Source organism: Pseudomonas oryzihabitans, assembly GCF_024652905.1.
In the GTDB taxonomy this organism is placed as follows: Bacteria; Pseudomonadota; Gammaproteobacteria; order Pseudomonadales; family Pseudomonadaceae; genus Chryseomonas; species Chryseomonas benzopyrenica.
On the sequence record NZ_CP102428.1, the window covers coordinates 3,661,906 to 3,883,603 of the forward strand.

The window sequence follows — 221,698 nt, forward strand, 5'->3', positions numbered from 1 at the left end:
CCTGATCAAAGCCGACTCGGCGGCCCGGCAGGCCACCCTCGCCGACCAGGCCAGCCAGGAAGCCCAGCGCACCTACGACATCGCCCGCGAGGCTTTCCGTCGCGGCCTGACCGACTACTTGCACGTGCTCGACGCCCAGACTCGGCTGTTCGCCCAGCAGCGCGTCACCGCCCAGGTGCACGCCCTGCGCCTGGCCGCCCAGGCCGGCGCCCTGGTCGCTCTCGGCGGCGGTGCGGACCTCGAACGCGGCCCGGGCGACCACGATCTGGTGCCGGCGCGCGTCGCCGTCGAGCGAGCCCCCCGATGACTGCCGGCACCGCCACCGGCGCGCCACTGCGCCAGGCCCTAGGCGCCTGGGCCCGCAGCGATGGCAGCCTCTGGCTGTACCAGGCCAAGATGCTGCTCGCCGCCAGCCTGACCCTCTGGCTGGCCATGCGCCTGCAACTGCCGCATCCCAGCTCGGCGGTGATCACCGTGTTCATCGTCATGCAGCCGCAGAGCGGCCAGGTGCTGGCCAAGAGCTTCTATCGGGTGATGGGCACCCTGCTGGGACTGGCGGTGATGCTGGTACTGATCGCCCTGTTCGCCCAGGAACGGGTGCCCTTCCTGATCTTTCTGGCGCTGTGGATCGGCCTCTGCGTGGCCGGCTCGGCGCGCTACCGGGACTTTCGCAGCTATGCCTGCATGCTGGCCGGCTACACCGCCGCGCTGATCGGCATCCCTGCCGCGCTCAATGCCGACACCGCCTTTATGTCGGCGGTGATGCGGGTGCTGGCCATCACCCTGGGCGTGCTCTGCAGCGGCGCGGTGAGCGCGGCGGTCTTTCCGCAGACCAGCGCCACGGCCATGCGCGCGACCCTCTATCGGCGCATGGGCGGCTTCGCCGGACTGGCCGCCGACGTCCTGCGCGGTTGTCTCGACCGTGCCTCCCTGGAGGCCGCCGGAGTACGCCTGGCCGCCGAGGCGGTAGGACTGGAAAGCCTGCGCAGCGCCTCGGCCTTCGAAGACCCGCACATGCGCATGCGCAGCGGGCGCCTGGCCCGTTTGAATGCCGAATTCATGGGTCTGACCACCCGCCTGCATGCCCTCAGCCGGCTGTTGATGCGCCTGCGCGAGCGCGACGCCCAGGTGCCCCTGACAGCCCTCGAACGCCTCTGGGCTCCCCTGCTGGAGCTGTTCGAGGAATGGCGCGGTCAGGCGCTCACCGACCGTGCTGCCCTGGCAGCGGCGGCGCGTCTGGAACAGCTGCACCAGGGTCTACGCCCGCGTATCCGCGCCCTGCGTGCCGAGCTGCCGCCCCTGAGCGAAGCCGACCGGCGCGACTTCGAGACCGCCGTGGAGCTGCTCTTTCGCTTCACCGGCGAATGGCACGGCTATCTGCAGACCCACGCCTCCCTGGCGGCGCCGCGGCACAGCCGCGAGCAGTGGAAGCCGCGCTTCGTGGCCAAGGCCAATGCCCTGGGCGCCGCGGTCACCGGCATCCGCAGCGCCTTTCTGGTGCTGGTGCTGGGCGCGTTCTGGATCGCCAGCGCCTATCCCAGTGGCGGCATGCTGGCGCTCAACGCCGCGGCCGTCTCGGCGCTGGCCTCGGCCTCGCCCGATCCCAAGCGCACCGCCCTGCAGATGGCCGTTGGCGCCAGTGGCGGCGTGGTGCTGGGCTTCTTCCTGACCTTCTTCGTCTTTCCCTGGATCACCGGCCTGCCGCTGCTGCTGCTGACCCTGGCACCGGTGTTCATGCTGGGCACCTGGATTTCCCTGCGGCCGGGCTGGATGGGCTATGGCCTGGGCTGCCTGGTGTTCTTCTGCTTCACCTCGATCCCCGACAATCCGCCGATCTACGACGCCTACGCCTTCATCAACAATGGCATCGCCGTGGTGCTGTCGATGGTGATCACCGCGGCGGTCTCGGCGGTGCTGCTGCCACCCAACAGCCCCTGGCTATGGCGCCGCCTGGAGCGTGACCTGCGCCAGCAGCTGGTGCGGGCGGTCAGCGCCCCCCTGCCACACCTGGCGCCGGCCTTCGAGGGCCAGACCCGCGATCTACTCAACCAGGCCTATGGCGTCAGCGCCGGGCGGGGCGAGGCGCAGCGGCGCCTGATCGGCTGGGCCTTCTGCGTACTGGAAATCGGTCACGCGGTGATCGAGCTGCGTCAGTTGCAGCTACGCCTGCCTGGGGCGCCCCGCTATGCCGAGCACAGCGCCTGGCGCCAAGCCATCCGCGTCCTCGGTCGCGCCTTGGTGCGCCTCTTCCTCAAGCCCAGAGCGGAAAACCTGCGTCGGGCGCTGGTGGCAGTGGACGCTGCCCTGGCCACCGTGGCAGCCGTGGCCGAACCGCCGGAACTGCCCTATGACGAGTCGCCCCTGCGCCAGGTGCAGAGCGATCTGCACTTCATCCGCAGCGCCCTGCTCGATCCCCAGGGGCCGTTGGCCCGCTATCACGAGATCTCCCATGCCCCGTGAAATCGCCTTCCATGGCCTCTACCTGCCCACCGTGACGGTGCTGTTCCTGGTCGCCGCCCTGCTCGCCTGGGCGCTTGACCGGGTGCTGGCCACGGTCGGCCTCTATCACGTCGTCTGGCATCCGGCGCTGCTGCGCCTGGCCCTGTTCATCTGCCTCTACTGCGCCCTGGCGCTATGCGTTTATCGCTAGTGTGGTGTTCCAGAAGTTATCTACACAATTTTGGCGGCGCTTTTTCGGCCCGGACGTCGTTGCCACTCCTCGCCATAGCCCTGCTATGACTCGTCGCGGCGCCTAGCCCAGACCTAAAAATCACTCGCCAATTCTTGTGCGAACTCCTGAACCACCACACTAGGACTCCTGCCATGATCCTCAAGAAACTCTTCGGCGTGCTCTTTACCCTGCTGGTGGTCTGCCTGGCGCTGATCCTCGGGCGGCTGCTCTGGGTGCACTACATGAACGACCCCTGGACCCGCGACGGCCGGGTGCGCGCCGAGGTCATCACCATCGCGCCCGACGTGGCGGGCCTGGTAACCGAGATCGCCGTGCGCGACAACCAGTGGGTCAACAAGGGCGACCTGCTGCTGCAGATCGATCCGGAGCACTACGAGATCGCCGTACACCAGGCCGAGGCCTCGGTCGCCGCCCGCAAGGCCACCCTCGCCATGCGCCAGCAGAATGCCCGGCGCCGTGCCGACATCGACAGCCTGGTGGTTTCCCGCGAGAACCGCGAAGACGCCAGCGCCGCCGCCCTGGCTGCCGAGGCCGATCTGCGCCAGGCCCAGGCCCAGCTGGAATCGGCACGCCTCAACCTCAAGCGCACCCGGGTCCTGGCGCCGGTCGATGGCTATGTGACCAACCTGTCGGTGTTCAAGGGCGACTACGCCGCTGCCGGCGCGCCCAAGCTGGCCGTCATCGATGCCCACTCGTTCTGGGTCTACGGCTACTTCGAAGAGACCAAACTGCCCCATGTACGGGTGGGTGCTTCCGCCGAGATGCGCCTGATGAGCGGCCAAACACTCCAGGGCCATGTGGAAAGCATCGCCCGCGGTATCTACGACCGCGACAATCCCCAGAGCCGTGAACTCACCGCCGACGTGAATCCCACCTTCAACTGGGTACGCCTGGCCCAGCGGGTACCAGTGCGCATCGCTCTGGATCCGCTACCGGAGGGGCTGCTGCTCGCAGCCGGTACCACCTGTACCGTCGTACTGGAAGATGCTCGCGGTGAGCGCACCTGGTGGGATGCCTTCTGGCAGGGCTGAGTCCGTTCCGCCCAGTCGTTTTTCCTTGCTCTGAAACGACCACACCCCTGACGTCGGCGGGTTTCGTTGACGACGAAACCCGCCGACGTCAGGGGTGTGGTCGTAACCAGCCCAGTCCGCTACGAGTGCGAAAGTACTCCCTGTACTCTTGGAACCCTCCCTAACTGCAGAGCGTCCCGACCATGTGGCCCTTGCGTCTCGGGTGAGGAGACGACTTCGAGGTTGCTCATTGAATCGACTTAAAGCTGCAATCCGATGACAGAGCCTCAGCTGCCGGTCGTCACGACCGGCAGCCTGTCTTGCTCATGGGGCTGGCGTCAGGGACGACGGCGGCCCATGAAGAACGACACCACGAACAACACCAGGAACAGCACGAACAGGATCTTGGCGATACTGGTGGCGGTACCGGCGATGCCACCGAAACCCAGGACGCCTGCGATGATCGCGATGATCAGGAAAGTGATAGCCCAGCTCAGCATGGTGTTTCTCCTATGTATTACAAGTGCACTCAGCGGACGACAGCACCTGTCCAGCGAGCATTGGTTTTATTAGCGAAATCCTGGGTATCCAGACTCGCCATCCGTGGTTCCACAGCGGTCAAATCGAGATCCAGACCATTGAGGTTGTGCGTCTGATTGAGCGCACGACCCATCATCAAAGCACTGAGCAACATACCGATGCTCATGACCATCACTGCAGCGAACAACCCAATCACCAGCAGCATCCACATCATGGTCATGACCTCAGAATACCCAGCGGGTCTGCTTCACCAGACGGTCACCGTTGGACTGTGCCGGGATGGCTTTGAGTTCCCCACGACCTTGACTTGCCAGCGGCTTGGCTGCAGGCACCATGGCCTGGGCAGCGATGCGGGTAGAGGCGATGAGTGCCTGTTCGCGGCTGACGTCCTGGCCCTGGGGGGCAGCGACGGCGGCGCTGGCGAAGCAAGCGAAGAGCGCAGTACCTACCAAGTGCTTGCGAAGGGTCTGGCTGATCATCGGGTCTCTCCTGCAGTCCGTTGGCCCTAAGGCCGGCTTGCCAAGGAGATTGCAGACTGCGTGCCAGCTTTTTGAAAAGCTTTTTTATCTTATAAAACAATGACTTATGTTTTTCATCGGGTGTAGCCACACATGCACCTTGCAAGGTGCAACGTCTGGAGCATTGCGTTTTGCATGATGGCCAGAGGGGTATTGGAGGGCGGCCGGTTGTTCCTTCACCAAGCGCAGCGGCAAAAGTGGCCATAAGCTTCCTGTCACCCGGCCAAAAAAGCAGATTTTTCCCCTGTTCAGCCCATCGGGTTGCGTTCTGCACGACATCACTGGTGGCTTCGATGAATCGCCTAGTGGCCCAGCGGATTGCAACTTGCACGATGTATCATGGACTAATTGCCAGCCCTGTCCTTTAGTGCGTTTCGGCCCCTTGGGCCCGGAGTTTTCCCGTCATGGAACAAACCAGCGGTCGCATCCTCCTCGTGGACGACGAAGCCGCCATCCTGCGGACCTTTCGTTTCTGTCTGGAAGACGCCGGCTACAGCGTGGCCACGGCCAACAGCGCGGCTCAGGCCGAAGCCCTGCTCTTGCGGCAGGTCTACGATCTCTGCTTTCTCGATCTGCGCCTGGGTGCGGACAACGGTCTGGACGTGCTGCAGCAGATGCGTATCCAGGCGCCCTGGATGCGGGTAGTGATCGTCACCGCCCATTCGGCCATCGATACCGCGGTGGACGCCATGCAGGCCGGCGCCGCCGACTACCTGGTGAAACCCTGCAGCCCCGATCAGTTGCGCATGGCCGCGGCCAAGCAGCTGGAATTCCGCCAGCTCTCGGCGCGCCTGGAAGCCCTCGAAGGCGAGGTGCGCAAGTCCAGCGCCGGTCTGGACTCGCGCAGCCCGACAATGATGAGCATCCTGGAAACCGCCCGGCAGGTCGCCACCACCGACGCCAACGTGCTGATCCTCGGTGAATCCGGCTCCGGCAAGGGCGAACTGGCCAGGGCCATCCACGCCTGGAGTCGGCGCGCCAAGAAGACCTTCGTCACCATCAACTGCCCGTCGCTGTCCGCGGACCTGATGGAAAGCGAGATGTTCGGCCATACCCGTGGCGCCTTCACCGGGGCCAGCGAGAGCACCCTCGGCCGGGTCAGCCAGGCCGATGGCGGCACCCTCTTTCTCGATGAGATCGGTGACTTCCCCCTGGCCCTGCAGCCCAAGCTGCTGCGTTTCATCCAGGACAAGGAATACGAGCGCGTCGGCGATCCGGTGACGCGCCGTGCCGACGTGCGCATCCTCGCCGCCACCAACCGCAACCTGGAACAGATGGTGGCGGAAAACGAATTCCGCGAAGACCTGCTCTATCGCCTCAACGTCATCGTGCTCACCCTGCCGCCGCTGCGCGAACGCAAGGAAGACATCGTCGATCTCGCCGAGCGTTTCCTTGCCCGTTTCGTCAAGGACTACAACCGTCCTGCCCATGGCTTCAGCGAGGCGGCCCTGGAGGCCCTGCGCAACTATGGCTGGCCGGGCAACGTCCGCGAGCTGCGCAACGTCATCGAACGGGCCAGCATCATCTGTGGCCAGGATTTGGTGGACGTCAATCACCTGGGCCTGGGTGACAGCCCGGCCACCAGCAGCGCCGCCAGCGCGCCGCGGGTCGGCGAGGCGCTGAGTCTGGAGGCCCTGGAGCGCGCCCACATCGCCGCGGTGATGGCCACCAGCGAGACCCTCGACCAGGCCGCCAAGACCCTGGGCATCGACGCCTCCACGCTCTATCGAAAACGTAAGCAGTACGGGCTATGAAACTGCCTATCAAGCTGCACACCCGCCTCTTTCTCAGCATCTCCGCGCTGATCGCCGTGGCCCTCATCGGGCTGCTGGTGGGCCTGGTAAGCGTGCTGCACCTGGCCCGCGAGCAGAGCGTCCAGACCCGCAGCAACCTGGATTTCATCAACCTGACGTTGAACATGCGCCAGGAGCTGAGCAACAGCCTGTTCCAGATGCTCGATGGCGCTCCGGATCGACAATCCCTGGTCGCCGCCCAGCAACGCTTCGAGCAGAATCTGCAACTGGTCCAGGGCGAGATGCACAAGCCCGAACAGCTGGCCGTGCTGGAAGACGTCAAGCAACGCTATGAGCGCTTCGCCGATTACCTGCGGTCGCCGCCGGGCGGTTACAACCAGTTGCGCGCCGACCCGGGTTTCCAGCAGACCCTCGACGCCTTGCGCAATCGCATCTACGACCTGCAGAAAAGCTATGTGGTGACCCTGGAGCGCATGCAGGACGAGGCCCATGACCGGGCGGTGATCATCGCCATGCTGCTGGCGCTGATCGGCGTGGCCATCCTGGTCACCGGGGTGGTAACCGCCAACGGCATCGCGCGGCGCTTCACCGGTCCCATCGACGGCCTGGCCAAGGCCGCCGAGCGCATCAGCCAGGGCAATTTCGACGTCCAGCTGCCCACCTCCCAGATCGCCGAATTCACCCTGCTCAGTCGTCGCTTCGGCAACATGGCCCAGGCCCTGCACCGTCTCAGCCAGACCAATGTCGAGGCCTTGGTGGCGGGGCAACGGCGCTTGCAGGCGGTGCTCGACAGCATCGACTACGGCCTGGTGATCCTCGATCCCCAGGGCAACATCGAGCACGCCAACCCGGTGGCCTGCCGCCAGTTGGGCTGGAACGAGAACCACCTGGGCGAATCCCTGATCGCCGCCCTGGAACGCCCGGAAATCGAAGCGAGCGTGCAACGGGTGCTGGCCGGTGGCGCCCTGGATGCAGCGCCCGAGGACCTGGAGATCCGCGTCGACGACGAGGTGCGGCTGCTGGCCTGGAGTCTGACCCCGGTCAACCACGCCGACGGCCGCAGCGTCGGGGCGCTCATGGTGCTGCGCGATGTCACCGAGCAGCGCGCCTTCGATCGGGTGCGCAACGAATTCGTCCTGCGCGCCTCCCACGAACTGCGCACTCCGGTCACCGGCATGCACATGGCCTTTGGTCTGCTACGGGAACGCCTCAAGGTGGCGCCGGACTCCCGCGAGGCCTTTCTGCTGCAGACGGTGGACGAGGAAACCCATCGCCTGGTGCAGCTGATCAACGACCTGCTGGACTATTCCCGCCACCAGAGTGGCCTGCAGCGCCCGGAAAAGCTGCCGAGCGAAATCGGCGAATTGCTGGAGGCAGCCCGTGGTCGTCATGCCGACGAGGCCCGCGAGCGCGATGTCGAGCTGGCCGTCGAATTGCTGCACACGCCGCTGCCGCGGGTCAGCCTGGATCCCAAACAACTGGGCCGGGTGTTCGACAACCTGCTGAGCAATGCCCTGCGCCATACTCCGGCCGGCGGTCGTATCGTCATCCAGGCCTTGCGCCAGAACGATCAGCTGCTGATGGCGGTGCAGGACAATGGCGAAGGCATCGCCTATGCCCAGCAGGGCCGAGTGTTCGAGCCCTTCGTGCAGATCGGTAGCCAGAAGGGCGGCGCCGGCCTGGGCCTGGCCCTGTGCAAGGAAATCATCCGCCAGCACGGTGGCCGCATCGGCGTGGTCTCCCGCCCCGGCCAAGGCACCCAGATCTTCATGACCCTGCCGACCTGAGCCAAGCGGTACGGGCCGCCGTAGGTTGGGTTGAGCGCAGCGAAGCCCAACGGTGCGTAGCTCGAATCCGCTTTGTTGGGCTTCGCCGATAGAGCCGTCTCAACCCAACCTACGGTCTAGCCCCCTCTCCTTTCGGGAGAGCCGCCGTAGGTTGGGTTGAGCGCAGTGAAGCCCAACGGTGCCCAGCTCGAATCCGCTTTGTTGGGCTTCGCCGATAGAGCCGTCTCAACCCAACCTACGGTCTAGCCCCCTCTCCTTTCGGGAGAGCCGCCGTAGGTTGGGTTGAGCGCAGCGAAGCCCAACGGTGCCCAGATCGAATCCGCTTTGTTGGGCTTCGCCGATAGAGCCGTCTCAACCCAACCTACGATCTAGCCGCCTCTCCTTTCGGGAGAGCCGCCGTAGGTTGGGTTGAGCGCAGCGAAGCCCAACGGTGCCCGGATCGAATCCCTGTTGTTGGGCTTCGCCAATGGAGTCGTCTCAACCCAACCTACGGTCTCTACAGCAGCGTTCGCGCCAGGGCCTGGCGCCAACCGGCGTAGAGCTCGGGTACGGCATTAGCCCGCGGCTCATAGCGGCGACGTGGCCGTTCGAGATCGGCCAGGGCCGCGGCGTCCTGCCACCAGCCGAGGGCATGGCCGGCCAGATGGGCGGCGCCCAGCGCCGAGACCTCCGGCGACAGGCTGCAGATCACCGGCCGCTGCAAGAGATCGGCCTGGAATTGCAGCAGCCATTCGTTGCGCGTGGCGCCGCCATCCACCCAGAGTTCGTCCAAAGGCGCCGGACTGTCCTGCTGCATGGCGTCGAAGACGTCGCGGATCTGGTAGGCGATGGCTTCCAGCGCCGCGCGCATCAGGTGCGCCCGCCCGCAGTTCTCGGCCAGACCGCAGAACAGCCCACGGGCTTCGGCCCGCCAGTGCGGCGCGCCCAGGCCTCCCAGCGCCGGGACGAAATAGACGCCACCGTTGTCCGGCAGCGCCGCGGCTTCCGCGGCCAGGGTCTCCAGCTCTCCGGCCCCGCCCAGCAGGCGCGCGGTCCAGCCCACGGCGGCGCCGGTGTGGATGATGTTGCCTTCCAGGGCAAAGGTCGGGGTATCCCCCAGGCGCCAGGCCAGGGTGGTGGCCAGGCCATGGGCGGACACCACCGGCTCGGCGATGGGTGTCATCAGCGAAGAACCCGTGCCCAGGGTGGCCTTGACCTTGCCCGGGACGAAACCGCCCTGGCCGAACAGGGCCGCATGGGAATCGCCGATCATGGCCAGGATCGGCAGACCGGCCGGTAACGGACCCTGGGCACGGGTCTCGCCAAAGTAGCCGGCACTGGGCCGGATCTCCGGCAGCGCCGCCCGCGGGATGTCAAAGAGATTCAGCAGCTGTGGGTCCCAGTCGCCGCCGCGCAGGTCGAGCAACTGGGTACGGGCCGCGTTGGCCGCGTCGATGAGAAAGCTGGCGCCGCCGCTGAGTTGCCAGAGCAGCCAGCTGTCCACGGTGCCCAGGCAGATGTCGCCGGCGGCGGCGCGGGCCGTGCCGTCGGGGATCTGCTCGAGCAGCCAGCGCCATTTGCCGGCGGAAAACATCGGATCCAGCGCCAGGCCGCTGCGCTGCAGGATCGTCTCGCCGTGACCGGCGGCGTGCAGGGCCTCGCACTGCGGCTGGGATCTCTTGCACTGCCAGCTCACCAGCGGACCGAGCAACTGACCGCTGCCGCGCTCCCAGGCCAGGGCGGATTCGCGCTGGTTGCTGATGGCGATGGCCGCCAGGGGCGCGTCCGTCTGCGCCAGGCAGTCGCCGATGGCGCCCTGCAGGGCCTGCCAGATGGCCAGGGGATCCTGCTCGGCATAGCCCGCCTGGGGATGCTGGACGGTGAGCGGCCGGGAACCCCGGGCCACGACTCGCCCGGCGCGATCCACCAGGATCGCCTTGGCATTGGTGGTGCCCTCGTCGAGGGCGAGGATCAGCGGTTCGGCGGCCATGGCAGCTCCTGTTGTTGTTCTTGTCCTAGGCGCCGGCGTATCAGCGCAGGCGCTGCACCGCAGCGACGATACCGGCAGCGTCGATGCCGTGCTTGGCGCGGGTCGGCCCGCGCGCGCCGGCGGCAGCATACTCGCCATCGGCGATGCCCAGGCGAATCAGCGGCACGCCCAGGGCGGCCTCGGCCATGACCTCGGCCACCAGACTGCCCACCCCGCCGTTGGCATTGTGTTCTTCCACCGTGACCACCCCGTCGCGGGCGGCGCAGAGGGCTTCCAGCAGGGCTTCACGCTGTAGCGGACGGATCGACGACAGGTTGATCACCTGGGCACTGATGCCCTGCTCGGCCAGCAACCGGGCGGCGTCCACCGCCTCATGGACCACCGAGCCCAGGGCCACCAGGCTGACGTCGTGTCCCTGGCGCAGCACGTCGACCTGACCGGGGACGAAGCGATAGTCGGGGCCGTGCAGATCGGGCAGCGCCTTGCCATCCAGGCGGACATAGACCGGGCCGTCGTGGGCCAGGGCGTGCTCGACGATCTGCCGGCACTCGGCGCCGTCGGCCGGGGCATAGATTTCCACGTTGCCGAAGCCGCGCATCACGGCGATGTCGTCGAGGCTGTGGTGGGTACTGGCCAGGGGGCCGTAGCTGGCCCCGGCGTTGAGGCCGAACATCTTGACGTTGGACCTGTTGTAGCAGACGTCCACCTTGACCTGCTCGTTGGCGCGGGAGATCAGGAAGGGCGCGGCGTTGCAGGTCACCGCCACCTTGCCGGCCAGGCCCAGGCCAGCCGCCACCCCGACCAGGGTCTGCTCGGCGATGCCGACGTTGACCAGGCGCTCGGGGAAGCGTTTGACGAAAGGACCGATCTTGGCCGTGGAGGTGGAATCGCTGACCACCGGCACCAGGTCGACGCCAGCGTCCACCGCGGCGATGAAGGCCTCGACCATGACGCTGGCGAGATGGGCTTCGCCCGGGGTCTGGGTATCAGTGGCCATGGTCGAGCTCCTCCAGTGCAGCGGCGATCTCGTCGCCCTTGGGCACCCGGTGGTGCCATTCGGGTTTGCCCTCGATGAAGGAAACCCCCTTGCCTTTGACGGTATTGGCGATCAGCACCTGGGGCTGGCCGCGGTGATCGCGCAGCGCTTCCAGGGTCTCCACCAGCTGGGCCACGTCGTTGCCATCGCACTCGACCACATGGAAGCCGAAGGCGCGCCACTTCTCGGCCAGGGGCTCCAGCGGCAGGATCTCGGCGGTGGGGCCGGCCAGTTGCAGGCGGTTGTGGTCGACGATCACCGTGAGGTTGTCCAGCCGGTACTTGGCGGCGGTCAGCGCCGACTCCCAGTTGGAGCCCTCGCCCAGCTCGCCATCGCCGGTCAGCACATAGACGCGGCGCGGACTGCCATCGCGCTGGGCGGCCAGGGCGATGCCGGTGGCGACCGGCAGGCCATGACCGAGGGCGCCGGTGTTGAGTTCGATGCCGGGGGTCTTCTGCCGTACTGGATGACCCGGCAGGTGGGAATCGAAGTGCTGGTAGGTGTCGAGCCATTCCGGCGGGAAGTAGCCGGCTTCGGCCAGGCAGCAGTAGAGGCCGCCGACGCCGTGGCCCTTGCTCTGGATGTAGATGTCGCGCTGGGGATCGGCGAGGCGTTCCGGGGCGACGTCGAGCAGGCGGAAATAGAGGGTGGCGAGGATGTCGGTCTCCGACAGATCCGCCCCGGTATGGCCGCCGGCAGGCGAGCCGGCGTTGAGCTGGATGACGCGCCGGCGGATCAGCCGGGCCTTTTCGCGAATCTGCGCGACGTCGTACTGGAACGGATTCATCAGGCGACCCCCTCGGGTATCCGAAGCTGCAGTGGAGCAGACGCCTGCCGAGGTTTCAGTGGGCGTCTTATGAATATTTATTCGTCACTGAAAATATATTTATCATTTAGACCCCAATCCGCAGGGTCGTCAATAGCCAGGAAAGGCCATTGGCGATCTGGCGAGCGGATAGAATGCGTGGCGGGATGCGGGATTGCCGAAGCCATCGCGTTCGGCATACAGCGATGAAAAGGCGCTTGACTTCCACCCGGAACAGGCGGAGTCTGAATTAAAAATCAGGCACGCATAAATATTCAAGCGAGCCCTACACAAGAACAATAACCTCAGGAGAAGCTCGTGGACGCCAAAGCCCCGATCGCCTCGCCACCCGCCAAGCCCCTCGCCCGCCTGGCGCTACGCCTGCCCCGCAACGTCGGCGGTCCGCTGATCGGTCTGGCGCTGCTGATCGCCGTGTTCTCCTTCGCCTCGGAGTATTTCTTCTCCGTGCGCAACGCCCTCAACATCCTCGATCAGGTGACAGTGCTCGGCATCCTGGCCATCGGCATGACCCTGGTCATCGTCATCGGTGGCATCGACCTGTCGGTGGGCTCGGTGCTGGCCTTTTCCATGATGCTGCTGGGCTGGCTCTATCAGGACATCGGCTGGCCGCTGGGCCTGGCGATTCCCGCGGCCATCCTCGGCGGTCTGGTGTGCGGCCTGGTGTCGGGAATGCTCATCGCCAAGGCACGGTTGCCCGCCTTCATCGCCACCCTGACCATGATGTCGGTGGCTCGGGGTCTGGCCAACATCCTTACCGACGGCCGCCAGATCGTCGGCTTTCCGGACTGGTTCACCAGCCTGGCCACGGTACGTCACTTCGGCTTCCTGTCGGTCACCGTCGGCCTCTTCCTGCTGATGCTGCTGGTGGCCTGGGTCTTCCTGCGCTTTCGCGCCGGTGGCCGCAACCTCTATGCCATGGGCGGCAGCGCCGAGGTGGCGCGGTTGTCGGGCATCAAGGTGCGCACCCTCACCATCTGGATCTATGCCCTGAGCGGCGCCCTGGCGGGCCTGGCCGCGGTGGCCATGGCCGCGCGGCTGGATTCGTCGCAGCCCAGCGCCGGCCTGTCCATGGAGCTGGATGCCATCGCCGCGGTGGTGATCGGCGGTGCCAGCCTCAGCGGCGGCGTCGGCAGCGTCGGGGGCACCCTGGTGGGCGTGCTGATCATCGGCGTGCTGCGCAATGGTCTGAATTTGCTGGGGGTCTCGCCCTTCGTGCAGCAGGTGATCATCGGCATCGTCATCGCCCTGGCCGTCACCCTGGACACCCTGCGCCGCCGTAACGGGCAGCGCTAGGTCTGCTCTGCTTCGTCTCGTCACCGCAGTACAACAATAACAACGGAGTGCCATCCATGCTGACCCCCAAGAAGCTGTTGCTCAGTACCCTGTTCGCCGCCATGACCTGCACCGCTGCCTTCAATGCCCAGGCCAAGGAACTCACCGTGGGCCTGGCCGTGGCCAACCTGCAGGCCGACTTCTTCAATCAGATCAAGCAGGCCGTCGAGGCCGAGGGCAAGGCCAAGGGCATCAAGGTCATCACCGTGGACGCCCAGGGCAACTCGGCGACCCAGGTCAACCAGATCCAGGATCTGATCACCCGCCAGGTCGACGCCCTGATCTATATCCCGGCCGGCGCCACCGCCGCCGGTGTCCCGGTCAAGGCGGCCAAGGCCGCCGGCATCCCGGTGGTGGCGGTGGACCGCAACGCCCCCGATGCCCCGGGTGACACCTTCATCGCCAGCGACAGCGTCGCCGCCGCCCGCACCCTGGCCGAATACGTCGGCAAGGTCACCGAAGGCAAGGGCCGCGTAGCCATCCTCCAGGGCCAGATCGGCACCACGCCGGAAAACGATCGCGCCAAGGGCTTTGCCGAAGGCCTGGCCAAGTTTCCCGAGCTGAAGGTGGTGGCCCAGCAGCCTGCCGAGTGGGCCCAGGACAAGGGCTTCGCCGTGGCCCAGGACATGCTCCAGCGTGACCCCAACATCAACGTCTTCTTTGGTCGCGCCGACGCCATGGCCCTTGGCGCTGCCCAGGCGGTCAAGGTGGCCAACCTCGATCATCCGGTGACCATCGTCGGCTTCGACGGCGACGTGGCCGGTCTCAAGGCGGTGGCCGCCGGCACCCTGTCCGCCACCATGACCCAGCAGACTCGCAAGATGGGTCGCATGGCCCTGGAATCGGCGGTGGCGCTCAAGGAAGGCAAGCAGCTGCCCAAGGAGCAGTTGCAGGAGGCGATCCTGACCACCAAGGATAACGTCGCCCCCTTCATTGAGAACCATCCGTAACAGTAGGACCAGTGGCGGGCAGCGCCCGCCGCATCCAGCCCATGCCTTATGTGCCTTGCAATGGAGGCACCGCTTCAGTTCCCCCCTTCGGAGGCCCCATGTCCGCCGTCATGCCCCTGGAACAGCCCGCCGCCCTCAGCCTGAGAAACATCGGCAAGAAATACGCCGGCATCGAGGTGCTGAGCGGGGTGGACGTCGATATCCAGCCCGGTGAGGTCCTGGCCCTGCTCGGCGAGAACGGGGCCGGCAAGTCCACCCTGTCGTCCATCATCGCCGGCCTGGTGCCGCCCGAGACCGGTGGGCGCATGACCTGGCTGGGGCGCGACTACGCTCCGGATTCTCCCGGCGCCGCCCTGGCCGCCGGCATCGGCCTGATTCACCAGGAAATCCGCCTGCTGCCGGAGCTGACCATCGCCGAGAACATGTTCGTCGGTCGCCTGCCCATGCGCGGCGGCCGCATCGATCGAGCCCTCATGGAAACCGAGGCCCAGCGTCAGCTGGATCGCCTGGGCTTGAAGGTACCCGCCACGCGCACGGTGGCCGGCCTCAGTGTGGCCGCCCAGCAGCTGGTGGAGATCGCCAAGGCGCTGACTCTCAAGGCGCGCCTCTTGATCCTCGACGAACCCACTGCGGCCCTGGGCGGCGAAGAGACCGAATTGCTGTTCGCCCAGGTCGAGCGGCTCAAGGCCGAGGGCGTGTCCTTCATCTACATCAGCCATCGCCTGGAAGAGATCGCGCGGATCGCCGATCGGGTGCTGGTGTTGCGCGACGGGCGCCAGATCGCCCTGCACGCCACCGCCCAGGTGCCGGTGCGGCAACTGGTGGAAGAGATGGTCGGGCGCAGCGTGGAACGCATCTTCCCGGCCATGGCCGCGCCCGGTACGCAGGAAGTGCTGCGGGTCAAGGATCTCAGCTGCCGCGAGATGCCGCTCAAGCACATCGATTTCGCGGTGCGCGCCGGCGAGGTGTTCGGCGTGGCCGGGGTGGTCGGCGCCGGCCGTACCGAACTGGTCCGCGCCATCGCCGGCGCGGCCGAGCAGGTCACCGGCACCCTGGTGCTGGAAGGCCGGACCTGCCGCTTCGCCAGCCCGTGCGAAGCCATCCAGGCCGGCATCGTGCTGGTGCCCGAGGATCGCAAGCAGCAGGGCGTGGTGGTCGACCACGCCATCGAGGAAAACCTCATCTATGGCAACACCGATCTGCTCGCCGCCGGTGGCTGGGTGTCGCCCGGTAAGCTGCGCGCCTTCGCCCGCAAGGCGGTGGCCCGGCTCGGCGTAAAGGGCCAGCCGGAGCAGGCCATCGCCGCCCTCTCCGGTGGCAACCAGCAGAAGGTGATCATCGCCAAGTGGCTGGCGCGCAATCCCAAGGTCTTCATCCTCGACGAGCCCACCCGTGGCATCGACGTCGGCGCCCGCGCCGCCATCTACCAGGTGATCGCCGAACTGGCGGCCACCGGCATGGCGGTGATCGTGGTCAGCTCGGATCTCGACGAGGTGCTCGGCCTGTCACATCGGGTCATGGTGATGAGCCGTGGCCAGCAGATGGGCATTCTCGAACGTGAACTGGCCACTCCGGTGGCCGTGATGGAACTGGCTACCGCCTGACTAGGAGTTTTCTCATGCGTCTCTTCGATCTCGGCGGCCAGACCGCCTTCGTCACCGGTGCCGGCAGCGGCATCGGCCAGGCCATCGCCGTCGGCCTCGCCGAGGCTGGCGCCAATGTGGCCTGCTTCGACCTGCCCGGCAGTCGCGACCTCGCCGGCACCGTCGAGCGCATCCAGGCCCACGGCCGCCGCGCCCTGGCCCTGGAAGGCTCGGTGACCAGCGCCGCTGACCTGGAAGCCGCCGTGGCCCGCACCGAGGCCGAACTCGGCCCCCTGAGCCTCGCCGTCAACAGCGCCGGCATCGCCAACGCCCAAGCCGCCGAGGAACTGGAGCTGGAGCGCTGGCAGCGCATGCTCGACATCAACCTCACTGGCGTGATGCTGAGCTGCCAGGCCCAGGCGCGGGTCATGCTGCCGCGCGGCAAGGGGGCCATCGTCAACATCGCCTCCATGTCCGGCAGCATCGTCAACCGCGGCCTGCTGCAGGCCCACTACAACACCTCCAAGGCCGGCGTCATCCACCTAACCAAGAGCCTGGCGATGGAATGGGCCGAGCGCGGCATCCGAGTCAACTGCATCAGCCCCGGCTACACCGCTACCCCCATGAACACCCGCCCCGAGGTGGCCGATCAGGTCAAGATCTTCGAGCAGACCACCCCGCTGGGCCGCATGGCCGAAGTGGAGGAAATGGTCGGTCCGGCGATCTTCCTCTGCAGCCCTGCCGCATCCTTTTGCACCGGGGTGGATCTGATCGTCGATGGTGGTTTCGTCTGCTGGTAACACGTCGCTGGCGATTCGGCACAGCCAGCCTGCGCCGGGCTGCCGCCAGACTTTAGGAGGTTTCACGTGGAACGTCGCTTCGCAGATCAAACCGTGGTCATCACCGGCGGTTGCCGGGGCATCGGCGAGGGTATCGCCGAGCGCTTCGGTCGTGAGGGTGCCAATCTGGTGCTGGTGTCCAATGCCGAGCGGGTGCATGAGACCGCTGCACGGCTGGTGGCCGATACTGGGGCCGAAGTCCTGCCGCTGGTGGTGGACATCACCGACGAGGCGGCGGTGGCCGACCTCTATGCCCAGGCCGAAGCCCGCTTCGGCCGCATCGACGTCTCGGTGCAGAACGCCGGGATCATCACCATCGACGCCTTCGATCGCATGCCGCGGGAAGACTTCGACCGCATCCTGCAGGTCAACACCACCGGCGTCTGGCTGTGCTGCCGCGAGGCGGCCAGGCACATGGTCGCCGCCGGACGTGGTGGACGCCTGATCAACACCAGCTCCGGCCAGGGGCGCCAGGGCTTCATCTACACGCCCCACTATGCGGCGAGCAAGATGGGCGTCATCGGCATCACCCAGAGCCTGGCCCACGAACTGGCGCGCCATGGCATCACGGTCAACGCCTTCTGCCCGGGCATCATCGAAAGCGAGATGTGGGACTACAACGACCGGGTCTGGGGCGAGATCCTTTCCACCCCGGAAAAGCGCTATGGCCAGGGCGAACTGATGACCGAGTGGGTCGGCAACATTCCCATGAAGCGCGCCGGCACCCCCGCCGACGTGGCCGGCCTGGTGGCCTTCCTCGCCTCGGCGGACGCCGGCTACATCACCGGCCAGGCGATCAATGTGGACGGTGGCCTGATCATGTCCTGAGAAGCTGCTCATAGGCGGCTACCCGTCGGCCAAACGGCGTTGAAAGCCCTTCGGAATGTTCATTTACCACTCGTAAACTCCGCTTCCTCAGGGCTTTTCGCCTTGCCTGACGCTAGCTCGCGCGCTGACGAGCAGCCTCGGCCAAGGACGCCCGGCCGCAAAAGCCTTGGCGTCCGGCGGGAGGCTGAGGGAAAATAGCTGGAAAATGCGCCTTTCTAACAGGTACGTGCCTGCTTTTCGGTGGTTCGTCGCGGCCAGGGGACTTCCCGGTCCGGGCTGGCGGCCGCGAGCGCGGCGTATCCGCTGGTACCGGGAATCTGGATGAGTAACCTCGAAGAACAACGCCTGCTGACCAAGATCGCCTCCCTCTACTACGAAGAGGGCCTCAAGCAGTCGCAGATCTCCGAACAGCTCGACCTGTCGCAATCCTTCGTCAGCCGCGCCCTGAGCCGAGCGCTCAAGGAAGGCATCGTGCGCATCTCGGTGCAACGCCCGCGCAACTTCCACCTGGAACTGGAGCGTCAGCTGCAGCAGCGCTACGGCATCCGCCAGGCCATCGTGGTGGAGCCCACCGGCGACGACGAAGAGGCCATCAAGCAGGCCATCGGCTCGGCGGCCGCCCACTACCTGGAGACCAGCGTCACCGATAAGGACCACATCGGCATCTCCTCATGGAGCTCCACCATCCGCGCCATGGTCGGCCACATGCACCGGGGCAGCAGTCGCCAGGGCGCGACCGAGGTGGTGCAGCTGCTCGGCGGGGTCGGCAACAAGGGCGCCTTCGAGGCCACCCTGCTGACCCAGCAACTGGCCAATCTGCTGGGTTGCCCGGCCTATCTGCTGCCGTCCCAAAGCATCGAGCAGTCACCGGAAAGTCGCCAGCGCATCCTGCAGCTGGACGAGGTGCGCGAGGTGACCGAACGCTTCGCCCGGCTCACCGTGGCGCTGGTCGGCATCGGCGAACTGGAGCCGTCGCAGCTGCTGCGCAACAGCGGCAACTACCATGGCGAGGCCATGCTGGAGGTACTCGCCGCCCGCGGCGCGGTGGGCGACATCTGCCTGAGGTACTTCGATGCCCAGGGCCGGCCGGTGCTGGACGACAGCGAAGAGACAGTGGTCGCGGTGGATCTGCCGCAACTGCTGAAGATCGACCGCGTGGTAGGTCTGGCCGGCGGCCTGCGTAAGGTCAACGCCATCCGCGGCGCGCTGCAGGGTGGTTATCTGGATGTCCTGGTGGTCGATCTGCGCACCGCCCTGGCGCTGGTTCCCTGATCGAAGCAAGGCAGTGCCAGAAACCGGCTCGAAAACACGATTTCCTGCCAGAACATACGCTGCATATGGAAATCTTTGGCAACATTCGGTACGGGCTGATCCGTAAGCTGTAGGACGACTGTTCTCTGGATAGCGTCCCATGACCTCTGCGTCTCCGGCTTCGGCCACTGCCCTGCCCCCCTCCCAGCGCGCCGCCGCCCTGTCGGCGCGCCTCGATCGCCTGCCAGCCACCCGCAGCCTGTGGCGCCTGGTGGCGCTGCTGTCCATCGGTGGCTTCTTCGAACTCTACGACCTGTTCCAGACCGCCTACATCAGCCCTGGGCTTTTGCGCGATGGCGTCTTCCAGACCGGCGCGGCCGGGGTGTTCGGCGTCTCCGACCAGGCCGCCTTCGCCGCGGCCACCTTTCTCGGCCTGTTCGTCGGCGCCAGCCTGCTCAGCCCCATCGCCGACCGCTTCGGCCGCCGGGCGATCTTTACCTGGGCGCTGGTCGGCTACACCCTGGCGACCCTGGCCATGGGCCTGCAGACCACCGCCCTGGGGCTGATCGCCCTGCGCTTCGTGGTGGGCATCGGCCTGGGCCTGGAGCTGGTGACCATCGACGCCTATCTGTCGGAACTGGTACCCAAGGCCATGCGCACCTCGGCGTTCGCCTTCGCCTTCGCCCTCCAGTTCCTCTCGGTGCCGGCGGTGGCGTTGCTGTCCTGGTGGCTGGTGCCCCAGGCGCCGCTGGGGATCTCCGGCTGGCGCTGGGTGGTGCTGTCCAGTGCCGTTTTCGCCCTGTTCATCTGGTGGCTACGCCAGCGCCTACCCGAATCACCGCGCTGGCTGGCCCAGCAGGGCCGGCTGGACGAAGCCGAACAGGGTGTGGAGCGCCTTGAAGCCGCCTGCCAGGCCGACAGCGGCCAGCCGCTGCCGCCGCCAGCGGCAGTGATGGAAGAACCTGCGGTAAGCGCGCGCTTCGCGGCGCTGTGGCAACCGCCCTATCGGCGCCGGGTGATCATGCTGATCGTCTTCAACCTGTTCCAGGCCATCGGCTTCTTCGGCTTCGGCAACTGGCTGCCGGCGCTGCTGTCCGGCCAGGGCGTGAGCCTGACCCACAGCCTGGGCTATGCCTTCGTCATCACCCTCGCCTATCCGCTGGGGCCGCTGCTGTTCGTGCGCATCGCCAATCGCTTCGAGAACAAGTGGCAGATCGTCGGCTCCGCCTTGGGGACGGTAGGCTTCGGCAGCCTGTTCGCCCTGCAGCAGGGCGCCCTCGGTCTGATCCTCTGTGGCATCGGCATCACCTTCTGCAACGCCTGGCTGACCTTCGCCTTCCACTCCTACCAGGCCGAGCTGTTTCCCACCGCCATCCGCGCCCGGGCGGTGGGCTTCTGCTATTCCTTCAGCCGGCTGTCCACGGTGTTCAGCAGCCTGCTGATCGGCACCCTGCTGGAGCGCCTGGGCACCCCGGGCGTGCTCGCCTTCATCGTCGCCAGCATGCTGATCGTGGTGCTGACCATCGGCCTGTTCGGCCCGCGCACCCGCAACCGGGCACTGGAGGCCATCGCCCGCTGAAGAATTCCGGGTTCAGAGCCGGAACTGCCGCACCGCACCATTCAGGTCACCGGCCAGGCGCGCCAGGTCGGTGCTGGCGGCGGCGGTCTGCTCGGCCCCGGCGGCGTTCTGGGTCGACAGGTCGCGGATGCTGGTGAGGTTGCGATCCACCTCGCGGGCCACCTGGGCCTGCTCTTCGGTGGCGGCGGAGATGCTCAGGTTGCGCTCGGTGATCTGCACGATGTGGCGACCGATCTCGGCCAGGGCCTCGCCGGCGGCCGCGGCCACCGTCAGGCAGGCACCGGCCTGCTGATTGCTGGTGGCCATGGCGTCCACCGCCTTGCCCGCGCCACCCTGGATGGCGCCGATCATGTCTTCGATCTCACCGGTGGATTGCTGGGTGCGGGCCGCCAGGGCGCGTACCTCGTCGGCCACCACGGCGAAACCGCGCCCCGCCTCGCCGGCCCGCGCGGCTTCGATGGCGGCGTTGAGCGCCAGCAGATTGGTCTGTTCGGCGATGCCGCGGATGACGTCGAGCACCCCGCTGATGCGCTGCACCTGGGCGGCCAGGCCATCGATCTCGCCGCTGCTGGAGGTCACCGCCGTGTGCAGCGCGTGAATGGTGGTGAGGGTCTCCTCGACCCGGCGCTGGCCAAGATCGGCCGAGGTGCGCGAATCCTGGGCGGCGGCGCTGGCGGCAGCGGCATTGCGCGCCACCTCCTCCACCGCAGCGGTCATCTGGTTGACGGCGGTGGCGGCCTGGGCCAGTTCGTCGTTCTGCCGTTGAATGCCGCGCAGGCCGGTCTCGGTGACCGTCGACATCTCCTCGGAGGTAGACGCCAGGGTGGTGGACGACAGGGTCAGCCGCTCCAGGGTGCCGCGCAGGTTGTCCTGCATCCGCGCCATGGCCGCCAGCAGCCGGCCGGGTTCGTCACGCCCGTCCTGCTCGACCGACCGACTGAGGTCATTGGCGGCGATGCGTTCGGCCACCGCCAGGGCCTTTTCCAGCGGCCCGGTGAGACTGCGGGTGAAGCGCCAGGCCAGCAGCAGGGTACCGGCCAGGGCCGCCACCATCACCGTCACGGTGATGGCGATGGCGTTGTGGTAGCTGGCCATGGAAGCAGCGGCCAGACGCGTGACCTTGCCATCGACCAGCCCGGCGAGTTCGTTGACGGTGGCGCTCAGGGCATTGCCGCTACGGGCCATCTCGCCGTCCTGACCGGCGAGCTTGAGCAACTCGGCGTCGTTCTGGTCGTCCAGCGCCTTGAGATAGCGGTTCTGGTTGTCCAGGTAGGTGGTCAGCTGGCCGGTCAAGCGGGTGTAGACCTCACGCCCGTTGTCGCTCAGCAGCAGGGCGTCGAACTGGCGCACGTGCTGCTCCAGGGTGGCCTTGGCCGCGTCGATGGCCTTGTGCACGGCCTGGGTCTCGGCGTTGGAGGTCGCCAGCATCAGGCCCTGGTTGTGCATGCGCAGACTCAGCAGGTCGGCGCGGATCTCGCCGATGACCTGGACGCTGGGAATCACGTTGCCGACGATCTGCTCCTCGCCCTCCTTGATGACGCGATTCTGGCCCAGGGAAAACAGCCCGAGGCCGATCACCAGCAGGGCGAAGAAACCAAAGGCAACCAGGGCCCGCGGGGCGATGTTGAGGGAGCGTAGCTTCACCGGGAAGACCTCGAAAAAAAGATTAGCCTCCTCATGATCGGCCAAACGGCGTCAGGCTTTAGGGTTCACCGGCGCCGGATGGACGATTTATCGCCTAGGCCTCCCCCGCCTCGCTCAACCGCGTCTGCGCCAGACGTTTCGCGCCGGCCACGTCGGCCTTGCCGGTCCCCAGTTTCGGCAGGCTGTCCACCGCCAGCCAGGCCGAGGGCAGCAGCAGTCCGCTCACCCCCTGGGCCAGCAGGGTCTTTTCCACCGCCGCGCCGTCCAGGGTGCCGGTATGCAGCACCACGATGCGCTCGCCCTTCCTGGCATCCGGCAGATTGACCGCTTGCAGCTCGATCTCCGGATCGGCCACCGCCTTGACCAGGGCCTGCTCCACGGCGCCCAGGCTGACCATCTCGCCGCCGATCTTGGCGAAGCGCGAATAGCGGTCGACGATGGTGAGAAAGCCGTCCTCGTCCAGCCGACCCTGGTCGCCGGTCACGTACCAGCGCTCGCCGTCGATCTCGCGGATCGCCTTGGCGGTGCGCTCGGGATCGTTCAGATAACCCTGCATCAGCTGCGGTCCGCCGATCAGCACCATGCCGGCCTCGCCGGTGGGCAATTCGGCAAAGGTCTGGGGGTCGACGATCTTGAAGCCGGTCCCCGGCAGCGGCATGCCCACGGTGCCGAGCTTGCCGCCACGCTGCACCTGCAGGTAGCTGACGTCCAGGGCGTCGGGCAGGTTGACCGACGCCACCGGCGCGGTCTCGGTGGCGCCGTAGCCTTCGTAGATGTCCTGGTTGAACTTGAGCTTGAAGGCCTCGCGCACCGCCGGATCCAGGCGCTCGGCACCGGCCACCACGATGCGCAGACTCTCCAGCATCAGCGGATGCACCTTGGTGTTGCGCACGAACAGCCGCAGGAAGGTCGAGGTGCCGCAGAGCACCGTGGCGCGATGGGTGGCCACCGCCTTGGCGATGCCGGCCACGTCAGTGGGATCGGCCTGGCAGACCACCGGCACCCCCTCGATCAGCGGCAGGAACTGGGTCACGGTGAGGCCGAAGGCGTGGAACAGCGGCAGCGAGGCCATGAAGACGTCGTCGTCCTGGGTGTTGAGCACGTCCGAGGTCTGCTTGAGATTGGCCATGAGGTTGCTGTGGCTGAGCATCACCCCCTTGGGCGTACCCTCGCTGCCACTGGAGAAGAGGATGGCGGCGGTGGCCGCGGGATCGTGGGCGCGGCTCACCAGCACCTGCAGCATAGCGGTGGGCAACAGCCGGACCGCCAGCCAGTTGGCCAGTAGTTCGGCCTTGCCGATGCCGGCGCGCAGCTCTTCCAGGTCCACCACCTCGCGTCCGGCGAGCAACTCCTCCACCGGCAGACCGCGCTTCTGCAGGCGTTCGAGAAAGCGCCGGGAGGTGTAGACGGTACGGATGCCGGCCTGGTCCAGGCCGGACGCCAGGGCCTCGGGGGTGGCCGTGTAGTTGAGATTGACCAGGGTCTTGCCGGCCAGCAGCACCGCCATGTTGGCCAGCATGCCGCCACTGCTGGTGGGCAGCAGCAGGCCGAGATTGGCCTCGGGCCGCTTGCGCATCCGCCGCGCCAGGCAGGCGGCGCCGGTAAGCGCCTGGGCGGCCTTGAGCGGCGCGCCCAGGTCGTCGATCAGGGCCAGGCCATTGGGCCGGCGCTTGACGCTGGCGACCCAGGCGTCGGCCAGCGACGGCAGGCCCTGCATATAGCGCTCCCAGGAGCGAATCGACAACTCGAAGATCCGCCGCTTGAGCACATCGGCCGGGGTGTCCTTGGGCAGCGCCTTGCCAAAGGCCACCACCACCTCGCGGTGCAGCGGACTGTCGCGCAGCTCCTTGAGCTTGCTCGAAGAACGCGAGAACTGGCTGCCCCAGAGGCCGCGCAGATAGAAGGGCACGATCCGCACCTCCGGGCCGACCCGCTCGCAGGCCTTTTCATAGCCGCGGCGGAATTCGCCGAGCTGGCCGGTACGGCTGATGGCGCCTTCGGGGAACAGGCAGACCACCTCCCCCGCACTCAGCAGGCCAGCCACCTGCTCCAGCGCCGCGCCGGCGCCGCTGCCCTGGGCGATGGGCAGGCACCCCATCGCCTTGAGGAAGGGCTTCAGGTACCAGCGCTCATAGATCGACCTGAGCATCACAAAGCGCACCGGTCGCGGACTGGCGATCTGCACCATGGCCCAGTCCACCCAGCTGATGTGATTGCCCAGCAGCAGCACCCCGCCCTGGGCCGGCAGGTTCTGCAGCCCCTGGACCTGGATGCGGTAGTGGCGGGTGACCATGAGGCCGAGCAGGAAACGCACCAGACTCTGGGGCAGCTTCCACACCGTGTAGGCCCCGCCGATCAGGGCCACGGCGGCGATCAGCAGCAGTAGCCAGCGACTGTCCAGGCCGAGCAGAGCGATCACCGCGGTGAGCACCAGAAAGCTCAGCATGGCGACGTTCTGCACCCAGTTGTTGGCCGCCAGCACCGTGCCGAGCTGGTCCTCACGGGCATGGAACTGGATCAGGGCATTGAGCGGCACGATGAACAGCCCGCCCATCAGGCCGATGAAGACGAAATTGAGCGCATGCACCAGGGCCGAAGTGGGCGCCGGCAGCCACCACAGGCCAAGGGCGATGCCCAGGGCGCCCACCGGGATCAGCCCGGTCTCGATGCGCCCGCGGGAGGCCCGGCTGGCCAGCGCCGAGCCCAAGGCGATGCCGATGCCGGCGCAGGCCAGGATGCCCTGCAACAGCAGCACGTTGTCGATGCCCAGGTGATCCTTGGCATAGGCCGGAAAGCTCGCCAGCAGCACCTGGCCCACCGACCAGAACACCGCCAAGCCGATGATCGACAGGCGGATCACCGGATTCTCGCCGATCACCGCCAGGTTGCGCCGGGCGGTCTGCAGCCGCAGATAGGCATGCCAGTCGAAGGGCTCGCGCGGCTTGGGCGCTTCCAGCAGCGGCAGGCGATAGAGCAACGCCACCTCGGCCAGGCTGCAGAGCACCAGCAGCCAGCCCAGCGGCGCGATGTCCTGCAGGATCGCATGGGGCGTGGCATGGCCCTCGCCCAGGTGCAGCTGGAAGAAGGCGGTGAAGACCACGGTGCCGGCCAGGATGGCGATGATGGAATTGGCCTGCACCAGGCCATTGCCCTCGGCCAGCCGCTGCTTGCCGAACAGCGCCTTGATGTAGCCGTACTTGGCCGGCGAATAGAAGGTCGCCTGGATGGCCAGCAACAGCGTCATGGCGAAGGCCAGTTCGAACAGTCCGGCATAGTAGGCCAGGGTGATGCCCAGGGTGATGGCTACCGCCGCCCAGCCGCCGAGTCGCAGCACCCGCACCTTGGCGAAGCGATCGGCCACATGGCCGGAGGGACTGAACAGCAGGATGAAGGGCAGCAGCATCATGCCGTTGACCAGGGCGGTCAGCACCACCTGGGTGGAACCGTCATAGACCTTGAACACGGTGTTCTGGATGACGATCTTGTGGCCAAGATCGACGAAGGCGTTGAGAAAGACGGCGATCAGGTAGGGCCAGGCCCCCTTGATCCGGTGCAGCTTGTCCATGCGGAGTCTCTTTCGAGCAGGGGAATCCGTAGCCTGAGTGAGACGCCCTGGCAGCGCAAGCAGCGCCACTGGTCAACAAATATGCGAATCAGGGCTATACAAGCTCGCGAAAGCGAGTATGGTGTGGGCACTGCTACTGCAATAGTTACTCGATACCTGCTTGATGTTGCTTCATTTTCATCTCCTGGCTCGTCTCACTCTCGCATTACAGTCCCGTTAACGAATGTCTCGCTAACGTGGTTGTTCCCCCTACACCTGGAGATACTCATGTCCAATCGTGAAAATGGCACCGTCAAGTGGTTCAACGATGAGAAAGGCTACGGCTTCATCACCCCGGAAAGCGGCGCCGACCTGTTCGTGCACTACCGCTCCATCGAAAGCGCTGGCTTCAAGAGCCTGAGCGAAGGCCAGAAGGTCACTTTCGTGGCTGTCAAAGGCCAGAAGGGTATGCAAGCTGACCAGGTTCAAGTCGTCTAACGACTGATCCGGTTGCAGAAAGGCTCCGCTTCGGCGGGGCTTTTTCGTTTCTAGGATTTGGTGGTTGCCTGGCTTGCGCTATTCAGCTGATTAGCGTGCCTGCTGAAGCCTTTAATTTCGCCCACCCGGGCGAGTCACTTTTGCCAGTCGCGGCAAAAGTAACCAAAAACGCTTGCCCCTCCATCGGCCCCGGCTGCGCCGGGGTTCGTTCGCTCCATCGCCGCTCCAGGGGCACGCCACGAAGGGCCATCCATGGCCCTCGCGACTCTCGCGGCATCCATGCCGCTCAACCCCTTACGCAACGATTCCGCTCACCCTTCTGGAAAGGGGCGCATTCTCCGCGCCTGCACGTCTACGATAAACGTCGTGAGATAGGTATGAAGCGAAGCGCCTAGCCCACAGGCAGCAGCCTTTCAACCTTTGTCATACGCCCTTTCTAGCGCCTCGTTGAGTGTCCTTAGCACCTTAACCCGCGCGAAACGCTTGTCGTTGGCCTCCACCAGCGTCCAGGGCGCGATGGCGGTGCTGGTCTGCACCACCATGTCGTTGACGGCCTGGCTGTAGAGGTCCCACTTGTCGCGATTGCGCCAGTCGTCCTCGGTGATCTTGAATCGCTTGAAGGGCGTTTCCTCGCGGGCGCGGAAGCGCTCCAGCTGGGTGTCCTGGTCGATGGCCAGCCAGAACTTGGCCAGCACGATGCCGGCGTCGTGGAGCTGCTCCTCGAAGTCGTTGATCTCGCCATAGGCCCGCTGCCAGTCAGCGACCGGTGTCAGCTCCTCGACCCGCTCCACCAGCACCCGGCCGTACCAGGAACGATCGAAGATGGTGAAATTGCCCAGCCGCGGAATGTGCCGCCAGAAGCGCCAGAGATAGGGCTGGGCGAGTTCCTCGTCGCTGGGCGCGGCCACCGGGACGATGCGGTACTGGCGCGGATCCAGGGCGCCGGTGACGCGGCGGATGGCGCTGCCCTTGCCGGCGGCATCGTTGCCCTCGAAGGCCGCCACCAGGGCATGACGGCGATACTTCTTGTCGCGCAGGCGCCGCGCCAGGCGAGCCTGTTCGGCGAGCAGCTGGTCTTCGTAATCGGCCTTGTCCAGGCGTTGACTCAGGTCCATGGCCTCCAGCACGCCGCGGCCATCCACCGGCGGCGGCAGCACGGCGGCGGCCCGGCGCTGCTTGCGCGGCTTGTTGGCCAGGGCGCGCTGCAGCGCCTTGAGCAGCACGGTGCCGACGGTCAGGCTGCGAAAGCGCTCGTCGAAACCGGGCACCACGTGCCAGGGGGCGTAGTCGTGATGGGTCCGCCGCACCACCCGCTCGCCCTCCTTGACGAAGCGGTCGTAGACCTTGGCCTGGCGCCAGTCCAGCGGACTGAGCTTCCAGCCCAGGCGAGGATCGTTCTTGAGGTGCTTCAGGCGCTGCTTGAGTTGGGGCTTGGAAAGATGGAACCAGAACTTGAGGATCAGCGCGCCCTCGTCGGCGAGCATCCGCTCGAAACGCTCCGCCTGGCCGATGGCGGCATCCAGTTCGACGCGACTGAGCGCCTTGTTGACCCGCCCATGCAGCATCTGGCTGTACCAGTTGCCGAAGAAGACGCCGGTCCGACCCTTGCCCGGCAGGCGCTGCCAGTAGCGCCAGGCCGGCGGGTGCTGGCGCTCCTCGACGGTGGGCTGCAGAAAGGTCTCGACGCGGATCAGGCGCGGATCCATCCACTCGTTGAGCAGCTTGACCGTCTCGCCCTTGCCCGCACCCTCGATGCCATTGATCAGTACGATCACCGGGAAACGGCCCTGCGCCTTGAGTTCGTATTGGGCGGCCAGCAACGCTTCGCGCAGCTTGGGCAGCTTGGCGTCGTAGGTGGCCTCGTCGAGCAGGTGTTCGTTTTCGGCGGCTTCGAACATCCGGATCTCCTCGCTCTGGTGGTCGGGCAACTATAGCCCTTCTGACCGGCCAGGCGGCAGGCGGTGCCCGCTGCTAGATCTCATGAAGGAAATATGACGTTTAGATGAAATTTGGCATCTCCCGCTGTCGTGGAGGTCTTTCTTACCGTTACGCTCCCGCGCAGCGCGGGTCTGCAGTCCACCTATTGAGGAGAGTTCGATGGCCTTTCGTTTCGATGCGCGGCAAGCAGCTGACGAGGAAGTCCGCCGCGTGGTGACGGATCGTCTGGTACAGGCTGAGACGTCCCTGGCGAGCGGTACCCCCAAAGGCGTCCACGAGACGCGCAAGCGCCTCAAGGAACTACGCGCCCTCTTGCGGCTGTTGCACGGCGCCCTGGGCAAGCGTGCCTTCGCCAGTCGCAATCGGCGCCTGCGCGACCTGGGCCGCCAGCTGTCGTCGCTACGCGACAGCGCCGCCCTGGTGGAAAGCTGGGACAAGCTGGGTGAGTCCGACCGCAAGAGGTTCGCTTCGCCGGCCATGAAGCGGGTGCGCCAGCGCCTGCAGGAGCGCGCCGACCAGCAGATCGCCGCGGCCAGCGGCCATCCCGAGTTGCTCGAGGAACTGACCGCCCTGCGCGAGGAAGTGGCCGGTTGGAAGCTCTCCGGCAAGGGCTTCGGGCTGTTCGCCCGTGGCCTGGAAGACAACTACAAGGCCGGGCGCCAGGCGCTCAAGACCGCCCGCGACAAGCCCACCGACGAGACCCTGCACGACTGGCGCAAGCGGGTGAAGGATCACTGGTATCACACCCAGCTGCTGGCCGCGGCCTGGCCGGCGGAATTCAAGACGCGCCAGAAGAGCCTCAAGCGTCTTTCGGAATACCTGGGCGACGATCACGACCTGGCGGTGATGCAGCTGTTGCTGGAAAGCGAGCCGACGCTGTTCGGCGCCAGCAATACCCGCCTGGCCATTGGCGAGAGCCTGGCCCAGCAGCGCGAGCGCTTGCAGGCGAAGGCCTTTTCCCTGGGCCTGCGTCTCTATCTGGACAAGCCCACCGCCCTCGCCGAACGCTGGCGGGACCTTTGGCGATTGGCCAGCCGCCCTTATGAGTCGCGCAAAGCCAAGCCCAAGAGCGCCAAGGTCCCTGCCGGGCTGTTGCCACACCTGGTCGAAGAATCGTCAGTCTAACGCCTGGGCCAGACGGATTTGTCGCACGTGGTGGTGGTCCAAGGTCAGGACATACCACCACGACGAGGTCTCGCGATGAAATCCAAGCTGCTCGCTTCCCTGTTTGCCTGTTCCGTCCTGGCCAGCACCGCGGCCCTGGCCGACCAGCCCGGCGCCGACTGGATGCCCATGAACGACGTCAAGTCCAAGCTCATGGAGCAGGGCTACACCTCGATCACCAAGATCGAAGCCGATGACGGTCAGTGGGAAGGCGAAGGCATGAAGAAAGATGGTATGAAGTATGACTTCCATGCCGACGCCAAGACCGGCAAGATCACCAAGGAAAAGATGGACATGTGATCTCTCGGGGACCTGGCCGTAGCGCCGGGTCCCCCTTCGCGCCTGCCGTCTCTTTCCCACACCCTCTTCGTCCGGTCGGCCCTTCCTGAGCCGCCCTCTTCGTCACCTAGGAACCCCCATGTACAGTACCGCTTTGGTCGAGCTGCTGCGCACCCACGAGCGGGCGCTGCTCGACGCCTGGATCGGCGCTCAGCGCGCGGCCGGCATGCGCATCGACCTGCTCGACGAAACCACCATCCTGGCCAACTCCGCCGAGCTGTTGCGGCGCATCACCGTGGCCGCCGCCCAGGGCCTGGGTGATCTGCGCGAGCCGCACTGGCAGCCGGTGCGCGCGCTGCTGGAGCGGTTTTCCTTCGACCAGAGTCGTGCCGGCCTGACGCCGTCGCAGACGGCGACCTTCGTCTTCTCGCTCAAGGAGCCGCTGTTCACGCTGATCCAGAACGAATGCGACGATCCCCTCGCCGAAATCTGGGCCGCCACCCGGCTGATCGACGACCTCGGTCTGTACAGCATGGAAAGCTATGTGAACGGTCGCGAGACGGTGATCCGCGAGCAACAGGAAAGCATGCTGGAACTGTCCACCCCGGTGGTGGAACTGTGGGACGGCATCCTGGCCATCCCGCTGATCGGCGCGCTGGACAGCAACCGCACCCAGGTGGTGATGGAGTCGCTGCTGGAAAAGATCGTCCAGACCGAATCGGACCTCGCCATCATCGACATCACCGGCGTGCCCACGGTGGACACCATGGTCGCCCAGCACCTGCTCAAGACGGTGACCGCCGCCCGGCTGATGGGCGCCCAGTGCATCATCAGCGGCATCCGCCCGCAGATCGCCGCCACCATCGTCCATCTGGGCGTGGACCTGGGCGATGTCATCACCAAGGCGTCGCTGGCCGATGCCTTCCGCCTGGCCTTGCGCCAGCAGGGCGTGCGCCTGGCCGCCCCCGCCAAGGGCTAGGAGCGCGCCATGATCGACCGGATTCCGATTCTCAAGCTCGGCCCCTTCCTGCTGCTGAGCATCCAGGTGGACATGCACGACCAGCTGGCGCTGGACCTGCAGGAAGACCTCACCGAGCAGATCGTCCGCCACAAGGCCAAGGGCGTGCTCATCGACATCTCGGCCCTGGAAATCGTCGACTCCTTCATTGGCCGGATGCTGTCCCACATCGCCCAGGTCTCGCGCATCCTCGATGCCAAGGTGATCGTGGTCGGCATGCAGCCGGCGGTGGCCATCACCCTGGTGGAACTGGGGCTGTCGCTGGAGGGCATCGCCACGGCGCTGAACATGGAAAAGGGCATGCGCCGGCTGGAAGCCATGGTCGCCGCGGACGAATCGCTGGAGGAGTCAGAGGGTGGCGAAGACACAGACGCTTCCACTCCGCCAGGAGACTGACATCGTGCTGATCCGTCAGCAGGTGCGCAAGGTCGCCGAAGCCATCCGCCTGGGCCTGATCTCCCAGACCAAGATCGTCACCGCGGCCAGCGAGATCGCGCGCAACGGCCTGGTGTACGGACTGGGCGGCGAATGCCTGATCGAGGAGACGGTGCGCGCCGGCAAGCCGGCGATCCGCCTGGTGATCCGTGATCGGGGTCCGGGCATCGCCGACCTCGACCGCGCCATGGTCGACGGCTACACCTCGGGCAAGGGCCTGGGTCTGGGGCTGTCCGGTTCGCGGCGGCTGGTGGACGACTTCCACATCGAGAGCCAGCCCGGCCAGGGCACCACCGTCGAGCTCTGGAAGTGGCGATGAACGACCAGCCGTGCAGCCTGGTGCTGCCGGTGACCACCACGGTCCATGTCGATGCCGCCCGGCGCGCCCTGGTCCGCCTGGCCGGCACCGTCACCACCGACGAAACCCTGCTCGGGCGCCTGACCATCGTCGCCCAGGAGCTGGGCTACAACCTGGTTCGGCATGCCGGACATGGCGAACTCCTGGCTACCCTGAGCGGCGAAGGCGTGCTCGATGTCCTGGCGGTGGATCGCGGTCCGGGCATGCACGACGTCGCCCGCTGCCTGAGCGATCACTACAGCACGGCCGCGACGCTGGGTGCCGGCCTGGGGGCGATCCGCCGGCAGGCCGATGTGTTCGACATCCATTCGCGACCCGGTCAGGGCACCGTGGTGCTGGCCCGCTTTCATCTGGCGGGCACGCCCAGCAGCCGGCTGCAGCATGGCGCTCTGTGCACGCCGCACCCCGAGGAAGAGGTCTGCGGCGACACCTGGGCGGTCAGCGGGCGTCGCCTGCTGGTCTGCGATGGCCTGGGACACGGCCGGCAGGCCGCCACGGCCAGTCGCCGGGCGCGAGAATTGTTCCTGCGCCATGGCGCGCACCTGCCGCTGCAGCGACTGATGGAGAATCTGCACCAAGCGCTGATGGACACCCGTGGCGCCGCCCTGGCCCTGGCCGAGCTGGACCCCGATCAGGGCCAGGTGAGCTTTTGCGGCATCGGCAACATCGCCGGGCGCCTGCTCGGCAACACCTCGCGCAGCCTGGTGTCCAACAATGGCACCCTGGGCTACCGGATCGGACGGATCCAGACCTACACCTACCCCTGGACACCCGGCACCCTGCTGGTGCTGAACTCCGATGGACTGACGTCCAAGGTAGGCCTGGGCGAGCACTCCGGGCTCGGGGCGCGCCATCCGGCGCTGATCGCCGCCCTTCTGCATCGCGACTTCCGGCGTTCCGCCGACGATGCCACCGTCTTGGTACTCAAGCATGTCTGACGTCTTGCCCCTGCTGACCCTCGCCCTGCGCAGCGAGCAGGACATCGTACATTGCCGCCAGGCCGCCAAGCGCCTGGCCGCGGCTCTGGAATGGCCGGTGCTGGAGCAGATCCGTCTGGCCACCGCGGTCTCCGAACTGGCGCGCAACATCCATCAGTACGCCGGCAGCGGGCATTTCGACTTCGCCCTGCTGCGAGATGACGGCCAGCGCCTGCGCGGCCTGGAGGTGCGGGCGGTCGACCAGGGCCCGGGTATCGCCGAGATGGACGCCATCCGCGCGGGCAGCTATCGCTCCAACACCGGCATGGGTATCGGCCTGCGCGGCGCCCAGCGGCTGTTCGACGACTTCGACATCCAGACGTCCCCCGCCGGCACCTGCATCACCGCCCGCAAGTACCAGGCGCCACGGCCCTTTCCCGCCGCTGACCTGCTCCAGGCGCTGACGGCCGACCTGCAAGGCAGTCCGCCACCGGATCCCTATCAGCAGATCCGCCTGCAGAGCGAAGAACTGCTGCTGACCAACACCGAACTGCAACTGCGCCAGTCGGAACTGGAGGTCACCAACAAGGAACTGGAAAACACCAACCAGGGGGTGGTGGCGCTCTATTCCGAATTGGAAAAGGCCACCCAGGAACTCAAGGAGGCCAGCGAGGCGAAGACGCGCTTCTTCTCCAACATGACCCATGAATTCCGCACCCCGATCAACATCATCGAGAACGTCGCCAAGCTGCTCGCCAGCGGCGTGGACGGGGCGCTCAATGCCGAGCAGCAGCGCCAGGTACGCTTCATCAGCGATGCGGCGCTGGAACTGGCCAATCTGGTCAGCGAATTGCTGGCGCTGGCCGAGGTGCAGTCCGGTCGCCTGACCATCGTGCCCCAGCCCTTCCCGCTGGGGCCCTTCGTCGACCGCCTGGAACAGTTCGCCGCCGCCCTGGCGCCGCGCTATCCCCAGGTCAGTTTCAGCGTCGCCCCGCCGCCCGCCGAGGTGCTGCTGGATACCGACGAGAGCCGGCTGTTCCAGGTGCTGCGCAATCTGATCTCCAACGCCTTCAAGTACACCCCTCGGGGCCAGGTGCGCATCCAGGTGTTCCAGCCGGACGACGCCAGCCTGGAATTCTTGGTAGAAGACAGCGGCATCGGCATCGCCGCCGCGGATCAGCAGAAGATCTTCGAGGAATTCGAGCGGATCCGCTCGCCGCACCTGACCCATATCGAAGGCACCGGCCTGGGCCTGCCCCTGGCGCAACGCCTGGCCGTGCTGCTGCGCGGCGAGCTGTCCCTGGACAGCGAGGTCGGCCGCGGCAGTCGCTTCACCCTGCGCCTGCCGCGCCACTACGCCAGTCACCGCGCTGCCGAACCGGAACCCGATCTCAGCGGCCTCACCGTGCTGGTGATCGAAGACAACGAAGGGGATCGCTATCTGGTCCGTCGTACCCTCGAACGACTCAATCCCGTGCTGCTGGAGGCCGACAGCGCCCGCAGCAGCCTGGATCGGCTCAATGCGGTACGCCCGGACATCATCATCCTCGACCTCGACCTGCCCGACATCAACGGTGAGGATCTGCTCGCCAGCATGGACTGGAGCATGCACCGACGGGTGCTGATCAACACCGCCCAGCCCCTGGACGAGGCGGGTCGCCAACGCCTGCAGGACTACTGCCACGCCATCCTGTTCAAGCACGCCCCCGATCACGCCGAGCGGCTGCTGGCCGAGGTCTGTGCGCTGGCGCGGAGCCTGTCCGATGACTAGTGCCCAGCGCCGTATCGTCATCATCGATGACACCGAGGCCAATCGCTATGTGCTGCGCAAGATCCTCGGCAGCCAGACCCACTACGAAGTGCTGGAAGCGGCCAGCGGAGCCGCTGGCCTGGCGCTGATCGACGAATCCGTCGAACTGGTGATCATCGACGTCAATCTACCGGACACCACCGGCTTCGAGCTGATCCAGGCCATCGAGCACAGGTGCGGTTGGGGTCGGCTGCCGGCCATCATCAACATCTCGGCCACCTTCGTCTCCGGCAAGGACAAGGCCCAGGGCTTCAACACCGGGGCCCAGGCCTACCTGACCCACCCGATCAATCCGGAAGAGGTGCTGGCCACCGTCGGCGCCCTGCTCAAGGCCAGCTCCCGGGTCGGGCACATGGAGCAGCAGCGCAATTCAGCCATCGCCCGCAGCGAGAACCTGCAGGCGGAAAAGGTCATGCTGGAACGCTTCATGAGATCGCTCAACCACGACCTGCGCTCGCCGCTGACCGCCGCCACCATGGTGGTCAACCTGATGCAGCGCAGCCCGGCGCGACGCACCGACGATCTGCTGCAGACCTTGCACGACAACCTGCAGCGCATGAACCAGATGATCACCGACGTGCTGGACATCAGCCACATGAGCCTGGGCGGCGGCGTCCGTCTCAGCGGCGATCCGCTGGTGCTGGGTCCGCTGCTGAACGACGCCGCCGCCAATCTACGGCTGCAATTCGGCAATCACCTCGAGCTGCAACTGGAGACCCCGGAGCTGGAGGTGCTGTGGGACAGATACGCCTTCCTGCGCATCTTCGACAACCTGGTGCTCAACGCCGCCAAGCATGGCGACACGGGAACGCCGATCCAGGTGCGGCAATGGCTGGCTGGCGATCAGGTCATGCTGGAGCTGCGCAACCTGGGGCAGTTTCCCGACGAAGTCCTGGCCAACCTGGCCACGCCCTATTTCATCTCCACCCGCAGCGACAAGCGCGGCTGGGGCCTGGGACTGCCCATCGTCAAGGCGCTCAGCGAAAGCTTTGGTGGCGAGGCGCGCTTCGCCAATGGCGCGGGCGAGGTGATCATCACCCTGCACCTGCCGCTGCGCCTGGCCTAGCGCAGCGCAGCGCCTAGGGACCGGATGTAGGTGGAGCTGAGACAGCTCCACCGTCGCAGCCCGACATGGCGGGCTCGACCTGAACAGCGTTGGGCTTCGCTGCGCTCAGCGCCAACCTACTGAAGTTCGTGATGTAGGTTGGGCTGAGACAGCTCTACCGTCGAAGCCCAACAGGGCGGGCTCGATCTGGGCAGCGTTGGGCTTCGCTGCGCTCAGCGCCAACCTACTGAAGTTCGTGATGTAGGTTGGGCTGAGACAGCTCTACCGTCGAAGCCCAACAGGGCGGGCTCGACCTGAAAAGCGTTGGGCTTCGCTGCGCTCAGCGCCAACCTACTAGAGTTTCGTGTCGTAGGTTGGGCTGAGACAGCCACCGTCGCAGCCCAACAGGGCGGGCTCGATCTGGGCAGCGTTGGGCTTCGCTCAGGTTCAGCCCAACCGCCCTCCTCCTCAGAACTCGATCTGCACATCCCCCTGCGGAATACTGCAGCAGGACAGGATGTAGCCTTCGGCCTCGTCTTCCTCGGTGATGCCGCCGTTGTGGTCCATGACCACCTCGCCGCTTTTCTTGAGCACCTTGCAGGTGCCGCAGATGCCCATGCCGCAGGCCTTGGGAATGTGCAGGCCGAGCTTGGCCGCGGCGCCGTGGATGGTTTCGCCCGGGCCGATGCTGACGCTCTTGTCGCTCTCGGTGAAGGAGATCAGGCACTGGGCTTCCAGGGGAATCGGCGGCAGGTCGGCGGCGGCTTCGGCCTGTTCGGCGGCTTCGACCTTGGCTTCCGGTGGCGTCGCGCCAAAGGATTCCTCGTGGTAGCGGGTCATGTCGAAGTCCAGCTCGCGGAGCATGGCCTTGACGGCGTTCATGTAGGGCGTGGGGCCGCAGCAGAAGATCTCGCGCTCACGAAAGTCCGGCGCCATCAGCTCCAGCATGCGGCGATCGAAGTAGCCGCGGAAACCGGCCCAGGACTCACCGTGCTCGGTGCGCTCGCATACCAGGTTCAGGGCGAAGTTGTCGATCCGCGCGGCCATGTGCTCCAGCTCACCCTGGTAGATGATGTCGCGCGGGGTGCGGGCGCTGTGCACGAAGACCATGTCGACGCTGGCGTTGGTGTCGTAGAACCAGCGCGCCATGGACATCACCGGGGTGATGCCCACGCCGCCGGAGAGGTAGAGCACCTTGTCGGCCGGGTAATCGATGGCGTTGAACAGGCCGACCGGGCCATGCACGGCCAGGTTTTCACCGACCTTGAGGTTGTCGTGCAGCCAGTTGGATACCAGGCCGCCCGGCACGCGCTTGACGGTGATGGAGAAGCTGTAGGGCACCGAAGGCGAGCTGGAGATGGTGTAGGAGCGCATCACCTGCCGGCCATCGATTTCCAGCTCCAGGGTCACGAACTGGCCCGGCTTGAAGAAATACATCAGCGGGATTTCGGCCGTGAAGCAGAAGGTGCGCACGTCCCAGGTTTCCTGGATGACCTTGACGCAGCGCACGGGGTGGCGGCCATTGGTCCAGGTCTGGGTGGTTACGGGGTTGAGGAAGGTATTCATGACGCACCTCGACTGCCACTGGGGCTATTGGCGGCGATTCTGGGAGGGCCCCACGACCGCCACTTTCCCAATCGCGACATCCACATGCCGATGGCGACCGGCCCAGCAGTGGCAAGGGCTGGGGCGTCGTGAACAGCGTCGGCCATGTCGCCCATGAGCAAGGCCCCCTCCCGGCTCCGGCCCCACACTCCGCCCCAAGCCGAACCTGAACAGCGCGCGACGGGCGAAGCACGGGGTCATTCGGCGGCCCTGTCCTGTCGGCCAATAGCCTTGCAATACCGTGACCAACCACTTTCGCCACCCGCCGCGGTGGCCACGAGGATGTACGATGGACGTCAGCACCTTGAGTTTGGGCGACCCTCTCGATCCGGCCCGCAAGGCCACGGCCGAGATGCTGCGCACCCGCGAGCGCACCTATTCCCTGCCCCAGCCGTTCTACAACGACGAGCGCCTGTTCCAGATCGACATGCAGGAGATCTTCGGCAAGGAATGGCTGATCGCCGGCATGACCTGCGAGATCCCCACCAAGGGCAACTTCATCACCCTGCAGCTGGGTGACAATCCCATCCTGGTGGTCCGGGGTGCCGAGGGCAAGGTCCACGCCTTCCACAACGTCTGCCGTCACCGCGGTTCGCGCCTCTGCGTGAGCGACAAGGGCAAGGTCGCCAAGCTGGTCTGCCCCTACCACCAGTGGACCTACGAGCTGGACGGCCGTCTGCTGTTCGCCGGCACCGAGATGGGCGCCGACTTTAACATGGCCGACTTCAACCTCAAGCCGATCCACGTCAAGACCGCCGGCGGCTACATCTTCATCTCCCTGGCCGACGAACCGCCGGCCATCGACGACTTCCTGCGTACGCTCGAGCACTACATGGAGCCGTACGACATGGAGAACGCCAAGGTCGCGGTACGCACCGACCTGGTCGAGCAGGCCAACTGGAAGCTGGTGCTGGAAAACAACCGCGAGTGCTATCACTGCAGCGGCTCCCACCCCGAGTTGCTGAACACCCTGCTGGAATGGGACGACGTCACCGATCCGCGTGCCTCCCAGGCATTCAAGGACCAGGTCGCCGCCTGCACCACGCGCTGGGACGCCGACAACATCCCCTACGCCCATGCCAGCTTCGGCTTGCGCAACCGCATCGTGCGCATGCCACTGCTCGCCGGCACCGTGTCCATGACCCTGGACGGCAAGCCCGGCTGCCAGAAGCTCATGGGTCGCATCAAGGACCCGGACCTGGGCTCCATGCGCATCCTGCACCTGCCGCACTCCTGGAACCACTGCATGGGCGATCACATGATCGTCTTCACCGTCTGGCCGCTGGGTCCGACCGAGACCGTGGTGACCACCAAGTGGCTGGTGCACAAGGACGCCGTGGAAGGCGTCGACTACGATCCGGTCAACCTGCGCAAGGTCTGGGATGCCACCAATGACCAGGATCGCCGCCTGGCCGAGGAAAACCAGCGTGGTATCAACTCCAAGGCCTACCAGCCGGGTCCCTACTCAAAGACTTACGAATTCGGCGTGATCAACTTCATCGACTGGTACAGCGAGCGGCTGCTCAACAATCTCGGCGAAGAGGCGCCAGCCGCGCATCTACGCCAGGTCGGCGGTGACTGAGGAACGCGAATTCCAAGCCGCCCATGGAGTCGCAAGGGCTCCATGGGCATGCCAATAAACTGTCTTTATGTTAATGCGGTTTTTTGACGCACCCCTTTTCAGCGTCTTTATTTTAAAACATCACATAAAGTTGTGAGCCTGTTCACGTTTTGAATCGTCTTTCATGGGCTCATCATGACTCTTCGCTCGCTGTCCATCGCTACTCGCAATCTGCTGTGTTTTGGCATTCTCGCGACACTCGTCGCTGCCCTCGGCTTGTTCGGTTGGTTTCAGTTGGCGCAAATCCGCCAGTTGGGTCATCAGGTAGAACAGCGCCATATCCCCACGCTCGTCGCCGCCAATGACTTGGGGATGCTGCTGGCCCGAACCCGCATCGAAACCCTGCGTCTGCTGGCCATGCCCGATGCCGAAACCCTGACCAACACCCGCAAGAAGCTGGACGACCTGAGTACCGAGGTCCAGGCCGCCTTCGGGCGCTATCAGCAAGGCGCGCTGTCGCCACAGAGCCGACAGGCGCTGGACGATCTGCGCCAGGTGCACCGGGAATACATGCAGGGCGTACGGCAGCTGGCCGACCTGGCCGGTGCCGGCCAGATGGCCGAGGCGCGCCAGGTGGTCCAGCAGAACATGGCGCAACTGGGTCTCCGGATGAACGCCAGCATCGAGACGCTACGCAACGTGGTCCAGCAGGATATCCATACGGCCAGTAACGAGGCCGATACCGCCTATGCGCGCTCTACCACCGTGACCTGGCTGATGATCCTGCTGGCGCTGGCCCTCACCGCCCTGCTCGCCTGGCGGCTGACCCGCAGCATCGCGGGGCCCATCGCCCAGGCCGTTGCGGCGGCGCGTACCATCGCCACCGGCGACCTGACCCAGCCGCTGGACGCTCGCGGGCGCGACGAGGCGGCCCAGCTGCTGCAGGCCATGCAGCAGATGCAGGGCCAGTTGCGCGAGACCCTCGCGCACATCGGCGATTCGGCCACCCAGTTGGCTTCAGCCGCCGAGGAGATGACCGCGGTGACTCAGGAAAGCGCCCACGGCCTGCGCCAGCAGAATAACGAGATCGAAATGGCCGCCACGGCGGTCACCGAGATGAGCCAGGCGGTCGAAGAGGTCGCCGGCAATGCCGGCTCGACCTCCACCGCGTCGCGCCAGGCCGCCCAGACCGCGGCCCAGGGCCAGCGCCAGCTGGGCGAGACCCTCGGCGCCATCGAAGCCCTCACCGAGCAGGTCCTCGGCGCCAGCGCCCAGGCCCGTGAGCTGGAAAGCCAGACCCGCGACATCAGCCAGGTGCTGGATGTGATCCGCGCGGTGGCCGAGCAGACCAATCTGCTGGCGCTCAACGCCGCCATCGAGGCCGCCCGGGCCGGTGAGGCGGGCCGCGGCTTTGCCGTGGTGGCCGACGAGGTACGGGCCCTGGCCAAGCGTACCGGGGACTCGACCAGCGAGATCGAGAAGATGATCGGCAATATCCAGCAGGGCACTGGCCAGACCGTCGATGCGCTGCTGAGCAGTGCCGATCAGGCACGACTGACCCGGGAACAGGCCCAGGCGGCCAATGCCGGCCTCGCTGCCATCGCGGATGCGGTATCCGGCATCGACGAACGCAACCTGCTGATCGCCAGTGCCGCCGAGCAGCAGGCCCAGGTGGCCCGCGAGGTGGATCGCAATCTGGTACGCATCCGCGATCTATCGGTGCAGACCGCCGCCGGTGCCGAGCAGACCCGGGGCGCCAGCCAGCAACTGGCGGATCTGGCAGCGACCTTGAGTGGTCAGGTACGCCGCTTCCAGTTCTGAGCGAGTATCAGCCCCTAGGCTAGAAGCCGTCGGGTCGTCAACAGTCAGCTTTAAGACGAATGACCATAAAGTCGCGGCGCCTCTAGCCGTTAAAGGAGACCTCACTCTTCACCGGGGCTGCCGCCGTGACCTTTCGTTCCTTCTCCCTCGCCATTCGCAGTGTGTTGTGTTTCGGCCTGCTGGCCATCCTCGTCGCCAGTCTGGGCCTGTTCGGCCTGCTGCAACTGTCGCAGATCCGGGCCCAGGGCCAGGTGATCGAGACCAACAATGTGCCCAGCATCGTCGAAGCCGACAACCTTGCCCTGCAACTGGCCCGCACCCGGGTCGAGGTACTGCGCCTACTGGCCATTCCGGACGCCGCTACCGTCGCCAACACGCGCAAGAAGATCGACAGCATCAATGCCGACATCGGCGCCGCTTTCGGTCGCTATGACAAGCTCGTCAGCAGCGACCGCGAGCGCCAGGCCTTCGAGGCCCTGCGCCAGATCCATGGCGACTATGTCCGCTACACCGCGCAACTCGCCGACCTCATCGGGGCCGGCAAGGTCGACGAGGCCCGCAGCCTGATCCAGACCAGCATGGCCCAGCTCGGCGTACAGATGAACGAGCGCACCGAAGCCCTGCGCAAGATCAACCAGGAAGACATCAAGGCCGCCTCCCAACACTCCGGCGACACCTATGCCCAGGCCACCTCCATCACCTGGATGGTCATCGCCCTGGCCCTGGGTCTGACCGTGCTGTTGGCCTGGCGCCTGACCCTGAGCATGACCCGGCCCATCGCCGAGGCCGTGGCCGCCGCCCGGACCATCGCCAGCGGCGATCTGACCCAGACCCTGGATACCCGCGGTCACGACGAAGCCGCCCAGCTGCTGCAAGCCATGCAGCAGATGCAGACCAATCTGCGCGACACTCTGGGGCACCTGGGCCATTCCGCTACCCAGCTGGCCTCCGCCGCCGAGGAAATGACCGCGGTCATGCAGGAGAGCGCCAACGGCCTGCAACAGCAGAACAGCGAGATCGAGATGGCGGCCACCGCGGTCACCGAGATGAGCCAGGCGGTGGACGAAGTGGCCGGCAATGCCACCTCCACCTCGTCCGAATCGCGCCAGGCCGCCGATACCGCGCGCCAGGGCCAGCGGCAGCTGGGCGATACCCTGGGCGCAATCGAGGTGCTCACCGAAAACGTGCTGGGTGCCAGCGAACAGGCCCGCCAGCTGGCTGAACAGACCCGCAACATCAGCCAGGTGCTGGACGTGATCCGCTCGGTCGCCGAACAGACCAACCTGCTGGCGCTCAACGCCGCCATCGAAGCCGCGCGTGCCGGTGATGCCGGTCGCGGCTTCGCCGTGGTCGCCGACGAGGTGCGCGCCCTGGCCCATCGCACCGGTGAATCCACCCGCGAGATCGAAGGCATGATCGGCAGCATCCAGCAGGGCACCGGCCAAACCGTCGATGCGCTGCTGACCAGCGCCGACCAGGCGCGCCAGACCCGCGAGCAGGCGCAGTCGGCCAACGCCGCCCTGGCCGCCATCGCCCAGTCGGTATCGGGCATCGACGAGCGCAACCTGGTGATCGCCAGCGCCGCCGAAGAGCAGGCCCAGGTGGCCCGCGAAGTGGATCGCAACCTGGTGCGCATCCGCGATCTGTCGGTGCAGACCGCCGCCGGTGCCGAACAGACCCGCGCCGCCAGCCAGCAGCTCTCCGAACTGGCGGTGGAGCTCAACGGCCAGATCCGCCGCTTCCGCGTGTGACCTGTCCGGCAGGGACACCCCTGCCGGATCCCATCGCGGTGGCAAAACCGGGAGGCGACCGCTACGCTGGCGCCTTCGCCCACCGCGCCTCTCTCGCATGAGCTATCGCTACGTCATCTTCGACTTCGACGGCACCCTGGCGGACAGCCTGCCCTTTCTGTTGAGCTGCCTGGGCGAGCTGGCGCGAACCCATGGCTTTCGTCAGCCAGCTGCCGACGAGTGGCCCCGGCTGCGTGCCGCCTCCCTGACCGGCCTGCTCGACAGCCTGGGCATCCCGCTGTGGCAGGTACCGCGCATCGCCCGCCACTATCGCCGCCTGCTGGTCCAGCGCGGCGACCAGGTGGCGCCCTTCGCCGAGATTCCCGCCACCCTCGACCGGCTCCAGGCCAACGGCCTGGCGCTGGGTCTGGCGACCTCCAATTCCGCCGCCGCGGTCCATCAGGTACTGCCCCAGGCCGGACGGTTGTTCCCCGATGGCGAATTCGATATCCCCCTGCTGGGCAAGGCCCGGCGCCTGACACGGCTGCTCCGCCGCCAGGGCATCGCACCGGCCGAGGCGCTCTATGTCGGTGACGAGCTGCGCGATCTCCAGGCTGCGCACCACGCCGGGCTGGATTGCGCGGCCGTGGCCTGGGGCTATGGCTGCCCGGCGACGCTGCGTGCGCAGCAGCCCGATCTCTTCTTCGAACACCCAGCCGAGCTGTTGCGGCTGCGGCCCTCCCCCTGCTGAAGGAATGTCCATGAAGTCTCTGTTGCTGGTCGCTGGTCTTTGTCTGAGTGGTGTGCTGCACGCCGCCGAGCTGCAGGTGCGGGTGGAGACGGTCGATGCCTCGGGGGGCCAGTTGCTGCTGGCGGTATTCGATAGCGAAGAGGCCTGGAAGGCGCACAAGACGCCGGTGGCCCAGGCGCATCTCGCTGCACAGGCAGGTGCCCAGGAACAGCGCTTCGACCTGCCGCCCGGACGCTACGCCGTGTCGGTCATCCACGACAGCAACAGCAACAGCCAGCTGGATACCAATTTCATCGGCATGCCCACCGAACAATACGGCTACAGCAACAATCCGCCGTTGCGCATGCGCATGGCCACCTTCGAAGAATGTGCCTTCACCCTACCGGCTGCCGGTCTGCGCCAACAGGTGACGCTGCGCTAAGACGCAGGCTTAATGCACAGGCTTCCAAACAGAAAATCAACAGAGTTATCCACATGGCTTTTAGCGGCGATGGCTGAACTCCGAGCTGAACAGGCGTGGATAACTCCTTGGGCTGGCGAAAGAAATCCCTTAACTCGGACATATCTCGAAAAACTGGTCATTATTTGATCGATCCTCTGGAGACCGCGCCAGCTCTGGTCTCTGGCACTGGACGAACAACCTATCCACAGCCCTATGCAACGCTATTGTGGGTTGTGGAAAACGCCTGAAACAGTATTGATCATTTTTTGTACGATCCTCTGCAGGCCTTGCCAGCCCTGGCGTACAGATCAGGTCCCACATCTTTTCCACAGGCACGCACACAGCAGATGTGGGCAAACCCGCCAGGAGAAACGTCTTCTGGGGTCATGCATAGCCTGAGCGGAATTGGTTATTTATTGAGCAATTTTCCTTGGACAGTTGCCCCAACGGTTGCTGACAACTTGCCCAGGGCTTATCCACAGCCTTTACCTGTCAAGCAATGACGGCACGACAGGCAATCGTCCGCAGCCTGACCGGTTGAATCTGACCGTCGCCAATTCGATCAACAAGGTCAGTATCCCCGCAGCCCTTCTGGCGCGCGGCTTTGCGCCGGTAGCGAACAGACTGCCCACAACCTTATGCACAGTTTGCAAAGCATTCAGACATAAAAAAGACCGCTTTAGGCGGTCTTTTCAAGCACTGGCAAGTGCTCAGCGCGCGGTGCGTACGCTGTCCGACAGCTGCTTGCAGAGGCCGAGCACGCCATCGATGGCAGCGCCCGAGGATTCGGCCTTGGCGATCTGGTCGATGAATGCCGAACCCACCACCACGCCATCGGCGATCCGGGCGATCACCCGGGCCTGCTCCGGGGTACGGATGCCGAAGCCGACGGCTAGCGGCAGGTCGGTGAAACGACGCAGGCGCGCCACGGCGGCCTCGACGTGCTCGGTGGTGGCCGAGCCGGCACCGGTCACGCCCGCGACGGATACGTAATAGACGAAGCCGGAGCTGGTGTTGAGTACGCGCGGCAGGCGGGCGTCATCGGTGGTCGGGGTGGTCAGACGGATGAAGTCGATACCGGCGGCCTGGGCCGGCAGCGCCAGCTCGGCGTCGTGCTCGGGCGGCAGGTCGACCACGATCAGGCCATCCACGCCCGCTTCGGCGGCTTCCACCAGGAAGCGCTCCACGCCATAGCGATGGATGGGGTTGTAGTAGCCCATCAGCACCAGTGGCGTCTCCCCTTCCCCACGACGGAAGTCACGCACCATCTCCAGGGTCTTGGCCAGATTCTGGCCACCCTGCAGGGCACGGAGGGCAGCGGCCTGGATGGCTGGACCGTCGGCCATGGGATCGGTGAAGGGCATGCCCAGTTCGATGACGTCGGCGCCGGCCGCCGGCAGGCCCTTGAGGATGGCCAGGGCGGTGGCATAGTCCGGATCGCCCGCGGTGGTGTAGGTGACCAGGGCCGCGCGGCCCTCGGCCTTCAGCGCGGCGAAGCGGGTTTCCAGACGGCTCATAGCTTGTCTCCCAGGTGACTCATCACGGTCTGCATGTCCTTGTCGCCGCGGCCCGAGAGGCAGATCACCATGAGGTGGTCCTTGGGCAAGTGCGGCGCGCGCTTGTAGGCCTCGGCCAGGGCGTGGGCGGATTCCAGGGCCGGGATGATGCCTTCCAGACGGCAGGTCTGGTGGAAGGCGGTGAGCGCCTCGTCATCGTTGATCGGTACGTATTCCACCCGCTGCACATCATGCAGGTGGGCGTGCTCCGGGCCGATGCCGGGATAGTCCAGACCGGCAGAAATGGAGTGGGCGTCGATGATCTGGCCGTCGTCGTCCTGCAAGAGGAAGGTGCGGTTGCCGTGCAGTACCCCGGGCACTCCGCCATTGAGGCTGGAGGCGTGCTTGTCGGTGTTCACGCCGTGACCACCGGCCTCGACGCCGACGATGGCGACGTCGGTGTCATCGAGAAATTCGTGGAACAGGCCCATGGCATTGGAGCCACCGCCGACGCAGGCGATCAGGCTGTCGGGCAGGCGCCCTTCCTTTTCCAGGATCTGCGCGCGGGTCTCGCGACCGATCACCGCCTGGAAGTCGCGGACCATGGCCGGATAGGGGTGCGGACCGGCCACGGTGCCGATCAGGTAGAAGGTGTCGGCGACGTTGGTCACCCAGTCGCGCAGGGCCTCGTTCATGGCGTCCTTGAGGGTACCGGTACCGGCGGTGACCGGAATCACCTCGGCGCCCAGCAGCTTCATGCGGAAGACGTTGGCCTGCTGGCGATCGATGTCGGTGGTGCCCATGTAGATGACGCAGGGCAGGCCGAAGCGCGCGGCCACGGTGGCGGTAGCCACGCCGTGCATGCCGGCGCCGGTCTCGGCGATGATGCGGGTCTTGCCCATGCGCTTGGCCAGCAGGATCTGGCCGATGCAGTTGTTGATCTTGTGCGCGCCGGTGTGGTTCAGCTCTTCGCGCTTGAGATAAATCTTGGCACCACCGAAATGCTCAGTCAGGCGCTCGGCGAAGTACAGCGGATTGGGCCGGCCGATGTAGTCGCGCTGAAAATAGGCCAGCTGCTCGAGAAACGCCGGATCTTCCATGGCGGTCTCGTATTCGCGCTGCAGATCGAGGATCAGCGGCATCAGGGTTTCGGCGACATAGCGGCCACCGAACTGGCCGAACATGCCTTGAGCGTCGGGGCCCTGGCGATAGGCGGTCTGGGTCATGGGATTCTCCTGCGAAGATGGATCTACCTTACCTGCTTGAGTGCCAGTGATAAATCGATAAGATCGCGATGACCCGTCAGGAAATCTCACAGATGAGCGAACCCCGCGACCTGCCTCCCCTGAATGCCCTACGTGCCTTTGAAGCCACCGCTCGTCTGGGCGGTATGAGTCGCGCCGGAGATGAACTGCATGTGACCCACGGCGCCGTGAGTCGCCAGATTCGTGCACTGGAGGAACAGCTCGGGGTGGCGCTGTTTCGCCGTGAAGGCCGGGGGCTGGCGCTGACCGAGGCTGGGCTGCGCCTGCGCGAGGTGAGCGGTGAGGTTTTCGAACGGTTACGCGAGGTGTGCGCTGAACTCAAGGCTGGCAGTCGCCAGGGACCCTTCGTGCTGGGCTGCCCGGGCAGCCTGGTGGCCCGCTGGTTCATTCCGCGACTGGATCGCCTCAATCGCGATCTGCCGGAGCTGCGCCTGCACCTCTCGACCCGTACCGACGATACCCCGCTGGCCGCTGCCGGCCTGGACGCCAGCCTGTTGTTCACCGAGACGCCGCCACCACAGGACGTGATGCCCTATCACCTGGCGCCCGAGCGGATCGGGCCTGTGCTGAGTCCCTACTGCCCGGCCTATCTGCGGCTCAGGGACGGTGATCTGCAGGCCTTGCTGGCGGAGCGACTGCTGCACACCCTGTCGCGGCCCCAGGCCTGGCCACAGTGGTTCGCCACCCAGGGCCTGGCGGCGCCGGTGCTGGAGTACGGGCAGGGCTTCGAGCACCTCTATTACCTGCTGGAGGCGGCGCTGTCGGGATTGGGGGTGGCGATCGCACCGGAACCACTAGTGGCGGCGGATCTGAAGGCGGGCAGGCTGGTCGCACCCTGGGGCTTCGCGACGACCGGTGCGGAGTTGGCGCTATGGGCGCCGGGTCGGTTGGCGGACGAGCGCGTGGAGCGGTTGGCGGCTTGGCTCAGACAGGAGCTGGCCGAGCGCTAGCGCCCAAGGCATCCCGTGGGATGCCTCGAACTGCCACGATCAGTGGTCGCCGCGCAGCAGCGCCCAGCCGACCAGAACGGTCACGCCAGCGGCGATGCCGACGGTGGCCCAGGGATGTTCGCGCGCCACGCCACTGGCGGCACGGCCGTACTGACGGGTCAGGCGACGCACGTCGTCATAGACTTCTTCCAGCGAATCGCCCGAATGATGCAGGGCTTCGCGAGCGGTGCTCTTGAAGGAGTTCAGGCTGCTGCGGGATTCGCGCGCCGCGTTCTTCTTCAGCGATGCCAGCGAGTCGAGCAGGCTGTTGATTTCGTTCTCGATGCTGGCGATGGACGCCTGGTAGTCGGTGTTACGGGCCATGACAACCTCCTGAGATGGACGGATTCAGGAAATGTGACTACCGAGCCGTTGGAAAGTGCTGCATAGCCGTATCCGAGAGCCTGGGCAGTGAACTTATCGGGACCTTTCGCAGCCTCAAATGGCAGAGGCACCCTTCCCGGCGAGTCGACCGCGACACCGGTCAACGCGTTGCCGGCTATCCGCTGCAGCGCCCGTCATTGCTGACCCAGGAGATTTTCATGTCCGATCATCACACCTACAAGAAGCTGGAAATCGTTGGCTCTTCCACCACCAGTGTCGAGGACGCCATCAATAATGCCCTCGCCGAGACTTCCAAGTCGGTGAAGAACCTGGAATGGTTCGAAGTGGGTGAAATCCGCGGTCATATCCAGGACGCCAAGGTGGCGCACTATCAGGTCACCCTGAAGATCGGCTTCCGTATCGAAGCCAGCTGAGCAGCTATTCAAGACCTCCCTCCCCTCGCAAAAGGACAGGCAAGATGCGTAGAGTCGTGATTACCCTCGGTTTGTTGGCCCTGAGCAGCGGAGCTTTCGCCGCTGGCACCTCGTGCGACACGGTCAAGGCCGATATCGATGCCAAGCTGCAGGCCAAGCAGGTAGCGCACTACAGTCTTGAGGTGGTGGACAAGGGCAGCGCCAGCGCCTCCGCCAAGGTGGTGGGCAACTGCGAAGGCGGTAGCAAGGAAATCGTCTACCAGCGTCGCTAGGTCTCCGGCTGCCGGGTGCTCCCCAGGTAGCGCCGGCCGCTGCCGATGCAACGCCCGCCACCGAGAGGTGGCGGGCGTTGTCGCATCTAAAGGTCCGTAGCAGGTCCGAAGAATTCGTGACGGATCTGCTTTTCCGGCACCCCCAGCTCCAGCAGATCCCGTCGCACCTGGGCCATGAAGGGCTGCGGGCCGAGAAGGTAGGCGTCCAGGTCGCGATCCTTGGGCAACCAGCGCTGCAGGCGCGTCCGGTCCAATCGCGAGGCGTAGGCCTCTTCCGCCACCGGCTCGCTGTAGCAGAAGTACAGCTGCAACTGCGGGTGATGGGCGGCCTGCTCTTCCAGCCAGTGCCCGAAGGCCTGCACCCCGACATGGCGGGTGCAGTGGATCAGCTGAATCGGCCGGCCGCTGGGCAGGGCCGCCGATACCATGGGCAACAGCGGCGTGATGCCGACGCCGCCAGCGATCAGCAGCAGCGGCTTGGTCGATTCCTGCAGGACGAATTCGCCGGCTGGCGCGAAGACCTGCAACACGCCGCCTTCATGGGCATCGGTGTGCAAGTAACGCGAAACCACCCCACCTGGCTGATGCTTGACGCTGATGCGATAGCCCTGGCCATCGCTGGCCGCCGAGATCGAATAGTTGCGCCGGTATTCGACCCCGTCCAGGGTCAGGCTCAGACCCAGATACTGGCCGGGCTGGGCGATGCTGGTCGGCAGGCCGTCCACCGGCTCCAGGTAGAAGGAGCTGATCTCTTCGCTTTCCGGTTCGATCCGCGCGATGCGGAACGGGCGTCCGCCGCGCCAGCCTCCAGGCGCCTCGGCCTGGGCCGCATAGCGCTGTTCCTCGGCACCGATCAGCAGGTTGGCCAGCTGACCATAGGCGGCAGCCCAGGCATCGATCACCGCATCGGTGGCGACCTCGGCTCCCAGCACCTCGCGAATGCTCTGCAGCAGGGCGATACCCACCAGCGGATAGTGATCCGGCTGGACCTGCAGGGAGACGTGCTTGTTGACGATCTGCTCCACCAGCAGCCCCAAGGTATCCAGGCGATCGATGTAGCGGGCGTACATCAGCACCGCCCGGGCCAGCGCTCGCGCCTGGGCACCACTGGCCTGGTGGGCGCCATTGAACAGCGGGCGGATCTCGGGATTGTCGCCCAGCAACTTGGCGTAGAAATGCCGGGTGAGGACCTCGCCCCCGGTTTCCAGCAGGGGGACGGTAGCCGTGATGATGGCTTTTTGGTCGGATGACAGCATGGCAGGGATCTCCAAACAGGACTGCCCTGTCCCTATCACGAGTCGTGCCAGCCTAAAACTTGCCCTGGATCAGGCTTTTAGCCAGTGCGCAGGTCATAATGACCAGGTCCCTATGACTCGCCGAGGTCAAATTGACCCGCCCCACTCTGCTCGATGTGATGGTACCGCTGGTGGCGGATCTGGCCCGCGACCTGCCCGATCAACAACGCTACGCCAGTCTGCTCGATGCCCTGCGCCAGGTCCTGCCCTTCGATGCGGTGGCCCTGCTGCGCCTGGATGGCGAGGTGCTGGTGCCCCTGGCGGTGCGCGGGCTGGCAGCCGACACCCTGGGACGCCGCTTCAAGGTCGGTGAGCACCCGCGCCTGGCCCTGCTGCTGGCGAGTCGCGTGCCCACTCGCTTCGCCCTCGATTGCGACCTGCCCGATCCCTACGATGGCCTGGTGGAAGGCGTGCAGGGGCACCTGGAGGTCCATGACTGCCTGGGCTGTCCGCTCTATGTGCAGGACCAGCTCTGGGGCCTGCTGACCCTGGATTCGCTGCAGGCGCAGAATGCCCGACCCGAGGATCTCACCACCCTCGCCGCCTTCGCCGGCCTGGCCGCCGCCACCGTGGCCGCCGCCGAGCGCATCGGTCAGCTCTCCGCCCGCATCGTCAGCGAGCACGAATTGACCGTGGCCTATCAGCAATCGGTGGGGCACCAGCGGCCTCGCGAACTCATCGGCCAGAGTCCGGCCAGCCTCCGGCTGCGCCAGGAGATCGAGACCGTGGCGGCCAGCGATCTGACGGTGCTGATCACCGGCGAGACCGGAGTCGGCAAGGAACTGGTGGCCGAAGCCGTGCATGCCCGCTCCCTGCGCCAGCAGCGGCCACTGATCAGCCTAAACTGCGCGGCGCTGCCCGAGGCGCTGGTGGAAAGCGAACTCTTCGGCCATGTGCGCGGCGCCTTTTCCGGTGCCGTCAGCGAACGCCGCGGGCGCTTCGAACTGGCCGATGGCGGCACCCTGTTTCTCGACGAGGTCGGCGAATTGCCGCTAACGGTGCAGGCCAAGCTCCTGCGGGTACTGCAGAGCGGTCAACTGCAGCGGCTGGGCTCGGATCGCGATCTCAAGGTGGACGTGCGCATCATCGCCGCCACCAACCGTGACCTGGCCGACTGCGTGCGCGCCGGACGCTTTCGCGCCGATCTCTACCACCGCCTGAGCGTCTATCCGCTGGCGGTACCGGCCCTGCGCGAGCGTGGCCGGGATGTCCTGCTGCTGGCCGGTTTCTACCTGGAGCAGAATCGCGCCCGCCTGGGCCTGCGCGGCCTCCGGCTGACACCCGCGGCGCAGCGCACCCTGCTGGCCTACGCCTGGCCGGGCAACGTGCGCGAACTGTCGCACCTCATCAGCCGGGCGGCGCTCAAGGCCCATGCCGGCAGCGAGGAACGCGGCGGCATCCTGACCCTGGATAGCGAGCAGCTCGGCCTGCCGCTGGGCACCACGGCGCTGCCCGACGAGGATCTCGTCCTGCCCGCCACCTCCCTGCGCGAAGCCACAGAGGCCTTCCAGCGCCAGACCATCACCCTGGCCCTGGAACAGCATGGCCAGAACTGGACCCTGGCCGCCGCCGCCCTCGACCTGGACCGCGCCAATCTCGCCCGCCTGGCGCGGCGGCTCGGGCTCAAGTAGCGCTTGGAGAATTAGCGGTCAGAGCGCTTGCTGTACCGCTGGCAAGCCGGGTTGGCCGTCGCGGGTGGTGACGCCCTGCAGCCAGGGCTCCAGCACCTGGGGATGGGCCTTGAGCCAGGCCTTGGCGGCGGCATCGTAGCTGCCGCCCTTGTCCCGTGCGGCGCTCATGACGGCGTTTTCCATGTCCAGGGTGAATTTCATGTTGGTCAGCAACCGGGCCGGATTGGGGCACTGATCGGCGTAGCCCTTGCGTGTCAGGGTGTTCACCGTGCCGGCGGTACCGAAATACTTGTCGCCGCCGGTCAGGTACTTGATGGGGTAGTCGACGTTCATTGGGTGCGGCGTCCAGCCGAGGAAGACCACCCACTTGTCACGCTTCACCGCGCGTCCGACCTGGGACAGCATGGCCTGCTCGCTGGATTCCACCAGTTGCCAGCCGCCCAGGCCGAATTCGTTGTCCTGGATAATCTTCTGCAGCGACTGGTTGGCCGGCGCGCCGGCCCCGATACCGTAGATCTTCTTGCCGAACTGGTCGGCATGCTTGGCCAGATCGTCGAAGCTCTTCACCCCGCCCTCCCAGACATAGGTGGGTACGGCCAGGGTGAATTCGGTACCGACCAGGTTCTGCGCCAGCTCGGTCACCTGGCCGGTCTTCACGAACTGGTCATAGTGCGCCTGCTGCGCCGGCATCCAGTTGCCGAGGAAGGCGTCCACCTGCCCGTTGCGCATGCCACCGTAGATGATCGGCACTGCCAGGGTCTCGACCTTGCTGGTGTAGCCCAGCGCGCCCAGGACCGCGCCGGTGAGGGCGTTGGTGGCGGCGATGTCGCTCCAGCCCGGATCGGCCAGGCGAACCGTTCCACAGGCCTGATCCTCGGCCTGGGCCGACAGGCTGACCAGGGCCAGCGTGAACGTAGCGATGATTCCGTGTTTCATGGCCGTGCTCCAGTTAGCGGTTCAGGGTTGAGGGTAGCGGGCGCGACGCTCCAGGTCGTCGAGATCGATGTGATTGCGCATGTATTGCTGGCTGGCATCGACGAAGGGCTGATGATCCCAGCTGGTCCGCTCGCCCTGCTCCAGGGCCGCCGCGACGAAGCGCCGCCGCCGCTGGCTGGCCAGTACCTGGCCATGCAGGCGCGCCAGATCCCAGCGCTGGCGAACCTCGGCCTGGAAGCTGGCGAGCAGCTCGGCATAGTCGGGGCTGGCGGCCAGGTTTTCGCGTTCCAGCGGATCGTTCTGCAGATCGAACAGCAGTGGCGGGTCCAGCTCGCAGTGGATGTACTTGTAGGGGCCGCGGCGGATCATCAGCAGCGGGCTGACGGTGCCCTCGGCCAGGTATTCGCCGATGACCTCGTCATGCCCTGCCCGGCCTTCCAGGTGCGGTAATAGCGAACGACCATCCAGCGGCAACTCCGCCGGCAGCCTGCCGCCGGCCAGCTCGACGAAGGTCGGCAGCAGGTCCATGGTCGATACCGAGGCCTGCACCCGCGCCGGGGCGAAGCGGCCGGGCGCATGGATCAGCAGCGGTACCCGGGCGGCCATCTCGAACCAGTGCATCTTGTACCAGAGTCCGCGCTCGCCGAGCATGTCGCCATGGTCGCCAGAAAAGACGATCACCGTGTCATCGGCCAGGCCGCACTCCTCCAGGGTCTTGAGCAGGTGGCCGACCTGGGCGTCGACGTAGCTGCAGGCACCGTAGTAGGCCTGGCGGGCGTCACGGATCTTGGCCTCGGGCAGCGGCTTGTCCCACAGATCGATCACCTTGAGCAGGCGCTGGCTGTGGGGGTCCTGCTCGGCCTGGGGAATGGTGCCTTCCGGCAGCGGGATGTCGACCTCGTTGTACAGGTCCCAGAACTCGCGGGGAATGGTGTAGGGATCGTGGGGGTGGGTCAGGGACACAGTCAGGCAGAACGGCTGGTCGTCCCCGCGGCGCACATGATCGTAGAGATACTGGCGTGCCTTGAAGACCACCTCTTCGTCGAAATCCAGCTGGTTGGTGCGCACGCAGGGCCCGGCCTGCAGCACCGAGGACATGTTGTGGTACCAACTCGGACGCACGTCCGCCGCGTCCCAGTTCACCGCCCAGCCATAGTCGGCCGGATAGATGTCGCTGGTCAGGCGCTCTTCGTAGCCGTGCAGCTGATCCGGTCCGCAGAAGTGCATCTTGCCCGACAGCGCGGTGCGATAGCCGAGGCGGCGCAGGTGGTGGGCGTAGGTGGGGATATCGGCGGCGAAGTCGGCGGCGTTGTCGTAGGCACCGATCTTCGACGGCAGCTGGCCGCTCACCAGGGTGAAGCGCGAGGGCGCGCACAGCGGGCTGTTGCAGTAGGCGGAGTCGAACACCACGGCGCGCTCGGCCAGGCGTTGCAGATTCGGCAGCTTGATTGGCGAGGCGGGGTCGTACAGCGGCAGGATGGGCGCCGCCATCTGGTCGGCCATGAGAAAGAGGATGTTCATCGGCTTGGACAAGAGCGCCTCCGCTAGGATCAGGGTTGCTTATGGGTAGTCCATCATCCGATGCCGAAAAATCTGCGTGAAGGCCATCTGGAGTGATGTTTCGGATAAGCTGGACTTATGTCTGATCGCCACGGGAAAGCCCTTTTGGACGCCACCCTCCCAGCCGACCGCCCTGCCCTGGCGCTGGACAGCCTGCGCACCTTCGAGGTGGTGGCGCGCCGCCTGAGCTTTACCGCGGCGGCCAGCGAACTGGGCACCACCCAGCCGGCCATCAGCCAGCAGATCAAGCGCCTGGAAGCCCAGTTGCAGGTGCGGCTGTTCGACCGGGTCCATCGCGGCATCCTGCTCACCGAAGCCGGACGGCTGCTGCAGGAATACGTCGAGGCCGGCCTCGCCACCCTGGACGAAGGGGTACGCCTGGTCACCGCCCGGCCTGCCCATGAAGTCCTGCAGGTGGCCACCGACTTCGCCTTCGCCGCCTATTGGCTGCTGCCGCGCCTGCCGCGCTTTCATGCCCGCCATCCGGAGCTGGACGTCAGCCTGGTCACCAGCGATAGAGTGCCGCTGCCCGGCCCGGAGATCGACATCACCCTGGGCTTCGGCGACGGCCGCTTCAAGCATGGCGAAGCCTGGCCGCTGTTTCGCGAGGAAGTCTTTCCGGTGTGCAGTCCGCGGCTGCTCCAGGGCCGGCAACCGCCGCTGCCCGCCACGGAGCTGGGGCGCTGGCCGCTGCTGCACCTCAAGGCGGCGCCCAACAGTCGCTGGTACGACTGGAAGACCCTGTTGCCGGCGCTGGACCTGGCGCCCCTGCCCGCGGCACCGTCCGGCGCGGTGCTGAGCTTCGACAACTACACCCTGGTGATCCAGGCGGCCATTGCCGGCCAGGGCCTGGCGATCGGCTGGCGCCACCTGGTGGACGACCTGCTGCAGCAGGAGCTGCTCTGTCGCCCCTTCGCCGGACTGGCCACCTCGCGCTACGGCTATTACGCCATCCTGCCCGAGCGCAAGCGGCGCCAGCGGCTGGTGCAGCGCTTTCTCGACTGGCTGCTGGAAGAGCTGGAAATGCCGCGCGAGTCCCTGGCCGGCGTACAGCTGGCGACCTGAGCTGAACTCAGCGCTCGTAGACTTCCAGCGGCAGATCGTCCGGGTCGGCGAAGAAGGTGAATCTCTTGCCGGTCAACTCGTCGGTGCGGATCGGCTCGGTGACCACGCCATGGTCGTGCAGGTGGGCGACGGTGGCGTCCAGGTCGGCCACGGCGAAAGCCAGGTGGCGCAGGCCCTGGGCCTCCGGGCGCGACGGCCTGGGCGGGGCATCGGGAAAGGAGAACAGCTCCAGCTGGGCATGCGTGCCTACCGCCAGATCCAGCTTCCAGGAGCGCCGGGCCTCGCGATAGGTCTCGGCGATCACCGACAGCCCGAGGATCTCGGTGTAGAAGTGCCGGGAGCGTTCATAGTCGGCGCAGATCAGCGCCACATGGTGCAGACGGTCGAAGTGGGTCATAAGAAGCTGTTCACGATCTCGCGAGCTGGAGCCAAACAAGGCCTGGGCGGCCCCACGAAAATGCCTGAGAAAGCGCAGTTTACGGACGGTAAATGTGCATTGCGACCGGGCTGGCGATCCAGGGCGTTTTTAACGCAGGTTGGCCGACGCGCAGCAGATCGTGAACAGCTTCTCAGGGTACCGCGACGAATTTGAGGTCAGCCGGGGCGCCCACATCCACGCTCTGCAGTTCATCACCGAGCGTGCCGCTGTCGGGATCCCGGACGAAGACCTTGAGCTGGTTGGATTTCTGGTTGGCCACCAGCAGGTACCGCCCGGACGGGTCGATGGCGAACTCCCGTGGCGACAGGCCATTGACCGGATGGCGCTGGACAAAGGTCAGGGTGCCGTCGGGATTGACCGCGAACACCGCCAGCTGGTTGTCCGTGCCGCGACTGGCGACATAGAGGAAGCGCCCGTCGCCGGACAGGTGCAGGGCCCCGGCATCCCGCTCGCCCATGAATTCCTGGGGCGTCAGGCTGTAGCTCTGCAACTGGCGCAGCATGCCGTCCTGATGGGCGAAGGCCATGACCTGGCCGGCCAGCTCCAGGGTCAGGTAGGCATAGCGGCCATCGGCGCTGAACACCAGATGGCGAGGACCGCTGCCTTCCGGCACCGGGACGAAGGGCGTCTCGGCGGCCACCAGCGGCCGCTCCGGCTGCTGCGGCAGATAGCGATAGACGAACACCTTGTCGGCGCCCAGATCCGGGGCGAAGACGAAGCGGCCATCCGGGGTGGTCACCGCCGCGTGCACATGGCTGGATTGCTGGCGTGGGTGCTGTTCGCTGGGCTGATGGAATTCGATCTGGGCCACCGGGCTGAGCACGCCGCCGTCCTGGATCGGCAGCACCGCCAGGGAGCCTTCCGGCAGACTGGAGTAGTTGGCCACGAACAGGAACTTGCCATCGGTGCTGAGGCTGGAGTGAGTCGGCTCGTCGCCCAGGCTCTTGACCTGGCTGATCTGCTGCAGACGGCCATTGCCCGGTTCGAAGCGATAGGAGGTGACCCGGCCGATGCTGTCGCCACTCGAACCGCGGCCGTTCTCGTTGACGGCGAACAGGGTGCGGCCATCGCGGGACAGGGTCAGGAACGACGGATTGGAGGCCTTGACGATCCGTAGCGGGCCATCGATCTGGCCATTGCGGCTGTTGAAGCGATAGACATACAGCCCCTGGCTGCTGCCCGCGGTGTAGCTGCCGACCAGCAGATTGAACAGACCGGGTTCGGCGCGGGCCGGGGCGTTGTGCCCCACGAGCAGGGCGAACAGGGCCAGCGGTAGCAGACGGGGCAGAGCTCTCATGGGAAATCCTTGGCGAGCGATGGGCGTTGAGACCGATACGAAGCGGTCCGGTTTCCCTACCGTCTGAAGGCGGAGGGCGGCCGCGCGCGGCGGTTATTCTACTGAAATCCGGGCTGGCACTGTGCCAGAGGTCTTTCTCCATTTATCGCCTGCGATGGCGCGCCGGCCAGTTCCGTCGGGCCGGCAGGCCCCAGGAGCCTGTGCCAGAGCCTGCGGTGAGCTCGGCGCTACTCCTTGGCTACCGCTAAAAGAATCGTCCCGGTCAGTCCAGTACGCCTTGCAGGATGGCGTAGACGATCCCGGTGCCCACGGCGACCAGTACCATGTCGGTTCCCAGACGCCGCCATTCGTAACCCGGGTAGTCCGGCAACTGGCGGGCGATACCCGGCGGCAGCGGTCGGCCATAACCAGGTGGGAGAGGGCGCCCGCGCTCCAGACGCAGCCCCGGCGGCAGGTCGCCCCCGCGACCGATCTGGCCGCGCAGCGCCTGGATACGCTCCCGCGCCAGTCCCAGATCCGGCGGGCCGCCGGCACCCGGTCCGGCACCCGGGCGACCCTGGCCACGCGACTCGGGACCCGGTCCCTTGCCATGCGGACCGCCTTGGTCCTGCCAGCCCGGGCCATGCGGCCCCTTGGGTCCTCCCGGTCCATGTTCCGGCGGCGCGGCCAGGGCCAGGTTGCCTATCAGACAGAGGACTGCAGCAGAAAGGACGGTACGCATGGGGTTTCCCTCGTCAGGGACGATGGCGTCGGCTATCCACTTGGAGTCTGATTGCAGGAAAAGACTCCAAGTCATTCCAGGACTCTTCAGCCTGTGGATAAATCGGGGATGAAATCGGTATAACTTCAGGAGAAAACTCTGACGCCAATCAGATACTCAATAAAATCCCTTTATTATCAATAGATTAAAAAGATGATCGGCTGGCTATCGAATCCGCTTTTTGTGGATAAAGCCTGGGACCCCCCTGCGATGACGTTCGTTTTCGCCTGCACTCAAGCCGTGCGCGGATCGATTTTCCCCAGCCTGGAAACGGAAAAGACGCGCCTGGATGACCGGGCGCGGCTTTTCTGAAGGTCGCCTTTCGCTATTCCGGCTTTTTCAGCTTGGGATTGGGAAAGAACTGCACGGCCTGCACCTTGGGATCAGGCTTCTTGGGTTTCAGCGCACTGATATTGACCCGCGTCGGCAATTCCTTGGGGACCGAATTGCCACGCTCGTCCAGGGTGTCGCTGTAGCCGCAGGAGAGGCACTCGCGGTGGGGCGTACCGTCCTGGGTCCACATCTTCAGGGTGTCCTGCGCCTGGCACGCCGGGCAGACCGCCCCGGCGATGAACCTCTTGCGGATCGGCTCGCTCACGCCGCCTCCTCCTCGCTCAGCCCGGAATGGCGGAGCAGGGCGTCGATGCTGGGCTCGCGACCGCGGAAGTCGACGAACAGCACCATGGGCGCCTGGGAGCCGCCGCGGGCCAGGATGGCCTCGCGGAAGGCGCGCCCGGTCTCGGGGTTGAAGACGCCTTCTTCCTCGAACTTGGCGAAGGCATCGGCGGACAGCACCTCGGCCCACTTGTAGCTGTAGTAGCCCGCCGCATAACCGCCGGCGAAGATGTGGGCAAAGCTGTTGGGGAAGCGGTTGTAGGCCGGCGGCCGTACGACGGAGATCTCGTCGCGGATGCCTTCCAGCACCTCGCGCACGCTGCGACCGTCGCCATGGGTAGCGTGCAATTCGAAGTCGAACAGCGAGAATTCCAGCTGGCGCAGCATCATCAGGCCGGACTGGAAGTTCTTGGCCGCCAGCATCTTGTCCAGCAGTTCCTGGGGCAGCGGCTCGCCGGTCTCGTAGTGACCGGAGATCAGCGCCAGGCCCTCGGGCTCCCAGCACCAGTTCTCCATGAACTGGCTGGGCAGCTCCACCGCATCCCAGGCCACGCCGTTGATGCCGGAGACGCTGGCGTGCTCGACGCGGGTCAGCAGGTGGTGCAGGCCATGGCCGAATTCGTGGAAGAGGGTGGTCACCTCGTCATGGGTCAGCAGCGCCGGCTTGCCGGGGCTGGCCGGGGTGAAGTTGCAGACCAGGTAGGCCACCGGATCGATCAGGCGGCCCTGGGCATCACGGCGCTTGTCGCGGGCACCGTCCATCCAGGCGCCACCGCGCTTGTTGGCGCGAGCATAGAGGTCGAAGTAGAAGCGGCCGATGGCGGTGCCATTCTCCTTGATCTCGAACAGGCGCACGTCGGGATGCCACTTCTCGAAGTCGCGCAGCTCGGCGATCTCGATGCCATAGAGCTTCTGCACCGTGGCGAACAGGCCGGAGAGCACCTTGTCCACCGGGAACCAGGCGCGGACCTCTTCCTGGGACAGCGCGTAGCGCTGCTGGCGCAGCTTCTCGGCAAAGTAGCCGGTGTCCCAGCTCTGCAGATCCTGCACGCCCTGTTCGGCGGCGAAGGCACGCAATTCTTCCAGGTCGCGCTGGGCGAAGGGCTTGGAGCGCACGGCGAGGTCGCGCAGGAAACCCAGCACCTGGTCGCTGCTCTCGGCCATCTTGGTGGCCAGCGACAGCTCGGCATAGTTGGCGTAGCCCAGCAGGCGGGCCAGTTCCTGGCGCAGGTCGAGCAATTCCTCCATCACCGGACCGTTGTCGAACTGGCCGGCGTTGGGGCCCTGCTCGGAGGCGCGGGTGGCGTAGGCGGCATAGACTTCCTCGCGCAGGGCGCGGTCATCGGCGTAGGTCATCACCGCGTAGTAGCTGGGGAATTCCAGGGTCACCAGCCAGCCGTCCAGCTCCTTGGCCTGGGCGGCGGCCTGCAGCTGGGCCTTGGCCGACTCGGGCAGGCCCGCCAGGGTCGCTTCGTCGGTAACGTGCTTGGTCCAGGCCTGGGTGGCATCGAGCAGCTGGTTGGAGAACTTGCTGCCCAGCTCGGACTTGCGCGCCTGGATGGCGGCATAGCGCTGCTGCTCGGCCGGCGGCAGGTCGATGCCGGACAGGCGGAAGTCACGCAGGGCGTGTTCCAGGGTGGTCTTCTGGCCGGCGTCGAAGCCCTTGGCTTCTTCGCTTTCAGCCAGGCGGCTGTAGGCCTGGAAGAGATCCTTGTTCTGGCCGATCTCGGTGGAGTAGGCCGACAGCTTGGGCAGACAGGCCTCGTAGGCGGCGCGCAGCTCGGCGCTGTTGCACACGGCGTTGAGGTGGCCGATGGGGCTCCAGGCCTGACCCAGCCGATCGTTCAGCTCGTCCATCGCCAGCACCAGGCCGGCCCAGGTGGGGTGTTCCTTCTGGGTCTCCAACAACTTGACCAGGGCGGCACGGTTCTCGGCCAGGACAGTGTCGATGGCCGGCTCGACGTGCTCGGGCTTGATGGCGGAAAAGGGCGGCAGGTCGTAGGACTGAAGCAGCGGATTGCTGGCGCTCACGGCGTTCCCCTCGGGGCGATGGCTTTGACAGTTATATATGGAGCCCATCCTAATAGGTCTCAAGACCCTTCCGACGAGAAAAGGTATCTATCGTGACCATAAGGACCTTCCAGGGTAAGACCCCGCACTTGGGCGAACGCGCCTTCGTCGACACCACCGCCGTGGTAATCGGTGATGTCGAGCTCGGCGCAGACAGCTCGATATGGCCGCTGACGGTGATCCGCGGCGATATGCATCGCATCCGCATCGGCGCCCGCACCAGCATTCAGGATGGCAGCGTGCTGCACATCACCCACGCCGGCCCCTTCAATCCGGACGGCTATCCCTTGCTGATCGGCAGCGACGTCACCGTCGGCCACCAGGTGACGCTGCACGGCTGCACGATTGGCGACCGGGTGCTGGTGGGCATGGGCAGCATCGTCATGGACGGCGCGGTGGTGGAGGATGACGTGGTGATCGGCGCCGGCAGCCTGGTTCCGCCGGGCAAACGCTTGGAGGGTGGCCATCTTTACGTCGGCCGCCCGGTCAAGCAGATCCGCCCGCTGGAAGAGAAGGAACGCGCCTTCTTCAGCTACAGCGCCGGCAACTACGTGAAGCTCAAGGACCAGCATCTGGCCGAGGGCTATGGGGAGGAGGGGGCCTAGCAGGCCCGGTCCTGTTGGGCTTCGGCGATGGCGGTCCGCCGATGCGGCGCTCCTACGATTGTGTCGGAGCCCGTAGGAGCGGCCCATGGCCGCGATGACCGTAGGTTGGGTTGAGCGCAGCGAAGCCCAACGCTCAGCTACGTTCGCAGCGGACAGGCTTCACCCAGGCGCGAATACAGCACCCCACGCAACGCCTGCAATTCATCGATGCGCGCCTCGATGACCCTGAGCTTGTCGCGCAGCAGCTCCTGCAGATAGGCGTCGGGATCAGCAGCGCGCTCGACGTCCTCCAGATTCGCGGCGATCTCCTGCAGGCTGAAACCCAACCGCTGGGCGGTGCGGATGTAGCCCAGCCATTCCACGGCTTCGGGCGGATAATCGCGGTAGCCATTGGCCCGGCGCCGGGCCTGGAGCAGCCCCTGGCGCTCGTAGAATCTCAGGGTATCGCGGGTCAGGCCGGTCGCCTGGGCGAGGGTGCCAATACGCATCCGTTCTCCTTGACCCTGGACCTAGCTCCAGGGTCGACACTGGATTTCCTCTCGTTCAAGGAAGTCCGTCCATGTGGAAGCTTGCGCCCTATCTGCGGCTGGTCCGTGCCAGCGCCCTCTATGATCTGCTGGTCACCGCGCCTTTCGCCACCCCCTGGAGTCTCGCCTGGCTGCTGCGGCAGCTCGACGCCCTGGGGCAGTGGCTGGGATTCGCCCCCCTGGCGACCTTCAGCCCGGAAGCCCTGCTGCTGGGCAACCTGCTCGGCTCCGTGGTGTGCGTCTGGGCGGTGCTACGGCTGGCCAGCCCCTCGGTGGCGCTGGGGCGCTACGACGCCGTGGCCAGGGGCCTGTTCGCCCTCTGGCAGGCCTGGGCGCTGTACCAGGGTGCCAGTCCCTTGCTGGCCCTGTTCCTGGTGATCGAAATCAGCTTCGGCATCGCCCAGGCGTGGGCGGTGTCTCTGGCCTCGTGCCCCTGCTCGTTGGGCTTCGGCGATAGAACCGCCTCAGCCCAACCTACGACGCCGCTCCCGTAGGTTGGCGCTGAGCGCAGCGAAGCCCAACAGCGTCGCGGAACTAACCCAGCTGCCGCCGCAACTCTGCCAGCACCGGCGCCCCGTCGGGGCGCACGCCGCGCCAGAGTTCGAAGGCCTCGGCGGCCTGTTCCACCAGCATGCCCAGGCCGTCCAGGGTATGGAAGGCACCCTCGTCCTGCGCCCAGCGATTGAAGGCGGTCAGGTCTTTGCCGTACATCATGTCGTAGGTCACGGTCTGGGGGCCGATCACCGCTTCCGACAGCGGCGGACGACCGCCACCGAGGCTGGCGGAGGTGCCGTTGATGATGACGTCGAAGGGCTCGCGCAGGGTGGAGAAGGCGGCCACCTCGATGGCCCCCAGCTCGGCGAATTCCCGCGCCAGCTGCACCGCCTTGAGTTCGGTGCGGTTGGCCAGCACCAGTTGCCCGGGCTGGCAGGCCAGCAGCGGCTCCAGCACGCCGCGTACCGCGCCCCCGGCGCCCAGCACCAGGACGCGCTGGCCAGCCAGCTGCAGACCGGCGTTGACGGTGAGGTCCCGCACCAGCCCGGCGCCATCGGTGTTGTCGCCCAGCAGGCGACCGTCAGGTTGGCGCTTGAGGGTGTTGACCGCCCCGGCGCGCCGGGCGCGCGGGGTGAGGTCGTCGCACAGCTGGTAGGCCTCTTCCTTGAAGGGCACCGTGACGTTGGCGCCCAGGCCGCTCTGGAAGAAGCTGCGGGCGCTTTCGGTGAAGCCGTCCAGCGGTGCCAGCAGCGGCCCGTAGTGCAGGCGCTGACCGGTCTGGTCGGCGAACAGGCTGTGGATCAGCGGCGACTTGCTGTGGGCGATGGGGTTGCCGAAGACGGCGTAGCGATCCATGGGGCTATCCTGCAGGCGTCGGGGCGAGCGCGAGCCAGTCGCGGTCGGTGAGGAAGAAATCGGTCAGCCGCGCTTCCGGCGAGCCGGGTACGGGTTTCCAGTCATAGCCCCAGCGCACCTCGGGCGGCAGCGACATGAGGATGGACTCGGTGCGGCCGCCGGATTGCAGGCCGAACAGGGTGCCACGGTCGTAGACCAGGTTGAATTCCACGTAGCGCCCACGACGATAGGCCTGGAATTCCCGCTCGGCCTGGCCATAAGGCTGGTCACGGCGGCATTGGACGATGGGCAGGTAGGCGTCGACGAAGGCATCGCCGATGGCGCGCTGGAAGGCGAAGCAGGTGTCGAAGTCCCAGTCGTTCAGGTCATCGAAGAACAGGCCACCGATGCCGCGCGGTTCGCCGCGGTGCTTGAGGTGGAAATAGCGGTCGCACCAGGCCTTGTAGCGCGGATAGACGTCGGCGCCGAAAGGTGCGCAGGCGTCATGGCAGACCTGGTGCCAGTGCACGCAGTCGGCCTCGTTGCCGTAGTAGGGGGTGAGGTCGAGACCGCCACCGAACCACCAGACCGGCGCTTCGCCGGGCTTCTCGGCGAGAAAGAAGCGCACATTGGCGTGAGCCGTGGGGATATGGGGATTGCGCGGGTGCATGACCAGCGACACGCCCATGGCCTCGAAGCTGCGCCCGGCCAGTTCCGGACGATGGGCGCTGGCCGAGGGCGGCAGGCTGTCGCCATGCACATGGGAGAAGTTCACACCGCCCTTTTCCAGCAGGGCGCCCTCGGCGATAACCCGGGTGCGGCCACCACCGCCGGTCGGCCGGGTCCAGGCGTCTTCGACAAAATGCGCAGCGCCATCCTCGGCTTCCAGTGCGGCGCAGATGCGCTCCTGCAGATCGAGCAGATAGGCCTTGACGGCCTCCAGGGAGGGATTCATCGCAAGGATTTCCACAACAGGCGGGGAGGGCGGAGAGCATAACACCCGTATCCGACCGGTTGACGTGGCCCGCGGTTGCGGCTTGGATGAAGGCTCACGTCAATAAGGAACCGACAGCATGGCCCAGCGCATCCAGTTCAGCCGCACCGGTGGTCCCGAAGTACTCGAACTTGTGGATTTCGAACCCGCCGCGCCCGGCCCCGACGAGGTGCAGGTGCGCAACCACGCCATCGGCCTCAACTTCATCGAGACCTATTACCGCAGCGGCCTCTATCCGCCGCCGGCGCTGCCCTCGGGTCTGGGCACCGAGGGGGCCGGCGTAGTGGAAGCGGTCGGCAACGCCGTCACCCGCTTCAAGGCCGGCGACCGCGTCGCCTACGCCACCGGTCCGCTGGGCGCCTATGCCGAGGTCCATGTGCTGCCCGAGCGGCATCTGGTGCACCTGCCGGAGGCGGTCTCCTTCGAGCAGGGCGCCGCGGTCATGCTCAAGGGGCTGACGGTGCAGTACCTGCTGCGCCAGACCTATCCGCTGCAGGCCGGTGACACCGTGCTGTTCCATGCCGCGGCGGGTGGCGTCGGCTCCCTAGCCTGCCAATGGGCCAAGGCCCTGGGCGTACGCCTGATCGGTACCGCCGGCTCGCCGGAAAAACTGGAAAAGGCCAAGGCCCTGGGCGCCTGGGCAGTGATCGACTATCGCCAGGAAGACGTCCCGGCGCGGGTCCGCGAGCTGACCGAGGGTGCCAAGGTGCCGGTGGTCTACGACGGCGTCGGCAAGGACACCTGGGAGATGTCGCTGGACTGCCTGGCCCCGCGCGGCCTGATGGTCAGCTTTGGCAACGCCTCGGGCGCGGTCACCGGGGTCAACCTGGGTATCCTCTCGCAGAAGGGTTCGCTCTATGTGACCCGGCCGACCCTGGCCACCTACGCCGCCTCGCCCGAAGCGCTGCAGGACATGGCCGATCAGCTGTTCGAGCTGATCACCGATGGCCGTATCCAGGTGGACATCGGTCGCCGCTATCCGTTGGCCGAGGTGCAGGAGGCGCACCGCGCCCTGTCAGGCCGCGAGACCAGCGGCTCGACCATCCTGCTGCCCTGAGGCTAGACGTTCGCGCGCCTGGCCGGGTAAATCGTGACGGCCATTAAGTTTCCCGTAACCAGGCGGCACGACGGGGGTAAACGCCGGTCTATCTCGGACAGTCAGACCGCCAAGGTCTCGACGCTCTTTCCAGAATCGGCCGGATCGCTGCCCTCGTCATGCCCATCTCCAGCCCCCTCGCCAACCTGCTCGACACCGCCACGGACACGGCACTGATCACCCTGACCGCCGAAGGGTGCATCGGGCAGTGGTGCCCGGCCGTCGCCCGGCTGCTGGGCTGGAGCGCGCAGGACAAGGTCGGCGAGTCCATCGTCGGCCTGCTGCTCCCGGAACCCCCGGCGGACGGCTGGCTGACCGCCCTCGAACGCTGCCAGACCTGGGGCCTGCGCCATCGCGATGGTCATCTGGTACGCCTCGACCTGCACCTGGTGCCGCTACGCCGGGCGGATGTCGCCGTGGGTTGGCTGCTGCACGTCTGGCAGGCCCCGGCGAGTCGGGCCCGCTTCGCCGCCCGGCGCAGCGCCGAGCGGGATCTGCCACAACGCCTGCAGGCGCTTGGCGAATGGTCGCGGCGCCTCAGCGGCACGGCGGATCTTGCCGCTCTGCGCCTGTGCGCCACCCAGGCCCTGCGTGACCTGGCCGACGATCCCCAGGCGCGGCTGCTGTCCGTGGCCGAGGCCGGCAGCCTGCCGGCGGATCAGTCGCTCCTCCCGTTCGGCACTGCGGCGCAGCCCCTGGGCTATCTGCAGCTGAGCAACGCCGTCGAGGCGGACACCCGGCTGTTGCTGGACCAGTTGGCCCTGCTGCTGGGCGCTCTGCTGGTGCGGCAGCAGACCCAGGACCAGGTCCGGCACCTGGAACGGCGGTTGTCGCTGGAACAGGGGCTCCTGGCCAGCGTGCTGCAGCAGGCGCCCCTGGGCATCTCCATCACCGAGGCCGGCAGCGAAGAAGCGGTGATGCTCAATGACCGCGTCGACCTCCTCCTGGGCAAGCGCCCGGCCGGTGAGACGCTGGACGAACGCTATGGCGCCATCGGCGCTCTGCATGCCAATGGCCAGCCCTATGCGGTGGACGACTATCCCACGGTTCGGGTGCTGCGCAGTGGCCAGGCGGTATCGCCCGAATTGATGCGCTATCGACGGCCCGACGGCAGCATTCGGCTGCTGGAAGTCTCCAGCGCGCCCGTTCGCTCGGCCACTGGCGAGGTGATCGCCTCGGTCACCCTGTTCGACGACGTTCAGCAACGGGTCGATGCGGAAAATGCCCTGCGCGAACACAGCGCGCGGCTGGCCAGCCTGATCAACCAGGCGGCGGTCGGCATCTGCCAGACCGACGCCCGCGGGCGCATCCTGCTCGCCAATCGCCGCTATTGCGAATTGCTCGATCGCAACGAGGTCGGGGTGCTGGAACAGACCCTGCAGGCCCAGACCCATCCCGAGGACCGGGCCATCCTGGAGCGCCATCTCGACACCCTGCGCGAGCGCGGCGACAGCTTCAAGCTGGACCAGCGCTTCCTGCGCCCGGATGGCTCGGTGGTCTGGGTCAGCCTGCATGGCTCGCCGCTGCAGTCGGAAATCGGCCAGGAGCTGTCGGTGAGTCTGGTGGTGGTGGATCTCACCCAGCGCAAGCAGGCCGAAGCCGCGCTGCACCTGTCCAACCAGCGTTTCCGCAACGCCGTGGAAGCGGTGCAGGGGGTGGTCTGGACCAGCAATGCCCAGGGGCACCTGCTCGGCGAACAACTCGCCTGGAGCACCCTGACCGGGCAGAGCTATGCCCAGTATCAGCAGGACGGCTGGGCCGCTGCCCTGCATCCCGAGGATGCCCCCCGCACCCTGCGCCGCTGGCGATTGGCGGTGCAGCAACAGGTGGACTTCCACGACGAACACCGGCTGCGCTGCCGCGACGGTCAGTGGCGCACCTTCAGCGTGCGCGCCCTGCCGGTGCGGGAAAACGGCGTGGTCTGCGAATGGGTGGGCGTGCACACCGACGTCAGCGAGATCCGCATGGCCGAACACCGCCTGCGGCGCCTGGCCGAACTGCTGGAACAGCGCGTCCATGAGCGCACCGTCGAGCGTGACCGCATGTGGCGGGTGGCCGACGACCTGCTCGGTGTCATCCAGGGGCAACGCTGGCTCAGTCGCAATCCGGCCTGGGGCCGCACCCTGGGTTGGGACGACGAGGAATTGCGCCACCAGCCGCCGACCTCGCTGGAGCACCCGGACGATCCGCCGGTGTTCCCGCGCCTGGCCGCCCTGCGCCATGGCGAGGTGCTCAGCGATCTGCCGGGCCGCCTGCGCACTCGCGACGGCCACTGGCGCCACATGATGTGGAAGGCCACCGCCGATCACGATGGCCGCATCTATGTCTTCGGCCGCGACGTCACCGTCGAGCACGACGCCGCCCTGGCCCTGCAGAACGCCGAAGCCGCGCTGCGCCAGGCACAGAAGATGGAAGCCATCGGCCATCTCACCGGCGGCATCGCCCACGACTTCAACAACCTGCTCACCGGCATCAGTGGCTCCCTAGAATTGCTGCGTCGGCGCCTGGACCAGGGCCGCCACGACAACCTGCAGCGCTACCTCGACACCGCCGAGCAATCCGCCACCCGCGCCGCCGCCCTGACCCATCGCCTGCTGGCTTTCGCGCGTCGGCAGACCCTCGACCCGCGGCCGGTGGACGTCAATGACCTGATCCTGTCCCTGGAAGAACTCTTCCAGCGCACCCTGGGCGAACGCATCAGCCTGCGCAGCAGCCTCGCGCTGCAGTTGCCGCCGGCGTGCACCGACACCAACCAGCTGGAGAACGCCCTGCTGAATCTGGTGATCAACGCCCGCGACGCCATGCCCGAGGGGGGTCAGCTGACCCTGGAAACCGCCCTCGATCACCTCACCGACCTGGCCGCCGAGCATGACCTGCCGCCGGGTGACTATGTGCGCCTGACCATCGCCGACACCGGCAGCGGCATGCCGGTCGAGGTGGTGGATCGCGCCTTCGATCCCTTCTTCACCACCAAGCCCATCGGCCAGGGCACCGGCCTGGGCCTGTCGATGCTCTATGGCTTCATCAAGCAGTCGGGTGGCCACGTGACCCTGGAGAGCGAACTGGGCAGCGGCACCCGGGTCAGCCTCTGGCTGCCCTGTGCCCAGCCCGAGCGACCGGCAGCGAGCGATACACCTCAGGCGGCCATCGCCCAGAGCCGGGGCGAACGCCTGCTGCTGGTGGAAGACGATGTCTCGGTGCGGCTGTTGCTGCGCGAGATGCTCACCGAGCTGGGCTATCGCGTGCGCACCGCGGCCAGTGCCTCGGCGGCGCTCACCCTGGTCGACGGCGACCTGCCCTGTGACCTGCTGATCACCGATCTCGGCCTGCCGGATCTCGACGGCGCCGACCTGGCCGGGCGCCTGCGCGAGCGCTGGCCGGAGTTGCCGGTGCTGTTCGTCAGCGGTCACGCCGAACGGCCGACCCCGAACGGCGAGCTCTCGCTGGCCAAGCCGTTCCAGATCGATGCCCTGGCGCGGCTGCTGCGCCAGTTGCTGGACTGACCTAGGGCCGGAAGACCTTGCCGGTCACCAGATCGCGAATCACACTGGGATTCTTGCGCCCACCCAGTTCGCCCATGAGGATGCCATCCAGGTTATCGGGGAAGTACTGCTGAACCCGCAGCCGGGTGCGCGCGGCCGGACGGCCGGCGGGATTGGCCGAGGTGGAGATCAGCGGACCGGTGAGGGCGCAGAGTTCGCCCACCAGCGGATGCTCGGAGACCCGTAGCGCCACGGTGGCGTGGGCGCCGGTCACCCAGCCGGGTAGGCGATTGTGGTGCGGCACCAGCCAGGTGTTGGGGCCGGGCCAGGTGCTGGCCAGCTTGGCCAGGGACTCTTCCGGCAGATCGTGGAGCAGGAAGTCGAATTGGCGGATGGTGTCGGCCACCAGGATCAAGCCCTTTTCCATGGGCCGCCGCTTGAGCGTCAGCAGGCGATAGACCGCGGCCTGATCCCAGGGATCGCAGCCCAGGCCCCAGACGGCCTCGGTGGGGTAGGCCAGCACGCCCCCCTCGCGCACGATTCGCGCCGCCTGCCGCACTCGCCAGCTGTTGTGCATCGCCTTGCCTCCGCCAAATCCCTGAAGTCTACCCGAGCGCGCCGCCGATGGTAGCCATCCACCGCTAGCCGAGACGCGTCCAGCTGCCCTGCTGCGCCACCACCCGGCCTTCCAGCTCCAACTCGGTCAGCTGGACCAGCACCTCCGGCAACGACAGGCGGCAGAGCCGCGCCAACTCTTCGCTGTTGAGCGGTCCGGCGGCCAGCTGCTGCAGCAGGGGGTGATCCTCGACCACCGCGGCCGTGGCGACCGGGGCCAGGCTGCGCCAGCCCTGCAGGGCTTCGAGGATATGCTCCACGCCCTCCACCAGTTGCGCCCCTTCACGGATCAGCTGATGACAGCCTCGCGCCCCGGGATGATGGATGGAGCCGGGCAGGGCGAACACCTCACGGCCCTGCTCGGCGGCCAGCCGCGCGGTGATCAGCGACCCGCTGGAGGGGCTGGCCTCCACCACCAGGGTACCCAGGCTGAGGCCGCTGATGATCCGGTTGCGCCGCGGAAAGTTGGCGGCCTGGGGCGTGCAATCCAGCGGCAATTCCGAGACCAGCGCGCCACCCTCGGCCAGCAGGCGCCGGGCGAGGCCCAGATGACGGCGGGGATAGAGCTGCCGGAGGCCGGTGCCCAGCACGGCCACCGTACCGCCGCCGGCGTCCAGCGCTCCTTGGTGCGCCGCGCCATCGATGCCCAGCGCCAGGCCACTGGTGATGCAGAAACCGGCCGCGGCCAGGCTGTGGGCGAAGCGTCGGGCATTGTCGAGTCCCTGGGCACTGGCCTGGCGGCTGCCGACCAGGGCCAGTTGCGGTCGCTCGAGCAACTCGACCCGTCCTTCGACGAACAGCAGCGGCGGTGGATCGGCGATCTCGGCGAGCAGCGCCGGATAGCGCTTGTCGCCTAGGCAGAGCAGATGGCGCTCGGGGCCCTCCAGCCAGGCCAGGGCCTGGTCGACCCGTTCGCGAGTCGCGGGGCTGCGGCGGGCGTCCGCGGCCACCGCCGGCAGGCGCAGGGCGCGCCAGGCCGAGGCGGGGGCACTGAGGGCGGCGCTGGCACTGCCAAAGGCATCCAGCAGCAGGCGCTGGCGCACGGCACCGAGCTCCGGCAGGGCATGCAGGCGAAGCCGAGCGTCCAGCTCGGCAGGGGAGAGGCTGGCCATGCTGTCATCCTTGAGGGTGGCCGGTCGCCGTCCTGGCGACCCGGAAGAGGTTAGGGGTTGCGCACCTTGTCCATGATCGCCAGCTGGCGGGTGGCGGTCAGAACCAGGCCGTAGCTGATCTTGTCGTAGGTGCGAAAGACCATCAGCAGCCCGGCGCGCTCGTCGGGGATCTTCACCAGCTCGCCGGTGATGCGATCACGCACCGTCTCGCCGGTCTTGTTGACCGCCAGCACATTGCCCTCGGCCAGACCGTCCCGGGCGCCCTTGTTGAGGGTCACCACATCGAACTGGCCGATCTGGGTGACGCCGCGCGGTACGTCGAGGATCAGGCCGTTGATGTCACGGGCCGGCGCACTGGGCATGAAGGTGGAATTCACCAGCCGCTCCTCAGTGGGGAACAGCCGGTCGCCCAGGCGCACCTCTTGGGTGGTGCGGGTCAGGCGCAGGGTGGCGATGTCGCCCTCCTGGGTGACCAGGTCGGCGCTGCCGATGAAGTCGCCATTGATGCCGAGAAAGGCGCCGGTCTTGGGATCGACATAGGTCTTGCCCTGGCGGTAGATGCCATAGGCCGAGACACCCGGCTGCAGCTTGCCGCGCACATAGATGCGATCGCCGGCGCCGCTCACCACGCGCTCGGCATTGCCGGCCACCACATAGGGTGCCGCCTGGAACTGTTCGGCCGAATCGATGGCGCGATTCTGCAAGAGGAAGCTGTTGACCGCTTCCAGCGGAATGGCCGGGATGGCTTCGGCGATGGGCGTGCTGCGCACCGTAGGTGACAGCTTGACCGTGCCACGCGAGGCGCCGCGGTTGAGCTGCAGCCGCGGCTGGCCGTCGACGTAGCTCAGCACCAGGGTATCGCCGGGATAAATGAGATGGGGATTCTTGACCTGCGGATTGGCCTGCCAGATCTCTGGCCATTCCCAGGGCTTGCTGAGGAATCTGGCGGAGATGTCCCAGAGGGTATCGCCGCGGACCACGGTATAGCTCTCCGGGTGATCCTGACGCAGGGTGACCGCTGCGTACGCCGACTGCAGGGCGCCCCCGGCGACCAGCAGCAGGGCGAACAAAGATTTCCTCATGCGTCGAATCCCTTTACACTTAGCTTTGAAGAACCGTCTTCACGCAAACGTCGGGGAATCGCCCCAGTCGTGCCCTGATCGCCACCTTCGTCGGCACCGGGCAGCGCAGGCGCTCATCCCCGTCGACCGACGTCATCCACCGCTCGGGACCAGCCCGAGGCGGGTGGAAACAACGCTGCGGCATCTTAGCAGCGCCCCTTGACTGTATTCCACAAGTGCCCTCAACGCCATGGCGACCCTAGACATCCTCGAATTCCCCGATCCCCGCCTGCGCACCGTCGCCAAGCCCATCGACGTGGTCGACGATGCCCTGCGCCAGACCATCGACGACATGTTCGAGACCATGTACGAAGCGCCTGGCATCGGTCTGGCCGCCACTCAGGTCAACGTTCATCGCCGCCTGGTGGTGATCGACGTCAGCGAAGACAAGAGCGAACCGCTGGTCTTCATCAACCCCGAGGCCGAGCCGCTCACCCAGGAACTAGGCGAGTACCAGGAAGGCTGCCTGTCGATCCCCGGGTTCTACGAAAAGGTCTGCCGTCCCGAGCGCGTCCGGGTGACTGCCCTGGACCGCGACGGCAAGCCCTTCGAGCTGGAGTGCGACGGCCTGCTGGCGGTGTGCATCCAGCACGAGATCGATCACCTCGACGGCAAGCTGTTCGTCGACTATCTGTCGCCGCTCAAGCGCGATCGCATCAAGAAGAAGCTCGAAAAGCAGCAGCGCCACAAGGCCTGATCGCCCTGGCGGACGGCGTCATCGGCGTCCGCCGCTCGCCCTTTCCGCCAGGTCCGCCATGTCCAGATCCCTTCGCCTCGTCTTCGCCGGAACCCCGGAATTCGCCGCCGTGCACCTGCAGGCGCTGATCGACGCCGGTTATCCCATTGCCGCCGTCTATACCCAGCCGGACCGTCCCGCTGGGCGGGGCCAGAAACTGGCCATGAGCCCGGTCAAGCAGCTGGCACTGAGCCACGGCATTCCCGTGCAGCAGCCGCCGACCCTGCGCGATCCCGCGGCCCAGGCCACCCTGGCGGCCCTGGAACCCGACCTGCTGGTGGTAGTGGCCTACGGTCTGATCCTGCCCCAGGCGGTGCTGGATATCCCGCGCCTGGGTTGCATCAACAGCCATGCCTCGCTGCTGCCGCGCTGGCGCGGCGCCGCGCCCATCCAGCGCGCCTTGGAAGCCGGCGATGCCGAGTCCGGGGTCACCGTGATGCGCATGGAAGCCGGTCTGGATACCGGCCCCATGCTGAGCAAGGTGACCACGCCGCTGACCGCCACGGACACCGGTGGCAGCCTGCACGATCGCCTGGCCGCCTTGGGCGCCGCCGCCGTGGTCCAGGCCCTGCCGGGTCTGGCCGACGGCAGTCTGCAGGGCGAGGTACAGGACGACAACCTGGCCACCTACGCCCACAAGCTCAACAAGGACGAGGCCCGCCTGGACTGGGGTCGTCCGGCGGCGGAGCTGGAACGCCGTATCCGCGCCTTCGATCCCTGGCCGCTGTGCCACACCGCCCTGGCCGGCGAGCCCCTCAAGGTCTGGGCCGCGGAACTGGCCGAAGGGCAGGGCGTGGCGGGCATGGTGCTGGATGCCGATCGCTCCGGCCTGCTGGTCGCCTGTGGCGAGGGTGCCCTGCGCCTGACCCGCCTGCAGCTGCCCGGTGGCAAGCCACTGGGCTTCGCCGATCTCTATAACGCCCGTCGCGAGCGCTTCGCCCCCGGTCAGGTGCTGGGTCTATGAATCCGCGACTGGCGGCGACCCGCGCCCTGGCGGCGGTCCTGGCCGGGCGCGCCTCCCTCGGTAGCAGCCTGCCCGAGCAACTGGCCAAGGTCGATCCGCGTGACCGCGCCCTGGCCCAGGATCTGGCCTTCGGTACCGCCCGCTGGCAGCCGCGCCTGTCGCTGCTGGCGGAAAAGCTCATGCAGAAACCCTTCAAGGCCGGCGACCGTGATCTCGAAGCCCTGCTGCTGATCGGGCTCTACCAGCTGTTCCACACCCGCATCCCGGCCCATGCCGCCATTGGCGAGACGGTGGGCTGTGTCGACAAGCTGAAGAAGTCCTCGGCCAAGGGCCTGCTCAATGCCGTGCTGCGCCGCGCCCAGCGCGAATACGACAGCCTGCTGCCGGCCCTGGAGCATGACCCGGCCGCGCGCCTGGCCCATCCGCGCTGGTTGCAGAAGACGCTCAAGGCGCGCTGGCCGGAGCAGTGGGAAGCCATCGCCTCCGCGAACAACCTGCACCCGCCGCTGATCCTCAGGGTCAATCGCCGCCAGGGCAGTCGCGACAGCTATCTGGCCGAGCTGGCCGCCGCCGGTATCGAGGCGCTGCCCTGCGCCTTCAGCGCCGATGGCATCCGCCTGCTGCATCCCCAGGACGTCACCGCCCTGCCGGGCTTCGCCGCGGGTCGCTTGAGCGTGCAGGACGAAGCCGCGCAGCTGGCGGCCGAACTGCTGGAGCTGGCGCCCGGCCAGCGGGTGCTTGACGCCTGCGCCGCGCCCGGGGGCAAGACCTGCCATCTGCTGGAACGTGAGCCGGGGCTGGCCGAGGTGGTGGCGCTGGACGCCGATGCCGGTCGCCTGGAGCGCGTCGAGCAGAATCTGGCACGGCTGGGCCTCACCGCCCGCACCCTGGCCGCCGACGGCCGCGCCGTAACCGACTGGTGGGACGGCACGCCCTTCCAGCGCATCCTGCTGGACGCTCCCTGCAGCGCCACCGGGGTGATCCGCCGCCATCCGGACATCAAGCTGACCCGTCAGGCCAGCGATATCGCGCCCCTGGTGCAGTTGCAGGGCGAATTGCTGGGCGCCCTCTGGCCGACGCTGGACGTCGGCGGCATCCTGGTCTACGCCACCTGCTCGGTGTTGCCGGAAGAGAACAGCGACAACCTCGCCGCCTTTCTCGCCCGCACCCCGGGCGCCCGCGAACTGGATATCCCCGCCCCCTGGGGCCTCGCCCAGCCCCATGGTCGCCAGCTCCTGCCGCAGCCCGACGGCCACGACGGCTTCTATTACTGCAAGCTGATCAAGATTGCTCGCTAGCCTCTGGCGGTAGCGGCTGGTTCGTACCCTGCTGCGGACGCTTCTCCGCGGTGGCGGCTGGGTGCGGCAACTGCGCGCGTACCTCCGCCTGGGGCAGCTCCAGCACCGGGGAGCCTTCTTCGAGGCGACTCAGGGTCCCCTCCACCACGGCGCCGTTCTCCATGCTCAGCTGGCGATAGGTGATGTTGCCCTGCACCCGCGCATTGGAATGCAGCTCCAGCAGATGCTCGACCCGCAGATCGCCGACGATGGTGCCATCGATCAGGGCGTCGTAGCTGCTCACGTCGCCCTCCACCACGCCATTGGCACTGATCGCCAGCAGGCTGGTGGTGCCGGACTTGAAACTGATGCTGCCGCATACCCGGCCGTCGACTTTGAGGCCATCGCTGAACTCCAGATCACCGCGGATCGACAGGTTGTCGGCGATGAGACTGGAAAAGCCATTCACCGCGGGGCGAGGAACCGCCTTCTTTCTGTTGAACATCCGTGCTGCTCTCCAGCTAGGGTTTCTGATTCTGGCGACGGAAGAAGGCCAGCTCCGCGCTCAGGCGCTCGACCTGCGCCAGCAGAGCAGCGTTGCGCTCGGTCAGCTGGCGCTCGGCAGCCGTGCCCACTTGCCGATCCAGCGCCTGCTGCGCCAGACGATCGCGCAGGTGCTGATTCTCGGCTTGCAGGTGATTCAGTTCCGCCTGGTATCCCTGGTGGATCCGCTGCCCGACCACCAGCAACGCGAGCGGTATCAACAGCAGCAGGCACAAACCAACCCAGCCGGCCAGTCGCCGTCGCGGGACCGGCTGCAGGCGAAATTCGCCGCGCAGCAGCTCGCGACTCGACGCTCGACTAGTCGCGCGCCTGGCCATCGCGCTCGGGCTCCAGTCGGCCCAGGGCAAGAAAGCGCTGGGGGTCGAGGAATTGGCCGTCACGCAAGACCTCGAAATGCAGATGAGGCCCGGTCGAGCGTCCAGTGGAGCCCACCGCACCCAGGAGTTGCCCGGGGGCGACCACCTGGCCTTCCTTGACGAAGATGCGGCTCAGATGGGCATAGCGGGTGACCAGGCCATTGCCGTGAGCGACCTCCACCCGATTGCCATAGCCACCCAGGGCGCCCGTGACCTGGACACGCCCCCCGGCAGCGGCGTGTACCTGGGTGCCAGTGGGCGCGGCGAAGTCGACACCGGAATGAAACGCCAGGTGACCGGTAAAGGGATCGACCCGATTGCCGAACAGCGATCCCAGACGGGCTTGTTCCACTGGGCGTAGCGAGGGAATCGCCATTAGGGCGGCATTGCGACTGGCCACCCGGTTCAGCAGCAGATCCAGTTGTTGACGCAGGCAGAGCGCTACCTGTTCGCTGGCACCCAGCATGCGCAGAGGCAAGCCCTGGCTGGCGGCGCCGGCGTTACAGGATCGCGCCGGCAGCCAGGCACCGCCCTGGGCACCTCGCGTGGAAGGCTCGACCAGCAGACTGGGGTCGACCGCGCTCACCTGGTCGCGCAATTGCCTGTTCTGCTCCAGCATCCGCTGCAGCGCCTGGGTATCGGCCTCCAGCGATTGCAGCCGGCCGACCAGCACGCCCATTCGCTCCAGGGCCACCGTTGTGCTGGCGCTGCCCGGAGTGGCAGCGACAGGGGTGGCCGGAGCTGCAGCAGGCGAAACCCGACCACCCAGCCAGCAGCCCAGAGCGAATGTCAGCAGCGATGTCAGCGTCAGGATCAGCAGCCAGGGGCTCTTTGCCTGACGCGGGTCGACGATGTGGGCACCGTCCCGCACAAGCTTGCGACTGAGGGAAGAAAACAGCTTCATCAGATCCTGCGGCCGTCCTAGGCGCCGATAGATCAGTCAGCTTAAAGTGAAACACGTCACAAAATGATGGCAAAAGGCCTGTTCCAGACCAACCTGCCCGTCCACCTGACATATGGCACTTTCTGCGCCGGATCGCCAGGCTGCCGGTAGTCGGGGCAGAATGTTCGGCTCAAGGTCGTGAATCGGCCCGTCCCTTCCGCTGCTACCGGAGTCCGCCATGCTCGAATCCCTGGAGAAAATGCTCGCTCGCGGCCAGGACAACGCCCTGCTCAGATTCGGTCTGGGCAAGGGCTATCTGGATGCCGGGGAGCCCGCGCGGGCGATCGAGCACCTGGCGCGCTGCGTCGAATTCGATCCGGCCTATTCGGCGGCCTGGAAGCTGCTGGGCAAGGCCCATGAGGGGAGCGGCGATCTGGCCAGCGCCGAGGCGGCCTGGACCCAGGGCCTGCAGGCGGCGCAGGCCAGGGGCGACAAGCAGGCGGAAAAGGAGATGACGGTGTTTCTCAAGCGCCTGGCGCGCCGCGCTCAGTCCTGATCGCGCAGGAACCTGAGGCCCGCGCCGTCGGCGTCGGTGCGCATGACTTCCATGGTCACCTTGGGCGCTTCGATCGGCAGATCGAGTACCTGGCCGACCACGCGGGTGCCCTGCGGTAGCCGGGTCAGCTCGGGATGCACCACATAGACGCCACCATCGGACAGGTCGCGGGTCTCACCGACGATCTCGCCATCCGGATAGGCGATCCACAGCCGGCACTTGAGTGGGGTACGGGTATGTTGGCGCTGATCGCGCGAATTCATCGCCTGACTCCCTGGCTTGGACGTTCCCTAGAGGTCCGGGCAGCTTCCGGCAAAGCCCAGCGGCTGTCAGCCGCGCGCCGACCGAACGGTCCTGGCGAAGCGCCGAGCGATAGGTCATAGGACCACCGCCTGCCCCTCAGCGCCCGGGCAGGACCCGGGCGAAAGACCTCAGTACCACTTCTCCTCGCCATCCGGGCGATTCTTGAATCTCTTCATGCTCCACATGTACTGGGTCGGATAGCGCCGTACGTAGCCGGCCAGCACCTCGCTCATGGCGGCCACCGAGACCTCTGGATCCGGGTCGTACATGGCTGCGGGCGCGGCTTCCAGGATCACCTTGTAGCCGCTGCCGTCTGCCAGGCGCACGGCATGGAAGAACACCCCGCGGGCCTTGCCACGCGCCAGCAGCGAGGGCACGAACTTGCTGGTCAGGGCAGTGGTGCCGAGGAAGGGCACGAAGAGCCCGGCGCTGCGACTCGGCTCCGGGTCGGCCGGGATCCCCACGGCGCCACCGCGGCGGACTTCCTTGATCACGCTGATGATGCCTTCCGGGGTAGAGGGCGCCACGCGATTGCCCAGTTGCACCCGCTGGCGCTTGAGCAGGTCGTCCACCGCCTTCAGCTTGGGCGGCCGGTAGAAGATGATCGGTTTGGCATGGGAGCAGTAGAAGTGGTTGAGCAACTCCCAGTTGCCCAGGTGGCTGGTGATGCCCACCACGCCATCGCCGGAGGCCAGGGCTTCCTGCAGGACGTCCATGCCTTCCACCTCGCGCACCAGGCGCAGGGAACGCTGGGGTGACCAGATCCAGGCGCAGGCGCTCTCGGTCAGGGTCTTGCCGATGCCGCGCAGGCACTCGCGCGACAGCCGTTCCAGACCGGCGGCATCGAGTTCGGGAAAACAATGGGCGAGGTTGATGCGGGTAACCTTGCTGGCGCGGGTCGGCAGCTTCCACATGCACCAGCCGATGAATCCACCCAGGCGCTGCACCAGCGGCCAGGGCAGCAGGGCGAAAAGGCGCAGGAAGGCGATCATCAGCGCGCCTTTGAATCTTTCCAAAAGAGGGACTCCTGTCTGAATGCGCCGACAGTTTAGCGTCTACAAGCCCCGGAAACGTTAAGAAAGCGTAAGGTTCGCGCCAACTGACGCCTATACATTCGACTTTTCCTGCGGTTCTGCCGACAAAGACGTCAGCTCGGCATGGCGGTCGCAATCGAGGGTGTGGTCCATCACCAGCCCCATGGCCTGCATGAAGGCATAGCAAATGGTCGGGCCGACAAAGGTGAAACCGGCTTTCTTGAGCGCCTTGCTCATGGCCTCGGCTTCCGGGGTGATCGCCGGTACCTCATGGCGGTCGCGAAAATGGTTGATCTTCGGCGCACCGCCGACGAAGGACCATAGCCAGCCGGCCGGGTCTTCGAGCCTGAGCCAGGCCTGGGCATTCTGACGGGCGGCGCGCAGCTTGGCGCCGTTGCGGATGATGCCCGGATCCTGCATCAGCGCCTCGATCTCGGCATCGCTCAGCTGCGCCAGGCGCCGGGGATCGAAGCCGTGCAGCACCTGGCGATAGCGCTCGCGCTTCTTCAGCACGGTGATCCACGACAGCCCGGCCTGAAAGCCTTCCAGCAAGAGAAATTCGAAGAGCACCGCCGGATCGCGCTGGGGCACGCCCCATTCATGGTCGTGATACTCGATGTACAGCGGATCGGCGGTGCACCAGAAACAACGCGGCATGGCGAAGGCTCGGTCGAAGAGGGGAGTTCTCACCTTAACGCAATTGCCCCGTACGGTAGACGAGACGTCCCGCGCCTGTACGCTCCTAGAGGCGTACAGCTATACTCGTCGGCTTTTCGTCGCAGCCGAACGGGTATCTTTCGTGAGCCAGTCCAAGCCCACCGTGCGCACCTTCCAAGACTTGATCCTGGCCTTGCAGCAATACTGGGCCGAGCAGGGCTGCGTAGTACTTCAGCCCTATGACATGGAAGTTGGCGCCGGTACCTTCCACACCGCCACCTTCCTGCGCGCCATCGGTCCCGAGACCTGGAACGCCGCCTATGTGCAGCCCAGCCGCCGCCCCACCGACGGCCGCTATGGCGAGAACCCCAACCGCCTGCAGCACTACTACCAGTTCCAGGTGGTCCTCAAGCCCAACCCGGACAACTTCCAGGAGCTCTACCTGGGCTCCCTGGCCGCCATCGGTCTGGATCCGCTGGTGCACGACGTGCGCTTCGTCGAGGACAACTGGGAATCGCCCACCCTGGGCGCCTGGGGTCTGGGCTGGGAAGTCTGGCTCAACGGCATGGAAGTCACCCAGTTCACCTACTTCCAGCAGGCGGGCGGTATCGAGTGCTATCCGGTGACCGGCGAGATCACCTATGGCCTCGAACGCCTGGCCATGTACCTGCAGGGCGTGGACTCGGTCTATGACCTGATCTGGGCCGACGGCCCCTTCGGCACCGTGACCTACGGCGACGTCTTCCACCAGAACGAGGTGGAGCAGAGCACCTACAACTTCGAGCACGCCAATGTGCCCAAGCTGTTCGAGCTGTTCGACTTCTACGAGTCCGAGGCCAATCGCCTGATCGCCCTGGACCTGCCGCTGCCCACCTACGAGATGGTGCTCAAGGCTTCCCACACCTTCAACCTGCTGGACGCCCGCCGCGCCATCTCGGTGACCGAGCGCCAGCGTTACATCCTGCGCGTGCGCACCCTGGCGCGCAGCGTCGCCCAGGGCTACTTCAAGGCCCGTGCCCGCCTGGGCTTCCCCCTGGCCACCCCGGCGCTGCGTGACGAGGTCCTGGGTCGCGACGATGTCCAGGCGCTGCTCAAGGAGGGCGAATGATGAGCACCACTCTGGATTTCCTGGTCGAACTGGGTACCGAAGAACTGCCGCCCAAGGCGCTCAAGACCCTCGGCGACAGCTTTCTCGCCGGCATCGAGAAGGGCCTCAAGCAGGCCGGTCTAGGCTATGCCAGCGCCCGCGCCTATGCCGCGCCGCGCCGCCTGGCCGTGCTGGTCGAAGCCCTGCAGACCCAGCAGCCCGAGCGTAGCGTCAACCTAGACGGCCCGCCGCTCCAGGCCGCCTTTGGCGCCGATGGCCAGCCGACCCAGGCCGCCCTGGGCTTCGCCCGCAAGTGCGGCGTCGACATCAGCGCCATCGATCGCAGCGGCCCCAAGCTGAGATTCTCCCAGAGCATCCCCGGTCAGCCCGCCGCCGCGCTGCTGCCCGGCATCGTCGAAGCCTCCCTCGCCGAGCTGCCGATTCCCAAGCGCATGCGCTGGGCCGCCCGCCGCGAGGAATTCGTCCGGCCGACCCAGTGGCTGGTGATGCTGCTCGGTGACGAGGTCATCGACTGCGAGATCCTCACCCGCCGTGCCGGCCGTGAGTCCCGCGGCCATCGCTTCCATCATCCCGATGCCGTGCGCATCAGCGCCCCGGCCCACTACGCCGCCGACCTGCGTGCCGCCCATGTGCTGGCCGACTTCGCCGAACGCCGCCAGCTCATCGAATCCCGCGTGGCCGAACTGGCCGCGGCGGAGCAGGGCAGCGCCGTGGTGCCGCCCGCGCTGCTGGACGAGGTGACCGCCCTGGTGGAATGGCCGGTGCCGCTGGTGTGCGCCTTCGAGGAACGCTTCCTCGAGGTGCCCCAGGAAGCCCTGATCACCACCATGCAGGACAACCAGAAGTACTTCTGCTTGCTGGACGCCCAGGGCAAGCTGCTGCCGCGCTTCATCACCGTGGCCAACCTGGAGAGCAAGGATCCGGCGCAGATCGTCAGCGGCAACGAGAAGGTGGTCCGCCCCCGTCTCACCGACGCCGAGTTCTTCTTCAAGCAGGACCAGAAGCAGCCGCTGGAAAGCTTCAACGAGCGCCTCAAGAACGTGGTCTTCCAGGCCCAGCTCGGTACGGTCTACGACAAGGCCCAGCGCGTCGCTGCCCTGGCCGCGTTCATCGCCGAACGCATCGGCGGTGATGCCGAGCGCGCCCACCGCGCCGGCGTGCTCGCAAAGTGCGACCTGGCCACCGAGATGGTCGGCGAATTCCCCGAGATGCAGGGTATCGCCGGCTACTACTACGCCAAGAAAGGCGGCGAGGCGGAAGACGTGGCCCTGGCGCTCAACGAGCAGTACATGCCGCGTGGCGCTGGCGCCGAACTGCCGCAGACCCTGACCGGTGCGGCCGTGGCCCTGGCCGACAAGCTCGACACCCTGGTCGGCATCTTCGGCATCGGCATGCTGCCCACCGGCAGCAAGGATCCTTTCGCCCTGCGCCGTCAGGCCCTGGGCGTGCTGCGCATCCTCATCGAGAAAGGCCTGGAGCTGGATCTGCCGGCCGCCGTCGCCTTCGCCATCGGCGGCTACGGCGAGCGGGTCAAGGCCGCGGGCCTGCAGGAGCAGGTGCTGGACTTCGTCTTCGACCGGCTGCGCGCCCGCTACGAGGACGAAGGCATCGACACCGCCGCCTACCTGGCCGTGCGCGCCCTGCGCCCGGCCTCGGCGCTGGACTTCGACCAGCGCGTCCAGGCCGTGCAAGCCTTCCGTCGCCTGCCCGAAGCCGAAGCCTTGGCCGCCGCCAACAAGCGCGTCTCCAACCTGCTCGGCAAGTTCGAAGGTCAGGTCGCGGCCCAGGCCGATGCCGCCCTGTTCGAGACCGACGCCGAGCGCACCCTGGCCGCCGCCATCGCCGACGCCGAGCGGGATGCCGCGCCCCTGGCCGAAGCCCGCCGTTACCGCGAAGCCCTGGAACGCCTGGCCAGTCTACGCGCCCCGGTAGATGCCTTCTTCGACGAGGTGCTGGTCAACGCCGAGGACGAGCGCGTCCGCGCCAATCGCTACGCGCTGCTCGCCCACCTGCGCGGCCTGTTCCTCGGCATCGCCGACATCTCGGTGCTGGGCTAGGCATGAAGCTGATCGTGCTGGACCGCGACGGCGTCATCAATGTCGATTCCGATGACTACGTGCGCAGCGCCGAGCAGTGGCAACCGCTGCCCGGCAGCCTTGCTGCCATCGCTCGGCTGAACCGGGCCGGCTGGCAGGTGGCCGTGGCCACCAACCAGTCCGGTCTGGCCCGGGGCTATTTCACGGAAGATGACCTGGCGGCCATGCACGAGAAGCTGCAACGCTTGCTGGCCGAGGAGGGCGGTCGGGTCGATCTGATCCTCTACTGCCCCCATGGCCCGGAAGCGGGCTGTAACTGCCGCAAGCCGCTGCCCGGCCTGTTCCGCGCCATCGCCACCCAGTATGGGCGCCCTGATCTCGCGGGAGTCCCCGTGGTCGGCGACAGCCTGCGCGACCTGGAAGCCGGCGTGGCCCTGGGCTGCACCCCCTATCTGGTGCGCACCGGCAAGGGCGAGCGCACCCTGGCCAAGCCTTTACCAGCCGGCACCCAGGTCTTCGCCGACCTGGCCGCGGTGGCTGATCACCTGCTCGAGGAAACGCGCTGATGCGGCTCTTGCGTACCCTGTTGTTCTACGTGCTGCTGGGGACCAGCGGCATCCTCTGGTCCTGCGTCAGCCTGCTGATCGCGCCCTTCCTGGCCTATCGCGCCCGCTATCGGCTGGTAGTCAAGGCCTGGACCGGCTTTGCCGTCTGGCTGGCCAAGGTCGTCTGCGGCATTCGTTACGAAATCGAAGGGCTGGAAAACGTCCCGGCGCAGCCCTGCGTGATCGTGGCCAACCACCAGAGCACCTGGGAAACCTTCTTCCTGTCCGCCCAGTTCGAACCCACCTCCCAGGTGATCAAGCGCGAACTGCTCAGGATTCCCTTCTTTGGCTGGGCCTTCTCGCTGCTCAAGCCCATCGCCATCGACCGCGACAACGGCAAGCTGGCTCTCCAGCAGCTGACCGAGCAGGGCGGCCGCTACCTGGCCCAGGGCTGCTGGGTACTGATCTTTCCCCAAGGCACCCGCATCGATTACGGTCAGATGGGTAAGTTCTCCCGCGGTGGCGCCGCCCTGGCCTGCAGCCTGAACGTGCCCATCCTGCCTATCGCTCACGATGCCGGCGCCTACTGGCCCAATCGTTCCTGGATCAAGTCGCCGGGAACCATCAAGGTCAGCATCGGCCCCTTGCTCTATCCCCAGGGCCAGGATCCCCGCGCCATTGTCGATCTCAATGCCCGCTGCTTCGCCTTCATCGAACAGGCCCTTGCCCCCAAGCCCGACGCCAGCCCGGTCGAGCGCTGCGTCGCCTGATCGCCAGGCCGCAAGGCCTGGCTGTTCCCAGCAGTTTTCCTCGCGTTTCCCACAGACTTATCCACAGGACATCCTGAGGTTTTCCTGCGCTCTGATTGTGGGCCGCTACCGCGAATCCCCTGTCATCCACAAGTACCGATAAGCTTATTCCCAGGCTTATCCACAGGATCGTCCGTTATAGCCTGTGTCTCTATGCCGCATGGCACGGCCTCTTTGTGCTGCTTTACAAGCTTTGCGAAAAGCAGCTGAGGAAAACTATCCACAAAACCTCTGGCTATAAGATGAGCGGCAATTCTTCCCAGGGAACGAAACGGCATCTCCGTCTAGCCAGAATGTTTTCCACAAAAAAGCCCCGCATGGCGGGGCTTGTGCATAACCGCTGGAATCAGACGTCGAGGTTCGACACCGCCAGGGCATTGCTCTCGATGAAATCGCGACGCGGCTCCACGTGATCGCCCATCAGGGTGTTGAAGATCTGGTCGGCCGCCACGGCGTCCTCGATGGTCACCTGCAGCATGCGACGCACGTTCGGGTCCATGGTGGTTTCCCACAGCTGATCCGGATTCATCTCGCCCAGGCCCTTGTAGCGCTGGATGTTGAACCTCTTGCTGGTCTCGACCATCAGCCACTCCCAGGCTTCCTTGAAGGTGCTGACCGGGCGACGGCGTTCGCCGCGCTTGGCATAGGCGCCTTCTTCCAGCAGGTTGTCCAGCTGGGCAGCCAGCTCGGTCACCAGGCGGTAATCGTTGCTGCCGAAGAAATCCCGGTTGAAGGTCACGTAGCTGGACAGGCCATGGGCCCGGGTCTCGACCTCCGGCAGCCACAGGCTGCGCTCGCGATCTTCGCGCAGGCTCAAGGTGTAGGTGGTGCCATTGCGCTCGGCGGCCTTCAGGCGCGTCTCGAGAGTGGCTAGCCACTCGCGCATGGCCGCCTCGTCACCCAGCTGCTCCACGCCCACGCGGGGCAGGTACAGCAGGTGTTCGCTGACGTCGGCCGGATACAGCCGCGACAGACGCTTGAAGGTCTTCATCACCTGGCGATAGCTGTTCACCAGCTTTTCGAGTTCCACACCGGACAGACCCGGGGCGTTCTCGTTGACGTGCAGGCTGGCTTCCTCCAGGGCGGTCTGGGTCAGGTATTCCTCCATCGCCTCGTCGTCCTTGATGTACTGCTCCTGCTTGCCACGCTTCACCTTGTACAGCGGCGGCTGGGCGATGTAGATGTAGCCCCGCTCGATCAGCAGCGGCATCTGGCGGAAGAAGAAGGTCAGCAGCAGGGTACGGATGTGCGAACCGTCGACATCGGCATCGGTCATGATGATGATGTTGTGATAGCGCAGCTTGTCGATGTTGAATTCTTCGCGGCCGATACCGCAGCCCAGCGCGGTGATCAGGGTGCCCACCTCCTGGGAGGAGAGCATCTTGTCGAAGCGCGCCTTCTCGACGTTGAGGATCTTGCCCTTGAGCGGCAGGATCGCCTGGGTGCGCCGATTGCGGCCCTGCTTGGCCGAACCACCGGCGGAGTCACCCTCCACGATGTAGAGTTCGGACAGCGCCGGATCCTTTTCCTGACAGTCCGCCAGCTTGCCGGGCAGCCCGGCGATGTCCAGCGCGCCCTTGCGGCGGGTCATCTCGCGCGCCTTGCGCGCCGCTTCCCGGGCCCGGGCCGCGTCGATCATCTTGCCGACCACCGCCTTGGCCTCGTTGGGATTCTCCAGCAGGAAGTCGGAGAAGTGCTTGCCCATCTCCTGTTCCACCGCGGTCTTCACCTCGGAGGAAACCAGCTTGTCCTTGGTCTGGGAAGAGAACTTGGGATCCGGCACCTTGACCGAGATGATGGCGGTCAGGCCTTCGCGGGCGTCGTCACCGGTGGTGGCCACCTTGAACTTCTTGGCCAGGCCCTCGGCCTCGATGTAGCTGTTCAGGTTGCGCGTCAGCGCCGAACGGAAGCCCGCCAAGTGGGTGCCGCCGTCGCGCTGGGGAATGTTGTTGGTGAAGCAGAGGATGTTCTCGTTGAAGCTGTCGTTCCACTGCAGGGCCACCTCCACGCCGACGCCATCGTCGTCGCGCTGCACCTGGAAGTGGAATACCTCGTTCACCGCGGTCTTGTTGGTGTTCAGGTAGTCGACGAAGGCGCGCAGGCCGCCTTCGTACTTGAACAGCTCTTCCTTGCCGCTACGCTCGTCGCGCAGGACGATGCCGACGCCGGAGTTGAGGAAGGACAGCTCGCGAATCCGCTTGGCCAGGATGTCCCAGCTGAACTGGATGTTGTTGAAGGTCTCGGCCGAAGGCTTGAAGTGCACCTGGGTACCGGTGGTGTCGGTCTCGCCGATCACCGCCAGCGGCGCCTGGGGTACGCCGTGGACATAGACCTGCTCCCACACCTGGCCGGCACGGCGAATGGTCAGCCGCAGCTCCTCGGACAGGGCGTTCACCACCGAGACGCCCACGCCGTGCAGGCCGCCGGAAACCTTGTAGGTGTTGTCGTCGAACTTACCGCCGGCGTGCAGCACGGTCATGATGACCTCGGCCGCCGAGACGCCTTCTTCCTTGTGGATGTCCACCGGGATGCCGCGACCGTTGTCGCGCACGGTGATGGATTCGTCCATGTGGATGGTGATGCTGATCTCGCTGCAGAAGCCGGCCAGGGCCTCGTCGATGGAGTTGTCCACCACCTCGAAGACCATGTGGTGCAGGCCGGTGCCGTCATCGGTATCGCCGATGTACATGCCGGGGCGCTTGCGCACGGCATCCAGTCCCTTCAGCACCTTGATGCTGGAAGAGTCGTAGGTATTGGTCTCGCTCATGCTTGGCTCCCGCTAGTGTGGGTCTGCTTGATATGGCCGTGTTCCACGTGAAACACGCTGACCTCTGTCTCCGGCCGCCAGGCGGCCTGTAGCGTCTCGCGCTCGACACAGGTGATGAAGACTTGGCACTCCAGTGCCTCCAGCAGCCGGCACAAGGCCAGCCGGTGTCCCTCGTCCAGTTCCGAAGGCAGGTCGTCGATGAGATAGACGCACTGGCCCCGCTTGACCTGGTTGACCAGCCGCCCCTGGGCGATGCGCAGTGCGCACACCACCAGCTTCTGCTGGCCGCGCGACAGGATGTCCGCCGCGTTGTGGTTGCCGATGCGGATCCGCAGGTCGGCGCGCTGGGGACCGGCCTGGGTATGCCCCAGCTGCAGATCCCGTGGCAAGCTGTCCGCCAGCACCTCGCGCAGATCGCGCTCGCGGTCCCAGCCGCGGTAGTAACTCAGGGTCAGGCCATCGAGCTGGATCAGCTCGGCCAGCACCGCGGTGAACTCCGGCTTCAGACGCTGGATATAGGCCTGACGAAAGCCATCGATCTCGCCGCTGGCCAGGGCCAGTTCCTGATCCCAGGCGGCCTGCGCCGCAGGGTCGATTTTACCACGTCTGAGCCAGTGATTTCGCTGCCTGAGCGCCTTTTGCAGGCGTTGCCACAGGGGCAGGAAACGCTGTTCCTCGTGGAACACGCCCCAGTCGAGAAACTGCCGTCTGATCTTGGGACTGCCTTCGAGCAGCCGGAAGCCATCGGGGTTGATCAACTGCAGCGGCAGCACCTCGGCCAGCTGCGCGGCGCTACGGGCATTCTCGCCGTTGATGCGGATCTGGTAGTCGCCACCGCGCTCGCGCTGGATGCCTAGGTTGCAGTCCTGGCCACCGGGCAGCCGCACCTGGCCGAACACGGTGCAGCTGGCCTGCTCATGCTGGATGACCGGCGCCAGCTTGGTACTGCGAAAGGAGCGGGCCAGCCCCAGCAGGTGGATGGCTTCCAGCAGGCTGGTCTTGCCGCTGCCGTTGGCGCCGTGCAGCAGATTGACCCGTGGCGAGGGTTGAAGCGCGACCGCCTGCAGATTGCGCAGGCGGTCGGCGTTGAAGCGGATCAGCGTCATCGAGCGGCGATCAGAGGCGCATCGGCATCACGACATAGGAGGAATCGTCGTTGCCCGCCTCCTGCAACAGCGCACTGCTGCTGGAATCGGACAGGGTGATGCGCACCTGGTCGGTGGTCATCACGCCCAGCACGTCGAGCAGGTAGCTGACGTTGAAACCGATCTCCAGGCTGCCGCCGTCATAGTCGACCTGCAGTTCTTCCTCGGCTTCTTCCTGCTCCGGGTTGTTGGCCTGGATCTTCATGAAGCCGTTTTCCAGCTGCAGACGGATACCCCGGTATTTCTCGTTGGAGAGAATGGCGGTGCGGCTGAAGGCCTCGCGCAGGTGCTGACGCTCGCCCAGTACCAGCTTGTCGCCATGCCGTGGCAGGACGCGCTCGTAATCGGGGAACTTGCCGTCCACCAGTTTGGAGGTAAAGGTGAAGTCGCCCGTGGTGGCGCGGATATGGTGCTGACCCAGGACCACGTTGACCGGCTCTTCCGGTTCGGTGAGCAGGCGCGACAGCTCCAGGATGCCCTTGCGCGGCACGATGACCTGGTGCTTCTCGGCCTGGTCGACATCGGCCTCCAACATGCACATGGCCAGGCGGTGACCGTCGGTGGCCACGGCACGCAGGCGGCCGGTGCTGGCTTCCAGCAGCATGCCGTTGAGGTAGTAGCGCACGTCCTGCTGGGCCATGGCGAAGCCGGTGCGCTCGATCAGGCGGCGCAGGCGGCCCTGGGGAATGCTGAATTTCAGCGAGCCCGGACCTTCTTCCACGGTGGGGAAGTCGTTGGCCGGCAGGGTGGACAGGGTGAAACGGCTGCGTCCGGCACGGATCAGCAGCTTCTGTTCCTCGGTGCGGATGTCGATCAGCGCATCGGGCTGCAGGCTCTTGCAGATGTCCATCAGCTTGCGCGCCGGCACGGTGATCTCGCCGGCTTCGGCGGCTTCTTCCAGATCGACCCGGCCAACCAGCTCGACTTCCAGGTCGGTACCGGTCAGCGACAGTCGCTGGCCTTCCACGACCAGGAGTACGTTGGACAGCACCGGCAGCGTTTGCCGACGTTCCACGACACCGGCCACCAGCTGCAGCGGTTTCAACAGGGCTTCGCGTTGAATGGTGAAATGCATGGTCAGGTCCTTGCCAGGGCCGCGTCCGTCAAGTGGTCAGGGTACGCAGCAGGTTCTTGTAATCCTCGCGAATATCCGCGTCGGATTCCCGAAGTTCGGCGATCTTGCGACAGGCATGCAACACCGTCGTGTGATCGCGTCCGCCAAAGGCGTCGCCGATTTCCGGCAGGCTGTGGTTGGTCAGCTCCTTGGACAGCGCCATGGCGACCTGCCGCGGCCGGGCGACCGAACGCGAGCGGCGTTTGGACAGCAGATCGGCGATCTTGATCTTGTAGTACTCGGCCGCGGTGCGCTGGATGTTGTCGATGCTGACCAGCTTGTCCTGCAGCGCCAGCAGATCCTTGAGCGATTCGCGGATCAGCTCGATGGTGATGTCCCGGCCCATGAAGTGGGCATGGGCGATCACCCGCTTGAGCGCGCCTTCCAGCTCCCGCACGTTGGAGCGGATGCGCTGGGCGATGAAGAAGGCGGCGTCGTGGGGCAGGTCGACCTTGGCCTGGTCGGCCTTCTTCATCAGGATCGCCACCCGCGTCTCCAGCTCCGGCGGCTCCACGGCCACGGTGAGACCCCAGCCGAAGCGCGATTTGAGCCGCTCTTCCAGGCCGTCGATCTCCTTGGGATAGCGGTCGCTGGTGAGGATCACCTGTTGTCCACCTTCGAGCAGGGCGTTGAAGGTGTGGAAAAACTCTTCCTGCGAACGCTCCTTGCGGGCGAAGAACTGGATGTCGTCGATCAGCAGCGCATCCACCGAACGGTAGAAACGCTTGAATTCGTTGATGGCGTTGAGCTGCAGCGCCTTGACCATGTCGGCGACGAAGCGCTCCGAATGCAGATAGACGATCTTGGCGTTCGGATTGCGCTTGAGCAGGTGGTTGCCCACCGCGTGCATCAGGTGGGTCTTACCCAGACCCACGCCCCCATAAAGGAAGAGCGGGTTGTAGCCGTGCTTGGGATTGTCCGCCACCTGCCAGGCCGCGGCGCGGGCCAGCTGGTTGGACTTGCCCTCGACGAAGTTCTCGAAGGTGAAGGTCCGGTTCAGATAGCTGGTGTGCTTGAGCGCACCCTCCACCTGCACGGTACGCTCGGTCTTGACCGCCGGCTCGTCGGCCTCGGCCAGTTCCGCGGTCACGTCTTCCAGGGCGACGCCCGCGGTGACGATATCCGACTGGATCGGTTGCGGCGCCTGCACCGGGGGTGGCAGCGGACTGCTCTGGCTGCTGGGCGTCTGGGCCGGGCGCGGCTTGTTGCTGCGCTTGCTGCCGATCAGCAGGGAAAGCACCGGCGCGATGCCGTCGTCGGCATGTTCCTCGAGCAATTCGAGGATACGGCTCAGGTACTTCTCGTTGACCCAGTCGAGCACGAAGCGGTTGGGCGCGAACACCCGCAGCTCATCCCCTTCCGCTTCCACCTGCAGTGGCCGGATCCAGGTATTGAATTGTTGCGAAGGCAGCTCGTCGCGCAGCACATCCACGCAACGTTGCCAGAGTTCGACCGACACAGCGTCTCCCAAGAACTGGAGCGGCCCGGACGGGCCATGAGCAAACGCCCATTGTATCCCTCCCCACCCAGGTTATCCACATGGCCACGCAGTTTCCCGGTAGATAGCCGTTACGGCCATCAGGAGCAGACCCATGACCGTCAACTCTGTGGATAACGCCGTCTGACCTCTCTGGACATCCCGGGGCTTTTTGTTGTGGATAATCGTGCTGTGCGTAACAGGTCTGCTTATCCACAGCCTCTCAGCAGGCAGAGCACCCGAATTGCACCTGTTGAAAACAGACTTTCCGTTCCCGCTCAGCGCAGAGGCCATCTGCCCTGGCACGATCTATCCACAGAAATCCGCTGCACCATACATATTCACTTCAACAGTCTTTTAAAACCTTCTGACCTGTTGATTTTATTTGCCTGGTCTCCTGTCAGCCGGTGCTGGTTGGAAATTGACCTGCATCGAGGCTTTCTCTAGAATCGCCGGTCTCTTTGCGCGGGGCACTCATGCCTTGCCGCTTTCACCTAGGTAAAAGTCCATGAAACGCACCTTCCAACCCAGCACCCTGAAGCGCGCCCGTGTCCACGGTTTCCGTGCTCGTATGGCAACCAAGAACGGCCGTCAGGTTCTCGCCCGTCGCCGTGCCAAAGGCCGCAAGCGTCTGGCGATCTGATTGCCCGGTCAGGTGGTGAGTCAGGGTTTCGGTCGGGACAGGCGCTTACTGAGCTCCCAACAGTTCCAAGCGGTCTTTGACTCTCCCACCCACAAGGCATCCGGCAAGCACCTGCTGCTGCTCGCCCATGCCAATGGGCTCGACCATTCCCGTCTGGGGTTGGTCATCGGCAAGAAGAGCGTCAAGCTTTCTGTCGAGCGCAATCGCATCAAGCGGGTCATCCGAGATTCCTTCCGTCTGAATCAGGACCGCCTGGGCAGCTTCGATCTGGTCTTCGTCGCCCGCAAGGGACTTGGCGAAGTCGACAATCCCGAATTGCACGATCAGCTGCTGCAACTGTGGAAACGTCTCAATCGCCAGGCGAGCAAGACCGTTGCCCACCCAACCGACAGTCCCGACGGTGCTCATGCGTAAACCGGCCCTGCTGCTGATTCGCTTCTACCGTTATGCCATCAGCCCCATGATGGCCAGTCACTGTCGTTTCTATCCGACCTGTTCCGGTTACGCCCTCGAAGCCATCGAGCGCCACGGGCTGCTGCGTGGTGGCTGGCTGACCACACGGCGACTGTGCCGGTGCCATCCCTGGCACTCAGGCGGATATGATCCCGTTCCTCCCGCAAAGACCCCAGCCCCGACCTCTTCGATGGCCGAGTAAACATGGATATCAAGCGCCCGCTACTCATTGCCGCCTTGGCGATCGTGTCCTACACCCTGGTTTTCCAGTGGAACAAGGATTACGGCCAGGCCGATCTGCCCACGGCCAAGACGCAGACCAGCGTCCTGCCGGGTGACACTCCCAACGTGCCCACCGATGTTCCCGCTGACGCCAAGGCTGCGGCGCCGGTGGACAACTCGACCGCTCAGGCAAGCACTGCGCTCATCAAGGTACGTACCGACGTCCTGGATCTGGCCATCGATCCTCGCGGCGGCGACATCGTCCAGCTCGGTCTGGTGCAGTACCCCCGCCGTCAGGATCATCCCGACGTGCCCTTCATGCTGTTCGACAACGGCAACGAACGTCTCTACCTGGCCCAGAGCGGCCTGACCGGTGCCAACGGTCCCGACGCCAACAGCGCCGGGCGTCCGCTGTACACCTCGGCCCAGTCCAGCTATGTGCTTGCCGATGGCAAGCAACAGCTGGTGGTGGATCTCAAGTACCAGGCCAACGGCGTCGACTACACCAAGAGATTCACCTTCCACCGGGGCCTGAAGGTCGATTGCTCGGACGCCGAGAAGGCGCAGAAGAAGATCACCTGCATCAACCCGAACGCCTACCAGATCCAGGTCAGCTACCTGATCGACAACCAGAGCGCCAACGCCTGGAACGGCGTGCTCTACGCCCAGCTCAAGCGGGACAAGAGCGGCGATCCTTCGGCGACCACCGCCACCGGCGTGTCCACCTACCTGGGCGCCGCCGTCGGTACCCCGGCCGAGCCCTATCGCAAGGTGTCCATGAGCGACATGGACAAGAATCGCCTGCAGGAAGCCGTGCAGGGTGGTTGGGTCGGCTGGCTGCAGCACTACTTCGTCACCGCCTGGGTGCCGAACAAGGACGAGCAGCACCAGATCACCACCCGCAAGGACGCCCAGGGCAACTACATCGTCGGCTTCACCGGTCCGCAGTTCAGCGTGCCGGCGGGTGGCAAGGGTGAGACCTCGCTGACCCTCTATGCCGGTCCGAAGATCCAGGAGCACCTCAAGACCCTGTCCCACGGTCTGGAGCTGACCGTCGACTACGGTTTCCTGTGGTTCATCGCTCAGCCGATCTTCTGGTTGCTGCAGCATATCCACAGCATCCTGGGTAACTGGGGCTGGTCGATCATCGTCCTGACCATCATCATCAAGCTGCTGTTCTTCCCGCTGTCCGCCGCCAGCTACCGCTCCATGGCGCGCATGCGCGCCGTCGGTCCGCGACTGCAGGCGCTCAAGGAGCAGCATGGCGACGATCGCCAGAAGATGTCCCAGGCGATGATGGAGCTGTACCGCAAGGAGAAGATCAATCCCCTGGGTGGCTGCCTGCCCATCGTGGTGCAGATGCCGGTATTCCTGGCGCTGTACTGGGTGCTGCTGGAAAGCGTCGAGATGCGCCAGTCGCCCTGGATGTTCTGGATCACCGACCTGTCGGCCAAGGATCCCTTCTTCATCCTGCCGATCATCATGGGCGCCACCATGCTGGTGCAGCAGATGCTCAACCCGGCACCGCCGGATCCCATGCAGGCCAAGGTCATGAAGATGATGCCCATCGTCTTCACCTTCTTCTTCCTGTGGTTCCCGGCCGGTCTGGTGCTGTACTGGATCGTCAACAACTGCCTGTCGATCCTGCAGCAGTGGTACATTACCCGGAAGATCGAGGCGGCCAGCAAGAAGGCCTGACCTCGCTCACCCTGTCCACACGACGCCCCTTGATTGGGGCGTCGTGCTTTCTGGAGGATCGTCATGTCCCTGCCTTCCGACAGCATCGCCGCCATCGCCACCGCCACCGGGCGCGGCGGGGTCGGCATCGTGCGCGTCTCCGGTCCCCTGGCCGCCCCCCTGGCGCGGGCGATCTGCGGCCGTGAGCTGCCGCCTCGGCATGCCCACTACGGCAACTTCCTCGCCGCCGACGGCAGCGTGCTGGACGCCGGCATCGCCCTGTTCTTTCCCGGCCCCAACTCCTTCACCGGCGAAGACGTGCTGGAACTCCAGGGCCACGGCGGTCCGGTGATCCTCGATCTGCTCCTGCGCCGCACCCTGGAAGAGGGTGCACGCCTGGCCCGCCCCGGGGAATTCAGCGAACGCGCCTTTCTCAACGACAAGCTCGATCTGGCCCAGGCCGAGGCCATCGCCGACCTCATCGAGGCCAGCACCGAACAGGCGGCGCGCAATGCCCTGCGCTCGCTGCAGGGCGAATTCTCGCGCCGGGTGGAAAGCCTGGTCGAGCAGCTGATCCGCCTGCGCATCTATGTCGAGGCCGCCATCGACTTTCCCGAGGAGGAGATCGACTTCCTCGCCGACGGCCGCGTGCAGGGCCTGCTGGAGGGCGTCCAGGCCGAGCTGCACGAGGTCCAGCGCGAAGCCAATCGCGGCGCCCTGCTGCGCGATGGCATGACCGTGGTGATCGCCGGCCGTCCCAATGCCGGCAAGTCCAGCCTGCTCAATGCCCTGGCCGGTCGCGAAGCCGCCATCGTCACCGACATCGCCGGCACTACCCGGGATGTCCTGCGCGAACATATCCACATCGACGGCATGCCGCTGCATGTGGTCGATACCGCCGGCCTGCGCGACACCACCGACCGGGTCGAGCAGATTGGCGTCCAGCGCGCCCTGGACGCCATCGCCGGCGCCGATCGGGTGCTGCTGGTGGTGGATGCCAGCGCGCCGGAAGCCCGGGATCCCCAGGCGCTCTGGCCGGAGCTGCTGAGCACCCGGCCGCCGCTGGACAAGCTGACGGTGATCCGCAACAAGGCCGATCTCACCGGCGAGGTTACCGGCCTGCTGGCCACCAGCGAACCGGTCGAGATCGCCCTCAGCGCCACCGATGGCGGCGGTGTCGAAGCCTTGCGCGAGCACCTCAAGGCCTGCATGGGCTTCGAGCAGACCACCGAGGGCGGCTTCAGCGCCCGGCGGCGTCACCTGGATGCCCTGCAAAGAGCCGCCAGTGCCCTGGACCATGGCTATCGTCAGCTCACCCTGGCCGGCTCCGGCGAGCTGCTGGCCGAAGACCTGCGCCAAGCCCAGCAGGTGCTCGGCGAGATCACCGGCGCTTTCAGCTCCGACGACCTGCTCGGCCGCATCTTCTCCAGCTTCTGCATCGGCAAGTAATTTCCCGCCCGCCGTTCCAGGCCTGTGCAAGGCAGGCCTTGACTGTCCTCATCTCTCCCTTCCAGAGCCCTGTTGATAACCCTGCCTGAGGTCTGCCCATAAATCGGTGCACGAGCTGTCCATGACTGCGCATGTAGATAAACAGGCAAAGGCTCCACAGGATGCTGAGAGCTTGTATCCATCCACAGCACAAGACATGCACGGGGCTCAGGTTTTCCCCAGCTCAGTGCTGACGAGGGCTGGATAACCTTATCCACAGCGAAGTGCCTGCATATACATAAGCTCTATATCAGTCCTTTTAAAACTTTCTTCCCTATTGTTTATATTGGAGGTCTCTCTTGACGGCTGGTCATTTTTTGGCCAGAACCCCTTCTGCAAGAGCCGCTCAGGCCTTATACTTGCCGGCTTTCCTTTGAATTCCTGCCAACAGGCACGAGGTGCGTGGTGGACTTTCCTTCCCGTTTCGACGTCATCGTGATCGGCGGCGGCCATGCCGGTACCGAAGCGGCCCTGGCGGCCGCTCGCATGGGTGTGCGCACCCTGCTGCTCACGCATAATGTGGAAACTCTCGGCCAGATGAGCTGCAACCCCGCCATTGGCGGCATCGGCAAGAGCCATCTGGTCAAGGAGATCGATGCCCTGGGCGGCGCCATGGCCGCGGCCACGGACCTCGCCGGCATCCAGTTCCGCATTCTCAACAGCCGCAAGGGACCTGCCGTGCGCGCCACTCGCGCCCAGGCCGACCGCGTGCTGTACAAGGCGGCCATCCGCCATACGCTGGAAAACCAGCCGAACCTGTGGATATTCCAGCAGGCCTGTGACGACCTCATCGTCGAAGGCGATCGAGTCGCCGGCGTGGTCACCCAGATGGGCCTGAAATTCCATGCCGACAACGTGGTGCTGACCGCCGGGACCTTCCTCGGTGGTCTTATCCACATCGGCCTGCAGAACCACAGCGGTGGACGAGCGGGCGATCCGCCGGCCATCGCCCTGGCTCAGCGCCTGCGGGAACTGCCGCTGCGGGTATCGCGGCTGAAGACCGGTACGCCACCGCGCATCGACGGCCGCTCGGTGGATTTCTCGGTGATGACCGAGCAGCCCGGAGATACCCCCCTGCCGGTGATGTCCTTTCTCGGCAATCGCGAGCAGCATCCGGCGCAGGTCAGCTGCCGGATCACCCATACCAACGCCCGCACCCACGACATCATCCGCGCCAACCTGGATCGTTCGCCCATGTACTCGGGCGTGATCGAAGGGGTAGGGCCGCGCTACTGCCCGTCCATCGAAGACAAGATCCATCGCTTCGCCGACAAGGACAGCCATCAGGTCTTTCTCGAACCCGAGGGCCTGACCACCCACGAGCTCTACCCCAACGGCATCTCCACCTCGCTGCCCTTCGATGTGCAGCTCGAGGTGGTGCGTTCCATGCGTGGCATGGAGAACGCCCACATCCTGCGGCCCGGCTACGCCATCGAATACGACTTCTTCGATCCGCGGGATCTCAAGTACAGCCTGGAAACCAAGGTCATCGCCGGCCTGTTCTTCGCCGGCCAGATCAATGGCACCACCGGTTACGAAGAAGCCGGCGCCCAGGGTCTGCTCGCCGGGGCCAACGCCGCGCTGCGCGCTCAGGGCCGTGAAGCCTGGTGTCCGCGCCGCGACGAGGCCTACCTCGGCGTCCTGGTGGATGACCTCATCACCCTGGGCACCCAGGAGCCCTACCGGATGTTCACCTCGCGCGCCGAATACCGGCTGATCCTGCGCGAAGACAACGCCGACCTGCGCCTGACCGAAAAGGGCCGCGAGCTGGGCCTGGTGGACGACCAGCGCTGGGCGCTGTTCGAAGCCAAGCGCGAGGGCATCGTCCTGGAAGAGCAGCGTCTCAAGGCCACCTGGATCCGTCCGGGAACGCCCCAGGGCACGGCGGTCGCCGAGCGTTTCGGCACGCCGCTCAATCACGAATACAACCTGCAGAACCTGCTGGCCCGGCCGGAGATCGACTATGCCGGCCTGATGGCCGCGGTGGGCGAGACGCCGGCCGAGACCCAGGTCGCCGAGCAGATCGAGATCAAGACCAAGTACGCCGGCTACATCGATCGCCAGCAGGACGAGATCCAGCGACTGCGCGCCAGCGATACCGTGGCGCTGCCCGCGGAGCTCGACTACGCCAGCATTTCCGGACTGTCCAAGGAGATCCAGCACAAGCTGGCCCAGGCCCGTCCCGAGACCCTGGGGCAGGCCTCGCGCATTCCCGGCGTCACGCCAGCGGCGGTCTCGCTGCTGCTGATCCACCTCAAGAAGCGCAGCGCCGGTCGCAGCCTGGAGCACAGCGCCTGATGGCCAGCGCGATCCAAGCCAACGAACTGCGTCAGGGCGCCGAGACCCTCGGCGTGGCCCTGACCGCCGCCGTGGAAGAGCGGTTGCTGGGCTACCTGGACCTGCTGGTCAAGTGGAACAAGGCCTACAACCTCACCGCGGTGCGCGATCCCAACGAGATGGTCTCGCGGCACCTGCTGGACAGCCTCAGCATCGTCCCCTACGTAGGCGCGGGGCAGTGGCTGGATGTCGGCAGCGGCGGCGGCATGCCGGGCATTCCCCTGGCGATCCTCTTTCCCGAATCACGCTTCACCTTGCTCGACAGCAACGGCAAGAAGACCCGCTTCCTGACCCAGGCCAGGATCGAACTGGGCCTGGCCAATCTCGACGTGGTCCACGCCCGCGTCGAGGCCTACCAGCCTGCCGCGCCCTTCACCGGCATCGTCTCGCGGGCGTTCAGCGCCATCGACGACTTCGCCACCTGGACGCGCCACCTGGGCGACAACCAAACACAGTGGCTGGCGATGAAGGGGCTGCACCCCGACGACGAACTGGCCAAGCTACCAGCGGATTTCCAAGTTGCGGCGGCGCACGTCCTCGCGGTTCCCGGTTGCCAAGGCCAGCGGCACTTGCTGATACTGCGCCGCACGAACGGAGAGGGGTAAGGCGGTACATGGCCAAGGTTTACGCGATAGCCAACCAGAAGGGCGGGGTGGGCAAGACCACCACGTGCATCAATCTCGCCGCTTCTCTGGCCGCCACCAACCGGCGCAAGGTGCTGCTGATCGACCTCGATCCCCAGGGTAACGCCACCATGGGCAGTGGGGTGGACAAGCATGCCCTGGAGCATTCGGTGCTGGACGTCCTCACCGGCGCCTGCGGTCTGCTCGATGCCATGCACTTCTCCGAGCATGGCGGCTACCAGCTGCTGCCCTCGAACCGCGACGTCACCGCCGCGGAAGTCGAGCTGCTGGAGATGAGCGGGCGCGAGAGTCGCCTACGCGACGCCTTGGCCCCCGTGCGGGACAACTACGACTACGTGCTCATAGACTGCCCGCCGTCGCTGTCCATGCTGACCATCAACGGGCTGGTGGCCGCTGACGGCGTGATCATCCCCATGCAGTGCGAATACTTCGCCCTGGAAGGCCTGACCGATCTGATCGGCAGCATCCAGCACATCGCCCAGCGGTTGAATCCGCAGCTCAAGATCGAAGGCCTGCTGCGCACCATGTTCGATCCGCGCATTGGCCTGGCCAACGACGTCGCCGCCCAGCTCAAGCAGCACTTCGGCGACGAGCTCTACGAAACCATCATTCCGCGCAACGTCCGCCTGGCCGAAGCACCCAGCTACGGCATGCCCGCGCTGGTCTACGACAAGAGCTCCAAGGGGGCCGCGGCCTATCTGGAGCTGGCCAGCGAGCTGGTCAAACGTCAGCGCAAGGCGGCTCGCGTCGCCAAGACTGCCTAAGGAATCCCCATGGCTGTGAAGAAACGAGGTCTGGGCCGCGGTCTCGACGCCCTGCTCGGCGGTGCCAGCGTCAAGGTCCTGCAGGAGCAGGCCGCCGCCACCCCGGTCAGCGAACTGCAATCGCTGCCGGTGGACATCATCCAGCGCGGCAAGTACCAGCCGCGCCGGCACATGGATCCGACCGCTCTGGAAGAGCTGGCCAACTCCATTCGCGTCCAAGGGCTGATGCAGCCCATCGTGGTGCGTGCCATCGGCGAAGGCCGTTACGAGATCATCGCCGGTGAACGCCGCTGGCGTGCCAGCCAGCAGGCCGGCCTGGACCGCATCCCCGCCCTGGTGCGCGACGTCCCCGACCAGGTGGCCATCGCCCTGGCGCTGATCGAGAACATCCAGCGGCAGAATCTCAATCCGCTGGAAGAGGCCATGGCCCTGCAGCGGTTGCAGGACGAATTCGAGCTGACCCAGGCCCAGGTGGCCGAAGCCGTCGGCAAGTCGCGCTCGGGCGTGACCAATCTGCTGCGCCTGCTGGCGCTGGCCGAGGACGCCAAGGAGCTGCTGGCCAAGGGCGAGCTGGAAATGGGCCATGCCCGGGCGCTGCTCGGTCTGCCCAAGGCCCGCCAGGCCGAAGGGGCGCGGCACGTTGTCGCACGGGGTCTCACCGTCCGCCAGACCGAGGCCCTGGTGCGCCAGTGGCTCAGCGGAACGGAGCCGGTTGAGAAGGCACCAGCCGTGGATCCGGACATCAGCCGTCTGGAGCAGCGTCTGGCCGAGCGTTTGGGCGCCAACGTGCAGATCCGCCATGGCGAGAAAGGCAAGGGTCAACTGGTGATCCGCTATACCTCTTTGGACGAACTTCAAGGCGTACTGGCGCACATTCGCTGACACAAATGCCTTCCGGCAATAAAGGCAATCTGTCCGGGGTGGCTTGAACCACCCCTGGCGCACCCCTATACTTTGCCCGCTTTTTGTCGGCACAAAGCATGCCAGTGAAAACAACTATTAAGCCGACACCAGAGGACTTCGAGCCGATGGACCGCCGCACGCCCAAACGCCTGCCCTTCCATCATCAGCCTGCCTTTCGCCTGCTGCTCGTCCAACTGGCTGTCGCGTCGTGTGCCGCCGTTGTCTTGTATTGCTTCGTCGGTAAGGTCGCCGGTTATTCCGGATTGTTGGGTGGGCTGATTGCCTGGCTGCCCAATCTGTATTTTTCGTTCAAGGCGTTCCGCTATCGCGGCGCCCATGCCGCCCGAGACATCGTCCGTTCTTTCTACTCGGGCGAGGCGGGCAAACTGATTCTCACGGCAGTGCTCTTTGCACTGACGTTTGCCGGGGTAAAACCGCTTTCGGCTCCTGCACTGTTCGGCGTCTATCTGTTGACGCTGATGGTCAATGCCGGCGCGCCCCTGCTACTGAAAAAACCGACTAGACCTTAAGGCATTCGAGGCACACATGGCAGCAGACTCCGCTTCGGGCTACATCCAGCACCACCTGCAGAACCTGACCTATGGTATGCATCCGGTGAACGGCTGGAGCTTCGCCCACACCCCCGCTGAAGCTAAGGAAATGGGCTTCTGGGCCTTCCACGTGGACACCCTCGGCTGGTCGGTCGCCCTCGGCCTGATCTTCCTGGTGCTGTTCCGCAGCATCGCCAAGAAGGCCACCAGCGGTCAGCCCGGCGGCCTGCAGAACTTCGTCGAAGTGCTGGTGGAATTCGTCGACGGCAGCGTCCGTGACACCTTCCATGGCAAGAACGCCCTGATCGCGCCCCTGGCTCTGACCATCTTCGTCTGGATCTTCCTGATGAACCTGATGGACCTGGTGCCGGTGGACTGGCTGCCGTCCGTGGCCGGCATGCTGTTCGGCGAGCACACCTACTTCCGCGTGGTGCCCACCACCGACCCGAACGCCACCCTGGGCATGGCCCTGTCGGTGTTTGGCCTGATTATCTTCTACAGCATCAAGATGAAGGGTCTCGGCGGTTTCTTCGGCGAGCTGACCCTGCACCCCTTCAGCAGCAAGAATCCGCTGCTGCAGATCATCCTGATTCCGATCAACTTCCTGCTCGAATTCGTCACCCTGATCGCCAAGCCGATCTCGCTGGCACTGCGACTGTTCGGCAACATGTATGCGGGCGAGCTGATCTTCATCCTGATCGCCATCATGTTCGCCAACGGTCTGGCACTGGGCGGTCTGGGTATCGTGCTGCAGTGGGCGTGGGCGGTATTCCACATCCTCATCATCACCCTGCAGGCCTTCATCTTCATGATGCTGACCATCGTCTACCTGTCGATGGCGCACGAAGAAAGTCACTAAGGAATGGCTTCCGGACGCTGCTGACGGCGTCCGGGGGCGGTTCTGCCGTGAGTCCCGGAGGACCTCGTCCGCCGGGTAACTTGGGAAAACTTTTTCGCTTCAACCTTAACCAAGACGACTAAAAAAGTCGGGAGGAAAGATGGAAACTGTAGTTGGTTTGACCGCGATCGCCGTTGCTCTGCTGATTGGCCTGGGCGCTCTGGGTACCGCCATTGGCTTCGGTCTGCTGGGTGGCAAGTTCCTCGAAGGCGCCGCTCGTCAGCCGGAAATGGTTCCGATGCTGCAAGTCAAGATGTTCATCGTCGCCGGTCTGCTCGACGCCGTGACCATGATCGGTGTTGGTATCGCCCTGTTCTTCACCTTCGCTAACCCCTTCGTTGGTCAGATCGCCGGCTGATCACCCTTGCGGGTGTAGGCAGGACTGATGGACAACGAACGAGCGAGGTGTTGGCGTGAACATTAATGCAACCCTGATAGGCCAGTCCGTTGCCTTCTTCATCTTCGTGCTGTTCTGCATGAAGTACGTGTGGCCGCCGATCATCTCGGCGCTGCGTGAGCGTGAGAAGAAGATTGCCGATGGCCTTGACGCTGCCAACCGCGCGGCTCGTGATCTGGAAGTGGCACAGCAGCAAGCCAACCAGAAAGTGAACGAAGCCAAGGGCCAAGCAGCCGAGATCATCGAGCAAGCCAACAAGCGTGCCGCTCAGATCGTCGAGGACGCACAGGCCAAGGCCCGTGCCGAAGGCGACCGGATCAAGGCGCAGGCTCAGGCGGAAATCGAGCAGGAAATCAACACCGCGAAGGACGCTCTGCGTGCTCGCGTCGGCGTGCTGGCCGTGGCCGGCGCCGAGAAGATCCTCGGATCGACCGTTGATGCCAATGCTCATGCCCAGTTGGTCGACCGACTGGCAGCGGAAATCTAAGCGAGGCCACCAATGGCAGAACTGAACACGCTGGCCCGGCCCTATGCCAAGGCGGCTTTCGAGTTCGCACAGTCCCAGCAGCAGCTGACCCAATGGTCGGCCGCGCTCGGGCTGCTCGCCGCGGTATCCCAAGATGGGACCGTGCGCCAGCTGCTTCAGCAGCCGCAGTTGACTGCGGACGCCAAGGCCGGATTGCTCATCGACGTATGTGGCGATCAGCTGGATGCACAGTCCCAGAACTTCGTTCGGACCGTGGCAGAAAACAACCGGATCGACCTGTTCCCGGCCATCGCCGAGATCTACGAGGCGTGCAAGGCCGAGCAGGAAAAATCCATCGAGGCGGAAGTCACCAGTGCTTTCGCCCTGAGCGAAGAACAGCAAGACAAACTCGCCAAGGCTCTCAGCGCAAGGCTAGGTCGACACGTGCGACTTAATGCATCCGAGGATGCGAGCCTGATCGGTGGTGTGGTTATCCGCGCCGGCGACTTGGTAATCGATGGCTCCGTTCGCGGCAAGCTCGCGCAACTGGCCGAAGCGTTGAAACCTTGAGTTTGAAGGGGCAGTAGCATGCAGCAACTCAATCCTTCCGAAATTAGTGAAATCATCAAGGGTCGCATCGACAAGCTCGACGTGACCTCGCAAGCCCGCAACGAAGGCACCATCGTCAGCGTGTCTGACGGTATCGTGCGGATCTTCGGTCTGGCCGACGTCATGTACGGCGAAATGATCGAATTCCCGGGCGGCATCTACGGTATGGCGCTGAACCTGGAGCAAGACTCCGTCGGCGCCGTGGTCCTGGGTAGCTACCTGGGTCTGGCCGAAGGCATGAGCGCCAAGTGCACCGGTCGCATCCTGGAAGTCCCGGTCGGTCCGGAACTGCTGGGTCGCGTCGTCGACGCCCTGGGCAACCCCATCGATGGCAAGGGTCCGCTGAATGCCAGCGCTACCGACGCCGTCGAGAAGGTCGCGCCGGGCGTGATCTGGCGTCAGTCGGTCGACCAGCCGGTGCAGACCGGCTACAAGGCCGTCGATGCCATGATCCCGGTTGGTCGTGGTCAGCGTGAGCTGATCATCGGTGACCGTCAGATCGGCAAGACCGCCATGGCGATCGATGCCATCATCAACCAGAAGAACAGCGGCATCCGCTGCGTCTACGTCGCCATTGGTCAGAAGCAGTCGACCATCGCCAACGTGGTACGCAAGCTGGAAGAGAACGGCGCTCTGCACAACACCATCGTGGTGGCAGCCAGTGCGTCCGAATCGGCTGCCCTGCAGTTCCTGGCGCCCTACTCGGGTTGCACCATGGGCGAATACTTCCGCGACCGCGGTGAAGACGCCCTGATCGTCTATGACGATCTGTCCAAGCAGGCCGTGGCCTATCGCCAGATCTCCCTGCTGCTGCGTCGTCCGCCGGGCCGTGAAGCCTATCCCGGCGACGTGTTCTATCTCCACAGCCGTCTGCTCGAGCGCGCGTCCCGCGTCTCCGCCGACTACGTCGAGAAGTTCACCAACGGCGCCGTGACCGGCAAGACCGGCTCGCTGACCGCGCTGCCGATCATCGAGACCCAGGCCGGCGACGTGTCCGCCTTCGTTCCGACCAACGTGATCTCCATCACCGACGGCCAGATCTTCCTGGAAGCCGGCCTGTTCAACTCGGGCATCCGCCCGGCGGTCAACGCCGGTGTCTCGGTATCCCGTGTGGGTGGTGCGGCCCAGACCAAGATCATCAAGAAGCTGTCCGGCGGTATCCGTACCGCGCTGGCCCAGTACCGTGAACTGGCGGCCTTCGCCCAGTTCGCCTCGGACCTGGACGAAGCCACCCGCAAGCAGCTCGAGCATGGTCAGCGCGTCACCGAGCTGATGAAGCAGAAGCAGTACGCGCCCATGTCCATCGCCGAGATGTCCCTGAGCCTGTACGCCGCCGAGCGTGGTTTCCTGAGCGATGTGTCCCTGGACAAGATCGGTAGCTTCGAGCAGGCCCTGATCGCCTACTTCAACCGCGATCACGCCGACCTCATGGCCAAGATCAACGTGAAGGGCGACTTCAACGACGAGATCGACGCCGGCATCAAGGCGGGAATCGAGAAGTTCAAGGCCACGCAAACCTGGTAAGCCGCGACGGGGGCGCCAGCCCCCGTTTGCCAACCCGATAGGTGTCACATGGCAGGCGCAAAAGAGATTCGCGGCAAGATCGCGAGCATCAAAAGCACACAGAAGATCACCAGCGCCATGGAAAAGGTTGCGGTCAGCAAGATGCGTAAGGCTCAGGCCCGCATGGCTGCCAGCAAGCCTTATGCCGAGCGCATCCGCGCTGTGATCGGCCACCTGGCCAACGCCAACCCCGAGTACCGCCATGCCTTCATGGTGGAACGCGAGGTCAAGCGCGTCGGTTACATCGTGGTCAGCTCCGATCGGGGTCTGGCCGGTGGTCTGAACACCAACCTGTTCAAGGCTCTGGTCCGCGACATGAGCGACCAGCGCGGCAAGGGTGTGGAAATCGATCTGGCGGTGATCGGGGCCAAGGGTGCCTCCTTCTTCCGCAGCTTCGGCGGCAACGTGGTCGCGGCGATCAGCCACCTCGGCGAAGCCCCGGCGATCGGCGATCTGATCGGCAGCATCAAGGTGATGCTGGATGCCTACCTGAACGGCCGTATCGACCGTCTGTACGTGGTGTCCAACGTCTTCGTCAACACCATGACCCAGAAGCCGACCATCCAGCAGCTGGTGCCCCTGGTACCGGCCGAGGGCGGTGAGCTGCAAGGCAAGCATTGGGACTACCTCTACGAGCCCGACGCCAAGACCCTGCTCGACGGTCTGCTGGTGCGCTACGTGGAATCCCAGGTGTACCAGGCCGTGGTCGAGAACGCTGCCAGCGAACAGGCCGCGCGGATGATCGCGATGAAGAACGCCACCGACAACGCCGGCGATCTCATCAAGGAGCTGCAGCTGGTCTACAACAAGGCTCGCCAGGCTGCGATCACCCAAGAAATTTCGGAAATCGTCGGCGGCGCCGCCGCGGTCTGACGGACAGCTTAAACATTCGAGGAACGCGAAATGAGTAGCGGACGTATCGTACAAATCATCGGCGCCGTGATCGACGTGGAATTCCCGCGCGACGCGGTACCGCGCGTCTTTGACGCCCTCAAGGTGCAGGGTGCCGAAACCACTCTGGAAGTCCAGCAGCAGCTGGGCGACGGCGTGGTCCGTACCATCGCCATGGGTAGCACCGAAGGCCTCAAGCGCGGCCTGAACGTCGGCAACACCGGCGAGGCCATCAAGGTCCCGGTCGGCGTCAAGACCCTCGGCCGCATCATGGACGTGCTGGGCAACCCCATCGACGAAGCCGGCCCCATCGGCGAGGAAGAGCGTTGGGAAATCCACCGCAAGGCCCCGTCCTATGCCGAGCAGGCAGGTGGTAACGACCTGCTGGAAACCGGCATCAAGGTCATCGACCTGGTCTGCCCCTTCGCCAAGGGCGGCAAGGTCGGCCTGTTCGGCGGCGCCGGCGTGGGCAAGACCGTCAACATGATGGAACTCATCCGTAACATCGCCATCGAGCACAGCGGTTATTCCGTGTTCGCCGGCGTGGGCGAGCGTACCCGTGAAGGGAACGACTTCTACCACGAGATGAAGGACTCCAACGTTCTGGACAAGGTCGCCCTGGTCTATGGCCAGATGAACGAGCCGCCGGGCAACCGTCTGCGCGTGGCCCTGACCGGTCTGACCATGGCCGAGAAATTCCGTGACGAAGGCCGTGACGTCCTGCTGTTCGTCGACAACATCTACCGCTACACCCTGGCCGGCACCGAAGTGTCCGCGCTGCTGGGTCGTATGCCGTCCGCGGTAGGCTACCAGCCGACCCTGGCCGAGGAGATGGGTGTCCTGCAGGAGCGCATCACCTCCACCAAGCTGGGTTCGATCACCTCCGTACAGGCCGTTTACGTCCCTGCGGATGACTTGACCGACCCGTCCCCGGCGACCACCTTCGCCCACCTGGACGCCACCGTGGTTCTGTCCCGTGACATCGCCTCCCTGGGTATCTACCCGGCGGTCGATCCCCTGGACTCCACCTCGCGCCAGCTGGACCCGAACGTGATCGGCCAGGAGCACTACGACACCGCTCGCGGCGTCCAGTACGTGCTGCAGCGCTACAAGGAGCTGAAGGACATCATCGCGATCCTGGGCATGGACGAACTGTCCGAGTCCGACAAGCAGCTGGTATCCCGCGCGCGTAAGATCCAGCGCTTCCTGTCCCAGCCGTTCTTCGTGGCCGAAGTCTTCACCGGTTCGCCCGGCAAGTACGTGTCCCTCAAGGACACCATCGCCGGCTTCTCCGGGATCCTGCGTGGCGACTACGATCACCTGCCCGAGCAGGCGTTCTACATGGTCGGCGGCATCGACGAAGCCATCGAGAAAGCCAAGAAACTGTAACTGCCGCGCCCGGCGACGGGCGCTCTTAGAGGCACGCTATGGCCAAGACAGTCCAATGCGACATCGTCAGCGCGGAAGGGGAAATCTTCTCCGGCGCGGTGGAGATGATCATCGCCCACGGCCACCTGGGTGATCTGGGTATCGCCCCGGGCCATGCGCCGCTGCTCACCGATCTGAAACCGGGCCCTATCCGCCTGGTCAAGGCCGGGGGCGCCGAGGAGGTGTTCTACATCTCCGGCGGTTTTCTGGAAGTGCAGCCGAATGTCGTCGAAGTGCTGGCCGATACCGCCAGCCGCGCCGGTGACATCGACGAAGCTGCCGCTCTGGAAGCCAAGCAGCGCGCCGAGGCAGCCCTGAGCGACAAGGGCACGGAGTTCGACTACACCGCTGCCGCCACTCAGCTCGCCGAAGCCGCCGCCCAGCTGCGCACCATCCAGCAGCTCAAGCGGCAAGCCAAGCGCTAAGCGCAAGGTCAGGCTGTAACGACAAGGGTAGCTTCGGCTACCCTTTTCTTTTGTCGCCCGAAAAGTGGCGCGAGAAATTCCGCGTGGTCGGCGCTCGTGAGGCCCTGTTGCTCTCGATCGCGGCCCGTCTCTTCCCTCTGTCTCCGAGGTTCCGATGTCCCTGGAAATCGTCATCCTGGCTGCTGGCCAGGGCACCCGCATGAGATCCGCTCTACCCAAGGTGCTGCATCCTGTGGCCGGTCGCAGCATGCTGGGGCATGTCCTCGACCGCGCCCGTGAATTGCAGCCGGCGGGCATCCACGTCGTCATCGGCCATGGCGCCGACCAGGTTCGCAGCCAGCTGGCCGCCGACGACGTGAGCTTCGTGGTCCAGGCCGAGCAGCTCGGTACCGGCCATGCCGTGGCCCAGGCGGCGCCGGCGCTGACGGCGGAGCGGGTGCTGATCCTCTATGGCGATGTCCCCCTGATCCAGACCGAGACCCTGCAGCGCCTGCTGCAGCAGGTGGATGATCAGCACCTGGCGCTTTTGACCGTGGAGCTGGACGATCCCACCGGCTATGGCCGCATCCTGCGCGATGACCAGGGGCAGGTAACCGCCATCGTCGAGCACAAGGACGCCAGCGACGCCCAGCGTGCCATTCGCGAAGGCAATACCGGCATCCTCGCGGTGCCGGGTCGGCGGCTGGCGGACTGGTTGAGCCGCCTGTCCAACAGCAACGCTCAGGGCGAGTATTACCTGACCGACGTCATCGCCCTGGCAGTGGCGGATGGCCTGACCATCGCCACCAGCCAGCCGGCGGACGCCATGGAAGTCCAGGGCGCCAACGATCGCCGGCAATTGGCGCAGCTGGAGCGGCACTTCCAGCAGCGTGCCGCCGAGCGCCTGATGCTGCAGGGCGTGACCCTGCTGGATCCCCTGCGCTTCGATCAGCGCGGCGAGGTCGAGGCCGGCCGCGACGTCTCCATCGACGTCAACGTCATCCTCGAAGGTCGGGTGGTGCTGGAGGACGGGGTGAGCATCGGTCCGAATTGCGTGATCAAGGACAGCGTCCTCAAGCGCGGCGCCATCATCAAGGCCAACAGCCATCTGGACGGCGCCGTGGTCGGGGAGGGCGCCGACGTCGGTCCCTTCGCCCGTCTGCGTCCCGGTAGCGAACTGGGCAGCAAGGCCCATGTGGGCAACTTCGTCGAACTCAAGAACGCCCATCTGCAGGACGGCGCCAAGGCCGGTCACCTCACCTACCTGGGTGATGCCAGCATCGGCGTGGGTAGCAACATAGGCGCGGGTACCATCACCTGCAACTATGACGGGGCCAATAAGTTTCGAACCGAAATTGGTGCCGATGTCTTCGTTGGTTCCAACAGTTCCCTGGTGGCGCCGGTCACCCTGGGCGCTGGTGCGACCACAGCGGCGGGTTCGGTTATCACCGCGGACGTGCCAGCCGACGCCCTGGCGTTGGGGCGGGCCAGGCAGGTCAACAAGACTGGCTGGCAGCGACCGAAGAAGGCCCCCAAGGCTTGACGACGCGCCGCTATTAGGTTTTGATTCGATCCGTTATCTTTCGAATCGAAATTTATGACTCGTCGCAATACTGCCCAGCGTCGCCACACCATCCTTACCCAGCTCCAGGAGCGGGGCGAGGTCAGCGTGGATGAGCTGGCCCGGCAGCTGGAGACCTCCGAGGTCACCATCCGCAAGGACCTGGCCGCCCTCGAGCGCAATGGCCTGCTCCTGCGTCGCTATGGCGGCGCAGTGGCCATGCCTCAGGAGTTGCTGGCTGAAGCGCCGCCCCAGGCCTCGCCCTTCAAGCAGGCCATCGCCCGGGCCGCGGCCCAGCGCCTGCGCGAACATGCACGGATCATCGTCGACTGCGGCAGCACCACGGCGGCGCTGATTCCCCAGCTCGATCGCCGCCCCGGGCTGGTGGTCATGACCAATTCCCTGCAGGTGGCCATGGCGCTGCGCGAGCTGGAGCAGGAGCCCATGCTGCTGATGACCGGTGGCACCTGGGATCCGCATTCGGAATCCTTCCAGGGCCAGGTCGCCGAGCAGGTCCTCAGATCCTACGACTTCGACCAGCTGTTCATCGGCGCCGACGGCCTCGATCCGGAGCGGGGCACCACCACCTTCAACGAGCACCTATCGCTGTCGCGGGTGATGGCCGAGGTGGCACGGGAGGTAGTGGTCATGGCTGAAGCGAGCAAGCTGGGCAGGCGAATTCCCAATCTGGAACTACCTTGGGAAAGAGTGGATGTACTCATCACCGATGAGCGACTGCCCGCAGAAGCGGCCCGGGCGATCGAAACCCGCGGGGTGCAGGTCATCTGCGCCCCGGTGGACAACTAGACAATCAGGTCATCCACAGCCGACCCAGTTGGGTCGCTGTGGATAAGACCGGCAACGGGAGGTAAGCATGTGTGGAATCGTCGGCGCCATTGCCGAGCGTAACATCACCGCCATTCTGGTCGAGGGTCTCAAGCGCCTGGAATACCGCGGTTACGACAGTGCCGGCCTGGCGTTGCTGGATGCCCAGGGCGAGTTGCAGCGCCTGCGCCGTATCGGCAAGGTCAGCGAACTGGAAGCGGCCCTGCTGGCCGACCCCCTGGCCGGTCGCCTGGGCATCGCCCACACCCGCTGGGCTACCCATGGTGCACCCACCGAAGCCAATGCCCACCCGCATTTCTCCCAGGGTGACGTGGCGGTGGTGCACAACGGCATCATCGAGAACCACGAAACCCTGCGCGCCCAGCTCAAGGCTCAGGGGTATGTCTTCACCTCCCAGACCGATACCGAGGTCATCGTCCACCTGCTGCACCTCAAGCTGCAGGACAGTGGCGACCTGACCATGGCGCTCAAGGCAGCGGTCAAGGAGCTGCACGGTGCCTACGGCCTGGCGGCGGTCTGGCGCCAGCAGCCGGATCGCCTGGTGGCGACCCGCAGCGGCAGTCCCCTGGTGATCGGCCTCGGCCTTGGCGAGAACTACCTGGCCTCCGACCAACTGGCGCTGCGCCAGGTGACCGACCGCTTCGTCTACCTGGAAGAGGGCGACGTAGCCGAGATCCGCCTGGATCAGGTCAATCTCTGGAATGTGGATGGCGAGCCGGTACAGCGCGAGACGGTGCAGTACCACGAAGGCAGCGAGGCCGCCGACAAGGGCGCCTATCGCCACTTTATGCTCAAGGAGATCCACGAGCAGCCCAGCGTGGTCCAGCGCACCCTGGAAGGGCGCCTCGGCGAAGGTCAGGTGCTGCCCGAAGCCTTTGGTCCGGCGGCCTCCGAGTTGTTCGCCAAGGTCCGTCAGGTCCAGATCGTCGCCTGCGGCACCAGCTTCCATGCCGGTTCGGTCGCGCGCTACTGGATCGAGGAATACGTGGGCATTCCCTGCCAGGTGGAGGTGGCCAGCGAATTCCGCTATCGCCGCGTCGCCGTCAGCCCGGACACCCTGTTCGTCACCATCTCTCAGTCCGGCGAGACCGCCGATACCCTGGCGGCCCTTCGCATGGCCAAGCAATCCGGCTATCTGAGCAGCCTGGCGATCTGCAACGTGGCGACCAGCTCGCTGGTGCGCGAATCCCAGTTGAGCTTTTTGACCCAGGCCGGTCCCGAGATCGGCGTGGCTTCGACCAAGGCCTTCACCACCCAGCTGGTTTCGCTGCTCCTGCTGACCCTGAGCCTGGGCCGCTGCCAGCAACGCCTGGATGCCGGCATCGAAGCCGAACTGGTGGCCGAGTTGCGCCGTCTGCCGGCGCGCCTGGACGAAGCCCTGGCCATGGACAAGACCGTGGAAAAGCTGGCGGAATCCTTTGCTGAAAAGCACCACACCCTGTTCCTCGGACGTGGCGAGCAGTACCCGGTGGCCATGGAGGGGGCGCTCAAGCTCAAGGAGATCTCCTACATCCACGCCGAGGCCTATCCGGCCGGTGAGCTCAAGCATGGTCCCCTGGCCCTGGTCGACGCCGATATGCCGGTGGTGACGGTGGCGCCCAACAACGAGTTGCTGGAAAAGCTCAAGTCCAACCTGCAGGAGGTACGGGCGCGGGGCGGTCAGTTGATCGTCTTCGCCGACGAGCGCGCGGCCTTCGAGGAAGGCGAAGGCACCCGCATCGTGCCCATGCCGCATATCCACGATGCCCTGTCGCCGATCCTCTACACCATACCGCTGCAGCTGCTGTCCTATCACGTAGCCGTGTTCAAGGGCACCGACGTGGACCAGCCGCGTAACCTGGCCAAGTCGGTGACCGTGGAATAAACGGTTCCACGTGGAACCTCAGGGCACGCGCCAGTTGCCCTGATTCTGCTGCCGGCAGGCGACGGCCAGGAAGCGGCCGTCGCCAGGTTCGCCGTAGTAGTGGATATCCTGTCGGTAGGGCACGCCCGGGCTGCGTGCGCCCTGACAGATGCCGATCTCACCGACCGGGCAGCGGTCGACGAAGTGGACCTCGGTCTGCTGGTCCTTGAGTTGCGGATGGCAGAAGCCGTCGCGGAACAGCTGGGCGGGGATGTCGATATTGCTCTGGCAGACCTGCACGTCCACACTGCCCTGGCGACTGCGGATCACGCAGGCATCGGCGAGCGCCAACGACGGCAACAGCAGCAGAGTCATCAGCAATCGCCACATTCCAGCCCATCTCCCTGATGAAATCGCCACTCTAGCATCCGACCTCTCGCCATGCGCCTCGCCGATATCAAGACCCATGTGATCGCCGGTCCCCTGGGCGCCGGCAAGACCACCATGATCCGCCAGCTGTTCGCCCAGCGTCCCGCCAATGAGCGTTGGGCGATCCTGGTCAACGAATTCGGCCAGGTCGGTCTCGACGCTGCGCTCATGACTCGCGATGATGCGGGCCTGAGTATCGCCGAGGTCCCGGGTGGTTGCCTGTGCTGCGTCCAAGGCGTGCCCCTGCAGGTAGCCCTCACCCGGTTGCTCCGGCGCGCGCGACCGCAGCGGCTGTTCATCGAGCCTTCCGGCCTGGGCCATCCCGCCAGCCTCTATCGGCAACTCCAGGCGCCGCCCTGGACCGGGGTACTGACTCTGCAACCCCTGATCTGGGTGGTGGATGCCGGACAACTACTGGCAGGCCAGGCCCTGCCTGAGGCCCAACAACAGGCACTGGAGCAGGCTGGTCTGATCGTGCTCAACAAGAGCGCCGGCCTGGATCGGACGGGCTTGCCTGCGCGACTGGGCGACCGGCCACTGTATTGGACCGAAGGCGGGCGGATCACCCTGGCCGAACTGCCTTTGGTTGACGGTGAGGCGTCGGCTGACCATGAGCTACCCCAGCTCGGAGTGGCTTCCAGTCCCCAGGCACTGTTGCTACCCGGGCGCCCGCTGCACTTCAGCCATACCCAGGAAGGACACCATGCCGTCGGTTGGCGCTGGCATCCCAGCCACCGCTTCGATGGCCCGGCGTTGCTGGCCCTGCTGGGTGGTCTCCCCGGGCTGCTCAGGCTGAAGGCGGTCCTGCAGTTGGCGGATGGTTGGCAGGCCTACAATGGTGTAGCTGAGCAGGGCGATTGGGAGTCGACCCTGTGGCGCCGCGACAATCGGCTGGAGTTGATCCTGGATGAGATGCCGGACCTAGAGGCGCTCGAAAAAGGCCTGCGCGGCACCATTCGCGACATTTGAGGTTGCCAAATCTTTTCAGTTAATGATAATGATTATTAAATTTACTTCTTCTGCGTATAGCTCCCATGGCTCCAACGTCCCTTGCCAAGCCTGAACCTCTCGTAGTTGCTGCGCGTTCCGACGGTGATGAGGTGGAATCCGTTCAGGGTCCCGTCAGGGCCGCCCTGGCAGGTGACGTGGAGCCCGTGGCGGGGGTCAATGCCAAGCGTAGCGAACCCTCGGCCACCATCCTGTCGTTCCGCATGCCCGAGCGTAACGAAGAGATCGTGACGCCGGTGCTGACCCCGGTTGGTGCGGCCGAGCCGGGCGAGCAGCCACCGCGCGGCCGCGGCTGGGGCACTGCCTCGGCGCTGTCGTTGATCATGCACGCCAGCATGGCGGTGGCCTTGTTCATGGTGGTTCAGGCGCCGCCAGAGTTGAAGATCGCCAAGGGCGATGAGCCCATGCAGGTCAGCTTCATCCAATTGCCCAAGCCGGTTCCCGAGCCGCCTGCGCCAACCCCGGCACCGCCCGCGCCGCCGCCACCGCAACCCGAACCGCCGCCACCGGAGCCGCCCAAGCCCGTGGAACCGCCGAAACCGGTGGAGCCACCCAAGCCGGTGGTGGAGAAGCCCAAACCCAAGCCGAAGCCCAAGCCGGTCGAGCACAGCCAGCAGAAGCCGCTGCCGAAAAAGGTCGAACCGGCCCCGGAGCCCGTAGCCCAGGCGACGCCGTCACCAGCACCGGCGGCAACGGCTGCGCCCAGTCAGCCGGCACCGGCCGCCGCGCCTTCCGGTCCGCCGAAGACCGCCGGCCTGCCCACCGGCAGCATCGACGACGCCGACATCCGGCCGATCAAGATGACACCGCCGGAGTATCCGGAAATGCTGCGTCGCCGCGGCGTGGGCGGCGAAGTAAGGGTGATGTTCACCGTGACCGCCGACGGTCGACTGGCTGACATCCAGGTGCTGGAAGCCTCCAACAAGCAATTGGAGCGCGCCGTGCTCGACGTGCTGGGCGAATGGCGCTTCGCCCCCCGGGTTTCCGGCGGTCAGATCGTGCCGCGCAAGGCCACCAAGACCTTCAACTTCAAGATCCAGCGCCGCTAGGTCGCTAGGCGGCGGAGCCCCTGGGCGCCGCCTCATGTTCCCCGGGCCGCTCCAGGCCCAGATAGCGGAACATGCCATGGGCGATCTCGCGTTCGCCCATGATCACCTCATCCACGCCATGATTCTCCAGATGCCGGATCTCGTCATCGTGATGGGCACGGGCGAGGATATGCAGGTCCGGCGCCAGCTCGCGAGCGCGGCGGGCGATCTCGGCGGCCTCGAAGCCGTTGGGAATCGCCAGCAGCAGGGCGCGTGCCTCCTTGAGCTTGGCCCGCGCCAGCACCTTGTCCTGGGTCGCGTTGCCCAGGATCGCGGTGAAGCCCTGCTGGCGTAGCGCCGTGACGTGTTCCGGCTCGTCCGCGATCACGATCAGCGGCGGTCCCTGGCGATCCAGGCGATCGCAGATGTAGCGACCCACCCGTCCATAGCCCACCAGCACCAGGTGGCCGCTCTGCTCGATCGGCTCGGGTTCGTCGTCCAGTTCCGGTGCGTGCTTGCCCTTGGCATTGATCAGCCGACGACCCTCGCGGCGCTCCATCCACGGCTGCAGGCGATCGATACCGTGGAACAGCAGGGGATTGAGGATGATGGAGATGATGGCGGCGGCCAGGATGAGGTCGTGAGCGCCCTGGTCGAGCAGTTTCAGCGACAGGCCGAGGCTGGCCAGGATAAAGGAGAATTCGCCGATCTGCGCCAGGCTGGCGGCGATGGTCAGGGCCACGCTCAGGGGGCGGCGATAGGCCAGGACGATCAGAGTCGCGGCGATGGACTTGCCGAGGACGATCACCGCCACCGTCGCCAGCACCGCCAGGGGCTGCTCCAGCAGGATCTCCGGATCGAACAGGCAACCTACGGAAAAGAAGAACAGCACGGCGAAGGCTTCGCGCAGGGGCAGCGAATTTTCCGCAGCGTCATGGCTGAGTTCCGATTCGTTGAGCACCACGCCGGCAAAGAAGGCGCCCAGGGCGAAGGACACCCCGAACAGCGAGGCCGAGCCATAGGCGATGCCCATGGCAATGGCCAGGGTCGCCAGGGTGAAGAGTTCGCGCGAACCGGTACGCACCACCCGGGCCAGCAGCCAGGGAATGACCCGTCGGCCCACCAGCAGCATCAGGGCGATGAAGGCACTCACCTTGAGCGCGGTGAGGCCCAGTTCCAGCCCCAGGCTCTGGCCCGGCTCTTCGCCGCTATCGCCACCCAGGGGCCCGGCCAGCGCCGGCAGGATCACCAGGGCCAACACCATCAGCAGGTCTTCCACGATCAGCCAGCCGACGGCGATCCGTCCGCGCCGGCTTTCTACCATCTGGCGTTCTTCCAGGGCCCGCAGCAGCACCACGGTACTGGCCACCGACAGCGACAGGCCAAAGACCAGGCCACTGCCCAGGCCCCAGCCCAGGAGGTGGCTCACCCCCATGCCCATGAGAGTGGCGGCGGCGATCTGCACGATGGCACCGGGAATGGCGATGCGTTTGACCGCCAGCAGATCCTTGATGGAAAAGTGCAGGCCCACACCGAACATCAGCAGGATGACGCCGATTTCGGTCAGTTCCTTGGACAGCTCGGGATCGGCGACGAAGCCGGGGGTGAAGGGGCCGGCGGCCACGCCGGCAAGCAGATAGCCGGCGATGGGCGGCAGGCGCAGGCGGGTGGCCAGGGTGCCGAAGGCGAAGGCCAGGACCAGGCCGATGGCCAGGGTGGATATCAGAGGGGTGTCATGGGACATGCTGGCTCCAAGGATTTGGATTGCCAGATCCTGGAGCCGCTGCCGTCGAACGACGGCGACCTAGCCGGCAAAACTCAAAAGGTTTCCTTGAGTGCCTGATAGCGCTCTTGAAGTTCCCGACGGATCTGCCGGCGCTGCTGGGCCTGCACACAGCGTCGCTTCTCGTCCGCGGTCACCGGTTCCAGCTGCGGGACCGGGCAGGACTTGCCGTTCTCGTCCACCGCCACCATGGTGAAGAAACAGCTGTTGGTGTGGCGCACCGAACGCTGCTGGATGTTCTCGGTGATGACCTTGACGCCGATTTCCATCGAGGTGGTCCCGGTGTAGTTCACCGAGGCGAGAAAGGTCACCAGTTCGCCGACATGCACCGGCTCGCGAAAGATCACCTGATCCACCGAGAGGGTCACCACATAGCGTCCGGCATAGCGGCTGGCACAGGCGTAGGCCACTTCGTCGAGGTGCTTGAGCAGGGCGCCGCCGTGGACATTGCCGGAAAAGTTGGCCAGGTCCGGGGTCATCAGGATGGTCATGCTCAACTGGTGGTTGCCGGCTTCCATGGGCGAATCCTCGAGGGGGAAAATCCTGTAGACGGCGCAACGGCGCCGTCTGTCACAGCCATCAACGGCCGGCGGAGAGCCCGAAGTCGATGGGCAGGTCGGCACCGGAAATGGCCGCCGCCTGGGGCTGACAGAGGAAATAGACGAACTCGGCCACTTCCTCCGGCTGGATGAAGCGAGCGGTATCGCCCTGGGGGTAGCGATTGAGCAGATTGCGACGATAACCGGCCGGGTCGCCGCTGCCATAGTGGGCGGCCTGAAAGTCCAGCATGGGCGTATCGATGTCGCCCGGCGAGACGGCATTGACCCGCACGCCATCGCGCGCCAGTTCCACCGCCAGATTCTGGCTGAAGAAACGCACTGCCGCCTTGGCGGCGCCATAGGCCGCGGCGCCCGCGATGGGCTGGCGCCCGGCCCCGCTGGCGACGTTGATGATGACGCCGCGATTTTCCTTGAGGAAGGGGATGGCCGCCGAGCACATGAAGAAGGTGGCCTTGAGATTGACCGCCATCACCAGGTCGTAGTCGTCCTCGGTAAAGGTCTCCACCTCGCCTTCGCGCCAGATGCCGGCCGCGTTGATCAAGGCATCCAGGCGCCCGGTGCGGGCCATGACCTTGCTGACCAGGGAGCGGCAGCCTTCGGCGCTGGAGATATCGGCGGTCACGCTGGAATCCAGGCCGACGATGCCGTTGAGCCCATGCAGGCCTTCGGCATCGCGGTCGGCGGCGGCGACGCGCCAGCGGCTCTGGGCGAAGCGTTGCGCCAGGGCGCGGCCGAGGCCGCCCGCGGCGCCGGTGATCAGGACGACGGGAGTGCTCATGACGCTTCCTCCGGAGTGATGGCCTTATCCAGACCCGTGTCAGGCAAGGTCGTTCAGTACCGGCTCGGTCAGCTTTCCAACCAGACGTCGCGAGCCCAGATCCAGACCGAATCCCAGGACTCGTCGGTCAGGTCACCGTCTTCCCACAACAGTACCTCGCCTTCCTGGCTGACGCAGTAGTAACCATCGTCGCTGGCGCAGAGAGGGATGTACTCCCGCGGCAGGCCTTCGTCCCAGGCGGTGGCAGCCACTTCCGGCAGATAGGTATGGGACTGGGGATCGGTGACGGTCACCGGTTCGATACGGCCATAGACCACGTCGCTGACGGTCAGCAGGAATTCGCGGAATTCCGGTGGCAGGCTGATGAGCAGTTCTTCCTCGATCTCGACCAGCAGGTCTTCGTCGGGCAGCTCCAGGGGTACGGGAACGGGTTCGTTTTCTTCACGCAGGCGTTCGATGACGTCTTCCATAGCAGGCCTCTCTCGGAATGCGCGCCGGATAAAGGGAAAGAGGCGCGCAAGGTTAGCAGTTCAGTCCGGGATAACGGCAGCTTCCGTACGGACTTGATAGCGGTTTCGAGAGATGTTCGGCAGGCGACGCCCATGAAAAAGCCCGGCGTAGAGCCGGGCTTTCGGGTAAAGCGCCGTTATCAGGCGTTCTGGCGGATACCGGCCAGCAGCCAAGGCTGGTTCTCGCCGGCCATGCGCTCCATGCGCCAGCTTTCGCTGAACGGCTGGCCCTGATCGAAACGCGATTCCTTGGACACACCGTTGAAGGTGATGGTGGCGATGGTCTTGCCCTGCAGATCCTCGACACCGTCCAGGGTGGCATTCAGGTTCTCGATGTAGGTGGACTGGAAGCCTTCGCCCAGCGCGGCGCGCTCGTCACGCAGCCATTGCAGCATCTGCGGGGTGACGAATTCGGAGATCTTGTCCATCTCGTTGGCGTCCCAGTGCTGCTGCAGGCTCATGAAGTGATCACGACCGGCGGCCACGAAGCGCTCGGCATTGAACCAGCTCGGCGCGTTGATCACCGGCGCGGCGCCAGCGGTGGCACCTCCGAACAGACCGCCATTGGTGGGCTGGTTGGGCATCTCACGCTGCATGGGCGCATGACCGGCCACGGCAGGCTGCGGACCGGCCTGCTGCTTGCGACGGGCGATCAGGCGGAAGATCACGAAGGCGATGAGCGCGAGGATCAGGAAGTCGAAGAACTGGAAGCCTTCGAAGCCGTCACCCATGAACATGGAGGCCAGCAGGCCACCGGCGGCGATACCGGCCAGCGGGCCGAGCCAGCGCGAGGCGCCACTGGGACGGGCGGCAGCGGCGGCGCCAGCACCAGCAGCGGGCGCGGCCATGCCCGGCTGCTGCGGCGGCGCGGCCTGGCGGGTCTGGTGAATGGGCGCGGCGCCAGCGGACTTGCCGCCGCCCATGCGCTTGGCGTTGGCGTCCAGGCTGAGCGTGAGGCCCAGGCACAGGATCATGAAGAAGCTCATCAGGCGTTGCATGTGGTGTTCTCTCTGTGAAGAGTCTGGTGTTGGATACATCTTGCGCTGCCCGGTCAAGTACAGCCAGCGTGAATTGTTTCGGTATTTTGCCCTTTGCGCTCGCCGCCTGGGCGACCAACGTCGCCCCCGCGGACAGCGGAAAATCTCTAGCCACATCAATCTATTACAGATTTTTGCAAAATCCGTCACAAGAGTTTGCAGATGCTAGTCTTGGACTCCAGTCAGCGCAGGTGTCGGGAGATAACCCGGCCCGTCATAGGAGGGCCCGGCCGATGCATGCTCTAGCTTTTATCCAGGACATGGCCGTCATCATGCTGGTGGCCGGCGTGGTGACCATCCTCTTCCACCGCCTCAAGCAACCCGTGGTCCTGGGCTACATCCTCGCCGGCTTCATCATCGGACCCCATACACCGCCATTCGGTCTGATCCACGACGAAGAAAGCATCAAGACCCTCGCCGAGGTGGGGGTGATCTTCCTGATGTTCAGCCTCGGCCTGGAATTCTCGTTGCGCAAGCTGTTCCGCGTAGGCGCCACGGCCTTCATCGCCGCCTTCCTGGAGATCAGCCTGATGCTCTGGCTGGGTTACCAGGTGGGGCAGATGTTCGGCTGGTCGCACATGGATTCGCTGTTCCTCGGCGCCATCCTGGCCATCTCCTCGACCACCATCATCGTCAAGGCGCTCAACGAACTGAAGATGAAGCACGAGCGCTTCGCCCAGCAGATCTTCGGCGTGCTGATCGTCGAGGACATCCTCGGCATCGGCATCATCGCCCTGCTGTCGGGCCTGGCGGTGAGCGGCTCGGTGGAGCCGGGCGCGGTGGCCTCGACCCTCGGCAAACTGAGTCTGTTCATGATCGTGGCGCTGGTGGTCGGCATCCTGCTGGTACCGCGCCTGCTGGCCTACGTGGCCACCTTCGAAAGCAACGAGATGCTGCTGATCACGGTGCTGGGGCTGTGCTTCGGTTTCTGCCTGCTGGTGGCCAAGCTGGAATACAGCGTGGTGCTGGGCGCCTTCCTGATCGGCGCCATCATGGCCGAGTCGCGCCAGCTGCTGCAGATCGAGAAGCTGGTGGAGCCACTGCGCGACATGTTCAGCGCCATCTTCTTCGTCGCCATCGGCCTGCTGCTCGATCCCAAGGTGCTGGTGGAATACGCCTGGCCGATCACCGTGATCAGTGTCGTCGTGGTGCTGGGCAAGATCCTTGCCTGCAGCCTGGGGACCCTGATCGCCGGCAACGACGGTCGGACCTCGCTGCGGGTCGGCATGGGCCTGGCGCAGATCGGCGAGTTCTCCTTCATCATCGCCACCCTGGGAATCACCCTGGGCGTCACCAGCCACTTCCTCTATCCGGTGGCGGTGGCCGTCTCGGCGGTCACTACGCTGCTCACCCCCTATCTGATCAAGGCCGCCGATCCACTGGCGCTGTGGATCGGGCGTTGGCTGCCGCAGCCCATGCAACGGGTGCTGGGTATCTATGGCGAATGGCTGCGCAGCATCCAGCCCCAGGGCGAGAAGGCGGTCCTGGCCGGCATGATGAGGCGCATCCTGCTGCAGGTCGGCATCAACCTGTCGCTGGTCATCGCCATCTTCCTGGGCGGCGCCTATTTCGCCGGCGGGCTGGCGGGCTGGCTCAGCACCTGGATCGCCGATCCCGATCTGCAGAAGGCCTGCATCTGGGGTGGGGCGCTGCTGCTCTCACTGCCTTGCCTGATCGCCGCCTATCGCAAGCTCAAGGCGCTGGCCATGCTGATGGCCGAACTCAGCGTGCGACAGAACCAGGCCGGGCGCTATACCCAGCCGGTACGGCGACTGGTCAGCGAATTCATCCCGCTACTGTCGCTGGCCGGCATCCTGGTGCTGCTCGCGGCCCTGAGCAGCAGCATCCTGCCACGCGGCGAGCTGCTGCTGCTGATCGGCCTGGTCGCGGTGGTGGTGATCGCGGTGCTGTGGCGCTGGTTCATTCGCGTCCACTCGCGGCTGCAGATCGCCTTCATCGAAACCCTGGAGCAGGACAAGGGCGGACATCATTAGGCCGCTTTTGCGCAATCCAGCCATTGCCGGCTGGGGATCGACGCGGCAGAATCGCTCTAAGTCGCTCGTTTGAATAAGCGGGTCGATGGCAAAGGAATGCGCAATGCAGGAAATGGGCTTGGCCGCTTTCTGCCTTCCGGCAATCTCCCACCGGCGGTCAGGCCCTTTTCCTGCGCCCCTTCAAGGTCGCCAGGCAAGCAGCAGTACGCCCCCGCCAATGGCGGCGATGCCGCACCACTGGCGCAGGTCCAGGCGCTCGCCCAGCAGCGCCACACCAAAGATCGCCACCAGCACCACGCTCAACTTGTCCACCGGCGCCACCAGCGAGGCCGGGCCCAGCTTGAGCGCCCGGTAGTAGCACAGCCAGGACAGGCCGGTGGCCACGCCCGAGAGCAGCAGGAACAGATAGCTACGGCCGGCGATGCTGGCCAGGGGTTGCGCCTGCCCGGTAGCCAGGACGATGGCCACCAGGACCACCACGACCACCAGGGTGCGCAACAGGGTGGCGAAGTCGGCGTTGACCTGTTCCACGCCTAGCTTGCCGAAGATGGCCGTGAGCGCGGCGAAGGCCGCCGCCAGGAGCGCCCAGAACAGCCAGGAACTGGTCATCGCCTAGAGCGGTTCGAGCTTGGCGTAGCTCACCATCAGCCACTTGCTGCCTTCGGACTTGAAGTTCACCTGCACCCGGGCATGGGCGCCGGAGCCCTCGTAGTTGAGGATGACGCCGTCGCCGAACAGGGCATGACGCACCGGCTGGCCGAGGCTGAAGGTGGTTTCCGGCACCGGTGCCTGGGCGAAGAGGTTGGGACGACTGCCGGCGAAGGGCTGCTTGACCGCATTGGACAGGCGCACCTCCTGGATCAGCCCGTCCGGTACCTCGCGGACGAAGCGCGAAACCTTGTTGTAGGTCTCGCTGCCATAGAGCCGGCGGGTCTCCGCATAGCTCATCACCAGGCGGCGCATGGCGCGGGTGATGCCGACATAGGCCAGGCGGCGTTCCTCTTCCAACCGGCCAGGCTCTTCCAGGCTCATCTTGTGCGGGAACAGCCCTTCCTCCATGCCAGCCAGGAACACCAGCGGGAATTCCAGGCCCTTGGCACTGTGCAGGGTCATCAACTGGACGCTGTCTTCATGGCTGTCGGCCTGGGTATCGCCGGATTCCAGCGCCGCGTGGTCGAGGAAGGCCGCCAGGGGCGTCATCTCCTCGTCGCCGCTGAAGTCGAAGGAGCGGGCGGCGCTGACCAGTTCTTCCAGGTTTTCCACCCGAGCCTGCCCCTTTTCGCCCTTTTCTTCCTTGTGGAAGGTGACCAGGCCGGTCTGTTCGATGATCTGCTGCACCAGATTGTGCAGGGACAGGTCCTCGGCCTTGAGCGCCAGGGTATCGACCAGCTCGACGAAGACGTTGAGCGCCGAGGCGGCGCGACCGGACACCGCGCGGGCACCGACCAGGTCGTGCAACGCCTGCCACAGCGAGGTGTTCTGGGCACGCGCGGCGGTGCGCAGCGCTTCCACGGTCTTTTCACCGATGCCCCGCGGCGGCACGTTGATCACCCGCTCCAGGGCGGCATCGTCGTGGCGATGCTGGATCAGCCGCAGGTAGGCCATGGCGTTCTTGATTTCGGCACGCTCGAAGAACCTCAGGCCGCCATAGATGCGATAGGGGATCTTCTCGCGCAGCAGCGCCTCTTCCAGCACCCGTGACTGGGCGTTGGAGCGGTAGAGGATGGCCATCTCGCTGCGCCGGGTGCCCTTCTTGAACTCGCTCTCGATGGTCTCGACGATGTAGCGTGCCTCGTCGTGCTCGTTGAAGCCGGCATAGAGGGTGATGGCCTCGCCTTCGCCGGTATCGGTCCACAATTCCTTGCCGAGACGACCGAAGTTGTGGGCGATCAAACCGTTGGCGGCCTTGAGGATGGTGTCGGTGGAGCGGTAGTTCTGCTCCAGGCGGATGATCTCGGCCGAGAAGTCCTCGTTGAATTGCTGGATGTTCTCGATCTTGGCACCGCGCCAGCCATAGATGGACTGGTCGTCGTCGCCCACCACCATGAGGCTGGCGCCGTTCTGGGCGAGGTGCTTGAGCCAGGCGTACTGGACGGCGTTGGTGTCTTGAAATTCGTCCACCAACAGGTGCTGGAAGCGCCGCTGGTAGTGTTCCAGCAGGCTGGGGTTGTTGCGCCAGAGATCCAGGGCGCGCAGCAGCAGCTCGGAGAAGTCGATCACCCCGGCCCGGGCGCAGGCCGCCTCGTAGGCTTCGTAGATGCTGCGCATGGTGCTGAGGAAGAGGTCACCGGCGGCCTGGATGTGCTGCGGCCGCAGGCCTTCGTCCTTCTGGCCGTTGATGAACCACTGCGCCTGGCGCGCTGGCCAGCGCTGCTCGTCGAGGCCCAGTTCGCGGATCACCCGCTTGACGATGCGCTGCTGGTCATCGCTGTCGAGGATCTGGAAATTCTGCGACAGCCCCGCTTCCTGCCAGTGGGCACGCAGCAGACGGTGGGCCAGGCCGTGGAAGGTGCCGACCCACATGCCCTGCGGACTCATGCCGAGCAATTGCTCGATGCGGTGGCGCATCTCGGCGGCGGCCTTGTTGGTGAAGGTCACCGAGAGGATGGAGTGCGGCGAGGCGCGCTCGACCTGGATCAGCCAGGCGATGCGGTGCACCAGCACCCGGGTCTTGCCCGAACCGGCACCGGCCAAGACCAGTTGGCGACCCAGGGGCGCGGCTACGGCCTGGCGCTGGGCATCGTTGAGGGAATTGAGCAGCAGGGAGATGTCGTCGTTCATCGCCGCATTCTACCGATGCGGTGAAAGGAGCGCCAAACCGGACGGATGGGAGGCGAAGCGGGCAGGGCAGGACAGCCGAACCCCGGCCAGCGGGTCTGGCCGGGGTTCGGAAGGACGCCTGTGATCGATGCGTCAGGCGGCGATCGGCGATCGGCGAGCGCCAGTCGTCGGAGCCGGAGGTGCCGGAGACCTCATGGGTCCAGACGATCTTGCGGTAGGTGAAGTAGACGTCTTCCAGGTGGGTGAAGTGCGCCATGCTCGGGTCCTGGCAGTTGGGCATGCGCGACTGGACATCGACGATGATGGCGTCCTCCAGCTCGATGGTGAAGTAGTGCTCCTGGGTGCCGGTGGCCGAGGTGCGGTACCACTCCAGGCGGCACTTGCCGAGGCGTTCGCCGGAGGTGAGGGCGTTGAAGATCAGCGGCGAGGCCTTGTCGAAGACCTTGGTGATCATCAGCGGCTTGTGCACGCGCTGGCCGGTGGGCTGACCGGACTGGGGATCGCGGGGAATGATCACCTGATGGTTGAAGGCCTGGACCAGGATCTGGTCTTCGTGGCCTTCCTGGAAGATGTTGCCGACCGAGTCCTCGGTAAAGGTGCCAGCGGTGATCAGGCCTTGCTTGGTGCCTTCGAGGGACAGGTACGCGGGGGTTGGCATGGTGCTCTCCTTGCCTGGTGATAGGGCTTCATGGCCCGGGTACCAAGACCTAACAAGGGTTGTGCCAGAACTGAAAAATCCTTTCTGATCAGTGGGTTGAAAAATGACTACAGAGCACGGGCGGAGCGACTGTGCGCTCCTGCGCGGAAATCTGCGCAAGGCCTTGCGCAGAGCGGTTCAAAAGCTGCCCAGTTTCCGGTAGTGGCTTGTTCAGGCGACTACCTGGTGCCGGTACGACCGTGAAAAGGGCCCTGCTGAATCGTAATGACCAAGAGCCTTGGCGACCGTTATGTAGTATAAGTACGGCGCACTACATCCGCCCGCTAGACGAGACACGCCTGTGAACCTCATGCAACACATTGCTCAATCCCGCCACCTGCTGCGCAAGTCGGAGCTCAAGGTCGCCGAGCAGGTCATGGTGGATCCGGCTGCCGTCATGCACAGCTCCATGGCCGACCTCGCCCACAACGTCGGCGTCAGCGAGCCCACCATCGTGCGTTTCTGCCGGGCCATCGGCTGCGATGGATTCCAGGATCTCAAGCTGCGCTTGGCCCAGAGCCTGGCGGCGGGGGCCAGTTTCGGCCAGTTCGCCATCCACGAGAACGATGCGGTGGAAGACTTCAGCCTGAAGATCTTCGACACCACCTTGCACACCCTCATGGACGTGCGCGAGCGCCTGGACATGCGCGCCCTGGAAACGGCCATCGAGGCGATCGCCAAGGCCCAGCGGGTGATGTTCTACGGCTTTGGCGCCTCGGGTTCGGTGGCCAACGACGCCCAGCACAAGTTCTTTCGCCTGCAGCTCAGCGCCACCGCCTATTCCGATCCGCACATGCAGGCGATGTCGGCGGCGACCCTGACGCCTTCCGATGCGGCCATCTGCATCTCCCAGTCGGGGCGTTCCAAGGATCTGCTGATCACTGCCAATCTAGTGCGCGACAACGGCGCCGCGCTGATCACCATCTGCCCGGGGCAGACGCCGCTGGCCGATCTGTCCACGGTCAACATCGCCATCGACGTGCACGAAGACACCGACATCTATGTGCCCCTGACCTCGCGCATCGCCCATCTGGTGGTGATCGATGTACTGGCCATGGGCGTGGCCATGTCCCGTGGTCCGGCGCTGGTCGAGCACCTCAAGAGCGTGAAACGCAGCCTGCGCAGCTTGCGGCTGTCGTCAAAGTCGACCAAGCACAGCGACACCTAATAGTCGTCTCGCTGTCGCCAAACCGTCACCTGTTAGGGTGAAGCTGCCCATTCCGATCCCAGCCCGGAGGAATTGGCATGACCGCTCTCATCCAGCAATCCAGCGTTCGTCTCGACAGCAAGACTCGCAGAAAGCTACAGGATCAACGGCGGATGAAATTCCGCCGTGCCATCGAAGCCCGTGCCGAAGAACAGCGGCTTGCCGTGGAGCTCGATGAACTGCTGTTTCTCAATCAGCTGCTGGACGAACGCCAGGCCCTGCGCCGACAGCAGGCTCCAGGGCAATACCTAACGCATTGATCAGGCTGCGCTGGCCGCGCAGATAGTCGACGAAGGCCTGGGCCACTGGCGACAGCGGCTTGCCACGGACCTGGACCACGCACCAGGAACGTCGCAGCGGCAATTCGGCGACGTCCAGCTCGACTAGGCTGCCGGCGGCGAGATCGCTGCGAATGGCCTGGCGCGGCAGCAGGGCCAGCCCGAGGCCGGCGCGGACCGCTTCGCGTTGTGCCTCGAAGGCGCCGATCTCCAGTTGTTCGGCGAAGTGGGCGCGCTTCTGCTTGAGATAGTCCTCGCAGGCCTGGCGCGTGCCGGAGCCGACTTCGCGCACCAGCAGCGGATAGGTCGTCAGGTCGCGCAGGCTCAGCCCGCGGCGCCCGGCCAGAGCATGGCCCGGGCGCGCCACGGCGACGATGGCGTTGTCCAGCAGCGGCAGGAACTCCAGATCCGTGCCGCTCGGCACGCCGGACATCAGCGCCACGTCTTCGCGATTCTCCGTCAGCCTTCGTAGCACCCGGGCATGGTTGCCCACGGTCAGCGCCAGATCGACCTGGGGATGGCTGCTACGAAACTGGCTGAACAGGTGCGGTGCCAGGTACTGGGCGCTGCTCTCCACCCCCAGGCGTAACTGGCCGTGCAGGGCACCGCGCAGATTCGACAGCTGCATGTCCAGGCTGCCCAGCCGGGCGAAGAGATCACGCCCGGTCTGGCGCAAGGCCTCGCCGGCTTCGGTGAGATAGAGGGTGCGATTGACGTAGTTGAACAGCGGCGCGCCCACCACCTCTTCGAGTTGGCGCACCTGCAGGCTCACCGCCGGCTGGGTGAGCGCCATGATGTCGGCCGCGCGGCTGTAGGAGCGGGCCTCGCAGACGGCCTCGAACACCTGCAGCTGGCGGAAGGTGAGTCGCATCAAGGGCTTGCGCATGGGCATCGGCGAGATACATAAGGGATGACTTATGGAGTATCCAACAATTATTTATTTTCCATAAGAGAGGCCCTGGCGTAGCTTCGGATCACCGGCAATAACAAGCGGCTGCAGGTTGCAGCAGACAAGGAGCCAGGTGTGATCAAGAAGATACTTATCGCCAATCGGGGCGAGATCGCCGTGCGCATCGTGCGTGCCTGTGCCGAAATGGGCATTCGTTCGGTAGCGGTCTATTCCGACGCCGATCGCCAAGCGCTCCACGTGAAACGTGCCGACGAAGCCCATGGGATCGGCAGCGATCCGCTGGAGGGCTATCTCAACCCGCGCAAGCTGGTGAACCTGGCCGTGGAGACCGGCTGCGATGCCTTGCATCCCGGCTATGGCTTCCTTTCCGAAAACGCCGAACTGGCGGAAATCTGCGCCCAGCGCGGTATCCGCTTCATCGGGCCGTCCGCCGAGGTCATTCGCCGCATGGGCGATAAGACGGAAGCGCGGCGCAGCATGATCGCCGCCGGCGTGCCCTGCACCCCGGGCACCGAAGGCAACGTGGCGGACATCGCCGAGGCCCTGCGCGAAGGCGATCGTATCGGTTACCCGGTGATGCTCAAGGCCACCTCCGGCGGCGGCGGGCGCGGTATCCGTCGCTGCAACTCGCGCGAGGAGCTGGAGCAGGCCTATCCGCGCGTGATTTCCGAGGCGACCAAGGCCTTCGGCTCGGCCGAGGTGTTTCTCGAGAAGTGCATCGTCAATCCCAAGCACATCGAGGCGCAGATCCTCGCCGACAGCCACGGCAACACCGTGCATCTGTTCGAGCGCGACTGCTCCATCCAGCGGCGCAACCAGAAGCTGATCGAGATCGCCCCCAGCCCCCAGCTGACCCCCGAGCAGCGCGCCTACATCGGTGATCTCGCCGTGCGTGCCGCCAAGGCGGTGGGCTACGAGAACGCCGGTACCGTGGAATTCCTGCTCGCCGAGGGCGAGGTGTATTTCATGGAGATGAACACCCGGGTGCAGGTGGAGCACACCATCACCGAGGAAATCACCGGCATCGACATCGTCCGCGAGCAGATCCGCATCGCTTCCGGGCTGCCGCTGTCCTTTGCCCAGGAAGACGTCCAGCACCGCGGCTTCGCCCTGCAGTTCCGCATCAACGCCGAGGATCCCAAGAACAACTTCCTGCCGAGCTTCGGCAAGATCACCCGCTACTACGCGCCGGGCGGCCCGGGGGTGCGTACCGACACCGCCATCTACACCGGCTACGTGATCCCGCCGTACTACGATTCCATGTGTCTCAAGCTGATCGTCTGGGCGCTGACCTGGGAAGAGGCCATGGACCGTGGCCTGCGCGCCCTGGACGACATGCGCGTGCAGGGGGTGAAGACCACCGCGCCCTATTACCAGGCCATCCTGCGCGATCCCGAATTCCGCAGCGGGCGCTTCAACACCAGCTTCGTGGAGAGCCATCCGGAGCTGACCCAGTACTCGATCAAGCGCAACCCGACGCACCTGGCCATCGCCATCGCCGCCGCCATCGCCGCCCATGCCGGTTTGTAAGGACAGAACAATGAAAAGCATCCAGATCACCGACACCATCCTGCGCGACGCCCACCAATCGCTGCTGGCGACCCGCATGCGTACCGAAGACATGCTGCCGATCTGCGCCAAGCTCGACCAGGTCGGCTACTGGTCGCTGGAAGTCTGGGGTGGCGCCACCTTCGACGCCTGCGTGCGCTTCCTCAAGGAAGACCCCTGGGAGCGTCTGCGCCAGCTGCGCCAGGCGCTGCCCAATACCCGCCTGCAGATGCTCCTGCGTGGGCAGAATCTGCTGGGCTATCGGCACTACAGCGATGATGTGGTCGAGGCCTTCGTCGAGCGCGCGGCAGCCAATGGCATCGATGTCTTCCGTATCTTCGATGCCATGAACGATGTGCGTAACCTGGAGACCGCCATCCGCGCGGTCAAGGCCAGCGGCAAGCACGCCCAGGGTACCCTCTGCTACACCACCAGCCCGGTACACAGCGTGGCGGCCTTCGTCGACCAGGCCAAGCGCATGGCCGACTTGGGCGTGGATTCCATCGCCATCAAGGACATGGCCGGTCTGCTCACCCCCTATGCCACCGGCGAGCTGGTCAAGGCGCTCAAGGAGGCCCTGACGCTGGATGTGGTGGTGCACTCCCACGACACCGCCGGGGTGGCCGCCATGTGCCAGCTCAAGGCGGTGGAGAACGGCGCCGACCGCATCGACACGGCGATCTCCAGCATGGCCTGGGGCACCAGCCACCCGGGTACCGAATCCATGGTCGCCGCCTTGCGCGATACGCCCTACGACACCGGGCTGGACCTGGAACTGCTGCAGGAAATCGGCCTGTACTTCCATGCGGTGCGCAAGAAGTACCACCAGTTCGAGAGCGAATTCACCGGGGTCGATACCCGGGTGCAGGTCAACCAGGTGCCGGGCGGCATGATCTCCAACCTGGCCAACCAATTGCGCGAGCAGGGCGCCCTCAATCGCATGAACGAGGTGCTGGAGGAGATCCCGCGGGTGCGCAAGGACCTGGGCTATCCGCCCCTGGTGACGCCGACCTCGCAGATCGTCGGCACCCAGGCCTTCTTCAACGTGCTGGCCGGCGAGCGCTACAAGACCATCACCAACGAGGTGAAGCTCTATCTGCAGGGTCGCTATGGCAAGGCGCCGGGCGCCATCTGCGAGCAGTTGCGCAAGCAGGCCATCGGCCAGGAAGAGGTCATCGAGGGACGTCCGGCCGATCTGCTCAGCCCCGAGCTGGCGCGACTGCGTGCCGAGATCGGCGACCTGGCCAAGCGCGAAGAGGACGTGATGACCTTCGCTATGTTCCCCGATATCGGACGCAAATTCCTCGAAGAACGCGCTGCCGGCACCCTGGTGCCGGAAGCCTTGCTGCCCATGCCGTCGGCCGATGGCGTGGCCGCGGTGGGTGGCCAGGGTGTGCCGACCGCCTTCAGCGTTGATGTGCACGGAGAGACCTACCAGGTGGACATCACCGGTATCGGCCTCAAGAGCGAGGGCAAGCGGCACTTCTACCTGTCCATCGACGGGGTGCCGGAAGAGGTGGTGTTCGAGGCCAGCGGCGATTTCGTCGCCGAAGGCGGCCAGCGGCGGCGCCAGGCGGAGCGTCCGGGCGATGTCAGCACCACCATGCCGGGCAACATCGTCGAGGTGCTGGTCAAGGAAGGCGATCAGGTCAAGGCCGGGCAGGGCGTGCTGGTCACCGAAGCCATGAAGATGGAGACCGAGATCCAGGCGCCCATCGCCGGCACCGTCATCGCGGTGCGGGTGGCCAAGGGCGACCGGGTCAATCCGGGTGAAGTCTTGATTGAAATCGAAGGCTGAGATCACTTCGATTTCCCTCGGGGGCCACTAGGCCCCCTTTTTTATGGGCGGTTTCTATCCATTCGATTGAGAAAAAGCACTAACACCTCTCGATAGGGTCTGCTATTTAATATAGCCAAGGCTATAACGATCCCGGGAGGATTCGCGATGCTGAAAGATCTCAAGAGACGTGCCTTGCGTGGTCTGCTGGACAAGCTGCTCGACCAGCCTGCCGAACGTCGTCCGCTGGAGCCCCAGCCCGAGCGGTCGCGCGTTACCCTGGCGCACACCGCGCACTGACCTTCTACCTAGTAGGCAGGGCCGCTTGGTCCTGCCGCGCTGCCTCGCGTGCGTTCCTGCCGAGGCGCCTTTCCCTGCTCGTATCCCTGTCGAGCGTTCTCATCCCAGGTTACAAAGTCTCCCTGCACCTCTGATAGGTTGTGCTATCTAATTTAGCCAAGGCTATAACTACCGAGAGGCTGGCCGGATGCTGGAGAAGACGAAACGCTGGACCCTGATGGGTTTGTTGGGACTGCTGCTGGGCAACCCTGTCCAGGCGGCGGAGCCGTTCAAGGTGGTCACCACCTTCACGGTGATCGCCGACATGGCGCGCAACGTGGCGGGCGACGCCGCTCAGGTGGAGTCCATCACCAAGCCCGGTGCCGAGATCCACAACTACCAGCCCACCCCGGGCGATCTGCTCAAAGCTCGCGATGCCCAGCTGGTGCTGTGGAACGGCCTGAATCTGGAGCTCTGGTTCGAGCGTTTCTTCAGCCGCATGAAGGACGTGCCCAGCGCGGTGGTCTCCCAGGGCGTCGCGCCCATCGCCATCGCCCAGGGCCCCTATGCCGGCAAGCCCAATCCCCATGCCTGGATGTCGCCGCAGGCGGCGCTGGTCTACGTCGACAACATCCGCGATGCGCTGGTGCAGCACGATCCGGCCAATGCCGAGACCTACCGCCGTAACGCCGAGGCCTACAAGACGCGCATCACCGCCACCCTCGATCCCCTGCGCCAGCAGCTGCAGGGGATTCCCGAGCAGCGCCGCTGGCTGGTCTCCAGCGAGGGTGCCTTCAGCTATCTGGCGCGTGACCTGGGCCTCAAGGAACTCTATCTCTGGCCAATCAACGCCGATGCCCAGGGCACCCCGCAGCAGGTGCGCCGGGTGATCGAGACAGTGCGCGCCGAGCGGATTCCGGCGGTGTTCAGCGAGAGCACCGTGTCCGCCGCAGCGGCCGAGCAGGTGGCGCGGGAGAGCGGTGCCCGCTACGGCGGGGTGCTCTATGTAGATTCCCTGAGCGCCGCCGACGGTCCGGTGCCCACCTATCTCGACCTGCTGCGGGTCACCACCGAAACCCTGGTCAAGGGGCTGGCGCCATGATCGCTCTCGACGGGGTCGGCGTGACCTATCGCAATGGCCATACCGCCCTGCGCGACGCCAGCCTGGTGGTGCCCGGCGGGTCCATCACCGCCCTGGTGGGCGTCAATGGCAGCGGCAAGTCCACCCTGTTCAAGGCGATCATGGGCTTCGTGCCCCTGCGCACCGGTCAGGTGCGGGTCGATGACCTGCCGGTGGCCCAGGCCCTGAAGCGTAATCTGGTCGCCTATGTGCCCCAGAGCGAAGACGTCGACTGGGACTTTCCGGTGCGGGTGGAAGACGTGGTGCTCATGGGGCGCTATGGCCGGATGAATTTCCTGCGCCTGGCGCGCGCCGCCGATCACCAGGCGGTGGCCGCCGCCCTGGCCCGGGTAGGGCTGACCGACTTGCGCAAACGGCAGATCGGCGAACTCTCCGGTGGCCAGAAGAAGCGCGTCTTCCTCGCCCGCGCCCTGGCCCAGGACAGCCGGGTGATCCTGCTGGACGAACCCTTCACCGGGGTGGACGCCACCTCCGAGCGCGCCATCATCGAATTGCTCCAGGCCCTGCGCGCCGAGGGTCGCTCGATGCTGGTCTCGACCCATGACCTGGCCAGCATCGAGCGCTTCTGCGACCGCACCGTGCTGCTCGATCGCACCGTGCTGGCCCAGGGGCCGACGGCCGAGGTCTTTACCCGGGAGAATCTGGAGTGGACCTTCGGTGGCGCCCTGCGCCTGTTCGAGGGGGGACGCCAGGCGTCGCAACCGCCCCAGTGGCGAGAGCGTGCCTGATGGAGTGGCTGCTGGAACCCCTGGCCTACGGCTACATGAAAAACGCCCTGGGCGCGGCGGCCCTGGTGGGTGGGCTGTGCGCCTTTCTCTCCGCCTATCTGATGCTCAAGGGCTGGTCGCTGATCGGCGATGCCCTGTCCCATGCCGTGGTACCAGGGGTGGCCGGCGCCTATCTGCTCGGGCTGCCGCTGGCCCTGGGCGCCTTTCTCGCCGGCGGCGCGGCGGCCGGGGCCATGCTGGGGCTGCGGCAGTACACCCGGCTGAAAGAAGACGTCATCATCGGCCTGATCTTCAGCGCCTTCTTTGGTGGCGGGCTGTTCCTGGTCTCGCTGGCGCCGGTGGCGGTGGACATCCAGACCATCGTCTTCGGCAACATCCTGGCCATCACCCCCGAGGCCAGTCGCCAGCTGCTGATCATCGCCGCCGTCTCCCTGTTGGTGCTGCTGCTCAAGTGGCGCGACCTCCTGCTGGTGTTCTTCGACGAGGGCCAGGCGCGTGCCTGCGGCCTCAATCCCACCGGCTACAAGCTGCTGTTCTTTACCCTGCTGGCGCTGAGCACCGTGGCGGCCATGCAGACGGTGGGCGCCTTCCTGGTCATCGCCCTGGTGGTGACGCCGGGGGCGACGGCCTATCTGCTCAGTGATCGCTTCTCGCGGGTGGTGCTGATCAGCGTGGCCATCGGCGTCGGCAGCGGCCTGCTGGGCACCTATCTCAGCTACTTCCTCGACGGCGCCACCGGAGGCTGCGTGGTGGTCCTGCAGACGCTGATCTTTCTGCTGGCCTTCGTGCTGGCGCCGCGTCACGGCCTGCTGGCCAATCGGCGCCGGGCCCGGCAGACGGCGGAGGCGGGCTGATGGACTGGCTGCTGCTGACCCTGGAAGTCGATTTCATGCGCCAGGCGCTGCTGATGGCCGTGCTGGTGGCGGTGCCCACGGCGCTGCTGTCCTGTTTTCTGGTGCTCAAGGGCTGGGCGCTGCTGGGCGACGCCATCGCCCACGCGGTGTTTCCCGGCCTGGTGCTGGCTTCGGCACTGGGGGCGCCCCTGGTCGTGGGCGCCTTCGTCGCGGGACTGGGTTGCGCCCTGGCCACCGGCTATCTCAAGCGCCACAGCCGGGTGAAGCAGGACACCCTCATGGGCGTGGTCTTCTCCGGCATGTTCGGCCTGGGCCTGGTGCTGCACGCCCGGCTGCCCACCGAGCTGCACCTGGACCACATCCTGCTCGGCGATCTGCTGGGAGTGACCCCGGAGGCCTTCTGGCAGATGGCGGTGATCGCCGCCCTGGTGCTGCTGGCGCTGGTCTGTCGCTGGCGCGACCTGCTGGTGCTGGCCTTCGATGCCGCCCAGGCACGGGCCCTGGGCCTGCGGGTGGAGTTGCTGCACTACGGCCTGCTCGGACTCATCGCCTTGACCGTGGTCGGCGCCCTGCAGGCAGTGGGCATGGTGCCGGTAGTGGCCTTGCTGATCGCCCCTGGTGCCACCGCCTTCCTGCTGACCCGCTCCTTTGGCTGGATGCTGCTGGTGGCCACGACGCTGGCCGTGGCGGCCGCCCTGGGCGGGGTGTTGCTGAGCCTGGTCTGGGACAGCGCGCCAGCACCGACCATGGTGCTGCTGCTGACGGTCGGTTTCCTGCTGGCCCTGGCATGGCGCCTGTGGCGGGATCGACGTCGTTCGGGCGACAAGGGCGTTCAAGCGGCCTGATGTAATCAGCTGACCGGCTCTGCCAGGCGTCGCCGGTCACGCTCGCCTCACCTCAGGAGAACCACCATGAAAACCGTCGCCCAGTTGCTCGCCCTCAAGACCCAGCAGGACGTCTACACCATCGCTCCGGACGCCTGGGTGCTCGATGCCCTGCGGCTGATGGCGGAAAAGAACGTCGGGGCCCTGCCGGTGATGCGCGACGGCGAGTTGGTGGGCATCGTCAGCGAGCGCGACTATGCGCGCAAGGTGGCGCTGGAGGGGCGTTCCTCCTATGCCACCCCGGTCAGCGAGATCATGACCGAGGCGGTCATCATCGTGCTGCCGCAGCAGACCGTGGGCGACTGCATGCAGATGATGACCGACCACCACCTGCGCCACCTGCCGGTGATGGGCAATGGCAAGCTGATCGGACTGCTGTCCATCGGTGACCTGGTCAAGGCGACCACCGTGCAGCAGGCGGAGCTGATCCGCCACCTGGAAGGCTACATCCGCGGCGAGTGAGGGCAGCTGTCCCAACCTGTCCCAATTTGCGTAACATCAATCATTACCATCCGTGCCCTTTCCCGTCTGGAGGGTACGCTGCATGGCAAGGTTGCAACGCTTCATCCCTACGCCCCTGGCGCTCGGCCTGGCTGTGGCCAGTCTGGCGATCCAGGCCGAAGAGATCACCGATCTCGACACCACGGTGGTCACCGCCTCCGGCTTCGAACAGCGGCTGGAGGACGCCCCGGCTTCGGTCACGGTGATCGACGCCGAGACCCTGCGCAAGCGCCCGATCCGCGACCTGGGCGATGCCCTGCGCGACGTCGAGGGAGTGGTGGTCAACGGCGCGGCCAACGAGACCGACATCTCCATCCGCGGCATGCCGGGGGACTACACCCTGATCCTGGTCGACGGCAAGCGGCAAAGCGCGCGGGAGTCACGGGTCAACGGCAATCGCGGCTACGAGCAGAGCTTCATCCCGCCAGCCGCGGCCATCGAGCGCATCGAGGTGGTGCGGGGGCCCATGTCCTCGCTGTACGGCTCCGATGCCATCGGTGGGGTGATCAACATCATCACCAAGAAGAACACCGCCACCTGGCATGGCTCCCTGACCACCGACTACATCGCCCAGCAGCACAGCGACCAGGGCAATTCGCGCCAGGGCCAGTTCTTTCTCAGCGGGCCGCTGCACAGCGAATTGCTCGGCCTGCAGCTGTGGGGCCGCTACCTGGATCGCCAGGCCGACGACGACATCGAGCGGACCCAGGGCTTCAGCAAGGCGCGCCATCGCGACCTGACCGGGCGCCTGGCCTTCACCCCGAACGAGAATCATGAATTTCTGCTGGAGGCCGGGCAGACACGCCTGCGCAACGGCGACGGCCTGAGCGACAACTGGGCGACCCGCCAACAGGACAACGACCGTGATCACTGGTCGCTGAGTCACACTGGCCACTGGGCCGGCGGGCTGCGCTCGGACGTGTCGCTGCTGCACGAGGAGACCTCCCGCGAAGGCCTGGCCACGCCGGCGCAGACCGATGTCTATGGGCGCAAGCCGCAGGTCGAGAACACCGTATTCGACGCCAAGCTGGTGACGCCACTGGACGACCACCTGCTCACCACCGGTCTGCAATACAACCGCGGGGAGGTGCAGGACTGGAACCAGGGGCTGAACGATCGCCGTCAGTACTCCTTCGCGGTGACCCAGCAGGCCTTGTTCGCCGAGGACGAGTGGGCCATCACCGACAGCTTCGCCCTCACCGGCGGGCTGCGCCTGGATCACCACGAGCTGTACGGCAATCATTGGAGTCCGCGGCTCTATGGGGTCTGGCATGCGACCCCTGAGTGGACCTTCAAGGGCGGCGTCTCGCGCGGCTTCAAGGCACCGGAAATCCGCGCCGTGGCGCCGGGTTATGCCTATCTGCGGCGCAACCGCTTCGTCATGCTCGGCAATCCGGATCTCAAGCCGGAAACCAGCACCAACTACGAGGTGGCGGCGCTCTGGTCCAACCGGCGCAATCTGGAGGCGGCGGCGACGCTGTTCTACAACGACTTCCAGGACAAGCTGTCCACGGTCACCACCACCGAGCGCTGGAATGGCTATATCCGCATGGACCGCATCAACGTCGACGAGGCGGTGATCCGCGGTGTGGAGCTCAGCGGTGGCTGGGACATCACCGAGGCCCTGCGTCTGGGCGGCAACTTCACCTATCTCGACTCGGAGCAGCGCAGCGGCCCCAACCAGGGTGCGCCCCTGGCCCTGACCCCGGAGCGCAAGGCCAACGTCCGCCTGGACTGGACCCTGTCGGACCGTCTCAACCTGTGGACGGCGCTGGACTACTACGGTGAAGAGTACGACGCCACCCTGACCGGCGAGGCCGCCCCGGCATACACCACCTGGGACGTGGGCGGTGGCTTCGTGGCGACGCGCAACCTGAGCTTCAATGCCGCCATCCGTAATCTGAACGACCGCCGCCTGGACGACGAGACCTATGGCACGGTGAACTACGGCCGGCATCTCTGGGTGAGTGCGACCTTGAGTTTCTAGGGGAGCCAGATGCTCCACGTGGAACCTCTACGTTGTGAGCGCAAGATCGCTGCTGGCACCGTAGCGTGGAAAACGGCGGAGCTTTTTCCACTAGGAAATCCGTTGTGAGGCGCGCCTCACCCCAACCCTCTCCCAGAGGGAGAGGGGGCTAGCCGAGCAGGCGTTCGTGTCCAGCCCCAGCGAAATCCTGATCGATCAGGGTGTCGCTACTTTGGGAATGATTGTTCTGGCGCGACAAGGCCTTTTGTTTGGCCTATCGCGGCCATGGGCCGCTCCTACGGGATATCCGGCTGCTAGGGGGTCGACGGCAGCAGGATCCGCGCGCAGAGGCCGCCTTGCGGGCGATTGTGCAGCTGCAGCTCCCCGCCATGGGCGAGGATGCAGGCGCGGGCGATGGCCAGGCCCAGACCCAGGCCGCGGGCGGAGTCCTGCCCCGGGGGTCGGTAGAAGGGCTCGAAGACCTGCTCCAACTGATCCTCCGGCAAGCCGGGGCCGTCGTCGAGGATGTCCAGCCGGAGCAGCTGTGGCTCGGGCTGCGACAGCTCCAGGGCGGCGCTGCCACCGTGCTGCAGGGCGTTGTCGAGCAGATTGCCCAGGGCGCGCTTGAGCGCCAGCGGACGACCACGGAGCGGTGCCGCGGCGGCGCCCGCCCAGGTCACCTGCTGACCCAGCGCCCGGTAACGCCCGTGCAGGTCCTGCAGCAGGACGCTCAGGTCGACCTCCTGATGGGCTTCGGTCTGGCGTTCGCCACGGATGAAGTCGAGGGTTTCCTGCACCATGGCGTCCAGTTCGGCCAGGCTTTCCTCCATGTCGTCGCGTTCGGCCGAGGGCTCCAGCAGGGCCAGCTGCACCCGCAGTGCGGCCAGCGGGGTATTGAAGTCGTGGCTGATGGCGGCCAGCATGCGCACCCGATCGTCCAGGTGGCGCAGCAGCCGCTCCTGCATCAGCTCGAAGGCCGCGGCCAGCTCCCTGGCCTCACGCGGGCCCTGGCGGACCTCCAATCGACTGCGCTCGCCCCGGCTGAGTCCCTCGGCGGCGCGGGTGAGCCGTTGCAGCGGCCGTACCAGCTGGCCGATCAACAGCCAGGCCAGCAGCAGCACCGGCAGGGCGCCCAGCAGCAGCGACCAACCCAGGGCGGTCAGCCAGCCGTCGCTGCGCGCCGGATACTGCACGGCATTGAGCCAGCGACCGTCCGGCAGGCGCACGCTGCTGCGCAAGCGCAGGGGGGCCCAGCCGGCCGGGGTCAGCGGTGAGGCGCGGGCGGCGTCGCCCGCCAGGCCTTCCAACTGCATCACCAGGCCGTCTTCGGTCTGCCCCAGGCGTCGCGCCAGATCCCGGGTCAGGCGACGTTCCTCGGCGAGCATGGCGAAGGGCGTCACCTCCGGCGTCGCGGCCACCCAGACCTGCGCCGGTGCCTCGGCCAGCACCCGCAGCAGGGCCTGCGCCTGCGCCGCCGGCAGGCGTTCGACCGCGGTACGGGCCACCGCCAGGCGCTCCAAGGCCTGACCATAGGACAGCGGATGGACCAGCGCGCCGGTCTGGTGCAGGACCAGCGCCGCGGCCGCGTGCGCCAGCAGCAAGGCGGCGCAGAACAGCAGACAGAGGCGCGGCGTGATGCCCTGCAGCCAGTGCCGCCAGGGAGCGATCATGGCCCGTCCAGTGCCTCTACCGGGCAATCCAGCAGATAGCCGCGGCCCCAGACGGTGCGCAGCGGCGACTCGCCGGCCGGATCGGTCAGGCGCAGGCGCAGCCGACTGACCTGGCGATCCAGGCTGCGGTCTTCCAACTCACGATCGGGCGGTCGCACCCGGTCCAGCAAGAGATCGCGATGCAGCACGGTCTGGGGCTGGCACAGGAACGCCAGCAGCAGGCGGGCCTCCGCCTGGCCCAGGCGGCGGGTGCTGCCATCGGGATACTGCAGGCGCTGGCTGACGGCGGCGTAGTGCCAACCCGCGAAACGATAGATTGCCGCTGGGATGGACTCGCGCTGATGCGGCGGCGCGGTCGTTTGGGAGCGACGATGCAGGGTGCGAATTCGCGCCACCAGTTCACGCGGTTCGAACGGCTTGGTCAGGTAGTCGTCGGCGCCCTGTTCCAGGCCCAGCACCCGATCGTCCAGTTCGCCCCGGGCGGTGAGCAGGATCACCGGCGTCGTGTCGCGCTGGCGCAGCTCACGGCAGAGACTGAAGCCGTCGCCATCCGGCAGCATCACGTCGAGGACGATGACATCGAAGCGCTGCTGCGCGAGCAGCGCCTTCATTCGCGTGGCATCGGCCGCGGTGGTGGCTTCGAACCCCTGGCGACGCAGGTAGATCGCTAGGGGTTCGCGCAGCTTGCGGTGGTCGTCGACGAGCAGGACGTGGATGGCGGTCACGGCAAAGGAGACTGGTGGTAGCAACCTCTCTAGGATAGCGCTTTGCCCGCCTCCTTGGTATTGCTTCTCATTTGCTGGACGTGACCGCCAGGGCGCTCAGCTGGCGCCCTGCCGCATCGAAGTTCTCCGCCGCCAGCCAACGTCTGAAGCCTGCGTCCACCGTGGGCCATTCGTGATCCAGCAGGCTGAACCAGGCGGTGTCGCGGTTGCGACCCTTGACCACCCGGTGCTGGCGGAACAGACCTTCAGGGCGCATGCCCAGTCGCTCGGCGGCGCGCTTGGAACGGGCATTGGCGTTGTCGCATTTCCACTCCAGGCGCCGATAGCCCAGGGAGAAGGCCTCCTGCATCAGCAGATAGAAGGCTTCGGTGGCCAGGGGCGTGCGCTGCAAGCGCCCGCCAAAGGCCACATGGCCGATCTCGATGCTGCCGTGTTCAGGGACGATGCTCATCAGGCTGAGCTGCCCCAGGGCACGGCCGTCGCGGGGATCCACCACGGCGTAGAACAGCGGATCGCGACCTTCGGCCAGGCCCGCCAGCCAGCCGTCGAAGGCCGCCTGCTGGGTGAAGGGGCCATAGGGCAGAAAGTCCCACAGGGCCGGGTCCTGGTGGTGCAGGGCCTGCCAGAGATCGGCGCCGTGGCGCTGCGGATCGAGGGTTTCCAGGCGTACATGATGGCCTTGCAGCAGGCGCGGCTGAGGCAGGCGGGCCGGGGTCCAGTCGAGGGTGGTCATGCTCTGTCTCCCAGCAGGTGGCGGTACTGGATGAAACCCGAGCGAGTGGCGATGCGGTCGTAGAGCTGGCGTCCCGCCTGGTTGGTTTCCTGGGTCAGCCAGTGCACCCGGTCGCAGCCGTCTGCTCTGGCGCGCGCATAGACGTGCTCGATCAGGGCGCGGCCCAGGCCGCCACCGCGATGGCCTTCGGCGACATAGAGATCCTGCAGGTAGCAGTAGTCGGTCTCGGTCCAGCAGGACGGGTGATAGATGAAGTGCACCAGGCCCAGGGGCCGCTCGCCGTCCCAGGCCAGGGCGCCATGCAGGGGCTGAGCGGGATCGAGCAGGCGCTGCCAGGTGCGGGCGTAGGTGGTTTCCGGCAGCTTGGTTTCGTAGAAGGCCAGGTAGGCCTGCCAGAGGTCGTGCCAGACGGCGCGATCGGTTTCGGTCAGGGGGCGGATGGTCATGGGTGACTCCAAGTCAGACGGGAGAGGGGATCAGGGCGGCCAGGGCCTGGTCGCTGGGTACAGGGCTGGCGGCCAGCCCCTGGCGGACGCCTTCGCGATCGGCGGCGGTGCGATTCTGGCTGAGCTTGGCGATGCCCTGGAGGCTGTCCAGCGGTAGGCGCAGACCACGGATGGCGCGCAGCATGCCCCGCACGAAGTCCGCTGGCGCATCCGCGACCTGCCAGGGCCGGGCGCGCCCGGCTTCGTGCCGGTCGGTGAGGCGCTCCAGCAGCGGTAGCAGGCGCTCGGGATCGTCGAACACCTCGACGCGGCCGCGGGCGTGCACCGCCTGGTAGTTCCAGGTCGGCACCACCCGGCCATGTTCGGCCTTGCCGGGATAGAAGGCCGGGCTGACATAGGCCTGGGGTCCCTGGAACACCGCCAGCACCTGTCCCGCCTCGACCAGCGCCGGGGCCTGGGGATTGCTGCGCGCCAGATGGCCGTAGAGGGTGCCATAGGGGCCCTCGTCGGGCTCAAGCCAGAGCGGCAGATGGCTCACCAGGGGACCGGATGAGGTCTGACTGATCAGCAGCGCCAGGGCATGATCGCGCAGATGCTGGTGCAGCCTGGGCAAGTCTTCGAGACAGAAGGCGGGGTTGGGGTACATGGCAAGGCTCCAGCAACGTCTCGCCATGCTAAGGTCGGCTTTGGCTCCCTGTAAGAGCCAATTCCTGCAACTTTCAGGGTGCCAATCCATGCTGGGATTCGATCCGTCGGGGCTGTTGCTGGAGCCCGGACAGGGCTTGGCGCGCCAGCTTTACCAGGGCCTGCGGGGGCGGATCCTGACTGGTGAGCTTGCCGCCGGGGTGCGCCTGCCGGCCAGTCGCGAACTGGCGCGGCTGCTGGGCGTGTCGCGCAATACCGTAACCGCGGCCTACGAGCAGCTGCTGGCCGAGGGCTTTCTCGACAGCCGCCCGGGCGACGGTACCTATGTCGTGCCCGTGACCCAGGCCCTGACCGCTCCCGATGCCACGGTCAGGGCCACGCCTGCGCCTCCAGCCAGCGTGCCACCCGGCGCGCCGTGCGCCTTTCGCGTCGGTCTGCCAGCGGTGGATCTGTTTCCCTTCGCTACCTGGGCGCGGCTGCAGCAGCGCTTCTGGCGCCAGCCCGAGCCGGCCCTGCTCGGCTATCGCGAACCCGGCGGCGAACTACGCCTGCGGCGCTTGCTGAGCGCCTACCTGCGCCAGGCGCGGGGCCTGGTCTGCGCACCCGAGCAGATCCTCATCACCAGCGGTGCCCAGCAGGCCATCGAACTCTGCGCCCGGTTGCTGCTGGCGCCCGGAGCCCTGGCGGGCATGGAGGACCCTGGCTATCGCGCCGCGGGCCTGGCCTTGCAGAGTGGCGGGGCGCGGTTGCAGGGCGTTGCGGTGGATGGGGCCGGGCTGATGGTGGAGCAGTTGGCAGGGCTGCCGGACTGCCGGCTGGTCTATGTCACCCCGTCGCATCAGTATCCCACCGGCGCGGTGCTGTCCCTGCCGCGCCGCCTGGCGCTGCTGGACTGGGCGCGGCAGGCCGACGGCTGGATCGTCGAGGACGACTACGACGGCGAGTACCGCTACCAGGGCGCGCCGCTGGCGCCCCTGGCCGCCTTGGATCGCCACGGTCGGGTGCTCTATGTCGGCACCTTCTCCAAGATCGCCTTTCCCGGTCTGCGCCTGGGCTATCTGGTGGCCCCGCCCGCGCTGGTGCCGGCGCTGCTGGAACTGCAACGGGCCGGCATCCGCCATCTCGACAGCGCCACCCAGACGGTCATGGCCGACTTCATCGAGCAGGGCCATTTCCAGCGCCATATCCGCCGCATGCGACGTGCGGCGCGTAGCCGCCGCGATGCCCTGCTGGCCGGCTGGCCCGCGGTCGCCGGCTGCGCCCCGCCGGGCGTCCCGGTGGCCGGCCTGCATCTGTGCCTGCCGGTCACCCACCTGGCCCGCGAAGCCGAACTGGTGACCCGGGCAGCCGCGGTCGGGGTGGAGCTCAATGCGCTGTCGCGCTACTGGCTGCCCGAGGGCCCGACCCCGCCCGACGCCCGCGCCGGGTTGGTGCTGGGTTTTGCAGCGGTACCGGAGGCGCGGATCGTCGAGGCGCTGGCCAGGCTGCGGCGGGCCTGGATGGAGTAGTTATGCAGGCAATAACGTTAGTTATGATATTGCCTTGAGATTGTTAGGCCCGACTCAAGTTGTCTGTCATTGCATCGAACCCACTTCTTCACTTTCCACCCGTAATATCGGGATATAATCCAGGCTTCTATCCTGCTAGATAGAGCACCCGCCGTTTTCATGGATGAAACATCATAGGTCGTTTCATCCTGGTTATCCGTTATCTCCAGTAACCAGGAGTCACTTACGTGAGTCAGGCTTCTTTGCTTCCTTCCCGGCCAGTACGCCTTGCTGCGCTGACCGTAGCCATTTCCTTGGGCGTTACCGGCTGCGCCACCGTCGATAATTTTTCCAGCGGCCAGAGTCGCACCGTCAACTGCCTGGCCGGCGGTTTCCTTGGTGCCGCTACGGGCGTAGCCGCGGCTGCGCTGGCCAAGGGCGATGGTGCGACGCTGATCGCCGGGGCCGTGGTCGGTGCCTCGGTGGGTTGTGGCGCGGCTCTGGCCTACAAGAATCGTCTTGAGCGACTCAAGCAGATCGCCGAACAGGAAAAGATCCCGCTACAGGTGGAAACGCTGCAGACCGCCGCCGCTACGCCTTCGGCCGCGCCGCAAGAGGCGGGCCTGGTGGCCCAGATCGCCGACGAAGGTATGTTCCCGATAGGGAGTGCTCAGCTCAACGACGAAGGTCGCCGCAAGATCGGCAAGTTGGCCAGTGCCTATGTGGGCAAGGAAGCCACGCCGATCCTCATCGTCGGCCACACCGATGCCACCGGTACGCCGGCCATTAACCAGGCACTGTCGGAGCAGCGCGCGCGGGCAGTGGCGAGCATTCTGGTCGAGCAGGGCATTTCGCGAGACCGCATGTACTTCCAGGGTGCCGGCGCCTCGCGCCCCATCGCCGACAACAGCAATCCGCTCGAACGCGGCAAGAACCGCCGCGTCGAGATCGTCGAGTTGAATGACAAGGCCATGCTGGTCAAGCGCATCAACGCGGAAAAGAACAACGCCAAGTATCTGGCCCATGGCACCGCCACGGAGTCCGTGGCCAAGCCCGAGGGTAAAAAACCGGTTGTTGCCACTGCGCCGTCGAAAGCGGCCAAGACGACAGATGCCGAGGCGCCTCGGCAGACGAAGCCGAGCTTGGCGAAAATCGATTTCGGCGGTCAGCCGGTTGATAGCGGTGCCTGGAAGCTCGGTCAGGCCCTGCGTCCGAAAAGTGGCGGATTCGCGCTGATTTCCAGTGCCTATGCCCAGGTACCCATGAGCAGCTGTCAGCAGGACGCCCCGCGCGTCAGCGGCGAGGTCAAAAGCTTCGCGACCGGCGCTGCGCTATCTGACCATGTCACGCGCGAATACCTGCCCGGCATGAACGGGCGCGCCTGGGCCGGTCTGGTCAATGGCCATCTTGTGACCCTGTCGCCGGTTGCCGTGCTGCGTGACAACGCTGCGCTGGTGAAGGATCCGAAAGTCTTCATTACCCAGAACTATGAAAAAAACAAAGGCGGACCCAGCGATGCCTATACGGCCGTCGCCAATACCTATGAAGGCGAAGACGCCATTCTCTACCGGGTCTTCTTGGAAAAGCCCGAGCAGGCACCGGTAAGTTGTATTGATGTAGTAATTAAAAAGACCGGCGACAAGAGTATCGACGGCGACCTGTTTTACGACAATGGCACCAAACCTTACATAGCGACTTACGCGCCTGTGCGCGGCTGATTCCGGGGACGAAACATGGAACTTTTCGAGACGTTGACAACAGCGCTGGCGGCTTATCGCTACGCGATATGGCCGCTGATCAGCCTGCTGGTACTGGTCGTGGTAATCATCCGCTGGTGGGATGAGGTTAAGTACTTCTTTCTCAATCTGGGCGTCAGTTTTCCGGTCGTGGGCTTCATCGCCAAGGCGTCTAAACGCGATCTCATGCAGGATCGTGAAGAAGGCGGGACGGCCTGGTACAAGGCCGAGCGTGAACTATGCGCGAAATACCATCGCTATTATGAGCGCGTGAACAAGGACGCAACCTTCTACGACAAATGCGCGAACTATCTGAACAAGGTGGAAGAGCGTGGCCGCAAACCTACGGGATTGCCCCTGTGGATCGGCAGCATCTTTCTGGTGATCCTTGAGGCGTTCATCTTCGCTCTGGTACTGGCGCCTTTCATTGCCAACAATATTTCCGCCAATCAGGCGGAATTTTCGGCCATCGTCATCTCCCTGCTGATCGGTACCATTCTGGTTCCTGCTACCCACCTCATGGGTGCCGAGATTCACCGCAACGGCCTTATCCGCAAAGCCCGCGAATGGCATCGGCAGGCTCGGCGCAACAACAACGCCAAGGATCTTCAGGCCGATGCCAACGTCGATCTGGACCGTACCGGCCTCGATGATAAAGAGCCCAAGTACCTGCATATCATCAATCGAGTAAAGCACAACGCCACGGTCTCCCCGACCTGGTGGACCACTATCATTGCTACGGCGCTTATTCTAACTCTGGCCATTGGTGCCTATTTTATCCGAGCGTCCACCATCAACGAGCTGGAAACCCAGCAGGTAAACGGTTCGCCCTATGCGTCGGGTAGCAGTTCGGCGCTCATCCCAGACGCTTCGCCTTTCCAGTTGCCCAGCGAAGCCACTGCCGATGGTCAGGCGGCTGACCAGCGTGCGGCCAGTGAAGTGGCTGGCGATCGGATCTTCGCCTACAAACTCACCTTCTTCATCCTGTCGGTCATTTTCATCGGCGTACAGATCATCGGCATCCTGATCGGCGTTTTCCGTTCGTTCGCCGGCACCCAGTCACGGGAAGCAGCGGGCTATATCTCCGGCTTCAGCAGTGCCAGCGAATTCGCGGCCTATCAGCAGAGTCAGCGTGATCGAGTCGCCCGAGATGCCGAGGCCAAGCTCAGCAGTCTGCAAGAGCGGATCGAGCATCGTCATTCTCTAGGCGGTAGTGCCGACCGTGGTCTGCGTCGGAGCTTTGCGCTCTATGCCAACGAGAAAGAGCGGCAGAACAGCGAAAGTCAGCGGCAGAAAAAAGCGCATCAGGCTGCCAGCGAGCTGGAAGCGATGCGTGAGGCGCTTGATACCGCCAAGCAAAAACAGGCGTTGCAGCGTGAATTGGCTGCGCTCAACAACGTGGCTGCTGTTGCTGAAACCTCAGCTCCTGAGCGTTCGTCGAGCGCGACCGTTGAAGCACCAGCACCAGCACCAGCACCAGCACCAGCATCTGTATCGGCACCGGCACCTGCCCTAGAGCAGAACGCCTTGATCGCCAACCTGGGCGACCTCACGGTCTATTCGCCCGAAGAACTGACCGCCATCGGCGAAGAACTGGGTGTCGACAGCGCCGCACTGCTGAGCAAGCAGAAAGTTCAGATGGCGATAAAGCGTGCCAAGAAAGAGGGTGCCTGAAATGCGCCTGACCACAACCTTGGCAATTGTGTGCCTATTGTTGGCGCCTGCGACAATGGCGGCTGAACGTAACGACTTGCCGAGCTGTTACCGCTATGCGCAATTGGCCAGCGAACAGCCAGCCCCCTCGGGGCGAGCGTTGACGGTGGTCATCGATGAAACGGTCAATATGCCCCAGGCGCTCAAAAGCAGTGCCTGGGAGCACACCCTGAGATACCTACAGCCAGGCGACAGCATCAAGCTCTATCAATTTTCGGCTTTGTTGCAGAACAACTACATGAAGTTGCAGTTTGCCGGCATCCTGGAAAAACCGTTGGTTGGGAAGGTGCGTAACCATATCGGCAACGCCAGCCTCAAGAAGCTCGATACCTGTCTGCAACAGCAGGCCGCTTTTTTCCAGAAGACGTTCGGCAAGCAATTCGTCGAGAGTTTCGGCAAGCCTAACGAGGAGATATCGCGCAGTGAAATCTTCGCCAGCCTCAAGAAGATTGGCGAAGACCTAGGCCAGGAGCCTAGCGAGGATCAGATCATTCTGCTGGTATCAGACATGCTGGAGAACAGCGACTTCGGCAGCTTCTATCAAGCCAACCGCATTCGTGGAATCGACCCTGCAGCTGAGCTGGCCAAGGTAGAGAAGAAGGAGCTGTTCGCCCAACTGGACGGCGCCCGGGTGTATGTCATGGGTGCGGGCTTGATCGGTGACGATGCCAAGGGTGCCTATCGTTCTGGCAAGGTACTGCAGAGTCTCGAACGTTTCTGGCAGGGCTATTTCGAACGTTCCAATGCCAGGCTCGTCAGCTTCGGTACGCCGGAGCTGACGACCGATCTCAAGTAGTGGCTGGATCCTGCTGCCATAATTGCGATTTCAAAGGATCACTCCGCCTGTACCGGGTGCGATCCTTTGAGGAGCAGCTTTTCCTACGCTGACGTCATCCAGCACGATCGGCATTCATCCCGGTTGGCGCCCAGTCAATCAGCTCGCACCAGGATCCTGTCTCGCTGTCTGTTGCATAGCGGCTTTTGCCTGAGGGCCATAGGTGGCTATGGCGTCCTCGACTTGTCTTCGATCGTCGAAATCCAGATCGTTACGAAGTCTGCGGTATTCGCGACGCCTGGCCTTCAATTGATCGATACAGGCCTGATCCGGCTCTGATTTCGCCTCTTCTGCCTGGATCAACCGCGAACAGTTGGCCATCAGCGATTCAAGACAAAAACGCGCCGTTTCAAAACGGGACAGCTTTTGAGTAGTGGTTTCCGTTTCAGTCATGTGGCCTCCGCTTCCGCTTATAAACAGCGAGGATCAGCGAGTGACTAGAGACAGCAAGACGCTATCGACCGCGTTGCCGACGGTGCCATTCATCCACCACATCGCCCAGGGTCTTGGGTACTCCCCTGCGGATCCACGCCATGAGGTCGCGATCGAAGCGGAAGGCCTCGCCACAGGCCGCGAGCATGAAACGGCGAACGTTCTGCGTGTGCCTGTAGTGCCGATCAATAACGGCGGCACGAGTCAGCTCGGCACCATGCCAATCCACTTTCATCCTGGCTACTCCGGTGGTGAGGCGTCGATCGGACGTCAGTGCTTCGCAGCCTAGCCACAGGCCCTAACGCCCCCGATACGCCTTCCCATAGTGCCGCTCCAGGCGCGACTGCATGAATTCCATGGCCAGGGACATCAGCCAGTAGAGCACCGCCGCGGTGGTCAGCATTTCCAGATAGCGATAGCTGGAGCGGCCATAGGACTGGGCGAGGAACATCACCTCCCAGACACCCATCACCGAAACCAGGGAGGAGTCCTTGAGCATGGAGATGAACTGGCTGGTGGTGGGCGGGATGATGCTGCGCATGGCCTGGGGCAGGGTGACGCGCCAGAAGATCACCCGCGGCGACAGGCCCAGCGCCAGGGCCGCCTCGCGCTGACCGGCGGGGACGCCAAGCAGGCCGGCGCGAAAGATCTCGCTGAGGTAGGCGCCGTAGTTCAGCGACAGGGCGAGGATGCCGGCGCTGATGGCGCCGGGCACCACGCCGATCTGCGGCAAGCCCAGGTAGATCAGCAGGATCTGGATCAGCAGCGGGGTGCCACGAAAGAAGGAGGCGTAGAAGGTCGCCACGCCATAGGCCAGGGCACTGGACGACAGCCGCCCCAGGGCCGCGGCGAAGCCCAGCAGCACCGACACCAGGATGGAGCTGAGGCTGAGGAACAGGGTCAGGGCCGCGCCCTGCAGGAAGCCGTTGGGACCCAGGCGCCAGCCCACCAGGTTGGGCAGGCGCGGCCAGACGCTGGCGAACTTGAGGTCGAAGCCGAGCACGAAGCACACACCCCCGGCCAGCAGCGCCAGCCAGGTCAGCCAGACGCGGGTACGAAAGCTCAGCAGGGGACGCGATTCGACCGGGGGTGGTAGCTGACTCATTGGCTGATGTCGGCACCGATCCACTTGTCGGAGATCCGCTTGAGGGTGCCGTCCTGGCGCAGCCCCTCGATGATCTCGCGCAGCTTAGCGGCAAATTCCGCATCACCCTTCTCGATGGCCACGGCGTTGGGCTCGGCATAGAGCGGCGCGCCCGCCAGCTTGAACTTGCTGTCCTGGGCCAGGCGCGGCTGGGCGGTCACCAGGTTGGTCAGGACCGCGTCCAGACGCTTACCGGCGCCCAGGCCCAGGTCCTGGAAGGCGACGTTGTCGTCGGGGAAGGGCACCACCTGCACCTGGTCGAAGGGATAGCTCAGCGGCTGGTCCTCCTGGCCTTCGATGGTCAGGTCCTTGTTCAGGTAGCTTTCGTAGGAGGAGGCGCTGGTGACGCCGACCTTCTTGCCGGAGAGATCCTTGGCACCCTGAATGCGGTCGTCACCGGCGTTGACCACGATCACCGCCGGCGAGGCGTAGTAGTTGACCGGGAAATCGAACACCTGGGCGCGCGCCTGGCTGGGCGTCATGGAGCAGATGCAGACGTCGTAGCGACCGCTCCAGCGGCCGGCGGCGATCACATCCCAGGAAGGGGTTTCCAGGCGCAGCTTGACGCCCAGCTTGTCGGCCACGGCCTTGGCCACGTCGACGTCGAAGCCTTCCAGCTGGTTCTGGGCATTGAGCTGGGAGAAGGGCGGATAGCTCTCCATGAGCACATTGACCAGCTCGCCCTTGGCCTTGATGCGGTCCAGGGTGGCGCCAGCCGAGGCCGAGGTGGCGGCCAGCGCCAGGGTCAGGCCTAAGGCCGATAGCAGAGCGGTTCTCATGGGGGCGTCCTTTGCAAAGGGGAAGAGGGCCTGGTATTAGAGAGATATGAGAACCGATATTGAACTCTGTTTTGGTTATAAGGAAAAGTGAAATAGCTATATGGCCAACATGAATCTTGTTCTGCTCGACGGTGGCATGGGTCGTGAGCTGCAGCGCCGTGGCGCACCCTTTCGCCAGCCGGAGTGGTCGGCCCTGGCCCTGAGCGAGGCGCCGGAGCAGGTGGAGGCGGTGCATCGGGCCTATATCGAGGCGGGTGCCCAGGTGATCACCAGCAACAGCTATGCGGTGGTGCCCTTCCATATTGGCGAGGAGCGCTTCGCCACCGAAGGCGAGAGCCTGGCCGCGCGGGCTGGCCAGCTGGCGCGGCAGGCCGTGGCAGCCAGCGGTCAGCCGGTGCGGGTGGCGGGCTCCCTGCCGCCACTGTTCGGTTCCTATCGCCCCGATCTGTTCGAGCCGGCGCGGGTGGACGAGGTGCTGCAGCCGCTGATCCGCGGCCTGGCGCCCCATGTCGATCTCTGGCTGGCGGAAACCCAGAGCTCCCTGGCCGAGGTGCGCGCCATCGCCGCCGGCCTGCCCGACGACGGCAAGCCGCTGTGGCTGTCCTTTACCCTGAAGGACGAAGACGTCGACGAGATCCCACGGCTGAGATCCGGCGAGCCGGTGGCCGCGGCCGCGCAACTGGCCGTGGCACTGGGCGCTGGGGCACTGCTGTTCAATTGCAGCCAGCCCGAGGTGATGGCCGCGGCGCTGGATACCGCACGGGCGACCTTTGCCGCGGCGGGTGTCGAGATTCCCTTTGGCGCCTATGCCAACGCCTTTCCGCCCCAGCCGGAAGAGGCCACTGCCAACGACGGCCTCGACCCCTTGCGTCCCGACCTGGATCCGCCCGGCTACCTGAGCTTCGCCCAGGACTGGCAGGCGCGTGGCGCGAGCCTGATCGGCGGCTGCTGCGGCATCGGCCCGGAGCACATCGCCGTGCTCAACACGCGACTGCGCGGCTGACGCCCGCATTCGGTCGGCAAAAAAAGCGGACAGCGCCCCGAGCGCGGTCCGCTTTTTTCTTGCCGCCAGGCGTCATTCAGATCGGCGCCTGGGCCCTCTCGGCGCGCAGGCGGTCCACCAGGATCCAGAGCCCGCTCGATTGCTGCATCGAGCAGCTGAGCGTTTTGTACTGGCAGCGGGGCGGCTAACCCCTTCCTTCATGTCCGCTTCGTGACATCCGGCAACATCCATTCGCCACCACGCAAGGCTGGCGAAAGGTTGACCTCTTAGGATCCGCTCAAGACCCGCCCCCGTGAGCGGGCGACGTGCCTACAAAAATAACCAGGATTCTTGCCATGTCGTATCTGTCCCTCCAGGCGTCCCCGCGCGCCCGTCTCCCCTGGATTTTCGCCCTCACCGCGCCCTTGCGCCGCGGCTGAACCCTCCTTCTCTTCGCGAAAATTCAGAGGTATTCCCATGCTGACTTTCCTCGGCTTCGCCATGGTCATGACCTTCATGTACCTGATCATGACCAAGCGCCTGTCTCCGCTGATCGCCCTGACCATGGTGCCGATCGCCTTCGCCGTGCTGGCCTGGGCGCTGTCCAGCGAATTCGCCAGCCTCGGCCACGTCAAGCTCGACGCCCTCGGCCCGATGATGCTCGACGGCATCCGCAAGCTGGCGCCCACCGGCGTGATGCTGCTGTTCGCGATCCTCTACTTCGCCGTGATGATCGATACCGGCCTGTTCGATCCGGCGGTGCGCTGGATCCTCAAGCTGGTCAAGGGCGATCCGCTCAAGGTGGCCATGGGCACCGTCTTCCTGACCCTGGTGGTCTCCCTGGACGGTGACGGCTCGACCACCTACATGATCTGCGTGGCGGCCATGTTCCCGCTGTACAAGCGCCTGGGCATGAATCCGCTGATCATGACCTGCCTGATGCTGCTCTCCAGTGGCGTGATGAACCTGACCCCCTGGGGCGGTCCGACCGCCCGCGCCGCCAGTGCCCTGCACGTGGACCCGGCCGACGTCTTCGTGCCCATGATCGCGCCCATGCTGCTGGCCATCGCCTGGCTGTTCTTCCTCGCCTACCTCTATGGCCGCAGCGAACGCGCCCGCCTGGGCATCCTGCAAATCGGCGAGACCGAAGGCGCCGACGTCACCGTCTCCCAGTGCGCCGAGGCCCGCCGCCCGCACCTGCGCTGGTTCAACGGCCTGCTGACCCTGGCGCTGATGGCCGCGCTGATCGTTGGCGTGCTGCCGATGCCGGTGCTGTTCATGATCGCCTTCGGCATCGCCATGACCGTCAACTACCGTTGCCTGAACATGCAGAAGCAGCGCATCGCCGCCCATGCCGAAAACGTCCTGGCGGTGGTCTCGCTGATCTTCGCCGCCGGCATCTTCACCGGCATCCTCTCGGGTACCGGCATGGTCGACGCCATGTCCAAGGGCCTGCTGGCGGTGATCCCGGATGCCCTGGGTCCGTATATGGCGGTGATCACCGCCCTGGTCAGCCTGCCGTTCACCTTCTTCATCTCCAACGACGCCTTCTACTTCGGCGTGCTGCCGGTGCTGGCCGAGGCCGCCGCGGCCTATGGCATCAGTCCGGTGGAGATCGCCCGGGCCTCCATCGTCGGTCAGCCCGTGCACCTGCTCAGCCCCCTGGTGCCCTCGACCTACCTGCTGGTGGGCCTGGCCAAGGTGGAGTTCGGCGACCACCAGCGCTTCACCCTGAAATGGGCCACCGTGACCTGCATGTTCCTGCTGGGCGGTGCTTTGTTACTGGGTGTGTTTCCGCTGTACAGCCGCTAGAGTTTTACCAAATGTACGACTAGCCTTGCCGGCTGTTCGAAAATGGCGCGTCGCCTGACGCGCCTTTTCCATTGGAGCGCGCGCCCGAGCGCGTCTCAGCTAAAAGAGGATTTGCAATGGACTGGCTGACCAACCCGGAAATCTGGGTCGCCTTCTTTACCCTGACGGCCCTGGAAATCGTTCTGGGCATCGACAACATCATCATGATCTCCATCCTGGTCAGCCGCATGCCCAAGCACATGCAGGCGCGGACCCGCTTCTTCGGCCTGGCCCTGGCCATGGTCACCCGCATCCTGCTGCTGCTGTCCATCACCTGGGTGATGCGCCTCACCGCCGACCTGTTCTTTGTCTTCGGCCAGGGCATCTCCGGGCGTGACCTCATCCTCTTCTTCGGTGGTCTGTTCCTCCTGTGGAAGAGCAGCGCCGAGATCTACCACGGCCTGGAAGGCGAGGAAGAGCAGGACGAGGATGCACCCCAGAAGAAGGGCAGCGGCTTCATCGGCACCATCATCCAGATCGCCATCATCGATATCGTCTTCTCCCTGGACTCGGTGATCACCGCGGTCGGCATGGTCAGCCATGTGCCGGTGATGGTGGCGGCGATCATCGTCGCGGTGCTGGTGATGATGCTGGCGGCCGGGGCCATCAGCAATTTCATCGACAAGCACCCGAGCCTGAAGATGCTGGCGCTGTCCTTCCTGATCGTGGTGGGTACCGTGCTCATCGCCGAAGCCTTCGAAGTCCACGTGCCCAAGGGCTACGTCTACTTCGCCATGGCCTTCTCGCTGGCGGTGGAAGCCATCAACATCCGCCTGCGCGGCAAGGCCAAGGCCCGCGACGCGGTCAAGCTGCGCAAAGAGCAGATCTAAGCGCCGCGGCGGAACCCACCCGGGTCTCCGCCGCCTAATCCAGCAAGTCCCCACGAGCCCGAAGGTGCCCTGCCTTCGGGCTCGTGCGTCTGTGCAGAACGGTCATTACGATTTTGTGACAAGCTCGCCAGGAGCTCTTGGACACGCGCCGGGAGGGCGCCACGATGCTGACACTGCTCAATCTGCTATCCGCCGTCGCCCTGCTGGTGTGGGGCACCCATATCGTGCGCACCGGCATCCTGCGGGTATACGGCGCCAGCCTGCGGCGGGTGCTCAGCCGCAGCATGCAGCGCATGCCGCTGGCCTTTCTTTCGGGCATCGCCGTCACCGCCCTGGTGCAGAGCAGCAACGCCACGGCGCTGCTGGTGACCTCCTTTGTCGCCCAGGGCCTGGTGCCACTCACCCCGGCGCTGGCCATCATGCTCGGCGCCGACGTGGGCACCGCGCTGATGGCGCGGGTGCTGACCTTCGACCTGTCCTGGCTGTCGCCGCTGCTGATCTTTCTTGGCGTGGTGTTCTTTCTCGGTCGCAAGCAGACCCGCGCCGGCCAGCTCGGCCGGGTCGCCATCGGCCTGGGGCTGATCATCCTGGCGCTGCAGCTGATCGTCGAGGCGGCCTCGCCCATGACCCACGCCGCCGGGGTCAAGGTGCTGTTCTCTTCGCTGACCGGTGATCAACTACTGGATGCCCTGACCGGCGCGGTCTTCGCCATGGTGTCCTACTCCAGCCTGGCAGCGGTGCTGCTCACCGCTACCCTGGCCGGCTCCGGAGTCATCTCGCTCAAGGTGGCGCTGTGCCTGGTGGTGGGTGCCAACCTGGGCAGCGGCGTGCTGGCGCTGATGGGCGCGGCCAAGCAGGGCGTCGAGGCGCGGCGGGTGGCGGTGGGCAGCCTGCTGTTCAAGCTGGCCGGCTGCATCCTGGTGCTGCCCTGGATCGGCCTGCTGGCCGACTGGCTGCAGGGCTACGACTTCAACGACGCCGAGGTGGTGATCGGTTTCCACGTCGCCTACAACCTGGTGCGCTGCCTGCTGTTCCTACCGCTGGCCGGCCCCCTGGCACGCTTCTGCACCGCCATGCTGCCGGCGAAGGACAGTGCCGAGACCATTCTGCGGCCACGTCACCTGGACACCGCCGCCCTGGATACTCCGGCCCTGGCGCTGACCAATGCCTCGCGCGAGCTGTTGCGCATGGGCGACGTCATCGAGCAGATGCTGCAGCACCTGCTGGTGCTGATCAACGCGGGCGACAAGCAGCTGGCCCGCGAGGTGCGCCGCCTCGATGACGATGTCGACGCCCTCTACACGGCGATCAAGCTGTACCTGGCGCGGATGCCGCGCGACGACCTGGACGAGCGCGACAGCCGGCGCTGGGCGGAGACCATCGAATTGGCGATCAACCTGGAGCAGGCCGGCGATCTGATCGAGCGCATGGCCAGCGACGTGGACAGCAAGAAGATCGCCGCGCGGCGGTCCTTCTCGGCCTCCGGGGTGGACGAACTCTCCGCGCTGCACCGGCTGCTGGTCGACAGCCTCAAGCTGTGCCTGTCGGTCTATCTGTCCGGCGACCTGGACGCGGCGCGGCGTCTACGCCGGCTCAAGCAGCGCTTCCGCCTGCTGGAGCGGCGCTATGCCCATGCCCACGTCGAGCGGCTGCATCAACAGGTGGTGGAGAGCTTCGAGACCAGCTCCCTGCATCTGGGGCTGCTCAGCGACATGCGCCGGGTCAATTCGCTGTTCTGCAGCATCGCCCATGGCGTGCTGGAAGCGGCCGACGCTGGCTACGCCACCGAGCACGAGGTGCCGGCGGAGGGGCGGGAGGAGTCGGGCGGGGTTTGAGGTTGCGGTTTGACGCAGGGGTTCGTGGATGAGGCTGCGCCGTCATCCACGCTACGGGGTTCGAGTTGATCGCGGCCATGGGCCGCTCCTACAGGGTGTGATGCTTCTGTAGGAGCGGCCCATGGCCGCGATTGGGGTACCTCATTGCACCCCGCTATCGAGCTGCTGCAGGATCCGCCAGGCCGTCTCGATCCGTGCGGAATTCGGGTAGTTGCGGTTGGCCAGGATCACCAGGCCGATCCGACGCTCGGGGACGAACAGCGCATAGGCGCCGAAGCCGTTGGTGGAGCCGGTCTTGTTCAACAGCCGGGCGCCGCTCGCCGGCAATGGCGGGTGCTGCCAGTCCACCGGTTGCGGCTCCAGGGCCATCGCCGGGGTATTGCCGGCCAGCAGCTGGGTCTTGGCTAGCGGATAGGGGTAGGCCTCCCAGCCCAGGCCCTGGGTCATGGAACCGCTGCGGTAGTAGCCCCGCTGGGTGGCGTCGATCGCCTTGGCCAGGGGTGCCGGCAGCCGGCTGGGGTCCAGGTTGACCTCGACGAAGGCGAGCAGATCACCCGCGGTGGTCTTGATGCCATAGGCCTCTTCGGCATACGCGCCCGGATTGACCCGCAACGGCTGGTCGTTCTTGCCATGGCCCCAGGCGTAGTGGGCCTGAGCCGCTGCCGGCACCTGCAGATAGGTATGGCTGAGCCCCAGGGGCGTCAGTACGTGGCGTTGCAAGGCCGTGGCGAAGGGCTCGTCGAGGCGCTGGGCCGCCAGGGCGCCGAACAGGCCGATGCTGGGATTGGAGTAGAGGCGGCGGCTGCCGGTGGGGAAGGGTGGCTGGAAGGCGCGGTAGAAGGCCGTCGCCTGGTCGTCTGTGGTGACGCTGTCGGGAAATTGCAGCGGCAGGCCGCCGGCGCTGTAGGTGGCCAGCTGCAGCAGGCTGGCCTGGCCGATGGCGCTGCCGGCCAGGGCCGGGCGAACCTGCGCAACCGTTTCGTCCAGCCGCAGCCGGCCCGTCGCCGCCGCGTAGCCACCCAGGGTGGCGGTGTAGGTCTTGCTCAGGGAGCCGATCTCGAACAGGGTGGCGGCGTCCACCGCCTGGCCGCTACGGCGATCGGCGGTGCCGAAGTAGTAGAGCCGGCGCAGGCCCGGGGCCGTGACACCCACGGCCAGGCCCGGAATGTCCTGCTCGGCCATCACCGCGCGGGCGGCGGTGCGGACCTCGTCGTCGAGGCTGGGCGCGGCCTGGGCGAGGATCGGCAATGCCAGCCCCAGGAGAAGGCCGCAAGAGCGGTGAGCGCGAGGGATACCCGACATGGCCAGACATTTCCTGAGGTAAGGGGCCTGGAGTCTAGCCGAGCCTGGCCTGCGGACATGAGAACCGGGCAACGCCGCGAGATTTTGCCGCCGGCGCTGTCCATGGCTGGCTGGAGCCCGGTCCTCGACTGGACTACAGTCGCCTCTCACCTTTTCCAGGAGTCATCCCATGTCCGCTGCCCCCCTCGTCGAACAGATCCAACTGGGCCAATTGCCCGTCTGGCGCATCCGCGTCGGCCAGGCCGAAGCCCTGGTGGCCTGCCAGGGCGCCCATGTGCTGCGCTACGGCTTCGACGGCGAGCCGGACATCGTCTGGGGCAATCCGGAAGCCGTGTTCGAGCCCGGTACCCCGATCCGTGGCGGCATCCCGGTCTGCTGGCCCTGGTTCGGCGACCTGCTGAAGAATCCGGCCGAAGTCCAGGCGATGTGCACCACCACCGCGGACGCCCCGGCTCACGGCCTGGCGCGCCAGGTCGCCTGGCAGGCGGGTGGCGTCGAGGTGGATACCGACCGGGTGCGCCTGGATTTCCACCACCGCACCTCCGCCGAGACCACGCCGGGCTGGCCCCATGCCACCGAGCTGACCCTGAGCCTGAGTGTGGGCGAACGCCTGGAGCTGACCCTAAGCGTGCGCAATCTGGAAGATCACCCGCTGGTGCTGAGCCAGGCGCTGCACACCTATTTCGGCGTGAGCGACGTGCGCGAAGTGGGCATCGAAGGCCTGGCCAACGCCGACTACTACGACTGCCTGGACGGCTGGACCCGCAAGCGGCAGAACGGCGAGCCGACCATCACCGCCGAGACCGACCGGGTCTATGTCGGGCTGCCGGCGCGTCTGGCGATCCGCGATACTCAGTGGCAGCGCCGACTGTTCGTCGAGACCCGCAACAGCCATTCGGCGGTGCTGTGGAATCCCTGGATCGACAAGGCCGCGCGCCTGAGCCAGTTCGCCGACGACGCCTGGACCGGCATGCTCTGCATCGAGACCGCGCGGGTGATGGACGACGTCCTGACCGTGGCGCCGGGCGCCTCGGCCGAGATGGCGGTGAGCCTGTGGCGCGAGGCGCTGTAGGGGCTACTTTGGCGTTAGGGTTTGCCCTCACCCCGGCCCTCTCCCGGAGGGAGAGGGGGCGCTCAGGGGAGTTTGGTGCGGGGTGCCTGAGGTTGTCAGGCGAAGCCCAACGCGGCCCAGGTCGAGCGCGCGCTGTCGGGCTTCGGCGAAAGAGTCGCCTCAGCCCAACCTACGTCTTCAAGCTCCCGAGGTGTCGGATCGACAGCCGCAGGGCCAGTACGCAGCCTACTCAAACACCCTCTCCCCCTGGGAGAGGGCCGGGGTGAGGGAGCAGCCGGCACCTGGCCGACGCTTACAGCTCCTCGCACAGATTACGCCCGATCCACTCGGCCACCGCCGCGCGATCCAGCCCGCAGCCGAGCAGGCTGTGCAGCTTGCCCAGGGCGGCTTCGCGGGTCATGCCGCGACCGGAGATCACCCCGGCGTCGGCCAGGCCGCTGCCGGCGGCGTAGGTGCCTAGTTCCACCGTGCCGCGAGCACCCTGGCTGAGGGCAACCACCGGTACCCCGGCATCGCGTAGTTCGGCCAGCGCGGCGAGGAAGTCGGCGTCGTCCGCCGGCCCCGTGCCGCTGCCATAGCACTCCAGTACCAGCCCCTGCACGCCGCTGCCCGCCAGACCGCGCAGGGTGGCGCCATCAACGCCCGGAAACAGCGGCAGCACCGCTACCCGTACCGCCTGGCGCGGCTGGTCGAAGCGCAGGGCCGCAGGTGCGGCGACCAGGGCGTCACCACTGCACGGCCGGGCACTTGCCACGAAGGCCTTCCAGCCGCTGCTGGCCTGCTTGGTGCAGCGCGCCGCCGGCAGGCGCTCGCCATGGAATTGCACCTGGACGCCCGGCGCCAGGCCACTGGCGAAGGCGGCGAAGCTGTCGGCCAGATTGCCGTCGGCATCGCTGTCCGGCACGCCGGCCGGCAGCATGGAGCCGGTCAGCAGCACCGGAATGGCCAGGCCCAGCAGCCGGAAGGCCAGGGCGGCGGCGCTGTAGGCCAGGGTATCGGTGCCGTGCAGTACCAGCACGCCGCGACAGGCCGGGTCCGCGGCCGCGGCGACGATGGCCTGGGCCATGCGCTCCCAGGCGGCGGGGGTCATGTTGGCACTGTCGATCAGCGGCAGCAGCTCCTGCAGCCGCCAGGTCGGGTTGCCCAGTTCCGGGCGGCTGGCCAGCAGGGCCTCGATGCGCGCCTCGAAACCGGCGGCCGGGGCCAGGCCGGCGGCGGTCGCCTGCATGCCGATGGTGCCGCCGGTGTAGAGGATGTGCAGGTAGGGTGAGGTCATGGGGGACTTCCTGATAGGACTGCCCCCACGCGAGGTGGGGGCAGGAGAGCGGTCGCGATCCGGGTCAGGGCGATCCGGTGGCGGCGGTCAGTGCGCCTGGCGCGGCTGCGCGGCGCGGGCCTCGGCGACGGTGTCTTCCAGACGATCCAGCGGCGGCCAGGCCTGGCGATCCAGGTCCAGGTCGCGGAACTGGTCGGCATCGAACACCGGCTGATCGACACCGGCGCGGCGCTGGGCGTCGTAGTCGTTGAGGATGCGCATGCCGACCTTGATCAGCATGGCCAGGGCGATCAGGTTGACGAAGGCCAGGCAGGTCATGGTGATGTCGGCGAAGGCGAACACCGTGGTCAGGTTCTGCATGGAGCCCCAGCAGATCAGCACCAGCACCAGGCCGCGATAGCCCAGCAGCACGGCCTTGCCGCGGCCGAGCAGGTAGCGCAGGCCGTTCTCGCCCAGGTAGATGTTGTAGAGGATGCAGGTGAAGACGAACAGCGACAGGGCGACGCTGATGAAGATGCGGCCCCAGTCACCGACCACCGCGGCCAGGGAGTTCTGGGTCAGCACGATGCCGTCGCCGTCGAAGCCCGGGGCGTAGAAGCCAGAGAGCAGGATCAGCAGCGCGGTGCAGGTGCAGATGACGAAGGTGTCGAGGAAGACGCTGAAGGCCTGCACCACGCCCTGGGCGGCCGGGTGCTTGACCGCGGCCACGGCGGCGACGTTGGGCGCGGCGCCCAGACCGGCTTCGTTGGCGAAGACGCCACGCTTGACGCCCATGGTGATGGCGGCGCCCAGCAGACCGGCGAAGGCCGGCTCCAGGCCGAAGGCGCTCTTGACGATGGTCAGCAGGGTGCCGGGCACCAGATCGATCTGGGTGACGATCACATAGAGGGTGACGGCGATGTAGGCCAGGGTCTTGACCGGCACCAGGACGTCGGAGACCGCGGCGATGCGCTTGATGCCACCGATGAACACCAGGCCCAGCAGGATGGCCAGGGCGATCCCGGTGTACTGCACCGGCAGGCCGAAGGCGTTTTCCAGCGAGTGGGTCACGGTGAAGGACTGCAGGCCGACGAAGGCGAAGCCGTAGGTCACCAGCAGCAGGCCCGAGAAGATCAGCGCCATCCAGCGTTTGTTGAGGCCGTGCTGGATGTAGTACGCCGGACCGCCGATGTAGAGGCCGTCGCCATCGGCGCGCTTGTAGACCTGCGCCAGGGTGCACTCGAAGAAGCTGCTGGCCATGCCGACCAGGGCGGTCACCCACATCCAGAACACCGCACCGGGGCCACCCAGGGTCACGGCCAGGCCCACACCGGCGATGTTGCCGGCACCCACGCGGCCGGCCAGGCTGAGCATCAGCGCCTGGAAGGAACTCAGGCCGTCGCCGCTGTTGCGCAGGGAATCCTTGAACACCGTGAACATGTGCGGGAAGTGGCGCACCTGTACGAATCGCGAGCGCAGGGTGAAATAGCTGCCCAGGCCGACGATCAGCACGATGAGCACGTGGCCGGACAGGAAGTCGTTGAGCATTTCTAGGTAGTGCATGAAGAATCCTCGAGCATGCTAGTGATGCTCCAAGGCCGGCTCGCAAGCCTTGGGGCTATTATTGTGGAATATCCCGCTCCCGACACCGCGCCCGGTCGTGGGGAGACGACCGGGACAGGGCGCTGGGACGGATCGGTCCGGGTGGAACGGGCAGTAAGACGGACCGGGCCGCCTAGGTTCGGCTATCCCACCGGCGTGGACAATTCCGCGCCTCGCTTCAAAATGGCGCGACTTGATGCTAGTTTTCCGGCCGTCTGTCAAGCTTGGGCAGGGTTCATGAGCGATTTTTCCGCCAATTTGCAGCTGCTCTGCCAGCGCCACCGCTCGATTGCCGCCGTCTGTCGCGCCGTCGGTATCAACCGTGCCCAGTTCAATCGCTACCTCAACGGCCAGAGCCGTCCGTCGCCCTACAACCTGCAGCGACTGGCGGAGTTCTTCGGATTGCCGGCCAGTGATCTGCAGCTGCCGCAACGGCAATTCGCGGCGCGCCTGGGGGCACCGGTCAGCCAGGAGACGGGGTGGGCGGGGCAGGCGCTGGCCCTGTTCGGCGAACGCCAGGAAGGCTTGGTCCGTTACCAGGGCTACTACCACGAATACTATCCGTCGCTCTCCACCCCAGGCGTAGTGCTCTGTGGGCTGGTACGGCTGTTCGAGGAGGAAGGCGTCTTTCGCTATGTGCGTTTCGAACGCCTGCGTCGTCAGGGCGAGGCCACGAGCCAGGCACGCTTTCGCTACCTGGGCCTGGCCATGAGCCTGGAAAGCCGGCTGTTCTTCACCGACTACGAATCCCTCACCGGCAACGAGTTGTCGCAGACGGTGCTGCTGCCCAGCGCGCGCAATCGTATCGATCGCCTCAACGGCCTCAAGCTGGGCGTCAGCGCCTCCGACCGCCGCGAGCCGGCCTGCACCCGAGTGGTCTGGGAGTACCTGGGCACCCGCCCCCGGCGCGGTCAGGCCTATGGCCGCATCGGTCTCTACGACTGGCAGGACCCTCACCTGGACGACGATCTGCGCCAGCGCCTGGCCAGCGCGACTCTGGTCGATCGGGTCTATCGCCTGGGCTAGCTGGGTTCAGCGACCTGGGTCTGGCAGCGATCGCAATCCTCCAGGATGGCGCGGTCGCGCCCGGCCTGCTTGGCCCAGTAGAGCTGGCGATCGGCGGCTTCGATAAAGGTTTCGGCGCAGTCGTGGTCCAGTCGGGCGCAGGCGCCGCCGATGCTCACGGTCACGCGCGGACCAGCAGGGGGGCCGAGGTGGGGAATCTCCAGGCGTCGTACCGCATCGAGCAGGCGCTGGGCCAGTTTGCCGGCATCCTCCTCGCGCGAAGGGGTGCAGAGGATGGCGAACTCCTCGCCACCGTAGCGGGCCAGGCAGTCGCCGGCGCGCAATTCATTGGCCAGGGCGGTGGCGACCCGTTGCAGGCAGCGATCGCCGGCCGGATGCCCATAGCGGTCATTGAAGGCCTTGAAGTGATCGACGTCGATCATCAGTAGGAGCAATGGCCGGGGCGGGGGATGGGCCATGGCGGTGGCCAGGGCCTGCATCAGCGCCCGGCGGTTGGCCACGCCGGTGAGGGGGTCCGTGGCCGATTGCTGTTCCAGAACGCGGTTGGTGGCGGCCAGCTCTTCGTTGCGCAACCGATCACGCAGAATCAGCAGATAGCCCTGCCGGCGGGCCCTTTCCATCCAGAAGCTGTTGAGCAGGGTAAAGACCACGGTGGCGCCGGCCAGGGTGAGTACCAGCGAAGCCTCCACGACGGGCAGACCATGCATCTGGGTGGCCAGGCCGATGGTCAGCAGGGCGAACAGGCTATGTGCCGCCGCCTGCCGCAGGGGTGGGGCGATGCAGCTGTTGGTGAACAGCGTCATGAGGGGGAGGGTGGCCAGCCAGAGGGCGCGATGCGCGACATCGCTCGCCTGGAGGTCGAACAGCGGCGGTGCATAGGCCAGCAGACACGGCAGGATGCCCAGCCACTCGCGCGCCGGATGCTCGGCCGGCATCAGTTTGAGGGCCAAGAGCGTCACGCCCCCGCCGAGCACCACCAAGGCACTGAGCAGGCTGATGACCCAGAAGGCCTCGGTCATCAGGATCCAGTCCCAGATCGAGAAGCTGGCGTAGGCCAGGATGGCGACCGTCAGGCTGATGCGCAGGTGCCGCCGGCGCGAACGGGCGATGTCGTGCTGGTAATGCCGTTCCAATACCGGTTCGAAGCGCAGGGCCCAGAAAGGCCGAGCCAGCGCTCGGGTGAGGGCGAGACTGAGGGACATGACGCCGTACCTGGCAGGTAAATCCAATGGGTCACTTCAGCACAATAAGTCCCTTAGCGCGATAGAGGGTTCCCGGACGCGGGGATGTAACCGCCGAATGGTAGCCATTGGCTACCATTCGGGTGGTCGTGGACGCCGTTGCCGCTAGTTGCCGGCCTTGATGCGACTCCAGGCACGGGTGCGGACCCGCTCGATGGGTTGTGGCAGGGGTTGCACCACATAGAGCTTCTTGAGCATTTCCGGGGTGGGCACCAGGTCGTGGTTGTCGCGGATCGTGGGCGTCACCAGCGGCATGCCCGGCTTGTTGGCGTTGGGGTAGCCGAGGTAGTCGCTGATTCCGGCGATCACCTTGGGTTCGAGCAGGTAGTTGATGAAGGCATGGGCCTGGTCGACGTTGGCGGCGCTGGCCGGAATGGCCCAGGTGTCGAACCAGATGGGCGCACCCTCGCGCGGCAGGCGCCAGTCCACCACCACGCCGTTGCCGGCTTCCTTGGCGCGGTTGCCGAACTGGTAGAAGCTGCCCGAATAGCCCACCGCCACGCAGATGTCGCCGTTGGCGATATCGGTCATGTACTTGGTGGAGTTGAAGTAGGCCATGTAGGGACGGATCTTCAGCATCAGCGCCGTGGCCTTCTCGTAGTCCTTGGCGTTGGCGCTGTTGGGATCCAGGCCCAGGTAGTGCAGTACCACCGGCAGGATGTCCGAAGGCGAATCCAGCATGGCCACGCCGCAGCTCTTGAGCTTGGCCATGTTCTCCGGCTTGAACACCAGGTCCCAGCTGTCCACCGGCGCGTCCGCGCCCAGCGCCGCCTTGACCTTGGCCGGATTGAAGCCGATGAGGATGGTGCCGTACATGTAGGGCACGCCGTACTGGTTACCCGGATCGTTGACCTCCAGCAGCTTGAGCAACTCGGGATCGAGATTCTGCCAGTTGGGCAGCTTGGTCTTGTCCAGCTTCTGGAACACCCCGGCCTTGATCTGGGTTTCCAGGAACTGGTTGGAAGGGATGACCAGGTCGTAGCCGGAGCGACCGGTCAGCAGCTTGGCTTCCAGCGACTCGTTGCTGTCGAAGGTATCCCAGGTGACGCGAATGCCAGTCTGCTTGGCGAAGTCCTTGGGCGTCTCGGGCAGGATGTAGTCGGCCCAGTTGTAGACCCGCAGTTCGCCAGGATCGGCGGCCTGGACGGCGCTGGCGAGCAGGGCGCTGCCCAGCAGGGCGGTGAGCGGACGCAAGAGGCTGTGCATGGTCGGATTCCTCGCGATAGGGATCAGGCGCCGTCGAAGGCGGCCAGGACGTTCACCGTATTAATGCCGATCTCCGCCACGGCGTAACCGCCCTCCATGACGAACAGGGTCGGCAGGCCGAGCCGCGCCAAGCGTTCGCCCAGGCGCAGGTAGTCATCGCTCTCCAGCTTGAACTGGGAAATGGGATCGGCCTTGAAGGTATCCACGCCCAGGGAGACCAGCAGCAGGTCCGGGGCATAGCTCTGGAGTCGCGTCAGGGCCACCTCCAGCGCGGCGCTCCAGCTGTCCCAGGCGCTGCCGGCGGGCAGCGGCAGATTGAGGTTGAAGCCCTGGCCCGCCCCGGTGCCGGTCTCGTCGGCATAGCCGAGGAAGAAGGGGAATTCGAAACTCGGATCACCGTGCAGCGACAGGAACAGCACGTCGTCGCGGGCATAGAAGATGTCCTGGGTGCCGTTGCCGTGGTGGTAGTCGACATCGAGGATGGCCACCCGCCGGGCGCCGCCATCGAGGGCGGCCTGGGCGGCGATGGCGGCGTTGTTCAGGTAGCAGTAGCCGCCCATGACATCGGCCGCGGCGTGGTGGCCCGGCGGGCGGCAGAGGGCGAAGGCGCTGCGCGTGCCCGCGGCGACCTCGGCCCCGGCACTCAGGGCCACCTGGGCGGCGCTGTAGGCGGCCTGCCAGGTGCCGGCGGTGATGGGCGCCCCGCCGTCGAAGCTGTAGTAGCCCAGGCGCCCGTGCAGGCTGGTGGGCGGCAGCACCTGGCGTAGGGTACGCGCCGGCCAGGTATAGGGCAGCAGGTCCACGGTCTCGCCCGCGGCAGCCCATTCGCTCCAGGCACCGGCGAGAAAATCGAGATAGGCCGCGCTATGGATGCGCGCCAGGGGCGCTCGACCGAAGTCGCGGGGCGCCACCACCTCGCCGAGCTGCCGGCGGTGACACTCGGCGAGGATGAATTCGACGCGCTGGGGCTTTTCGAAACAGGGCTGCAACTGGCCATCGATCAGTTCGCAGCGGCCGTGATGCAGGGCGTGATCGGGACTGTGGTGGATGCGCATGGCGACTCCGGGCGGCGGGCTCTGTCCTGATTCTTGCCAGCCCGGCGCCCCGCGACGAGAGGCACAGCGGCCAAAAGGGGATAGATCCGGCCAGATTGCGCCCGGCGCCGGCCATCAGCCGCCCTTGGCTTCGTAGACCACGAAGCGCTTGAGGGTCGGCTCCACGACCTCCCAGGTCCCCTGGAAGCCACGCGGCACGACAAAGCTGCTGCCCGGTTCGAGGCGGGTGGGGTGGCCCTGGTCATCGGTGACCAGACTCACCCCTTCGAGGATCTGGCAGTACTCCTCCTCGGTGTAACTCACCCGCCACTTGCCCACCTCGCTGTGCCAGTGGCCGACGGCGAAAACACCACTGCCATCTTCGTAGTCGAGCCAGAGACTCTGCAGCGGATCGCCTGCCAGGCGCTTTTCCGCCGGCAGGCGGTATTGGTCGGTGGGTTGGCCGCGGTCCGCGAGCAGTTTCAGTGAGGGCATGGAAAATCCTCCTTGGGGACGGAAAGCGCTCAGCATACGCCAGCCGCTAGAGCCGATAACCCCGGGGCGACTGTCCGCTCCAGCGGCGAAAGGCATGGCGGAAACTGGCCGTCTCGCTGAAGCCCATCGCCTCGGCGATGCGATAGATGGGCAGGCGTTCCTGGGCCAGCAGATCACGCGCCCGCGCGAAGCGCAGCTCGTCGAGCAGTTGCTGATAGCCGCTGCCGCCGGCCTGCAGGTGACGGCGCAGGCTGCGCGGGGCCATGCCGAGGTGGCCGGCCAGGGCCGCGAAGGAGGGTGGTGCAGCCAGGTCGGCGCCCAGCAGGGTGCGGATGCGGGCGAGCAGGGCGCGCTGGCGATCCTGTTCCGGAGCCAGGCGACCACACTGCTCCAGGGCGTCGCGATGGGTCACCGGATCGGCCAGCGGCAGGCCGCGCTCCAGCCAGGTGGCGGGAAAGGCCAGGCCATTGAAGGCGGCGCCGAAGGCCAGGGGCGCGGCGCCGAAGCAATCGTCATAGCGCTCGCGATAGGTCGGCTCGGGGTGCCGAAAAGCCACCTGCACCAGGGGTAGAGGCGTGCCCAGGAGGTCGCAGCAAATTGCCCGCAGCGAGGCCAGGCAGCACTCGGCGTTGCAGCGTTCCAGTTCTGGCGCGAAGGGGTGGTCATCCGCTCTGAGCCAGGCCAGCTCGCCGTGGCGCTCCAGGCGCAGGGTGAAATAGGCACCGAGCAGGCCCTGGTGGGCCAGGGCCGCCTGCAGCGCCGCGCCCAGAGTTGGAGCGCTGAGCAGGGCATAGCCGAGCAGGCCGTAGCCGGAGACCCGCAGCCGCCAGCCCAGCAGCAGCCCCAGTTCGGGTGGCGCGACGGGCAGGGCGTTGGCGATGACCCGCTGTTCCTGGGCCAGGGTGATGAGCCGATGAGGCTGTTCGAGGTCGTCCAGCCGCAGGCCGCTGCCGGCCAGCAGCGGCGCCGCCCGGGCGGGCGTGTCGGCCGCCAATTGCTGGAGGACCAGGGACACCAGGTTGAGATTGATCAGACCGGACTGACGCATGGGCAAACTCCCCGGGGCGGTGGCAGCCTTCCAAGCAAGAAGGATACCGCGCCCACGGGGAGTTGCCGCGCTTACCGCTCAAGTCTGGCGTGCGGGACTCAGGCCTTGGCCTTCAAGGGCACCAACCGCGGGGCGATCATGTTTTCCGGGCGCAGGATGTCGTCCAGGGTCGCCTCGTCCAGCAGGTTTTCCTCGCGCACCAGCTCCAGTACCCCGCGACCGGTTTCCAGCGCCGTCTTGGCAATACGGGTGGAAGTCTCGTAGCCCAGGTAGGGGTTGAGCGCGGTGACCAGGCCGATGGAGTGCTCCACCTGGCGGCGGCAGTGCTCGACGTTGGCGGTGATGCCGGTGATGCAATGCTCGCGCAGCATGTCCATGGCGCGTTGCAGCAGGCGGATGGAGTCGAAGATCTTGTAGGCGATCAGCGGCTCCATGACGTTGAGCTGCAGCTGGCCGCCCTCGGCCGCCAGGGTCAGCGCCAGGTCGTTGCCGATGATCTCGAAGGCTACCTGGTTGACCGCCTCGGGGATCACTGGATTGACCTTGCCCGGCATGATGGAGCTGCCCGGCTGGCGCGGCGGCAGGTTGATCTCGTTGATGCCGGTGCGCGGGCCGCTGGAGAGCAGGCGCAGATCGTTGCAGATCTTCGACAGCTTCACCGCGGTGCGCTTGAGCATGCCGGAGAACAGCACGAAGGCGCCCATGTCCGAGGTGGCTTCGATCAGGTCGGCGGCCGGGGTCAGCGGCTGGCCGCTGATGTCCGCCAGGCGCTGCACGGCCAGCAGCTGGTAGCCGGGGTCGGCGTTGATGCCGGTGCCGATGGCGGTGCCGCCCAGGTTGACCTCGGTGAGCAGCTCCGGCGCCAGGCTCTTCAGCCGCGCCAGGTCTTCGCCCAGGGTGGTGGCGAAGGCATGGAATTCCTGGCCGAGGGTCATGGGTACCGCGTCCTGCAGCTGGGTGCGACCCATCTTCAGCACCTCGGCGAATTCCACACCCTTGGCGGCGAAGGCGGTGATCAGGCTGTCCAGGCTGGCGAGCAGGGCGTCATGGCCGAGCAGCAGGCCCAGGCGGATGGCGGTGGGGTAGGCGTCGTTGGTCGACTGCGCCATGTTGACGTCGTTGTTCGGGTGCAGGTGGCGATACTCGCCCTTGGCATGGCCGAGCAGCTCCAGAGCGACGTTGGCGATCACCTCGTTGGCGTTCATGTTGGTCGAGGTGCCGGCCCCGCCCTGGATCATGTCCACCACGAACTGGTCGTGGAATTCGCCGCGAATGATGCGCGAGCACGCCTCATTGATCGCCTGGTGCTTTGCCGCTGGCAGGTGGCCGAGCCGGTGATTGGCGTCGGCCGCCGCCTGCTTGACCATGGCCAGGGCCACCACCAGCTTGGGGTAGTGACCGAGGGGTACGCCGGAGAGGCGGAAGTTCTGCACGGCGCGCAGGGTCTGGATGCCGTAGTAGGCATCGGCGGGGACGTCGAGGGTACCGAGAAGATCTTTTTCGAGGCGGACGGATGATGCAGAGTCGGACATGATAGCGTTAGGCTTCGATCGAGCGGCGGACGCCGCGATGCCCTAGAATCTAGGCCTGCCAGCAGATCCCGGCCAATGCCGATCTGCCAAGCCTCATGCCGGATCGGCATAACTCTGGTTGTGACCTCGCGAGATCAGACGACGTATGGGTGCCATGAACATCGAATTCAAATGGCTGGAAGACTTCGTGGCCCTGGCGGCCACCTACAGTTTTTCCCAAGCCGCCGAAAAACGTTTCGTCACCCAGCCCGCCTTCAGCCGACGCATCCGCGCGCTGGAGGAAAGCGTCGGCCTGACCCTGGTGGACAGATCCCACACCCCGATCAGCCTGACTGAAGCCGGTCAGCTGTTTCTGGTCACGGCGCGCAGCGTGGTGGAGCAACTGGGCGAGACGGTGCGCCATCTGCATCACCTGGAAGGCGGGCAGGGCGAGGTGCTGCAATTCGCCGCCGCCCACTCCCTGGCCCTGGGCTTCTTTCCGCAGTGGATCGCCGGCCTGCGCGGCCAGGGCCTGGCGCTGGCCAGCCGACTGGTGGCCACCAACGTCGGCGATGCCATCCATGCCCTGCGCGATGGCGCCTGCGACCTGATGCTGGCCTTCCACGATCCCGACGCCGCCCTGCAGATGGATCCGGAGTTGTTTCCTTCGCTGCACCTGGCACACACCGCCATGCTGCCGGTCTGCGCCACCGATGGCGAAGGCCGACCGATGTTCCAGCTGGACGGGCAGAGCAGCGTCCCCCTGCTGGCCTACAGCGCCGGCGCCTTTCTCGGCCGCTCGGTCAATCTGCTCCTACGCCAGCGCAAGCTGCGCGCCGTGACCCTCTACGAAACCGCCATGGCGGACAGCCTCAAGACCATGGCCCTGCAAGGCCTGGGCGTGGCCTGGGTGCCACAGCTGTCTGTGGCGGCGGAACTGGCCCGCGGCGAACTGGCCATCTGCGGCGATGCGGCCTGGCAGGTCGGCCTGGAGATCCGCCTCTACCGCTGTGCCCTGTTGCGCAAGCGGCTGGTGCAGCAGGTCTGGCGACATCTCGAAAGTCAAAGCCACGGCGGCTGATCGACAGCAGGCGATTATGCCGATATCGGCTTTTAGCTAGCCGACGTCCTGCAAGCCTTTTGCGCCTGTCTGCGCGACACTGGAGCCTCTCTCACGGAGGTCAGCCATGCAGCGCATCCGCGTCATCGACTCCCACACCGGCGGTGAACCCACCCGCCTGGTCCTCGATGGTTTTCCCGATCTGGGCCAGGGCAGCATGGCCGAGCGCCGCACCCGGCTGGCCGGGGAGCATGACGCCTTCCGCCGGGCCTGCATGCGTGAACCGCGCGGCAACGAGGTGCTGGTCGGCGCCCTGCTCTGTGAGCCGGTATCTCCTGCCGCCAGCGCTGGCGTGGTGTTCTTCAACGAAGTCGGCTACCTCGGGATGTGTGGCCACGGCACCATTGGCCTGGTCGTCTCCCTGGCCCATCTTGGCCGGATCGGCCCTGGCGATCACCTGATCGAGACGCCGGTGGGCGATGTCACCGCCACCCTGCACGACGATGGCAGCGTCAGCGTGCGCAATGTCCCGGCCTATCGCTACCGGCAGGGCGTGCAGGTGGAGATTCCCGATCATGGCCCGGTCACCGGCGACATCGCCTGGGGTGGCAACTGGTTCTTTCTCTGTGCCGATCACGGCCAGCGCGTCGCCGCCGACAACCTCGACGGCCTGCTCACCTTCAGTCTGGCCCTGCGGGGCGCCCTGGAGGCCGCAGGTATCACCGGCGAGCAGGGCGGCCATATCGATCACATCGAACTCTTCGCCGACGACCCGGACGGCGCCGACAGTCGCAGCTATGTGCTCTGCCCGGGCCGCGCCTATGACCGCTCGCCCTGCGGCACCGGCACCAGCGCCAAGCTGGCCTGCCTGGCGGCGGACGGCGATCTCGAACCCGGCGCCGTCTGGCAGCAGGCCAGCGTCATCGGCAGTCGTTTCGAGGCCCATTACCAAGCGGGCGACGAGGGCCGCATCCTGCCGGTGATCCGTGGGCGCGCCCACGTCATGGCCGAGGCGACCCTGCTGCTGGCCGCCGACGATCCCTTCGCCTGGGGCATCCCGGGGTGAAGTCGGTAGCGGAGGTTCTCGTCGTTGGCGGCGGCATCGTCGGGGCCAGCTGCGCTGCGGCCCTGGCCGCGCGGGGCTGTCGCGTGCGGGTGCTGGACGCCGGCCTGCCCGGCGCCTCCGCCGCTGGCATGGGCCACCTAGTGGTGATGGATGACGACCCCGCCGAACTGACCTTGAGCGCCCGCTCCCTGGCACTCTGGCGTGAGCTGGTGCCCCAGTTGCCGGGCGCCGCCGACTACCGCAACTGCGGCACCCTCTGGCTGGCCCGCGACGCCGCCGAACTGGAGCTGATCGAAGAGAAACGTCAGCGCCTGGACGCCCAGGGCGTCGCCAACCAGCCGCTCGACGCTGCGGCGACTGCCGCCGCCGAACCGGCACTGACTGCCCTGGCCGGCAGTCTAGAGGTGCCTGGCGATGGTCTGCTCTATGCCCCGGTAGTCGCCGCCTGGTTGCTGCAGCGCTCGCCACTGATCGAATTCCAGCGCGCCCGGGTAAGCACCGTCGAAGGCCAGCGCGTACGGCTGGACGATGGTCGCTGGCTGAGCGCTGATGCCGTGGTGCTTGCCGCCGGCCTGCAGGCCGCCAGCCTATGCCCGGACCTGCCGCTGGTGCCGAAGAAGGGTCATCTGTTGATCACCGACCGCTATCCCGAGCAGGTCCGCCACCAGCTGGTGGAAATCGGTTACGGCGCCAGCGCTCACGCCAGCAGCGGCGCCTCGGTGGCCTTCAATGTCCAGCCGCGGCCCACCGGCCAGTTGCTGATCGGTTCGTCGCGGCAATTCGAGCGTCCGGATATGGCCGTGGAACCCGCGGTGGTTGGCCAGCTGTTGCGCCGCGCCCTGGACTTCCTGCCGGGTCTGATCCATACCTCGCTGATCCGCGGCTGGACCGGTCAGCGCGCCGCCAGTCCCGACGGCCTGCCCTTGATCGGCGCCCATCCCGACCAGCCCGGTCTGTGGCTGGCGGTCGGTCACGAGGGCCTGGGCGTCACCACCGCGCCGGCCACTGCCGAAGCCATCGCCAATGGACTGTTCGGCGAGTCTTCGACGTTCCACGTGGAACCCTTCGCACCGGCGCGTTTCACTACCGCGCCGAGGAGCCAGGCATGCTGACCCTGTTCATCGATGGTGAGCGCCTGCAGGTCCGCCCCGGCAGCCTGCTCACCGCCGCCCTGGCCAAGAGCGGCAACCCCGCCGCGCGCCGTTCGGTGACCGGGGAGGCCCGAGCACCTTTCTGCGGCATGGGCGTCTGCCAGGAATGCCGGGTGCAGGTCGATGGCGTACGCCGTCTGGCGTGCCAGACCTGCTGCCAGGACGGCATGCAGGTGGAGCGCCTGTCATGAAAGCCACGCGCTGCGATCTGCTCATCATCGGCGCCGGCCCGGCCGGTCTCGCCGCTGCCCGCGCCGCCAGTGGCCGCGGCCTGAACCTGGTGCTGCTGGACGACAATCCCTTGCCCGGCGGCCAGATCTGGCGTGCCAGAGTCGGGCAGGTTGCGGCCGAGGTCGGCAGCTTGCCGGCCGACGTGACGCTACTGAGCGGCACCCGGGTCGCGGCGGTTCTGGGGCCTCGCCAGTTGCTGCTGGAAGACGCCAGTGGCAGTCGTACCCTGGCGTTCGAAACGCTCATCCTCTGCACCGGCGCCCGCGAACTGCTGCTGCCGTTTCCCGGCTGGACCCTGCCCGGCGTGACCGGTGCCGGCGGCCTGCAGGCACTGATCAAGGGTGGAGTCGAAGTCGCCGATGAACGCATCGTCGTCGCCGGTACCGGTCCGCTGCTGCTGGCCAGTGCCGCCACGGCGCGCCAAGCGGGTGCCCGCATCGCCCTGGTCGCCGAACAGGCCAGGCGCCGCGCCGTGCTCGACTTCGGCCTGGGGCTCTGGCGTTGGCCGAACAAGTTGCGCCAGGCGCTGACGCTGGCCACTTCCCGCTATAGCCCCGACACCTGGGTCGAGGCGGCGCTCGGCACTGAGCGTCTCGAAGCCGTGCGCCTGCGCCAGGGCGAGCGTCGCTGGGAGATCGCTTGCGACCGCCTGGCCTGTGGCTACGGCCTGGTGCCCAATGTCGAACTGGCCCAGAGCTTGGGCTGCGCCACCCTGGACGGCGCTGTGGCGGTAGATGAACACCAGCGCACCGGCCAGCCACACATCTTGGCGGCCGGCGAATGCACCGGCATCGGCGGCAACGAACTGGCCCAGGTCACCGGGCGGATCGCCGGCCTGGTCGCTAGTAACCAGCTCGACGCTATCGCTGGCGTGCAGACCGAGGCCCGTGCCTGGCGCCGCTTCGCCGCCCAGCTGGCCCGTACCTTCGCTCTGAATCCGGCCATTGCCCGGCTGGCCCAGCCGGATACCCTGGTCTGCCGCTGCGAAGACGTGGCCCTTGGTGCCCTGGTTGGCCATGCCGACTGGACCCAGGCCAAGCTGCGCAGCCGCTGCGGCATGGGTGCCTGCCAGGGCCGCATCTGCGGCCAGGCCACCCGCGTCTTGCTGGGCTGGACGCCCCCGGTGCCGCGCTTTCCCCTGCAACCCACCCGTATCGACAGCCTGCTGGCCCTGACCGAGGACGAGAGATGAACGCCGCTGCCCACCTGGACGCCCTGAACCGCGCCCGGCCCGCCGATCTGCCCGCGCTGCTGGCGAGCCTGAGCCTGGTGGCGCCGCTGCTCGACGCCATTCCCGGCGTGGTGTTCTTCGTCAAGGACCTGGAGGCACGCTATGTGCTGGTCAACCTGACCCTGGCCCAGCGCTGCGGCTATGAAGACGTCAGCGAACTGCTCGGCAAGACCGCCGAGGAAGTCTTTCCCGCCCCCCTGGGTGGCGCCTACGCCGAACAGGATCGCCGTGTGCTGCGCGAAGGCTTGGCGCTGGACGACCAGCTGGAGCTGCACCTCTATGCCGGCCGTACCCCAGGCTGGTGCCTGACCCGCAAGCTGCCGTTGCACGATGCCCAGGGCCGACTCATGGGTATGGCGGGCATCTCCCACGACCTGCAGGCACCGGCCGCCGATCATCCGGCCCACGCCAAGGTGGCCGAGGTCGATCGCTATCTGCGCGAGCACTATGCCCAGCCGCTTTCGGTGGGCGAACTGAGTCAGCGGGTGGGCCTTTCGGTCTCCCAGCTCGAACGCCAATGCAAACGCATCCTGCGCCTCACGCCCCAGCAGTTGCTGCACAAGGCCAGGCTCGACGCCGCCTCGCGCCTGCTGGCCCGCGATCTGCCCGTCACCGAAGTGGCCCTGGCCTGTGGCTATACCGACCACAGCGCCTTCAGCCGCCAGTTCCGCCGTCTCACCGGCCTGTCGCCCCGGCAATACCGCGACTCTCTCAAGCCCCGTCTGCGTCTGGAGGAAACCCCTGCATGAGCACTCCCCGCGTTAACTGGAGCGGCGTCTTTCCCGCCGTCACCACCCAATTCAACGATGACTTCTCGGTCAATCTGGACCAGACCCATGGCGTGATCAGCAACCTGGTGCGCGATGGCGTCTCCGGTCTGGTGATGTGCGGCACCGTGGGCGAGAACACCTCCCTGACCCTGGAAGAGAAGATCAGCCTGGTGGAGGTCGCCAAGGACGCCGCCGGCGGTCGCGTGCCGGTGATCTGTGGCGTGGCCGAATTCACCAGCCTCAACGCTACCCGCACCGCCCAGGCAGTAGGTCGCGCCGGCGCCGACGGCATCATGCTCATGCCAGCGCTGGTCTACTCGGCCAAGCCCCACGAGACCGCCGCCCACTTCCGCAGCGTGGCCAGCGCCCTCGACCTGCCGCTGATGGTCTACAACAACCCGCCGATCTATAAGAACGACGTCACCCCGGACATCCTCATTTCCCTGGCCGACGTCGACAACATCGTCTGCTTCAAGGATTCCTCCGGCGATACCCGCCGCTTCATCGACGTGCGCAACGAGGTGGGCGACCGCTTCGTGCTCTTCGCCGGTCTCGACGACGTGGTGCTGGAAAGCATCGCCGTAGGCGCCGAGGGCTGGGTCTCGGGCATGTCCAACATCTTCCCCACCGAAGGCGAAACCATCTTCCGCCTGGCCAAGGCCGGCCGCTTCGCCGACGCCATGCCGCTCTACGAGTGGTTCATGCCGCTGCTGCACCTGGACGCCCGCCCGGACCTGGTGCAGTGCATCAAGCTCTGCGAAGAACTCGCCGGCCGCGGCCGCGCCCTGACCCGCCCACCCCGCCTGGCCCTGCCCGACGCGGATCGCGCCTTCGTCGAACGCCTGATGGCCAAGGCCCTGGAAACCCGCCCGCAACTGCCGGACGTGGGGATCTGAGGCAGGGCTTATCGCGGCCAAGGTGATCCGCTAACGCGCCCGCTCTGCATTAATCGCGGCCATGGGCCGCTCCTACGGTAGGGGCTGCTGCTGTAGGAGCGGCCCATGGCCGCGATAAAAGCCAACCCCCTAACGCCACGCCCCACCCCAGGCCTCTGGCCCGTACCTTTCACCCCACACCACCACCCATCCCAAGGGCGCCACAGCCTGTCCTGCAACCGACAGGCGATACCCGGCGCAGGGGCACGCTCTGCCACGCTTTCGTCTATACTGTCCCGCTCATTTCCCAAGCCACGTCCGCCGCGTGGCTTCTTCATTTCAGAGGCACGACGATGAGCGCACTCGTAGGCGTGATCATGGGCTCCAAGTCCGACTGGTCCACCCTGAGCCACACCGCCGACATGCTGGACAAGCTGGGCATTCCCCACGAAGTGAAGGTGGTCTCCGCCCACCGCACCCCCGACCTGCTGTTCCAGTACGCCGAAGAGGCTGCCGGCCGCGGTATCGAGGTGATCATCGCCGGCGCCGGTGGCGCCGCCCACCTGCCGGGCATGTGCGCCGCCAAGACCCACCTGCCGGTGCTCGGCGTGCCGGTGCAGTCGTCCATGCTTTCGGGCGTCGACTCCCTGCTGTCCATCGTGCAGATGCCCGCCGGTGTGCCGGTCGCCACCCTGGCCATCGGCAAGGCCGGCGCCATCAACGCCGCGCTGCTGTCCGCCAGCATCCTTGGTGGCAAGTATCCCGAGTACCACGAGCGGCTGAACGCCTTCCGTGACGAGCAGACCCGCACCGTGCTGGACAATCCCGATCCGAGGGAGCAGGCATGAAGATCGGCGTCATCGGTGGCGGCCAGCTGGGCCGCATGCTCGCCCTGGCCGGCACGCCGCTGGGCATGAACTTCGCCTTTCTCGATCCGGCGCCGGATGCCTGCGCCGCTGCCCTGGGCGAACACCTGCGCGCCGACTACGGCGACCAGGATCACCTGCGCCAGCTGGCCGACGAGGTCGATCTGGTGACCTTCGAATTCGAGAGCGTCCCGGCCGAGACCGTGGCCTTCCTCTCGCAATTCGTGCCGGTCTATCCGTCCGCCGAAGCCCTGCGCATCGCCCGCGATCGCCTGTTCGAGAAGTCCATGTTCCGCGACCTGGGCATCCCCACCCCAGCCTTCGCCGACGTGCTCTCCCAGGCCGACCTGGACGCCGCCGTGGCCCGTATCGGCCTGCCGGCGGTGCTCAAGACCCGTACCCTGGGCTACGACGGCAAGGGCCAGAAGGTCCTGCGTCAGCCGGAGGACGTCACCGGCGCCTTCGCCGAACTGGGCAGCGTGCCCCTGCTGCTGGAAGGCTTCGTGCCCTTCACCGGCGAGGTGTCCCTGGTGACCGTGCGCGGTCGCGACGGTGAGGTGGCCTGCTATCCGCTGGTGCACAACACCCACGAGAGCGGCATTCTGCGCCTGTCGGTGGCCAGTGCCGACCATCCGCTGCAGGCCCTGGCCGAAGACTATGCCCGCCGCGTGCTGGAACAGCTCGACTACGTCGGCGTGCTGGCCTTCGAATTCTTCGAGGTCGAGGGTGGCCTCAAGGCCAACGAGATCGCCCCGCGCGTGCACAATTCCGGACACTGGACCATCGAAGGCGCCGAGTGCAGCCAGTTCGAGAACCACCTGCGCGCCGTGGCCGGCCTGCCGCTGGGCTCCACCGCCAAGGTGGGCGAGAGCGCCATGGTCAACTTCATCGGCTCGGTCCCGCCGGTGGCCGCCGTCACCGCCCTGGAAGACTGCCATCTGCACCACTACGGCAAGGCCTTTAAGGCCGGGCGCAAGGTCGGTCACGCCACCCTGCGCAGCGCCGATGCCGCGACCCTGCAGACCCGCATCGCCGCCCTGGAAGCCCTGATCCAGGATTGATGCCAGACGGCTTCCGCACACGGAAGCCGTTTTCCCCTGAACCTCGAAGGATCACCGGTGGTCGGAGAGTACAACGACGCCTGCTGACCGGCGTTGTCTTACCAGCACTCAAACAGGGGATTCTTCACATGGGCATCATCGCAACCATCATCATCGGTCTCATCGTCGGCCTGGTTGCCCGCTTCCTGAAGCCGGGCGACGACAGCATGGGCTGGATCATGACCATCATCCTGGGCATCGTCGGCTCCGTGGTCGCCACCTACCTGGGCCAGGCACTGGGCATCTACCGTGCCGGTGAAGGCGCAGGTTTCATTGGTGCCGTGGTCGGCGCCATCATCGTGCTGTTTATCTACGGCATGGTGACCAAGCGTCGCTAAGAACGTGTTCACGATCTCGCGAGCTAGAGACAAACAAGGCGAAGATGGCTGAGGAAGCGGAGTTTACAAAGGGTAAATGAGCATTCCGAAGTCATTTTCAACGCCGTTTGGCCGACGCGCAGCAGATAGTGAATAGGTTCTAAGACGCCGCTTCGCCTCGGCGAAGCCAAGCAGCACAGCGTTTCCGCCCCTGGTGTCGCCCGTCGATCCAGGGGCTTTTTAATGGGCGAGGCTCTGCTTTGCGGCCTTGGGGCTGGACCCCTGACTTGGCGCGCCGCACACTCGGACTTTTGCGTCCGACCTGCCGACCATGCCCAGACTGCTCATTACCCTGCTGCTCGCCAGCCTGCCGCTGCTAACTCACGCCGCCAAGGGTGAACCGCCAGAAACCAACTGGCTCGATCTGCTCACCGCCGAAGATCGCCACGCCCTGGAGACCATGCCCGAGATCAGCCACAACAGCCCCGAAGCGCCGGGCGGTTTCGGCTCGCCGGGCGGGCTCAAGCAGAAGGACAATGGGCTGCCCGAGGTGATGCACTCCACCCGCACCGTGGCCGCCCTGAATGGCAAGAACGTGCGCCTGGGTGGTTTTCCGGTGCCGCTTGAGACCGACGCCAAGGGCAATTTCCGCGAATTCTTCCTGGTGCCCTATCCGGGCGCCTGCATCCACGTGCCGCCGCCGCCGCCGAACCAGATCGTCTTGGTGCGCTACCCCAAGGGCGTGCCGCTACCAGACATCTACGAGCCCTACTGGGTCATCGGCACCCTGCACACCGAGGCGGTCGACAACGACCTCGCCGAAGCGTCCTACACCCTGGACGCCAGCAAGGTCCGCAAGGTCGAAGAAAGCGACCTCTAGCCCCGTAGGTTGGGTTGAGCGCAGCGAAGCCCAACACGCCAAGGCGTCAGCCTGAGCAACGCCGCCGCCTTGTCCATTCTAGTCGCTACCTGAACGTTACCCCGGCTGCCGCTCGCCGTAGCGCTGCTCCAGATAGGCGATGATGTCGTCCGACTCGTACATCCATACGCTCTGGCTGCCTTCGTCGATGCGCAGGCAAGGCACCTTCACCCGGCCACCGCCCTGTTCCAGCTCGGCGCGCAGCTGTGGATCCTTCTTGATGTCCTTGAGGCGGATCGGCAGGTTCAGCCGATGCAGCGCCCGCCGCGTCTTCACGCAAAAAGGGCAGGCCTGGAACTGATAGAGCGACAGATTCGCCAGCTCCGCCTCGATGGCAGTCTGAGCCTGCTCAGGGCGCTGGAGCTTGCGTGGCCGGGTCACCAGATCCAGGCCGACGATCACCTGGCCGAGGCCGTTGCGTAGCAGATTGATCAACGGGATTCACCTTGAGGGTCGTTCGAGCCGGGCAGTTTACCCTATCGCCCCAGGGCTGCCGCTCCGCCAGTCGTTACGGAACGTCAACCGCCGGGCAGCGCTCTACTAGAGGGATTAATTCCTCGATGGAGAGCTGTTGCATGCCGCTGTCTTCCGCAGAGCGCGAAGCCTTTCGCCAGCTCGCTGCCGATCTTCCAGGTGTCGATCTTCCGGTCTATCAACAATTCGCCAAGGACCCGCTGGACCCCATCATCGGTCTGGGCGATCCCGATGCGCCCCTGGGCTTCTTCGGTCGCGATCCGGGGCGGGAGGAAGTGAAGTACGGCGAGCCCTTCATCGGCAGCGGCGGCCAGATCGCCCGCAAGGTCCTCTATACCCACCTGCACGGCCAACCCCCGGCCGACTTCGAAGCCAGCCGCAGCCTGAGCCAGCAATTCTTCTGGGCCAACACCGTGCCCTACAAACCCCTGGGCAACAAAGCCTGGTCGGAACGGGTGAAAAAGACCTTCCATCCCCTGATGCGCCGCCTGCTGGTGGAACACTGGCACGGCACCCAGCTCATCACCTTCGGTCGCGAGGCCTTCCTCTGGTTCGGCATCGGCCAATCCAAGGAAGAGCGCGCCCGCCTGGAGGCCTTCTGGAAGAGCGAAGACCGCTTCGAAAGCAGCATCGAGGTCACCCTGGAGACGGAGGAGGGCACCCGCAAGACGCTGACCCTCTATCCACTACCGCATCCGTCGCCATTAAATCAGACGTGGTATACGAGGTTTCCGGGGTTGTTGGAAAGCAGAATAAAAAAACTCGTATAGGCTTATCAGGAAATTCTTAAGCCATCTCGGATGCCGCAATGGAAGGATTCTGGTCTTTTGTATGCTCTTTGTTTGGGGCAGGCCTAGGTACTTTACTTATAGGGTTTTTAGGAAAAGCCTGGATCGAAAATCGCTTGAGGGCGAGTATAGATCACGAGTATTCAAAGGATTTAGAGCGCATCAAGGACGAGATAATTAGAGATCAAACCAGGGCCATCGAAGAGCTAAAAAGAGAAATTCAAATCAGAGATAAGGCCGCAAAGATTGCTGATCTTATATCGGAGTGGTGTTCATGGCCGGAAAGCCGAAAGCATCTAAATTTACTGACTTTCGAAGCTTTTTTGTGGTTGCCGGATGAAATTCTTGAGGACCTTTCCGCAGTGCTTTCGCATTCTCCAGAAGCGCCTGACGTCAGACAGGTCTTAAGCAAAGTAAGAAAGCATTTGATAGGCACTACTAATCTAGACCCAGAAAAATTTATAATTTTCAAGGATGACGCGAGCAAATTTTCTAACGAGAATGATCCAAAATAAAAATTTTTTAAAACAACTATCTGAATGGTTTCAACAACAGTAGATTCAATAGCTAAAGCCACCCATATTCCGCCATCGACAGCGGCTCTCCATCCCCCACGATGAAATGATCCAGCACCCGCACATCGACCAGCGTCAGGGCGTCCTTCAGGCGCGTGGTGAGCAGGCGGTCGGCCTGGCTGGGTTCGGCGATGCCGGAAGGGTGGTTGTGGGTGAGGATGACGGCAGCGGCGTTGTGGGCGAGGGCGCGCTTGACCACCTGGCGGGGGTAGACGCTGGCGCCGTCGATGGTGCCGTGGAACAGGGCTTCGAAGGCCAGCACCCGGTGGCGGGTGTCGAGGAACAGGCAGCCGAAGATTTCGTGGGGTTCGTGGCGCAGGCGCGCCTTTAGATAGTCGCGGACCTGCTGGGGGCTTTCCAGCGCCGAGTCGCGCTTGAGGCCTTCGGCCAGGTGGCGGCGGCCCATTTCCAGCACCGCCTGCAGCTGGCTGTACTTGGCCGGGCCGAGGCCGAGGTGGGTGCTGAAGGCGGTGAGGTCGGCCTCCAGCAGGGCCCTCAGGCTGCCGAATTCCCCAAGCAACTGGCGGGCGAGATCCACCGCGCTTTTGCCGGCCACGCCGGTGCGTAAAAAGATCGCCAGCAACTCGGCGTCGGTGAGGGCCTGGGCGCCTTGCTCCAGTAGTTTCTCCCGCGGCCGTTCCTGGGCCGGCCAATCCTTGATGCTCATGGGTGCTCCTTGTCTGGCGGGGCGCCTGCGTCCTGCAGGCGCTGTGCTATCTTAACCGGATCATTCGCGGGTGCGCGCAGGCCTCGATTGGCCGTGCGATGCCCGTTCTAGACGGTTCGAGAACGGAAAGGCTATATGCAGCGGCTCCATCGTAAACGCATCGTGCTGGGCGTCGGAGGTGGCATCGCCGCTTACAAGAGCGCCGAGCTGGTGCGCCGCCTCAAGGATCAGGGCGCCGAGGTGCGGGTGGTACTGACCCGCGGCGGGCGCGAATTCATCACGCCGCTGACCCTGCAGGCGCTGTCCGGGCTGCCGGTGCACCTGGATCTGCTGGATCCGGCCGCCGAAGCGGCCATGGGTCATATCGAGCTGGCCCGCTGGGCCGATCTGGTGCTGGTCGCGCCGGCCACCGCCGATGTAATGGCGCGCCTGGCCCAAGGCGTGGCGGACGATCTGCTCACCACCCTGGTGCTGGCCACCGATGCCCGGGTCGCCCTGGCACCGGCCATGAACCAGGCCATGTGGCGCGATCCGGCCACCCAGGCCAATGCGGAGCTCTTGCGCAGTCGCGGTATCAAGCTGTTCGGCCCGGCCAGTGGCAGCCAGGCCTGTGGCGACGTCGGCCCCGGTCGGATGCTGGAAGCCACCGACCTCGCTCAGCTCGCTGCCGACTGCTTCCAGCGCCTCGACCTGACCGGTCGCCACGTAGTCATCACTGCCGGCCCGACCCAGGAAAACATCGACCCGGTGCGCTACATCACCAACCACAGCTCCGGTCGCATGGGCTTCGCCCTGGCGGAAGCGGCGGCGGAGGCGGGCGCTCGCGTCAGCCTGGTGAGCGGCCCGGTGCACCTGCCGACCCCCGACCGCGTCGAGCGCATCGACGTGATCAGCGCCCGCGACATGCTGGCCGCCTGCGAGGCGTTGATGCCCTGCGACGTGCTCATCGCCTCGGCGGCGGTGGCGGACTATCGCCCCGAGGTGATCGCGCCGCACAAGCTGAAGAAGGACCCCACCCGCGGTGACGGCCTGCTGCTGGAGCTGGTGCGCAACCCGGACATCCTCGCCACCCTGGCGGGGCGCCCGGATCGGCCCTTCAGCGTCGGCTTCGCCGCGGAAACCCAGAATCTGCTGGAGTACGCCCAGCGCAAGCTGCGCGACAAGAATCTCGACCTCATCGTCGCCAACGATGTGGCCAATCCGGCCATCGGCTTCAACAGCGAAGACAACGCGGTCACCGTGATCGACCGTGGCCTGCACGAGATCCGCTTCGAGCAGACCAGCAAGAGCAAGATCGCCCGCCAGCTCATCGCCCTGATTTCCACCCACCTCAAAGACACCGCTCAGACTCATGCATAGCCTCCAAGCCAAGATCCTCGACCCGCGCCTGGGGCGCGATTTCCCGCTGCCATCCTACGCCACGCCTGGTTCGGCCGGCCTCGACCTGCGCGCCATGCTGCAGGAGGAACTGGTGCTGGAGCCGGGCCAGACCGCGCTGATCCCCACCGGGCTTGCCATCCATGTGGCCGATCCGTCGCTGGCGGCGCTGATCCTGCCGCGCTCGGGACTGGGCCATAAGCACGGTATCGTGCTGGGCAATCTGGTCGGTCTGATCGACTCGGACTACCAGGGCGAACTCATGGTCTCCTGCTGGAATCGCGGCCAGACCACCTTCACCGTGAGCATCGGCGAACGTATCGCCCAGCTGATGCTCGTACCTGTGGTCCAGGCGCACTTCGACATCGTCGAGAACTTTACCGAGACCGAACGGGGTACCGGCGGCTTCGGGCACTCCGGTACCCGCTGACGCCAAACATGCGAGGCGCGCCGTGACATAAAGGAGAAGAACGGCATGGCAAGGGGCAAGAACGGCAAGGATGTGCGCAAGACGGCCCCTCGGGTCGCGGGCTTGCCCGGCATGGGCGCGGGGCTGCTGCTGGCGCTCGCCGGTCTGCTGCTGGCCGCGCTGCTGCTGTGGTTCCTGGTGTTGCAGCCGCAGGGCGCGCGCAACCAGGAGCAGCAGGCGGACCAGGCGCTGCAGGCCCAGGCGGCCTCCCTCAATCAGCTGCTGGTCGGTCTGACGCGACGGCTGCAGGGCGTCGCCGGGGATGCCCTGGTGCTGCAGGCGCTCCAGGGCGATGACCCCGCGGCGCGTGCGACGGCGGAAAGCCAGCTGCGCGAGCGCCTCGGCGTGGTCGATGTGCTGGTGGTGCCGGCCGGCATGCGCCAGATCGAAGACGACCGTCCCGGTCCCCTCAACTATGCCGCCCTCGATCTGCTCAAGCGCCTGGAAAGCGGCCAGCGGACCCCACCGGAAGCCTATCGCCTGGGGGATCGCTGGCTGGTCTACAGCGCCCAGCCCATCCGCCGCGGCGATCAGTTGCTCGGCAGCGCCGTACTGGTGGAAGCGCTGCCGGCGGTGCTGCAGGGCTGGGCCACGCCGCCGGCGAATGTCGGCCAGTGGCGCCTGCTGCAGCAATTTCCCGGTGGCGGTGTGCAGGTACTGGCCAGCGGCGGCAGCCCCGGTGATCCGGCGCTGATGCGCCGGCTCGCCACCGGCAGCCCGCTCTGGACGCTGGAACTGGCACCGGCCGCCGAGGCCGGCGCCGATACCCCTGTGGGCCTTCCCCTGGTAGCGCTGCTGCTGGCGCTGTTCGGCGTGCTGGCGGGCTTTTGGCTGTTTTCCCGGGAGCTGTCACGCCGGCTCCGTGACGACGTCCGCAGTCTGACGGCCTATGCCGAGGAACTTGAATCCAATCAGATAGCCAAAAGCCCGACTTTGCGCCTGGCGGTAATGGAACCCGTGGCCAAGTCGACGGCCCGATTGGCCAGCCGATCGGCCGGGTCGTCGCCGGACCTATATGCTGCGGCACCTAGCGATGCCGTGGCCAAGACCCTGGCGGAGTTTGCCGACAGAGGCCGCGCTCAGCAGAGCGAGCCGCTGTTCCAGACCACCGACATCCTCGATATCAGTATCCTCGACGAAGACCAGGATCTCCTGGGATTGGAGAAACCCCCGATGAGCACTACCCCGCAAGCCCCCCAACTCAACGCCAGCATCTTCCGCGCCTACGACATCCGTGGCGTGGTGGGTGACTCCCTGACCGCCGAAGCCGCCTACTGGATCGGGCGCGCCATCGGCTCGGAGAGCCTGGCGCGTGGCGAGCCCAACGTGGCCGTCGGCCGTGACGGCCGCCTGTCCGGCCCCGAGCTGGTCGCCCAACTGATCAAGGGCGTGGCCGACAGCGGCGCCAATGTCAGCGATGTCGGCATGGTGCCGACCCCGGTGCTCTACTACGCAGCCAACGTGCTCGAAGGCAAGTCCGGCGTCATGCTGACCGGCAGCCACAACCCGCCGGACTACAACGGCTTCAAGATCGTCATCGCCGGCGAGACCCTGGCCAACGAATCCATCCAGCGTCTGCGCGAGCGCATCGAGACCGGCGACGTGGCCAGCGGCCAGGGCCAGATCAAGCAGGTCGACGTGCTCAAGAGCTATGCCGACTACATCCGCAACGACGTGGTGCTGGCCAAGAAGCTCAAGGTGGTGGTGGACGCCGGCAACGGTGTCGCCGCGGTCAATGCCCCCCAGCTGATCGAGTCCCTGGGCTGCGAGGTCATCCCGCTGTTCTGCGAGGTGGACGGCAACTTCCCCAATCACCATCCGGATCCGGGCAAGCCCGAGAACCTGGAAGACCTGATCGCCAAGGTCAAGGAAACCGGTGCCGACCTGGGCCTGGCCTTTGACGGTGACGGCGACCGCGTCGGCGTGGTGACCAACGAAGGCAAGATCATCTATCCCGACCAGCTGCTGATGCTGTTCGCCAAGGACGTGGTCTCCCGTAATCCGGGCGCCGACATCATCTTCGACGTCAAATGCACCCGCCGCCTGAACAACCTCATCGCCGGCTACGGCGGTCGTCCCATCATGTGGAAGACCGGTCACTCGCTGATCAAGAAGAAGATGAAGGAAACCGGCGCCCTGCTGGCCGGCGAGATGAGCGGCCACGTGTTCTTCAAGGAACGCTGGTTCGGTTTCGACGACGGCATCTACAGCGCCGTGCGCCTGCTGGAGATCCTCAGCCAGGAGAAGCACAGCGCCCAACAGGTGTTCGATACCTTCCCGGTAGACATCTCCACCCCGGAGATCAATATCCAGGTGACCGAAGAGAGCAAGTTCGGCATCATCGAGACCCTGCAGCGCGACGCCCAGTGGGGCGATGCCCAGATCACCACCCTGGACGGCGTTCGCGTCGATTACCAGAACGGTTGGGGTCTGGTGCGTGCGTCCAACACCACGCCGGTGCTGGTGCTGCGCTTCGAGGCGGAAACCCTCGAGGAGCTGGAGCGCATCAAGACGGTGTTCCGCAAGCAGCTGCTGGCGGTGGAGCCGGATCTGAATCTGCCGTTCTGACCTCGGGTCAGCGGTAGCACAGAGGGCGCCTAGGCGCCCTCTGTCTTTTCTTAGTCGACCTTGAGAGGTGAGCCATGACCCTGAGCCGCGAGGATGCCTCGCACGTCGCCGAGGTGCTGTCCGAGGCGCTGCCCTATATCCGCCGGTTCGTCGGCAAGACGCTGGTGATCAAGTACGGCGGCAACGCCATGGAGAGCGACGAGCTCAAGGCCGGCTTCGCCCGTGACATCGTGCTGATGAAGGCGGTGGGCATCAACCCGGTGGTGGTACACGGCGGCGGTCCGCAGATCGGCGACCTGCTCAAGCGCCTGTCCATCGAGAGTCACTTCATCGACGGCATGCGCGTCACCGACGCCCAGACCATGGATGTGGTGGAGATGGTCCTGGGCGGCCAGGTCAACAAGGACATCGTCAACCTGATCAACCGCCATGGCGGCAAGGCCATCGGCCTGACCGGCAAGGATGCGGGCCTGATCCGTGCCACCAAGCTCAAGGTCAGCCGGCAGACGCCGGAGATGACCCAACCGGAGATCATCGACATCGGCCATGTGGGCGAGGTCACCGGGGTCAATATCGACCTGATCAACATGCTGGTGCGCGGTGACTTCATCCCGGTCATCGCGCCCATCGGCGTGGGTCCGGACGGTGAGTCCTACAACATCAACGCTGACCTGGTGGCAGGCAAGGTGGCCGAGGCGCTCAAGGCCGAGAAGCTGATGCTGCTGACCAACATCGCCGGCCTGATGGACAAGCAGGGCCAGGTGCTCACCGGGCTGTCCACCGAGCAGGTCAATTCGCTGATCGCCGACGGCACCATCTACGGCGGCATGCTGCCGAAGATCCGCTGCGCGCTGGAAGCGGTGCAGGGCGGCGTGCAGAGCGCCCACATCATCGATGGCCGGGTGCCCAACGCGGTGCTGCTGGAAATCTTCACCGACGTCGGCGTCGGTACGCTGATCTCCAACCGCAAGCGCTGAGCGCTTTCGGTCGGACCCAGAAACGGCGCCCCAGGGCGCCGTTTCTATTGCTGGCCCGGAATCACTGCTCCCAGCTGGCCTTGGGCAGTGTCAAGCCGTGCTGGCCGTTGTAGGCCGCTCGCTTGGGCGATTCCCAGCCCTGCAGCAGCTCTTCCTCGACCCGATAGATCTCCACCCCCAGTGGACGGCAGACCCTGAGCGGGTCCTCGGCATCGGGCCCCCACATCGCCAGGGACAGATCGCCGCCCGGGCAGGTGGACAGGGCGCAGAGCACGTCGATCTCGGCGAAGAATTCCAGGTAGTCGCCGGGCTTGGCCGGGCAGGCCTTCATGAAGTACAGGTCGTCGTGGTTGAGGCCGGTGCACTGGAAGATGTTCAGCACATCGTGGACGTCGAATTCGGTGAGGCCATGGGGCAGCACCGCGCGGGTCAGATTCGAATGGCAGTGGTGGTGGAAGTCCTCGCCGGTGAGCATCTTGTTGACGTAGGGGTCGCAGCGGGTGCCGAGCAGGTCATGCAGGCGGCCGCCGTGTTCATCGATGCCATAGCTGGCCAGGCTGTCGTCGGTGATGGTCAGCAGCGGCCGCAGGAAGGGCAGGTTGGACCAGAGCCGGTCGTAGGTGCTGACGTGGGCACCCTGCAGTTGCCGGGTACGCGCGGCCCACATCCGTTCGCGCGGATCCTCGGCGTTCCAGACGTTGAAGTCGCCGACCTGAGGCCCGTGTGGGGTGGTGACGCGGAACAGATGGCCCGCCGGGACCTTCCAGGCACGGCCGGTGCGGATCGGAATCTCGAATTGCTCGATCAGGGTGCGGGCGTCCTTGTTTTCGCGCAGGCGATCGTAGAAGGCCTGGTCGACCTGCAGGGCGGAGCCCTGGGTGGACTGGTAGGCAGCGGGGTAGTCCTTGTACATGGGCGGTCTCCTCGGTCAGAGCGGCCTGGCTGCGCTGAGCAGATCCAGCAACCGGTTTTCGGAATCGTCGAGATAGCTGGCCATGGCCTCGGCCGCCGCCTGGCGCTGCCCGGCGCCGAGCAGGTCGTGGATCTGGCGGTCACGGGCTGTCCAGGGCCGCTGGAAGTGTTCCTCGTCGGGCGCGAGAGAAAACAGCAGGCGCATCTGGGCGGCGACGGTGGCGAAGAATTCATCGAACAGCGGGCTGCGCAGCAGGCCGACGATGTGCTGATGGAAATGCAGGCCGTGGGTACCAAGGGCGCGCCAGTCCTCGCGCGACTGCGCCAGTTCGGCTGCCTCCAGGGCATCCAGCATCCGATCGGACTGGTATTCGCGCAGCGGGCGGCTGGTGAGGATGGCCTGCAGTTCCAGGGTGCGACGCACCTGGAAGATGTCGCGCACCTCGGCCAGGCCCAGGCGCCGCACCATGACCCCCTTGTGGCGCACATAGGTGGCCAGGCCCTCGCGATCCAGCTGGTGCAGGGCTTCGCGGATGGTGTTGCGCGAGGCGTTGTAGGCCTTGACCAGTTCACTCTCGACCAGCGCCGTGCCGGGCAGCAGGCGACCGCCGATGATGTCTTCGCGCATCTCCAGCAGTAGCTGAGCCCCCAGGGGCAACTCGCCGGCGTCTTTGCCACTCATGAATCTTCACGCCCGGTTGTTCAACAATGTGTTGAGAACCGTTTAGCACGGTGCGTGCCAGAATCTAGCGTGAAAGAATCAGAGAGTTCGTCGCTACCCAGGTGGCGATGGCCGGATACGACCAGGTAGCGGATTCTGCAGGACTAGCGATTCGCGCCCTGAGCCGCTTCCAGTCGCTGCATGCGCGCACGGTCGGCGTCGAAGGCCGCGCTGGTGCTGCTGCGCAGCTCGTCGAAGCGCTGCAGATCGGCCTGCAGACGCACCTGATCGGCCGCCGCGGCGTCGAGGCGGGCCTGCAGATCGGCCGGGAGCGCCTGGCCATTGCGCTGCTGTACCGCCGCCTGCTCCATCAGTTGGCTCTGCAACTGGCGCGTGGCCTCCAGGTTGGCCTTCTTGATCTGCAGCAGGCCGTCCAGCTCGGCCAGTTTGCGCGCCTTGGCGCGGTCGACGTCCTCGACATTGCTGTAGAGCCTGCGCAGCTGGCCATCGACCAGGGCCTGCTGGCGCTCGCGTTCACGGCGGTCGAGTTCGGCGGCGGGCAGTGCCGGGGCGACCTTGCGGATCACCCGGCCCTGCTCGTTGAGCACGTCGTAGCCCTTGCCGGCGTATTCCGGCGGCACGCCTTGGCGGTCGATGACCAGGGTGCCGTTGCGGTCCAGATAGCGATACAACTCGGCCGCCTGGCCAGCCAGCGGCAGGGCGATGAGCAACAGACTGGCAGCGGCGCGACGTACGACCATGACCGTCTCTCCTGGGCTGACGACTAGATACCGTATTGAGCGCGATAGTCCTGGACGGCGGGCAGGTGACGCTTGAGCTCGGCGTCCTCGGCCAGGTATTCGAGCACCTGGTCCAGGGCGACGATGCTGAGCACCGGGATCCCATAGTCGCGCTCGACTTCCTGGATGGCCGACAACTCGCCGCGGCCGCGCTCCTGGCGGTTCAGGGCGATGAGCACCCCGGCCGCGCTGGCGCCCTGGCCGTCGATGATCTGCATGACCTCGCGGATGGCGGTGCCGGCGGTGATGACGTCGTCGATGATCAGCGCCCGGCCGGTCAGGGGCGCGCCCACCAGCAGGCCGCCTTCGCCGTGATCCTTGGCTTCCTTGCGATTGAAGCACCAGGGCACATCGCGGCCGTGGTGCTCGACCAGGGCCACCGCCGTGGCCGCGGCCAGGGGGATGCCCTTGTAGGCCGGGCCGAAGAGGACGTCGAAGGGCAGGTTGGCCTGCACCAGCGCATCGGCGTAGCAACGGCCGAGCTGGGCCAGCGCCGCGCCGCTGTGGAACAGGCCGGCGTTGAAGAAATAGGGGCTGATGCGTCCCGATTTCAGGGTGAATTCACCAAAGCGCAGAACTCCGCGCTCGATGGCGAAACGAATGAAATTACGCTGATACGCCTGCATATAAGTCCTTGCGCGGCTTGTATTTAGCTAAACCGGTTTAGCTCGGGTATCATACATCCACGATTTTTTGGGGGCCATTTATGCGGATCATCAGCTTGAACGTCAATGGTATTCAGGACGCTGTGGAGCGGGGCCTGTTGCCCTGGCTTAAGGCGCAGAATGCCGACGTGATCTGCTTGCAGGATACGCGCGCCTCTTCTTACGACATGGACGATCCGGCCTATGCGCTGGAAGGTTACATCCTCTATGCCTGCGACGCCGAAGTGCCGTCCCAGGGTGGGGTCGCACTCTATACCCGGGTCCAGCCGAAGGCGGTGATCAGCGGCCTGGGCTTCGAGTCCTGCGATCGCTTCGGTCGCTATCTGCAGGCGGACTTCGACAAGGTCAGCATCGCCAGCCTGCTGCTGCCCTCGGGCAAGCGCGGCGACGAAGACCTGAACATGAAATTCAAGTTCATGGACGACTTCACCCACTACCTGAACAAGCAGCGCCGCAAGCGTCGCGAGTACATCTATTGTGGCTCGCTGTATGTGGCGCACCAGAAGCAGGACGTGAAGAACTGGCGTGACTGCCAGCAGATCCCCGGTTTCCTGGCCCCCGAGCGGGCCTGGATGGACGAGGTGATCGGCAACATGGGCTATGTGGATGCCCTGCGCGAAGTGAGTCGCGAAGGCGACCAGTTCAGCTGGTGGCCGGACAGCGACCAGGCCGAGCACCTGAACCTGGGCTGGCGCTTCGACTACAACATCCTTACCCCGGGTCTGCGCCGCTTCGTGCGCTCGGCGCGCCTGCCGCGGCAACCGCGCTTCTCCGAGCACGCGCCGCTGATCGTCGACTACGACTGGACCCTGAGCATCTGATCCACGCGGTGCCCGGAAACGAAAAAACCAGCCCAAGGGCTGGTTTTTTGTTGGGCGGCTATTTCACCAGGATCACCGGCAAGGGCACCTGGTGCACCACGCGATGGGCCACCGAGCCGAGCAGCAGGCCACTGAGCGACCCCAGGCCGCGGGTGCCCATGACCACGGTGTCCACCTCCAGGCGCCGCGCCGTCTCGCCGATGGTCTCGGCGATGCTGCCGAAACCGACATGGGTCTGGGCCTCGATACCGGCTTCGAGCAGGGCCGGGCGCGCCCGCACCAGGATGTCTTCGGCCTTGTCCTGCAGGCTGCCGCGCCATTCGCGCAGGATGCGGTCATCGAAGGGCGCGCCGTAGATTTCCGGCTCGTTCTGGACATTGAGCAGGTGCAGGTCCAGCGACAGGCCGGCCTTCACCAGGTCGAGGATGTAGCGCAGGGCGTTGTCGGCGCTGGGTGAACCGTCGTAGGCGACCAGGACAGTGTGCATGGGGCATCTCCACGAAAGGGGTATGCCTTCATGCTAGACCCTGGTCGTCAGGGACGCTTGATCCCGATCAAGCCAGCGCCCTCAATGCCCCACCCAGTTACGCGCGCCCTTGGGAATCACCTCGGATTCGTCCAGCTTGCTGGCGAACATGCTCACGGCTTCCACGGCGTCGCTGGCACCATCACGGATCTGCACGATCACCGCGCCGGCCTGGTCCGCCAGCTCGACGCCCTTGACCGCGCGCCCCTGGGTGCTCTCCATGCTGGCCACCGCCTGCTGGGTTTCGTTGAGAATCCGCCCGATCATCTCGGCAATCTCTGCCGTGGCGCTGCTGGTGCGTCCCGCCAGCTGACGAACCTCGTCGGCGACCACGGCGAAGCCACGACCCTGGTCACCGGCGCGGGCGGCCTCGATGGCGGCGTTGAGCGCCAGCAGGTTGGTCTGGTCGGCGATGCCGCGGATGGTGTTGACGATGGCGGTGATCTGCTCCGAGCGCTGGCCCAGCTGGCCGATCACCTCGGCGGATTGACTGACGTTCTGTGCGATCTCACGCATCTCGCCGGCCGCCGCCTGGATGATCTGGGTGCCGTGCTCGGCGACCTTCTCGGTCTCGGCGGAGATGTGATAGGCCCGCGAGGCGCTGCGGCCGTCGCTTTCGTGCTTTTCCACCCGCTCGCTGATGTCGCTGGCGTACTTGACCACCTTATAGAGCCGGCCGGTGGCGTCGTACACCGGGTTGTAGCTGGCTTCCAGCCAGATCACCCGGCCATGCTTGCCCAGGCGCTTGAACTGACCGCGAAAGAATTCGCCGGCATTGAGGCGGCGCCAGAAGTCGGCGTATTCGCTGCTGTTGACCAGGGCCGGCTCGCAGAACAAGCGATGCTGCTGGCCCTGGAGCTCCTTCAGGCCGTAGCCCAGGGTGGCCAGGAAGTTATCGTTGGCGTCCAGGATGCGCCCGTCCAGATCGAATTCGATCCGCGCCAGGGCGCGGTCCAGCGCCTTGAGCTTGCTTCGGGCTTCGCTGTCGCGCTCGACCTGGGCGGTGACGTCGAGGGCGTACTTCACCACCTTGGCGATCTTGCCGCTGCTGTCGGGTACCGGGTTGTAGCTGGCTTCCAGCCAGAGGGTACGGCCCTGGGCGTCCAGGCGCTGGAAGGTGCCGGAGACGAAGTCACCGCGTTTCAGGCGCGCCCAGAAATCGCCATAGTCGCGACCCTGGACCACGGCGGCCGGGCAGAGTCGGCGGTGCTGCTGGCCGACCAGGGCGTCGGCGCGATAGCCGGTCAGCCGGAGAAAGTTGTCGTTGGCGCGCAGGATGGTGCCGTCGAGATCGAACTCTATCACCGCCATGGAACGCTCCAGTGCCTGGGTCAGGCCCTGGTTGGCGTTCGCCTCGGCTTCCAGCCGAGCGATGGTCTTCTTTAGATGCGCATTGAACATGGCAGAACTCGCTGGCTGGGATAAAGACGTAGCCAGCCTATCGGCTCCAAGCGAGCCGACTTGAAAGGACCCGGCGAGCGGTGGAACACGGCGTCTGGACGGCTGTCGCAAACGCGCCGGCCCGGGGCGTAAACAGGCATCTTGGGGTCTGGGGCCGGGCCTACCATCGCGGCCAAGGGGGTGGTTTTCACCGCCACAGACTTTAGGAGCGCCGCGATGTTCAGCAAGCAGGACCAAATCCAGGGCTACGATGATGCGTTGTTCGCCGCCATGGGCGAGGAAGCGCGGCGCCAGGAGCATCACCTGGAACTGATCGCGTCCGAAAACTACACCAGCCAGCGCGTCATGGAAGCCCAGGGCAGCGTGCTGACCAACAAGTACGCCGAAGGCTATCCGGGCAAGCGCTACTACGGTGGCTGCGAGCACGTCGACAAGGTCGAGCAGCTGGCCATCGAGCGCGCCAAGCAGCTGTTCGGCGCCGACTACGCCAACGTCCAGCCGCACTCCGGCTCCCAGGCCAACTCGGCCGTCTACCTGGCGCTGCTGCAACCCGGCGACACCATCCTCGGCATGAGCCTGGCCCATGGCGGTCACCTGACCCACGGCGCCAAGGTCAGCTCCTCCGGCAAGCTCTACAACGCGGTGCAGTACGGCATCAACACCGACACCGGGCTGATCGACTATGACGAGATCCAGCGTCTGGCCGAAGAGCACAAGCCCAAGATGATCGTGGCGGGCTTCTCCGCCTATTCCAAGACCCTGGACTTCCAGCGCTTCCGCGACATCGCCGACAGCGTGGGTGCCCTGCTGTTCGTCGACATGGCCCACGTGGCCGGTCTGGTCGCTGCCGGTGTCTATCCGAACCCGGTGCCCTTCGCCGACGTGGTGACCACCACCACCCACAAGACCCTGCGCGGCCCCCGTGGCGGCCTGATCCTGTGCAAGGCCAACGCCGACATCGAGAAGAAACTCAACGCCGCGGTGTTCCCGGGCGCCCAGGGCGGTCCGCTGATGCACGTCATCGCCGGCAAGGCCGTGTGCTTTAAGGAAGCCCTGGAGCCCGGCTTCAAGACCTACCAGCAGCAGGTGATCAGGAACGCCCAGGCCATGGCTGGCGTGTTCAAGGCCCGCGGCTTCGACGTGGTCTCCGGTGGCACCGACAACCACCTGTTCCTGGTCAGCCTGATCAAGCAGGGCATCACCGGCAAGGACGCGGACGCCGCCCTGGGTCGCGCCTGCATCACCGTGAACAAGAACGCCGTACCCAACGATCCCCAGTCGCCCTTCGTGACCTCGGGTCTGCGCATCGGTACCCCGGCCCTGACCACCCGTGGCCTGGGCGTCAGCGAAAGCGAACGCGTCGCCGGCTGGATCTGCGACATCCTCGACCACCTCGGCGATGCCGATGTGGAAGCCCAGGTGGCGCGCCAGGTGGCCGCGCTGTGCCGCGACTACCCGGTTTACCGATAGTCGCCGCGCGCCTGACGCAACCCCTATCCAACCCCTTTTCCCCTCGCGGAAAGGGGCGTCGTCTGCAGGAGTCTCCAGATGCAACGCTATTCCGGCTTCGGCCTCTTCAAGCACTCCCTGAGCCATCACGAGAACTGGCAGCGGATGTGGCGTACCCCGACGCCCAAGCCGATCTACGACGTGATCATCGTCGGCGGTGGCGGTCACGGTCTGGCCACTGCCTACTACCTCGCCAAGCAATTCGGCGTGAAGAACGTCGCGGTGATCGAGAAAGGCTGGCTGGGCGGCGGCAACACCGCACGCAACACCACCATCGTCCGCTCCAACTACCTGTGGGACGAGTCGGCGCACCTCTATGAGCACGCCATGAAGCTGTGGGAAGGCCTGTCCCAGGACCTCAACTACAACGTCATGTTCTCCCAGCGCGGCGTCTACAACCTCTGCCACACCCTGCAGGACATGCGCGATTCCGAGCGCCGGGTCAGCGCCAACCGCCTCAACGGTGTGGACGGCGAGCTGCTCGACACCCGCCAGGTGGCCGAGGAGATTCCCTACCTGGATTGCAGCAAGAACACCCGCTATCCGATCTTCGGCGCCACCGTGCAGCGCCGCGGTGGTGTGGCCCGTCACGACGCCGTGGCCTGGGGCTTCGCCCGCGCCGCCGACGCCCTGGGCGTGGACCTGATCCAGCAGACCGAGGTCACCGGCTTCCGCAAGCAGGACGGCAAGGTGATCGGCGTGGAAACCAATCGCGGTTTCATCGGCGCCCGGCGCGTCGGCGTGGTCACCGCGGGTAACTCCGGGCACATGGCCAAGCTCGCGGGCTTCCGCCTGCCGCTGGAATCCCACCCGCTGCAGGCGCTGGTCTCCGAACCGATCAAGCCCATCATCGACAGCGTCATCATGTCCAACGCGGTGCACGGCTACATCAGCCAGTCCGACAAGGGCGACCTGGTGATCGGCGCAGGTATCGACAGCTGGGTCGGCTACGGCCAGCGCGGCTCCTACCCGGTGATCGAGCACACCCTGCAGGCCATCGTCGAGATGTTCCCGATCCTCTCGCGGGTACGCATGAACCGCCAGTGGGGCGGCATCGTCGACACCTCGCCGGATGCCTGCCCGATCATTTCCAAGACCCCGGTGGAAAACCTGTTCTTCAACTGCGGTTGGGGTACCGGCGGCTTCAAGGCCACTCCCGGCTCGGGCAACGTCTTCGCGGCGTCCCTGGCCTCCGGCGAGATGCATCCGCTGGCCAAGCCCTTCTCCATCGACCGTTTCCACACCGGCGCGCTGATCGACGAACACGGCGCAGCGGCCGTCGCCCACTAAGGAGCCCGAGCATGTTGTACATCCACTGCCCCCACTGTGGGGAATTGCGCTCCGAAGAAGAATTCCACGCCGCTGGCGAGGCGCACATCCCGCGTCCGCTGGATCCCGAGGCCTGCAGCGACGCGGAGTGGGGCGATTACATGTTCTTCCGCGACAATCCGCGCGGTCTGCGTCACGAGCTGTGGGTCCACGCGTCGGGCTGCCGCCAGTACTTCAACGCGACCCGTAACACCGAGACCTACGAAATTCTCGAAACCTATCCGATCGGCGAGCAGCCCCGCTTCACCGCCGAGCGAGGAGAGCGCACATGAGCCAGGTCCATCGACTCACCCAGGGCGGTCGCCTGGACCGCAGCCAGGCCATCACCTTCACCTTCAACGGTCAGACCTACCAGGGCTTCAAGGGTGACACCCTGGCCTCGGCGCTGCTGGCCAACGGCGTGGACGTGATCGGGCGCAGCTTCAAGTACTCCCGCCCCCGTGGCATCGTCGCCGCCGGTGCCGAAGAGCCCAACGCCATCATGCAGATCGGCGCCACCGAGGCCACCCAGGTGCCCAACGTGCGGGCCACCCAGCAGGCGCTGTATCCGGGCCTGGTCGCCGCCAGCACCAATGGCTGGCCGAGCGTCAACAACGACCTCATGGGCATTCTCGGCAAGGTCGGCGGCAAGATGATGCCGCCCGGGTTCTACTACAAGACCTTCATGTATCCGCAGAACCTGTGGATGACCTACGAGAAGTACATCCGCAAGGCCGCTGGTCTCGGCCGGGCGCCGACCCAGGTCGATCCCGACACCTATGACAACTTCAACCAGCACTGCGACGTGCTGGTGGTGGGCGGTGGCGCTGCCGGTCTGGCGGCGGCCCTGGCCGCCGGTCGCAGCGGTGCCCGGGTGATCCTGGCCGACGAGCAGGAAGAATTCGGTGGCAGCCTGCTGGACAGCCGCGAGCGTCTCGACGGCGCCCCGGCCGCCGACTGGGCGGCCAAGGCGGTGGCCGAGCTGCAGGGCCTGGACAACGTGGTCCTGCTGCCGCGCGCCACGGTCAACGGCTACCACGACCACAACTTCCTCACCATTCACGAGCGGCTGACCGATCACCTGGGTGATCGCGCGCCCCATGGCCAGGTGCGTCAGCGCCTGCACCGTGTCCGCGCCACCCGCGTGGTACTGGCCACCGGCGCCCATGAGCGGCCGCTGGTGTACGGCAACAACGACCTGCCGGGCAACATGGTGGCCGGCGCCGTTTCCACCTACATCCGCCGCTATGCCGTGGCCCCGGGCCAGCGGCTGGTGCTGTCCACCAACAACGATTACGCCTACCGCGTGGCGCTGGACTGGCTCGAAGCCGGTCGCCAGGTGGTGGCCGTGGCCGATGCGCGACCCAACCCCCGCGGCGCCTGGGTCGAGGAAGTGCGCAAGCGTGGCGTGCGGGTCATGGGCGGCACCGCCGTGAGCGAAGCCCGCGGCAACACCCGGGTAACCGGCGCCAAGATCGCCACCATCGACCTTACCGCCTTCCGCACCCTGGGTGGCGGCGAGTGGCTCGACTGCGACCTGATCGCCACCTCCGGCGGTTACAGCCCGGTGGTCCACCTGGCTTCGCACCTGGGCGGTCGTCCGCAGTGGCGTGAAGACATCCAGGCCTTCGTGCCCGGTCCGGCGCCGCAGAAGCGGGTCTGCGCCGGCGGCGTGAACGGGGTCTTCGCCCTGGGCGACGTCCTCGCCGATGGTTTCGAGGCTGGCGCCACCGCGGCGGCCGAAGCCGGTGCCAAGGTCGTCAGCGGTGAGCTTCCCCAGGCCGAATTCCGCCAGGAAGAGCCGAGTCTGGCACTGTTCCAGGTACCCCACGACAAGCCCTCGTCGCGGGCGCCCAAGCAATTCGTCGACCTGCAGAACGATGTGACCGCCGCCGGCATCGAGCTGGCCTGCCGCGAGGGCTTCGAGTCCATCGAGCACGTCAAGCGCTACACCGCCATGGGCTTCGGTACCGACCAGGGCAAGCTGGGCAACATCAACGGCCTGGCCATCGCTGCCCGCGTGCAGAGCAAGGCCATCCCTGAAGTCGGCACCACCATGTTCCGTCCGAACTATACGCCCATCACCTTCGGCGCCATCGCCGGACGGCATTGCGGCCACCTGTTCGAGCCCAAGCGCTACACCGCACTGCACGCCTGGCACCTCAAGCAGGGCGCCCTGTTTGAGGACGTCGGCCAGTGGAAGCGCCCTTGGTACTTCCCCAAGGCGGGCGAGGACCTGCATGCCGCGGTCAACCGCGAGTGCCTGGCCGTGCGCCGTAGCGTCGGCCTGCTCGACGCCTCCACCCTGGGCAAGATCGACATCCAGGGCAAGGATGCGCGCGAGTTCCTCAATCGCGTCTACACCAACGCCTGGACCAAGCTGGACATCGGCAAGGCCCGTTACGGCCTGATGTGCAAGGAAGACGGCATGGTCTTCGACGACGGCGTCACCGCCTGTCTCGCCGACAACCACTTCCTGATGACCACCACCACCGGCGGCGCGGCGCGCGTCTTCGAATGGCTGGAGCTGTACCACCAGACCGAATGGCCGGAGCTGGAGGTGTACTTCACCTCGGTCACCGACCACTGGGCGACCCTGACCCTGTCCGGTCCCAACAGCCGCAAGCTGCTGGCCAAGCTGACCGACATTGATCTGGACAACGCCGCCTTCCCCTTCATGGCCTGGAAGGAAGGCCAGGTGGGCGGGGTGCCGGCGCGGGTGTTCCGCATCTCCTTTACCGGCGAGCTCTCCTACGAGATCAACGTGCCGGCCAACTACGCCATGGGCGTGTTGGAGCAGGTGGTCGCCGCGGGCAAGGAGTTCGACCTGACCCCCTATGGCACCGAGACCATGCACGTGCTGCGGGCGGAGAAGGGCTTCATCATCATCGGTCAGGATACCGATGGTTCGGTCACGCCCCAGGACCTGGGCATGGGCTGGGCGGTGAGCCTGAACAAGAGCTTCTCCTTCATCGGCAAGCGCGGCATGCATCGCGTGGACTGCGTCCGCGAGAATCGCAAGCAACTGGTCGGCCTCAAGCCTCTGGATGCCCGCGACGTCCTGCCGGAAGGCGCGCAGCTGGTGTTCGAGCGCAACCAGCCGATCCCCATGGACATGGTCGGTCACGTGACCTCCAGCTACCACAGCGCGACCCTGGGCTACGGCTTCGCCATGGCGATGGTCAAGGGTGGGCTGGGCCGCATGGGCCAGACCGTCTACGCCCCGCTGGCCGATGGCCGCTACATCGCTGCCGAGATCGTCTCGCCGGTGTTCTACGACCCCAAGGGTGAGCGGCAGAACGTCGCCTAACGAGGATAGCGCCCCATGAACAACATCAATGTCTACGACCAATACTCCGCCAAGGCGCGCGCCGAATCCCCGCTGTTCCACGCCGAGCTGAGCAAGCTCGCGGGCCGCGGCCCGGCCACCGCCGGGGTGACCCTGCGCGAGCGGGCCCTGCTGGGGCACCTGGTGCTGCGTGGCGACGCCCATGACGAAGGCTTCACCGGCGCCGTGCAGAGCGTGGTCGCTCTGGAAGTGCCCGGTCCGCTGGCGATCACCCAGAAGGGCGAGAGCTCGCTGCAGTGGCTCGGCCCGGACGAGTGGCTGCTGGTCGTGCCCGGTGGCAGCGAGTTCGCCACCGAGCAGGCCCTGCGCCAGGCGCTGGGCGAGCGCCATGTCGCCATCGTCAATGTTGGCGGTGGCCAGACGCTGGTCGAACTCAAGGGCCCCAAGGTGCGTGAAGTGCTGATGAAGTCCACCTCCTACGACGTCCACCCGAGCAACTTCCCGGTGGGCAAGGCCGTGGGTACGGTGTTCGCCAAGTCCCAGCTGATCATCCGCCACACGGCGGAAGACACCTGGGAGCTGGTGGTGCGCCGCAGCTTCGCCGACTACGTCTGGCTATGGCTGCAGGACGCGAGCGCCGAGTACGGACTGCGCATCGAGGCCTGATCACGGCTTACGTTCAGTCCCGTTCTAGCGAACCCGACCTGCGTGACGCGCAGGTCGGGTTTTATGGTTTTGGCTTCATCTCTATGCAAAGGAATTCAACATGAGCCGCACGCCCGATACCTGGATTCTCACCGCCCAGAGCCCGAGTCGCCTCGGCACCGTGGACGTGGTCACGCGCTACCTGTTCGAGCAGGGCTGCTATGTCACCCAGCACCACAGCTTCGATGATCGCGAGGCCCAGCGCTTCTTCATCCGGGTGGAATTCCAGGTACCCAGCGACTTCAACGAAGGCCTGTTCCGCGTCGGCCTCGACCTGCGCTTCACGCCCTTCGACATGACCTTCGAGCTGACCCCGCCCGGCTATAGAGCCAAGGTCGCCATCATGGTCTCCAAGGCCGACCACTGCCTCAACGACCTGCTCTATCGCCAGCGCATCGGCCAATTGCCCATGGACGTGGTGGCGGTGATCTCCAACCACCCGGACCTAGAGCCCCTGGCGGCCTGGCACGGCATTCCCTATCACCATTTCCCCCTGGATCCTCAGGACAAGCCGGCCCAGGAAGCTCGGGTCTGGCAGGTGCTGCAGGAGACTGGCGCCGAGTTGGTGATCCTCGCCCGCTACATGCAGGTGCTGTCGCCGGAACTCTGCCGCCGCCTCGACGGCTGGGCGATCAACATCCACCACTCCCTGCTGCCCGGCTTCAAGGGCGCGCGGCCCTATCATCAGGCCTATGCCAAGGGCGTCAAGCTGGTGGGCGCCACCGCGCACTACATCAACAACGACCTCGACGAAGGCCCCATCATCGCCCAGGGCGTCGAGTCCGTGGACCACGCCCACTATGCCGAAGACCTGGTGGCCCGCGGCCGTGACATCGAGTGCCTGACCCTGGCCCGTGCGGTGGGTTATCACCTGGAACGCCGCGTCTTCCTCAACGCCGGGCGGACGGTGGTGCTCTAACCCTTCTCGCTACCCATCCCGGCGGGCTGCGAGATCGCCAAGGCGTTCGCAGCCCGCCTGTCCTGCGCCACCTCGATCATTTTTCTATCGGCACGGCGGTACCCATCAGGCGCTGCCCGGAGACGTGCGCGCGTCCTTTGGCCGTGCTAGGCGAACAGGATCAGGCTGGGCGACGGCCAGGGATGGAGGTGTAGCTCAGGATGAGGCGAGGTGTCGGGTAAGCGCGCCGTGGATGGTGCTGCCGGCGGTGGAGCAGGAGGGCGGTGCGCACCCGCCTCCGTAGGGGAGAGGCGGGTGGCGGGGCAGGCGGTCAGCCGGCCTGGGACAGGGTTGAGCGGACCGCCGGCGGGGCGACGTCTTCGCCGGCCTTTTCCAGATTCTTGCCCAGCAGGGCGTGGTAGAGCTCCTTGTCACCGAGGATGCCCACGGCGCGGCCTTCGGTCTCTAGCACCAGCTTGTGTCCGGTGTGGTAGCGGATCTCCAGGGCATCGCGCATGCGGATGTCGGCCGGTGCCAGGGTCGGTTGGCGTTGCAGGCTGGTGACCGGCATGCCCGGGGTCCAGCGTTGCAGGGCCAGGCTCTCGCCGCCACGGCGCAGGGCCTTGACCGTCTGGTTTTCCAGGGCCAGCCAGATATCGTGGCTGCGCTCCAGGCAGATCTCGTTGCCTTCACGACCGCACTTGTCCAGGCCACGCATCAGGCTATAGCCGCTGAGCACGTTGAGCGGATTGGTGTGGGCGACGAAGGTGCGCACGTATTCGTCCGCCGGATTGAGCACGATGTCTTCGGGGCGGCCGTGCTGAATGATGCGGCCGTCCTTCATGATGGCGATGTTGGTGCCGATCTTGAGGGCTTCGTCGAGGTCATGGCTGACGAAGACGATGGTCTTGTTGACCTTGGCCTGCAGCTGCAGCAATTCGTCCTGCAGTTGCTGGCGGATCAGCGGGTCGAGGGCGGAGAAGGGCTCGTCCATCAGCAGGATGTCGGCGTCCATGGCCAGGGCGCGGGCCAGGCCGACGCGCTGCTGCATGCCGCCGGAGAGGGAGTCGGGCTTCTTGTTGCGCCACTGGGTCAGGCCCACCAGCTCCAGCTTCTCGTCGACCAGCTTCTTGCGCTCGGCGGCCGAGCGACCCTGCATCTCCAGGCCGAAGCCGACGTTCTCGGCCACGGTCAGCCAGGGCATCAGGGCGAACTTCTGGAACACCATGGCGATGCGGGTGGTGCGCATGTCCTTGAGCACGGCGGGCGAGCAGTTGGCGATGTCCACCTCGGCGCCCTGATGCTCGATCAGCAGCTTGCCGCGACTCACGGTGTTGAGGCCATTGATGCAGCGCAGCAGGCTGGACTTGCCCGAGCCGGACAGGCCCATCAGCACGCAGATCTCGCCTTTCTGGACCTCCAGGCAGGCGTCCTCGACGCCCAGTACCTGGCCAGTCTCCTGGAGGATCTCGCTGCGACCCTTGCCCTGGTCGAGCAGCTCCAGGGCGCGCTTGTTCTGCTTGCCGAAGATGACGTCGACGTGTTCGAAACGAATGGCGGTCATGACTTATTTAACCTCGCGTGGGGCGGGTTGCTTGCACACCCGGTCGAGCAGGATGGCGATCAGGACGATGGACAGGCCGGCTTCGAAGCCCAGGGCGATGTCCGCGGTGTTGAGGGCGTTCACCACCGGCTTGCCGAGGCCATCGGCGCCCACCAGGGCGGCGATCACCACCATGGACAGCGACAGCATGATGCACTGGGTGATGCCGGCGCCGATGCTGGGCATGGCGTGGGGCAGCTCGATGCGGGTCAGCAGCTGCCAGCGCGAGCAGCCGAAGGCCTTGCCGGCGTCCATCAGCTCGGCGGGAACGTCCTGGATGCCCAGGCAGGTCAGGCGGATCGGCGCGGCCACGGCGAAGACCACCGTGGAGATCAGCCCGGGCACCACGCCCAGGCCGAACAGGGTCAGGGTCGGAATCAGATAGACGAAGGTGGGGACCGTCTGCATCAGGTCCAGGACCGGGCGCAGGCCGGTGTAGAACCAGGGTTTGTGCGCGGCGATGATGCCCAGCGGCACGCCGACGGCGATGCACACCAGGGTGGCGAAGACCACCTGGGCCAGGGTTTCCATGGTTTCCTGCCAGTACCCCAGGTTGAGGATCAGCAGCAGGGAGATGAGGGCGAAGATCACCAGGCCGATGCTGCGTTGCAGCAGATAGATCCCTACCGCGACCAGGGCGATGAAGGCCAGCGGGTGGAACCACATCAGTCCGGCGGTGAGGCCGTGGATGAGGCCGGACAGCACATCGGAGATCTTGTCGAAGACGCTGGCGCCATGCAGCGTCAGCCAGTCGATGAAATCGGCGATCTGCTGGCCGAGAGGGAGCTTGTGGTCGGTGATTAACATAACGGTGCCCGTCAGGTAGGAGTGGACAGGTCGAAGCACGATAACCGCTGATTCGTGCTTCGGCTGTGGCAGTACCCGCCCGAACTGGCGCGGGACAGTCGAATGTTAGTGTTCGATCAGGGGGCCAGGGCGGTCTTCGCCGCCTCCAGCGCAGGCTTGCCATCGCGGGTGGTCACGCCGGCCAGCCACTGGTCGAGCACCTGCGGATGCGCCTTGAGCCAGGCCTTGGCGGCGGCGCTCGCGGCTTGTTTTTCGTTGAGCACCTTGTCCATCAGCTGGTTTTCCATGTCCAGGGTAAAGGACAGGTTGGTCAGCAGCTTGCCCACGTTGGGGCATTCCTGGACGTAGCCCTTGCGCACGTTGGTGTAGATGGTGGCGCCGCCGTAGTTGGGGCCGAAGACGTCGTCGCCGCCCTGGAGATAGGCCATCTTGAAGCGGGTGTTCATCGGGTGGGGTTCCCAGCCGAGGAAGACCACCCACTGCTGGCGCCGCTCGGCGCGCTGGATCTGCGACAGCATCCCGGCCTCGCTGGACTCCACCAGCTTGAACTTGCCCAGGTCGAAGGTGTTCTTGTCGATCATGCCCTGGATCAGGCGATTGCCATCGTTGCCCGGCTCGATACCGTAGATCTTGCCGTCGAACTTGTCGGCGTTCTTGGCGATGTCGGCGAAGCTCTTGACCCCGGCGTCATAGACATACTGGGGGACCGCCAGGGTGTACTTGGCACCTTCCAGGTTGGCGCGCACGGTCTCGACGCTGCCGTTGTCGGCATAGGGCTTGATGTCAGCCGCCATGCTCGGCATCCAGTTGCCGAGGAAGACGTCGATGTCCTTGTTCTGCAAGGATTTGTAGGTGACCGGTACGGAGATCATGTTGGTCGTGGTCTGGTAGCCGAGGGCGTGCAGCACCTCGCTGGTCACGGCCGTGGTCACGGTGATGTCGGTCCAGCCGACGTCAGCAAAGCGCACCTTGGCACAGGAAGCCGGCTCGGCTGCCTGAACAGCGAGTGGCGCCAGCAGAGCGGCACTCAAGAGCCAACGGGAACAACCTTTCATGGACACATCTCCTTGCGTTTGGCGGGGTACCTTTCGGTGCGCCCCACGTGTATTTATCTGTAACCCATCCCCCCAGGCTCGCCTACCGCCTGCGTCGCTACCAGTGTACGCGGCGTCGCAACCAGAAGCGGAAATGTCGTATCCAGCACGAGCCCCGGGACAGGTCCGCGCCCAGGGCGGCGTGGCCGCGCGAGGCGGCGGCGCGAGCGTACATGCCTCTTGCGGCGAGCCGCTGCCCAGAGGGGTTGATAGCCATCGCACAGGCCCGCGATTCAGTTGGCCAGGCTGGCCTTCACCGCGACGTTGCCCGGCGCACCGCTGCGGGTGGCGACGCCCTTGAGCCAGGCGTCGAGGCGTTCGGGATTGCGCTTGAGCCAGTTGCGCACGGCGCGGCGCGGATTGTCCTTTTCGTTGAGCCCCCGATCCATCAGCTGGTTCTCCATGTCCAGGGAAAACTCCAGGTTGCCCAGCAGCCGGGCCACGTTGGGGCACTGCTGGGCATAGCCCTTGCGCACCACCGTGTAGACCGTCGCCCCACCCTGATCGGGTCCGAAGTAGTCGTCGCCGCCGTCCAGGTAGGCCAGCTTGTGCCGGACGTTCATCGGATGCGGTTCCCAGCCGAGAAAGACGATCCACTGGCGGTCCAGCAGCTCCTTCATCCGCACCTGGGTCAGCATGCCCTGCTCGCTGGATTCGTCGAGCCTGAAGTCGCCCAGGCCGAAGGCGTTGCTGGCGATCATCTTCTTGACCAGGGCATTGCCGTCGTTGCCGGGCTCGATGCCGTAGATAGTGCGGTCGAAACGCTCGGCGAAGCGGGCGATATCGGCGAAGTTCTTGACCCCGGCCTCGTAGACATACTGGGGCACCGCCAGGGTGTAGCGAGCGCCCTCCAGATTGGCGTGCAGGCGTTCGACCGCTCCTGCGTCGACCATGGGCTGGCTGAGCTTGGCCTGCGCCGGCATCCAGTTGCCAAGAAAGACATCGGCCTCGCCTGCGGCCAGGGCGTCGTAGGTCTGCGGCAGGGACAGGCGCAGCACCTCGGTCTCGTAACCGAGGGCGCTGAGCAGATAGCGGGTCATGGCGTTGGTGATATTGAGATCCGACCAGCCGACATCGGCCAGGCGCACCTGCTGGCAACTTTCGGCCTCGCCCGCCTGCACGGTCGAGCTCAGCAACAGACCGGACAACCACAGCGCTTGGGAGATTTTCATCCTGAACTCCAGGGAATCGCGAAGGGAAGGGCCCTGGCCACTGCACGTACCGGTCCGTCTGGCCCCGGTCTTGATGGCTTTTCGCCACAAGTGGCCAGAAGGGCGACCAACGGTCGCTGGCCTGAACTACAACCGTGCCAATTGAGTCGCCATGCCACATTTTGGCGCGCATCGGTTACGTCCTGGTGTTACCGATGGGATACCTCTGGCGAAGTGCTATCTCCCAGAGGTCGGTCTCAGACCTGAAAGGTCGCAATTAAAAACCCTATCTAATCAACGCCATTGACTGCTGCTTAATGGATTATTCGCCCCAGACAGCCTGCCTGCAGCGGGGTTCACCCATTTTCGGCATGGGAATTGCGACATGACTTATGCGTCCGCGACACATCTTTCGCCCAACGTTGTCCGCCGCACCTCATTAGAGCCCAGCAAAGGGCCCCAGCCTGCGTGAAGGAGATTCAAACCATGTCGCCCATTCCCACCTCGTCACAGGCCCGTGCGATCCAGTCCATCGGCTTTCTGCTGCTGGACAACTTCACACTTATCTCCCTGGCGTCGGTGGTGGAGCCGCTGCGCATGGCCAACCAGCTGTCGGGACGCGAACTCTATCGCTGGTGCACCCTGAGTCTGGACGGCCGTCCGGTGCGGGCGAGCGACGGCTTGCAGATCACTCCGGACAGTGCCGTCAGCGCCGCCCCGGCAATGGACATGGTGATCGTCTGCGGCGGCGTGGGCATCCAGCGCAGCGTGTCGCGCGAGCATTGCACCTGGCTGCAGAGCCAGGCGCGCCAGGGCCGCAAGCTGGGCGCGGTCTGTACCGGCAGCTGGGCCCTGGCCCGTGCCGGTCTGCTCGACGGCTACGACTGCAGCGTGCACTGGGAAACCCTGGCGGCCCTGCAGGAAGCCTATCCGCGCGTGGTGCTCAGCACCCGTCTGTTCACCATCGACCGCAACCGCTGCACCGCCTCGGGCGGTACCGCGCCGATGGATATGATGCTGCACCTGATCGGTCGCGAGCATGGTCGCGAGCTGTCGGCGGCGATCTCGGAGATGTTCATCTACGAGCGCATCCGCAACGAGCAGGATCACCAGCGCGTGCCTCTCAAGCACATGCTGGGTACCAACCAGCCCAAGCTGCAGGAGATCGTGGCGCTGATGGAGGCCAATCTCGAAGAGCCCATCGACCTCGACGAGCTGGCGGTCTATGTGGATGTGTCCCGGCGCCAGCTGGAGCGCCTGTTCCAGAAGTACCTGCACTGCTCGCCGTCGCGCTACTACCTCAAGCTGCGGCTGATCCGCGCCCGGCAGCTGCTCAAGCAGACCACCCTGTCGATCATCGAGGTGGCGTCGGTGTGCGGCTTCGTCTCCACCCCGCACTTCTCCAAGTGCTACCGCGAATACTTCGGCATCCCGCCGCGCGACGAGCGCCAGGGTCCGACCATCCAGCAGCCCATCGCCCTGATGCCGTTGTCCCAAGAGCTGTCGCTGATGCCGGCCTCGTCCGCGCTGGCGGCCCTGAGTCAGGCCCAGGGCGAATCCACCTTCGCCAGCGTGCGGCTGTAGGTCGCCTCGGCCGGCCTAGCGACCGCTGGGCAGGCTGAGCAGCAATGCCGCCGTCTGCAGATCCGGCTGGCCGTCGAAACGGCCGGGCCGGTACTTCATCTGGAAGGCACCGATGACATCGCGGGTACCCTGATCGAGCACGCCGGTGCGCGGTACCGCGTAACCGATTCGTGCCAGTTGATCTTGGAACCAGGCCGGCGGCGGCAGCACGCCGCCCAGGCTGGCCTGGCGCTGGGCGACCACGTTCTGATTCGGCCAGTTGATCAGCCCCGCCGCGGCCAGGCGCGCCCAGGGAAACAGCGGACCCGGATCCTGCTTGCGTCCCGGGGCGATGTCGCTGTGGCCGACGATGGCGCGGCGATCCAGGCCGTGGCGTTGTTCGATGTCCTTGAGCAGCGGAATCAGCGCCTGGATCTGGGCTTCGCTGAAGGGATACCACTGGCGTCCGGCCGGGGTGTCGCGAAAGCCCAGGTTGACCATCTCGATGCCGATGGAGGTGGAATTGAGCCAGGTACGGCCTTCCCATTCGCTGACGCCGGCATGCCAGGCGCGGCGATTCTCATCCACCAGGCGGTAGATGGTGCCGTCGGTGTCGATCAGGTAGTGGGCGCTGACGCCGGCCTGGGTCAGCAGCTTGAGCGACTGCTTGGAATCGGCCGCGGTGTAGTGCAGGACGATGTACTGCACCCGGCTGTCCTGATCGCGGGCGGTGTAGTCGTCATTGATGCGCGGACCGCTGGAGCAGCCGGCCAGGAGCAGGCCGCAGAGCAGCCAGGGGAGGAACTTGAAGGGATTTCGCACGATTACCTCGCGAACGGCGGAAGGGTCAGGCCACGTCCAGGCGATCGCGTCCGGCGCGCTTGGCGCGGTAGAGCGCCTGGTCGGCACGTTCGAATACGGTATCGGCATCCTCGCCCGGCGCAAAGGCGGCAAGACCAGCGGACAGGGTGATCACCACCCGCTCGCCCTTGAAATGGAAGGGGCAGGCGGCGACGGCGGCGCGTAGCTGCTCGATCAGGGTCACCCCGCCGGCGACCGGCGTGGCGCTCAACAGCACGACGAACTCCTCGCCGCCGAAGCGGGCGATGAAGTCGGTCTTGCGCAGGCGGCGCTGCAATTCGCTGGCGATGATCTTGAGCACCTTGTCGCCGGCCAGGTGACCGTAGCCGTCGTTGATGCGCTTGAACAGATCGACATCGAGCACCGCCAGCAGCAGGTCGCCGCCATGGCGTTGCCAGCGGGCCACCTCCAGTTCCAGGCGTTCGCTCCAGGCGGCACGATTGGGCAGCCCGGTGAGGGGGTCGCAAAGGGCCTTCTGTCGCTGTTCTTCGAGGTGGCCGCGATACTGCTGGGCCTCGCGCTCCATGCCGGCGACGCGCTCGGTGAGGGCGTTGAATCGCTCGGTGGCTTCCTGCTCGCGGGTCTCGCGCTGGCTCTGCTGCTCGGCCAGGCTGGTCAGCAGGCCTTCCAGTCGGCTGTCGAGGGACAGTTTGAGACTGTCCAGGTCGGTGGCCTCCTGGACCTCGTTCTGCAGTTCGTTGACCTGACCGCGCAGGGCCTCGCCGAAGGCCCGCTCCTGGGTCTGGCCGTCCTGACGCTGGTCGTGGACGTGTTGCAGACCGGTCTGGAAGGCGGCGAGGCGCTCGTTGAGGCGGCGCAGATAGAGCTGGAATTCGCTCTGCCCGGAATGGTTGAGGGCCAGCACCAGTACCGACAGGTCGTCGAGCACCGGTACCAGTTCGTACCAGTTCAGGCTGCCCTGGATGCGCTGGCGCAGGTGCTCGGCCTGGGGCTTGTGGCTGTCGGGCAGCGCCAGGTCGTCGAGCAGGCGCAAAAGGGTAGCTTCCAGATGCGGGGCGATGGCGCTGTAGCCGGGCTCGGGCACCGGTGGTAGGGCATAGGCCGGATCGGCCGGCGCAAGCGAAGCATCGCCGCTGATTTCGACGGCAGCGGCTGGCGGACTGGCCAGCGCTGGCGGTTCGGACGTTTCCGCCGGCTCGGCCTGGGCGAGAGGCGCAGCGGTGTCGGGCATCTGCGCCGGTAGCGTCGCTGGCGCCTCTTCCGCATGCTCGCCTCGTCCTCCCAGCAGGCGCTGCAGGAAGCCGGGGCGGGCGGGCTGCTCGGGGTGCAGCTGGCTCAGGGCCTGTTGCTGCAGGCGGCTGAACTCGCCGAGCAGCGCGGGCAGCTCGCTCGGCTGGCCGGCAGCGGCCTGGGCGCGCTTGGCGAAACCCTTGAGCGCCTTGCGCTGGTCACGCGGCAACTCCAGGGTCTGCAGCAGCCGGCAGAGTTCGGCAAAGGCCTCGGTTACCTGCCGCGCACGCAATTCCCGGCGCTGCTCGGAGTCGAGCACGGTGCGTTCCAGGCGCGGAATCAGCTTGGCGAGATCGGCGTCGCTGTCGTCCCGGCGGAGAATGTCGCGCAATTCGACCAGGCAGGCGTCCACCGCCGCGTCGTTGCCTTCGGCGGCCAGACTGCTGCGCACGAGGCCACGACGCACCAGGTCCAGGCGGTTTTCCCACCGGCTCTCCAGGCGTTCGAGATTCTCGAGGCTCTCCAGGTATTTGTTTTTCCAGCGTTCGACGTCCGCGCGCTCCATCCGCCCGCTCCAAAGGCTTGAGGGTGGCCAGCAGGCAGGCACGACGGGGCGCCCAACCAACTTGATAGTGGCTAGGGTATCGGCGGTTTCGGGGAAAGTTTGAGCAGGACGACCAGAGGCCGCTTGGGCGGGACGAACTGAGGAGCCGCCGCCGCAGGACGCGGCGGCGGATGAAGCTTACTTGGCGGCGCGTTCTTTCTGGATCAGGAAGTCGGCGACCTTCAGGGTTTCGTCCGGACCACCTGAGGAGCCCAGGTCGAAGCGATACTTGCCGTTGACCACCATGGTCGGTACGCCGGTGATCTGATAGGCCATGGCCAGTTTCTTGTCCTTTTCCACCTGACCCTTCACGGCGAAGGAGTTGTAGGTGCTGAGGAACTTGTCACGATCCACGCCCTGGGTGGCGAGGAAGTCGGCCATCTCTTCGGGTGTGGCGAGCTTCTTGTGCTCCTTGTGGATGGCGGCGAAGACGGCGTCGTGCACCTTGGCTTCCACGCCCATGGCTTCCAGGGTCACGAACAGCTGACCATGGACGTTCCAGACGCCACCGAACATGGCCGGCACGCGCTTGAAGGTGACGTCGTCGGGCAGCTTCTTGGACCAGGCGTTGAGGGTGGGCTCGAAGGCGTAGCAGTGCGGGCAGCCGTACCAGAACAGCTCAACCACTTCGATCTTGCCGGGTTCGGACACCGGAACCGGACTGCTCAGTTCGGTGTACTGCTTGCCGGCCTGGATGTCGTCGGCATGGGCGGCCGCGCCGAACAGACTGGCGGCGGCGAACACGGCGGAGAAAAGCAGGTTGCGCATGGGACTACTCCTGGAAGAAAGCACGCCCACCAACCGGGCATGACGGATTGCGGGCATTGTAGCCGGGTGCATCGCCGCGCCTAGTCGCTGACGCGGTCGAGGCCGGCCATGTTCAGGCTTCGTTCAGGTTGCCAGGAGCGCGGCCCTCGCCCAGCGCATCCGATATACTGCTGGCTTTGCCGCGCGCTCGCGAGTACCCCCATGTCCAGCTTCAAGAATCCCATCGTCGGTCTGTGCCAGCAGGCGTCCTTTCTCATCAGCGCCGCCAAGGTCGATCAGTGCCCGCTCGACAGCGGTCTGGAAGTGGCCTTCGCCGGCCGCTCCAACGCCGGCAAGTCCAGTGCGCTCAACACCCTGACCCACGCCAACCTGGCGCGCACCTCGAAGACGCCGGGACGCACCCAGCTGCTCAACTTCTTCACCCTCGACGAGGAGCGGCGCCTGGTGGACCTGCCCGGCTATGGCTACGCCAAGGTGCCGATCCCGCTCAAGCAGCATTGGCAGGAGCACCTGGAAGCCTATCTGAGCAGCCGCAATTCGCTCAGCGGCGTGGTGCTGATGATGGATATCCGCCATCCGCTGACCGAATTCGACCGTCTGATGCTGGACTGGGCCCAGGCCAGTTCCATGCCGCTGCACATCCTGCTGACCAAGGCCGACAAGCTGGCCTTCGGCGCGCAGAAGAACGCCCTGCTCAAGGTGCAGCGCGAGGTGCGTCAGGGCTGGGGCGATACCGCCAGCATCCAGCTGTTCTCGGCGCCCAAGCGCCAGGGGATAGAAGATGCCCAGCGGGTGCTGGCCAGTTGGCTGGGTCTCGACGAGCCCGCCGCCGAGGCATAAAAAAACTCCGGACTTCCATCGGGGGAGGGGAGAAGTCCGGAGTTCAAGACTGGACCGCCACAGCAGGGGTCCAGCATCTGCCAACACTAAACAGCAAAGGAGCAGAACGGTTATCCGAACCGTTCAGCAATTCAGACGGGGCGCCTCGAGAAAGGTTCGCCCCGCCCGTGCAGAAAGCCAGCGCCCTGACTAGCGGCCGCTGGCGAGCCCCAGACCCTCGTCGGCGCCCAGGTGCACGTTCATGCACTGAACCGCAGCGCCCGCAGCGCCCTTGCCCAGATTGTCCAGGCGCGCCACCAGCGTCATCCGCTCGGCATTGCCATAGACGAAGAGGTCGGCGCGGTTGGTGTCGTTGCTGGCCTGGACGTCGAAGAAGCCATTGTCCAACTCCTCCTCGGCAGCTACCGGCGCCACCCGAATGAAGGCTTCGCCGTCATAGTGACGGGCCAGCGCCGCCTGCAGGTCGGCCGCGCTGGTGCCCGGGCGCAGCTGGCTGGCGTGCAGCGGGATGGTCACCGCCAGGCCCTTGAGGAAGGGACCGACAATGGGGCTGAACACCGGCGCGGCGGCCAGACCGCTCTGCACGCGCATTTCCGGCAGGTGCTTGTGGCCCTGGCCCATGGCATAGGGACGCGGACTCAGCAGGCGCGCCTCGCCGCCGGCTTCGTAGGCGGCGATCATCTGCTTGCCGCCACCGCTGTAGCCGGTCAGGGAAAAGGCCGACAGTGGGGTGTCCGGGGCCAGCAGACCGGCATCCACCAGCGGCCGGGCCAGCAGGATGAAGGCGGTGGCGTGGCAGCCGGGGTTGGCGATGCGCTTGCTGGCGCGCAGCGCTTCGCGCTGACCGGGCGCCAGTTCCGGCAGGCCGTAGGTCCAGCCGCTATCGGTGCGGAAGGCGGTGCTGGCGTCGATGATGCAGGTGTTGGGATTGGTCACCAGGCTCACTGCTTCGCGAGAGGCAGCATCGGGCAGGCAGAGAAAGGCCACATCGGCGGCATTGAGGAAACGCGCGCGTTCGGCCGGGTCCTTGCGCTTGCTCTCGTCGATGCGCAGCAGTTCGATGTCCGAACGGCCGGTCAGGTAGTCCAGCAGACGCAGGCCGGTGGTGCCTTCCTGGCCGTCGACGAAAACTTTGAAGCTCATGGCGGTGCCTCTCGCGAATGGGCGCTGAAAGGGTCGATTGTAGCGACTCGGGCAGATCAGGCATACGCCGCAGGGCGGGGATACAGCCGGGTGCCTTCCAACCGGCGCAGTCCGCCGTGCTAGAGCGGTCCGGACAGGAGCGACAGGTACAGATTAAAAATTTTTAATTTTGTACGGATACAGTGTCGCGCAGCTGTAAGTGGTTCGCTCCGGCGCCAGCGGCGAAGCTGAGACTCCTCTGCCACCTCGCTGGATCTCGCCATGGATCGCTTATCGCCCGGTATCGCCCTTGCCCGTTTCGTCATTCACCGGCGTGGATTACGCCACCTGTGCGAGCTGCTCGTCCGCTGGCGATCGCGGGTCCAGAGCCGACGGCAACTGCAGCAACTGGACAGCCGCGCCCTGGCCGATCTGGGACTGAATCTCGCGGATCAGTACCGCGAAGGCGGCAAGCCCTTCTGGCGGGAGTGAAAATCTGCGCCGAGGTGCGACTTCCTCCGGCTGACGGTAGTCTCAGTCAAGCCTATCCAGACGGGAGTCCCCCATGAAAACCCTGCACCTGGGCGCCGCCGCGGCGCTGTTCTGCCTGTCCACCGCCGCCTCGGCGTCGAGTTTCTATGTCACCACCGACATCATCGTCAACGCCATCGATGCGACCTCGGACACCACCTCGTCCATTACCGGGTCCTTCAAGAACGACAAGCTGGTCCAGGAAGCCCGTGACGATGCGGCCACCTACGTTGGCAGCGCCGGCGACATCCGCGGCGTACGCCTGGAAGCGGCGCTGGACCACCTGCGCAGCCAGGCGCCCGCACTGCGTCAGGCCAGTGATGACCAGCTGGCCCAGGCGATTCTCGCCATCTGACGCGCAACACCGTGATACCCCCGTACCCCGTGGCTGCTAGCCCGGAACGGGGGGCTGCGTTAGCCTTGGCGACCATCTGCCACCGGAGGGTCGTCATCCATGCATATCCGTCGTTCTGCCGCGCTGTTGCTCGGCCTCTGTCTCGCCACGCCGGTCCTGGCGTTCGACTCCACCACCGAGGGTCTGGTCAAGACCATCTACGGCACCAGCCAGCTCACCACCGGCCCCTTCCAGAACAAGCTGGTCCTGGCGGCCCGTGACGATGCCGCGGCCTTCGTCGCCACCGACGGCGCCCTGCGCGGTGCCCAGCTGGAAGAAACCTTGAGAGCCCTACGCGTGGCCGATCCGGCGCTGCACGCCTCCGACCGGGAACTCGCCCAGGCGATTCTGAGTCAGTAGTCCGTTTCAATTCCGTGACATCCCTGGAGTATCCATGCGCCGTTCCCTGCTTATCGCCGCTGCCCTGACCCTGGGCGTTTCGAGTCTGGCTCAGGCCCAGACCCTGGTGGCCACCAGTAACATCGTGGTGCGGGCGCTGCAGCGCAGCATCGACTTCACCTCCGACACCACTACCTCCATCCGCGACGCCAAGATGATCCAGGCCGCGCGTGGCGATGCCGCCAGCTTCGTCGCCACCGACGGCGACATCCGTGGCGTCCAGCTGGAAGAAGCCTTCCGCAGCCTGCGCGACCAGTTCCCGGCCGCACGCCAGGCCAACGACCTGCAGCTGGCCCAGGCCATCCTGGCGCTGTGAAGAACCGCGCCGGCCGGCTGCGGCAGTGGCTGGCCGGCCTCGCGGCCGGCCTGGCCCTTGGCGGGGCCCAGGCCGCCCTGCACCTCGAACTCGACACTCAGGGCCTGACGCCCGCGCAGATCCAAGCGACCCAGCAACTGCTGGCTGAAGCCCAGGCCCTGCTGCCACCCAAATTCAAGGCGGCGCTGGATGAGCGCATCCCGGTACGCTGGAGCAGCGAGCTGCTGGAAGAAGCCTATGGCGAGGCGGATCGGCGCAACCTGCTGCTCAATCGCCGCCTGCTGCCCAGTCTGGTGGACGGCAGCGACACCCGCATCCAGACCGGCCGCCCCCACGGCACCCAGCACCGCGAACTGCTGGCCACGGTGCTGCACGAGCTGACCCACTTCTATGACCGCGAGCGCGTCTGGACGCCCGAGCAGCGCCAGCTGATCCTCTCCTGCGGCGGCCTGGGGCTGACCTCCGACCAGCTGCCGGTGAAATGCCAGGGCCAGGCCGGGCGCAGCTACACCCTGTCCGACGATCCGCGGCTGCTGGACCTGGCCGGTTGGCAGGTGAAGACGCGCAAGCATGGCAATCGCGAGTCCAAGAACCTCTTCATCGCCCGCAGTCCCGATCTCTATGAAGTCACCAACCCGAAGGAATTCGTGGCGGTGAACATGGAGTACTTTCTGCTCGATCCCAGTTATGCCTGCCGGCGGCCGGCGCTGCAGCGCTACTTTGCCGAGCACTTCGGCTGGTCGCCGGCGCACGATGCCTGTCCGGGGCGCTATCCCTATCTCAACGCCGGCAACGACTTCGGCGAGGCGCCCCTGGGTTGGCTCGATCCGGAGCGGGTCTATGCGGTCGACTACCTGCTGGCCGAGGGCAACGAGCAGGTCATGAGCCGCTGGGGCCACAGCATGCTGCGCCTGGTGGTCTGCGCCCCTGGCCGGCCGCGCGGCCCGGATTGCCGGCTGGACCTGCAATACCACCTGGTGCTGTCGTTCCGCGCCTTCGTCAACGACGTCCAGCTCTCCAGCTGGCGTGGCCTGACCGGCTCCTATCCCTCGCGGCTGTTCGTGCTGCCGCTGGCCCAGGTGGTGGACGAGTACACCAAGGTGGAGCTGCGCGGCCTGCAATCGGTCCCGCTCAAGCTGACCCGCCCGGAGATCGCCGACTTCCTCGAGCGGACCGCCCAGGTGCACTGGAGCTATGACGGCCAGTACTACTTCGTCACCAACAACTGCGCGGTGGAGACCTTCAAGCTCCTGCACGACGGGGTACCGCGCCTGGCCGCTGCCCAGCTCGATGTCATCACCCCCACCGGGCTGATGGATGCGCTCAGGTTCAAGGATCTGGTGGACACCTCGGTGCTGGACGATCCGCGCGAGGCGCTGCGGCTGGGCTATCGCTTCGACAGCTTCCGCGAGCGCTTCCAGGCGATGTTCAAGGTGGCCAGGGAGCGCCTGAACCTGCCCCAGGCGGACGTCGAGGCCTGGCTGGCGCTGACCCCGCAGCAGCGCCGCGAGCAATTCCAGCGCGCCGATCTGCGCGCCAGCGCCGCCTTGCTGCTCTTGGAGCAGGCGGCCTATCGCCGGGCCTTGCTGCAGGCGCAGACCGAGCTCAAGGATCGCTACCTGGGCCAGGATGCGGTGGACAAGGCGCGCTTCGGCAAGGCCGGTGGCGCCCTGGAGCAGATCCTCAAGGACAGCGGCTACCTGAGCCGCCCCGCCGAGTTGCTGGGCACCGACGGCTACGGCCTGCCGCAACCGGGCGAGTGGGAGCAACTGACCGCCGAGAGCCAGAAGCGCCAGGCGCACCTGCGCAGCCTCAGAGACACCCTCAACAACGAGGTCCGCCAGCTGCTCTCGCCAGAGGCCCGCGACGGCCTGGACCTGACCGAAGCCAACCTGGACCTGCTCGGCAACCACCTGCGCGAGCTGAACAAGGCCAGTGGCGGGCTGGAGTTGAAGTAGGGCGGTTGGGGCGTTGGGCTTTGTGTTGCTCAACCCAATCTACGGAGCCTGCGTAGGTTGGGTTGAGACGGCTTTATCGTCGAAGCCCAACGGCCAGCGGTGACGAGCATCGTTGGGCTTCGCCTTGCTCAACCCAACCTACAAGACCCTACGTAGGTTGGGTTGAGGCAGTTCTATCGCCGAAGCCCAACAGCCCAAACATTCACTAGCGCTGCGGCGCCTTGCCCTGGGGTTTGGCAGGTGCCGCGGGTTGCGGGCGCTCCAGCAGGGCCAGCAGCTGTTCCGGCGGTACCTCCTGGCCGTTGAGCATCAGCCGCCCGGCGCTGTAATTCAGGGTGGCCACCAGATCCTCGCCCTCGGCCTTGAGCAGGCCGCTGTTCAGGCCGATGCCGGCCAGGGCTTCGGCGGTGGCCTGGGCCTGTTGCTGCATGGCCGGCTGGCTGCGCTGGGCGCCCGCCTGGAACAGGACGCCATCCACCAGGCTGCCCCGCGCCACCGACAGGCGCGCATCGAGACCGGCCAGCAGCTCGGCCGCGAGTTGCTCCGGCGGCAGATCGTAGGTCGCCGGCTTGGCCAGGGTCAGGTCCAGGCGCAGGTGGTTGCTGCCGCCGGGGGTATCGAAGCGCAGGTCATCCACCACCAGTTGGGGGCGCGCGGCGAGCACATCGCCGAGGTGCTGCTGCAGGGTCGCCTGGGTGGTGGGATCGAGACCCTGCTCGGTATCCAGCTGCAGGTGCTGCAGCAGGGCGTTGAGCTGGGCCAGGGCCGGGCTGTCGAGATTGCTGTAGTGACTGCTCAGACTCGCCTTGCCCAGGGTCTGGCCGGCGATGTCGAGTCGGCCGAGGCTGGCATTAAGCGTCCCCGCCAGCTGCTGGCCCTGTTGTTGGGTGTCGCCCTGGAGCTGCAGGTCCCGCAGCTCCACCGCGGGCTTGCCGGGCATGGCCAGCAGCAGGCGCCCCAGGCGCAGCTGACCCGGGCCCAGCCAGAAGCCATCGGCATTGCGGCGATTGTCGCCGGTCAGCCCGAAACCTTCGGTCTCCAGTTTGGCCCAGCCATCCGGCGTACGCACATTGAGGCTGAATTGGCCGACCGTGCTGTCCAGACGCAGTCGGCTGGCCTCCATGTCGGTATGGAAGGTGGCGTTCAGACCGGAGAAGGCCACCGCGCCCTGGGGCTGGTCCAGGTGCAGGGCGGCCAGGGTCAGACCGCCGTCCACCGTGCGGTCGTAGCCCAGGGTGGCGTCGAGCCGCACGGGTTCGGCGCCCTTGGCCAGGGTGAAGAGATCGGCGGTGAGCGGCGTGCGCGCCAGGGTGAAGCAGTTGACCGCCATGACCGGCGCCAGCTGCAGGGATTTGAGGCGGGTCAGGGGGAAGGGGCCGTGCTGGATGTCGTCGAGCACCCGCAGCACTTCCACGGGCGGGCGGTCCTCGGCCTGCACGGTCAGGCTGAAGGTGGCGGTGCTGCTGAAGACACCGCGCTGCAGCTCGACCAGTTGCAGCTGCAAGGGGTACTCGGGCAGTTGCGCCTGCAGGGCCACCTGGGCCTGGCTCGCGGCCTGGCGCAATTCGCCTTCCAGCCGGGTACCGGTGTACCAGGCGCCGCCCACGGCGGTACCGACGACCACCAGGGTTACGCCGGCGAGGGTGGTAAGTAGCGGTTTCTTCATGGCGACCAAATCCCTTTGTATAAGGCACACGGCGGCCTGCGGCCGATTGGAAGCGGAGTGTACGAGAGCGCCGGGTGGATGCCGAGGGGGCGCAGCGGTGATCCGCTCGTATGGCTGCAGACTGTGATCGCTTTCCGCCGGCACAGCCTCCAAGTCGACGACCAGCTCTGCTGGGTGCTAGCGTGCCGCGATCCCCACTGCCGGAACCTCCGCCATGACCGCTTTCCCGTGCCCGCCTGCCGTTTCCATCCGTTCACTGCCGGGGGTGCCGGCATGAGCAGTCAGCGTCCGGTCGATGGCCTGCAACTTCCCGCCGAACTCCTGGCTCGTGCCGAGACGCTGCTGGCCCAGGGTGGACGTCGCCTGCTGGGCATCGCGGGCACTCCGGGCGCGGGCAAGTCGACCGTGGCCGAGTTGCTGGCGGCGGCGCTCGGCGCGCGCGCCGTGGTGGTGCCCATGGACGGCTATCACCTGGCCAATCGCGAGCTGGCCCGCCTGGGTCGCGCCCAGCGCAAGGGCGCGCCGGACACCTTCGACGCCCGTGGCTATCGCGCCCTGCTGCAGCGACTCAAGACGCCAATGGCCGGGGAGACCGTCTATGCGCCACTGTTCAATCGCGAGATCGAAGAGCCCATCGCCAATGCCATCCCGGTCCCCGCCGAGACCCAGCTGGTTATCAGCGAGGGCAACTACCTGCTGCTGACGCAGGCGCCCTGGAGCGATGTCGCCGAGGTGTTCGACGAGTGCTGGTATGTGCGCGTCGATCCCGCGGAGCGTCGCGAGCGGCTGGTCGCCCGTCACATGCATTTCGGCCGCAGCCGCGCGGACGCCGAGGCCTGGGTGGAAAGCACCGACGAGCCCAATGCGCGACTGATCGACGGCGATCGGGCGCGGGCGGATCTGGTGGTGGAGTGGCGGGGCTGAGGCAGCCTGTCTCGGCGGCTAGAAGAAACGGCTAGAAACCGCCGCCAGCATCCAGCCAGGCCTGTTCCTCCGGCGTATTGAGCCGCCCCAGCGCCCGGTTGCGGTGCGGGAAGCGACCGAAGCGAGCGATCACCTCCAAGTGGGCCTCGGCATAGCGCCGGTAGTGCTCGATGCCCAGGTCCTCGAACAAGGCGAGCGAGCGCTGCTGATCGGCCAGGACTTCGGAGTGTTCGAACGGCAGATAGAAGAAGGCGCGCAACTCGGCTTCGACCTGCTGATCCAGACCGGCGTCGATCGCCTGGCGCGCGTGCCTCAAGGCCAGGCCGTCGGTGGCGAAGGCGTGGCCGCTATGACGATAGATATTGCGCGGGATCTGATCGAGCAGCAGGCACAGGGCCAGGGCGCCTTCGGCGCCGGTGGCCCAGCCGTCCAGTTCCCCGCGGCTGGCGGCCAGATGCGCGGCCTCGAAGCGAGTGCGGCATTCGGCGTCAAAGGCAGGGCCGCCGTTGAACCACTGGCGGCGGCCGGCGGTGCGCCAGAAGGAGACGACTTCGGTTGGATTCATTTCCTGCTCCCTGTCTGATTGGGTTCCACGTGGAACCCCTTAGCCCCGACCCACATAGGGCATCTTGGTCGCCATCACCGTCAGCGTCTGGACGTTGGCGTCCAGTGGCAGGCTGGCCATGTAGCGGACGGCGTCGGCGACGTGTTTGACGTCCATGCGTGGCTCCACCGCGGTGCTGCCGTCGGCCTGGAGTACGCCGCTCGCCATGCGCTCGGTCATCTCGGTGGCGGCGTTGCCGATGTCGATCTGGCCGCAGGCGATATCGAAGGCGCGACCGTCCAGAGCCAGGGCCTTGGTCAGACCGGCCACGGCGTGCTTGGTGGCGGTGTAGGGCGCGCTGAAGGGCCTGGGCGTGTGCGCCGAGATGGAGCCGTTATTGATGATGCGCCCGCCACGGGGCGACTGCGCGCGCATCAGGGCGAAGGCGGCCCGACTGCAGAGAAAGACCCCAGTGAGGTTGGTGTTGACCGCCCGGTGCCAGGCGTCCAGCTCCAGTTCGTCGATGGGCACCGCCGGTGCGCCGACGCCGGCATTGTTGAACAGCAGGTCGAGACGGCCATAGGTGTCGCGGATGCGGGCGAACAGGGCCTCGACGCTGGCGGCATCGGTGACATCGCAGGGTACCGCCAGGGCTTCGCCGCCCTTTTGCCGGGCCTCTTCGGCGAGGGCCTCCAGGGGTTCGGCGCGGCGGGCAGCCAGGACCACGCGGAAGCCGTCCTGCAGTAGGCCGAGGGCGACGGCGCGGCCGATGCCCTGGGAGGCACCGGTGACGAGGGCGATGGGGCGGACGGTGGTCATGGGCGGTCCTTGGGCTGAGGAGGGAGCTTCCAAGGCTAGCAGGTAGGCGGGGGCGGTGGGTGAGCCCTCACCCTGGCCCTCTCCCCGAGGGAGAGGGGATGGTGGGGTGTGTTGGGGACGGTAAGTGGTCACCGGTAGCTCCAGTGGTTCTTATGGGCTCACCGCAGCTTGAAGTCGGTCGCCACCAGGATCGCCTGGCCGGAGGGTCGCGCGCGCAGGCGGTCGAGATAGGCGGCGAGGCGGGGCCAGCTCGCCGGCCAGCGGAGTTCCGGCAGGGGCTCCAGGTAGTCCAGCATGGGCACCAGCAGGGCGTCGGGCAGGCTGAACTCGGCGCCGCAGAGAAAGCGCTGGTCACCCAGCTGGCGATCGAGCACGCCCAGGGTCGCGTCGACGGCGGCCAGGGCGCGCTGCTGCTCTTCCGGCGTGCGGAAGGGCTCGGGTCGTGGCCCGGCGATCCGCAGCAGATAGCGGCGGACCAGATGGGTATCCACTGTGGTCAGCAGGGCACTGCTCCAGGCGTCCTGCTCCGGATTGCCGCCGCGCTCCGGCGCGAGTTGACGATCGAGATGGCGGCAGATGGCGAGGGTCTCGAAGATCCGTTGCTCGCCATCGAGCAGCACCGGCACCTGGCCGAAGGGATGTAGCGCCAGGTGGGCCTCGCTGCGCCAGGCGATGGCCTGGCCACCCGGGGCGAGGCCACAGGGCAGGTCCAGGCCGCGCTCCAGAGCATGGAGGCGCACGCTGCGCACCAGGGTGCTGAAGACGGGGCCGAAGAGATAGGGCGTCATGCTGCAGGCTCCTTGCAAAGAAGGCTGCATGCTGGCAAAGGAGACCTTATGTTCAAGAACATAATCTGGAGCAACCATGGCCTGGCCCCTTGATCAGCGCGCGCAGACCCGCCAGCGCATCCTCGACAGCGCCGCCCGCCTGTTCGCCCTCCGGGGCTTCGATGCGGTCGGACTCGATGACCTGATGGCCGATGCCGGTCTCACCCGCGGCGCTTTCTATCACCACTTCCGCACCAAGACCGAGGTCTATGACCAGGCCATCGCCCATGCCGCCCAGGTCGGCAGCGCCCGGCTCGACAGTCTCGGCGGCTCAGGCCTCGGCCAGCTGGTCGAGCATTACCTGAGTCGCGAGCATGCCGAGGGCGATTCGCTGCGCTGTCCGCTGGCCTTTCTGGCGGCCGATGTCACCCATCGGGAGGCCGCCATCCGTGGCAGCTATACGCGCTTCTTCGCGCGCTTCGTCAGCCGGCTGGAACGGGATCTGTCGGGGCCGCCGGCGCAGCGGCGCGCCCGGGCGCTGCAGCTGGCCACCACCCTGATCGGTGGCGTGGCGCTGGCGCGGGCGCTGGACGACGAGGGCCTGGCCGAGGAGTTGCTGGCGGCCTGTCGCCAGGGCGGTCAGGGACTGCTGGAAGAGGGCGATGATTTGGCAGCGGCAGCCGGCTAGGCGACACTGGCGACTCTTTCGCCCACCGGAGTCACCCATGCAGATTCGCTCCTTCGTAGCCGCCGATTTCGACCAGGTCTGGCCGCTGATCCAGCAGGTCGCCCAGGCCCGGGAGACCTACGCCTACGACCCGGACATGAGCCGCGACGACGCCTGGCGACTATGGGTGGAATTGCCCCGGGCAACCTTCGTCGCCGAACGCGATGGCCAGATTCTCGGCAGCTACTACCTCAAGGCCAATGCCATGGGCCCGGGCGATCACGTCTGCAATTGCGGCTACATGGTCGCTCCCGCCGCCCGTGGCCAGGGCGTGGCCGGTGCTCTCTGCGAGCACTCCGTGCAGGTGGCTCGCGAACTGGGCTTCCAGGCCATGCAATTCAACTCGGTGGTGGCCAGTAACCAGGTGGCGGTGCGGCTCTGGCAGAAACACGGCTTCGAGATCGTCGGTACCCTACCCAGGGCCTATCGCCATGCCAGCCTGGGGCTGGTGGATTGCCTGGTGATGTATCGCTGGCTGGCGGACTAGCGCCACTCGCTCAGCACGGCTTTCAGCGAGGCCGGCAGCATGGGTCCGTGGCCCAGGCCTGCGAGCACCTCGTAGCGCACCTGGATGCCGGGTATCTGCCCGAGGCGGTCGGCCAGGCGCCGGGTGGCATCGGCAGGGACCTCGCTCTGGAAGTGCGCAGGCAGTTCGCGTTCGGCGCCGCCCTGCAGCAGCACCAGGCGGGCCGGGTGCGCCTTGAAACGCGCCTTCAATTGCTCGTCATCTTGCGGCAGCACGGTAGGGCTCCACCACAGCGAGGGGCTCACGGCGTAGCCCTGGGCGAAGGCGTCGGGGCGGGTGAGCAGGGCATGGAGGACGAACAGCCCGCCCAGGGAGTGACCCCAGAGCGCGCGCTGGCGGGGATCCAGCGGCACCTGACGGCCAACTGCCGGTTCCAGGCGGTCCAGCAGCCAGGCGAGAAAGACGTCGGCGCCACCGGTGGCCATCTCGCGAAAGCGTTCGCTGGTAGGCGCCGACGGCGTGTAATCGTAGGCCCGGCCAGGGCCGTCGATGCGCTTGCCGCCCACATAGCCCACCGCGACCAGCACGGGCGGATGGGGCCGTTTGGCCAGGGTATCGAGCAACTCGGCGTTCAGGCCGCCCAGGGCGGCGTTGCCGTCGAGCAGATAGAGCACCGGATAGCCGGCGGCCGGTGCCGGGGTGGCGGGTCGGGCGATCCATACCTGGTAGTGGCGGGCGCCGTCGACGGAATCCAGCTGGAGTTCGCTGAAGGCATAGCCGTGGCCTGGCTGCTGGAGCACCTGGGCATCCATGGGCTGATCGATGGGACGGGCCTGGCCGGGAGCGGCGAGGGCGAGCAGCAGCGGCAGGGCCAGCCAGGCGCTCTGACGGGAGAAACGGGACGAAAGCGGCATCAGCGAACAAGACTCATTTCCAGTGGAGCAGTCGAGCCTACCGATCTCTGCCCCCGGTCGCCATACTGGCCAGTATCCCCGCCGCCCAGGACACCCCATGCATCACCCCCATCTGCTGTTCGATCTCGATGGCACCCTCACCGATTCGCGCCTGGGCATCACCCGGGCGATCCAGGTGGCGCTGCGCGCCGAGGGCATCGAGGAGCCCGATCTGCACAAGCTGGAGGTCTTCATCGGCCCGCCGCTGCTGCAGAGTTTCATGACCCACTACGGCTTCGACGAGGCGCGGGCCTGGCGCGCGGTGGAGGCCTATCGGGGGTATTTCCGCGCCACCGGTCTCTATGAGAACGAGGTCTATGCGGGCATCCGCGAGTTGCTGGCCGAGCTGCAGGCGGCCGGGCGGCGGCTCTATCTGGTGACGGCCAAGCCGCGGGTGTTCGCCGTGGAGATCCTCAGACATTTCGCCCTGACGGAGTTCTTCACCGCCCTGCATGGCAGCGAGCTGGATGGCACCCGCACCGACAAGACCGAGCTGCTGCGTTTCGTGCTGGAAACCGAAGGGCTGGCGCCGGAAAGTTGCCTTATGCTGGGCGATCGCGAGCACGACCTGATCGCCGCACGTGAAAACGGCGTGGCGGCGGTAGCCCTGGGCTATGGCTTCGGCAGCCGGGAAGAACTGGAGCGCCAGCGCCCGGCCTTTCACTTCCACAGCGTGGCAGCCCTGCGCCAGGGTTTCGGCCTCTAGTGGAGCGTACCGACCTGCGCGGCCTGGGCCGGCAGGTCGAGGGGCGCGCGGATCAGCCGCAGGTGGCGGTTTGCACTACCAGACTGGCGCTGGTGGTGATGGTCAGGCGCTGGGAATTGAAGTCCATGGTCATGGGGTCCTGCGGACGGACCACGCGGACGACCTGGGCACCGGCGCGCTGACGGCCTTCCTCGGCCAGGGCCGGGGAGAGGGCCTTGCCAACCAGATCCTGGACCGCATCGGAGTTGCACCGGCCACTGCTGCTGACGGCGCCGCTCGTGGTCGAGGAGGCCGCCGGGCTGTCCTGGGTTTCATGCGAGCTGCAACCGGCCAGCAGGGTGAAGAGGGCGGCACTGGCCAGCAGGAGAGGGGACTTGGAGCTCATGAGTTCGCCTTTTCGATCGTGGGGGAAGGAACCTTAACCCGTACGGGCCTCTGCATGGACCCCTCTGGAGTGGGCATTGTTACAAATCGCGAGTCAGGCGACGTTGATAGCCACAGGTGACCAGTCATCTCCCAGGGATAAAGTTAACAAATATAACGTTCGGTAATCGGCCAAATTCGGGTGGCACGGCTTGATCCATTTTTGGCATCGACCATCATCGAACCAGGGCCATACGGCCTCTTACGGTGATGACAACAACAAGAAAGGAACACCCGCCATGTCAGCTCGCTATCCCGCCGCTTTCCCTCCTGACGATCAGCCGATCCGCGCCCGCTAGGCCCTGATCCTCGCGCCCCAAGGCGCTTCCGCTTCCTTCGTCAGGACTCACACCATGTCGACATCGCGCTCGCCCCAGGCCTGCGCACGGGCCCGCTCGTGCCTCGCCTTTGCCTCTCTCGCCTCCCTGCTGGCCAGCCAGGGCGCCTTCGCCGCGCCTTCCACCACCCTGGAAAGTGCCCGCCCCAAGCCCCTCAACAGCCTGGAGACGGCGCGTCCTCTGCCGCCCGGGCCGCCGCGCTGGGCCGAGGACTATCGCTTCCTCGACGATCCGGCCAAGCGCACCGACGCCTTCGACGGGCTGCGCTACCAGCGCCTTGGCGATTCGGCCTGGCTGCAGACCGGCGGCGAGGCGCGCTATCGCTTCGATAGCATCCGCAATCCGGTCTTTGGCCGGCGTGGGGTGGATACCGATCACTACATCCAGCAGCGCCTGCAGCTGCACGCCGACCTGCACCTGTTCGACGACGCCGTGCGCGCCTTCGTCCAGCTGGAAAACACCCGCGCCTGGAACAAGGTGCTCTACGGCCCCTACGACCAGAGCCGAACCGAACTGCACCAGGCTTTCATCGACCTCAACACGCCGCTAGCCGGTGGCAAGCTGATGACCCGCATCGGCCGCCAGGAGCTGGGCTACGGCAACCAGGCCTTCGTCACCTACCGCGACGCCCGCAACATCCGCCTCAACTTCGACGGTCTGCGCCTGGCCTGGACCCGTCCGGACGGCTACCGGCTGGACGCCTTCGGCCTGAGACCCGTGGTGACCGGCGAGGACAGCTTCGACGACGGCTCCAACAACGCGGTCAAGTTCTATGGCCTCTACGGCACCCTGCCGCTGGTCGGACCGCTCAAGCTCGATGTCTACGGCTTCGGTCTGGAGACCGATCAGCGCACCCTGGACGGTCTGACCGGTGCGGAAAAGCGCTACACCGCCGGCATCCGCCTGTTCGGCAACGCCGGTCCCTGGGACTGGAGCTGGGACCTGGCCGGGCAGGGCGGGCATCTGGCCGGGGCCCAGATCCGCGCCTGGGGCCTGAGCAGCGAAACCGGCTATCGCCTGGGCGGCGCCTGGAAGCCGCGTCTGGCCCTGCGGGTGGACGCCGCCAGTGGCGATCACGGCCTGGGCGACGACCGCGTCGGCACCTTCGATCCGCTCTATCCGAAGAATGGCTTCTATGGCGACTCCGGTCTCACCACCCTGGCCAACCTCTATCTGGTCGGCCCGCTGCTGACCCTGGCGCCGCGACCGACCCTGCAGCTGGAAAGCGGGCTGTTCGGCGTCTGGCGGCAGAGCACCGAAGATGGCGTCTACCTGCCGGGCATGACCACGGTGCCGGGCACCGCGGCCAGCTCGGCGCGCAAGGCCGGCACCCTCTGGCGCAACAACCTGCGCTGGATGCCCACCGCCAACCTGACCCTGGACCTGGAGTACAGCTACTTCCAGGCCGGCGCCGCCGTGCGCCAGGCCGCTGGCGACGACACCAGCTTCCTGATGGCCGCCACCACCTTCCGCTTCTGAGGAGTCCACCATGCGCCTGCTCTCGACCGTTCCGCCCGGGGCCCGCCTGACCCTGCTGCTGTGCTTTATCGTCGCCCTGCTGGAGGGCATGGACCTCCAGGCCATGGGCATCGCCGCCCCGGCCATGGCCAAGGCCTTCGGCTTCCAGCCGGGGCAGATGGGCCTGGTGTTCAGCGCCAGCATCCTCGGCCTGCTGCCCGGCGCCTTCATCGGCGGCTGGTGCGCCGATCGCATCGGCCGCAAGAAGGTGCTGATCGCCTGCGTGCTGATCTTCGGGGTCTTCTCGGTGGCCACCGCCCATGTCTGGAGTCTGGAGAGCCTGCTGCTGGCGCGGCTGCTCACCGGCATCGGCCTGGGCGGCGCCCTGCCCAATCTGATCGCCCTGTCCGCCGAGTCGGTGGACGAGCGCGCCCGCGCCACGGCGGTCAGCCTGATGTACTGCGGCGTACCCCTGGGTGGCGCCCTGGCGGCGGTGGTGGGGCTGCTGGACGTCGGCCGCTGGCAGACGGTGTTCTATGTCGGCGGCCTGGCGCCGCTGCTGGTGGCGCCGCTGCTCGGACGCTACCTGGCGGAGACCGCCGGCTTTCTGCGCAATCGAGGCGGACCTCAGGCGAACGGGCCGCGCGGGGCCTGGCTGGGCGCCATCCCGCTATCGACCACCCTGCTGCTGTGGCTGGGCTACTTCTTCACCCTCACGGTGATGTACATGCTGCTCAACTGGCTGCCGTCGCTGCTGGTGGGCCAGGGCTTCAGCCGCGGCCAGGCGGTGGGGGTGCAGATCCTCTTCAACCTGGGCGGCGGCATCGGCTCGGTGCTGTTCGGCCTGCTCATGGATCGCTGGCGGCCACGGCTGACGGTGCTGGCCATCTACCTGGGCATCCTGCTGGGTCTGGCCGGGCTGGGTCTGGCCAAGGCCTATCCGCTGGTGGCCCTGGCCGGTTTCGCCGCCGGGCTGTTCGTGGTCGGCGGCCAACTGGTGCTCTATGCCCTGGCGCCGCAGCTCTATCCGGCGGCGGTACGGGCGACCGGAACCGGTGCGGCGGTGGCAGTCGGGCGCCTGGGCGCCATGGCCGGACCGCTGCTGGCGGGCCAGG

General features: G+C 65.9%; 212 protein-coding genes and 8 pseudogenes (2 of these 220 running past the window's edge). 130 read left to right on the top strand and 90 right to left on the bottom strand.

Annotated elements, in window-relative coordinates; all coding sequences use genetic code 11:
- The 4 genes from NRG74_RS16980 to NRG74_RS16995 form a co-directional block, all read left to right on the top strand.
- Nucleotides 1-307: the 3' portion of an efflux transporter outer membrane subunit gene (locus tag NRG74_RS16980; RefSeq protein WP_257704883.1), read on the top strand. Its footprint begins 1,196 nt before the window's first position; the window shows 307 of its 1,503 coding nt (coding positions 1,197-1,503); its start codon lies beyond the left edge, outside the window; it ends in the stop codon at nt 305-307.
- Nucleotides 304-2,460, top strand: a complete 2,157-nt coding sequence (locus tag NRG74_RS16985) for an FUSC family protein (protein WP_257704884.1) — start codon at nt 304-306, stop codon at nt 2,458-2,460. The genes NRG74_RS16980 and NRG74_RS16985 overlap by 4 nt, the downstream gene beginning before the upstream one ends.
- Nucleotides 2,450-2,650, top strand: coding sequence for a DUF1656 domain-containing protein (locus NRG74_RS16990; protein ID WP_257704885.1), 201 nt, complete (start codon nt 2,450-2,452; stop codon nt 2,648-2,650). The genes NRG74_RS16985 and NRG74_RS16990 overlap by 11 nt, the downstream gene beginning before the upstream one ends.
- Nucleotides 2,651-2,823: 173 nt before the next feature.
- The gene (locus tag NRG74_RS16995) at nt 2,824-3,723 is read left to right on the top strand and encodes an efflux RND transporter periplasmic adaptor subunit (protein ID WP_184289207.1); all 900 of its coding nucleotides are present in this window, start codon (nt 2,824-2,826) and stop codon (nt 3,721-3,723) included.
- Between the two features lie 317 nt (nt 3,724-4,040).
- Here NRG74_RS16995 and NRG74_RS17000 read toward each other — a convergent pair whose 3' ends face one another.
- The 3 genes from NRG74_RS17000 to NRG74_RS17010 are packed head-to-tail and all read right to left on the bottom strand — an operon-like array spanning nt 4,041 to nt 4,721.
- Nucleotides 4,041-4,202, bottom strand: coding sequence for a DUF1328 domain-containing protein (locus tag NRG74_RS17000; RefSeq protein WP_007160206.1), 162 nt, complete (start codon nt 4,200-4,202; stop codon nt 4,041-4,043).
- Nucleotides 4,203-4,231: 29 nt separating this feature from the next.
- Nucleotides 4,232-4,456 (bottom strand): hypothetical protein, encoded by a 225-nt coding sequence (locus NRG74_RS17005; RefSeq protein ID WP_184289210.1) that lies wholly within the window; start codon nt 4,454-4,456, stop codon nt 4,232-4,234.
- Between the two features lie 10 nt (nt 4,457-4,466).
- Nucleotides 4,467-4,721: a hypothetical protein gene (locus NRG74_RS17010; protein WP_007160204.1), complete on the bottom strand. Its 255-nt coding sequence runs from the start codon at nt 4,719-4,721 to the stop codon at nt 4,467-4,469.
- A 443-nt stretch (nt 4,722-5,164) separates the two neighbouring features.
- Between NRG74_RS17010 and algB the strand changes: the two genes are divergently transcribed.
- Together algB and NRG74_RS17020 are read left to right on the top strand one after the other, a co-directional pair.
- Nucleotides 5,165-6,514, top strand: a complete 1,350-nt coding sequence (gene algB / locus NRG74_RS17015; protein WP_017641545.1) for a sigma-54-dependent response regulator transcription factor AlgB — start codon at nt 5,165-5,167, stop codon at nt 6,512-6,514.
- Nucleotides 6,511-8,301 (top strand): ATP-binding protein, encoded by a 1,791-nt coding sequence (locus NRG74_RS17020; protein WP_257704886.1) that lies wholly within the window; start codon nt 6,511-6,513, stop codon nt 8,299-8,301. The genes algB and NRG74_RS17020 overlap by 4 nt, the downstream gene beginning before the upstream one ends.
- 496 nt (nt 8,302-8,797) lie before the next feature.
- Here NRG74_RS17020 and NRG74_RS17025 read toward each other — a convergent pair whose 3' ends face one another.
- Genes NRG74_RS17025 through NRG74_RS17035 form a run of 3 tightly spaced genes read right to left on the bottom strand, consistent with a single transcriptional unit; the run spans nt 8,798 to nt 12,093 of the window.
- Nucleotides 8,798-10,270, bottom strand: a complete 1,473-nt coding sequence (locus NRG74_RS17025; RefSeq protein WP_257704887.1) for an FGGY family carbohydrate kinase — start codon at nt 10,268-10,270, stop codon at nt 8,798-8,800.
- A gap of 40 nt (nt 10,271-10,310) precedes the next feature.
- Nucleotides 10,311-11,267 carry a transketolase family protein gene (locus NRG74_RS17030; RefSeq protein ID WP_257704888.1) on the bottom strand — a complete coding sequence of 319 codons (957 nt, stop codon included), beginning with the start codon at nt 11,265-11,267 and terminating at the stop codon, nt 10,311-10,313.
- A complete protein-coding gene (locus NRG74_RS17035; RefSeq protein ID WP_017641541.1) occupies nt 11,257-12,093 on the bottom strand; it encodes a transketolase in 837 nt (278 codons plus the stop codon). Before NRG74_RS17035 ends, NRG74_RS17030 begins: the two co-directional genes overlap by 11 nt.
- 336 nt (nt 12,094-12,429) lie before the next feature.
- On the opposite strand from NRG74_RS17035, the gene NRG74_RS17040 reads away from it, so the two are divergent.
- The 7 genes from NRG74_RS17040 to NRG74_RS17070 all read left to right on the top strand — a co-directional run bounded on the left by NRG74_RS17040 (nt 12,430) and on the right by NRG74_RS17070 (nt 20,494).
- Entirely contained in the window at nt 12,430-13,425 is a 996-nt protein-coding gene (locus NRG74_RS17040; protein ID WP_017641540.1) for an ABC transporter permease, read from the top strand.
- 56 nt (nt 13,426-13,481) lie between these two features.
- Entirely contained in the window at nt 13,482-14,414 is a 933-nt protein-coding gene (locus tag NRG74_RS17045) for a sugar ABC transporter substrate-binding protein (protein WP_064307130.1), read from the top strand.
- A gap of 98 nt (nt 14,415-14,512) precedes the next feature.
- The gene (locus NRG74_RS17050) at nt 14,513-16,018 is read left to right on the top strand and encodes a sugar ABC transporter ATP-binding protein (protein WP_257704889.1); all 1,506 of its coding nucleotides are present in this window, start codon (nt 14,513-14,515) and stop codon (nt 16,016-16,018) included.
- Between the two features lie 14 nt (nt 16,019-16,032).
- Nucleotides 16,033-16,797: an SDR family oxidoreductase gene (locus NRG74_RS17055; protein ID WP_017641537.1), complete on the top strand. Its 765-nt coding sequence runs from the start codon at nt 16,033-16,035 to the stop codon at nt 16,795-16,797.
- Between the two features lie 66 nt (nt 16,798-16,863).
- A complete protein-coding gene (locus NRG74_RS17060; RefSeq protein WP_257704890.1) occupies nt 16,864-17,664 on the top strand; it encodes an SDR family oxidoreductase in 801 nt (266 codons plus the stop codon).
- Between the two features lie 321 nt (nt 17,665-17,985).
- Nucleotides 17,986-18,936, top strand: coding sequence for a sugar-binding transcriptional regulator (locus tag NRG74_RS17065; RefSeq protein ID WP_257704891.1), 951 nt, complete (start codon nt 17,986-17,988; stop codon nt 18,934-18,936).
- Nucleotides 18,937-19,075: 139 nt separating this feature from the next.
- Nucleotides 19,076-20,494: an MFS transporter gene (locus NRG74_RS17070; RefSeq protein ID WP_257704892.1), complete on the top strand. Its 1,419-nt coding sequence runs from the start codon at nt 19,076-19,078 to the stop codon at nt 20,492-20,494.
- Between the two features lie 12 nt (nt 20,495-20,506).
- Here NRG74_RS17070 and NRG74_RS24685 read toward each other — a convergent pair whose 3' ends face one another.
- The 3 genes and pseudogenes from NRG74_RS24685 to NRG74_RS17080 form a co-directional block, all read right to left on the bottom strand.
- Nucleotides 20,507-21,379 carry a methyl-accepting chemotaxis protein gene (locus tag NRG74_RS24685; RefSeq protein WP_437181197.1) on the bottom strand — a complete coding sequence of 291 codons (873 nt, stop codon included), beginning with the start codon at nt 21,377-21,379 and terminating at the stop codon, nt 20,507-20,509.
- A 33-nt stretch (nt 21,380-21,412) separates the two neighbouring features.
- Nucleotides 21,413-22,138: pseudogene (locus NRG74_RS24690) on the bottom strand (MCP four helix bundle domain-containing protein); the annotation flags it as partial.
- Nucleotides 22,139-22,232: 94 nt separating this feature from the next.
- Complete coding sequence (locus NRG74_RS17080; RefSeq protein WP_257704893.1) at nt 22,233-25,703, bottom strand: acyl-[ACP]--phospholipid O-acyltransferase; 3,471 nt, start codon at nt 25,701-25,703, stop codon at nt 22,233-22,235.
- A gap of 267 nt (nt 25,704-25,970) precedes the next feature.
- Here NRG74_RS17080 and NRG74_RS17085 point away from each other — a divergent pair, with 267 nt between their 5' ends.
- Nucleotides 25,971-26,180, top strand: a complete 210-nt coding sequence (locus NRG74_RS17085) for a cold-shock protein (protein WP_007160189.1) — start codon at nt 25,971-25,973, stop codon at nt 26,178-26,180.
- Nucleotides 26,181-26,593: 413 nt separating this feature from the next.
- Here the strand turns inward: NRG74_RS17085 and pap are convergent, their stop codons facing one another.
- Nucleotides 26,594-28,078 (bottom strand): polyphosphate:AMP phosphotransferase, encoded by a 1,485-nt coding sequence (gene pap / locus NRG74_RS17090; protein ID WP_093253731.1) that lies wholly within the window; start codon nt 28,076-28,078, stop codon nt 26,594-26,596.
- Between the two features lie 199 nt (nt 28,079-28,277).
- Between pap and NRG74_RS17095 the strand changes: the two genes are divergently transcribed.
- From NRG74_RS17095 to NRG74_RS17130, 8 genes are all read left to right on the top strand, one after another.
- Nucleotides 28,278-29,243, top strand: coding sequence for a CHAD domain-containing protein (locus NRG74_RS17095; RefSeq protein ID WP_257704894.1), 966 nt, complete (start codon nt 28,278-28,280; stop codon nt 29,241-29,243).
- Between the two features lie 75 nt (nt 29,244-29,318).
- A complete protein-coding gene (locus NRG74_RS17100; RefSeq protein WP_007160186.1) occupies nt 29,319-29,582 on the top strand; it encodes a PepSY domain-containing protein in 264 nt (87 codons plus the stop codon).
- A 118-nt stretch (nt 29,583-29,700) separates the two neighbouring features.
- Nucleotides 29,701-30,540, top strand: a complete 840-nt coding sequence (locus NRG74_RS17105; RefSeq protein ID WP_017641530.1) for an STAS domain-containing protein — start codon at nt 29,701-29,703, stop codon at nt 30,538-30,540.
- Nucleotides 30,541-30,549: 9 nt separating this feature from the next.
- Nucleotides 30,550-30,975, top strand: coding sequence for an STAS domain-containing protein (locus tag NRG74_RS17110; RefSeq protein ID WP_064307122.1), 426 nt, complete (start codon nt 30,550-30,552; stop codon nt 30,973-30,975).
- A gap of 4 nt (nt 30,976-30,979) precedes the next feature.
- Nucleotides 30,980-31,333 carry an ATP-binding protein gene (locus tag NRG74_RS17115; RefSeq protein WP_257704895.1) on the top strand — a complete coding sequence of 118 codons (354 nt, stop codon included), beginning with the start codon at nt 30,980-30,982 and terminating at the stop codon, nt 31,331-31,333.
- Nucleotides 31,330-32,310 carry a SpoIIE family protein phosphatase gene (locus NRG74_RS17120; protein WP_017641527.1) on the top strand — a complete coding sequence of 327 codons (981 nt, stop codon included), beginning with the start codon at nt 31,330-31,332 and terminating at the stop codon, nt 32,308-32,310. Before NRG74_RS17115 ends, NRG74_RS17120 begins: the two co-directional genes overlap by 4 nt.
- Entirely contained in the window at nt 32,303-34,060 is a 1,758-nt protein-coding gene (locus NRG74_RS17125) for an ATP-binding protein (RefSeq protein ID WP_184289240.1), read from the top strand. Before NRG74_RS17120 ends, NRG74_RS17125 begins: the two co-directional genes overlap by 8 nt.
- Nucleotides 34,053-35,165 carry a hybrid sensor histidine kinase/response regulator gene (locus NRG74_RS17130; protein ID WP_257704896.1) on the top strand — a complete coding sequence of 371 codons (1,113 nt, stop codon included), beginning with the start codon at nt 34,053-34,055 and terminating at the stop codon, nt 35,163-35,165. Before NRG74_RS17125 ends, NRG74_RS17130 begins: the two co-directional genes overlap by 8 nt.
- Nucleotides 35,166-35,612: 447 nt before the next feature.
- Here the strand turns inward: NRG74_RS17130 and NRG74_RS17135 are convergent, their stop codons facing one another.
- Nucleotides 35,613-36,710 (bottom strand): hybrid-cluster NAD(P)-dependent oxidoreductase, encoded by a 1,098-nt coding sequence (locus NRG74_RS17135; RefSeq protein WP_017641524.1) that lies wholly within the window; start codon nt 36,708-36,710, stop codon nt 35,613-35,615.
- 328 nt (nt 36,711-37,038) lie between these two features.
- Between NRG74_RS17135 and gbcA the strand changes: the two genes are divergently transcribed.
- A complete protein-coding gene (gene gbcA, locus NRG74_RS17140; protein ID WP_017641523.1) occupies nt 37,039-38,331 on the top strand; it encodes a glycine-betaine demethylase subunit GbcA in 1,293 nt (430 codons plus the stop codon).
- 120 nt (nt 38,332-38,451) lie between these two features.
- Here gbcA and NRG74_RS17145 read toward each other — a convergent pair whose 3' ends face one another.
- Nucleotides 38,452-38,649 (bottom strand): hypothetical protein, encoded by a 198-nt coding sequence (locus NRG74_RS17145; RefSeq protein WP_257706634.1) that lies wholly within the window; start codon nt 38,647-38,649, stop codon nt 38,452-38,454.
- On the opposite strand from NRG74_RS17145, the gene NRG74_RS17150 reads away from it, so the two are divergent.
- The 5 genes and pseudogenes from NRG74_RS17150 to NRG74_RS17165 all read left to right on the top strand — a co-directional run bounded on the left by NRG74_RS17150 (nt 38,557) and on the right by NRG74_RS17165 (nt 43,033).
- Nucleotides 38,557-40,131, top strand: a complete 1,575-nt coding sequence (locus tag NRG74_RS17150; RefSeq protein WP_231356102.1) for a methyl-accepting chemotaxis protein — start codon at nt 38,557-38,559, stop codon at nt 40,129-40,131. The genes NRG74_RS17145 and NRG74_RS17150 overlap by 93 nt on opposite strands.
- A 161-nt stretch (nt 40,132-40,292) precedes the next feature.
- Nucleotides 40,293-40,739 (top strand): annotated as a pseudogene (locus NRG74_RS24695) (MCP four helix bundle domain-containing protein); the annotation flags it as partial.
- Nucleotides 40,740-40,760: 21 nt separating this feature from the next.
- Nucleotides 40,761-41,882 (top strand): annotated as a pseudogene (locus NRG74_RS17155) (methyl-accepting chemotaxis protein); the annotation flags it as partial.
- Nucleotides 41,883-41,979: 97 nt separating this feature from the next.
- Nucleotides 41,980-42,612, top strand: coding sequence for an HAD hydrolase-like protein (locus tag NRG74_RS17160; protein WP_257704897.1), 633 nt, complete (start codon nt 41,980-41,982; stop codon nt 42,610-42,612).
- 10 nt (nt 42,613-42,622) lie between these two features.
- Entirely contained in the window at nt 42,623-43,033 is a 411-nt protein-coding gene (locus tag NRG74_RS17165; RefSeq protein ID WP_064307115.1) for a DUF2141 domain-containing protein, read from the top strand.
- A 731-nt stretch (nt 43,034-43,764) separates the two neighbouring features.
- Here NRG74_RS17165 and trpA read toward each other — a convergent pair.
- Nucleotides 43,765-44,571, bottom strand: coding sequence for a tryptophan synthase subunit alpha (trpA, locus tag NRG74_RS17170; protein ID WP_257704898.1), 807 nt, complete (start codon nt 44,569-44,571; stop codon nt 43,765-43,767).
- On the bottom strand, nt 44,568-45,776 hold the full coding sequence (trpB, locus tag NRG74_RS17175) for a tryptophan synthase subunit beta (RefSeq protein WP_064307113.1): 1,209 nt from the start codon (nt 45,774-45,776) through the stop codon (nt 44,568-44,570). The genes trpA and trpB overlap by 4 nt, the downstream gene beginning before the upstream one ends.
- A gap of 92 nt (nt 45,777-45,868) precedes the next feature.
- Between trpB and NRG74_RS17180 the strand changes: the two genes are divergently transcribed.
- Nucleotides 45,869-46,765, top strand: a complete 897-nt coding sequence (locus NRG74_RS17180; RefSeq protein ID WP_184289254.1) for a LysR family transcriptional regulator — start codon at nt 45,869-45,871, stop codon at nt 46,763-46,765.
- A 39-nt stretch (nt 46,766-46,804) separates the two neighbouring features.
- Here NRG74_RS17180 and NRG74_RS17185 read toward each other — a convergent pair whose 3' ends face one another.
- Nucleotides 46,805-47,128, bottom strand: a complete 324-nt coding sequence (locus tag NRG74_RS17185) for a DUF883 family protein (RefSeq protein WP_007160170.1) — start codon at nt 47,126-47,128, stop codon at nt 46,805-46,807.
- Between the two features lie 218 nt (nt 47,129-47,346).
- Between NRG74_RS17185 and NRG74_RS17190 the strand changes: the two genes are divergently transcribed.
- Complete coding sequence (locus NRG74_RS17190) at nt 47,347-47,562, top strand: dodecin (protein ID WP_017641514.1); 216 nt, start codon at nt 47,347-47,349, stop codon at nt 47,560-47,562.
- Between the two features lie 44 nt (nt 47,563-47,606).
- Nucleotides 47,607-47,834, top strand: coding sequence for a DUF1161 domain-containing protein (locus tag NRG74_RS17195; protein ID WP_017641513.1), 228 nt, complete (start codon nt 47,607-47,609; stop codon nt 47,832-47,834).
- A gap of 86 nt (nt 47,835-47,920) precedes the next feature.
- Here the strand turns inward: NRG74_RS17195 and hmpA are convergent, their stop codons facing one another.
- Nucleotides 47,921-49,090, bottom strand: a complete 1,170-nt coding sequence (hmpA, locus tag NRG74_RS17200; RefSeq protein ID WP_257704899.1) for an NO-inducible flavohemoprotein — start codon at nt 49,088-49,090, stop codon at nt 47,921-47,923.
- Between the two features lie 131 nt (nt 49,091-49,221).
- On the opposite strand from hmpA, the gene norR reads away from it, so the two are divergent.
- Nucleotides 49,222-50,760: a nitric oxide reductase transcriptional regulator NorR gene (gene norR, locus NRG74_RS17205; protein WP_257704900.1), complete on the top strand. Its 1,539-nt coding sequence runs from the start codon at nt 49,222-49,224 to the stop codon at nt 50,758-50,760.
- Between the two features lie 18 nt (nt 50,761-50,778).
- On the opposite strand, the gene choX (NRG74_RS17210) is transcribed toward norR, so the two are convergent.
- Nucleotides 50,779-51,696, bottom strand: coding sequence for a choline ABC transporter substrate-binding protein (choX, locus tag NRG74_RS17210; RefSeq protein ID WP_257704901.1), 918 nt, complete (start codon nt 51,694-51,696; stop codon nt 50,779-50,781).
- 21 nt (nt 51,697-51,717) lie between these two features.
- A complete protein-coding gene (gene betC, locus NRG74_RS17215) occupies nt 51,718-53,217 on the bottom strand; it encodes a choline-sulfatase (RefSeq protein ID WP_257706609.1) in 1,500 nt (499 codons plus the stop codon).
- Nucleotides 53,218-53,334: 117 nt separating this feature from the next.
- Here betC and NRG74_RS17220 point away from each other — a divergent pair, with 117 nt between their 5' ends.
- Nucleotides 53,335-54,321 carry a choline sulfate utilization transcriptional regulator gene (locus NRG74_RS17220; protein WP_257704902.1) on the top strand — a complete coding sequence of 329 codons (987 nt, stop codon included), beginning with the start codon at nt 53,335-53,337 and terminating at the stop codon, nt 54,319-54,321.
- A 7-nt stretch (nt 54,322-54,328) separates the two neighbouring features.
- Here NRG74_RS17220 and gloA2 read toward each other — a convergent pair whose 3' ends face one another.
- The 3 genes from gloA2 to NRG74_RS17235 all read right to left on the bottom strand — a co-directional run bounded on the left by gloA2 (nt 54,329) and on the right by NRG74_RS17235 (nt 56,778).
- Nucleotides 54,329-54,718: an SMU1112c/YaeR family gloxylase I-like metalloprotein gene (gene gloA2, locus NRG74_RS17225; protein WP_257704903.1), complete on the bottom strand. Its 390-nt coding sequence runs from the start codon at nt 54,716-54,718 to the stop codon at nt 54,329-54,331.
- A gap of 172 nt (nt 54,719-54,890) precedes the next feature.
- A complete protein-coding gene (locus NRG74_RS17230; protein WP_257704904.1) occupies nt 54,891-56,057 on the bottom strand; it encodes a lactonase family protein in 1,167 nt (388 codons plus the stop codon).
- A 262-nt stretch (nt 56,058-56,319) separates the two neighbouring features.
- Nucleotides 56,320-56,778, bottom strand: a complete 459-nt coding sequence (locus NRG74_RS17235; RefSeq protein ID WP_257704905.1) for an RcnB family protein — start codon at nt 56,776-56,778, stop codon at nt 56,320-56,322.
- Between the two features lie 192 nt (nt 56,779-56,970).
- Between NRG74_RS17235 and NRG74_RS17240 the strand changes: the two genes are divergently transcribed.
- On the top strand, nt 56,971-57,129 hold the full coding sequence (locus NRG74_RS17240) for a hypothetical protein (RefSeq protein ID WP_257704906.1): 159 nt from the start codon (nt 56,971-56,973) through the stop codon (nt 57,127-57,129).
- 13 nt (nt 57,130-57,142) lie between these two features.
- On the opposite strand, the gene NRG74_RS17245 is transcribed toward NRG74_RS17240, so the two are convergent.
- Both NRG74_RS17245 and prlC read right to left on the bottom strand, forming a co-directional pair.
- A complete protein-coding gene (locus NRG74_RS17245; protein ID WP_017641503.1) occupies nt 57,143-57,415 on the bottom strand; it encodes a YheV family putative zinc ribbon protein in 273 nt (90 codons plus the stop codon).
- Nucleotides 57,412-59,463: an oligopeptidase A gene (gene prlC, locus NRG74_RS17250; RefSeq protein ID WP_257704907.1), complete on the bottom strand. Its 2,052-nt coding sequence runs from the start codon at nt 59,461-59,463 to the stop codon at nt 57,412-57,414. The genes NRG74_RS17245 and prlC overlap by 4 nt, the downstream gene beginning before the upstream one ends.
- A gap of 92 nt (nt 59,464-59,555) precedes the next feature.
- On the opposite strand from prlC, the gene NRG74_RS17255 reads away from it, so the two are divergent.
- Nucleotides 59,556-60,107 carry a gamma carbonic anhydrase family protein gene (locus NRG74_RS17255; RefSeq protein WP_064307104.1) on the top strand — a complete coding sequence of 184 codons (552 nt, stop codon included), beginning with the start codon at nt 59,556-59,558 and terminating at the stop codon, nt 60,105-60,107.
- A gap of 137 nt (nt 60,108-60,244) precedes the next feature.
- Here the strand turns inward: NRG74_RS17255 and NRG74_RS17260 are convergent, their stop codons facing one another.
- The gene (locus NRG74_RS17260) at nt 60,245-60,595 is read right to left on the bottom strand and encodes a MerR family transcriptional regulator (protein ID WP_257704908.1); all 351 of its coding nucleotides are present in this window, start codon (nt 60,593-60,595) and stop codon (nt 60,245-60,247) included.
- Between the two features lie 71 nt (nt 60,596-60,666).
- Between NRG74_RS17260 and NRG74_RS17265 the strand changes: the two genes are divergently transcribed.
- On the top strand, nt 60,667-61,128 hold the full coding sequence (locus tag NRG74_RS17265) for a hypothetical protein (RefSeq protein WP_257704909.1): 462 nt from the start codon (nt 60,667-60,669) through the stop codon (nt 61,126-61,128).
- Between the two features lie 40 nt (nt 61,129-61,168).
- Here the strand turns inward: NRG74_RS17265 and aroE are convergent, their stop codons facing one another.
- Together aroE and hemF are read right to left on the bottom strand one after the other, a co-directional pair.
- Nucleotides 61,169-61,984 (bottom strand): shikimate dehydrogenase, encoded by an 816-nt coding sequence (aroE, locus tag NRG74_RS17270; protein WP_173148761.1) that lies wholly within the window; start codon nt 61,982-61,984, stop codon nt 61,169-61,171.
- A 4-nt stretch (nt 61,985-61,988) separates the two neighbouring features.
- Nucleotides 61,989-62,918, bottom strand: a complete 930-nt coding sequence (hemF, locus tag NRG74_RS17275) for an oxygen-dependent coproporphyrinogen oxidase (protein ID WP_257704910.1) — start codon at nt 62,916-62,918, stop codon at nt 61,989-61,991.
- 118 nt (nt 62,919-63,036) lie between these two features.
- On the opposite strand from hemF, the gene NRG74_RS17280 reads away from it, so the two are divergent.
- From NRG74_RS17280 to NRG74_RS24710, 4 genes and pseudogenes are all read left to right on the top strand, one after another.
- A complete protein-coding gene (locus NRG74_RS17280; protein WP_064307099.1) occupies nt 63,037-64,014 on the top strand; it encodes an NADPH:quinone reductase in 978 nt (325 codons plus the stop codon).
- Nucleotides 64,015-65,141: 1,127 nt separating this feature from the next.
- Nucleotides 65,142-66,608: pseudogene (locus NRG74_RS24700) on the top strand (PAS domain S-box protein); the annotation flags it as partial.
- 249 nt (nt 66,609-66,857) lie between these two features.
- Nucleotides 66,858-67,097: pseudogene (locus tag NRG74_RS24705) on the top strand (ATP-binding protein); the annotation flags it as partial.
- Nucleotides 67,098-67,286: 189 nt separating this feature from the next.
- Nucleotides 67,287-67,556: pseudogene (locus tag NRG74_RS24710) on the top strand (response regulator); the annotation flags it as partial.
- Nucleotide 67,557: 1 nt separating this feature from the next.
- Here the strand turns inward: NRG74_RS24710 and NRG74_RS17290 are convergent.
- From NRG74_RS17290 to NRG74_RS17300, 3 genes are all read right to left on the bottom strand, one after another.
- On the bottom strand, nt 67,558-68,112 hold the full coding sequence (locus NRG74_RS17290) for an L-threonylcarbamoyladenylate synthase (RefSeq protein ID WP_017641494.1): 555 nt from the start codon (nt 68,110-68,112) through the stop codon (nt 67,558-67,560).
- Between the two features lie 64 nt (nt 68,113-68,176).
- On the bottom strand, nt 68,177-69,262 hold the full coding sequence (gene dprA / locus NRG74_RS17295) for a DNA-processing protein DprA (RefSeq protein WP_257704912.1): 1,086 nt from the start codon (nt 69,260-69,262) through the stop codon (nt 68,177-68,179).
- A gap of 50 nt (nt 69,263-69,312) precedes the next feature.
- On the bottom strand, nt 69,313-70,344 hold the full coding sequence (locus NRG74_RS17300; protein ID WP_026083893.1) for a LysM peptidoglycan-binding domain-containing protein: 1,032 nt from the start codon (nt 70,342-70,344) through the stop codon (nt 69,313-69,315).
- A 229-nt stretch (nt 70,345-70,573) separates the two neighbouring features.
- Here NRG74_RS17300 and def point away from each other — a divergent pair, with 229 nt between their 5' ends.
- The 3 genes from def to rsmB are packed head-to-tail and all read left to right on the top strand — an operon-like array spanning nt 70,574 to nt 73,381.
- A complete protein-coding gene (gene def, locus NRG74_RS17305; RefSeq protein WP_257704913.1) occupies nt 70,574-71,080 on the top strand; it encodes a peptide deformylase in 507 nt (168 codons plus the stop codon).
- Between the two features lie 58 nt (nt 71,081-71,138).
- Nucleotides 71,139-72,083 (top strand): methionyl-tRNA formyltransferase, encoded by a 945-nt coding sequence (gene fmt / locus NRG74_RS17310; protein WP_257704914.1) that lies wholly within the window; start codon nt 71,139-71,141, stop codon nt 72,081-72,083.
- Complete coding sequence (gene rsmB / locus NRG74_RS17315; protein ID WP_257704915.1) at nt 72,080-73,381, top strand: 16S rRNA (cytosine(967)-C(5))-methyltransferase RsmB; 1,302 nt, start codon at nt 72,080-72,082, stop codon at nt 73,379-73,381. The genes fmt and rsmB overlap by 4 nt, the downstream gene beginning before the upstream one ends.
- Here the strand turns inward: rsmB and NRG74_RS17320 are convergent.
- Genes NRG74_RS17320 through NRG74_RS17330 form a run of 3 tightly spaced genes read right to left on the bottom strand, consistent with a single transcriptional unit; the run spans nt 73,365 to nt 75,184 of the window.
- On the bottom strand, nt 73,365-73,865 hold the full coding sequence (locus NRG74_RS17320) for a bactofilin family protein (protein WP_068384394.1): 501 nt from the start codon (nt 73,863-73,865) through the stop codon (nt 73,365-73,367). The genes rsmB and NRG74_RS17320 overlap by 17 nt on opposite strands.
- Nucleotides 73,866-73,881: 16 nt before the next feature.
- Complete coding sequence (locus tag NRG74_RS17325; protein WP_257704916.1) at nt 73,882-74,241, bottom strand: hypothetical protein; 360 nt, start codon at nt 74,239-74,241, stop codon at nt 73,882-73,884.
- On the bottom strand, nt 74,222-75,184 hold the full coding sequence (locus tag NRG74_RS17330; protein ID WP_257704917.1) for a M23 family metallopeptidase: 963 nt from the start codon (nt 75,182-75,184) through the stop codon (nt 74,222-74,224). The genes NRG74_RS17325 and NRG74_RS17330 overlap by 20 nt, the downstream gene beginning before the upstream one ends.
- A 217-nt stretch (nt 75,185-75,401) precedes the next feature.
- On the opposite strand from NRG74_RS17330, the gene NRG74_RS17335 reads away from it, so the two are divergent.
- Nucleotides 75,402-75,719: a tetratricopeptide repeat protein gene (locus NRG74_RS17335; RefSeq protein WP_007160146.1), complete on the top strand. Its 318-nt coding sequence runs from the start codon at nt 75,402-75,404 to the stop codon at nt 75,717-75,719.
- Here the strand turns inward: NRG74_RS17335 and NRG74_RS17340 are convergent.
- From NRG74_RS17340 to NRG74_RS17350, 3 genes are all read right to left on the bottom strand, one after another.
- A complete protein-coding gene (locus NRG74_RS17340) occupies nt 75,710-75,982 on the bottom strand; it encodes a PilZ domain-containing protein (RefSeq protein ID WP_017641486.1) in 273 nt (90 codons plus the stop codon). The genes NRG74_RS17335 and NRG74_RS17340 overlap by 10 nt on opposite strands.
- Before the next feature lie 168 nt (nt 75,983-76,150).
- Nucleotides 76,151-77,038, bottom strand: a complete 888-nt coding sequence (locus NRG74_RS17345) for a lysophospholipid acyltransferase (protein ID WP_017641485.1) — start codon at nt 77,036-77,038, stop codon at nt 76,151-76,153.
- A gap of 90 nt (nt 77,039-77,128) precedes the next feature.
- On the bottom strand, nt 77,129-77,713 hold the full coding sequence (locus tag NRG74_RS17350; protein ID WP_173148773.1) for a DNA-3-methyladenine glycosylase I: 585 nt from the start codon (nt 77,711-77,713) through the stop codon (nt 77,129-77,131).
- A gap of 142 nt (nt 77,714-77,855) precedes the next feature.
- On the opposite strand from NRG74_RS17350, the gene glyQ reads away from it, so the two are divergent.
- From glyQ to NRG74_RS17370, 4 genes are read left to right on the top strand one after another with little or no spacing between them, the layout of a single operon-like run.
- The gene (gene glyQ, locus NRG74_RS17355) at nt 77,856-78,821 is read left to right on the top strand and encodes a glycine--tRNA ligase subunit alpha (protein WP_017641483.1); all 966 of its coding nucleotides are present in this window, start codon (nt 77,856-77,858) and stop codon (nt 78,819-78,821) included.
- Nucleotides 78,821-80,878, top strand: coding sequence for a glycine--tRNA ligase subunit beta (gene glyS, locus NRG74_RS17360; protein WP_068384402.1), 2,058 nt, complete (start codon nt 78,821-78,823; stop codon nt 80,876-80,878). Before glyQ ends, glyS begins: the two co-directional genes overlap by 1 nt.
- Nucleotides 80,879-80,880: 2 nt before the next feature.
- Nucleotides 80,881-81,423 (top strand): D-glycero-beta-D-manno-heptose 1,7-bisphosphate 7-phosphatase, encoded by a 543-nt coding sequence (gene gmhB / locus NRG74_RS17365; RefSeq protein WP_184289315.1) that lies wholly within the window; start codon nt 80,881-80,883, stop codon nt 81,421-81,423.
- Entirely contained in the window at nt 81,423-82,172 is a 750-nt protein-coding gene (locus tag NRG74_RS17370) for a lysophospholipid acyltransferase family protein (RefSeq protein ID WP_257704918.1), read from the top strand. The genes gmhB and NRG74_RS17370 overlap by 1 nt, the downstream gene beginning before the upstream one ends.
- A gap of 385 nt (nt 82,173-82,557) precedes the next feature.
- Here the strand turns inward: NRG74_RS17370 and gyrB are convergent, their stop codons facing one another.
- From gyrB to dnaA, 4 genes are read right to left on the bottom strand one after another with little or no spacing between them, the layout of a single operon-like run.
- On the bottom strand, nt 82,558-84,978 hold the full coding sequence (gene gyrB / locus NRG74_RS17375; RefSeq protein ID WP_017641479.1) for a DNA topoisomerase (ATP-hydrolyzing) subunit B: 2,421 nt from the start codon (nt 84,976-84,978) through the stop codon (nt 82,558-82,560).
- Nucleotides 84,975-86,084, bottom strand: coding sequence for a DNA replication/repair protein RecF (recF, locus tag NRG74_RS17380; RefSeq protein WP_017641478.1), 1,110 nt, complete (start codon nt 86,082-86,084; stop codon nt 84,975-84,977). Before recF ends, gyrB begins: the two co-directional genes overlap by 4 nt.
- 10 nt (nt 86,085-86,094) lie before the next feature.
- Nucleotides 86,095-87,198: a DNA polymerase III subunit beta gene (gene dnaN, locus NRG74_RS17385; protein ID WP_007160136.1), complete on the bottom strand. Its 1,104-nt coding sequence runs from the start codon at nt 87,196-87,198 to the stop codon at nt 86,095-86,097.
- A gap of 28 nt (nt 87,199-87,226) precedes the next feature.
- Nucleotides 87,227-88,696, bottom strand: coding sequence for a chromosomal replication initiator protein DnaA (gene dnaA / locus NRG74_RS17390; protein ID WP_017641477.1), 1,470 nt, complete (start codon nt 88,694-88,696; stop codon nt 87,227-87,229).
- Nucleotides 88,697-89,222: 526 nt separating this feature from the next.
- On the opposite strand from dnaA, the gene rpmH reads away from it, so the two are divergent.
- The 21 genes from rpmH (at nt 89,223) to glmS (ending at nt 109,323) form a co-directional block, all read left to right on the top strand.
- The gene (gene rpmH, locus NRG74_RS17395; protein ID WP_017641476.1) at nt 89,223-89,357 is read left to right on the top strand and encodes a 50S ribosomal protein L34; all 135 of its coding nucleotides are present in this window, start codon (nt 89,223-89,225) and stop codon (nt 89,355-89,357) included.
- A 12-nt stretch (nt 89,358-89,369) separates the two neighbouring features.
- A complete protein-coding gene (rnpA, locus tag NRG74_RS17400) occupies nt 89,370-89,771 on the top strand; it encodes a ribonuclease P protein component (protein WP_026083891.1) in 402 nt (133 codons plus the stop codon).
- Nucleotides 89,764-90,012 (top strand): membrane protein insertion efficiency factor YidD, encoded by a 249-nt coding sequence (gene yidD, locus NRG74_RS17405; protein WP_081594596.1) that lies wholly within the window; start codon nt 89,764-89,766, stop codon nt 90,010-90,012. Before rnpA ends, yidD begins: the two co-directional genes overlap by 8 nt.
- Before the next feature lie 2 nt (nt 90,013-90,014).
- Complete coding sequence (yidC, locus tag NRG74_RS17410; protein ID WP_257704919.1) at nt 90,015-91,730, top strand: membrane protein insertase YidC; 1,716 nt, start codon at nt 90,015-90,017, stop codon at nt 91,728-91,730.
- A 63-nt stretch (nt 91,731-91,793) separates the two neighbouring features.
- Entirely contained in the window at nt 91,794-93,158 is a 1,365-nt protein-coding gene (gene mnmE, locus NRG74_RS17415) for a tRNA uridine-5-carboxymethylaminomethyl(34) synthesis GTPase MnmE (protein ID WP_017641473.1), read from the top strand.
- A 444-nt stretch (nt 93,159-93,602) separates the two neighbouring features.
- Complete coding sequence (mnmG, locus tag NRG74_RS17420; RefSeq protein ID WP_257704920.1) at nt 93,603-95,495, top strand: tRNA uridine-5-carboxymethylaminomethyl(34) synthesis enzyme MnmG; 1,893 nt, start codon at nt 93,603-93,605, stop codon at nt 95,493-95,495.
- A complete protein-coding gene (gene rsmG, locus NRG74_RS17425) occupies nt 95,495-96,139 on the top strand; it encodes a 16S rRNA (guanine(527)-N(7))-methyltransferase RsmG (RefSeq protein WP_068384413.1) in 645 nt (214 codons plus the stop codon). The genes mnmG and rsmG overlap by 1 nt, the downstream gene beginning before the upstream one ends.
- 8 nt (nt 96,140-96,147) lie before the next feature.
- Nucleotides 96,148-96,942, top strand: a complete 795-nt coding sequence (locus tag NRG74_RS17430; RefSeq protein ID WP_007160127.1) for a ParA family protein — start codon at nt 96,148-96,150, stop codon at nt 96,940-96,942.
- A 9-nt stretch (nt 96,943-96,951) separates the two neighbouring features.
- The gene (locus tag NRG74_RS17435) at nt 96,952-97,824 is read left to right on the top strand and encodes a ParB/RepB/Spo0J family partition protein (protein ID WP_160922141.1); all 873 of its coding nucleotides are present in this window, start codon (nt 96,952-96,954) and stop codon (nt 97,822-97,824) included.
- A gap of 146 nt (nt 97,825-97,970) precedes the next feature.
- Nucleotides 97,971-98,375, top strand: a complete 405-nt coding sequence (locus tag NRG74_RS17440; RefSeq protein WP_017641469.1) for a F0F1 ATP synthase subunit I — start codon at nt 97,971-97,973, stop codon at nt 98,373-98,375.
- Between the two features lie 16 nt (nt 98,376-98,391).
- The gene (gene atpB, locus NRG74_RS17445; RefSeq protein ID WP_007160124.1) at nt 98,392-99,255 is read left to right on the top strand and encodes a F0F1 ATP synthase subunit A; all 864 of its coding nucleotides are present in this window, start codon (nt 98,392-98,394) and stop codon (nt 99,253-99,255) included.
- Nucleotides 99,256-99,394: 139 nt separating this feature from the next.
- Complete coding sequence (atpE, locus tag NRG74_RS17450; protein ID WP_003097235.1) at nt 99,395-99,652, top strand: F0F1 ATP synthase subunit C; 258 nt, start codon at nt 99,395-99,397, stop codon at nt 99,650-99,652.
- Nucleotides 99,653-99,707: 55 nt separating this feature from the next.
- Nucleotides 99,708-100,178 carry a F0F1 ATP synthase subunit B gene (locus tag NRG74_RS17455; protein WP_007160122.1) on the top strand — a complete coding sequence of 157 codons (471 nt, stop codon included), beginning with the start codon at nt 99,708-99,710 and terminating at the stop codon, nt 100,176-100,178.
- A gap of 12 nt (nt 100,179-100,190) precedes the next feature.
- Nucleotides 100,191-100,727 (top strand): F0F1 ATP synthase subunit delta, encoded by a 537-nt coding sequence (locus NRG74_RS17460; RefSeq protein WP_257704921.1) that lies wholly within the window; start codon nt 100,191-100,193, stop codon nt 100,725-100,727.
- An 18-nt stretch (nt 100,728-100,745) separates the two neighbouring features.
- Nucleotides 100,746-102,290, top strand: a complete 1,545-nt coding sequence (gene atpA / locus NRG74_RS17465; RefSeq protein WP_017641467.1) for a F0F1 ATP synthase subunit alpha — start codon at nt 100,746-100,748, stop codon at nt 102,288-102,290.
- 48 nt (nt 102,291-102,338) lie between these two features.
- A complete protein-coding gene (atpG, locus tag NRG74_RS17470) occupies nt 102,339-103,202 on the top strand; it encodes a F0F1 ATP synthase subunit gamma (RefSeq protein WP_007160119.1) in 864 nt (287 codons plus the stop codon).
- Between the two features lie 30 nt (nt 103,203-103,232).
- Nucleotides 103,233-104,609, top strand: a complete 1,377-nt coding sequence (gene atpD, locus NRG74_RS17475; RefSeq protein WP_017641466.1) for a F0F1 ATP synthase subunit beta — start codon at nt 103,233-103,235, stop codon at nt 104,607-104,609.
- 38 nt (nt 104,610-104,647) lie between these two features.
- A complete protein-coding gene (locus NRG74_RS17480; RefSeq protein WP_007160117.1) occupies nt 104,648-105,073 on the top strand; it encodes a F0F1 ATP synthase subunit epsilon in 426 nt (141 codons plus the stop codon).
- Nucleotides 105,074-105,227: 154 nt separating this feature from the next.
- Complete coding sequence (glmU, locus tag NRG74_RS17485; RefSeq protein WP_257704922.1) at nt 105,228-106,595, top strand: bifunctional UDP-N-acetylglucosamine diphosphorylase/glucosamine-1-phosphate N-acetyltransferase GlmU; 1,368 nt, start codon at nt 105,228-105,230, stop codon at nt 106,593-106,595.
- Between the two features lie 54 nt (nt 106,596-106,649).
- Complete coding sequence (locus tag NRG74_RS17490; protein ID WP_068384417.1) at nt 106,650-107,420, top strand: DeoR/GlpR family DNA-binding transcription regulator; 771 nt, start codon at nt 106,650-106,652, stop codon at nt 107,418-107,420.
- Between the two features lie 67 nt (nt 107,421-107,487).
- Nucleotides 107,488-109,323: a glutamine--fructose-6-phosphate transaminase (isomerizing) gene (glmS, locus tag NRG74_RS17495; RefSeq protein ID WP_257704923.1), complete on the top strand. Its 1,836-nt coding sequence runs from the start codon at nt 107,488-107,490 to the stop codon at nt 109,321-109,323.
- Nucleotides 109,324-109,341: 18 nt separating this feature from the next.
- Here the strand turns inward: glmS and NRG74_RS17500 are convergent, their stop codons facing one another.
- A complete protein-coding gene (locus NRG74_RS17500) occupies nt 109,342-109,677 on the bottom strand; it encodes an NADH:ubiquinone oxidoreductase (protein WP_437181156.1) in 336 nt (111 codons plus the stop codon).
- A 66-nt stretch (nt 109,678-109,743) separates the two neighbouring features.
- Between NRG74_RS17500 and NRG74_RS17505 the strand changes: the two genes are divergently transcribed.
- Both NRG74_RS17505 and NRG74_RS17510 read left to right on the top strand, forming a co-directional pair.
- Entirely contained in the window at nt 109,744-110,700 is a 957-nt protein-coding gene (locus tag NRG74_RS17505; RefSeq protein ID WP_257704925.1) for a CobW-like GTP-binding protein, read from the top strand.
- 131 nt (nt 110,701-110,831) lie between these two features.
- Nucleotides 110,832-111,788 (top strand): energy transducer TonB, encoded by a 957-nt coding sequence (locus NRG74_RS17510; protein WP_257704926.1) that lies wholly within the window; start codon nt 110,832-110,834, stop codon nt 111,786-111,788.
- Between the two features lie 4 nt (nt 111,789-111,792).
- Here NRG74_RS17510 and ybaL read toward each other — a convergent pair whose 3' ends face one another.
- The 5 genes from ybaL to NRG74_RS17535 all read right to left on the bottom strand — a co-directional run bounded on the left by ybaL (nt 111,793) and on the right by NRG74_RS17535 (nt 116,395).
- Nucleotides 111,793-113,511 carry a YbaL family putative K(+) efflux transporter gene (gene ybaL / locus NRG74_RS17515; RefSeq protein WP_017639162.1) on the bottom strand — a complete coding sequence of 573 codons (1,719 nt, stop codon included), beginning with the start codon at nt 113,509-113,511 and terminating at the stop codon, nt 111,793-111,795.
- Nucleotides 113,512-113,585: 74 nt separating this feature from the next.
- Nucleotides 113,586-114,068 (bottom strand): acyl-CoA thioesterase, encoded by a 483-nt coding sequence (locus tag NRG74_RS17520; RefSeq protein WP_007160109.1) that lies wholly within the window; start codon nt 114,066-114,068, stop codon nt 113,586-113,588.
- A 61-nt stretch (nt 114,069-114,129) separates the two neighbouring features.
- Nucleotides 114,130-114,888 (bottom strand): SDR family NAD(P)-dependent oxidoreductase, encoded by a 759-nt coding sequence (locus NRG74_RS17525; RefSeq protein ID WP_007160108.1) that lies wholly within the window; start codon nt 114,886-114,888, stop codon nt 114,130-114,132.
- 68 nt (nt 114,889-114,956) lie between these two features.
- Entirely contained in the window at nt 114,957-115,358 is a 402-nt protein-coding gene (locus tag NRG74_RS17530) for an SMI1/KNR4 family protein (protein ID WP_017639163.1), read from the bottom strand.
- A 179-nt stretch (nt 115,359-115,537) separates the two neighbouring features.
- Entirely contained in the window at nt 115,538-116,395 is an 858-nt protein-coding gene (locus NRG74_RS17535) for a Tim44 domain-containing protein (RefSeq protein WP_017639164.1), read from the bottom strand.
- A 272-nt stretch (nt 116,396-116,667) separates the two neighbouring features.
- On the opposite strand from NRG74_RS17535, the gene NRG74_RS17540 reads away from it, so the two are divergent.
- The gene (locus NRG74_RS17540; RefSeq protein WP_026083623.1) at nt 116,668-118,428 is read left to right on the top strand and encodes a cation:proton antiporter; all 1,761 of its coding nucleotides are present in this window, start codon (nt 116,668-116,670) and stop codon (nt 118,426-118,428) included.
- Between the two features lie 180 nt (nt 118,429-118,608).
- Here NRG74_RS17540 and NRG74_RS17545 read toward each other — a convergent pair whose 3' ends face one another.
- The 3 genes and pseudogenes from NRG74_RS17545 to NRG74_RS17555 all read right to left on the bottom strand — a co-directional run.
- Nucleotides 118,609-119,037 (bottom strand): EamA family transporter, encoded by a 429-nt coding sequence (locus tag NRG74_RS17545; protein ID WP_257704927.1) that lies wholly within the window; start codon nt 119,035-119,037, stop codon nt 118,609-118,611.
- 3 nt (nt 119,038-119,040) lie between these two features.
- On the bottom strand, nt 119,041-121,209 hold the full coding sequence (gene uvrD / locus NRG74_RS17550) for a DNA helicase II (RefSeq protein ID WP_017639167.1): 2,169 nt from the start codon (nt 121,207-121,209) through the stop codon (nt 119,041-119,043).
- Between the two features lie 145 nt (nt 121,210-121,354).
- Nucleotides 121,355-121,867, bottom strand: a pseudogene (locus tag NRG74_RS17555) (Hcp family type VI secretion system effector); the annotation flags it as partial.
- A 340-nt stretch (nt 121,868-122,207) separates the two neighbouring features.
- On the opposite strand from NRG74_RS17555, the gene hexR reads away from it, so the two are divergent.
- Together hexR and NRG74_RS17565 are read left to right on the top strand one after the other, a co-directional pair.
- Nucleotides 122,208-123,074 (top strand): transcriptional regulator HexR, encoded by an 867-nt coding sequence (hexR, locus tag NRG74_RS17560; protein ID WP_257704928.1) that lies wholly within the window; start codon nt 122,208-122,210, stop codon nt 123,072-123,074.
- A 77-nt stretch (nt 123,075-123,151) separates the two neighbouring features.
- Entirely contained in the window at nt 123,152-123,373 is a 222-nt protein-coding gene (locus tag NRG74_RS17565) for a PA3496 family putative envelope integrity protein (protein ID WP_257704929.1), read from the top strand.
- Here NRG74_RS17565 and NRG74_RS17570 read toward each other — a convergent pair.
- Complete coding sequence (locus NRG74_RS17570) at nt 123,303-124,277, bottom strand: LysR family transcriptional regulator (protein WP_173148799.1); 975 nt, start codon at nt 124,275-124,277, stop codon at nt 123,303-123,305. The two genes, NRG74_RS17565 and NRG74_RS17570, sit on opposite strands and share 71 nt — an antisense overlap.
- A 138-nt stretch (nt 124,278-124,415) precedes the next feature.
- On the opposite strand from NRG74_RS17570, the gene NRG74_RS17575 reads away from it, so the two are divergent.
- From NRG74_RS17575 to NRG74_RS17615, 9 genes are all read left to right on the top strand, one after another.
- Nucleotides 124,416-125,831: an acetyl-CoA carboxylase biotin carboxylase subunit gene (locus NRG74_RS17575; protein WP_064307073.1), complete on the top strand. Its 1,416-nt coding sequence runs from the start codon at nt 124,416-124,418 to the stop codon at nt 125,829-125,831.
- A gap of 10 nt (nt 125,832-125,841) precedes the next feature.
- Nucleotides 125,842-127,647: a sodium-extruding oxaloacetate decarboxylase subunit alpha gene (gene oadA, locus NRG74_RS17580; RefSeq protein WP_093252969.1), complete on the top strand. Its 1,806-nt coding sequence runs from the start codon at nt 125,842-125,844 to the stop codon at nt 127,645-127,647.
- A gap of 147 nt (nt 127,648-127,794) precedes the next feature.
- The gene (locus tag NRG74_RS17585) at nt 127,795-127,926 is read left to right on the top strand and encodes a hypothetical protein (RefSeq protein ID WP_257704930.1); all 132 of its coding nucleotides are present in this window, start codon (nt 127,795-127,797) and stop codon (nt 127,924-127,926) included.
- Between the two features lie 187 nt (nt 127,927-128,113).
- Complete coding sequence (locus NRG74_RS17590) at nt 128,114-129,007, top strand: metal ABC transporter substrate-binding protein (RefSeq protein ID WP_184289345.1); 894 nt, start codon at nt 128,114-128,116, stop codon at nt 129,005-129,007.
- Entirely contained in the window at nt 129,004-129,774 is a 771-nt protein-coding gene (locus NRG74_RS17595; protein ID WP_257704931.1) for a metal ABC transporter ATP-binding protein, read from the top strand. Before NRG74_RS17590 ends, NRG74_RS17595 begins: the two co-directional genes overlap by 4 nt.
- A complete protein-coding gene (locus tag NRG74_RS17600; protein ID WP_017639177.1) occupies nt 129,774-130,628 on the top strand; it encodes a metal ABC transporter permease in 855 nt (284 codons plus the stop codon). Before NRG74_RS17595 ends, NRG74_RS17600 begins: the two co-directional genes overlap by 1 nt.
- Entirely contained in the window at nt 130,628-131,473 is an 846-nt protein-coding gene (locus NRG74_RS17605) for a metal ABC transporter permease (RefSeq protein ID WP_093252975.1), read from the top strand. The genes NRG74_RS17600 and NRG74_RS17605 overlap by 1 nt, the downstream gene beginning before the upstream one ends.
- Nucleotides 131,474-131,539: 66 nt before the next feature.
- Nucleotides 131,540-131,974 (top strand): CBS domain-containing protein, encoded by a 435-nt coding sequence (locus NRG74_RS17610; RefSeq protein WP_017639179.1) that lies wholly within the window; start codon nt 131,540-131,542, stop codon nt 131,972-131,974.
- 82 nt (nt 131,975-132,056) lie between these two features.
- Complete coding sequence (locus NRG74_RS17615) at nt 132,057-134,000, top strand: TonB-dependent receptor domain-containing protein (protein WP_257704932.1); 1,944 nt, start codon at nt 132,057-132,059, stop codon at nt 133,998-134,000.
- Nucleotides 134,001-134,293: 293 nt separating this feature from the next.
- On the opposite strand, the gene NRG74_RS17620 is transcribed toward NRG74_RS17615, so the two are convergent.
- From NRG74_RS17620 to NRG74_RS17640, 5 genes are all read right to left on the bottom strand, one after another.
- Nucleotides 134,294-135,649 carry a sensor histidine kinase gene (locus NRG74_RS17620; protein ID WP_257704933.1) on the bottom strand — a complete coding sequence of 452 codons (1,356 nt, stop codon included), beginning with the start codon at nt 135,647-135,649 and terminating at the stop codon, nt 134,294-134,296.
- Complete coding sequence (locus tag NRG74_RS17625; protein ID WP_257704934.1) at nt 135,646-136,374, bottom strand: response regulator transcription factor; 729 nt, start codon at nt 136,372-136,374, stop codon at nt 135,646-135,648. The genes NRG74_RS17620 and NRG74_RS17625 overlap by 4 nt, the downstream gene beginning before the upstream one ends.
- A gap of 67 nt (nt 136,375-136,441) precedes the next feature.
- Nucleotides 136,442-137,107, bottom strand: a complete 666-nt coding sequence (locus NRG74_RS17630; RefSeq protein WP_257704935.1) for a GNAT family N-acetyltransferase — start codon at nt 137,105-137,107, stop codon at nt 136,442-136,444.
- A complete protein-coding gene (locus NRG74_RS17635; protein ID WP_017639184.1) occupies nt 137,104-137,553 on the bottom strand; it encodes a GNAT family N-acetyltransferase in 450 nt (149 codons plus the stop codon). Before NRG74_RS17635 ends, NRG74_RS17630 begins: the two co-directional genes overlap by 4 nt.
- Nucleotides 137,554-137,566: 13 nt before the next feature.
- Entirely contained in the window at nt 137,567-138,199 is a 633-nt protein-coding gene (locus NRG74_RS17640) for an FMN-binding negative transcriptional regulator (RefSeq protein ID WP_257704936.1), read from the bottom strand.
- 88 nt (nt 138,200-138,287) lie between these two features.
- On the opposite strand from NRG74_RS17640, the gene NRG74_RS17645 reads away from it, so the two are divergent.
- From NRG74_RS17645 to NRG74_RS17660, 4 genes are all read left to right on the top strand, one after another.
- A complete protein-coding gene (locus NRG74_RS17645) occupies nt 138,288-139,706 on the top strand; it encodes a PLP-dependent aminotransferase family protein (RefSeq protein WP_257704937.1) in 1,419 nt (472 codons plus the stop codon).
- Nucleotides 139,707-139,933: 227 nt separating this feature from the next.
- On the top strand, nt 139,934-141,403 hold the full coding sequence (locus NRG74_RS17650) for an OmpA family protein (protein WP_143075248.1): 1,470 nt from the start codon (nt 139,934-139,936) through the stop codon (nt 141,401-141,403).
- Nucleotides 141,404-141,418: 15 nt separating this feature from the next.
- Nucleotides 141,419-143,095: a hypothetical protein gene (locus NRG74_RS17655; protein ID WP_017639187.1), complete on the top strand. Its 1,677-nt coding sequence runs from the start codon at nt 141,419-141,421 to the stop codon at nt 143,093-143,095.
- A 1-nt stretch (nt 143,096) separates the two neighbouring features.
- The gene (locus tag NRG74_RS17660) at nt 143,097-143,930 is read left to right on the top strand and encodes a hypothetical protein (protein WP_257704938.1); all 834 of its coding nucleotides are present in this window, start codon (nt 143,097-143,099) and stop codon (nt 143,928-143,930) included.
- A gap of 138 nt (nt 143,931-144,068) precedes the next feature.
- On the opposite strand, the gene NRG74_RS17665 is transcribed toward NRG74_RS17660, so the two are convergent.
- The 4 genes from NRG74_RS17665 to NRG74_RS17680 all read right to left on the bottom strand — a co-directional run bounded on the left by NRG74_RS17665 (nt 144,069) and on the right by NRG74_RS17680 (nt 146,324).
- Nucleotides 144,069-144,362 (bottom strand): hypothetical protein, encoded by a 294-nt coding sequence (locus tag NRG74_RS17665; RefSeq protein WP_153015330.1) that lies wholly within the window; start codon nt 144,360-144,362, stop codon nt 144,069-144,071.
- 61 nt (nt 144,363-144,423) lie between these two features.
- Nucleotides 144,424-144,636 carry a DUF6434 domain-containing protein gene (locus tag NRG74_RS17670; protein ID WP_017639190.1) on the bottom strand — a complete coding sequence of 71 codons (213 nt, stop codon included), beginning with the start codon at nt 144,634-144,636 and terminating at the stop codon, nt 144,424-144,426.
- 63 nt (nt 144,637-144,699) lie between these two features.
- Nucleotides 144,700-145,506 (bottom strand): amino acid ABC transporter permease, encoded by an 807-nt coding sequence (locus tag NRG74_RS17675; protein WP_231355528.1) that lies wholly within the window; start codon nt 145,504-145,506, stop codon nt 144,700-144,702.
- Complete coding sequence (locus NRG74_RS17680; RefSeq protein ID WP_257704939.1) at nt 145,503-146,324, bottom strand: transporter substrate-binding domain-containing protein; 822 nt, start codon at nt 146,322-146,324, stop codon at nt 145,503-145,505. The genes NRG74_RS17675 and NRG74_RS17680 overlap by 4 nt, the downstream gene beginning before the upstream one ends.
- A gap of 100 nt (nt 146,325-146,424) precedes the next feature.
- Here NRG74_RS17680 and NRG74_RS17685 point away from each other — a divergent pair, with 100 nt between their 5' ends.
- From NRG74_RS17685 to NRG74_RS17700, 4 genes are all read left to right on the top strand, one after another.
- Nucleotides 146,425-147,327, top strand: a complete 903-nt coding sequence (locus tag NRG74_RS17685; RefSeq protein WP_257704940.1) for a homocysteine S-methyltransferase family protein — start codon at nt 146,425-146,427, stop codon at nt 147,325-147,327.
- A gap of 456 nt (nt 147,328-147,783) precedes the next feature.
- Nucleotides 147,784-149,118, top strand: coding sequence for a CitMHS family transporter (locus NRG74_RS17690; protein WP_257704941.1), 1,335 nt, complete (start codon nt 147,784-147,786; stop codon nt 149,116-149,118).
- A 116-nt stretch (nt 149,119-149,234) separates the two neighbouring features.
- Nucleotides 149,235-149,987 carry a TerC family protein gene (locus NRG74_RS17695; protein ID WP_017639194.1) on the top strand — a complete coding sequence of 251 codons (753 nt, stop codon included), beginning with the start codon at nt 149,235-149,237 and terminating at the stop codon, nt 149,985-149,987.
- 164 nt (nt 149,988-150,151) lie between these two features.
- A complete protein-coding gene (locus NRG74_RS17700; protein WP_257704942.1) occupies nt 150,152-151,822 on the top strand; it encodes a Na/Pi cotransporter family protein in 1,671 nt (556 codons plus the stop codon).
- A 141-nt stretch (nt 151,823-151,963) separates the two neighbouring features.
- Here the strand turns inward: NRG74_RS17700 and ampC are convergent, their stop codons facing one another.
- Nucleotides 151,964-153,124 carry a class C beta-lactamase gene (gene ampC, locus NRG74_RS17705; protein WP_257704943.1) on the bottom strand — a complete coding sequence of 387 codons (1,161 nt, stop codon included), beginning with the start codon at nt 153,122-153,124 and terminating at the stop codon, nt 151,964-151,966.
- Between the two features lie 169 nt (nt 153,125-153,293).
- Between ampC and NRG74_RS17710 the strand changes: the two genes are divergently transcribed.
- Nucleotides 153,294-154,196 (top strand): D-hexose-6-phosphate mutarotase, encoded by a 903-nt coding sequence (locus NRG74_RS17710; RefSeq protein ID WP_257704944.1) that lies wholly within the window; start codon nt 153,294-153,296, stop codon nt 154,194-154,196.
- A gap of 292 nt (nt 154,197-154,488) precedes the next feature.
- Here NRG74_RS17710 and NRG74_RS17715 read toward each other — a convergent pair whose 3' ends face one another.
- Together NRG74_RS17715 and NRG74_RS17720 are read right to left on the bottom strand one after the other, a co-directional pair.
- Complete coding sequence (locus tag NRG74_RS17715) at nt 154,489-155,472, bottom strand: asparaginase (protein ID WP_257704945.1); 984 nt, start codon at nt 155,470-155,472, stop codon at nt 154,489-154,491.
- A gap of 87 nt (nt 155,473-155,559) precedes the next feature.
- Nucleotides 155,560-157,014, bottom strand: coding sequence for an alanine/glycine:cation symporter family protein (locus tag NRG74_RS17720; RefSeq protein ID WP_257704946.1), 1,455 nt, complete (start codon nt 157,012-157,014; stop codon nt 155,560-155,562).
- A gap of 276 nt (nt 157,015-157,290) precedes the next feature.
- Between NRG74_RS17720 and NRG74_RS17725 the strand changes: the two genes are divergently transcribed.
- The gene (locus NRG74_RS17725; protein ID WP_017639200.1) at nt 157,291-158,079 is read left to right on the top strand and encodes a helix-turn-helix domain-containing protein; all 789 of its coding nucleotides are present in this window, start codon (nt 157,291-157,293) and stop codon (nt 158,077-158,079) included.
- On the opposite strand, the gene NRG74_RS17730 is transcribed toward NRG74_RS17725, so the two are convergent.
- The 6 genes from NRG74_RS17730 to NRG74_RS17755 form a co-directional block, all read right to left on the bottom strand.
- Complete coding sequence (locus tag NRG74_RS17730; protein ID WP_257704947.1) at nt 158,076-159,281, bottom strand: GGDEF domain-containing protein; 1,206 nt, start codon at nt 159,279-159,281, stop codon at nt 158,076-158,078. The two genes, NRG74_RS17725 and NRG74_RS17730, sit on opposite strands and share 4 nt — an antisense overlap.
- Nucleotides 159,282-159,425: 144 nt before the next feature.
- A complete protein-coding gene (locus NRG74_RS17735; protein WP_257704948.1) occupies nt 159,426-160,526 on the bottom strand; it encodes a polyamine ABC transporter substrate-binding protein in 1,101 nt (366 codons plus the stop codon).
- Between the two features lie 23 nt (nt 160,527-160,549).
- A complete protein-coding gene (locus tag NRG74_RS17740; RefSeq protein ID WP_257704949.1) occupies nt 160,550-161,581 on the bottom strand; it encodes a histone deacetylase family protein in 1,032 nt (343 codons plus the stop codon).
- Nucleotides 161,582-161,695: 114 nt separating this feature from the next.
- Complete coding sequence (locus NRG74_RS17745; protein WP_257704950.1) at nt 161,696-162,055, bottom strand: cupin domain-containing protein; 360 nt, start codon at nt 162,053-162,055, stop codon at nt 161,696-161,698.
- Between the two features lie 46 nt (nt 162,056-162,101).
- On the bottom strand, nt 162,102-163,103 hold the full coding sequence (locus tag NRG74_RS17750; RefSeq protein ID WP_257704951.1) for an AraC family transcriptional regulator: 1,002 nt from the start codon (nt 163,101-163,103) through the stop codon (nt 162,102-162,104).
- Between the two features lie 98 nt (nt 163,104-163,201).
- On the bottom strand, nt 163,202-164,635 hold the full coding sequence (locus NRG74_RS17755) for an aspartate ammonia-lyase (protein ID WP_017639206.1): 1,434 nt from the start codon (nt 164,633-164,635) through the stop codon (nt 163,202-163,204).
- Between the two features lie 154 nt (nt 164,636-164,789).
- Here NRG74_RS17755 and NRG74_RS17760 point away from each other — a divergent pair, with 154 nt between their 5' ends.
- The 11 genes from NRG74_RS17760 (at nt 164,790) to NRG74_RS17810 (ending at nt 174,161) form a co-directional block, all read left to right on the top strand.
- Nucleotides 164,790-165,695, top strand: coding sequence for a LysR substrate-binding domain-containing protein (locus NRG74_RS17760; protein ID WP_184289401.1), 906 nt, complete (start codon nt 164,790-164,792; stop codon nt 165,693-165,695).
- A 106-nt stretch (nt 165,696-165,801) separates the two neighbouring features.
- Complete coding sequence (locus tag NRG74_RS17765; RefSeq protein WP_257704952.1) at nt 165,802-166,740, top strand: 4-hydroxyproline epimerase; 939 nt, start codon at nt 165,802-165,804, stop codon at nt 166,738-166,740.
- Nucleotides 166,737-167,852, top strand: coding sequence for an NAD(P)/FAD-dependent oxidoreductase (locus NRG74_RS17770; protein ID WP_257704953.1), 1,116 nt, complete (start codon nt 166,737-166,739; stop codon nt 167,850-167,852). Before NRG74_RS17765 ends, NRG74_RS17770 begins: the two co-directional genes overlap by 4 nt.
- The gene (locus NRG74_RS17775; RefSeq protein ID WP_064307664.1) at nt 167,846-168,082 is read left to right on the top strand and encodes a (2Fe-2S)-binding protein; all 237 of its coding nucleotides are present in this window, start codon (nt 167,846-167,848) and stop codon (nt 168,080-168,082) included. Before NRG74_RS17770 ends, NRG74_RS17775 begins: the two co-directional genes overlap by 7 nt.
- On the top strand, nt 168,079-169,314 hold the full coding sequence (locus NRG74_RS17780; RefSeq protein WP_257704954.1) for an NAD(P)/FAD-dependent oxidoreductase: 1,236 nt from the start codon (nt 168,079-168,081) through the stop codon (nt 169,312-169,314). Before NRG74_RS17775 ends, NRG74_RS17780 begins: the two co-directional genes overlap by 4 nt.
- The gene (locus tag NRG74_RS17785) at nt 169,311-170,102 is read left to right on the top strand and encodes an AraC family transcriptional regulator (protein WP_017639212.1); all 792 of its coding nucleotides are present in this window, start codon (nt 169,311-169,313) and stop codon (nt 170,100-170,102) included. Before NRG74_RS17780 ends, NRG74_RS17785 begins: the two co-directional genes overlap by 4 nt.
- On the top strand, nt 170,099-171,019 hold the full coding sequence (locus NRG74_RS17790; protein WP_257704955.1) for a dihydrodipicolinate synthase family protein: 921 nt from the start codon (nt 170,099-170,101) through the stop codon (nt 171,017-171,019). Before NRG74_RS17785 ends, NRG74_RS17790 begins: the two co-directional genes overlap by 4 nt.
- Nucleotides 171,020-171,351: 332 nt before the next feature.
- Nucleotides 171,352-171,846: a 5-(carboxyamino)imidazole ribonucleotide mutase gene (gene purE, locus NRG74_RS17795; protein WP_007160060.1), complete on the top strand. Its 495-nt coding sequence runs from the start codon at nt 171,352-171,354 to the stop codon at nt 171,844-171,846.
- Nucleotides 171,843-172,925, top strand: coding sequence for a 5-(carboxyamino)imidazole ribonucleotide synthase (locus NRG74_RS17800; RefSeq protein WP_160922115.1), 1,083 nt, complete (start codon nt 171,843-171,845; stop codon nt 172,923-172,925). Before purE ends, NRG74_RS17800 begins: the two co-directional genes overlap by 4 nt.
- Before the next feature lie 128 nt (nt 172,926-173,053).
- Nucleotides 173,054-173,302, top strand: a complete 249-nt coding sequence (locus tag NRG74_RS17805) for a GlsB/YeaQ/YmgE family stress response membrane protein (protein ID WP_007160058.1) — start codon at nt 173,054-173,056, stop codon at nt 173,300-173,302.
- Nucleotides 173,303-173,612: 310 nt separating this feature from the next.
- On the top strand, nt 173,613-174,161 hold the full coding sequence (locus NRG74_RS17810) for a DUF3299 domain-containing protein (protein ID WP_093253038.1): 549 nt from the start codon (nt 173,613-173,615) through the stop codon (nt 174,159-174,161).
- Between the two features lie 96 nt (nt 174,162-174,257).
- Here the strand turns inward: NRG74_RS17810 and NRG74_RS17815 are convergent, their stop codons facing one another.
- Nucleotides 174,258-174,635, bottom strand: coding sequence for a glutaredoxin family protein (locus NRG74_RS17815; RefSeq protein ID WP_257704956.1), 378 nt, complete (start codon nt 174,633-174,635; stop codon nt 174,258-174,260).
- Nucleotides 174,636-174,775: 140 nt separating this feature from the next.
- Here NRG74_RS17815 and NRG74_RS17820 point away from each other — a divergent pair, with 140 nt between their 5' ends.
- Together NRG74_RS17820 and NRG74_RS17825 are read left to right on the top strand one after the other, a co-directional pair.
- Nucleotides 174,776-175,444, top strand: a complete 669-nt coding sequence (locus NRG74_RS17820; protein WP_257704957.1) for a uracil-DNA glycosylase family protein — start codon at nt 174,776-174,778, stop codon at nt 175,442-175,444.
- 38 nt (nt 175,445-175,482) lie between these two features.
- On the top strand, nt 175,483-175,977 hold the full coding sequence (locus NRG74_RS17825; protein ID WP_257704958.1) for a hypothetical protein: 495 nt from the start codon (nt 175,483-175,485) through the stop codon (nt 175,975-175,977).
- Between the two features lie 52 nt (nt 175,978-176,029).
- Here NRG74_RS17825 and radC read toward each other — a convergent pair whose 3' ends face one another.
- Nucleotides 176,030-176,704, bottom strand: coding sequence for a RadC family protein (gene radC, locus NRG74_RS17830; RefSeq protein ID WP_173148867.1), 675 nt, complete (start codon nt 176,702-176,704; stop codon nt 176,030-176,032).
- A 135-nt stretch (nt 176,705-176,839) separates the two neighbouring features.
- Between radC and coaBC the strand changes: the two genes are divergently transcribed.
- The 4 genes from coaBC (at nt 176,840) to argB (ending at nt 182,095) form a co-directional block, all read left to right on the top strand.
- Nucleotides 176,840-178,063: a bifunctional phosphopantothenoylcysteine decarboxylase/phosphopantothenate--cysteine ligase CoaBC gene (gene coaBC, locus NRG74_RS17835; RefSeq protein ID WP_257704959.1), complete on the top strand. Its 1,224-nt coding sequence runs from the start codon at nt 176,840-176,842 to the stop codon at nt 178,061-178,063.
- Nucleotides 178,056-178,511: a dUTP diphosphatase gene (dut, locus tag NRG74_RS17840; protein ID WP_068384508.1), complete on the top strand. Its 456-nt coding sequence runs from the start codon at nt 178,056-178,058 to the stop codon at nt 178,509-178,511. Before coaBC ends, dut begins: the two co-directional genes overlap by 8 nt.
- A gap of 1,212 nt (nt 178,512-179,723) precedes the next feature.
- Entirely contained in the window at nt 179,724-181,118 is a 1,395-nt protein-coding gene (gene algC / locus NRG74_RS17845; protein WP_197480243.1) for a phosphomannomutase/phosphoglucomutase, read from the top strand.
- Nucleotides 181,119-181,192: 74 nt separating this feature from the next.
- Nucleotides 181,193-182,095, top strand: a complete 903-nt coding sequence (gene argB / locus NRG74_RS17850; RefSeq protein WP_093253062.1) for an acetylglutamate kinase — start codon at nt 181,193-181,195, stop codon at nt 182,093-182,095.
- Nucleotides 182,096-182,156: 61 nt separating this feature from the next.
- Here argB and NRG74_RS17855 read toward each other — a convergent pair whose 3' ends face one another.
- The 4 genes from NRG74_RS17855 to pyrE form a co-directional block, all read right to left on the bottom strand.
- Nucleotides 182,157-183,008, bottom strand: a complete 852-nt coding sequence (locus tag NRG74_RS17855) for an urea carboxylase-associated family protein (protein ID WP_257704960.1) — start codon at nt 183,006-183,008, stop codon at nt 182,157-182,159.
- 15 nt (nt 183,009-183,023) lie between these two features.
- On the bottom strand, nt 183,024-183,689 hold the full coding sequence (locus NRG74_RS17860; RefSeq protein ID WP_257704961.1) for a GntR family transcriptional regulator: 666 nt from the start codon (nt 183,687-183,689) through the stop codon (nt 183,024-183,026).
- Between the two features lie 143 nt (nt 183,690-183,832).
- Nucleotides 183,833-184,429, bottom strand: coding sequence for a DUF4124 domain-containing protein (locus NRG74_RS17865; protein WP_068384510.1), 597 nt, complete (start codon nt 184,427-184,429; stop codon nt 183,833-183,835).
- A gap of 23 nt (nt 184,430-184,452) precedes the next feature.
- Entirely contained in the window at nt 184,453-185,094 is a 642-nt protein-coding gene (gene pyrE / locus NRG74_RS17870; protein ID WP_017639227.1) for an orotate phosphoribosyltransferase, read from the bottom strand.
- 80 nt (nt 185,095-185,174) lie between these two features.
- Here pyrE and NRG74_RS17875 point away from each other — a divergent pair, with 80 nt between their 5' ends.
- Nucleotides 185,175-185,954 (top strand): exodeoxyribonuclease III, encoded by a 780-nt coding sequence (locus NRG74_RS17875; protein ID WP_007160046.1) that lies wholly within the window; start codon nt 185,175-185,177, stop codon nt 185,952-185,954.
- Nucleotides 185,955-186,012: 58 nt separating this feature from the next.
- On the opposite strand, the gene NRG74_RS17880 is transcribed toward NRG74_RS17875, so the two are convergent.
- The 3 genes and pseudogenes from NRG74_RS17880 to NRG74_RS24720 all read right to left on the bottom strand — a co-directional run.
- Nucleotides 186,013-186,441 (bottom strand): universal stress protein, encoded by a 429-nt coding sequence (locus tag NRG74_RS17880; RefSeq protein ID WP_257704962.1) that lies wholly within the window; start codon nt 186,439-186,441, stop codon nt 186,013-186,015.
- Between the two features lie 81 nt (nt 186,442-186,522).
- Nucleotides 186,523-187,173: a methyl-accepting chemotaxis protein gene (locus NRG74_RS24715; protein WP_437181198.1), complete on the bottom strand. Its 651-nt coding sequence runs from the start codon at nt 187,171-187,173 to the stop codon at nt 186,523-186,525.
- A pseudogene (locus tag NRG74_RS24720) lies at nt 187,159-188,181 on the bottom strand (PAS domain-containing protein); the annotation flags it as partial. The gene NRG74_RS24715 and the pseudogene NRG74_RS24720, both read right to left, overlap by 15 nt.
- Here NRG74_RS24720 and glyA point away from each other — a divergent pair.
- The 6 genes from glyA (at nt 188,098) to purU (ending at nt 195,611) form a co-directional block, all read left to right on the top strand.
- Nucleotides 188,098-189,351 (top strand): serine hydroxymethyltransferase, encoded by a 1,254-nt coding sequence (gene glyA / locus NRG74_RS17890; protein WP_007160043.1) that lies wholly within the window; start codon nt 188,098-188,100, stop codon nt 189,349-189,351. The pseudogene NRG74_RS24720 and the gene glyA sit on opposite strands and share 84 nt — an antisense overlap.
- Nucleotides 189,352-189,429: 78 nt before the next feature.
- Nucleotides 189,430-190,680 carry a sarcosine oxidase subunit beta gene (locus tag NRG74_RS17895; protein WP_257704964.1) on the top strand — a complete coding sequence of 417 codons (1,251 nt, stop codon included), beginning with the start codon at nt 189,430-189,432 and terminating at the stop codon, nt 190,678-190,680.
- 11 nt (nt 190,681-190,691) lie between these two features.
- Nucleotides 190,692-190,991 carry a sarcosine oxidase subunit delta gene (locus NRG74_RS17900; RefSeq protein WP_017639232.1) on the top strand — a complete coding sequence of 100 codons (300 nt, stop codon included), beginning with the start codon at nt 190,692-190,694 and terminating at the stop codon, nt 190,989-190,991.
- Nucleotides 190,988-194,008 (top strand): sarcosine oxidase subunit alpha, encoded by a 3,021-nt coding sequence (locus NRG74_RS17905; protein ID WP_017639233.1) that lies wholly within the window; start codon nt 190,988-190,990, stop codon nt 194,006-194,008. Before NRG74_RS17900 ends, NRG74_RS17905 begins: the two co-directional genes overlap by 4 nt.
- Nucleotides 194,009-194,023: 15 nt before the next feature.
- Complete coding sequence (locus NRG74_RS17910; protein WP_257704965.1) at nt 194,024-194,653, top strand: sarcosine oxidase subunit gamma; 630 nt, start codon at nt 194,024-194,026, stop codon at nt 194,651-194,653.
- Between the two features lie 100 nt (nt 194,654-194,753).
- Nucleotides 194,754-195,611 carry a formyltetrahydrofolate deformylase gene (gene purU / locus NRG74_RS17915; RefSeq protein ID WP_042134842.1) on the top strand — a complete coding sequence of 286 codons (858 nt, stop codon included), beginning with the start codon at nt 194,754-194,756 and terminating at the stop codon, nt 195,609-195,611.
- Nucleotides 195,612-195,921: 310 nt separating this feature from the next.
- Here the strand turns inward: purU and choV are convergent, their stop codons facing one another.
- The 4 genes from choV to choX (NRG74_RS17935) all read right to left on the bottom strand — a co-directional run bounded on the left by choV (nt 195,922) and on the right by choX (NRG74_RS17935) (nt 200,266).
- Nucleotides 195,922-197,154, bottom strand: coding sequence for a choline ABC transporter ATP-binding protein (choV, locus tag NRG74_RS17920; RefSeq protein WP_017639236.1), 1,233 nt, complete (start codon nt 197,152-197,154; stop codon nt 195,922-195,924).
- A gap of 3 nt (nt 197,155-197,157) precedes the next feature.
- On the bottom strand, nt 197,158-198,000 hold the full coding sequence (gene choW, locus NRG74_RS17925; protein ID WP_017639237.1) for a choline ABC transporter permease subunit: 843 nt from the start codon (nt 197,998-198,000) through the stop codon (nt 197,158-197,160).
- Nucleotides 198,001-198,116: 116 nt separating this feature from the next.
- Nucleotides 198,117-199,055 (bottom strand): choline ABC transporter substrate-binding protein, encoded by a 939-nt coding sequence (locus tag NRG74_RS17930; protein WP_017639238.1) that lies wholly within the window; start codon nt 199,053-199,055, stop codon nt 198,117-198,119.
- A 272-nt stretch (nt 199,056-199,327) separates the two neighbouring features.
- Nucleotides 199,328-200,266, bottom strand: coding sequence for a choline ABC transporter substrate-binding protein (gene choX, locus NRG74_RS17935; protein ID WP_257704966.1), 939 nt, complete (start codon nt 200,264-200,266; stop codon nt 199,328-199,330).
- A 465-nt stretch (nt 200,267-200,731) separates the two neighbouring features.
- Here choX (NRG74_RS17935) and NRG74_RS17940 point away from each other — a divergent pair, with 465 nt between their 5' ends.
- Nucleotides 200,732-201,829, top strand: coding sequence for a GlxA family transcriptional regulator (locus NRG74_RS17940; protein WP_017639240.1), 1,098 nt, complete (start codon nt 200,732-200,734; stop codon nt 201,827-201,829).
- 15 nt (nt 201,830-201,844) lie between these two features.
- Here the strand turns inward: NRG74_RS17940 and NRG74_RS17945 are convergent, their stop codons facing one another.
- The 3 genes from NRG74_RS17945 to NRG74_RS17955 form a co-directional block, all read right to left on the bottom strand.
- Nucleotides 201,845-202,630 carry an N-acetylmuramoyl-L-alanine amidase gene (locus tag NRG74_RS17945; RefSeq protein WP_064307697.1) on the bottom strand — a complete coding sequence of 262 codons (786 nt, stop codon included), beginning with the start codon at nt 202,628-202,630 and terminating at the stop codon, nt 201,845-201,847.
- Between the two features lie 25 nt (nt 202,631-202,655).
- Nucleotides 202,656-204,425, bottom strand: a complete 1,770-nt coding sequence (locus NRG74_RS17950) for a GGDEF domain-containing protein (RefSeq protein ID WP_257704967.1) — start codon at nt 204,423-204,425, stop codon at nt 202,656-202,658.
- A 177-nt stretch (nt 204,426-204,602) separates the two neighbouring features.
- Nucleotides 204,603-205,232, bottom strand: coding sequence for a thiol:disulfide interchange protein DsbA/DsbL (locus tag NRG74_RS17955; protein ID WP_017639243.1), 630 nt, complete (start codon nt 205,230-205,232; stop codon nt 204,603-204,605).
- A gap of 201 nt (nt 205,233-205,433) precedes the next feature.
- Here NRG74_RS17955 and yihA point away from each other — a divergent pair, with 201 nt between their 5' ends.
- Nucleotides 205,434-206,072, top strand: a complete 639-nt coding sequence (yihA, locus tag NRG74_RS17960; RefSeq protein ID WP_017639244.1) for a ribosome biogenesis GTP-binding protein YihA/YsxC — start codon at nt 205,434-205,436, stop codon at nt 206,070-206,072.
- A gap of 189 nt (nt 206,073-206,261) precedes the next feature.
- Here yihA and argC read toward each other — a convergent pair whose 3' ends face one another.
- Nucleotides 206,262-207,215: an N-acetyl-gamma-glutamyl-phosphate reductase gene (gene argC, locus NRG74_RS17965; protein ID WP_017639245.1), complete on the bottom strand. Its 954-nt coding sequence runs from the start codon at nt 207,213-207,215 to the stop codon at nt 206,262-206,264.
- 261 nt (nt 207,216-207,476) lie between these two features.
- Between argC and NRG74_RS17970 the strand changes: the two genes are divergently transcribed.
- The 5 genes from NRG74_RS17970 (at nt 207,477) to NRG74_RS17990 (ending at nt 210,792) form a co-directional block, all read left to right on the top strand.
- On the top strand, nt 207,477-207,686 hold the full coding sequence (locus tag NRG74_RS17970) for a DUF1127 domain-containing protein (RefSeq protein WP_064307700.1): 210 nt from the start codon (nt 207,477-207,479) through the stop codon (nt 207,684-207,686).
- Nucleotides 207,687-207,759: 73 nt separating this feature from the next.
- A complete protein-coding gene (locus NRG74_RS17975; RefSeq protein ID WP_132832712.1) occupies nt 207,760-208,080 on the top strand; it encodes a DUF2388 domain-containing protein in 321 nt (106 codons plus the stop codon).
- Nucleotides 208,081-208,179: 99 nt separating this feature from the next.
- The gene (locus tag NRG74_RS17980; RefSeq protein WP_257704968.1) at nt 208,180-208,479 is read left to right on the top strand and encodes a DUF2388 domain-containing protein; all 300 of its coding nucleotides are present in this window, start codon (nt 208,180-208,182) and stop codon (nt 208,477-208,479) included.
- A gap of 34 nt (nt 208,480-208,513) precedes the next feature.
- Nucleotides 208,514-208,834, top strand: coding sequence for a DUF2388 domain-containing protein (locus NRG74_RS17985; protein ID WP_007160025.1), 321 nt, complete (start codon nt 208,514-208,516; stop codon nt 208,832-208,834).
- Nucleotides 208,831-210,792 carry a DUF7844 domain-containing protein gene (locus NRG74_RS17990; RefSeq protein WP_437181157.1) on the top strand — a complete coding sequence of 654 codons (1,962 nt, stop codon included), beginning with the start codon at nt 208,831-208,833 and terminating at the stop codon, nt 210,790-210,792. The genes NRG74_RS17985 and NRG74_RS17990 overlap by 4 nt, the downstream gene beginning before the upstream one ends.
- Before the next feature lie 205 nt (nt 210,793-210,997).
- On the opposite strand, the gene NRG74_RS17995 is transcribed toward NRG74_RS17990, so the two are convergent.
- Nucleotides 210,998-212,458, bottom strand: a complete 1,461-nt coding sequence (locus NRG74_RS17995) for a YdgA family protein (RefSeq protein ID WP_257704969.1) — start codon at nt 212,456-212,458, stop codon at nt 210,998-211,000.
- 273 nt (nt 212,459-212,731) lie between these two features.
- Between NRG74_RS17995 and NRG74_RS18000 the strand changes: the two genes are divergently transcribed.
- Nucleotides 212,732-213,382 (top strand): nucleoside/nucleotide kinase family protein, encoded by a 651-nt coding sequence (locus tag NRG74_RS18000; RefSeq protein WP_257704970.1) that lies wholly within the window; start codon nt 212,732-212,734, stop codon nt 213,380-213,382.
- A 31-nt stretch (nt 213,383-213,413) separates the two neighbouring features.
- On the opposite strand, the gene NRG74_RS18005 is transcribed toward NRG74_RS18000, so the two are convergent.
- The 3 genes from NRG74_RS18005 to NRG74_RS18015 all read right to left on the bottom strand — a co-directional run bounded on the left by NRG74_RS18005 (nt 213,414) and on the right by NRG74_RS18015 (nt 215,533).
- A complete protein-coding gene (locus NRG74_RS18005; RefSeq protein ID WP_257704971.1) occupies nt 213,414-213,947 on the bottom strand; it encodes a DUF924 family protein in 534 nt (177 codons plus the stop codon).
- A 39-nt stretch (nt 213,948-213,986) separates the two neighbouring features.
- Entirely contained in the window at nt 213,987-214,745 is a 759-nt protein-coding gene (locus tag NRG74_RS18010) for an SDR family oxidoreductase (RefSeq protein WP_257704972.1), read from the bottom strand.
- A 158-nt stretch (nt 214,746-214,903) separates the two neighbouring features.
- Entirely contained in the window at nt 214,904-215,533 is a 630-nt protein-coding gene (locus tag NRG74_RS18015; RefSeq protein ID WP_257704973.1) for a glutathione S-transferase family protein, read from the bottom strand.
- A 76-nt stretch (nt 215,534-215,609) separates the two neighbouring features.
- On the opposite strand from NRG74_RS18015, the gene NRG74_RS18020 reads away from it, so the two are divergent.
- Nucleotides 215,610-216,200, top strand: a complete 591-nt coding sequence (locus tag NRG74_RS18020; RefSeq protein ID WP_257704974.1) for a TetR/AcrR family transcriptional regulator — start codon at nt 215,610-215,612, stop codon at nt 216,198-216,200.
- 37 nt (nt 216,201-216,237) lie between these two features.
- Nucleotides 216,238-216,726 (top strand): GNAT family N-acetyltransferase, encoded by a 489-nt coding sequence (locus tag NRG74_RS18025; protein ID WP_093253114.1) that lies wholly within the window; start codon nt 216,238-216,240, stop codon nt 216,724-216,726.
- On the opposite strand, the gene NRG74_RS18030 is transcribed toward NRG74_RS18025, so the two are convergent.
- Entirely contained in the window at nt 216,723-217,619 is an 897-nt protein-coding gene (locus NRG74_RS18030) for an alpha/beta hydrolase (protein WP_257704975.1), read from the bottom strand. The two genes, NRG74_RS18025 and NRG74_RS18030, sit on opposite strands and share 4 nt — an antisense overlap.
- Before the next feature lie 97 nt (nt 217,620-217,716).
- On the opposite strand from NRG74_RS18030, the gene NRG74_RS18035 reads away from it, so the two are divergent.
- Nucleotides 217,717-218,364: an HAD-IA family hydrolase gene (locus NRG74_RS18035; RefSeq protein ID WP_017639257.1), complete on the top strand. Its 648-nt coding sequence runs from the start codon at nt 217,717-217,719 to the stop codon at nt 218,362-218,364.
- Between the two features lie 52 nt (nt 218,365-218,416).
- On the opposite strand, the gene NRG74_RS18040 is transcribed toward NRG74_RS18035, so the two are convergent.
- A complete protein-coding gene (locus tag NRG74_RS18040; protein ID WP_017639258.1) occupies nt 218,417-218,749 on the bottom strand; it encodes an I78 family peptidase inhibitor in 333 nt (110 codons plus the stop codon).
- 391 nt (nt 218,750-219,140) lie between these two features.
- Between NRG74_RS18040 and NRG74_RS18045 the strand changes: the two genes are divergently transcribed.
- Both NRG74_RS18045 and mhpT read left to right on the top strand, forming a co-directional pair.
- Entirely contained in the window at nt 219,141-220,604 is a 1,464-nt protein-coding gene (locus tag NRG74_RS18045; RefSeq protein ID WP_257704976.1) for an alginate export family protein, read from the top strand.
- A 10-nt stretch (nt 220,605-220,614) separates the two neighbouring features.
- Nucleotides 220,615-221,698, top strand: the 5' portion of a protein-coding gene (gene mhpT, locus NRG74_RS18050; RefSeq protein WP_257704977.1) for a 3-(3-hydroxy-phenyl)propionate transporter MhpT. 149 nt of this gene lie beyond the right edge of the window; 1,084 of the gene's 1,233 nt are visible here — the first part of the coding sequence; the start codon lies at nt 220,615-220,617; its stop codon lies off the right edge, out of view.

What these genes read in the sequence shown, in the direction of transcription:
- NRG74_RS16985 (WP_257704884.1), top strand. Translation starts at nt 304, where the DNA reads ATGACTGCCGGCACCGCCACCGGCGCGCCACTGCGCCAGGCCCTAGGC.
- NRG74_RS16990 (WP_257704885.1), top strand. Translation starts at nt 2,450, where the DNA reads ATGCCCCGTGAAATCGCCTTCCATGGCCTCTACCTGCCCACCGTGACG.
- NRG74_RS16995 (WP_184289207.1), top strand. Translation starts at nt 2,824, where the DNA reads ATGATCCTCAAGAAACTCTTCGGCGTGCTCTTTACCCTGCTGGTGGTC.
- NRG74_RS17000 (WP_007160206.1), bottom strand. Translation starts at nt 4,202, where the DNA reads ATGCTGAGCTGGGCTATCACTTTCCTGATCATCGCGATCATCGCAGGC.
- NRG74_RS17005 (WP_184289210.1), bottom strand. Translation starts at nt 4,456, where the DNA reads ATGATGTGGATGCTGCTGGTGATTGGGTTGTTCGCTGCAGTGATGGTC.
- NRG74_RS17010 (WP_007160204.1), bottom strand. Translation starts at nt 4,721, where the DNA reads ATGATCAGCCAGACCCTTCGCAAGCACTTGGTAGGTACTGCGCTCTTC.
- algB (WP_017641545.1), top strand. Translation starts at nt 5,165, where the DNA reads ATGGAACAAACCAGCGGTCGCATCCTCCTCGTGGACGACGAAGCCGCC.
- NRG74_RS17020 (WP_257704886.1), top strand. Translation starts at nt 6,511, where the DNA reads ATGAAACTGCCTATCAAGCTGCACACCCGCCTCTTTCTCAGCATCTCC.
- NRG74_RS17025 (WP_257704887.1), bottom strand. Translation starts at nt 10,270, where the DNA reads ATGGCCGCCGAACCGCTGATCCTCGCCCTCGACGAGGGCACCACCAAT.
- NRG74_RS17030 (WP_257704888.1), bottom strand. Translation starts at nt 11,267, where the DNA reads ATGGCCACTGATACCCAGACCCCGGGCGAAGCCCATCTCGCCAGCGTC.
- NRG74_RS17035 (WP_017641541.1), bottom strand. Translation starts at nt 12,093, where the DNA reads ATGAATCCGTTCCAGTACGACGTCGCGCAGATTCGCGAAAAGGCCCGG.
- NRG74_RS17045 (WP_064307130.1), top strand. Translation starts at nt 13,482, where the DNA reads ATGCTGACCCCCAAGAAGCTGTTGCTCAGTACCCTGTTCGCCGCCATG.
- NRG74_RS17050 (WP_257704889.1), top strand. Translation starts at nt 14,513, where the DNA reads ATGTCCGCCGTCATGCCCCTGGAACAGCCCGCCGCCCTCAGCCTGAGA.
- NRG74_RS17055 (WP_017641537.1), top strand. Translation starts at nt 16,033, where the DNA reads ATGCGTCTCTTCGATCTCGGCGGCCAGACCGCCTTCGTCACCGGTGCC.
- NRG74_RS17065 (WP_257704891.1), top strand. Translation starts at nt 17,986, where the DNA reads ATGAGTAACCTCGAAGAACAACGCCTGCTGACCAAGATCGCCTCCCTC.
- NRG74_RS17070 (WP_257704892.1), top strand. Translation starts at nt 19,076, where the DNA reads ATGACCTCTGCGTCTCCGGCTTCGGCCACTGCCCTGCCCCCCTCCCAG.
- NRG74_RS24685 (WP_437181197.1), bottom strand. Translation starts at nt 21,379, where the DNA reads ATGGCGCGGATGCAGGACAACCTGCGCGGCACCCTGGAGCGGCTGACC.
- NRG74_RS17080 (WP_257704893.1), bottom strand. Translation starts at nt 25,703, where the DNA reads ATGGACAAGCTGCACCGGATCAAGGGGGCCTGGCCCTACCTGATCGCC.
- NRG74_RS17085 (WP_007160189.1), top strand. Translation starts at nt 25,971, where the DNA reads ATGTCCAATCGTGAAAATGGCACCGTCAAGTGGTTCAACGATGAGAAA.
- pap (WP_093253731.1), bottom strand. Translation starts at nt 28,078, where the DNA reads ATGTTCGAAGCCGCCGAAAACGAACACCTGCTCGACGAGGCCACCTAC.
- NRG74_RS17095 (WP_257704894.1), top strand. Translation starts at nt 28,278, where the DNA reads ATGGCCTTTCGTTTCGATGCGCGGCAAGCAGCTGACGAGGAAGTCCGC.
- NRG74_RS17100 (WP_007160186.1), top strand. Translation starts at nt 29,319, where the DNA reads ATGAAATCCAAGCTGCTCGCTTCCCTGTTTGCCTGTTCCGTCCTGGCC.
- NRG74_RS17105 (WP_017641530.1), top strand. Translation starts at nt 29,701, where the DNA reads ATGTACAGTACCGCTTTGGTCGAGCTGCTGCGCACCCACGAGCGGGCG.
- NRG74_RS17110 (WP_064307122.1), top strand. Translation starts at nt 30,550, where the DNA reads ATGATCGACCGGATTCCGATTCTCAAGCTCGGCCCCTTCCTGCTGCTG.
- NRG74_RS17120 (WP_017641527.1), top strand. Translation starts at nt 31,330, where the DNA reads ATGAACGACCAGCCGTGCAGCCTGGTGCTGCCGGTGACCACCACGGTC.
- NRG74_RS17125 (WP_184289240.1), top strand. Translation starts at nt 32,303, where the DNA reads ATGTCTGACGTCTTGCCCCTGCTGACCCTCGCCCTGCGCAGCGAGCAG.
- NRG74_RS17130 (WP_257704896.1), top strand. Translation starts at nt 34,053, where the DNA reads ATGACTAGTGCCCAGCGCCGTATCGTCATCATCGATGACACCGAGGCC.
- NRG74_RS17135 (WP_017641524.1), bottom strand. Translation starts at nt 36,710, where the DNA reads ATGAATACCTTCCTCAACCCCGTAACCACCCAGACCTGGACCAATGGC.
- gbcA (WP_017641523.1), top strand. Translation starts at nt 37,039, where the DNA reads ATGGACGTCAGCACCTTGAGTTTGGGCGACCCTCTCGATCCGGCCCGC.
- NRG74_RS17145 (WP_257706634.1), bottom strand. Translation starts at nt 38,649, where the DNA reads ATGGCGCTGTTCTACCTGATGACCCAACTGGCGGATTTGCGCCAACTG.
- NRG74_RS17160 (WP_257704897.1), top strand. Translation starts at nt 41,980, where the DNA reads ATGAGCTATCGCTACGTCATCTTCGACTTCGACGGCACCCTGGCGGAC.
- NRG74_RS17165 (WP_064307115.1), top strand. Translation starts at nt 42,623, where the DNA reads ATGAAGTCTCTGTTGCTGGTCGCTGGTCTTTGTCTGAGTGGTGTGCTG.
- trpA (WP_257704898.1), bottom strand. Translation starts at nt 44,571, where the DNA reads ATGAGCCGTCTGGAAACCCGCTTCGCCGCGCTGAAGGCCGAGGGCCGC.
- trpB (WP_064307113.1), bottom strand. Translation starts at nt 45,776, where the DNA reads ATGACCCAGACCGCCTATCGCCAGGGCCCCGACGCTCAAGGCATGTTC.
- NRG74_RS17180 (WP_184289254.1), top strand. Translation starts at nt 45,869, where the DNA reads ATGAGCGAACCCCGCGACCTGCCTCCCCTGAATGCCCTACGTGCCTTT.
- NRG74_RS17185 (WP_007160170.1), bottom strand. Translation starts at nt 47,128, where the DNA reads ATGGCCCGTAACACCGACTACCAGGCGTCCATCGCCAGCATCGAGAAC.
- NRG74_RS17190 (WP_017641514.1), top strand. Translation starts at nt 47,347, where the DNA reads ATGTCCGATCATCACACCTACAAGAAGCTGGAAATCGTTGGCTCTTCC.
- NRG74_RS17195 (WP_017641513.1), top strand. Translation starts at nt 47,607, where the DNA reads ATGCGTAGAGTCGTGATTACCCTCGGTTTGTTGGCCCTGAGCAGCGGA.
- hmpA (WP_257704899.1), bottom strand. Translation starts at nt 49,090, where the DNA reads ATGCTGTCATCCGACCAAAAAGCCATCATCACGGCTACCGTCCCCCTG.
- choX (WP_257704901.1), bottom strand. Translation starts at nt 51,696, where the DNA reads ATGAAACACGGAATCATCGCTACGTTCACGCTGGCCCTGGTCAGCCTG.
- betC (WP_257706609.1), bottom strand. Translation starts at nt 53,217, where the DNA reads ATGAACATCCTCTTTCTCATGGCCGACCAGATGGCGGCGCCCATCCTG.
- NRG74_RS17220 (WP_257704902.1), top strand. Translation starts at nt 53,335, where the DNA reads ATGTCTGATCGCCACGGGAAAGCCCTTTTGGACGCCACCCTCCCAGCC.
- gloA2 (WP_257704903.1), bottom strand. Translation starts at nt 54,718, where the DNA reads ATGACCCACTTCGACCGTCTGCACCATGTGGCGCTGATCTGCGCCGAC.
- NRG74_RS17230 (WP_257704904.1), bottom strand. Translation starts at nt 56,057, where the DNA reads ATGAGAGCTCTGCCCCGTCTGCTACCGCTGGCCCTGTTCGCCCTGCTC.
- NRG74_RS17235 (WP_257704905.1), bottom strand. Translation starts at nt 56,778, where the DNA reads ATGCGTACCGTCCTTTCTGCTGCAGTCCTCTGTCTGATAGGCAACCTG.
- NRG74_RS17240 (WP_257704906.1), top strand. Translation starts at nt 56,971, where the DNA reads ATGATCGGCTGGCTATCGAATCCGCTTTTTGTGGATAAAGCCTGGGAC.
- NRG74_RS17260 (WP_257704908.1), bottom strand. Translation starts at nt 60,595, where the DNA reads ATGCGTATTGGCACCCTCGCCCAGGCGACCGGCCTGACCCGCGATACC.
- NRG74_RS17265 (WP_257704909.1), top strand. Translation starts at nt 60,667, where the DNA reads ATGTGGAAGCTTGCGCCCTATCTGCGGCTGGTCCGTGCCAGCGCCCTC.
- aroE (WP_173148761.1), bottom strand. Translation starts at nt 61,984, where the DNA reads ATGGATCGCTACGCCGTCTTCGGCAACCCCATCGCCCACAGCAAGTCG.
- hemF (WP_257704910.1), bottom strand. Translation starts at nt 62,918, where the DNA reads ATGAATCCCTCCCTGGAGGCCGTCAAGGCCTATCTGCTCGATCTGCAG.
- NRG74_RS17280 (WP_064307099.1), top strand. Translation starts at nt 63,037, where the DNA reads ATGGCCCAGCGCATCCAGTTCAGCCGCACCGGTGGTCCCGAAGTACTC.
- NRG74_RS17290 (WP_017641494.1), bottom strand. Translation starts at nt 68,112, where the DNA reads ATGCACAACAGCTGGCGAGTGCGGCAGGCGGCGCGAATCGTGCGCGAG.
- dprA (WP_257704912.1), bottom strand. Translation starts at nt 69,262, where the DNA reads ATGGCCAGCCTCTCCCCTGCCGAGCTGGACGCTCGGCTTCGCCTGCAT.
- NRG74_RS17300 (WP_026083893.1), bottom strand. Translation starts at nt 70,344, where the DNA reads ATGAGGAAATCTTTGTTCGCCCTGCTGCTGGTCGCCGGGGGCGCCCTG.
- def (WP_257704913.1), top strand. Translation starts at nt 70,574, where the DNA reads ATGGCGACCCTAGACATCCTCGAATTCCCCGATCCCCGCCTGCGCACC.
- fmt (WP_257704914.1), top strand. Translation starts at nt 71,139, where the DNA reads ATGTCCAGATCCCTTCGCCTCGTCTTCGCCGGAACCCCGGAATTCGCC.
- rsmB (WP_257704915.1), top strand. Translation starts at nt 72,080, where the DNA reads ATGAATCCGCGACTGGCGGCGACCCGCGCCCTGGCGGCGGTCCTGGCC.
- NRG74_RS17320 (WP_068384394.1), bottom strand. Translation starts at nt 73,865, where the DNA reads ATGTTCAACAGAAAGAAGGCGGTTCCTCGCCCCGCGGTGAATGGCTTT.
- NRG74_RS17325 (WP_257704916.1), bottom strand. Translation starts at nt 74,241, where the DNA reads ATGGCCAGGCGCGCGACTAGTCGAGCGTCGAGTCGCGAGCTGCTGCGC.
- NRG74_RS17330 (WP_257704917.1), bottom strand. Translation starts at nt 75,184, where the DNA reads ATGAAGCTGTTTTCTTCCCTCAGTCGCAAGCTTGTGCGGGACGGTGCC.
- NRG74_RS17335 (WP_007160146.1), top strand. Translation starts at nt 75,402, where the DNA reads ATGCTCGAATCCCTGGAGAAAATGCTCGCTCGCGGCCAGGACAACGCC.
- NRG74_RS17340 (WP_017641486.1), bottom strand. Translation starts at nt 75,982, where the DNA reads ATGAATTCGCGCGATCAGCGCCAACATACCCGTACCCCACTCAAGTGC.
- NRG74_RS17350 (WP_173148773.1), bottom strand. Translation starts at nt 77,713, where the DNA reads ATGCCGCGTTGTTTCTGGTGCACCGCCGATCCGCTGTACATCGAGTAT.
- glyS (WP_068384402.1), top strand. Translation starts at nt 78,821, where the DNA reads ATGAGCACCACTCTGGATTTCCTGGTCGAACTGGGTACCGAAGAACTG.
- gmhB (WP_184289315.1), top strand. Translation starts at nt 80,881, where the DNA reads ATGAAGCTGATCGTGCTGGACCGCGACGGCGTCATCAATGTCGATTCC.
- NRG74_RS17370 (WP_257704918.1), top strand. Translation starts at nt 81,423, where the DNA reads ATGCGGCTCTTGCGTACCCTGTTGTTCTACGTGCTGCTGGGGACCAGC.
- gyrB (WP_017641479.1), bottom strand. Translation starts at nt 84,978, where the DNA reads ATGAGCGAGACCAATACCTACGACTCTTCCAGCATCAAGGTGCTGAAG.
- recF (WP_017641478.1), bottom strand. Translation starts at nt 86,084, where the DNA reads ATGACGCTGATCCGCTTCAACGCCGACCGCCTGCGCAATCTGCAGGCG.
- dnaN (WP_007160136.1), bottom strand. Translation starts at nt 87,198, where the DNA reads ATGCATTTCACCATTCAACGCGAAGCCCTGTTGAAACCGCTGCAGCTG.
- rpmH (WP_017641476.1), top strand. Translation starts at nt 89,223, where the DNA reads ATGAAACGCACCTTCCAACCCAGCACCCTGAAGCGCGCCCGTGTCCAC.
- yidD (WP_081594596.1), top strand. Translation starts at nt 89,764, where the DNA reads ATGCGTAAACCGGCCCTGCTGCTGATTCGCTTCTACCGTTATGCCATC.
- yidC (WP_257704919.1), top strand. Translation starts at nt 90,015, where the DNA reads ATGGATATCAAGCGCCCGCTACTCATTGCCGCCTTGGCGATCGTGTCC.
- mnmE (WP_017641473.1), top strand. Translation starts at nt 91,794, where the DNA reads ATGTCCCTGCCTTCCGACAGCATCGCCGCCATCGCCACCGCCACCGGG.
- rsmG (WP_068384413.1), top strand. Translation starts at nt 95,495, where the DNA reads ATGGCCAGCGCGATCCAAGCCAACGAACTGCGTCAGGGCGCCGAGACC.
- NRG74_RS17430 (WP_007160127.1), top strand. Translation starts at nt 96,148, where the DNA reads ATGGCCAAGGTTTACGCGATAGCCAACCAGAAGGGCGGGGTGGGCAAG.
- NRG74_RS17435 (WP_160922141.1), top strand. Translation starts at nt 96,952, where the DNA reads ATGGCTGTGAAGAAACGAGGTCTGGGCCGCGGTCTCGACGCCCTGCTC.
- NRG74_RS17440 (WP_017641469.1), top strand. Translation starts at nt 97,971, where the DNA reads ATGGACCGCCGCACGCCCAAACGCCTGCCCTTCCATCATCAGCCTGCC.
- atpB (WP_007160124.1), top strand. Translation starts at nt 98,392, where the DNA reads ATGGCAGCAGACTCCGCTTCGGGCTACATCCAGCACCACCTGCAGAAC.
- atpE (WP_003097235.1), top strand. Translation starts at nt 99,395, where the DNA reads ATGGAAACTGTAGTTGGTTTGACCGCGATCGCCGTTGCTCTGCTGATT.
- NRG74_RS17460 (WP_257704921.1), top strand. Translation starts at nt 100,191, where the DNA reads ATGGCAGAACTGAACACGCTGGCCCGGCCCTATGCCAAGGCGGCTTTC.
- atpA (WP_017641467.1), top strand. Translation starts at nt 100,746, where the DNA reads ATGCAGCAACTCAATCCTTCCGAAATTAGTGAAATCATCAAGGGTCGC.
- atpG (WP_007160119.1), top strand. Translation starts at nt 102,339, where the DNA reads ATGGCAGGCGCAAAAGAGATTCGCGGCAAGATCGCGAGCATCAAAAGC.
- atpD (WP_017641466.1), top strand. Translation starts at nt 103,233, where the DNA reads ATGAGTAGCGGACGTATCGTACAAATCATCGGCGCCGTGATCGACGTG.
- NRG74_RS17480 (WP_007160117.1), top strand. Translation starts at nt 104,648, where the DNA reads ATGGCCAAGACAGTCCAATGCGACATCGTCAGCGCGGAAGGGGAAATC.
- glmU (WP_257704922.1), top strand. Translation starts at nt 105,228, where the DNA reads ATGTCCCTGGAAATCGTCATCCTGGCTGCTGGCCAGGGCACCCGCATG.
- NRG74_RS17490 (WP_068384417.1), top strand. Translation starts at nt 106,650, where the DNA reads ATGACTCGTCGCAATACTGCCCAGCGTCGCCACACCATCCTTACCCAG.
- glmS (WP_257704923.1), top strand. Translation starts at nt 107,488, where the DNA reads ATGTGTGGAATCGTCGGCGCCATTGCCGAGCGTAACATCACCGCCATT.
- NRG74_RS17500 (WP_437181156.1), bottom strand. Translation starts at nt 109,677, where the DNA reads ATGACTCTGCTGCTGTTGCCGTCGTTGGCGCTCGCCGATGCCTGCGTG.
- NRG74_RS17505 (WP_257704925.1), top strand. Translation starts at nt 109,744, where the DNA reads ATGCGCCTCGCCGATATCAAGACCCATGTGATCGCCGGTCCCCTGGGC.
- ybaL (WP_017639162.1), bottom strand. Translation starts at nt 113,511, where the DNA reads ATGTCCCATGACACCCCTCTGATATCCACCCTGGCCATCGGCCTGGTC.
- NRG74_RS17520 (WP_007160109.1), bottom strand. Translation starts at nt 114,068, where the DNA reads ATGGAAGCCGGCAACCACCAGTTGAGCATGACCATCCTGATGACCCCG.
- NRG74_RS17525 (WP_007160108.1), bottom strand. Translation starts at nt 114,888, where the DNA reads ATGAGCACTCCCGTCGTCCTGATCACCGGCGCCGCGGGCGGCCTCGGC.
- NRG74_RS17530 (WP_017639163.1), bottom strand. Translation starts at nt 115,358, where the DNA reads ATGGAAGACGTCATCGAACGCCTGCGTGAAGAAAACGAACCCGTTCCC.
- NRG74_RS17535 (WP_017639164.1), bottom strand. Translation starts at nt 116,395, where the DNA reads ATGCAACGCCTGATGAGCTTCTTCATGATCCTGTGCCTGGGCCTCACG.
- NRG74_RS17540 (WP_026083623.1), top strand. Translation starts at nt 116,668, where the DNA reads ATGCATGCTCTAGCTTTTATCCAGGACATGGCCGTCATCATGCTGGTG.
- NRG74_RS17545 (WP_257704927.1), bottom strand. Translation starts at nt 119,037, where the DNA reads ATGACCAGTTCCTGGCTGTTCTGGGCGCTCCTGGCGGCGGCCTTCGCC.
- uvrD (WP_017639167.1), bottom strand. Translation starts at nt 121,209, where the DNA reads ATGAACGACGACATCTCCCTGCTGCTCAATTCCCTCAACGATGCCCAG.
- NRG74_RS17565 (WP_257704929.1), top strand. Translation starts at nt 123,152, where the DNA reads ATGACCGCTCTCATCCAGCAATCCAGCGTTCGTCTCGACAGCAAGACT.
- NRG74_RS17570 (WP_173148799.1), bottom strand. Translation starts at nt 124,277, where the DNA reads ATGCGCAAGCCCTTGATGCGACTCACCTTCCGCCAGCTGCAGGTGTTC.
- oadA (WP_093252969.1), top strand. Translation starts at nt 125,842, where the DNA reads ATGAAAAGCATCCAGATCACCGACACCATCCTGCGCGACGCCCACCAA.
- NRG74_RS17585 (WP_257704930.1), top strand. Translation starts at nt 127,795, where the DNA reads ATGCTGAAAGATCTCAAGAGACGTGCCTTGCGTGGTCTGCTGGACAAG.
- NRG74_RS17590 (WP_184289345.1), top strand. Translation starts at nt 128,114, where the DNA reads ATGCTGGAGAAGACGAAACGCTGGACCCTGATGGGTTTGTTGGGACTG.
- NRG74_RS17595 (WP_257704931.1), top strand. Translation starts at nt 129,004, where the DNA reads ATGATCGCTCTCGACGGGGTCGGCGTGACCTATCGCAATGGCCATACC.
- NRG74_RS17600 (WP_017639177.1), top strand. Translation starts at nt 129,774, where the DNA reads ATGGAGTGGCTGCTGGAACCCCTGGCCTACGGCTACATGAAAAACGCC.
- NRG74_RS17605 (WP_093252975.1), top strand. Translation starts at nt 130,628, where the DNA reads ATGGACTGGCTGCTGCTGACCCTGGAAGTCGATTTCATGCGCCAGGCG.
- NRG74_RS17610 (WP_017639179.1), top strand. Translation starts at nt 131,540, where the DNA reads ATGAAAACCGTCGCCCAGTTGCTCGCCCTCAAGACCCAGCAGGACGTC.
- NRG74_RS17615 (WP_257704932.1), top strand. Translation starts at nt 132,057, where the DNA reads ATGGCAAGGTTGCAACGCTTCATCCCTACGCCCCTGGCGCTCGGCCTG.
- NRG74_RS17620 (WP_257704933.1), bottom strand. Translation starts at nt 135,649, where the DNA reads ATGATCGCTCCCTGGCGGCACTGGCTGCAGGGCATCACGCCGCGCCTC.
- NRG74_RS17630 (WP_257704935.1), bottom strand. Translation starts at nt 137,107, where the DNA reads ATGACCACCCTCGACTGGACCCCGGCCCGCCTGCCTCAGCCGCGCCTG.
- NRG74_RS17635 (WP_017639184.1), bottom strand. Translation starts at nt 137,553, where the DNA reads ATGACCATCCGCCCCCTGACCGAAACCGATCGCGCCGTCTGGCACGAC.
- NRG74_RS17640 (WP_257704936.1), bottom strand. Translation starts at nt 138,199, where the DNA reads ATGTACCCCAACCCCGCCTTCTGTCTCGAAGACTTGCCCAGGCTGCAC.
- NRG74_RS17645 (WP_257704937.1), top strand. Translation starts at nt 138,288, where the DNA reads ATGCTGGGATTCGATCCGTCGGGGCTGTTGCTGGAGCCCGGACAGGGC.
- NRG74_RS17655 (WP_017639187.1), top strand. Translation starts at nt 141,419, where the DNA reads ATGGAACTTTTCGAGACGTTGACAACAGCGCTGGCGGCTTATCGCTAC.
- NRG74_RS17660 (WP_257704938.1), top strand. Translation starts at nt 143,097, where the DNA reads ATGCGCCTGACCACAACCTTGGCAATTGTGTGCCTATTGTTGGCGCCT.
- NRG74_RS17665 (WP_153015330.1), bottom strand. Translation starts at nt 144,362, where the DNA reads ATGACTGAAACGGAAACCACTACTCAAAAGCTGTCCCGTTTTGAAACG.
- NRG74_RS17670 (WP_017639190.1), bottom strand. Translation starts at nt 144,636, where the DNA reads ATGAAAGTGGATTGGCATGGTGCCGAGCTGACTCGTGCCGCCGTTATT.
- NRG74_RS17675 (WP_231355528.1), bottom strand. Translation starts at nt 145,506, where the DNA reads ATGAGTCAGCTACCACCCCCGGTCGAATCGCGTCCCCTGCTGAGCTTT.
- NRG74_RS17680 (WP_257704939.1), bottom strand. Translation starts at nt 146,324, where the DNA reads ATGAGAACCGCTCTGCTATCGGCCTTAGGCCTGACCCTGGCGCTGGCC.
- NRG74_RS17685 (WP_257704940.1), top strand. Translation starts at nt 146,425, where the DNA reads ATGGCCAACATGAATCTTGTTCTGCTCGACGGTGGCATGGGTCGTGAG.
- NRG74_RS17690 (WP_257704941.1), top strand. Translation starts at nt 147,784, where the DNA reads ATGCTGACTTTCCTCGGCTTCGCCATGGTCATGACCTTCATGTACCTG.
- NRG74_RS17695 (WP_017639194.1), top strand. Translation starts at nt 149,235, where the DNA reads ATGGACTGGCTGACCAACCCGGAAATCTGGGTCGCCTTCTTTACCCTG.
- NRG74_RS17700 (WP_257704942.1), top strand. Translation starts at nt 150,152, where the DNA reads ATGCTGACACTGCTCAATCTGCTATCCGCCGTCGCCCTGCTGGTGTGG.
- ampC (WP_257704943.1), bottom strand. Translation starts at nt 153,124, where the DNA reads ATGTCGGGTATCCCTCGCGCTCACCGCTCTTGCGGCCTTCTCCTGGGG.
- NRG74_RS17710 (WP_257704944.1), top strand. Translation starts at nt 153,294, where the DNA reads ATGTCCGCTGCCCCCCTCGTCGAACAGATCCAACTGGGCCAATTGCCC.
- NRG74_RS17715 (WP_257704945.1), bottom strand. Translation starts at nt 155,472, where the DNA reads ATGACCTCACCCTACCTGCACATCCTCTACACCGGCGGCACCATCGGC.
- NRG74_RS17720 (WP_257704946.1), bottom strand. Translation starts at nt 157,014, where the DNA reads ATGCACTACCTAGAAATGCTCAACGACTTCCTGTCCGGCCACGTGCTC.
- NRG74_RS17725 (WP_017639200.1), top strand. Translation starts at nt 157,291, where the DNA reads ATGAGCGATTTTTCCGCCAATTTGCAGCTGCTCTGCCAGCGCCACCGC.
- NRG74_RS17730 (WP_257704947.1), bottom strand. Translation starts at nt 159,281, where the DNA reads ATGTCCCTCAGTCTCGCCCTCACCCGAGCGCTGGCTCGGCCTTTCTGG.
- NRG74_RS17735 (WP_257704948.1), bottom strand. Translation starts at nt 160,526, where the DNA reads ATGCACAGCCTCTTGCGTCCGCTCACCGCCCTGCTGGGCAGCGCCCTG.
- NRG74_RS17740 (WP_257704949.1), bottom strand. Translation starts at nt 161,581, where the DNA reads ATGCGCATCCACCACAGTCCCGATCACGCCCTGCATCACGGCCGCTGC.
- NRG74_RS17745 (WP_257704950.1), bottom strand. Translation starts at nt 162,055, where the DNA reads ATGCCCTCACTGAAACTGCTCGCGGACCGCGGCCAACCCACCGACCAA.
- NRG74_RS17750 (WP_257704951.1), bottom strand. Translation starts at nt 163,103, where the DNA reads ATGCGTCAGTCCGGTCTGATCAATCTCAACCTGGTGTCCCTGGTCCTC.
- NRG74_RS17755 (WP_017639206.1), bottom strand. Translation starts at nt 164,635, where the DNA reads ATGTCCGACTCTGCATCATCCGTCCGCCTCGAAAAAGATCTTCTCGGT.
- NRG74_RS17760 (WP_184289401.1), top strand. Translation starts at nt 164,790, where the DNA reads ATGAACATCGAATTCAAATGGCTGGAAGACTTCGTGGCCCTGGCGGCC.
- NRG74_RS17765 (WP_257704952.1), top strand. Translation starts at nt 165,802, where the DNA reads ATGCAGCGCATCCGCGTCATCGACTCCCACACCGGCGGTGAACCCACC.
- NRG74_RS17775 (WP_064307664.1), top strand. Translation starts at nt 167,846, where the DNA reads ATGCTGACCCTGTTCATCGATGGTGAGCGCCTGCAGGTCCGCCCCGGC.
- NRG74_RS17780 (WP_257704954.1), top strand. Translation starts at nt 168,079, where the DNA reads ATGAAAGCCACGCGCTGCGATCTGCTCATCATCGGCGCCGGCCCGGCC.
- NRG74_RS17785 (WP_017639212.1), top strand. Translation starts at nt 169,311, where the DNA reads ATGAACGCCGCTGCCCACCTGGACGCCCTGAACCGCGCCCGGCCCGCC.
- NRG74_RS17790 (WP_257704955.1), top strand. Translation starts at nt 170,099, where the DNA reads ATGAGCACTCCCCGCGTTAACTGGAGCGGCGTCTTTCCCGCCGTCACC.
- purE (WP_007160060.1), top strand. Translation starts at nt 171,352, where the DNA reads ATGAGCGCACTCGTAGGCGTGATCATGGGCTCCAAGTCCGACTGGTCC.
- NRG74_RS17800 (WP_160922115.1), top strand. Translation starts at nt 171,843, where the DNA reads ATGAAGATCGGCGTCATCGGTGGCGGCCAGCTGGGCCGCATGCTCGCC.
- NRG74_RS17805 (WP_007160058.1), top strand. Translation starts at nt 173,054, where the DNA reads ATGGGCATCATCGCAACCATCATCATCGGTCTCATCGTCGGCCTGGTT.
- NRG74_RS17810 (WP_093253038.1), top strand. Translation starts at nt 173,613, where the DNA reads ATGCCCAGACTGCTCATTACCCTGCTGCTCGCCAGCCTGCCGCTGCTA.
- NRG74_RS17820 (WP_257704957.1), top strand. Translation starts at nt 174,776, where the DNA reads ATGCCGCTGTCTTCCGCAGAGCGCGAAGCCTTTCGCCAGCTCGCTGCC.
- NRG74_RS17825 (WP_257704958.1), top strand. Translation starts at nt 175,483, where the DNA reads ATGGAAGGATTCTGGTCTTTTGTATGCTCTTTGTTTGGGGCAGGCCTA.
- radC (WP_173148867.1), bottom strand. Translation starts at nt 176,704, where the DNA reads ATGAGCATCAAGGATTGGCCGGCCCAGGAACGGCCGCGGGAGAAACTA.
- coaBC (WP_257704959.1), top strand. Translation starts at nt 176,840, where the DNA reads ATGCAGCGGCTCCATCGTAAACGCATCGTGCTGGGCGTCGGAGGTGGC.
- dut (WP_068384508.1), top strand. Translation starts at nt 178,056, where the DNA reads ATGCATAGCCTCCAAGCCAAGATCCTCGACCCGCGCCTGGGGCGCGAT.
- algC (WP_197480243.1), top strand. Translation starts at nt 179,724, where the DNA reads ATGAGCACTACCCCGCAAGCCCCCCAACTCAACGCCAGCATCTTCCGC.
- argB (WP_093253062.1), top strand. Translation starts at nt 181,193, where the DNA reads ATGACCCTGAGCCGCGAGGATGCCTCGCACGTCGCCGAGGTGCTGTCC.
- NRG74_RS17855 (WP_257704960.1), bottom strand. Translation starts at nt 183,008, where the DNA reads ATGTACAAGGACTACCCCGCTGCCTACCAGTCCACCCAGGGCTCCGCC.
- NRG74_RS17860 (WP_257704961.1), bottom strand. Translation starts at nt 183,689, where the DNA reads ATGAGTGGCAAAGACGCCGGCGAGTTGCCCCTGGGGGCTCAGCTACTG.
- NRG74_RS17865 (WP_068384510.1), bottom strand. Translation starts at nt 184,429, where the DNA reads ATGGTCGTACGTCGCGCCGCTGCCAGTCTGTTGCTCATCGCCCTGCCG.
- pyrE (WP_017639227.1), bottom strand. Translation starts at nt 185,094, where the DNA reads ATGCAGGCGTATCAGCGTAATTTCATTCGTTTCGCCATCGAGCGCGGA.
- NRG74_RS17875 (WP_007160046.1), top strand. Translation starts at nt 185,175, where the DNA reads ATGCGGATCATCAGCTTGAACGTCAATGGTATTCAGGACGCTGTGGAG.
- NRG74_RS17880 (WP_257704962.1), bottom strand. Translation starts at nt 186,441, where the DNA reads ATGCACACTGTCCTGGTCGCCTACGACGGTTCACCCAGCGCCGACAAC.
- glyA (WP_007160043.1), top strand. Translation starts at nt 188,098, where the DNA reads ATGTTCAGCAAGCAGGACCAAATCCAGGGCTACGATGATGCGTTGTTC.
- NRG74_RS17895 (WP_257704964.1), top strand. Translation starts at nt 189,430, where the DNA reads ATGCAACGCTATTCCGGCTTCGGCCTCTTCAAGCACTCCCTGAGCCAT.
- NRG74_RS17900 (WP_017639232.1), top strand. Translation starts at nt 190,692, where the DNA reads ATGTTGTACATCCACTGCCCCCACTGTGGGGAATTGCGCTCCGAAGAA.
- NRG74_RS17905 (WP_017639233.1), top strand. Translation starts at nt 190,988, where the DNA reads ATGAGCCAGGTCCATCGACTCACCCAGGGCGGTCGCCTGGACCGCAGC.
- NRG74_RS17910 (WP_257704965.1), top strand. Translation starts at nt 194,024, where the DNA reads ATGAACAACATCAATGTCTACGACCAATACTCCGCCAAGGCGCGCGCC.
- purU (WP_042134842.1), top strand. Translation starts at nt 194,754, where the DNA reads ATGAGCCGCACGCCCGATACCTGGATTCTCACCGCCCAGAGCCCGAGT.
- choV (WP_017639236.1), bottom strand. Translation starts at nt 197,154, where the DNA reads ATGACCGCCATTCGTTTCGAACACGTCGACGTCATCTTCGGCAAGCAG.
- choW (WP_017639237.1), bottom strand. Translation starts at nt 198,000, where the DNA reads ATGTTAATCACCGACCACAAGCTCCCTCTCGGCCAGCAGATCGCCGAT.
- NRG74_RS17930 (WP_017639238.1), bottom strand. Translation starts at nt 199,055, where the DNA reads ATGAAAGGTTGTTCCCGTTGGCTCTTGAGTGCCGCTCTGCTGGCGCCA.
- choX (WP_257704966.1), bottom strand. Translation starts at nt 200,266, where the DNA reads ATGAAAATCTCCCAAGCGCTGTGGTTGTCCGGTCTGTTGCTGAGCTCG.
- NRG74_RS17940 (WP_017639240.1), top strand. Translation starts at nt 200,732, where the DNA reads ATGTCGCCCATTCCCACCTCGTCACAGGCCCGTGCGATCCAGTCCATC.
- NRG74_RS17950 (WP_257704967.1), bottom strand. Translation starts at nt 204,425, where the DNA reads ATGGAGCGCGCGGACGTCGAACGCTGGAAAAACAAATACCTGGAGAGC.
- NRG74_RS17955 (WP_017639243.1), bottom strand. Translation starts at nt 205,232, where the DNA reads ATGCGCAACCTGCTTTTCTCCGCCGTGTTCGCCGCCGCCAGTCTGTTC.
- yihA (WP_017639244.1), top strand. Translation starts at nt 205,434, where the DNA reads ATGTCCAGCTTCAAGAATCCCATCGTCGGTCTGTGCCAGCAGGCGTCC.
- argC (WP_017639245.1), bottom strand. Translation starts at nt 207,215, where the DNA reads ATGAGCTTCAAAGTTTTCGTCGACGGCCAGGAAGGCACCACCGGCCTG.
- NRG74_RS17970 (WP_064307700.1), top strand. Translation starts at nt 207,477, where the DNA reads ATGGATCGCTTATCGCCCGGTATCGCCCTTGCCCGTTTCGTCATTCAC.
- NRG74_RS17975 (WP_132832712.1), top strand. Translation starts at nt 207,760, where the DNA reads ATGAAAACCCTGCACCTGGGCGCCGCCGCGGCGCTGTTCTGCCTGTCC.
- NRG74_RS17980 (WP_257704968.1), top strand. Translation starts at nt 208,180, where the DNA reads ATGCATATCCGTCGTTCTGCCGCGCTGTTGCTCGGCCTCTGTCTCGCC.
- NRG74_RS17985 (WP_007160025.1), top strand. Translation starts at nt 208,514, where the DNA reads ATGCGCCGTTCCCTGCTTATCGCCGCTGCCCTGACCCTGGGCGTTTCG.
- NRG74_RS17995 (WP_257704969.1), bottom strand. Translation starts at nt 212,458, where the DNA reads ATGAAGAAACCGCTACTTACCACCCTCGCCGGCGTAACCCTGGTGGTC.
- NRG74_RS18000 (WP_257704970.1), top strand. Translation starts at nt 212,732, where the DNA reads ATGAGCAGTCAGCGTCCGGTCGATGGCCTGCAACTTCCCGCCGAACTC.
- NRG74_RS18005 (WP_257704971.1), bottom strand. Translation starts at nt 213,947, where the DNA reads ATGAATCCAACCGAAGTCGTCTCCTTCTGGCGCACCGCCGGCCGCCGC.
- NRG74_RS18010 (WP_257704972.1), bottom strand. Translation starts at nt 214,745, where the DNA reads ATGACCACCGTCCGCCCCATCGCCCTCGTCACCGGTGCCTCCCAGGGC.
- NRG74_RS18015 (WP_257704973.1), bottom strand. Translation starts at nt 215,533, where the DNA reads ATGACGCCCTATCTCTTCGGCCCCGTCTTCAGCACCCTGGTGCGCAGC.
- NRG74_RS18020 (WP_257704974.1), top strand. Translation starts at nt 215,610, where the DNA reads ATGGCCTGGCCCCTTGATCAGCGCGCGCAGACCCGCCAGCGCATCCTC.
- NRG74_RS18025 (WP_093253114.1), top strand. Translation starts at nt 216,238, where the DNA reads ATGCAGATTCGCTCCTTCGTAGCCGCCGATTTCGACCAGGTCTGGCCG.
- NRG74_RS18030 (WP_257704975.1), bottom strand. Translation starts at nt 217,619, where the DNA reads ATGCCGCTTTCGTCCCGTTTCTCCCGTCAGAGCGCCTGGCTGGCCCTG.
- NRG74_RS18035 (WP_017639257.1), top strand. Translation starts at nt 217,717, where the DNA reads ATGCATCACCCCCATCTGCTGTTCGATCTCGATGGCACCCTCACCGAT.
- NRG74_RS18040 (WP_017639258.1), bottom strand. Translation starts at nt 218,749, where the DNA reads ATGAGCTCCAAGTCCCCTCTCCTGCTGGCCAGTGCCGCCCTCTTCACC.
- NRG74_RS18045 (WP_257704976.1), top strand. Translation starts at nt 219,141, where the DNA reads ATGTCGACATCGCGCTCGCCCCAGGCCTGCGCACGGGCCCGCTCGTGC.